At 69.6% G+C, this 223,834-nt stretch carries 212 protein-coding genes and 27 pseudogenes (2 of these 239 running past the window's edge); 90 read left to right on the forward strand and 149 right to left on the reverse strand.

Annotated features, from left to right (window positions below; genetic code table 11):
• A protein-coding gene (locus OG520_RS40800; protein WP_406016723.1) for a hypothetical protein crosses the window boundary here: on the reverse strand, positions 1–885 show its start. The gene continues 1,605 nt to the left of window position 1, outside the view; the window shows 885 of its 2,490 coding nt (coding positions 1–885); it begins with the start codon at positions 883–885; its stop codon lies beyond the left edge, outside the window.
• Positions 886–1,179: 294 nt separating this feature from the next.
• On the opposite strand from OG520_RS40800, the pseudogene OG520_RS40805 reads away from it, so the two are divergent.
• Positions 1,180–1,386 (forward strand): annotated as a pseudogene (locus OG520_RS40805) (ISAzo13-like element transposase-related protein); the annotation flags it as partial.
• Here OG520_RS40805 and OG520_RS40810 read toward each other — a convergent pair.
• The 6 genes and pseudogenes from OG520_RS40810 to OG520_RS40835 form a co-directional block, all read right to left on the reverse strand.
• Positions 1,387–1,605, reverse strand: a pseudogene (locus OG520_RS40810) (IS256 family transposase); the annotation flags it as partial.
• Between the two features lie 323 nt (positions 1,606–1,928).
• Positions 1,929–2,576: a TIGR03086 family metal-binding protein gene (locus OG520_RS40815; RefSeq protein ID WP_406016724.1), complete on the reverse strand. Its 648-nt coding sequence runs from the start codon at positions 2,574–2,576 to the stop codon at positions 1,929–1,931.
• Between the two features lie 99 nt (positions 2,577–2,675).
• On the reverse strand, positions 2,676–4,097 hold the full coding sequence (locus OG520_RS40820; RefSeq protein ID WP_331748014.1) for a transposase: 1,422 nt from the start codon (positions 4,095–4,097) through the stop codon (positions 2,676–2,678).
• A gap of 156 nt (positions 4,098–4,253) precedes the next feature.
• Complete coding sequence (locus OG520_RS40825; protein ID WP_331748016.1) at positions 4,254–4,661, reverse strand: Rid family hydrolase; 408 nt, start codon at positions 4,659–4,661, stop codon at positions 4,254–4,256.
• Positions 4,662–5,250: 589 nt separating this feature from the next.
• Positions 5,251–6,348: a MerR family transcriptional regulator gene (locus OG520_RS40830; RefSeq protein WP_331749512.1), complete on the reverse strand. Its 1,098-nt coding sequence runs from the start codon at positions 6,346–6,348 to the stop codon at positions 5,251–5,253.
• Between the two features lie 65 nt (positions 6,349–6,413).
• Positions 6,414–6,746: a hypothetical protein gene (locus tag OG520_RS40835; protein WP_331748018.1), complete on the reverse strand. Its 333-nt coding sequence runs from the start codon at positions 6,744–6,746 to the stop codon at positions 6,414–6,416.
• Between the two features lie 438 nt (positions 6,747–7,184).
• On the opposite strand from OG520_RS40835, the gene OG520_RS40840 reads away from it, so the two are divergent.
• Positions 7,185–7,949, forward strand: coding sequence for an alpha/beta hydrolase (locus OG520_RS40840; protein WP_331748020.1), 765 nt, complete (start codon positions 7,185–7,187; stop codon positions 7,947–7,949).
• On the opposite strand, the pseudogene OG520_RS40845 reads toward OG520_RS40840, so the two are convergent.
• A pseudogene (locus OG520_RS40845) lies at positions 7,933–8,364 on the reverse strand (hypothetical protein); the annotation flags it as partial. The gene OG520_RS40840 and the pseudogene OG520_RS40845 overlap by 17 nt on opposite strands.
• Before the next feature lie 306 nt (positions 8,365–8,670).
• Positions 8,671–9,255 (reverse strand): TetR/AcrR family transcriptional regulator, encoded by a 585-nt coding sequence (locus OG520_RS40850; RefSeq protein WP_331748022.1) that lies wholly within the window; start codon positions 9,253–9,255, stop codon positions 8,671–8,673.
• 148 nt (positions 9,256–9,403) lie between these two features.
• On the opposite strand from OG520_RS40850, the gene OG520_RS40855 reads away from it, so the two are divergent.
• Together OG520_RS40855 and OG520_RS40860 are read left to right on the forward strand one after the other, a co-directional pair.
• Positions 9,404–10,432, forward strand: coding sequence for an aldo/keto reductase (locus tag OG520_RS40855; protein WP_331748024.1), 1,029 nt, complete (start codon positions 9,404–9,406; stop codon positions 10,430–10,432).
• 119 nt (positions 10,433–10,551) lie between these two features.
• Positions 10,552–10,671, forward strand: a pseudogene (locus OG520_RS40860) (DUF2255 domain-containing protein); the annotation flags it as partial.
• Positions 10,672–10,727: 56 nt separating this feature from the next.
• Here OG520_RS40860 and OG520_RS40865 read toward each other — a convergent pair.
• The 5 genes and pseudogenes from OG520_RS40865 to OG520_RS40885 all read right to left on the reverse strand — a co-directional run bounded on the left by OG520_RS40865 (position 10,728) and on the right by OG520_RS40885 (position 15,826).
• Positions 10,728–11,741, reverse strand: a complete 1,014-nt coding sequence (locus OG520_RS40865; protein WP_331748026.1) for a BtrH N-terminal domain-containing protein — start codon at positions 11,739–11,741, stop codon at positions 10,728–10,730.
• Positions 11,738–12,544: a GyrI-like domain-containing protein gene (locus tag OG520_RS40870; protein WP_331748028.1), complete on the reverse strand. Its 807-nt coding sequence runs from the start codon at positions 12,542–12,544 to the stop codon at positions 11,738–11,740. The genes OG520_RS40865 and OG520_RS40870 overlap by 4 nt, the downstream gene beginning before the upstream one ends.
• A gap of 336 nt (positions 12,545–12,880) precedes the next feature.
• The gene (locus OG520_RS40875; protein WP_331748030.1) at positions 12,881–13,795 is read right to left on the reverse strand and encodes a serine protease; all 915 of its coding nucleotides are present in this window, start codon (positions 13,793–13,795) and stop codon (positions 12,881–12,883) included.
• A 332-nt stretch (positions 13,796–14,127) separates the two neighbouring features.
• A pseudogene (locus OG520_RS40880) lies at positions 14,128–15,302 on the reverse strand (transposase).
• A 236-nt stretch (positions 15,303–15,538) separates the two neighbouring features.
• The gene (locus OG520_RS40885) at positions 15,539–15,826 is read right to left on the reverse strand and encodes a hypothetical protein (RefSeq protein ID WP_331748032.1); all 288 of its coding nucleotides are present in this window, start codon (positions 15,824–15,826) and stop codon (positions 15,539–15,541) included.
• A 6-nt stretch (positions 15,827–15,832) separates the two neighbouring features.
• Between OG520_RS40885 and OG520_RS40890 the strand changes: the two genes are divergently transcribed.
• From OG520_RS40890 to OG520_RS40920, 7 genes are all read left to right on the forward strand, one after another.
• Positions 15,833–16,243, forward strand: a complete 411-nt coding sequence (locus OG520_RS40890; protein WP_406016725.1) for a MerR family transcriptional regulator — start codon at positions 15,833–15,835, stop codon at positions 16,241–16,243.
• Between the two features lie 254 nt (positions 16,244–16,497).
• On the forward strand, positions 16,498–16,827 hold the full coding sequence (locus OG520_RS40895; RefSeq protein WP_331748034.1) for a PadR family transcriptional regulator: 330 nt from the start codon (positions 16,498–16,500) through the stop codon (positions 16,825–16,827).
• Between the two features lie 2 nt (positions 16,828–16,829).
• Complete coding sequence (locus OG520_RS40900; RefSeq protein WP_331748036.1) at positions 16,830–17,210, forward strand: DUF1048 domain-containing protein; 381 nt, start codon at positions 16,830–16,832, stop codon at positions 17,208–17,210.
• Positions 17,207–17,398, forward strand: coding sequence for a hypothetical protein (locus tag OG520_RS40905; RefSeq protein WP_331748038.1), 192 nt, complete (start codon positions 17,207–17,209; stop codon positions 17,396–17,398). Before OG520_RS40900 ends, OG520_RS40905 begins: the two co-directional genes overlap by 4 nt.
• Positions 17,399–17,549: 151 nt before the next feature.
• On the forward strand, positions 17,550–17,819 hold the full coding sequence (locus OG520_RS40910) for a hypothetical protein (protein WP_331748040.1): 270 nt from the start codon (positions 17,550–17,552) through the stop codon (positions 17,817–17,819).
• 84 nt (positions 17,820–17,903) lie between these two features.
• A complete protein-coding gene (locus tag OG520_RS40915) occupies positions 17,904–18,890 on the forward strand; it encodes an ATP-binding cassette domain-containing protein (protein WP_331749514.1) in 987 nt (328 codons plus the stop codon).
• Entirely contained in the window at positions 18,887–19,678 is a 792-nt protein-coding gene (locus tag OG520_RS40920; RefSeq protein ID WP_331748042.1) for an ABC transporter permease, read from the forward strand. Before OG520_RS40915 ends, OG520_RS40920 begins: the two co-directional genes overlap by 4 nt.
• A gap of 255 nt (positions 19,679–19,933) precedes the next feature.
• Here OG520_RS40920 and OG520_RS40925 read toward each other — a convergent pair whose 3' ends face one another.
• The 3 genes and pseudogenes from OG520_RS40925 to OG520_RS40935 form a co-directional block, all read right to left on the reverse strand.
• Positions 19,934–21,439 carry a transposase gene (locus tag OG520_RS40925; RefSeq protein ID WP_331748044.1) on the reverse strand — a complete coding sequence of 502 codons (1,506 nt, stop codon included), beginning with the start codon at positions 21,437–21,439 and terminating at the stop codon, positions 19,934–19,936.
• A gap of 287 nt (positions 21,440–21,726) precedes the next feature.
• On the reverse strand, positions 21,727–22,878 hold the full coding sequence (locus tag OG520_RS40930) for an ISAs1 family transposase (protein ID WP_331748048.1): 1,152 nt from the start codon (positions 22,876–22,878) through the stop codon (positions 21,727–21,729).
• Between the two features lie 649 nt (positions 22,879–23,527).
• Positions 23,528–23,689: pseudogene (locus OG520_RS40935) on the reverse strand (transposase); the annotation flags it as partial.
• Positions 23,690–23,774: 85 nt separating this feature from the next.
• On the opposite strand from OG520_RS40935, the gene OG520_RS40940 reads away from it, so the two are divergent.
• Positions 23,775–25,313 (forward strand): transposase, encoded by a 1,539-nt coding sequence (locus OG520_RS40940; RefSeq protein ID WP_406016726.1) that lies wholly within the window; start codon positions 23,775–23,777, stop codon positions 25,311–25,313.
• A gap of 1 nt (position 25,314) precedes the next feature.
• Here OG520_RS40940 and OG520_RS40945 read toward each other — a convergent pair.
• Positions 25,315–26,619: pseudogene (locus OG520_RS40945) on the reverse strand (NF041680 family putative transposase); the annotation flags it as partial.
• A 254-nt stretch (positions 26,620–26,873) separates the two neighbouring features.
• On the opposite strand from OG520_RS40945, the gene OG520_RS40950 reads away from it, so the two are divergent.
• From OG520_RS40950 to OG520_RS40960, 3 genes are all read left to right on the forward strand, one after another.
• Positions 26,874–28,088 carry an IS110 family transposase gene (locus OG520_RS40950; protein WP_331748053.1) on the forward strand — a complete coding sequence of 405 codons (1,215 nt, stop codon included), beginning with the start codon at positions 26,874–26,876 and terminating at the stop codon, positions 28,086–28,088.
• 382 nt (positions 28,089–28,470) lie between these two features.
• Entirely contained in the window at positions 28,471–28,974 is a 504-nt protein-coding gene (locus OG520_RS40955) for an N-acetyltransferase (RefSeq protein ID WP_331748058.1), read from the forward strand.
• Between the two features lie 266 nt (positions 28,975–29,240).
• Positions 29,241–30,032: an IS5 family transposase gene (locus OG520_RS40960; protein WP_406016727.1), complete on the forward strand. Its 792-nt coding sequence runs from the start codon at positions 29,241–29,243 to the stop codon at positions 30,030–30,032.
• On the opposite strand, the gene OG520_RS40965 is transcribed toward OG520_RS40960, so the two are convergent.
• Positions 29,989–30,525 (reverse strand): hypothetical protein, encoded by a 537-nt coding sequence (locus tag OG520_RS40965; protein WP_331748064.1) that lies wholly within the window; start codon positions 30,523–30,525, stop codon positions 29,989–29,991. The genes OG520_RS40960 and OG520_RS40965 overlap by 44 nt on opposite strands.
• 688 nt (positions 30,526–31,213) lie before the next feature.
• Here OG520_RS40965 and OG520_RS40970 point away from each other — a divergent pair.
• The 3 genes and pseudogenes from OG520_RS40970 to OG520_RS40980 all read left to right on the forward strand — a co-directional run.
• A complete protein-coding gene (locus OG520_RS40970) occupies positions 31,214–31,498 on the forward strand; it encodes a hypothetical protein (RefSeq protein ID WP_266425101.1) in 285 nt (94 codons plus the stop codon).
• A gap of 154 nt (positions 31,499–31,652) precedes the next feature.
• The gene (locus tag OG520_RS40975) at positions 31,653–32,870 is read left to right on the forward strand and encodes an ISAs1 family transposase (RefSeq protein WP_331748068.1); all 1,218 of its coding nucleotides are present in this window, start codon (positions 31,653–31,655) and stop codon (positions 32,868–32,870) included.
• Positions 32,871–32,988: 118 nt separating this feature from the next.
• Positions 32,989–33,145: pseudogene (locus OG520_RS40980) on the forward strand (IS5/IS1182 family transposase); the annotation flags it as partial.
• A 22-nt stretch (positions 33,146–33,167) separates the two neighbouring features.
• Here the strand turns inward: OG520_RS40980 and OG520_RS40985 are convergent.
• From OG520_RS40985 to OG520_RS41005, 5 genes are all read right to left on the reverse strand, one after another.
• The gene (locus tag OG520_RS40985) at positions 33,168–33,872 is read right to left on the reverse strand and encodes a hypothetical protein (RefSeq protein ID WP_331748071.1); all 705 of its coding nucleotides are present in this window, start codon (positions 33,870–33,872) and stop codon (positions 33,168–33,170) included.
• The gene (locus OG520_RS40990) at positions 33,869–34,300 is read right to left on the reverse strand and encodes a hypothetical protein (protein ID WP_331748075.1); all 432 of its coding nucleotides are present in this window, start codon (positions 34,298–34,300) and stop codon (positions 33,869–33,871) included. The genes OG520_RS40985 and OG520_RS40990 overlap by 4 nt, the downstream gene beginning before the upstream one ends.
• Complete coding sequence (locus OG520_RS40995; RefSeq protein ID WP_331748078.1) at positions 34,300–36,654, reverse strand: glycoside hydrolase domain-containing protein; 2,355 nt, start codon at positions 36,652–36,654, stop codon at positions 34,300–34,302. Before OG520_RS40995 ends, OG520_RS40990 begins: the two co-directional genes overlap by 1 nt.
• A gap of 163 nt (positions 36,655–36,817) precedes the next feature.
• Positions 36,818–37,360 (reverse strand): hypothetical protein, encoded by a 543-nt coding sequence (locus OG520_RS41000; RefSeq protein WP_406016728.1) that lies wholly within the window; start codon positions 37,358–37,360, stop codon positions 36,818–36,820.
• A gap of 2 nt (positions 37,361–37,362) precedes the next feature.
• Positions 37,363–37,923, reverse strand: coding sequence for a hypothetical protein (locus tag OG520_RS41005; protein ID WP_406016729.1), 561 nt, complete (start codon positions 37,921–37,923; stop codon positions 37,363–37,365).
• A gap of 1,286 nt (positions 37,924–39,209) precedes the next feature.
• On the opposite strand from OG520_RS41005, the gene OG520_RS41010 reads away from it, so the two are divergent.
• Positions 39,210–39,437 carry a hypothetical protein gene (locus OG520_RS41010; protein ID WP_406016789.1) on the forward strand — a complete coding sequence of 76 codons (228 nt, stop codon included), beginning with the start codon at positions 39,210–39,212 and terminating at the stop codon, positions 39,435–39,437.
• On the opposite strand, the pseudogene OG520_RS41015 reads toward OG520_RS41010, so the two are convergent.
• From OG520_RS41015 to OG520_RS41025, 3 genes and pseudogenes are all read right to left on the reverse strand, one after another.
• Positions 39,354–39,533: pseudogene (locus OG520_RS41015) on the reverse strand (transposase domain-containing protein); the annotation flags it as partial. The gene OG520_RS41010 and the pseudogene OG520_RS41015 sit on opposite strands and share 84 nt — an antisense overlap.
• A 320-nt stretch (positions 39,534–39,853) precedes the next feature.
• Positions 39,854–41,065 (reverse strand): IS4 family transposase, encoded by a 1,212-nt coding sequence (locus OG520_RS41020; RefSeq protein WP_331748087.1) that lies wholly within the window; start codon positions 41,063–41,065, stop codon positions 39,854–39,856.
• Between the two features lie 207 nt (positions 41,066–41,272).
• Complete coding sequence (locus OG520_RS41025; protein ID WP_331748090.1) at positions 41,273–42,649, reverse strand: IS1380 family transposase; 1,377 nt, start codon at positions 42,647–42,649, stop codon at positions 41,273–41,275.
• Between the two features lie 169 nt (positions 42,650–42,818).
• Here OG520_RS41025 and OG520_RS41030 point away from each other — a divergent pair.
• From OG520_RS41030 to OG520_RS41045, 4 genes and pseudogenes are all read left to right on the forward strand, one after another.
• Positions 42,819–44,029, forward strand: a pseudogene (locus OG520_RS41030) (IS4 family transposase).
• Between the two features lie 867 nt (positions 44,030–44,896).
• Positions 44,897–45,979: a hypothetical protein gene (locus tag OG520_RS41035; protein ID WP_331748096.1), complete on the forward strand. Its 1,083-nt coding sequence runs from the start codon at positions 44,897–44,899 to the stop codon at positions 45,977–45,979.
• 20 nt (positions 45,980–45,999) lie between these two features.
• Positions 46,000–46,863: a DUF3592 domain-containing protein gene (locus tag OG520_RS41040; protein WP_331748099.1), complete on the forward strand. Its 864-nt coding sequence runs from the start codon at positions 46,000–46,002 to the stop codon at positions 46,861–46,863.
• 42 nt (positions 46,864–46,905) lie between these two features.
• Positions 46,906–47,232, forward strand: a complete 327-nt coding sequence (locus tag OG520_RS41045; RefSeq protein ID WP_331748102.1) for a hypothetical protein — start codon at positions 46,906–46,908, stop codon at positions 47,230–47,232.
• A 373-nt stretch (positions 47,233–47,605) separates the two neighbouring features.
• On the opposite strand, the gene OG520_RS41050 is transcribed toward OG520_RS41045, so the two are convergent.
• Entirely contained in the window at positions 47,606–47,953 is a 348-nt protein-coding gene (locus OG520_RS41050) for a tail fiber domain-containing protein (protein ID WP_406016730.1), read from the reverse strand.
• 83 nt (positions 47,954–48,036) lie between these two features.
• Positions 48,037–48,252 (reverse strand): hypothetical protein, encoded by a 216-nt coding sequence (locus tag OG520_RS41055; protein ID WP_406016731.1) that lies wholly within the window; start codon positions 48,250–48,252, stop codon positions 48,037–48,039.
• 674 nt (positions 48,253–48,926) lie between these two features.
• Between OG520_RS41055 and OG520_RS41060 the strand changes: the two genes are divergently transcribed.
• Together OG520_RS41060 and OG520_RS41065 are read left to right on the forward strand one after the other, a co-directional pair.
• Complete coding sequence (locus OG520_RS41060; protein ID WP_331748111.1) at positions 48,927–49,613, forward strand: DUF4232 domain-containing protein; 687 nt, start codon at positions 48,927–48,929, stop codon at positions 49,611–49,613.
• A gap of 65 nt (positions 49,614–49,678) precedes the next feature.
• Positions 49,679–49,885 (forward strand): hypothetical protein, encoded by a 207-nt coding sequence (locus OG520_RS41065; protein WP_331748114.1) that lies wholly within the window; start codon positions 49,679–49,681, stop codon positions 49,883–49,885.
• A 146-nt stretch (positions 49,886–50,031) separates the two neighbouring features.
• Here OG520_RS41065 and OG520_RS41070 read toward each other — a convergent pair whose 3' ends face one another.
• Positions 50,032–50,496 carry an SRPBCC family protein gene (locus tag OG520_RS41070; protein ID WP_331748117.1) on the reverse strand — a complete coding sequence of 155 codons (465 nt, stop codon included), beginning with the start codon at positions 50,494–50,496 and terminating at the stop codon, positions 50,032–50,034.
• A gap of 46 nt (positions 50,497–50,542) precedes the next feature.
• Between OG520_RS41070 and OG520_RS41075 the strand changes: the two genes are divergently transcribed.
• Positions 50,543–51,151, forward strand: coding sequence for a TetR/AcrR family transcriptional regulator (locus tag OG520_RS41075; RefSeq protein ID WP_331748119.1), 609 nt, complete (start codon positions 50,543–50,545; stop codon positions 51,149–51,151).
• On the opposite strand, the gene OG520_RS41080 is transcribed toward OG520_RS41075, so the two are convergent.
• The 5 genes and pseudogenes from OG520_RS41080 to OG520_RS41100 all read right to left on the reverse strand — a co-directional run bounded on the left by OG520_RS41080 (position 51,136) and on the right by OG520_RS41100 (position 53,969).
• On the reverse strand, positions 51,136–51,696 hold the full coding sequence (locus tag OG520_RS41080; protein ID WP_406016732.1) for an MMPL family transporter: 561 nt from the start codon (positions 51,694–51,696) through the stop codon (positions 51,136–51,138). The two genes, OG520_RS41075 and OG520_RS41080, sit on opposite strands and share 16 nt — an antisense overlap.
• Complete coding sequence (locus OG520_RS41085; protein ID WP_331748122.1) at positions 51,639–51,968, reverse strand: hypothetical protein; 330 nt, start codon at positions 51,966–51,968, stop codon at positions 51,639–51,641. Before OG520_RS41085 ends, OG520_RS41080 begins: the two co-directional genes overlap by 58 nt.
• A gap of 87 nt (positions 51,969–52,055) precedes the next feature.
• Positions 52,056–52,369: pseudogene (locus OG520_RS41090) on the reverse strand (IMP dehydrogenase); the annotation flags it as partial.
• Between the two features lie 101 nt (positions 52,370–52,470).
• Complete coding sequence (locus OG520_RS41095) at positions 52,471–52,863, reverse strand: glyoxalase/bleomycin resistance/extradiol dioxygenase family protein (protein WP_406016733.1); 393 nt, start codon at positions 52,861–52,863, stop codon at positions 52,471–52,473.
• A gap of 419 nt (positions 52,864–53,282) precedes the next feature.
• Positions 53,283–53,969 carry a hypothetical protein gene (locus OG520_RS41100; protein WP_331748128.1) on the reverse strand — a complete coding sequence of 229 codons (687 nt, stop codon included), beginning with the start codon at positions 53,967–53,969 and terminating at the stop codon, positions 53,283–53,285.
• A 372-nt stretch (positions 53,970–54,341) separates the two neighbouring features.
• Here OG520_RS41100 and OG520_RS41105 point away from each other — a divergent pair, with 372 nt between their 5' ends.
• Positions 54,342–54,716 (forward strand): PadR family transcriptional regulator, encoded by a 375-nt coding sequence (locus OG520_RS41105; RefSeq protein ID WP_331748131.1) that lies wholly within the window; start codon positions 54,342–54,344, stop codon positions 54,714–54,716.
• Positions 54,713–55,309, forward strand: coding sequence for an HAAS signaling domain-containing protein (locus tag OG520_RS41110; protein ID WP_331748134.1), 597 nt, complete (start codon positions 54,713–54,715; stop codon positions 55,307–55,309). Before OG520_RS41105 ends, OG520_RS41110 begins: the two co-directional genes overlap by 4 nt.
• A gap of 157 nt (positions 55,310–55,466) precedes the next feature.
• On the opposite strand, the gene OG520_RS41115 is transcribed toward OG520_RS41110, so the two are convergent.
• Both OG520_RS41115 and OG520_RS41120 read right to left on the reverse strand, forming a co-directional pair.
• Positions 55,467–55,802, reverse strand: a complete 336-nt coding sequence (locus OG520_RS41115; RefSeq protein ID WP_331748137.1) for a hypothetical protein — start codon at positions 55,800–55,802, stop codon at positions 55,467–55,469.
• Positions 55,803–55,835: 33 nt separating this feature from the next.
• Entirely contained in the window at positions 55,836–56,435 is a 600-nt protein-coding gene (locus OG520_RS41120; protein WP_331748140.1) for a hypothetical protein, read from the reverse strand.
• A gap of 200 nt (positions 56,436–56,635) precedes the next feature.
• On the opposite strand from OG520_RS41120, the pseudogene OG520_RS41125 reads away from it, so the two are divergent.
• Positions 56,636–56,734: pseudogene (locus tag OG520_RS41125) on the forward strand (Tn3 family transposase); the annotation flags it as partial.
• 31 nt (positions 56,735–56,765) lie between these two features.
• On the opposite strand, the gene OG520_RS41130 reads toward OG520_RS41125, so the two are convergent.
• The 8 genes from OG520_RS41130 to OG520_RS41165 all read right to left on the reverse strand — a co-directional run bounded on the left by OG520_RS41130 (position 56,766) and on the right by OG520_RS41165 (position 63,077).
• Positions 56,766–57,341, reverse strand: a complete 576-nt coding sequence (locus tag OG520_RS41130) for a hypothetical protein (RefSeq protein WP_331748143.1) — start codon at positions 57,339–57,341, stop codon at positions 56,766–56,768.
• A complete protein-coding gene (locus OG520_RS41135; protein WP_331748146.1) occupies positions 57,338–58,735 on the reverse strand; it encodes a hypothetical protein in 1,398 nt (465 codons plus the stop codon). The genes OG520_RS41130 and OG520_RS41135 overlap by 4 nt, the downstream gene beginning before the upstream one ends.
• Complete coding sequence (locus OG520_RS41140; RefSeq protein ID WP_331748149.1) at positions 58,732–59,565, reverse strand: ABC transporter ATP-binding protein; 834 nt, start codon at positions 59,563–59,565, stop codon at positions 58,732–58,734. Before OG520_RS41140 ends, OG520_RS41135 begins: the two co-directional genes overlap by 4 nt.
• Positions 59,562–60,380: a zf-HC2 domain-containing protein gene (locus OG520_RS41145; RefSeq protein ID WP_331748152.1), complete on the reverse strand. Its 819-nt coding sequence runs from the start codon at positions 60,378–60,380 to the stop codon at positions 59,562–59,564. The genes OG520_RS41140 and OG520_RS41145 overlap by 4 nt, the downstream gene beginning before the upstream one ends.
• Positions 60,377–60,937, reverse strand: coding sequence for an RNA polymerase sigma factor (locus tag OG520_RS41150; protein WP_331748155.1), 561 nt, complete (start codon positions 60,935–60,937; stop codon positions 60,377–60,379). The genes OG520_RS41145 and OG520_RS41150 overlap by 4 nt, the downstream gene beginning before the upstream one ends.
• A 202-nt stretch (positions 60,938–61,139) precedes the next feature.
• Entirely contained in the window at positions 61,140–61,730 is a 591-nt protein-coding gene (locus OG520_RS41155) for a serine hydrolase domain-containing protein (protein ID WP_331749517.1), read from the reverse strand.
• Positions 61,727–62,227 carry a DUF1772 domain-containing protein gene (locus tag OG520_RS41160; RefSeq protein WP_331748159.1) on the reverse strand — a complete coding sequence of 167 codons (501 nt, stop codon included), beginning with the start codon at positions 62,225–62,227 and terminating at the stop codon, positions 61,727–61,729. Before OG520_RS41160 ends, OG520_RS41155 begins: the two co-directional genes overlap by 4 nt.
• 193 nt (positions 62,228–62,420) lie before the next feature.
• Positions 62,421–63,077: a maleylpyruvate isomerase family mycothiol-dependent enzyme gene (locus OG520_RS41165; RefSeq protein ID WP_331748162.1), complete on the reverse strand. Its 657-nt coding sequence runs from the start codon at positions 63,075–63,077 to the stop codon at positions 62,421–62,423.
• Between the two features lie 71 nt (positions 63,078–63,148).
• Between OG520_RS41165 and OG520_RS41170 the strand changes: the two genes are divergently transcribed.
• Entirely contained in the window at positions 63,149–64,072 is a 924-nt protein-coding gene (locus OG520_RS41170; protein WP_331748165.1) for a LysR substrate-binding domain-containing protein, read from the forward strand.
• A 262-nt stretch (positions 64,073–64,334) separates the two neighbouring features.
• On the forward strand, positions 64,335–64,895 hold the full coding sequence (locus OG520_RS41175) for a hypothetical protein (RefSeq protein ID WP_406016734.1): 561 nt from the start codon (positions 64,335–64,337) through the stop codon (positions 64,893–64,895).
• A 305-nt stretch (positions 64,896–65,200) separates the two neighbouring features.
• On the opposite strand, the gene OG520_RS41180 is transcribed toward OG520_RS41175, so the two are convergent.
• The gene (locus OG520_RS41180) at positions 65,201–66,160 is read right to left on the reverse strand and encodes an Lrp/AsnC family transcriptional regulator (protein WP_331748171.1); all 960 of its coding nucleotides are present in this window, start codon (positions 66,158–66,160) and stop codon (positions 65,201–65,203) included.
• A 119-nt stretch (positions 66,161–66,279) separates the two neighbouring features.
• On the opposite strand from OG520_RS41180, the gene OG520_RS41185 reads away from it, so the two are divergent.
• Both OG520_RS41185 and OG520_RS41190 read left to right on the forward strand, forming a co-directional pair.
• Positions 66,280–67,821, forward strand: coding sequence for an MFS transporter (locus OG520_RS41185; protein ID WP_331748174.1), 1,542 nt, complete (start codon positions 66,280–66,282; stop codon positions 67,819–67,821).
• Between the two features lie 168 nt (positions 67,822–67,989).
• On the forward strand, positions 67,990–68,937 hold the full coding sequence (locus OG520_RS41190) for a 2-oxoglutarate and iron-dependent oxygenase domain-containing protein (RefSeq protein ID WP_331748178.1): 948 nt from the start codon (positions 67,990–67,992) through the stop codon (positions 68,935–68,937).
• 636 nt (positions 68,938–69,573) lie between these two features.
• On the opposite strand, the gene OG520_RS41195 is transcribed toward OG520_RS41190, so the two are convergent.
• On the reverse strand, positions 69,574–70,671 hold the full coding sequence (locus OG520_RS41195) for an FAD-dependent oxidoreductase (RefSeq protein ID WP_331748181.1): 1,098 nt from the start codon (positions 70,669–70,671) through the stop codon (positions 69,574–69,576).
• A gap of 141 nt (positions 70,672–70,812) precedes the next feature.
• The gene (locus OG520_RS41200) at positions 70,813–70,962 is read right to left on the reverse strand and encodes a hypothetical protein (protein ID WP_331748184.1); all 150 of its coding nucleotides are present in this window, start codon (positions 70,960–70,962) and stop codon (positions 70,813–70,815) included.
• 268 nt (positions 70,963–71,230) lie between these two features.
• Here OG520_RS41200 and OG520_RS41205 point away from each other — a divergent pair, with 268 nt between their 5' ends.
• Positions 71,231–71,692: a nuclear transport factor 2 family protein gene (locus OG520_RS41205; protein ID WP_331749520.1), complete on the forward strand. Its 462-nt coding sequence runs from the start codon at positions 71,231–71,233 to the stop codon at positions 71,690–71,692.
• Between the two features lie 27 nt (positions 71,693–71,719).
• Here the strand turns inward: OG520_RS41205 and OG520_RS41210 are convergent.
• Positions 71,720–71,926: pseudogene (locus OG520_RS41210) on the reverse strand (IS256 family transposase); the annotation flags it as partial.
• A gap of 432 nt (positions 71,927–72,358) precedes the next feature.
• Here OG520_RS41210 and OG520_RS41215 point away from each other — a divergent pair.
• Positions 72,359–73,375 carry a carbon-nitrogen hydrolase family protein gene (locus tag OG520_RS41215; RefSeq protein ID WP_331748187.1) on the forward strand — a complete coding sequence of 339 codons (1,017 nt, stop codon included), beginning with the start codon at positions 72,359–72,361 and terminating at the stop codon, positions 73,373–73,375.
• A 174-nt stretch (positions 73,376–73,549) separates the two neighbouring features.
• Here the strand turns inward: OG520_RS41215 and OG520_RS41220 are convergent, their stop codons facing one another.
• Positions 73,550–73,825, reverse strand: coding sequence for a hypothetical protein (locus tag OG520_RS41220; protein ID WP_331748190.1), 276 nt, complete (start codon positions 73,823–73,825; stop codon positions 73,550–73,552).
• A gap of 154 nt (positions 73,826–73,979) precedes the next feature.
• On the opposite strand from OG520_RS41220, the gene OG520_RS41225 reads away from it, so the two are divergent.
• A complete protein-coding gene (locus OG520_RS41225) occupies positions 73,980–74,324 on the forward strand; it encodes a hypothetical protein (protein WP_331748193.1) in 345 nt (114 codons plus the stop codon).
• 452 nt (positions 74,325–74,776) lie between these two features.
• Here the strand turns inward: OG520_RS41225 and OG520_RS41230 are convergent, their stop codons facing one another.
• The 5 genes from OG520_RS41230 to OG520_RS41250 all read right to left on the reverse strand — a co-directional run bounded on the left by OG520_RS41230 (position 74,777) and on the right by OG520_RS41250 (position 81,068).
• Positions 74,777–76,396, reverse strand: coding sequence for a hypothetical protein (locus OG520_RS41230; protein WP_406016735.1), 1,620 nt, complete (start codon positions 76,394–76,396; stop codon positions 74,777–74,779).
• 301 nt (positions 76,397–76,697) lie between these two features.
• Complete coding sequence (locus tag OG520_RS41235) at positions 76,698–77,606, reverse strand: class I SAM-dependent methyltransferase (protein WP_331748196.1); 909 nt, start codon at positions 77,604–77,606, stop codon at positions 76,698–76,700.
• A gap of 165 nt (positions 77,607–77,771) precedes the next feature.
• Complete coding sequence (locus OG520_RS41240) at positions 77,772–78,875, reverse strand: NAD(P)-dependent alcohol dehydrogenase (protein ID WP_331749523.1); 1,104 nt, start codon at positions 78,873–78,875, stop codon at positions 77,772–77,774.
• A 2-nt stretch (positions 78,876–78,877) separates the two neighbouring features.
• Positions 78,878–80,284, reverse strand: coding sequence for an aldehyde dehydrogenase family protein (locus tag OG520_RS41245; protein ID WP_331749526.1), 1,407 nt, complete (start codon positions 80,282–80,284; stop codon positions 78,878–78,880).
• A gap of 7 nt (positions 80,285–80,291) precedes the next feature.
• On the reverse strand, positions 80,292–81,068 hold the full coding sequence (locus tag OG520_RS41250; RefSeq protein ID WP_331748199.1) for a (5-formylfuran-3-yl)methyl phosphate synthase: 777 nt from the start codon (positions 81,066–81,068) through the stop codon (positions 80,292–80,294).
• 696 nt (positions 81,069–81,764) lie between these two features.
• Here OG520_RS41250 and OG520_RS41255 point away from each other — a divergent pair.
• A complete protein-coding gene (locus tag OG520_RS41255; protein WP_406016736.1) occupies positions 81,765–82,538 on the forward strand; it encodes an SMI1/KNR4 family protein in 774 nt (257 codons plus the stop codon).
• Positions 82,539–82,680: 142 nt separating this feature from the next.
• Here the strand turns inward: OG520_RS41255 and OG520_RS41260 are convergent, their stop codons facing one another.
• The 5 genes and pseudogenes from OG520_RS41260 to OG520_RS41280 form a co-directional block, all read right to left on the reverse strand.
• Positions 82,681–83,397: a hypothetical protein gene (locus OG520_RS41260; RefSeq protein WP_331748205.1), complete on the reverse strand. Its 717-nt coding sequence runs from the start codon at positions 83,395–83,397 to the stop codon at positions 82,681–82,683.
• Between the two features lie 453 nt (positions 83,398–83,850).
• Positions 83,851–84,414 (reverse strand): annotated as a pseudogene (locus tag OG520_RS41265) (MFS transporter); the annotation flags it as partial.
• Between the two features lie 50 nt (positions 84,415–84,464).
• Positions 84,465–85,223, reverse strand: a complete 759-nt coding sequence (locus OG520_RS41270; RefSeq protein ID WP_331748208.1) for a GntR family transcriptional regulator — start codon at positions 85,221–85,223, stop codon at positions 84,465–84,467.
• Between the two features lie 331 nt (positions 85,224–85,554).
• Positions 85,555–86,154 carry a cysteine hydrolase gene (locus OG520_RS41275; protein WP_331748211.1) on the reverse strand — a complete coding sequence of 200 codons (600 nt, stop codon included), beginning with the start codon at positions 86,152–86,154 and terminating at the stop codon, positions 85,555–85,557.
• 132 nt (positions 86,155–86,286) lie between these two features.
• A complete protein-coding gene (locus OG520_RS41280) occupies positions 86,287–87,531 on the reverse strand; it encodes an MFS transporter (protein WP_331748213.1) in 1,245 nt (414 codons plus the stop codon).
• Positions 87,532–87,670: 139 nt separating this feature from the next.
• Between OG520_RS41280 and OG520_RS41285 the strand changes: the two are divergent.
• Positions 87,671–88,098 (forward strand): annotated as a pseudogene (locus OG520_RS41285) (LysR family transcriptional regulator); the annotation flags it as partial.
• Positions 88,099–88,598: 500 nt separating this feature from the next.
• On the opposite strand, the gene OG520_RS41290 reads toward OG520_RS41285, so the two are convergent.
• The 7 genes and pseudogenes from OG520_RS41290 to OG520_RS41320 all read right to left on the reverse strand — a co-directional run bounded on the left by OG520_RS41290 (position 88,599) and on the right by OG520_RS41320 (position 95,940).
• Positions 88,599–89,663 carry a 2,3-butanediol dehydrogenase gene (locus tag OG520_RS41290; RefSeq protein WP_331748216.1) on the reverse strand — a complete coding sequence of 355 codons (1,065 nt, stop codon included), beginning with the start codon at positions 89,661–89,663 and terminating at the stop codon, positions 88,599–88,601.
• 197 nt (positions 89,664–89,860) lie between these two features.
• Positions 89,861–90,148, reverse strand: a pseudogene (locus OG520_RS41295) (IS110 family transposase); the annotation flags it as partial.
• Positions 90,149–90,200: 52 nt separating this feature from the next.
• A complete protein-coding gene (locus OG520_RS41300; RefSeq protein WP_331748219.1) occupies positions 90,201–92,972 on the reverse strand; it encodes a hypothetical protein in 2,772 nt (923 codons plus the stop codon).
• Between the two features lie 419 nt (positions 92,973–93,391).
• A pseudogene (locus tag OG520_RS41305) lies at positions 93,392–93,879 on the reverse strand (GNAT family N-acetyltransferase).
• Between the two features lie 230 nt (positions 93,880–94,109).
• A complete protein-coding gene (locus OG520_RS41310) occupies positions 94,110–94,778 on the reverse strand; it encodes a response regulator transcription factor (protein WP_406016737.1) in 669 nt (222 codons plus the stop codon).
• Between the two features lie 507 nt (positions 94,779–95,285).
• Positions 95,286–95,420, reverse strand: a pseudogene (locus OG520_RS41315) (methylmalonyl-CoA mutase family protein); the annotation flags it as partial.
• A 64-nt stretch (positions 95,421–95,484) separates the two neighbouring features.
• Positions 95,485–95,940, reverse strand: a complete 456-nt coding sequence (locus tag OG520_RS41320; protein ID WP_331748225.1) for a MarR family transcriptional regulator — start codon at positions 95,938–95,940, stop codon at positions 95,485–95,487.
• Between the two features lie 258 nt (positions 95,941–96,198).
• Here OG520_RS41320 and OG520_RS41325 point away from each other — a divergent pair, with 258 nt between their 5' ends.
• Positions 96,199–97,758: a DHA2 family efflux MFS transporter permease subunit gene (locus tag OG520_RS41325; RefSeq protein ID WP_331748228.1), complete on the forward strand. Its 1,560-nt coding sequence runs from the start codon at positions 96,199–96,201 to the stop codon at positions 97,756–97,758.
• On the opposite strand, the pseudogene OG520_RS41330 reads toward OG520_RS41325, so the two are convergent.
• The 3 genes and pseudogenes from OG520_RS41330 to OG520_RS41340 form a co-directional block, all read right to left on the reverse strand.
• Positions 97,730–97,852, reverse strand: a pseudogene (locus OG520_RS41330) (IS5/IS1182 family transposase); the annotation flags it as partial. The gene OG520_RS41325 and the pseudogene OG520_RS41330 overlap by 29 nt on opposite strands.
• Positions 97,853–97,949: 97 nt before the next feature.
• Positions 97,950–98,705 carry an IPT/TIG domain-containing protein gene (locus tag OG520_RS41335; RefSeq protein ID WP_331748231.1) on the reverse strand — a complete coding sequence of 252 codons (756 nt, stop codon included), beginning with the start codon at positions 98,703–98,705 and terminating at the stop codon, positions 97,950–97,952.
• Between the two features lie 342 nt (positions 98,706–99,047).
• Positions 99,048–99,848, reverse strand: a pseudogene (locus tag OG520_RS41340) (IS5 family transposase).
• Between the two features lie 151 nt (positions 99,849–99,999).
• Between OG520_RS41340 and OG520_RS41345 the strand changes: the two are divergent.
• On the forward strand, positions 100,000–100,212 hold the full coding sequence (locus OG520_RS41345; protein ID WP_331748234.1) for a DUF5988 family protein: 213 nt from the start codon (positions 100,000–100,002) through the stop codon (positions 100,210–100,212).
• A 301-nt stretch (positions 100,213–100,513) separates the two neighbouring features.
• On the opposite strand, the gene OG520_RS41350 is transcribed toward OG520_RS41345, so the two are convergent.
• From OG520_RS41350 to OG520_RS41360, 3 genes are all read right to left on the reverse strand, one after another.
• Positions 100,514–101,074: an SMI1/KNR4 family protein gene (locus tag OG520_RS41350; RefSeq protein WP_331749529.1), complete on the reverse strand. Its 561-nt coding sequence runs from the start codon at positions 101,072–101,074 to the stop codon at positions 100,514–100,516.
• 216 nt (positions 101,075–101,290) lie between these two features.
• Positions 101,291–102,547 (reverse strand): DUF6596 domain-containing protein, encoded by a 1,257-nt coding sequence (locus OG520_RS41355; RefSeq protein WP_331748238.1) that lies wholly within the window; start codon positions 102,545–102,547, stop codon positions 101,291–101,293.
• Complete coding sequence (locus OG520_RS41360; protein WP_331748241.1) at positions 102,544–102,912, reverse strand: YciI family protein; 369 nt, start codon at positions 102,910–102,912, stop codon at positions 102,544–102,546. Before OG520_RS41360 ends, OG520_RS41355 begins: the two co-directional genes overlap by 4 nt.
• A gap of 181 nt (positions 102,913–103,093) precedes the next feature.
• Between OG520_RS41360 and OG520_RS41365 the strand changes: the two genes are divergently transcribed.
• Positions 103,094–104,647 (forward strand): MFS transporter, encoded by a 1,554-nt coding sequence (locus tag OG520_RS41365; RefSeq protein ID WP_406016738.1) that lies wholly within the window; start codon positions 103,094–103,096, stop codon positions 104,645–104,647.
• Between the two features lie 435 nt (positions 104,648–105,082).
• Positions 105,083–105,637, forward strand: a pseudogene (locus OG520_RS41370) (1-deoxy-D-xylulose-5-phosphate synthase N-terminal domain-containing protein); the annotation flags it as partial.
• Positions 105,638–105,736: 99 nt separating this feature from the next.
• On the opposite strand, the gene OG520_RS41375 reads toward OG520_RS41370, so the two are convergent.
• Positions 105,737–106,279: a hypothetical protein gene (locus OG520_RS41375; protein WP_331748247.1), complete on the reverse strand. Its 543-nt coding sequence runs from the start codon at positions 106,277–106,279 to the stop codon at positions 105,737–105,739.
• 239 nt (positions 106,280–106,518) lie between these two features.
• Here OG520_RS41375 and OG520_RS41380 point away from each other — a divergent pair, with 239 nt between their 5' ends.
• Positions 106,519–106,962, forward strand: coding sequence for a nuclear transport factor 2 family protein (locus OG520_RS41380; RefSeq protein ID WP_331748250.1), 444 nt, complete (start codon positions 106,519–106,521; stop codon positions 106,960–106,962).
• A gap of 34 nt (positions 106,963–106,996) precedes the next feature.
• Here OG520_RS41380 and OG520_RS41385 read toward each other — a convergent pair.
• Positions 106,997–107,112 (reverse strand): annotated as a pseudogene (locus tag OG520_RS41385) (IS5/IS1182 family transposase); the annotation flags it as partial.
• 308 nt (positions 107,113–107,420) lie between these two features.
• On the opposite strand from OG520_RS41385, the gene OG520_RS41390 reads away from it, so the two are divergent.
• Complete coding sequence (locus tag OG520_RS41390; RefSeq protein WP_331748253.1) at positions 107,421–108,827, forward strand: IS4 family transposase; 1,407 nt, start codon at positions 107,421–107,423, stop codon at positions 108,825–108,827.
• Between the two features lie 23 nt (positions 108,828–108,850).
• On the opposite strand, the gene OG520_RS41395 is transcribed toward OG520_RS41390, so the two are convergent.
• The 8 genes and pseudogenes from OG520_RS41395 to OG520_RS41430 form a co-directional block, all read right to left on the reverse strand.
• On the reverse strand, positions 108,851–109,087 hold the full coding sequence (locus OG520_RS41395; protein WP_331748256.1) for a helix-turn-helix transcriptional regulator: 237 nt from the start codon (positions 109,085–109,087) through the stop codon (positions 108,851–108,853).
• Positions 109,087–109,671 carry a DUF2975 domain-containing protein gene (locus OG520_RS41400; protein WP_331748259.1) on the reverse strand — a complete coding sequence of 195 codons (585 nt, stop codon included), beginning with the start codon at positions 109,669–109,671 and terminating at the stop codon, positions 109,087–109,089. Before OG520_RS41400 ends, OG520_RS41395 begins: the two co-directional genes overlap by 1 nt.
• 307 nt (positions 109,672–109,978) lie before the next feature.
• Positions 109,979–110,086, reverse strand: a pseudogene (locus tag OG520_RS41405) (AAA family ATPase); the annotation flags it as partial.
• Positions 110,087–110,119: 33 nt separating this feature from the next.
• On the reverse strand, positions 110,120–110,590 hold the full coding sequence (locus OG520_RS41410) for a hypothetical protein (RefSeq protein ID WP_331748262.1): 471 nt from the start codon (positions 110,588–110,590) through the stop codon (positions 110,120–110,122).
• A 726-nt stretch (positions 110,591–111,316) separates the two neighbouring features.
• Positions 111,317–111,817: a universal stress protein gene (locus OG520_RS41415; protein ID WP_331748265.1), complete on the reverse strand. Its 501-nt coding sequence runs from the start codon at positions 111,815–111,817 to the stop codon at positions 111,317–111,319.
• 5 nt (positions 111,818–111,822) lie between these two features.
• Complete coding sequence (locus tag OG520_RS41420; protein ID WP_331749533.1) at positions 111,823–113,079, reverse strand: SLC13 family permease; 1,257 nt, start codon at positions 113,077–113,079, stop codon at positions 111,823–111,825.
• A 97-nt stretch (positions 113,080–113,176) separates the two neighbouring features.
• A complete protein-coding gene (locus tag OG520_RS41425) occupies positions 113,177–113,983 on the reverse strand; it encodes a class I SAM-dependent methyltransferase (protein WP_331748268.1) in 807 nt (268 codons plus the stop codon).
• 379 nt (positions 113,984–114,362) lie between these two features.
• A complete protein-coding gene (locus OG520_RS41430; RefSeq protein WP_331748271.1) occupies positions 114,363–115,187 on the reverse strand; it encodes an aspartate/glutamate racemase family protein in 825 nt (274 codons plus the stop codon).
• Positions 115,188–115,519: 332 nt separating this feature from the next.
• Here OG520_RS41430 and OG520_RS41435 point away from each other — a divergent pair, with 332 nt between their 5' ends.
• A complete protein-coding gene (locus OG520_RS41435) occupies positions 115,520–116,455 on the forward strand; it encodes a LysR family transcriptional regulator (RefSeq protein WP_331748274.1) in 936 nt (311 codons plus the stop codon).
• A gap of 99 nt (positions 116,456–116,554) precedes the next feature.
• Here OG520_RS41435 and OG520_RS41440 read toward each other — a convergent pair whose 3' ends face one another.
• From OG520_RS41440 to OG520_RS41455, 4 genes are all read right to left on the reverse strand, one after another.
• Complete coding sequence (locus tag OG520_RS41440) at positions 116,555–120,133, reverse strand: indolepyruvate ferredoxin oxidoreductase family protein (RefSeq protein WP_331748277.1); 3,579 nt, start codon at positions 120,131–120,133, stop codon at positions 116,555–116,557.
• A gap of 254 nt (positions 120,134–120,387) precedes the next feature.
• On the reverse strand, positions 120,388–122,052 hold the full coding sequence (locus OG520_RS41445) for an FAD-dependent monooxygenase (protein WP_331748280.1): 1,665 nt from the start codon (positions 122,050–122,052) through the stop codon (positions 120,388–120,390).
• Positions 122,049–122,564 carry a VOC family protein gene (locus tag OG520_RS41450; RefSeq protein ID WP_331748283.1) on the reverse strand — a complete coding sequence of 172 codons (516 nt, stop codon included), beginning with the start codon at positions 122,562–122,564 and terminating at the stop codon, positions 122,049–122,051. Before OG520_RS41450 ends, OG520_RS41445 begins: the two co-directional genes overlap by 4 nt.
• A 96-nt stretch (positions 122,565–122,660) precedes the next feature.
• Positions 122,661–123,227, reverse strand: a complete 567-nt coding sequence (locus tag OG520_RS41455) for a TetR/AcrR family transcriptional regulator (RefSeq protein WP_331748286.1) — start codon at positions 123,225–123,227, stop codon at positions 122,661–122,663.
• 311 nt (positions 123,228–123,538) lie between these two features.
• On the opposite strand from OG520_RS41455, the gene OG520_RS41460 reads away from it, so the two are divergent.
• The 5 genes from OG520_RS41460 to lgt all read left to right on the forward strand — a co-directional run bounded on the left by OG520_RS41460 (position 123,539) and on the right by lgt (position 127,510).
• Positions 123,539–124,486 carry a fumarylacetoacetate hydrolase family protein gene (locus tag OG520_RS41460; protein ID WP_406016739.1) on the forward strand — a complete coding sequence of 316 codons (948 nt, stop codon included), beginning with the start codon at positions 123,539–123,541 and terminating at the stop codon, positions 124,484–124,486.
• Between the two features lie 216 nt (positions 124,487–124,702).
• Positions 124,703–124,966 (forward strand): hypothetical protein, encoded by a 264-nt coding sequence (locus OG520_RS41465; RefSeq protein WP_331748293.1) that lies wholly within the window; start codon positions 124,703–124,705, stop codon positions 124,964–124,966.
• A 321-nt stretch (positions 124,967–125,287) separates the two neighbouring features.
• Positions 125,288–125,812: a TetR/AcrR family transcriptional regulator gene (locus OG520_RS41470; RefSeq protein ID WP_331749537.1), complete on the forward strand. Its 525-nt coding sequence runs from the start codon at positions 125,288–125,290 to the stop codon at positions 125,810–125,812.
• The gene (locus OG520_RS41475; protein WP_331748296.1) at positions 125,809–126,462 is read left to right on the forward strand and encodes a hypothetical protein; all 654 of its coding nucleotides are present in this window, start codon (positions 125,809–125,811) and stop codon (positions 126,460–126,462) included. Before OG520_RS41470 ends, OG520_RS41475 begins: the two co-directional genes overlap by 4 nt.
• A 148-nt stretch (positions 126,463–126,610) precedes the next feature.
• Positions 126,611–127,510: a prolipoprotein diacylglyceryl transferase gene (lgt, locus tag OG520_RS41480; protein WP_331748299.1), complete on the forward strand. Its 900-nt coding sequence runs from the start codon at positions 126,611–126,613 to the stop codon at positions 127,508–127,510.
• 41 nt (positions 127,511–127,551) lie between these two features.
• On the opposite strand, the gene OG520_RS41485 is transcribed toward lgt, so the two are convergent.
• The 4 genes from OG520_RS41485 to OG520_RS41500 form a co-directional block, all read right to left on the reverse strand.
• On the reverse strand, positions 127,552–127,857 hold the full coding sequence (locus OG520_RS41485) for a GntR family transcriptional regulator (protein WP_331748302.1): 306 nt from the start codon (positions 127,855–127,857) through the stop codon (positions 127,552–127,554).
• 79 nt (positions 127,858–127,936) lie between these two features.
• Positions 127,937–128,389 carry a hypothetical protein gene (locus OG520_RS41490; protein WP_331748305.1) on the reverse strand — a complete coding sequence of 151 codons (453 nt, stop codon included), beginning with the start codon at positions 128,387–128,389 and terminating at the stop codon, positions 127,937–127,939.
• Positions 128,390–128,433: 44 nt separating this feature from the next.
• Positions 128,434–128,763 (reverse strand): hypothetical protein, encoded by a 330-nt coding sequence (locus OG520_RS41495; RefSeq protein ID WP_331748308.1) that lies wholly within the window; start codon positions 128,761–128,763, stop codon positions 128,434–128,436.
• Between the two features lie 49 nt (positions 128,764–128,812).
• Entirely contained in the window at positions 128,813–129,805 is a 993-nt protein-coding gene (locus tag OG520_RS41500; protein ID WP_331748311.1) for an Lrp/AsnC family transcriptional regulator, read from the reverse strand.
• Between the two features lie 234 nt (positions 129,806–130,039).
• Between OG520_RS41500 and OG520_RS41505 the strand changes: the two genes are divergently transcribed.
• The 3 genes from OG520_RS41505 to OG520_RS41515 all read left to right on the forward strand — a co-directional run bounded on the left by OG520_RS41505 (position 130,040) and on the right by OG520_RS41515 (position 133,240).
• Positions 130,040–131,479: a UbiD family decarboxylase gene (locus OG520_RS41505; protein WP_331748314.1), complete on the forward strand. Its 1,440-nt coding sequence runs from the start codon at positions 130,040–130,042 to the stop codon at positions 131,477–131,479.
• A gap of 78 nt (positions 131,480–131,557) precedes the next feature.
• A complete protein-coding gene (locus OG520_RS41510; protein ID WP_331748316.1) occupies positions 131,558–132,223 on the forward strand; it encodes a UbiX family flavin prenyltransferase in 666 nt (221 codons plus the stop codon).
• Positions 132,224–132,502: 279 nt separating this feature from the next.
• Positions 132,503–133,240 (forward strand): methyltransferase, encoded by a 738-nt coding sequence (locus OG520_RS41515; protein WP_331748322.1) that lies wholly within the window; start codon positions 132,503–132,505, stop codon positions 133,238–133,240.
• A gap of 161 nt (positions 133,241–133,401) precedes the next feature.
• Here the strand turns inward: OG520_RS41515 and OG520_RS41520 are convergent, their stop codons facing one another.
• The 12 genes from OG520_RS41520 to OG520_RS41575 form a co-directional block, all read right to left on the reverse strand.
• Positions 133,402–134,733: a condensation domain-containing protein gene (locus OG520_RS41520; RefSeq protein ID WP_331748325.1), complete on the reverse strand. Its 1,332-nt coding sequence runs from the start codon at positions 134,731–134,733 to the stop codon at positions 133,402–133,404.
• Positions 134,723–136,471: a non-ribosomal peptide synthetase gene (locus tag OG520_RS41525; RefSeq protein WP_331748328.1), complete on the reverse strand. Its 1,749-nt coding sequence runs from the start codon at positions 136,469–136,471 to the stop codon at positions 134,723–134,725. Before OG520_RS41525 ends, OG520_RS41520 begins: the two co-directional genes overlap by 11 nt.
• Positions 136,472–136,536: 65 nt before the next feature.
• A complete protein-coding gene (locus OG520_RS41530) occupies positions 136,537–138,078 on the reverse strand; it encodes an AMP-binding protein (protein ID WP_331748331.1) in 1,542 nt (513 codons plus the stop codon).
• Positions 138,075–138,311: an acyl carrier protein gene (locus tag OG520_RS41535; RefSeq protein ID WP_331748334.1), complete on the reverse strand. Its 237-nt coding sequence runs from the start codon at positions 138,309–138,311 to the stop codon at positions 138,075–138,077. Before OG520_RS41535 ends, OG520_RS41530 begins: the two co-directional genes overlap by 4 nt.
• Entirely contained in the window at positions 138,308–139,729 is a 1,422-nt protein-coding gene (locus OG520_RS41540) for a condensation domain-containing protein (protein ID WP_331748337.1), read from the reverse strand. Before OG520_RS41540 ends, OG520_RS41535 begins: the two co-directional genes overlap by 4 nt.
• 38 nt (positions 139,730–139,767) lie before the next feature.
• On the reverse strand, positions 139,768–141,081 hold the full coding sequence (locus OG520_RS41545; protein ID WP_331748340.1) for an acyltransferase domain-containing protein: 1,314 nt from the start codon (positions 141,079–141,081) through the stop codon (positions 139,768–139,770).
• On the reverse strand, positions 141,078–142,277 hold the full coding sequence (locus OG520_RS41550) for a hypothetical protein (protein ID WP_331748343.1): 1,200 nt from the start codon (positions 142,275–142,277) through the stop codon (positions 141,078–141,080). Before OG520_RS41550 ends, OG520_RS41545 begins: the two co-directional genes overlap by 4 nt.
• Positions 142,274–143,452 (reverse strand): acyl-CoA dehydrogenase family protein, encoded by a 1,179-nt coding sequence (locus tag OG520_RS41555; RefSeq protein WP_331748346.1) that lies wholly within the window; start codon positions 143,450–143,452, stop codon positions 142,274–142,276. Before OG520_RS41555 ends, OG520_RS41550 begins: the two co-directional genes overlap by 4 nt.
• Positions 143,437–143,706, reverse strand: coding sequence for a phosphopantetheine-binding protein (locus tag OG520_RS41560; protein ID WP_331748349.1), 270 nt, complete (start codon positions 143,704–143,706; stop codon positions 143,437–143,439). The genes OG520_RS41555 and OG520_RS41560 overlap by 16 nt, the downstream gene beginning before the upstream one ends.
• Positions 143,699–144,637, reverse strand: coding sequence for a 3-hydroxyacyl-CoA dehydrogenase NAD-binding domain-containing protein (locus tag OG520_RS41565; protein WP_331749540.1), 939 nt, complete (start codon positions 144,635–144,637; stop codon positions 143,699–143,701). The genes OG520_RS41560 and OG520_RS41565 overlap by 8 nt, the downstream gene beginning before the upstream one ends.
• A 20-nt stretch (positions 144,638–144,657) precedes the next feature.
• Positions 144,658–145,437: an alpha/beta fold hydrolase gene (locus OG520_RS41570; RefSeq protein ID WP_331748352.1), complete on the reverse strand. Its 780-nt coding sequence runs from the start codon at positions 145,435–145,437 to the stop codon at positions 144,658–144,660.
• Entirely contained in the window at positions 145,434–148,112 is a 2,679-nt protein-coding gene (locus tag OG520_RS41575) for a type I polyketide synthase (RefSeq protein ID WP_406016740.1), read from the reverse strand. The genes OG520_RS41570 and OG520_RS41575 overlap by 4 nt, the downstream gene beginning before the upstream one ends.
• A 351-nt stretch (positions 148,113–148,463) precedes the next feature.
• Here OG520_RS41575 and OG520_RS41580 point away from each other — a divergent pair, with 351 nt between their 5' ends.
• Entirely contained in the window at positions 148,464–149,384 is a 921-nt protein-coding gene (locus OG520_RS41580) for a cupin-like domain-containing protein (RefSeq protein WP_331748358.1), read from the forward strand.
• 91 nt (positions 149,385–149,475) lie between these two features.
• On the opposite strand, the gene OG520_RS41585 is transcribed toward OG520_RS41580, so the two are convergent.
• The 10 genes from OG520_RS41585 to OG520_RS41630 form a co-directional block, all read right to left on the reverse strand.
• Positions 149,476–150,402: a phytanoyl-CoA dioxygenase family protein gene (locus OG520_RS41585; protein ID WP_331748362.1), complete on the reverse strand. Its 927-nt coding sequence runs from the start codon at positions 150,400–150,402 to the stop codon at positions 149,476–149,478.
• Positions 150,403–150,405: 3 nt separating this feature from the next.
• A complete protein-coding gene (locus OG520_RS41590) occupies positions 150,406–151,161 on the reverse strand; it encodes a class I SAM-dependent methyltransferase (RefSeq protein WP_331748365.1) in 756 nt (251 codons plus the stop codon).
• Between the two features lie 61 nt (positions 151,162–151,222).
• A complete protein-coding gene (locus OG520_RS41595; RefSeq protein WP_331748368.1) occupies positions 151,223–152,488 on the reverse strand; it encodes an MFS transporter in 1,266 nt (421 codons plus the stop codon).
• Positions 152,489–152,508: 20 nt separating this feature from the next.
• The gene (locus OG520_RS41600; protein ID WP_331748371.1) at positions 152,509–154,065 is read right to left on the reverse strand and encodes an amino acid adenylation domain-containing protein; all 1,557 of its coding nucleotides are present in this window, start codon (positions 154,063–154,065) and stop codon (positions 152,509–152,511) included.
• A complete protein-coding gene (locus tag OG520_RS41605) occupies positions 154,065–154,307 on the reverse strand; it encodes an acyl carrier protein (RefSeq protein ID WP_331748374.1) in 243 nt (80 codons plus the stop codon). Before OG520_RS41605 ends, OG520_RS41600 begins: the two co-directional genes overlap by 1 nt.
• Positions 154,307–155,431, reverse strand: coding sequence for an acyl-CoA dehydrogenase (locus tag OG520_RS41610; protein WP_331748376.1), 1,125 nt, complete (start codon positions 155,429–155,431; stop codon positions 154,307–154,309). Before OG520_RS41610 ends, OG520_RS41605 begins: the two co-directional genes overlap by 1 nt.
• Complete coding sequence (locus tag OG520_RS41615) at positions 155,428–155,877, reverse strand: hypothetical protein (RefSeq protein ID WP_331748379.1); 450 nt, start codon at positions 155,875–155,877, stop codon at positions 155,428–155,430. Before OG520_RS41615 ends, OG520_RS41610 begins: the two co-directional genes overlap by 4 nt.
• Positions 155,870–156,604 (reverse strand): hypothetical protein, encoded by a 735-nt coding sequence (locus tag OG520_RS41620; RefSeq protein WP_406016741.1) that lies wholly within the window; start codon positions 156,602–156,604, stop codon positions 155,870–155,872. The genes OG520_RS41615 and OG520_RS41620 overlap by 8 nt, the downstream gene beginning before the upstream one ends.
• A 377-nt stretch (positions 156,605–156,981) precedes the next feature.
• Positions 156,982–158,361 (reverse strand): hypothetical protein, encoded by a 1,380-nt coding sequence (locus tag OG520_RS41625; protein WP_331748385.1) that lies wholly within the window; start codon positions 158,359–158,361, stop codon positions 156,982–156,984.
• On the reverse strand, positions 158,358–159,431 hold the full coding sequence (locus OG520_RS41630; protein WP_331748388.1) for a helix-turn-helix domain-containing protein: 1,074 nt from the start codon (positions 159,429–159,431) through the stop codon (positions 158,358–158,360). The genes OG520_RS41625 and OG520_RS41630 overlap by 4 nt, the downstream gene beginning before the upstream one ends.
• 1,202 nt (positions 159,432–160,633) lie before the next feature.
• Between OG520_RS41630 and OG520_RS41635 the strand changes: the two genes are divergently transcribed.
• Positions 160,634–161,059, forward strand: a complete 426-nt coding sequence (locus OG520_RS41635) for a nucleotidyltransferase domain-containing protein (RefSeq protein ID WP_331748391.1) — start codon at positions 160,634–160,636, stop codon at positions 161,057–161,059.
• Positions 161,060–161,191: 132 nt separating this feature from the next.
• Here OG520_RS41635 and OG520_RS41640 read toward each other — a convergent pair whose 3' ends face one another.
• Complete coding sequence (locus OG520_RS41640; protein WP_331748394.1) at positions 161,192–161,773, reverse strand: hypothetical protein; 582 nt, start codon at positions 161,771–161,773, stop codon at positions 161,192–161,194.
• Between the two features lie 295 nt (positions 161,774–162,068).
• Between OG520_RS41640 and OG520_RS41645 the strand changes: the two genes are divergently transcribed.
• On the forward strand, positions 162,069–162,605 hold the full coding sequence (locus OG520_RS41645) for a hypothetical protein (RefSeq protein WP_331748397.1): 537 nt from the start codon (positions 162,069–162,071) through the stop codon (positions 162,603–162,605).
• A 79-nt stretch (positions 162,606–162,684) separates the two neighbouring features.
• On the opposite strand, the gene OG520_RS41650 is transcribed toward OG520_RS41645, so the two are convergent.
• From OG520_RS41650 to thpR, 4 genes are all read right to left on the reverse strand, one after another.
• Positions 162,685–164,400, reverse strand: coding sequence for an IS1182 family transposase (locus OG520_RS41650; RefSeq protein WP_331748400.1), 1,716 nt, complete (start codon positions 164,398–164,400; stop codon positions 162,685–162,687).
• A gap of 245 nt (positions 164,401–164,645) precedes the next feature.
• Complete coding sequence (locus OG520_RS41655; RefSeq protein ID WP_331748403.1) at positions 164,646–166,232, reverse strand: oxidoreductase; 1,587 nt, start codon at positions 166,230–166,232, stop codon at positions 164,646–164,648.
• Positions 166,233–166,498: 266 nt separating this feature from the next.
• Positions 166,499–167,302 (reverse strand): DUF6461 domain-containing protein, encoded by an 804-nt coding sequence (locus OG520_RS41660; protein WP_331749543.1) that lies wholly within the window; start codon positions 167,300–167,302, stop codon positions 166,499–166,501.
• A 95-nt stretch (positions 167,303–167,397) separates the two neighbouring features.
• Complete coding sequence (gene thpR / locus OG520_RS41665; RefSeq protein ID WP_331748406.1) at positions 167,398–168,000, reverse strand: RNA 2',3'-cyclic phosphodiesterase; 603 nt, start codon at positions 167,998–168,000, stop codon at positions 167,398–167,400.
• A gap of 168 nt (positions 168,001–168,168) precedes the next feature.
• Between thpR and OG520_RS41670 the strand changes: the two genes are divergently transcribed.
• Together OG520_RS41670 and OG520_RS41675 are read left to right on the forward strand one after the other, a co-directional pair.
• A complete protein-coding gene (locus OG520_RS41670; RefSeq protein WP_331748409.1) occupies positions 168,169–168,837 on the forward strand; it encodes a HEAT repeat domain-containing protein in 669 nt (222 codons plus the stop codon).
• Positions 168,838–168,843: 6 nt separating this feature from the next.
• Positions 168,844–169,848, forward strand: a complete 1,005-nt coding sequence (locus tag OG520_RS41675; RefSeq protein ID WP_331748412.1) for a HEAT repeat domain-containing protein — start codon at positions 168,844–168,846, stop codon at positions 169,846–169,848.
• A 302-nt stretch (positions 169,849–170,150) separates the two neighbouring features.
• On the opposite strand, the gene OG520_RS41680 is transcribed toward OG520_RS41675, so the two are convergent.
• The 5 genes from OG520_RS41680 to OG520_RS41700 form a co-directional block, all read right to left on the reverse strand.
• The gene (locus tag OG520_RS41680; RefSeq protein WP_331748415.1) at positions 170,151–171,281 is read right to left on the reverse strand and encodes a class I SAM-dependent methyltransferase; all 1,131 of its coding nucleotides are present in this window, start codon (positions 171,279–171,281) and stop codon (positions 170,151–170,153) included.
• A 62-nt stretch (positions 171,282–171,343) separates the two neighbouring features.
• The gene (locus tag OG520_RS41685) at positions 171,344–171,916 is read right to left on the reverse strand and encodes a dihydrofolate reductase family protein (RefSeq protein WP_331748418.1); all 573 of its coding nucleotides are present in this window, start codon (positions 171,914–171,916) and stop codon (positions 171,344–171,346) included.
• A gap of 161 nt (positions 171,917–172,077) precedes the next feature.
• On the reverse strand, positions 172,078–172,815 hold the full coding sequence (locus OG520_RS41690; RefSeq protein ID WP_331748421.1) for an SRPBCC domain-containing protein: 738 nt from the start codon (positions 172,813–172,815) through the stop codon (positions 172,078–172,080).
• A complete protein-coding gene (locus OG520_RS41695; protein ID WP_331749545.1) occupies positions 172,812–173,486 on the reverse strand; it encodes a helix-turn-helix domain-containing protein in 675 nt (224 codons plus the stop codon). Before OG520_RS41695 ends, OG520_RS41690 begins: the two co-directional genes overlap by 4 nt.
• Positions 173,487–173,708: 222 nt before the next feature.
• Positions 173,709–174,332 carry a TetR family transcriptional regulator gene (locus OG520_RS41700; protein WP_331748424.1) on the reverse strand — a complete coding sequence of 208 codons (624 nt, stop codon included), beginning with the start codon at positions 174,330–174,332 and terminating at the stop codon, positions 173,709–173,711.
• A gap of 76 nt (positions 174,333–174,408) precedes the next feature.
• Here OG520_RS41700 and OG520_RS41705 point away from each other — a divergent pair, with 76 nt between their 5' ends.
• From OG520_RS41705 to OG520_RS41730, 6 genes and pseudogenes are all read left to right on the forward strand, one after another.
• On the forward strand, positions 174,409–175,101 hold the full coding sequence (locus tag OG520_RS41705; protein WP_331748427.1) for an NAD(P)H-binding protein: 693 nt from the start codon (positions 174,409–174,411) through the stop codon (positions 175,099–175,101).
• Positions 175,098–175,502 carry a TIGR03618 family F420-dependent PPOX class oxidoreductase gene (locus OG520_RS41710; protein ID WP_331748430.1) on the forward strand — a complete coding sequence of 135 codons (405 nt, stop codon included), beginning with the start codon at positions 175,098–175,100 and terminating at the stop codon, positions 175,500–175,502. The genes OG520_RS41705 and OG520_RS41710 overlap by 4 nt, the downstream gene beginning before the upstream one ends.
• 25 nt (positions 175,503–175,527) lie before the next feature.
• Positions 175,528–176,406 (forward strand): annotated as a pseudogene (locus tag OG520_RS41715) (haloalkane dehalogenase); the annotation flags it as partial.
• Between the two features lie 246 nt (positions 176,407–176,652).
• Positions 176,653–178,284 (forward strand): hypothetical protein, encoded by a 1,632-nt coding sequence (locus OG520_RS41720; protein ID WP_331748433.1) that lies wholly within the window; start codon positions 176,653–176,655, stop codon positions 178,282–178,284.
• 125 nt (positions 178,285–178,409) lie between these two features.
• Positions 178,410–179,210: a sugar nucleotide-binding protein gene (locus OG520_RS41725; protein ID WP_331749548.1), complete on the forward strand. Its 801-nt coding sequence runs from the start codon at positions 178,410–178,412 to the stop codon at positions 179,208–179,210.
• Positions 179,207–179,404: a hypothetical protein gene (locus OG520_RS41730; RefSeq protein ID WP_406016742.1), complete on the forward strand. Its 198-nt coding sequence runs from the start codon at positions 179,207–179,209 to the stop codon at positions 179,402–179,404. The genes OG520_RS41725 and OG520_RS41730 overlap by 4 nt, the downstream gene beginning before the upstream one ends.
• Positions 179,405–179,484: 80 nt before the next feature.
• On the opposite strand, the gene OG520_RS41735 is transcribed toward OG520_RS41730, so the two are convergent.
• A complete protein-coding gene (locus OG520_RS41735) occupies positions 179,485–180,378 on the reverse strand; it encodes an NADP-dependent oxidoreductase (protein ID WP_331748439.1) in 894 nt (297 codons plus the stop codon).
• A 70-nt stretch (positions 180,379–180,448) separates the two neighbouring features.
• Between OG520_RS41735 and OG520_RS41740 the strand changes: the two genes are divergently transcribed.
• Positions 180,449–181,090, forward strand: coding sequence for a helix-turn-helix domain-containing protein (locus tag OG520_RS41740; RefSeq protein WP_331748442.1), 642 nt, complete (start codon positions 180,449–180,451; stop codon positions 181,088–181,090).
• Between the two features lie 429 nt (positions 181,091–181,519).
• Positions 181,520–182,269, forward strand: a complete 750-nt coding sequence (locus tag OG520_RS41745; protein WP_331748445.1) for a dienelactone hydrolase family protein — start codon at positions 181,520–181,522, stop codon at positions 182,267–182,269.
• A 58-nt stretch (positions 182,270–182,327) separates the two neighbouring features.
• On the opposite strand, the gene OG520_RS41750 is transcribed toward OG520_RS41745, so the two are convergent.
• Positions 182,328–183,356, reverse strand: a complete 1,029-nt coding sequence (locus tag OG520_RS41750) for a YafY family protein (RefSeq protein ID WP_331748448.1) — start codon at positions 183,354–183,356, stop codon at positions 182,328–182,330.
• 62 nt (positions 183,357–183,418) lie between these two features.
• Between OG520_RS41750 and OG520_RS41755 the strand changes: the two genes are divergently transcribed.
• Both OG520_RS41755 and OG520_RS41760 read left to right on the forward strand, forming a co-directional pair.
• On the forward strand, positions 183,419–184,006 hold the full coding sequence (locus OG520_RS41755) for a DinB family protein (RefSeq protein ID WP_331748451.1): 588 nt from the start codon (positions 183,419–183,421) through the stop codon (positions 184,004–184,006).
• Entirely contained in the window at positions 184,003–184,464 is a 462-nt protein-coding gene (locus OG520_RS41760; RefSeq protein ID WP_331748454.1) for a VOC family protein, read from the forward strand. Before OG520_RS41755 ends, OG520_RS41760 begins: the two co-directional genes overlap by 4 nt.
• A gap of 97 nt (positions 184,465–184,561) precedes the next feature.
• Here the strand turns inward: OG520_RS41760 and OG520_RS41765 are convergent.
• From OG520_RS41765 to OG520_RS41775, 3 genes and pseudogenes are all read right to left on the reverse strand, one after another.
• Positions 184,562–184,720, reverse strand: a pseudogene (locus OG520_RS41765) (GNAT family N-acetyltransferase); the annotation flags it as partial.
• 161 nt (positions 184,721–184,881) lie between these two features.
• Entirely contained in the window at positions 184,882–185,817 is a 936-nt protein-coding gene (gene hemC, locus OG520_RS41770) for a hydroxymethylbilane synthase (RefSeq protein ID WP_331748457.1), read from the reverse strand.
• A 196-nt stretch (positions 185,818–186,013) separates the two neighbouring features.
• The gene (locus tag OG520_RS41775) at positions 186,014–186,628 is read right to left on the reverse strand and encodes a TetR/AcrR family transcriptional regulator (RefSeq protein WP_331748461.1); all 615 of its coding nucleotides are present in this window, start codon (positions 186,626–186,628) and stop codon (positions 186,014–186,016) included.
• A 90-nt stretch (positions 186,629–186,718) separates the two neighbouring features.
• Here OG520_RS41775 and OG520_RS41780 point away from each other — a divergent pair, with 90 nt between their 5' ends.
• Positions 186,719–187,783 (forward strand): hypothetical protein, encoded by a 1,065-nt coding sequence (locus tag OG520_RS41780; RefSeq protein WP_331748464.1) that lies wholly within the window; start codon positions 186,719–186,721, stop codon positions 187,781–187,783.
• A gap of 257 nt (positions 187,784–188,040) precedes the next feature.
• Here OG520_RS41780 and OG520_RS41785 read toward each other — a convergent pair whose 3' ends face one another.
• Positions 188,041–188,391, reverse strand: a complete 351-nt coding sequence (locus OG520_RS41785) for a DoxX family protein (RefSeq protein WP_331748467.1) — start codon at positions 188,389–188,391, stop codon at positions 188,041–188,043.
• A 130-nt stretch (positions 188,392–188,521) separates the two neighbouring features.
• Between OG520_RS41785 and OG520_RS41790 the strand changes: the two genes are divergently transcribed.
• The gene (locus tag OG520_RS41790) at positions 188,522–189,433 is read left to right on the forward strand and encodes a LysR family transcriptional regulator (RefSeq protein ID WP_331748470.1); all 912 of its coding nucleotides are present in this window, start codon (positions 188,522–188,524) and stop codon (positions 189,431–189,433) included.
• A 47-nt stretch (positions 189,434–189,480) separates the two neighbouring features.
• Here OG520_RS41790 and OG520_RS41795 read toward each other — a convergent pair whose 3' ends face one another.
• From OG520_RS41795 to OG520_RS41810, 4 genes are all read right to left on the reverse strand, one after another.
• Positions 189,481–190,212, reverse strand: a complete 732-nt coding sequence (locus OG520_RS41795) for a GNAT family N-acetyltransferase (RefSeq protein ID WP_331748473.1) — start codon at positions 190,210–190,212, stop codon at positions 189,481–189,483.
• Positions 190,213–190,308: 96 nt separating this feature from the next.
• A complete protein-coding gene (locus OG520_RS41800) occupies positions 190,309–190,464 on the reverse strand; it encodes a hypothetical protein (protein ID WP_331748476.1) in 156 nt (51 codons plus the stop codon).
• Complete coding sequence (locus tag OG520_RS41805; protein ID WP_331748479.1) at positions 190,461–191,087, reverse strand: glyoxalase; 627 nt, start codon at positions 191,085–191,087, stop codon at positions 190,461–190,463. The genes OG520_RS41800 and OG520_RS41805 overlap by 4 nt, the downstream gene beginning before the upstream one ends.
• A gap of 115 nt (positions 191,088–191,202) precedes the next feature.
• A complete protein-coding gene (locus tag OG520_RS41810) occupies positions 191,203–191,613 on the reverse strand; it encodes a VOC family protein (RefSeq protein WP_331749550.1) in 411 nt (136 codons plus the stop codon).
• 19 nt (positions 191,614–191,632) lie between these two features.
• On the opposite strand from OG520_RS41810, the pseudogene OG520_RS41815 reads away from it, so the two are divergent.
• Positions 191,633–191,903 (forward strand): annotated as a pseudogene (locus OG520_RS41815) (SgcJ/EcaC family oxidoreductase); the annotation flags it as partial.
• A 159-nt stretch (positions 191,904–192,062) separates the two neighbouring features.
• Here the strand turns inward: OG520_RS41815 and OG520_RS41820 are convergent.
• Positions 192,063–192,392, reverse strand: a pseudogene (locus tag OG520_RS41820) (NUDIX domain-containing protein); the annotation flags it as partial.
• Entirely contained in the window at positions 192,370–192,990 is a 621-nt protein-coding gene (locus tag OG520_RS41825; RefSeq protein ID WP_331748485.1) for a winged helix-turn-helix domain-containing protein, read from the reverse strand. The pseudogene OG520_RS41820 and the gene OG520_RS41825, both read right to left, overlap by 23 nt.
• Before the next feature lie 104 nt (positions 192,991–193,094).
• On the opposite strand from OG520_RS41825, the gene def reads away from it, so the two are divergent.
• The 8 genes from def (at position 193,095) to OG520_RS41865 (ending at position 199,645) form a co-directional block, all read left to right on the forward strand.
• Positions 193,095–193,754, forward strand: a complete 660-nt coding sequence (gene def, locus OG520_RS41830; protein WP_331748488.1) for a peptide deformylase — start codon at positions 193,095–193,097, stop codon at positions 193,752–193,754.
• A gap of 293 nt (positions 193,755–194,047) precedes the next feature.
• Complete coding sequence (locus OG520_RS41835) at positions 194,048–194,650, forward strand: L,D-transpeptidase (protein WP_331748491.1); 603 nt, start codon at positions 194,048–194,050, stop codon at positions 194,648–194,650.
• Between the two features lie 243 nt (positions 194,651–194,893).
• Positions 194,894–195,367 (forward strand): carboxymuconolactone decarboxylase family protein, encoded by a 474-nt coding sequence (locus tag OG520_RS41840; protein ID WP_331748494.1) that lies wholly within the window; start codon positions 194,894–194,896, stop codon positions 195,365–195,367.
• A gap of 170 nt (positions 195,368–195,537) precedes the next feature.
• Positions 195,538–196,461 (forward strand): RNA polymerase sigma-70 factor, encoded by a 924-nt coding sequence (locus OG520_RS41845; RefSeq protein WP_331748497.1) that lies wholly within the window; start codon positions 195,538–195,540, stop codon positions 196,459–196,461.
• A 173-nt stretch (positions 196,462–196,634) separates the two neighbouring features.
• Positions 196,635–197,420 carry a DeoR/GlpR family DNA-binding transcription regulator gene (locus tag OG520_RS41850; RefSeq protein ID WP_331748500.1) on the forward strand — a complete coding sequence of 262 codons (786 nt, stop codon included), beginning with the start codon at positions 196,635–196,637 and terminating at the stop codon, positions 197,418–197,420.
• Between the two features lie 53 nt (positions 197,421–197,473).
• Entirely contained in the window at positions 197,474–197,851 is a 378-nt protein-coding gene (locus OG520_RS41855) for a DUF4406 domain-containing protein (RefSeq protein ID WP_331748503.1), read from the forward strand.
• Entirely contained in the window at positions 197,848–198,504 is a 657-nt protein-coding gene (locus OG520_RS41860; protein WP_331748505.1) for an NUDIX domain-containing protein, read from the forward strand. Before OG520_RS41855 ends, OG520_RS41860 begins: the two co-directional genes overlap by 4 nt.
• Positions 198,505–198,670: 166 nt before the next feature.
• A complete protein-coding gene (locus OG520_RS41865) occupies positions 198,671–199,645 on the forward strand; it encodes a GNAT family N-acetyltransferase (RefSeq protein ID WP_331748508.1) in 975 nt (324 codons plus the stop codon).
• 96 nt (positions 199,646–199,741) lie between these two features.
• Here OG520_RS41865 and OG520_RS41870 read toward each other — a convergent pair whose 3' ends face one another.
• Positions 199,742–200,971: a PQQ-binding-like beta-propeller repeat protein gene (locus OG520_RS41870; protein ID WP_331748511.1), complete on the reverse strand. Its 1,230-nt coding sequence runs from the start codon at positions 200,969–200,971 to the stop codon at positions 199,742–199,744.
• 310 nt (positions 200,972–201,281) lie between these two features.
• Positions 201,282–202,337 (reverse strand): alpha/beta hydrolase, encoded by a 1,056-nt coding sequence (locus OG520_RS41875; RefSeq protein WP_331748514.1) that lies wholly within the window; start codon positions 202,335–202,337, stop codon positions 201,282–201,284.
• 127 nt (positions 202,338–202,464) lie between these two features.
• Here OG520_RS41875 and OG520_RS41880 point away from each other — a divergent pair, with 127 nt between their 5' ends.
• Positions 202,465–203,079 (forward strand): TetR/AcrR family transcriptional regulator, encoded by a 615-nt coding sequence (locus OG520_RS41880; protein WP_331748517.1) that lies wholly within the window; start codon positions 202,465–202,467, stop codon positions 203,077–203,079.
• Positions 203,080–203,158: 79 nt separating this feature from the next.
• Here the strand turns inward: OG520_RS41880 and OG520_RS41885 are convergent, their stop codons facing one another.
• Positions 203,159–203,833, reverse strand: coding sequence for a LysR family transcriptional regulator (locus OG520_RS41885; RefSeq protein WP_331748520.1), 675 nt, complete (start codon positions 203,831–203,833; stop codon positions 203,159–203,161).
• A gap of 318 nt (positions 203,834–204,151) precedes the next feature.
• Between OG520_RS41885 and OG520_RS41890 the strand changes: the two genes are divergently transcribed.
• On the forward strand, positions 204,152–204,835 hold the full coding sequence (locus OG520_RS41890) for a hypothetical protein (protein ID WP_331748523.1): 684 nt from the start codon (positions 204,152–204,154) through the stop codon (positions 204,833–204,835).
• A gap of 123 nt (positions 204,836–204,958) precedes the next feature.
• Here OG520_RS41890 and OG520_RS41895 read toward each other — a convergent pair whose 3' ends face one another.
• Together OG520_RS41895 and OG520_RS41900 are read right to left on the reverse strand one after the other, a co-directional pair.
• Positions 204,959–205,765, reverse strand: coding sequence for an alpha/beta hydrolase (locus OG520_RS41895; RefSeq protein ID WP_331748525.1), 807 nt, complete (start codon positions 205,763–205,765; stop codon positions 204,959–204,961).
• A gap of 160 nt (positions 205,766–205,925) precedes the next feature.
• Positions 205,926–206,432: a cupin domain-containing protein gene (locus OG520_RS41900; RefSeq protein WP_331748528.1), complete on the reverse strand. Its 507-nt coding sequence runs from the start codon at positions 206,430–206,432 to the stop codon at positions 205,926–205,928.
• 80 nt (positions 206,433–206,512) lie between these two features.
• On the opposite strand from OG520_RS41900, the gene OG520_RS41905 reads away from it, so the two are divergent.
• Positions 206,513–207,364, forward strand: a complete 852-nt coding sequence (locus tag OG520_RS41905; protein WP_331748531.1) for a LysR family transcriptional regulator — start codon at positions 206,513–206,515, stop codon at positions 207,362–207,364.
• A 449-nt stretch (positions 207,365–207,813) separates the two neighbouring features.
• Here OG520_RS41905 and OG520_RS41910 read toward each other — a convergent pair whose 3' ends face one another.
• A complete protein-coding gene (locus OG520_RS41910; protein ID WP_331748534.1) occupies positions 207,814–207,939 on the reverse strand; it encodes a hypothetical protein in 126 nt (41 codons plus the stop codon).
• 195 nt (positions 207,940–208,134) lie between these two features.
• Entirely contained in the window at positions 208,135–209,244 is a 1,110-nt protein-coding gene (locus OG520_RS41915; RefSeq protein WP_331748536.1) for an FAD-dependent monooxygenase, read from the reverse strand.
• 159 nt (positions 209,245–209,403) lie between these two features.
• Here OG520_RS41915 and OG520_RS41920 point away from each other — a divergent pair, with 159 nt between their 5' ends.
• The 3 genes from OG520_RS41920 to OG520_RS41930 all read left to right on the forward strand — a co-directional run bounded on the left by OG520_RS41920 (position 209,404) and on the right by OG520_RS41930 (position 212,803).
• On the forward strand, positions 209,404–210,408 hold the full coding sequence (locus OG520_RS41920) for a TetR/AcrR family transcriptional regulator C-terminal domain-containing protein (RefSeq protein WP_331748539.1): 1,005 nt from the start codon (positions 209,404–209,406) through the stop codon (positions 210,406–210,408).
• A gap of 27 nt (positions 210,409–210,435) precedes the next feature.
• Complete coding sequence (locus tag OG520_RS41925) at positions 210,436–211,035, forward strand: phosphotransferase-like protein (RefSeq protein WP_331748542.1); 600 nt, start codon at positions 210,436–210,438, stop codon at positions 211,033–211,035.
• 223 nt (positions 211,036–211,258) lie between these two features.
• Positions 211,259–212,803, forward strand: a complete 1,545-nt coding sequence (locus tag OG520_RS41930) for a PH domain-containing protein (RefSeq protein WP_331748545.1) — start codon at positions 211,259–211,261, stop codon at positions 212,801–212,803.
• On the opposite strand, the gene OG520_RS41935 is transcribed toward OG520_RS41930, so the two are convergent.
• Positions 212,772–213,356: a helix-turn-helix domain-containing protein gene (locus tag OG520_RS41935; RefSeq protein WP_331748548.1), complete on the reverse strand. Its 585-nt coding sequence runs from the start codon at positions 213,354–213,356 to the stop codon at positions 212,772–212,774. The two genes, OG520_RS41930 and OG520_RS41935, sit on opposite strands and share 32 nt — an antisense overlap.
• A gap of 165 nt (positions 213,357–213,521) precedes the next feature.
• Between OG520_RS41935 and OG520_RS41940 the strand changes: the two genes are divergently transcribed.
• Positions 213,522–214,415 (forward strand): alpha/beta hydrolase, encoded by an 894-nt coding sequence (locus OG520_RS41940; protein ID WP_331748551.1) that lies wholly within the window; start codon positions 213,522–213,524, stop codon positions 214,413–214,415.
• On the opposite strand, the gene OG520_RS41945 is transcribed toward OG520_RS41940, so the two are convergent.
• Positions 214,384–215,088 carry a response regulator transcription factor gene (locus OG520_RS41945; RefSeq protein ID WP_331748554.1) on the reverse strand — a complete coding sequence of 235 codons (705 nt, stop codon included), beginning with the start codon at positions 215,086–215,088 and terminating at the stop codon, positions 214,384–214,386. The two genes, OG520_RS41940 and OG520_RS41945, sit on opposite strands and share 32 nt — an antisense overlap.
• Positions 215,085–216,290, reverse strand: a complete 1,206-nt coding sequence (locus OG520_RS41950) for a sensor histidine kinase (RefSeq protein WP_406016743.1) — start codon at positions 216,288–216,290, stop codon at positions 215,085–215,087. The genes OG520_RS41945 and OG520_RS41950 overlap by 4 nt, the downstream gene beginning before the upstream one ends.
• Positions 216,291–216,469: 179 nt before the next feature.
• Here OG520_RS41950 and OG520_RS41955 point away from each other — a divergent pair, with 179 nt between their 5' ends.
• The 4 genes from OG520_RS41955 (at position 216,470) to OG520_RS41970 (ending at position 219,946) form a co-directional block, all read left to right on the forward strand.
• Positions 216,470–217,390, forward strand: coding sequence for an ATP-binding cassette domain-containing protein (locus OG520_RS41955; RefSeq protein WP_331748561.1), 921 nt, complete (start codon positions 216,470–216,472; stop codon positions 217,388–217,390).
• A complete protein-coding gene (locus OG520_RS41960; protein WP_331748564.1) occupies positions 217,387–218,160 on the forward strand; it encodes an ABC transporter permease subunit in 774 nt (257 codons plus the stop codon). The genes OG520_RS41955 and OG520_RS41960 overlap by 4 nt, the downstream gene beginning before the upstream one ends.
• Positions 218,161–218,714: 554 nt before the next feature.
• Positions 218,715–219,113, forward strand: a complete 399-nt coding sequence (locus tag OG520_RS41965; protein ID WP_331748567.1) for a hypothetical protein — start codon at positions 218,715–218,717, stop codon at positions 219,111–219,113.
• A gap of 68 nt (positions 219,114–219,181) precedes the next feature.
• On the forward strand, positions 219,182–219,946 hold the full coding sequence (locus tag OG520_RS41970) for a class I SAM-dependent methyltransferase (protein WP_331748569.1): 765 nt from the start codon (positions 219,182–219,184) through the stop codon (positions 219,944–219,946).
• Positions 219,947–219,986: 40 nt separating this feature from the next.
• Here OG520_RS41970 and OG520_RS41975 read toward each other — a convergent pair whose 3' ends face one another.
• From OG520_RS41975 to OG520_RS41990, 4 genes are all read right to left on the reverse strand, one after another.
• A complete protein-coding gene (locus OG520_RS41975) occupies positions 219,987–220,835 on the reverse strand; it encodes a MerR family transcriptional regulator (protein WP_331748571.1) in 849 nt (282 codons plus the stop codon).
• Positions 220,832–221,791, reverse strand: a complete 960-nt coding sequence (locus OG520_RS41980; protein WP_331748574.1) for a DUF2268 domain-containing putative Zn-dependent protease — start codon at positions 221,789–221,791, stop codon at positions 220,832–220,834. The genes OG520_RS41975 and OG520_RS41980 overlap by 4 nt, the downstream gene beginning before the upstream one ends.
• A 63-nt stretch (positions 221,792–221,854) precedes the next feature.
• The gene (locus OG520_RS41985) at positions 221,855–222,424 is read right to left on the reverse strand and encodes a transcriptional regulator (RefSeq protein ID WP_331748577.1); all 570 of its coding nucleotides are present in this window, start codon (positions 222,422–222,424) and stop codon (positions 221,855–221,857) included.
• Positions 222,425–223,834: the 3' portion of a helix-turn-helix transcriptional regulator gene (locus tag OG520_RS41990; RefSeq protein WP_331748580.1), read on the reverse strand. 207 nt of this gene lie beyond the right edge of the window; 1,410 of the gene's 1,617 nt are visible here — the last part of the coding sequence; its start codon lies off the right edge, out of view; its stop codon occupies positions 222,425–222,427.

Consider the following 223,834-nt stretch of genomic DNA (forward strand, 5'->3'; position numbering starts at 1 on the left):
CGCTGCTCGGTTCACCGACGCAATCGGCGACGCGGGCACGGTGTCCCGGAACGTGTGCGTGAGGTCGTAACGATAGGGGCTGGGTGTGCCGGCTGTGGTGCCCTTGCGGGCGAGGACGTCGTGGATCCGCAGTGCAGCACCCGGCTGCGAGAACGGCGTGACGTACACCTTGTCCGCCCCCGAACCCGCGAAGCCCGCCAACCCACCTCCGGGCACGGAGATCCACACGGCGGAACTGCCGCGGGTAGCCGTCGTGTCGTCGACCCGGATCCCGGTCTCCTTGGCGGCCCGCTCGTCGAAGGTGACGGTGGTGGCAGCCGTGCCAACCTTGAAGGTGCGTGTGAGGACGTAGCTCGGCCGTTGCCAGTCGCTGTGCAGCGCCACCGAGAAGTAGTCGCCCGGCGGCAGCTTCACGGTCGAAGACGGGCCGATGGCGTCACTGTCGACGGCGTATCCCGCCCAGGTCTTGCGGTCCCAGACGTAGAAGCTCTTGCTCGCGACGTCGGCGTTGGTAATGGTCAGCTTCACGGAGTACGTGGCCGCCGCCTTCGCCCCGGCCGCTGCCCCTGCCCCTGCCCCTGTGCCTCTCGGCAGAGCAACCCTGGTGGCCGGCACCGATTGCGGCAGCGCGGCCGGCCGCAGGGCCAGCGTGCCGTTCGTGGAGGCGATGGCATACCGCTTGCCGCGTGGCCCGCCGTCGTCCGTGATGCGTACGTCGCCGCCGACGATCTCGGCGCGCTCGCCGTTCCCCAGACCGACTGCCTGGGGCAGGCTCTCGGCCGTCGTGCCCTTCGCCTCGGAGATCCGGCCCACCGTCCCTGGGCCCGCGTCCGACGCGATGGCTTCCGGCGCGATCAGCACCCCCGCCAGCACCACCGCACACACGCCCGCCCCTGCGGATCTTCGTGCATTCCACGTCCAGGTCCCAGGCATCAGTCCGCCCTCCCCATCGCTCGACTGACGAAAACTCCTGGCACCCCCTGCCAAGGAGTCAATCATCGACACCCTAGAGCGGAGAGATCCAGCAGCATAGGCCGGGTGGCGCACTTGCGACGCTGGTGGTCACTGTGAGTCAGTGACGCATTGTGCGGTCCAGGAATGAGTGGACGGCTTGCGCGAGCCCTTCCGGTTCGTCGGCGTAGAGCCAGTGTCCGCAACCGGGGAGTTCGAACAGCTCACTTCAGCCTCCAGGCCAACACCAAGACCCTTGAGGGGCGACAACACCCCGACCGGGACGCCCAGTTCCGCTACATCTACGAGCAGGTCACAGCACACCAGGCGGCCGGGCAGCCGGTGATCAGCATCGATGCGAAGAAGAAGGAACAGCTCGGCCACCTGCCCAACGCCGGACGGCAGTGGCGGCCGAAAGGCGACCTGGTCGAAGTCGATGACGCCGGCGGCGGTGACCTTCCGGGGCTGGTGGTAGCCGTTACGGACCACCAGACGGCACCCGTTCTCGTCCCGATCGCCAGCCAACTCGGCTATACAGGCGTTGACTTCGGCCTCCAGGGCGGCCTCCAGCATCCGCCCGGCACCCTCACGGACGATCTCGTCCAGCAGGGCGCCGCCCCGCGTCGAACTGTCGGCATTGACTACCGCGAGCACGGGCGCGCCTTCCCGACCGACGCCGCAACGTCGGCCTACTCGATGACCATCACGGGATCACTCGGGAAGGTACGCCCTCCGCGTTCTTCCCGGAATCGAACCGCAGGTCCTGAGCGTTGCTCCCCTATTTGGGCCCTTTCACCGTTTGTGCCGGACCGGGCCCCTATCCGGCCGGTCCAGTCGGTAGGGGCACTGCGGGCCACGATGCCTCACCGACGACAGGCCCGACACCTGACCAGGTCGCTCAAGTCCTCCATCCACTGGTACCGCGATCCCGACCGTGATGCGCAGGCGCTGCCGAAGCTGTTCGCACGACGTCTTGTCTACTCGCTTGCCGGCGCCACTTGCTGCACAACCTCGAACGCTGGACGACGGCCGACGAGTCCGAGCAGCCGCTCCAGGGCGGGAGAGCTCGCGGAGATATCGACCGCCGGGGCGAACGCAGTCCTTGGCCGGTCGCCGGACGGTGCTCCGGTCGGGATCAGCGCCGCGACCTTGAGTGAGTGGCGGACGAGGTCGGCGCCCGGATCGAAGGCAACACCGATGGTCTGAGCGACGTCCCAGCCGTGGACTACGCAGTCGAGCACATGCATACCGAGCGCGACCCGGCCGGGAAAGAACCCGAACTCCCTGATCTGGAGCGACTGGTCCAGGACATCCTCGGCGAACGCCTTGGTCATGGCGTCTGCCGAGTCGAGGTAGGCCTGGTAGGGATCCCCACCCAGGTTGCCCTGGTCCCAGACCAGGATGTCACCGGTGACGCCTGCTGCGGCGGCTGCGAAGCCGAGGTTCTCGCTCACTTGGTGGCGGAGCAGGCCGTGCAGTGTCCAGTCGGCACAGGGCGTTGGAAGACGAAGATGATCCGGGCCAATCTGCGCGATAACCGCTCCCAAGGTGGCGAGGGCACGGCGGTCCAGTTCTCTGATATCCACGGCCGCGACATTAGCCGTGCCCCCGTTTTTGGGCCACACATTTCTGAGGCGCCTCAGCCTCCACCGATGCCTGTCGGGGGCGGCCTTTGCCCGAAGCGCACCAAGTTTTGGCTAAGCTTGCGATTTTAGCTTCTGTCGTCACTCTGTGTGTTTACTGGTGGTCCGTTCGCTCTTGCGGTAGGGCGGTCGCTTGGATTTCGGGCGGTTCTTCGAGCCTTTCGGGCGGCCTGGGCCGGGGCGGGTGGGTTTCGGCGAGTCGGCGGGTGTGCCGATGCGTGCGCGGAGTCGGCGGAAGCCGAGGCGGACCTTGTAGGGGCTGAGGGACTTACCCGGGTCCGGTCTTGGGTGCCAGGGGCGGCGCAGGTCGTCCACGAGGTGGCGGGCGAGGCGTAGTTGGGCGTAGGCGCCCATGGCCAGGGACACCCACCGGTCGGTGGCTGCCGCCGAGCTCAGGTGCGCGCTGGCCAGCCCGAGATAGGACTTGGCGAAGCGGTGGAAGTGCTCCTGGTCGAAGCGCCGCAGGTAGGCCTTCCAGAGCAGGTCCGGGTCGGCCGGAACGGGGCCGGCGTGCCACAGCCACAGGTCCTTGGGTGGCTTGCGGCCGTCGGGCAGGTGGTCGACGACCACTTGCAGGACCGTGCCGCGCACGATCGGCAACTGCTTGTCCCGCGGCCAGTTGGCCCAGCGGCCGGTGCTGCCGAGTTTTTGGTGCAGTCCGCTCCAGGCGCGGACGGTCACGGTGCCGTACAGCTCGGACTCCACGGTGCGTTCGAAGTCGGGGGCGTGTCGTTTGGCGGGGTCGGAACAGGAGAACTCCGCGCCGTGGCGCGGCGGCGCGCCCATCTGGCCCGGTCGCCGGGGCGGGGGGTCGAGGTAGAAGACCCGGGTGGCGCGCAGCCGGACCAGCAGTTGCACGTCATGGCCGGCCAGGGCGTGGGTGAGGTCGGTTGCGTAGTTCCCAGCGTCGAGCAGGACCAGCGGCGGCGGGTCGCCGGGCTGCCACTTCCCGGTCGCGGTCAGGTCTTTGAGCAGCCCGGTGATCTGGTCGATCGTGACGTCGGTGTGCTCCTCGCCGGGCCGCAGTCGGCGTGCCTCGATGGGGTCGACCCAGGAGGAGGACCCCCACTGGATGCCGACGAGCAGGCTGTAGGGCCAGCCGGGCAGCCAGCGATCCCCTCCCTTGCCGCGGACCTGCACCATCGTCCGCTCGTCGGCGTACTCGGCGTCGGGGCGCGCGTGCGGAGTGGTGTCGATCGCGAACATCAGCGGCTCGCCTGCCCTGGCCGGGGCCGACAGGCCGATCAGCAGGTGCCGCAAGCGGCTACTGCTTATCTGGCCATGGGCCAGGGCGTCGTAGACAGAGCCGTGTCGTCGGCGGAACTCCGGCTCCAAGGACAGCTCTACCGGTGATCGCACCGGGCCCTGCGCGCACAGCATCGCGTCCGCCAACTCGAACAGGGCATCCCCGCGGCGGGTGAAGCAGGCATGGAGACCCGCACGGAACCTGGATAACTCGGACAACGCCTCGACGCGGGCAGGGCTGTCTTGCAGACTGTCCATCACGGCCTTCTGGTGCAGCTGGATCTCTGGCGAGAACCCAGCGTCACCCGAAGGCCGTTCCCATGTCCGGCGAACAGCAGAACCCCAACCTAAACGATCTTCGCGTCCTAAAATCGCAAGCTAAGGGCTGTCCCGCCAGGGATTACGGGACAGCCCTCAGTCGAGCACGGCGGCGACGGCTTCGATCTCTACGAGCTGGTCCTCGTAGCCGAGCACGGTGACTCCGATCAGGGTGCTGGGGACGTCGTGGTCACCGAACGCGTCCCGGACTACCTCCCAGGCGACCACCAGATCTGCCTGCCTGGTTGACGCGACGAGCACTCGGGTGCTGATGACGTCCTCGACCGATGCACCAGCCTCGGTCAGCGCAATCCGCATGTTCTCAACGGCTTTCGCTGTCTGCCCCGCATAGTCCCCGATAGCTGCCGTGGACCCGTCTTCGTTCAGCGGGCATGCCCCGGCGAGGAAGATCAAACGCGATTCGGCCGGCGCGGTGGCCGCGTAGGCGTACTCGGCGACGTCGGACAGCGAGCTGGAACGGATCAGGGTGATGGCACGGGCCACGGCAGTTCCCTTCGGTGCGTGTGAGAGCAGTCATGCTCTCAGGTACCGACACACCACGCACCATCAATTACGTGCTGGTGAGCCGCATCAGGCAAGCTGACGGCTGTCGAGGCACCCGACACGGCGATGGTTGCCTGATGCGGCACCAGGCACTGTTTCTCGGTTCTCCTGACCTGAGCGAGGTGTTGGGGTCAGACTGGCTGCGTGGGCCGTGGGGATCCGACAAATGCGGAGTGGGACCGGCTGAAGTCGTTCCAACCTCCTGGTGGTGCACGCGGAGGTCGGTGGAGGGATCACCGGGACAACCTGCTCGCCCGTATCGCCGAAGCCGAACGCGAAGGATGGCTCGGCGAGATCGAAGGTCTGCGAATCAGCCTCGCCGGAGCGGAGGACAAGCTTGCGCGGATCGACCAGCGGAGCTCGCGGGTGATCGACCCGGGTATGCCGGGTCGCGCCGCCGGTCCTGTCCTGTCGTGTCTCGTCATGTCCCATTCCGCCCTGTCCTGTCCACAGCGCCATGCCCGCTCAGCGCCGCGCATGACCGGCGGGCCGTCCAGGAGCCGCCATGACACTGCCGCTGCGACGCGGTTCAAGCTATGAGCAGGCGGAGGCCGAGATCTACCGCGTCGAGGTCGGCAAGGTCGCTGTTGCGCTCGGCCCACTGGCCGGAGTCGAGGTCGTCGCTGAGGCTTCGTACCGCCCGCTGCTCGGCCTCCGGCCCGACCCTCGTCCACACCGACATGGCACGGCGCACGTGATCCTCCAGATACGCCCCGGGCCGGCGCCAGTACGCCTCGAACAGGCCGTCAGCGCAGTCCCACGGGATGGGCACCGGTTCAGCGCGGGCGCCGATCGCGTCGGCCATCCCCGCAAGCGAGGGAAATTCCGCGAGGACGGCAGCGAACTCGGGCAGGTAGTCGCGGGTAAGCCAGAACCGGTCCTGCCATCCGGGCTCGTCGGTGTCGAACGTGAGCACCACCACGCGGCGGGCCACGCGCCGCATCTCGCGCAGCCCCGCTATCGGGTCCCCCCAGTGGTGAACGGTGGAGACGGCCATCGCGACGTCGAAGGAGTGGTCCTCGAACGGCAGGCTCTCCGCGGCGGCGGCCACGCACGGCGCTGAGCCGGCAGGCCGTTGCCCCCGCATGACCGCCGATGGCTCCACCGCGGTCACGTCGCGATCAGCAGGCTCGTAGGAGCCGGTGCCGGCGCCGACGTTCAGCACCGTCTGCGCGTCCCCGAGCGCGTCCCAGATCTGCGCGGCGATCCGCGGCTCGGTACGCCGTGTCGCGGTGTAGGCGCCGCCAATCGCGTCGTACAGCCGTGCACCGAGCATCTCCAGTTGCTCCTCCGGTGTCACCTTCCGTCCCTTCGCCCGTGCCTCAAGTTCCTTGTCGATGGCCGCCACCATGGCGTCAGCGCGATCACGCCGCTCCAGCAGCAGGCCGCGCAGTCGGCGCAGGTGCGCGACCGCGTCGGTGGACGGGTCGCCGACCAGTTCCGCAACCTCCCGCAGCCCGAAGCCCAACCGCCGATAGGCCAGCACCTCCCGCAGCCGCTCCACGTCGCCCGCCGAATAGGCCCGGTACCCGGCCACGGTCCGCGCCGACGGTCGAACGAGCCCGATCTCGTCATAGTGATGCAGCGTGCGGACGCTCACGCCGGCCAGCTCGGCCACACGTCCCACGGTCCAGTAATCCTCCACGGCACCGACTATGCAGCCTGACGCCACGTGAGGGTCAAGAGCCTCACTCACGGCAGCAAGAGCCGAACGCGAAGCAGCGGTCCGAGGCGACTCCTGCAAGCCAGAGCGATCGTCTGGTTCAGAGAAGCCTGCATCCGCTGCCCGTCCTCCGGACGGATCCCCGCCAGAGGCCACGCCTCATCGAGATCAACCAGAACCTCCGAGAACGCATCCGCGAGGCCCGCGCCAACGGCTGGCTCGGGGAGGTCGAGGGTCTCCAGGTCAGCTTCGATGCTGCGATGGCCAAGCTCAACAGCCTCAAGCGGGCTCCGACCGATGGTCGGCCGCAGTTGGTCGACCTTGGCATGCCGGTCTTCCGCCTGCAAGGGATGCGTGCGCACGTACGCACCGGCCCTCATCGGTCGTCTCAGGCCGGGAGCCGACGGTGAACTCAGCGAGAGATTCTGTATTCCCGTCAGCAGTGAGCCTCACCGCGCAAACGCCGCAGTCGACAATGTCGCGCCCGCGGAGATCGGCCGGGTCCAACGCCAGTGGACACGGCAAACCGTGTCGCTCCGGCGTCCCTTCTGCTCGGGCGAGTCGGAAACGACTGCGACGATTAGGGCCTGTCTGGAGTCGTGATCACGCGGCGGGGAAAAGGATTGGACGGGATGATGCTCGGGCTTATAACTTGCAGCTGACCGTGACGCCGCCCGAGGAGGTGAGACCCATGAACGCTGTATCGACGTGGGGGCTCCCCCTTCCCGTCACGGCCGGCGATTGACGTAGGTGTCGCCGGGAGCGCCTCGACAACAAGGCACTCCCGAAAGGCAACACCTATGCACTCTCTGCAGTTCACCACCGAGTCGTCGTCGAACGGCATGGTCGAGCGCGACTTCATCGCGGGCGAGGTCCCCGGGGTTCTCTGGTCGCCGGCCTCCGGCGCCGATCGCGCGCCCCTGGTCCTGATGGGCCACGGCGGCGGCACCCACAAGAAGCATCCGGCGATGGCCGGCCGCGCCCACCTTCTCGTGACCGGCTGCGGCTTCCAGGTCGCCGTCATCGACGCGCCCGGTCACGGCGACCGGCCGCGCACCGCGCGCGACGAGCAGGAGATCGCCCAGCTGCGCAAGGCGCAGGCGGCGGGCAAGCCGGAAGGCCCGATCGTCGTCTGTTACAACGCCCGCCTGGCGGAGCTCGCCGTGCCCGAGTGGCAGGCGACCCTGGACGCCCTTCAGGAACTTCCGGAGATCGGCGCCGATGGGTCGGTGGGCTACTTCGGCATCGGCCTGGGCACCGCGATCGGGGTGCCGCTGGTGGCGGTCGAGCCCAGGATCACGGCCGCGGTCTTCGGCCTGATGTGGCCCGATGCCCTGGTCGAGACGGCGAAGCAGATCACCATCCCGATCGAGTTCGGCCTGCAGTGGGACAACGAGCGCATCCCGCGCGAGGCCAGCCTCGCGCTGTTCGACGCCTTCGCCTCGAAGGAGAAGACGTTGCACGCCAACGCGGGCAAGCACTTCGACTTCCCCAGGTTCGAGGCCGACAGCGCGGTCCGGTTCTTCGCCCGGCATCTTGGCCGGGCGGTCACCTCACCGGCCTGAAGGTGATCGGCAGCGGCGTCCGGTCTGCCCATCGGGCGCCGCTACCGCGGCCCGGGTTGAGGCTGCGTATCCAGATCATGGATCCGCGTAGCCGGAGCCCCGCCATGTAGCCCGCGGGCGTCTTGTCGTAGCGCGTGGCCAGGCCCCGTCATGCCCGGATCTTGTTGATGCAGCGTTCCACCGTGTTGCGCTCCTTGTACCGCTCAGCGTCATGGGCCACCGGCCGACCGCCGTCCCTGCCACGCTTCTTGCGGTTCGCGGCCTGATCGTCCCTCTCCGGGATGACCGTTTTGATCCCGCGCCTGCGCAGGCAGGCGCGGCTCGCCCGCGAGGAGTACGCCTTATCGGCAGCTACCGCGTCCGGTCGGTTGCGCGGACGGCCCACCGGTCCGCGTACCCTGACCGTCTCCAGCACCGCGGCGGCTCCATCAGTTCCCACTCACCATCGCTCAGTTCACGTCGCGTCACCGCAGCGTTCTACCAGCTCGGCGTGCCCCTCGGGTCCGAAACAGACCGCACTGATCACTGATCACGACGCCAGACAGGCCCTGGAACCGTCGCTCCTTGCACATCGAACCCCTACGGGCCAAAAACGCGCTCGGCAGTGCGGCGGCTGATGTTCGCGCGCTGCACGTCGCTCAGTGGGGCCGACTTGGCCGATCAGGGCGCCGGGCACACGCAGCATGTCCGGCCAGTGCGTGAATGGCAGCCCTTGGATACTTCAGGTGGCGCCTTGCTGCCTCAGTCCCATGACCAGCAGGTCGACGAGGCGGCGCGCGTTGTACTGGGAATCGGCTCCGATGCACAGATTGCCGATGCCGCGCAGGAGTGAGTACGCGGTGACGTCCGCGGGAGCCTCATTTTCCTGCACGGCTGCCTCAAGCAACGCCGCGCACGCGGGGACCATGCGGTCGAGGAAGTAGGCGTGCAGGGTCTCAAAGCGCGCGCTGTCGGACTGCAGTGCCTCGGCGAGCCCATGCTTGGTGACCAGGAAGTCGACGAACAGGTCGATCCACTGCTTCAGGGCGGCGTGGGGCGAGCCGGCGGAGGCCAGCAGAACCGGTCCGGCTTCGGCGCACGAGTCCACCTGGTGCCGATACACGGCGATGACCAGGTCGGCACGCGTAGGGAAGTGGCGGTAGACAGTGCCGATCCCTATACCGGCCCGTGCCGCGATGGCGCGCACAGGCGCGTCCACTCCGTGCGCGGCGAACGTGGCTGCCGCCGCACCGAGCAGGGCCTGCTCATTGCGTATGACATCCACCCGACGTCGGGACGATCCCTGTTCCTGCTTGTCACCTGGCATACCGCGATCCCTGTCTCGTTCGCTTGCAAAAACGGATCCATGTTCCGTATCGTCGAAACGGAACAAGGTTCCGCTTCGATCCTGCCACATTCCCGTTCCTGTCACTCTTCGGTGACCAAGGGCCGGGACCTGATTCCGGAGGACGACAATGCAGTACCGCACACTGGGACGCACCGGTGTTCAGATAAGTTCGCTGGCGCTGGGCGCGATGAACTTCGGCGCGCTCGGCCGCACCACCCAGGACGATGTCGACCAGATCGTCGGCGCCGCCCTGGACGCCGGGATCAACCTCATCGACACCGCCGACATGTACAGCCGTGGGCAGTCGGAGGAGATGGTCGGCAAGGCGATCGCCGCGCGCCGTGATGACGTCGTGCTCGCCACGAAGGCCGCTCTGCCCATGAGCGAGGAGCGCAACCACCAGGGGGCCTCGCGTCGCTGGCTCGCCCAGGCCCTCGATGACAGCCTGCGACGGCTCGGCGTCGACCACATCGATCTCTACCAGGTCCACCGCTGGGACCCGTGGACCAGCGACGAGGAGACACTCGCGGCGCTCACCGACTTCCAGCGCGCCGGAAAGATCCGCTACTTCGGCACCTCGACGTTCCCCGCGTACCGGCTCGTGCAGGCCCAGTGGGCTGCCCGCGAGCACCGGCTGGGTCGCTATGTCACCGAGCAGCCGAACTACTCGATCCTGCAACGCGGTGCGGAAAGCGAGGTGCTGCCCCTCGCCGAGGAGTACGGCCTCGGGGTGCTCGTGTGGAGCCCGCTGGCGTCCGGCTGGCTGACCGGCGCTGTGCGCGAGGGCCGCGAGGTCACCACGAGCAGGTCCGCATTCATGCCTCAGCGCTTCGACGTCTCCGTTCCGGAGAACCGGGCCAAGATGGACGCCGTCGAGAAGCTGGCCACGCTCGCCGGCGAGTCCGGCATCACCATGATCCAGATGGCGCTCGGCTTCGTGACCGCCCACCCGGCAGTCACCAGCGCCCTGATCGGCCCCAGGACCATGGACCACCTGCACTCCCAACTGGCCGCCGCTGACACCACCCTGTCCGCAGAGATCCTCGACGCCATCGATGCCATCGTGGCACCCGGAGTGGACCTTGCTGCACAGGAGAAGAACCCGACTCCCGCGCCCTCAATCACAAATCCCGCGCTGCGACGCCGCGCTTCCTGACCCAAATCCCCTCCCTGCAGGAAGCGAGCTGTCGTCATGTCCACCTGGTCGCCGCAGACCCTCAAGACGGTTGCCTCCACCGCCGATCTGCATGTCGCCCCTACCGTGAAGACGGTGCGATGCCCGGAACCCTGATCTGGGTCTGGTCCGTCGTCGCCCACCACAGCATCTTCGTCCGCTCCGCGAACCCCAGCTCTCGCTGGTTCGCCGCCGCCATGTGTGAACGCGCCGGCATCGTCCGCGCCGCCGACTACGAAGGCCCGGCGACGTTCACCCCTGTCACCGACGAAGGCTGTCAGGGCTGGATCACTCTTGGGGTCTCACTCCCCAGGCAGCTCAGCGCCTGCATGGCCTCTCGCTCTATACGTGAAAGATCGTCGAGGACCGAGCCGGCCTGGACGAGCCACTGCGCATTGCCCGAATCGCCAGCTTTCTTGATCAGTGCTGCCGCTTCCGTCCACAGGCCGGCTGCCTCGGTGTACAGCGTGTGGCCGGTGCGCAGATGGCTGCTGTCGAGCAGATTGGCGCATTCGGCGAGGAAGTCGCGGTAGAGGTTACGGAACAGGGCGCCGCCGGTGCCGGCCTTCTCCATCAAGCGGGCAGCCTGCGGCAGGTCCCGCTGCGGGGCGTCGGTGCGCTGGAACCATGTACGCACCAGCTTGCTCGCCTTCTCAACGCCTCGGTGGCCGAGGTTGGCAATGGGCGGGTTGAGGAAGGCGTCGGCGCAGGCGGTGATGGCGGGGATGATCTGGCCCTGTGGGGAGGGCGGGTTCCTCGGTACGGTGAGGGTGAAGGAGCGGTGCTTGGCGGTCATCGGGCCGCGCGCGGCCCTGGCCTGGGCGAGGCTGGTCAGGCTGGTGGATACCGCTCCGCCTTGCTGGTCGGTGTCCACCAGGTAGGCGTTGTGGTCGTCGTAGCCGTACATGGCCAGGACGTGGCCACCGAAGTGGACCTTCGAGCCGAAGTAGTCCAGGTAGTAGCTGTCGAGCTGCAGCCCGACCGGGCGGCCGGCGTCGATGGAGGCCACCACGTTGTCCCATGCCTTGCGCGGGGAGGTGGTCTCCTTGACCAGGAGCTCCAGCCCGAGTCTGGTGGCCAGATTTCTGGTGAGGTCGAAAGGCTTGACCCGTCCCCCGAGGAAGGGGAAACCCATGTTCTTGCCGTCCCAGTAGATGAAGGACAGACCAGAGCCGAGGCCGAACAGCATGGGCTCGGACAGATCAAGTCCTTGGTGCCGCAGCAGCACCCCCAGGGCTGTCGTCTCGCAGTGCTGCGTACCGCGGGCATCGATGTCTATTATCGCGGTCATGCCATGCTCTCCTGGACGGGGATGATCAGTCGGGTCATCAGTTCTTCTTGCGGTGCCTCTGCCGGTCCGACGAGATACGCCTCGTGTACGGGTGCTTGCGGGCGTAGTCCGCGCTCGTGGATGGCGGCGAAGAGCGCGTTGTAGGCCAAAGGCAGTTGCGCGTAGGGCCCGATGTGCATGGTCTCGGCAACGAGTCCGCCGGGCAGCACCTCAAATTCCAGGCCGGGCATGCCTTCTCCCTGCGGGGTCTGCGCTCCGACGGTGATCTCCATCCGCTCTTCCAGATCCAGCGGGTACAGCCCCCACAGCGGCGGCTCCCATGCGATTCCCGTCCTACCGAGCACGGGCAGCAGTCGGCCTACGCACTCCTCGACCTTGCCTCCGATCTCCGCAGGGGTGCAGACCGCTCGCACCACTGCCAGCCGTCGCTCCGGCTCTCTGTTCACCGTCACCTCATAGCCGGGCAGACCGCCCTCGGCCAGCCGCTCCAGCATCTCCAGCCGGGCCTGGTCCCTGCTGATCCGCTCGGCCAGCCGGTCCCGCTCAGCGTGCAGGATCTGTGCCCTGCGCTCAGGCTCGGCAGTCAGCGCCTGGGCGATCACAGCCAAGGGAAGGTCCATCTCGCGGAGCAGGGCGATGGTCAGGGCATCACGCGCCTGTTCGGGTGCGTAATAGCGGTAGCCCGAGCTGACGTCTACGCGGACCGGGGCCAACAGTTCTATTTCGTCGTAGTGCCGTAGCTGTTTGACGCTGAGGCGGCACACGCGGGCGAAGCGCCCGATGGTGAGAAGTTCATCTTGCACACCGTCATGGTGGACTCTCCCACGATGGGAGAGTCCAGCACTGCCTCAACGGGCTCAAGGACGTCCTATTCGCTACCGTCATCGTTTCGGGCGTACGGGTCACACAGCGGGCACAGTCCCTTGGCAGCGACGCGGCGTATGGAGAAATCCGGACACGGCATGGTGGGCGGCCCGATGCCCGACCGCGTCGCCGCGAGCGGACGCCTGACCGTCCGGTACTCCGGCGGTCTACCGGGCTGGGTTCCCGGTCGGTGCCGCCCGGTGGAGCCGGGGGGCGAGGGTGGCCGGGCGGTCACTGGCCGTGGACGAGCTTTGCTTGCCCCCTCAGGTGTCAACTCAGCGTGCCGCTACCACTGTCGGCTTCGCGAGCGTGCAGCCCGTGGCCGACAGGTTGAGCTTGTTGCCCGTCGTGAAGCAGGCGGGGATGCCATAGGTCTCCTGGGCGTATCCGGTTCCCTGGCGGATGGTGACGGCTCCCTGCTCGTTTACCTCGCAGGGGTTGTCAAGGGTGCAGCTTTCGCCGTTCTCGTTAATGGTGTTGTTGATCGCCGTGACCTGCCCGGTCGTCGTGTCGATGACCGGGGAACCCGAGGTGCCCCCGATGACCTGGCATTCCGGGGTGTAGCGGACGGCGTCCTTCCATGTCCACTGGTCCTCCTTCAGACGGTACGCGAATCCGTCGACGGAGCAGGAGTAGACCCGCTTCCAGTAGCCGGAGACCACGTCGATCGCGTGCCCCTGCACCGGGTGGGTCGCGGACAGCGTCAGCGGCGCGATTCCCGTGGACTGCTGTATCTGGGCGTAGGTCCTGGTCAGTTGGTAGAGCGTGACGTCCGTGTCGGTCATCGTCGCGTAGACGACTTTGTTCGCCTTGAGCGTTCCGGCGGTGCCGGCCGAGGCGTTGAGCAGCGTGAAGCTGCGGGTGGAGGACTGGTTGGTGATGACCTGGCCTGCGCTCGGGAGGCCGGTTTCGAGGCAGTGGCCGTTCGTCATGACCAGTCCTGGGTCCGTCGCCTGCGAGTTCGGCATGCGGATCAGGGAGCCTGAGCAGTTACTGAGCGCCACAGTGCCGGCGAAGGAGGAGGCTGTCACCGAGGCAGGCGTACTGTCAGGGCGCACGGCGGCCGTCGCGGCAGTGGGGGTCGCTCCGCTCACGCGGTTGGGTGCTGCGGCTGCCGTGCCGGTGGTGCCTATCAAGGCGGCGGCACCGAGGGCAACGGCGGTGAGAGTGGCGAGGAGAGGCTTGCGCATGGTGGTGGTCGGTCCTCTCGGTTCGGTCCGGAAGCCCGGTGGCCCCTGGACGGTGAAGGGTGACCGCATTGTCGGCGTACAGCCAAGTTCTCCGCTACCCCGCAGCTCCGTCCTGGCTCTATTCGCTCCCTTGACAGCCACCTCACCGGGACTGTCTTCCTTGGTCATGGGCACACAACGGCCGACCGTTCCGGCGCCTTGAGTTGGCTCCGGTGCCCTAGGAGGGCTTGGTCAGGTCGGCATCGGTGTAGGTATGTCGCGGTGACAGGTGGGGCATGCGCCGGCCCAGGTGACGAGGAGCAACTGCAGCTCGCGGACGATCCGGTAAAGGGTCAGGCCGGTGCCGTGTCTTTGGGGGCGCGGGCCGGCCTCCGCAAGGTGCAGAAGGCGTGGGCGAGGGAAGCGGGGGTGACGTGGTGGTGCCGGCCATTGAAGGTGCGGCCCTCGAAGTGGGCAAGCCCCAGGGCCTGTTTCATCTCCCGGTAATCGTGCTCGATGCGCCGGCTGAGCTTGGCCAGGCGGACCAGGATGGTCAGCGGGGTGTCGGCGGGCAGGTCGGAGAGCCAGCACTGCACCGGCTCGGCCTCTTTGGCGGGCCACTCGGCCAGCAGTCGGCACTCGGCCAGTTCAACACCTTCGATGGCATCGCTGATCTAGCGTCCTGCCGGGCGGATCCGCAGGGCGACGAATCGCGCATACATGCGCTTCAAGCCGGTGCGGCCCTTGCCCGGGTGTGAGCCCTCGCACCAGAACACCGGCTTGGCCGAACCACGGCCCGCCTCGATGGCCGGCGCCTGCACGCTGAGGGCCGGGTCCGGATACCTGGCGACCGGCCGCCGTCCGATGCCGTTGTACGACGGGGTGACCGGACTGGCGGCGGCCTGGTGGGCGGTGAGCGTGATGGAAATGCCGACCACGTGGCGCAGACCGCGCGGGTTCAGGCCCAGCCGGAACGCGACCGTGTCGCCGTAGCCGACGTCCGCCGGCACCATGGCCGGCGGGACGGCCTTGAGCTGGTTCAACGCCTGGGTACGGGCCTTGACCGCTGATTCCTTGGCCAGCCGCAGTACCCGCATGTCCGCTGCGGGCCGTCCGCGCTCTTCGGCACGGTGGTGGCGCGTCCTGACAACACTGCACAGGCAGCCGCGTCCGCGTCGACCGCATCCGTCTTCCCGCGCTTGCGCCGGGTGGCACGGTCGGGCTGGTCGACTTCCACGACGCTGACGCCTTCCCGGCGCAGGGACCGCGTCAGCGCGGTTCCGTAGGATCCGGTGCACTCGACGCCGGCCCGATACAGGACGCCGAACGACCGTCCCCAGGCCAGCAGTTGGCGATGTCCAGCAGCGGTTGCCGGGAACTCCTGGTGGGCGAGCGAGGCGCCCAAGGAAGTGATGACAGCGGCGACATGGACGTCTTTGTGGGTGTCCACTCCCAGGATCACCTCCTCCACCGAGCCCGGGACTCGCTGTGCGTGCAGCGTCGGCTGGGGCATGCCGGTGACGGTCACGAGGCTCCTTGGACCGGGTCTGGTCGCTGACCCCTGTCCGGTGGGGCCCGCCGCCAGGTGACCACCGAGCCGGTGCCGCTTCGGATGATCCGCAGCAGGCACCGACCCTCCTCATCGTCCATCTCGCGCACGCGTACGGGTTCGGCCATGCCGCATATTTTGGCCCGAGCATGCCAGCTGCGAGTTGAACTCGATGGCCGTGGTCTGGAGCGCGGCCGCTGCGGCCGGTCGGATCCTCAATCCCGATGCCTGTCGGCCGGTGTCTTCAGCAGGCGGTTCAGCTCGCCTCCGGCCTCGTCGTACCCGGCGTCGGCGATCCGTTGCAGCTCGCGCAAGTCGCCGGTCGAGGCCGCGCGTCGAGTGAGCAGAAACCCAGCACGCATGGATCCCTCGTCCAACAGCTCGCTCAGCTCCCCGAGATCGCCGGCTGCGTCGGCGAGGTCGGCCAGCCGGTCCAAAGCGGTCTCGTTACCCTCGCCGGCCAGCTCGCGCAGGGTCTCCCGATCGAAATTCGTGTTCGTCATGACACCATGCTGCAACCCTGCCCCAGGGGAAGGGTCAAGTGGAACGATGGCCGGGTGATCACCATCGGGCAGCCGGCCAGGTACGTCGGCGTGTCGATCAAGACCATCCGCGTCTATCACGACAAGAGGCTGCTCCCCGAGCCCGACCGCGATGCGTCCGGCTACCGGCGGTACGGCGCGAACGACACCATCGACCTGATCAAGATCCGGACGCTCGCCGAAGCAGGCGTCCCCTGGCCCGTATCCGGGACCTCACATCAGCAGCCAACGACGAGTTCCAGCAGGCGCTGCGCAAGATCGACGACGAGCTCACCGACCGCATTCACAGGGCACGGTCAACGCCTCGTCCCCAGCATGGCAGCGACTCGACACGCTCGTCCGCGCACAACTGGATGCGTGACTCGACTGGATGCGTGACTCGACGCTGGGGACGCACGGTCCCGGCTGCGCGCGGAAGATCAGTCAGCGCGCGCCGCGAACTACAGGGCGAACGTTGCCAGACGGGGGCACCAGCCCGCCAAGGGCCATGGCGATCACCTCCACCATCAGGGCCACGATGGCCTCGCCCATCTCGTCGCCACTCCAGTATTCCGTCTTGCTAAGTACCGGTAGTCAGCGTTACTGTGTACTGGTAGTCAACAGCACTGAATAGCTCAGGGCGGAGGTGTTCCATGGCCAAGCTGCTGACGGAGATGCTCAAGGGCACGCTGGAGGGCATCGTTCTCGCGTCCCTCTCCGGCCGGGCCGCCCACGGCTACGAGATCACGGCGTGGCTGCGGGAGCAGGGTTTCTCCGACATCGCCGAAGGGACCATCTACGCGCTGCTCCTCCGGCTCGAGAAGCGCGGTCTCGTCGACGTGGAGAAGGTCCCCTCCGAGAAGGGGCCGCCACGCAAGGTGCACTCCCTCAACGCTCAGGGACGGGAGTACCTCGAAGAGTTCTGGAGGACGTGGAGCTTCCTCACGGAACGACTGGAACAGCTCCACGAGGGAGTCAAGTAACCATGTCCGATTCCGAAAAGACCGGCTTCATCTCGAAGGTGATCGGGCCCAAGAAGCGCTGGAGGGCCTACAAGGCGCGCGTCAAGGAGCTTCCCGAGAACTACCGCACGGCGGTCGAAGCGATCGAGCGGCACCTGATGCACTACGTGCCGACCGACGGCGACAGCAATGCGTCGATGTTCGAAGACCTCGCCGACCTGTTCGAACAGGCCGCGGCGCACGGATCGCCGATCCGCGAGATCGTCGGGGAGGACCCGGTGGAGTTCGTCGACGCGTTCGCCCAGAACTACTCGGAGGGTGGCTACGTCCCCGCCCGTGCGCGGAAGCAGCTGACCGACACCATCGCGCGCGCCGAGGAAGACGAGGAAGATGTGCCCCGATGACCGCACGCACGGCCTCCGAACCGGCGGTCCGCGTGCAGGGCCTTGAGCAGTCCCACAAACAGAAGAGCGAGAAGCTGCGCGTGCTGCGCGGCGTGGACTTCGGCACGCAGCGACAGCTGCTGCGCGCCGGGCCCGGCTCGTCAGCCTCGTCCCTCCGCGGACGCTCACCAAGGTCAACGCGGAGCTGAGCAAGTCAGGGGATACTCCGATTGACCTCATTGAGCTCAAGCAGGAGCTCGACGAGGTCACCGTCCCGTCGACGACCCCGATGCCAAGGTGCAGGTGTTCTGCGAGTGGCACCGCCACAGCGCCGCACGCCAGCCCGGAGGGCCTGCGGCCATGCCAAAGGCAGTCAGTTGCCTGATCCGGCCTTCGACGTCCGACGGCAGCATTCGCCTCGGCCAGGCGGCCCGCGGGGCGGGCGTGCTCGGGGCCGCGTGCGGTGATCTGACGGTCGGCATCGCCGCAGGCGCCGCCGTCAACCCCGGCCCCGGGCAGGTGCGCAACACGCTCCATGTGTCCGGGACCCCAGAAGAGACCGAGGGCACCGCCGAGATCCGCGCCCGCACCCGGCGAGGCGACATCGACATCCGCCGCGCCCAGGCCTGACCCCCAGAAAAACCGTTCCCAATTCACTCACTCCCCCCAGCCACTTCAGCCTTCGAACGGGAGGGCACCATGCCTTCATCTGTCATGCCCACATCCAGGCAGGGCGGCGTTCGCCCGTCGCCGGCCGCCATCTCCGCCGTCGGTCTGCGCAGGTCGTTCGGCGACAAGACCGTGCTCGACGGCATCGATCTGCACATTCCGGCCGGGTCCGTGTTCGCGCTGCTCGGGCCCAACGGCGCCGGCAAGACCACCGCTGTCAAGATTCTCTCCACCCTCATCACCGCTGACGCCGGTGAGTTGCATGTCGGTGGCCATGACCTGGCCACCGATGCGCAGGCGGTGCGGGCAGTGATCGGCGTCACCGGGCAGTTCTCCGCCGTCGACGGCCTGATCACCGGCGAAGAGAACATGCTCCTGATGGCGGACCTGCACCACCTCTCCCGCAGTGAAGGCCGCCGCACCGCCGCCGAACTCCTTGAGCGCTTCGACTTGGTCGATGCCGCGAAGAAGCCCGCCTCCACCTACTCCGGCGGCATGAAGCGCCGCCTCGACCTCGCCATGACCCTGGTCGGCAACCCGCGGATCATCTTCCTCGACGAACCCACCACCGGCCTCGACCCCCGCAGCCGTCACAACATGTGGGGCATCATCCGCGAACTCGTCTCCGACGGCGTCACCGTCTTCCTCACCACCCAGTACCTGGACGAGGCTGACGAGCTCGCCGACCGCATCGCCGTGCTCAACGACGGCAAGATCGCAGCCGAAGGGACCGCCGAGGAGCTCAAGCGGCTCATCCCCGGCGGCCACGTCCGGCTCCGCTTCACCGACCCGGCAACGTACCGGTCGGCCGCCTCCGCTCTGCGCGAGGTCACCCGGGACGACGAGGCGCTGGCGCTGCAGATCCCCAGCGACGGCAGCCAGCGCGAGCTGCGCTCCATCCTCGACTGGCTCGACTCAGAGGGCATCGAGGCGGACGAGCTGACCGTGCACACCCCCGACCTCGACGATGTCTTCTTCGACCTGACCGGCCCGGCCAACGTCCTCAGCCAGACCAAGGAGAACATCCGATGAGTTCCCTCTCCCTCGCCGTACGCGACTCGAACACGATGCTGCGCCGCAATCTGCTGCACGCGTGGCGCTACCCGTCCGGAACCCTGAACCTGCTGCTCGCGCCGATCATGCTGCTGCTGCTCTTCGTCTACATCTTCGGCGACGTGATGAGCGCGGGCATCGGTGGCGGCGGCGCCGATCGCTCCGACTACATCGCCTATATCGTTCCGGGCATTCTGATGATGACCATCGGCTCCACCGTGATCGGGGCCGCGGTGCACGTCTCCATGGACATGAACGAGGGCCTCATCGCCCGCTTCCGTACGATGAAGATCTACCGCGGCTCCATGATGATCGGACACGTCGTCGGCAGCGTGCTGCAGTGCCTCGCCAGCGTGGTCCTCGTCGGTGCCGTCGCCGTGGCCATCGGCTTCCGCTCCACCGACGCCACGGCCCTGGAGTGGCTGGCCGCGTTCGGGCTGCTCGCGCTGTTCGCCCTGGCACTCACCTGGATCGCGGTCGGGATGGGCATGGCCAGCCCGAACGCCGAGGCGGCCGCCAACAGTGCCCAGCCGCTGATCCTCCTGCCGCTCATCTCCAGCGCCTTCATCCCGGCCGACACGATGCCGGGCTGGTTCCAGCCCATCGCCGAATACCAGCCCTTCACCCCCGCCATCGAAACCCTGCGCGGCCTGCTGCTCGGCACCGAGATCGGCAACAACGGCTGGATCGCACTCGCCTGGTGCGCCGGCCTGATCGCGCTCGGCTACCGCTGGTCGATGGCGCAGTTCGACCGCGACCCGAAATAAGACCGACCGGCAATTGGGGGGTGGGGGAAGGAGCGGGGCTGGGTGCGTGCGGCTGCAAGGCGGAGGATTGAGGCAGATGGGGTCTCCCCTGCTCGAACGCAGCTGAGAGCTTGGGGAAGGAGCCATGGTGATTGACGACAACGCCGCAGACGCGCGCACCCAGCCCCGCGACGCCGCCCCCCAATCGCCGGTCGGTCTAAGCCTCGATCCACCGACGCGGTTTTGAAGTGGTCTCCGACTCTGCTGCGTAATTCGTCAGGCGGAGAGTTGGTAGCTGAGTCGTTCGAGCCTGCTGTGGCGGGCGCGGTCGAGTGGCCCGGTGGTCCAATGGGCGTCGAGCCGGATCACGTTGAGCGCGGTGGCGGAGAAGGCGTGTTGGAGGCGGACTTTCGGTAGGCCGCGGTAGCGGGCCCGGCGGATGCCGGTGATGTCGAGGGCCTGGTTGATGGTGCCCTCGACGCCGGCCCGGAGGGCGTATTTGTTCTTCCAGGTGTCGGTCTTCTGCTCGGCGCGGGCCCTGGCGAGGTTGTCGTGGAGTTCTTCAGGCCTGAGGGTGAGCATGCGACGGCCGGTCTTCGAGGTGGTGCACTGCTTCTGGAAGGGGCAGTTGCGGCAGGTCAGGACGCTGAAGGTGACCACGATGGCGTCTGTGCCGTGTTGCTGGACGGGGTTCCAGTGGGAGCTGATCCTCCCGGCGGGGCAGCGGACCTGGCGGGTCTTCCAGTTGATGGTGAAGGCGTTCTTGTCGAAGCCTTCGGCCGCCTTGGCCTGCGCGGAGTGGTCCAGAAGGACCGGAGTGACCATGCGGATACCGTCCTGCGTGGCCTTGGTGATCAGGTCGGCCGACGGGTAGCCGGAGTCGAGGTAGTGCTCGGCCGGTTTCACGCCGTGCTCCGCGAGGCTCTGCTGGATGGGAGCGGTCGCCTTCACGTCGGGCACGGTCGCGTCGGTGGTGTGTACGTCGGTGATCAGATTCGGCATCCTCCCGGACCCGGACCCGGACCCGGCGTCGGCGTCGGCGTCGGCGTCGGCGTCGGCGTTGGCGTTGGCGTTGGGGAGTGTGCCGCACGTTTCGGTGAGGTGGATCTTGTAGCCCATCCAGAACAGGTCATCGCCCTTGGCCGCCCAGCGTGCGTCCGCGTCGTAGGGGGAGGCCAGGCGGAGTTGACCGGGCGGGACGCCGTCGTCGGCGTCCCGCTTCCTGATCACCTGCCGTCCCCGGGCATCGGACCGGATGATGTAGGTCTGCACCAGGACCTGCCGCAGCAGATGCACCGCCTCGACCTCATGGATCCACACCGGGGCGTCCTCGGCCCAGGCCGCCCGGCACAGGGCGAGGGCGTCCTGGCCGAAGACCTGGGCGAGGCGGTCGCGTTTGGCCTGTGAGGACGGCATCCGCCAGCCGTCGGTCCTCGGTCCGTACCGCTCGGCGAACTCCGGCACGTCGATCTGTCCGGCCAGCCAGATCGGCGCCGCGACCGCCAGAGCCTCCAGCGCCGCCCGCACGCTCTCCCCGGCCAGCTCCAGCCGGTTCAAGTCCCGCACCGCACTGATCACATGGGTGGAATCGGTGCGCTGCTTGCCCCCGGCCACCACCAGCCCGGCGTCCTTGCAGTGCTCAAGGAGCCGGTCGAAGACCACCCGCTCCATGCCGTTGTCCGCGAGCCGGGCCCGGAACCTGGACAACACGCTGGCATCGAAGCCGGTGTCCGTCAGCTCCGCCCCAAGCGCGTACTTCCAGTCGATGGCCCGCACCCCCATCGGCACAGCGAAGGCCTGCGGCCGGCGTTCGCCGCAGCCGACGCCAATCCGCGCAGCTACTTCGCGTTGCCCGAGGCTACCGAGCTCTTCGATGCTGAGGAGGCCTATCTCGTGCGCTCGGGCGCAGCCGGCGCCCGCCTGCTGTGGTGCGACTACGCGACCAAGGAGGTCCGGGAAGTCGCAGTGGGCTTCGATGCTTGCCTTGCAGGCTGGAGGGCCGTGCGCGATGCGATCGGGCAGGATGGCAGGGCTGTTATAAAGTCCCGGTGATCAGGCAGACTGGCTGGTCAGGCGATACCCAAGAGGTCGAGCGGGCGGGTGAAGGGTTCGTAGGAGGCGTGGCGGAGGCCGGCAGCGATGTTGCGGTATCCGTGCTGCCGCAGCGTGTTGATCGCCAAGTTGCGGAGGGTCGCCATGTTCTCGGGTCCGTGGCCGATGTGGATCCTCGAGGCGTCCTCGCCGAAGGTGCTGTCGCGGACGAAGTGCAGCCGGTTCTCGATGATCCACTGTGACCTGGCGAGCTGGCCCAGTCGCTGGGGTGAGGCTTCTTGCGAACTCAAGTCGGTGATCGCGTAGACGGTCTGGCGGCTGACTGTGCCGGATTTGAGGTCGGTGCGGTGTCGCAGGATGCGTACGGCTTGGACGGCGTGGGGGAAGTCCAGGCCGAGACCGGTGACGGTGAGAGCCCTGGTCACGCGGGTCTCCCGCCGACCGTGGCCGATCTCGCGGTCGTAGCGGCGGGCGGTGACGTCCTTCCACGGCAGTGACCGCAGTCGGCGGTGCAACTCAGGTTGGTTGGCCTTGACCACGAGCAGGTAGTGGGCCTTCTTCTCCTCCACCAGGAAGCGCGCGTGGGCGCGCTGGGTGTGCAGGGCGTCAGCGGTGACGGTGACCCCGGCCAGGTCGTGGCGAGCCAGCAGAGCCGCGAAGCAGGTGATCTCATTGGTCTTGTCGGGGACCCGCAGTTGGGTGACGGTCCGACCATCTGCGGTCATCGCGGCCAGCAGGTGGGCGGCGGGCGATGTGCCGTGCCGGGAACCGCGGGCGGCCTTGCCATCCACGGCCACCGAGTCCGCACCACCGGGATCAGCGCCGGTCAGCTCGGCCAGACCGCCGGGACAGACCAGGTTGACGACCCGTCGGATCGTTGCCGCACTGGGCCCGATGCGCAGCCCTAACGCGCCCGCCACCCGAGCGCCCAGCCGGGCCAGGGCCTGCTGCGGAGCATTCGCAGACCACTGGCCGATCGCCGCATACGAGCGCGCGCCGGCGACCACCGCCGAGGCGGCAACCAGCAACACCGCCACGAACGGGTGACGCACACCGCGTCGCCGACGCGGATCGGGCAGCACCCGCAAACGTTCCGCCAGCGAGAGCTTTGCTACATCCTCCAGAGCGGGCGACTTGACGAGACAGACGGTGGCAGACTGACGGCACATCGAAGCTCCAGCGGTGCAAGGCGACTTGGGAAGGTCACCTCGTTCAACTGGAGCTTCGATGCATACGTGACGGGCCGCCCCGGACTCTCCAGGCCGCTCTGGCCTGGAGAGTCATGTGATCACCGGGACTTTGAAACGCCCCTGCCCCCTCCGACCGCCTCTCGGCAACCTGCCATTTCCCGGTTCTGCCGGTTATAGGAAGGCCACGCTTCCCGGGCCGCAAACCCGGGGCCGAGGAGGCTCTCTCCAGTTCCCAGAACAACCTTCCAACCATTCCACGCCCCTTACGCCGGGAGGTTCTTCAACGACCGCTCCAGGTCCGAGATCGTCTTCCGTGGCCTTCGCCAAACAAGCACAGGCTCGGCTCCTCCTTGGCCCGCCCCAAGCGGAGCGGGGGTTAAATGACGACGCTGCAGGCTTCACTTCATGTTGCGGACTGGTCGGTTGCACGCCCCCGGAGAGCGCTTGTCACTCCACTTCGACGCCACCATTTCGAGCGACGCCGGGAGTCAGCTACCGGGGACCCTGGCGTCTCCCCGAACCGGACTCACACCGGCTGGCTGTCCTGAGCTTGACGTCCGGTTACATCCCCACATCCCTTCTGAGCTGCGATGACGCCCGGACTGCTGGACGTACGCTTGTCCTTTATCTACCAAGATCTTCCGGGCTTGCCGATGGCCTTGAGGGTCTCGGGGCGTTTGACGGTTTTGCCAACGTCGTAGCGGGGTGCCCGGTGTTTGTTCTTGGCGCCGGGTGGCCGTCCGGGGCCGGCGCCTCGGGGTTTGGGAACACGGGTCGGGCAGGCGAGAGGCTGTCGCACGGATCCTGCCCGGTGAAAGTCAAGAGCGATTCGTTGTTCGGTTCCGAGGATCAGGAAGACGTCGGATTCTTGGCCGGTGGAGCGGAACTTCTTGTCGTGCGACCGTGAACGTGATCTTGAGATGTCGCGGGATGTACGGGAGTGGCTGCCGCCCGAGCACCTGTGCTGGAAGGTGCTCGACGTCGTCGATTGTCTTGATCTATCGGAGTTCGAGAACAGCTACCGTGACGACGGGCGGGGCGGGGTGGCCTACTCTCCCGCAAGCCTGATTGCGTTGCTCCTGTACTGCTACAGCAAGGGAGTGCGCTCCTCCCGTCGCATCGAGCAGGCTTGCTGGGACGACGTGGGCTGCCGAATCATCACAGCGAACCGCCGAGTGGACCACTCCACCGTCGCGCGGTTCGTACGACGCCACCGTGCCGCCTTGAACTCGCTGTTCGTCCAGGTGTTGTCGCTGTGTGGCCGACGTGGCCTGGTTGATCTTTCGGCGGTGGCCGTGGACGGCTCACCGATGGAGGCGAATGCCTCACGCGACGCCAACCAGCGGCTCCAGCGCCTGGAGGGGACCATCTCCCAATGCGAGAAAGAGATCCACACGCTGATGGAGGATGCAGTCGACCACGCGCTGAGCGTCGAAGCCGACGGCTCGGCAGTACAGGGCGATGGCGAGGACCCGGGCGATGACTGGCCTCGTCTGTCCCGGCTGTGCGACCGGCTCACCCGCGCACACACGGCCAGGGACAGACTGCATGAACGGGCTATGCCTTCACCTACCGAGATCCGGATCAAGGTCGAAGCCGCCGAGCGGATGGTGGCCCGCGCGGAGAAGCGCCTGGCCACCGAGACCGAGGCTCACCAGGAGAAGCTGAAGAAGTATGAGTTCCGTGTCCGAGAGGACCGGGCGGCAGGACGTCGTGGAGCGAACGGACGGCCGCCGGTCCCGATGGAGCACAAGACCGTCCTCGTTCGCCAGCGAACACGACTGGTGAAGATGCGGGCCTGGCTGGAGCGGGCCCACGCACCCCGACCGGCCCCCTCCCCGGCGTCCCGTGCCTGCCTGAGCGATCCCGACTCTCGACTGATTCCCGGCAAACGCGGTGGCTACCTGCAGGGATACAACATCCAGATCGTGTGCGCCCGCCGTCAACTCTTGCTGGCCATCGAAGCGCACGACAATCCCTCGGACAGGACGGCCCTCGTTCCGATGGTGAAGAAGACCCAGCACAATCACCAGGCCACACGGCTTCCCGGCGACATCCAACTCTGGCTCGCTGACAGCGGGTACGCTTCCGCCGCGTCCTTCGAGGCCCTCGCCGATCTCCCGTTACTGGTCTCGGTCACCAGCGATGCCGACCAGGCAGGCTTTCCCGCGAAACGTCAGCAGGCCCCTGCCGGCCAGCAGGACATGGCGGCCCGCCTCGCCACCCCAACAGGACAGACCCAGTACCGTCAACGAAGTGCCCTGGTCGAGCCGGGATTCGCCCAGATCTTCCAACGATTCGGACGACACCTCAACTACCGCGGCCGCCACGCGGTGGACGCCGAGATCAAGCTCCTCGGCACGGTGCACAACCTCAACAAGCTCATTAATCACACGCCCAAGAATCGCTCTTGACTTTCACCGGGCAGGATCCGTGCGACAGCCTCGCGAGGTGAGCGCGGATGTTCCTGAACCCCCGGCGGACCCGGGCCGGGGTGAGCCGGTTGGAGGTAGCGGGTTTCTCCCAGGGCCAGCGGAGGTCCGCGGCGAGCGGCCGGGCGAGCCGGAGCTGGGTGTGAGCGACGATCAGGATCCAGGTCCAGCGGTCCGCCGCCTCGGGAGTACGGAGTTTCGGAGTGGTCCAGCCCAGGGTCTGCTTCGCGAAGCGAAAGGTGTGCTCCAGATCGAAGCGGCGGAGAAATGCCTGCCAGAAGCGGTCCACGTCGTCCGGGGTGGCGCCGGTCTTGGAGCACCATAACCACACCGGCGGGGCATCCCGGTCCTTCGACAGATGCTCGACCTTCAGCCGGATCAACGTCCCCTCGACCAATGGCAGTTCGCCGTCGTGGTCGAGCCATGAGGAGCGGTGGGTGAGCCTTGGGTGGACCCGGTCCCATACCTGGGTCTCGGCCTTGCCGTAGTTGGTGGTGTCGGTGACCGTGGTGATCGCGGGCTCGGGCCAGGTCTCCGGCTTGGTGAAGCGGAATTCCGGGCCGTGCTTGGGCGGCCGGCCGCCCTTCGGGTCGTAGACCCGCGGCGGTTTCGGCAGACGCATCACGCGGTCGGAGCGGACCCGGCCGACCAGCTCGACCGGCAGGTCGCGCAGGACCCAGGCCAGGCGGGTGACGTCGTAGCCGGCATCGCTGACGATCACGATATGCGGATCCCCGGCCTGCCACTGGCCCGCGGCAATGAGCCGCTCGACGACACCCCTCAACTGGGCGGCGGTGATCGCGGTCGCGTCGTCCGCCGGGCCGAGCCGCACCGCGTCCAGGATCGCAGTCCAGGACGTGGCGCCCGGCTCCAGCACGGCCACGAAGGAATACGGCCAGCCCGGAATGAACTGCGATGCCGTCTTCGCCCGGCCGTAGACGTGGCAGAACAGGCGCTCCGCCGAGCACGGCGCGTCCGAGCGAAGCCACGGCGACACATCGACCGCCAGGACCAGGCGCCCGCCGTCGAAACGCGGCAGCGACAGCCCGGCCAGTGCCGCCCGCAGCCGACCGACGTCGAGCCGGCCGTGGTTCAGCCCGCCGTACATCGCTCCGTGCCCACGACGATGCTCGGGCAGCAGCGTCAAGTCCACCGGGGACTTCACAGCACCGTCCGCACACAGCACCGCGTCCGCCAGCTCGAACAACTCGTCACGCCGAGCGGTCAGACACTCGTAGAACTCTCCCCGGAAGCGTGACGCTTCCGCGAACGCTTCCCCCCCCGTTATGTTTTTCGCGGTCCTGCAAGAGGGCCGCTGGCCTCCGGGCCCGGCATGACTGTGTCCCCCTGTCGAACGGATGACCTGGGGGGTGGTGTCACCGGGCCCGGGAGGTGCCGTCGGAGACGCTGATGAGAGGTCCGGCCGCTGCCCGGTCCGGCGCAATGCCGGACAGCTCGCGGGCAGCAGGTCTGCATAACGTGGATGCGCGCGTACGACACCACTGCCGAGGCCGGCGCCGTCAACTCGTATGGAGAGGTGCGATGTTCGACACCGAAGACGTGGGCGTGTTCCTCGGCCTGGACGTCGGTAAGAGTGCTCACCACGGCCATGGACTCACCCCGGCCGGGAAGAAGGTCTTCGACAAGCAGCTGCCCAACAGCGAGCCGAAGCTGCGGGCCGTGTTCGAGAAACTGACCGCGAAGTTCGGCACCGTTCTGGTGATCGTGGACCAGCCCGCCTCCATCGGCGCTCTCCCGCTGGCCGTGGCCCGGGACGCGGGCTGCCAGGTCGCCTACCTGCCCGGCCTGGCGATGCGCCGGATCGCCGACCTGTATCCGGGCAAGGCGAAGACCGACGCGCGTGACGCGGCGGTGATCGCGGACGCGGCCCGCACCCTGCCGCACACCCTGCGCTCTCTGGAACTGACCGACGAGATCACCGCCGAACTGACCGTCCTGGTGGGCTTCGATCAGGACCTCGCCGCCGAGGCCACCCGCACATCCAACCGGATACGCGGCCTGCTCACCCAGTTCCACCCCAGCCTCGAACGCGTCCTGGGACCACGCCTGGACCACCAGGCCGTCACCTGGCTGCTCGAACGCCACGGATCCCCGGCCGCACTGCGAAAGGCCGGACGCCGCCGCCTCGTCGAACTCATCCGGCCCAAGGCCCCACGCATGGCCACCCGGCTGATCGACGACGTCTTCGACGCACTCGACGAGCAGACCGTCGTCGTGCCAGGGACCGGCACCCTCGACATCGTTGTGCCCTCCCTGGCCCGCTCGCTCGCGGCCGTCCAGGAACAGCGCCGGGCCCTGGAAGCCCAGATCAACACCCTTTTGGAGGCTCACCCTCTTTCCCCGGTCCTGACGTCGATGCCCGGCGTCGGAGTCAGGACCGCCGCAGTCCTGCTGGTCACCGTCGGCGACGGCACCAACTTCCCCACCGCCGCCCACCTCGCTTCCTACGCCGGCCTCGCCCCCACCACGAAATCCTCCGGCACATCGATCCACGGCGAGCACGCACCCCGAGGCGGAAACCGGCAGCTCAAACGCGCCATGTTCCTCTCCGCCTTCGCCTGCATGAACGCCGATCCCGCCTCCCGCGCCTACTACGACAAGCAACGCGCCCGCGGCAAAACCCACACCCAGGCCCTCCTCCGCCTCGCCCGCCAACGCACCAGCGTCCTGTTCGCCATGCTCCGAGACGGCACCTTCTACGAATCCCGAACCCCCACCATCACCCTCGCCGCATAACCAAGACACACAGCACAAATGCGGCAGCACCGCCTTGACGAAGAACATAGAGGCACCCCCCCCCGGACAGCATCAGACAGCAGACTCACCCTCACGGCCTTCGTCTTGGTCACGTGCACCTTGGTCGGAGCACAGGATCAGACGAAGGCCGCCCCCACGTCCGGCGAACCCCCAGGTGAGCGACCCAGTTCGAGACACTGTTCGAGGCCGGAAGATAAAGGACAAGCTTAGAAGCCGTTGCCATGCCGATCACGGAGTCTGTCGATCGAACGGAAGTCTCGATCGGGTGATCGCGGGCACTACCCGGCATGAGAGCAGGGCTGGCGGTATACGGGGAAAATCCAGGGGAACGGACGGCCGCGCGCTGCTACGGTCGGGCGCTATGAGCTGGATCCCCGATGACTTCGTCCATCCCGTCCTGGTACCGCTGCCGGGCAGTGGTCATCACCTGCGGCCGATCCGGGAGGCGGACACCCCGCTCGACTATCCGGCTGTGATGGGTTCGCGCGAGCGGCTGTGGACCATCTTCGGCCCAGCCTGGGGCTGGCCCGCGGCCACCATGACCTACGAGGCCGACCAGGCCGACCTGTTGCGGCACGAGAAGGAGATCGCCGCACACCAGTCTTTCAACTACGCGCTGTTCGACGCGGCGGAGACAGCTCTGCTCGGCTGCGTCTACATCGACCCACCGGAGAGGGCCGGCGCGGACGGCGAGATCTCCTGGTGGGTGGTGGACGTGCTGGTGGGCAGCAAGGTCGAGCAGGCCCTCGACGAGCTGGTGCCGCAGTGGATCGCCGCCGACTGGCCGTTCGAGCAGCCGCGCTTCCTCGGCCGCGAGATCTCCTGGTCGGACTGGCTCGCCCTGCCGGAGCACCCCGACGCGTAAGTAGCTTTTGTCGTAATGCTCTGGGGACTTGGTGCTCGACCGGCCGTCCCGATTGGGTGGTCGTCGGGTGCTCGGCGCATGCGAGGAGGGCCTCCTGAACAGCTCGCTGGTGTCGAATCACCGAGCATCAGGAGGCCCTGGTGTCGCAGTCTTGCGTGCCGATGCCCGTGCAGTCCACCGCGGGTACTCGGGAGTGCGACTGTCTGGCTCACCGGTTCGGAAACGCTGCCGACAATCGCCTGCGAGAGCGTCGGTATCCGAGCGACATGACGGACGCGGAGTGGGTGGTGGTGCGGCCGCTGCTGCCGGTGCCGGGTTGGATGCAGGGCCAGGGCGGGCAGCCGGAAGCGTACTGCCACCGGGCGATGCTGGACGCGATCGGCTATCTCGTGGACAACGGCATCAAGTGGTGGGCGATGCCGGCCGACTTCCCGCCGTGGGACCGGGTCTATGCGTTCTTCCGCCGCTGGCGCGACCACGACCTGGTCCGGGAGTTCCATGACCGGCTGCGCGGGCAGGTCCGCGAGAGGGCAGGGCGCGATGCCCGGCCGACGGCTGGGGTGATTGATTCGCAGTCGGTCAAGGCGGACGCCGTGGTCGGCGCCGGCAGCCGTGGCTTCGACGGCGGCAAGCTGGTCAACGGACGCAAGCGGCACGTCGTGGTCGACACCCTCGGCCTGCTGCTGGGCGTGATGGTCACCGCTGCGGATGTGGGCGATCGCGCCGCCGCCTACGTCCTGCTGGAACAGGTGGCCACCGCCCACCACCGTCTGGCCCTGGTCTGGGCCGACGACGGCTACACCGGCAGTCTGATCGAGCACTGCCTGGCCGCGTTCGCCCTGGTCCTGGCGATCGTCAAGCGCAGCGACAACGTGAAGGGGTTCGTGGTGCTGCCCAAGCGGTGGATCGTCGAGCGCCTTTTCGCGCACCTGATGCGAAGCCGCCGCCTGGTCCGCGACTTTGAGCGTCGTATCGCCAGTGCCGAGGCGATGATCTACTGGTCGATGGTCGCTCTCATGACCCGTCGCCTGGCCCGGCCACACCGGGGGCGAGGGTGAACCGGCCGGGTGTGGGCTCGGCCAGCCAGCCTCGGGCGACCAGGCGTTTCGCCTTCGACCGCAATGCCTCCACCCGCGCCGGCACCAGGTCCATGCCGAACACCGCGGCCATTTCCTGGCAGGTCAGCGGCCCCTGCCCGAGACGGACACGGTCCGCGACTGCGCGAAGGATGCGCTGGTAGTCGACCGACAGCACCGACGAGGCCATCCCCTCACGCCACACCGGCACCTGCGATTTCGGTCTGGCCGCATCACGGGACACCGGCTGCCTGTCCGCATCCCGCGGACCGGCGGCGGCCCGAGGCCCGGCGTCAGCGGCGCTGTCCGGAGCCAGAACCGTGTCGACCCGCCGCCGGGCGATCACCCACTCCTGCCATTCCTCCTCGGCTGCGGCCAACTCGGCCTGGATACGGTCGGCCTCCTCACGCAGGCCGTCGACCCGACGCCGAGCAGCGAACTCGTGCTGTTCCAGTAGTCCAACGACTGACGGCATTCGAGACCTCCCGGGGAGTGACGACCTGACAGGCCACTACTCCCACGGGTCTACCGCACCTATCCGTGACCAGCGGAAACCTGTCGATCACACCCGGAAAGACAACAGCTTCTTAGACTTGGAGGTATTGGCAAACCGCTGATCAGGGAGCATGACCGCTCACCTTGCCCGTCGAGGTGAAGCAGGCCTTCGTAACGTGGATGTCGGCACGCTGATGCCGCAGGCGAGGCCAGGAAAGGTCTGTCGGGGAGGGCTTGTGCACCACGCCCCAGATCCATCCGTTGCTTGAGCGGGTTCTGGTCCCCCGGCTGGATCACCCGGCAGTCTACTCGTGCCCGGCCCATTACTTCGCGACCCACCCGACCTTCGGCCAGCAGTGGGTAACCAACCGACGCCAAGGGGCGGAGGACGCCGCCGTACCCCAGTGGCGCGATCACACCATGGCGCGAGTAGTGCTCACCGCTACCGGGGCACGGCTCAGGCGGACCGGGGCTCCCACGTGGCTGCCGTTCGGCCACTTCCTCTGGCCGGCGTCACGGCGGTACGCCCCGAAGTCGTGCTCTCGTACAGCGTGTGCGCCCCCCAGGGCCTCGGCGAAGTCGCGTGATGTTCGGTTTGTGATCGTGGGGGCCCAGGAGGTGAGGGGTGTCGAACGTCCACGAACTTGAGTGCTGGTAGCTTCGCGCCCGTGATCGTGTATCCGCTGTGGCATGTCGGCCACCAGAACGAAGCTGGCGACGACGGCTCGACAGTGCACGTCGATGAGAGTGGCGTGTTCTGCGACGAGTCGGACGGCGATGACGTAAAGCTGCTCGGTATCTACTCAACCCTTGAACGGGTTGAAGAGCGTGTGCGTCAGGCTCTACTGCTACCGGGCTTCCGTGATGAACCGGAGTGCTTCTACTTCGACCCCTGCGAGCTCGATGAGGATGATTGGACCGAGGGCTTCGTTCGAGTTCCGCCGGGCGAGTAAATCCGTGGGCAGAGCCTTGATGGGCTGCCGTTCCGTGGTCACAAGCCCCAGGGCTTCGGCGTGGGGCTTCGGTGTTGTCGGATGACGCCCGCTTCCTGACGGATGACCAGATTGGGCGGGGTCGGGTGGAGAACAGGCACGGACGCCCGCGATCATGGAGTTCTCTACGCTCTGTGATCATGGGAAGTCCGTGCCTGCCGACGTATCATCTCTGATCCCCCTGCCCTGGACCAACTGGGCCCTCGTCCGGGAGCCACCCCCCAAGGAGATCCCCGACCTGCTGGAGTGCCTCGCCCAGGTCCCCGACCCGCGTGATCCCCGCGGAGTGCGCTACCCGCTCGCCGCGGTGCTGGCCTTGACCGCCTGCGCGGTCCTCGCCGGTGCGAGGTCGCTGCTGGCGGTGAGTGAATGGGTGGCCGAGGCCCCCGAAGAACTCCTCGAGCGGCTGGGTATCCGCGTCGACCCACTCTTCCCGAAACGCTCCTGGCCTTCGGAGACAACGATCCGCAGAGTCCTGGCCAGGATCGACGCAAACGCCCTGGAGCGGGCGGTCGGGACCTGGCTTGCCGACCGGCAGCAGGACGCGGGCGGGTTACGGGCACTGGCCGTCGACGGGAAGTCGCTGCGGGGCGCCGCCCGCGCCAAGGGCCGGAGAATCCACCTCCTGGCCGCCTGCGACCACGTCGGCGGGCTGGTCCTCGCACAGATGGACGTCGGTGAGAAGACCAACGAAATCACTCGTTTCCGACCCCTGCTGGACACGCTGCCCGACCTGTCCGGCACCGTCGTGACCAGCGATGCCCTGCACACTCAAACCGACCACGCCACCTATCTGCGGGGGCGGAACGCCCATTACATCGTGATCGTGAAGCGCAACACGAAGAAACTCCGCACGCAGCTCAAGTCCCTTCCCTGGCAACAGATCCCGCTCCAGGACCACACCCGCACGACCGGGCACGGACGCTGTGAGATCCGCAGGCTGAAGGTCTGCACGGTCAACAACCTGCTCTTCCCCGGCGCCCGCCAGGCCGTCCAGATCGTCCGCCGCCGCGTGAATCGCACGACGGGGAAGATCAGCCTCAAGACCGTCTACGCGGTCACCAGCCTCGCCGCGGAACAGGCCCCGCCAGCCCGGCTCGCCCAACTGATCCGCGGGCACTGGACGGTCGAGGCCCTGCACCACGTCAGAGACGTCACCTTCGCCGAGGACGCCTCCCAACTGCGGACCGGGAACGCACCCCAGGCGATGGCGACCTACAGAAACCTCGCGATCGGAGCCCTCCGCCTCGCCGGCGTTCGCAACATCTCCGCCGGCCTCCGCCGGACAGCCAGGAACCAAACCCGCACCCTCACCCATCTCGGCCTAACATGATCAAAAAGGACGAGGTCCGACTACGCCGAAGCCTTGGTGCGCCCCCTGCTCCTCTCCGGCCCGGCTGCGCCGTGGCTCGGCGTAGCAATCGAACACCTACGCCGTGTGGCCGTAGAAAGGACGGCGTTGCGGGGTGATCGAGCGGACCACAGCCTGGCTCACCGGCTATCGCCGTCTCTCACCCCGCTACGAGCGGCATTCCCACAACTACCTGGCCTTTTCTCGACCTGGCCGCCGCCGTCGTCCGTTACAAGCGGCTGATCTGCCTCACCACACAGGACTTGCTCTCAGTTGTGTTCAGCGTGTGTTCCTCGCCTTTCGTGCGCGGGAGATCCGGGAGCTGGTGAAGGCGTCGATGCTGCCCGCACCCTTTCCGGGTTGGCTGTTCCAGCCACTGATACGGTCAGCCAGCGCTTCAAGGCGTCGATCGCCTGGCGGGGTGGCGATGTGGAAGTGGGACTGCTTGAGTGGGGCGAGCTCCCCGCCCCACGCTACGACCTCGCCCACGTCGGCGAGGATGTCCTCCACCACCGTCACCGCCAGCTCGCTCATGCCATTGGCGGCCGTACCGCCCAGCGGAAAGAGCATCGGTTGAATCGCCACGGCTGTACCAGAGAGGTAGTTCGACTCGAATGCCGCTCCCACCTCGCGGTCGGTGGTGTGCCCGGTCAGCTCTTCGGGCCGGAGCATGTCGATCTCGTAGGCATAGCGGCGCACTACGTACAGCAGCACGGTCGCAGCCGGGCCCTTCGCGAGCCTAACGGTGAGCTTCGGTGCGCCCTGCACCTGGTACTTGGTGGCCTCGGTCAGAATGGCCCAGCCATTTGCGGACTTCCGTCCGATCCATTCCTTGCCATTCGGTAGCTTCACCTGCTTGGCCTTCGGCAGTGGCTTCGGCCGGGCCGACGCCTGCGCGGGGCTCCCGGCGGTGGCGAGTGCGAGGCCAGCAGCGGTAGCTGCGCCTGCTCCGAGCAAACGTCTACGGCTGGTTATACCGCTCATGAGGAGACCAGCTCCTTTCTGTGGAAAATCGCATAAGCGATCCGGAATAGAGCAAGGGCAAGAGCGCTGACGGTGAAGACAGCGAGAACGACGATCGCAGGGTTCACCCATGCGGGTACGAGACTGACCTGCTCGTTGCATGCGTTGGCCACCGGGAAGAAGGACGTGCCGTCCGCTCCCGTGCGATCACGCCATGCCTGGTCGTAGGTGGTGTGGTGGGTAAGCCCGCAGGTTTCCCGAACGTCCAGACCTCCTGTGGAGACGCCGAAGCCCCACACCATGACCATGAAGCCGCCGGCGACCAGGGCGGCACTGACGAGCGCAATAGGCTGCTCGTGCCATCGTGGAGGCTGTCTAGCGCCGCGACGCAGCATCAGCAGCCCTGCCAGGATGGCCAGGACGAGAGCTGCGAAGATGAGGTTGAACATTAGGACTCGGCACCGACCCTTGCGACGATCGCGTCGACGAACCCCTGGCAGAAACTCTGCAGTTTATCGAACCCGCCAGGCAAGGCCGCCAGCACTGTCGGAGACTGCGCCCCCTTTGCCACGATCAGCACGGTGCGCGCCAAATTGTACGTTTCGTTCTCCATCGTCAGATCGTTGTACGCCTGGTCCTTGCAATCTGCTGCGGTGAAAAACCGCTTGTTGAAATACTGCGTGAACCGGGTGAGGTGGCCACCACCGTTGCCGTAGTGCTCTCGCACGATCTGGTTGATCGGAGTCCCGGCGGTGCAGGCGCGGGCAATCAGGTAGCCGTCGGCGTCTTCGATCAGGTCTTGGAAGGAGAAGGAAGAGGAAACACCCGGCTTGGCAAGCTTTGCGTCACAGTACGCCTTGCCGGAAGCGTACTGCTGCTCGTCGTTGCGCCAGTTGGCATAGAAGGTCATGAGGTCGCCGCCCCACCCGGCGATGTCCCCAGCGTTCACGGACTTGGGATTCGCGGGTTGGGGAAAGAGTAGGTAGCCGTTAGCGGTGGCCATCAAGTGCTCGGGGCCGAGCTCGTAGCCCGAGTTGGGGTCGGTGAAATCCTTCTTTACCGTGTGCCCCCTGCTCTCGGCGTAGGTGACCCAGTCCTTATCGTAATTGCCGATCAGAATGCCCCAGTTGTAACCGCCGTACTCTTCGTGGCGGATGAACTCCATCACCAGTTGGGATGCGCTGCGGTTGGTTGAGTTGGAGGCCTTGTAGTCCTGGGCGGTGGCATACAGCTGGTCAATGTAGACCATGAAGTCCGCCGCAGGCGACGCAGCGGCGGCCAGGGAGGACACGCCGGGATCGCTCTCAGGGCGCCACACGTCGTGGTCCAGGTCGATCTTCCCTCCCTCTCCGCCGATCTCGATGCCGCTGATCTCCTTGATCTGGTTCAACGACCAGTTCGCCGGCAGGGGGAAACCGAGGTTCCCGGAGAAGCCCCAGGACATGCCAGAGACGAACGAGTACCGGGCGTAGGTCTTCTCGGTGGCGTTGATGCACACATTCCGCGACCCATACACGCCGTGGATGTACTTCTTGCCCCGGTCCGCGAGGCCGGCTACCACGCCGTTGAAGTACTTCACGATGTAGGGGTCCATCTGGTCCTGGGTGGCGTCGTAGTCCACCGCGAAGTAGATGACCGACCCACGCGGGATACCGAACTTAGTCGCCTGCTCATGCGCTATCAGAGCGTGCTGGAAGCCGGTGGTGTAGTTGTACTCGGTCACGTCCCGGCCGTGAACCTGCATGATCGGGAAGAACCTCAGGCCAGCGGCGAGAATGGTCTCGAGCTCGCCGGGCTTGATCTCCTTCTCAAAGTTGGGGTCCGGGCTGTACAGGTACCGGCCGACGATCTCGCAGCCGTTGTTCTTGAGCCACTTGGCGCGGTCGGCGTTGATGACGAACCGAGTATCGGCGCCGGTCACATCACGGTCGGGGTTGCCCATGGACACGAGCAGCTGGCACCAGGTGTCGTAGTCGCCCTTGCCGGCTTTTTGAGGGAGATACGAGAATTTCTGGAACAGCTGCACGTATTCGGTGATGTTCGAACTGAAGGTGGAGGTGAAGGCGGTACGTACCCCGTAGTCATCGACAGGCACTGGCTCGTTGAACACGCACGCGGCGGTGAACAGGCTCACCATGATGCCGGTCGCGCCCTCAGTGAGCGTGTGATTCTTCAAAGCGGCTTGGGTGCCGGGCCCGAATTGGCCGTTCGGAGAGGTAATGCCCATCTCGTACTGGAGGGCGATCACCAAAGACTTCTGCACATCGCGCGAGTACAGGCCATCGCACGGGCCTATGTAGTAGGCCGACTTTTCCCAGTAACGGCCGTTGAGCCATTGCTGAATCCCGCGGATCTTCTCCGTACCGCCGGCAATCACGACATAGGCATCCATGGTGAGCAGGGCCTTGAACACCTTGGCCTGCACCGATCTGTTCCAAGCGTCCTGGCCAGTTTGCCAGATACCCATGTTCTGCTTCATCGATTCAAGCGCGTCGGCGTTGAAGGTGTCCCCGGATTCACCCCAGTAGCCCTTGCAGAACAGGCCATAGCGGATGATGTCGCGAATGTTCTTGTTCTGGTCCCCGTCCGAGATGCTCTTGTACGCCTCAAGCTTGCTCATGGTCGTCTCCCCGAATGAGGCGACCACGGGACTGATTCCCAGCTCGTGCTGCAGACCCATGATAAACGAGTACATGGTCGACCAGCCGGTCTGCCCATTCTCTGGGCACTTCACGTACCCCGACACCCCAGCATAGGTGGAATTGACCCACTTCTGACCCTCGAGGACCTTCGCGTCAGCCACGAAAACCCACCCCCTCTTAAACGTTATTCGAACGAATATCTACATACCGTCACAGTCGGCACAGATGAGCGGCCGGATGAACTGTTGCAATCCGCACCAAGCCAGACCGAAGATGGCCACACTGCACTACTGTGGCTGAACATTTGCTTCCCGCTTCGGCCCCTTAAGATTTCACCTGCTCGAACGCCACAATCTGCGCCATCGGATCGGTCGGCACCGGGGATCCGTCTTTGTCGATAAGGAGCCCTGCCTCCCGCGCCGAATCCCCCGGCTGTACGCTCGGGAATTCGCGCTTCATCGTCACGTCATATCCACGCGGCCCCGTCACGCGAACCGTGATGGAGAAGAACATCGACCTTCGCGATGGATTGGGGATGTGGATCGCGGTATAGGTGCCGAGTTCGTTCGGAGTCAGCAGGACCTCGATGTCACCGAACTTGTAGGTCTTTGTGTCTCCTTCCTTCTTCGGTACGGCCGCAGGCATTGTGGCTACAGGTCCAGGAGCATCGGGCGAGGATTCGGCGTCGGTCGGCGTCTGTTCAGCCCTCGGCTCTGCGGTGGGGCTGACTGATTCGACGGGAGGCGGGGTGGCATCCAGTGCCGTCGGCGAATCGATGCCCCCCTGCGTCCCGCTGCATCCTGAGAGAGCCAGAGCCGCCACCGCGACAACGGCGACGGCTACTGGAAGACGGTGTGCTCGGGTCATGGTTAGTTACAGGCCCCGATGGTCTGGGTGTTGTCCACAACGACCTTGCCGTTCGAGTCCTTCATGTAGGAGTAGACCGTGCCGCAGTACCCGCGCTTCTGGTAGAGCGGACCGGCGTAGGAGCTATAGGTGCCGAAGTCCTCGACCGTAGGATCCGCGGTGTAATTGGAACTCAGGCGCACACCTATGGACCGGCTAGCGCCGGTGTCATTGAAGAAGAGGGCACAGATCGGCTTGTCGTAGTACCCGGAGCCTGATGAAGTACCGTTGGTCCAGGTGTAAGTGCTTCCGTAGGCGCCGTAGCGCCAAGCGCCAGTAGAGATGGTGTAGCCGGGGCCACACGCATTGGCGGCGGCGGCGGCGGCGAGGGGGTCGGCCTCGATGAGACGTCTCGTCTCTGCCGATGCCTTTCTATCCACCTTGATGCCCTTGATTTCTACGGTCGCGATAGGCGTGTTCTCCTTGGGAACGGAGCGCTCGGCTGCCGATGCAGTCGGCACGGCCGTCATGAGGCCCAACATCACGGTGGTAGCAATTCCCACACGTATCGTGGCATTCTTCATTCCGGGTCCTTTCATGGCATGGATATGCCAGTTTCAGTAATTATTTGCGCAACGACCTGTTGGTCAATGAGGGGGCACGCTACAACTAAATGTGCCGGGGCGAATCCCTGATTAAGGGGAATTCCTTGAGCATCACAACACGCCAGTCGACATGTCACGAACTGAAACCAACTCGCACACCCGTCTCCCCCTCGCGCATTTATTGCTACGCCCGCGAAAAGGCCCCAAGCGGGAACCACGACGCGCGACTTCTGGAGCATAGATCAACCACACAGGACGCGATAAGGGGATCCCGACCTGCGGAAATCCCGATCGAGGCAGGCTCGTCACTGCGCGTCACCAAAGATGCCCAACTTGTCCCGGATTGCCGAAAATCCTCAGCAAGCGACCCATTCACTAAGCAGGTAGGCGATTCTCGGCCGCTCGCTCGCACGTCTGCACCATCCGGGGGCAGGATTGCGGACCCCGAGCCCACGGAACGCAGGGCTTTGGGTGCAAGTTACAGCCAAGGGCAGAATCGCGAGATTCAGCCAAAGCGCCCAGGATAAAGAGGCGTAAGTTTCAATCGCAGATATCACGAGGGGTGACCCTCTCGGAATGTGAGGTCACTCACATGACCGAGACGGTGTCCTATGCGGTGAGCCGGATGAGTCGCTTGTAGCAGCACAGTGCTGCAGCGAGGCTGAGATGGGCCAGGTTCTGTATCGGGGAGTACCCGAGGACGTCCCGCAACGCCGCCACGGTGGACAGTAGTTCGTGGTAGGCGGCCGTGCGGGAAGTCGTTGCGGAACCGGTCGCGCAGCAGCGAGCAGGACGCCTTGCCGGCGACCTCGACCAGGTGGACATCCAACCGGGTCAATGTGCTTGCCTGCGCGGGCGCCGGAGCCCCGCGCCCTCCCGTTATGGCGGGAGCGACTCAGGTTGAAGACCGCGAGCACGCCGGAAACACCCGCGACGTTGAAGGTCTGAAGCCACCAGCAGCACATTCCGGACTGCGTGATCGCCGTCCGGCGGGCGTCATGCGCCCAGCGGCCCGGTCGTCATAGCGGCGGGAGAGACGGTGTGGCGGAATGCCGAATTGTTTGGTCGTGCCGGTGTTGTCCGCACCGCTCAGCGCGGCCGCCACCACGCGTCGCTCACAAGGGTCTCCGATCGGGTCTCCGCCTGCCCGGTTCCAGCAGGTCCGGGGAAGCAAGTACACCCAACACCCGCTGTTGGCACCAGTGTTCGACGGTCACGCGGCGGTCATACGGTTATCTCATTCCCGCCCCGGCCCGGCCGCTCAGGTGCTGAGATGGGCACGTGGACTCGCGACCCAGCACCCGCTCGCCATCGCCCGGTCCCTCCACGGGCTGACCCAGAGCGACCTCGCCGAGAAGATCAACCGGGCGGCGCGGCGCCGTGACCGCAAAGCGGGCACGACCACCCGCACCCACCCGGGACGGCAGCTGTCGCAGCCGGTGCTGAACGGCTCGCGTCTGTTCCAGCACGTCATCGACGAGCTCGAAGGGTAGGTACTGGGTCAGCTCGCCCAGGTGGCCAGGAGCGAAGACACCATCCGCAACCGTGATGGTACGGGTGAGCGTCGTGGTGGCAGACTGGTCGGACAACGGGACCTCTCGTGGCAGGAAGACTTTGGTCGGTTTCCCGCTTCTACCAGGGGTCCCGTTCTCGCATCCCCAAGCTCCCCAGCCGTCAGGCGAGTTGCAGTTTCCCCCGCGCCCTTAGCCTCAATACCGTTCAGTTAGTGGTTTGGATGGTGATGTGGGGGCTGTGTTTGGGCTGGGGCCAGTGTGCGTGGTGGGAGCGTTTCGCGGCCCATTTCAGGACCTTGCGTTTGACGACTCGGGGGTGTGAGCGCTTTCGGCGTGTTGGGTTGAGGTGTTGGGTGAGCCATCGGATGGCGTGATGCCAGATCGTGTCGGCCGTGTCAGTGCCCGGAGGGGGAAAATGCGCTCTGCGCGACTGAACGGCGAGCGATGCGGAGGGCTTTGACGAAGGAGACTCTGTCGGGGTCGTGGCCGGCGTGTGCGGCAGTGTCAGCCATCAGGGTGCGGATGGCGTAGTGGCAGCACAGGTGTCCCCAGATTTCTTGCTGGACAAGCTCGGGGGCTTTCGAGCGCAGTACCGCGCGGGGCCCGCGCTGGTGGGTTTTCAGCTCGTCGAAGGTGGTCTCGATCTCCCACCGCTGGGCGTAGGCGGCTGCGAGGTCCTCGGCGCCGGCCTCGGCAGGGTCGAGGATCGTGGTCAACAGCCGGTACTCCTCGGCGTTGCCCTGGCCGTCATCGACCGTGTAGTCGATCACTCTGACCGTGAGCGGCTCCGTCGTGGCCCGGTTCATGCCAGACGTCGGGACGATCCGGGCCAGCCAGGACCCGTCGGCCAGGGTTTCCAGATACCGGGGCCGCAGGTTCGTTTTGACTCGCCAGAGCAGATCCGCGCCCGTGGCGGCGGCCTGCTGCCAGAGGCGGAACCCGTAGAAGCCCCGGTCGGCCAGGACCAACCGGCCCGGCTCCAGCCGCCCGACGAGCTGCCGGGACAACTCGATCTCCGACATGCTGCACGGACCGGTGACAGCGTCGAAGACCGCATGGGTGCCGCATTCCGCCAATGCCACCAGGCGGGCCTGCGGAAACGCGGCCCGCTCCCCCCGGCTGGAAGCGGGCCGCCCGAAGAAGTCCGCGTTGGCTGCCGTGTCCGCCACATCCAGGCACGTCCCGTCGATCGCCACCAGACGACGCCCGGCCAGCCACGACCCCGGCGTGCCAGGCCCCGCCAGCGGACGCGCAACCCGGGCGAAGAGATCCCGCACCGGCTCGAACCCCAGACGAGACCTGGCCTGGAAGATCGCCGACTTCGAGGGCGGCGTGAACGTCTCCGACCACCCCGACGCCCACGACAGCCCGTCCGTGAGCTGCGCGAACACATCCTCGTAGGAGCCATCCGAATACAGCGCCATCCCGATCGAGAAGTACGCCATCACCCGCGCGGGCAACGACCGGTGACGCCGCTCAGTGCGCCCCGCCTCCTCGATCACCGCGTCAACCACGTCTGCAGGAAACACCCGCGTCAGCAACCCCACAGACACCAAATCCGACAACCGGACATCAGACGACGGCTTCACCCAACCAGAACGCGGCATCCCCCCACGATAACCCAGAAGCGCTTAACTGAACGGTATTGCCCTTAGCCTCGATTCACCGACGTGGTTTCGAAATGATCTGCGAGGGTTTTTGGGGCGGGGCCTCGGACTGTCAGCTGAGTGCGGGCAGGGTGTATCCGCTGGTCTGCCCAGCTTTTCCACGATTCGGCTTGGGTCGGGCCCTGGCGGGCGGGGCGGGGAGTGGCGTCAGGGTGTCTCGGGCGGCGCGTGGACTGTGGCGAACAGTTGTGCCCACGCGTCTTGCCAGGGCCATCGCTGCGGTAGGTGCAGGGTGAGGCGCCGGGCGGAGCGGGCGATCCGGGCGGGAACGTGGACCAGGTGAGCACGCAGGGTGGCGGTGGTGGCCTTGGCGTGGAAGGCGCTGGCCAGAGCGCCTGCGGCGCGCAGCAGGTTGTAGGCCATCGCCCACAGGGTCAGCCAAGCGGCGTTGGCGTGGAAGTGTGCCGAGGGCAGGTGGGCCAGGGCGGAGGCTTTGCTGTCGGCGATGACCTGCTCGACGACGGCGTGGTGGCGGTGTTCCCGCTCGGCCTGGAGGGTTGGGGCGGGGTTGTCGGTGAAGAACGGGTGGTAGCGCCAGATGGGGAACAGCTTGCCTGCTCGCCGGTGGTGGGCGGGTTTGGCCAGGTCACGGACCCGGCGCACGATCAGCCGGGCCGTGACGCGCTCACTCTTGTTGCGGCTGGCGAACGCGGTGTATGCGGGTATCTCGGCGACCTCGGCGTCCGAGATGAGATCACCTGTGTCTGGATCTTCCACCGCGTTCGGGTAACTGATCTTCTGCCAGGCATCGTTGGGGATGCTGAGGACGGCCCGTTTGATGGACGGGTTCATGCCGGTGGTGATGGAGAAGCGGGCACCGGCCCGGCGGCAGGCTGCGATCACACCGGCGTTGTAGAACTGTGAGTCCGCCCGCAGGATCCGCATGCCGGTGCAGCCCGCCTCGCTCACGAGTTTCGGGGCGCCGCGGGCGTCTGCTGCCTTGCCGCGGCGCATCCGGACCGCGGCGATCACCGGCCGGGAGCGCGGGGTGCAGATCGTGGCGAGCAACGGGTGCAGAGTGCGGATGCCCTTGAACCGGCCGTACTCCGCGCCCTGCTTGGCCCGCCCGTAAACCCGTTTATGAGTGGAGTCGACGTCGACGAACGCCGTCACACCGGCGCCCGGCAGCAGCGGCGTGTGTGCGGCCAGCGCGCCGAGGAACCTGCGGTGCACAGCGTGGAGTTGGAGCGCATGCCCGTGAGTGAACGCGCGCAGGAACGTGCCCAGCGTGGACCGGGCACGGATACCGTCGAACACGGCCGGCATCGCACCGTGCCGCAGCAGGTGAAGGTCATCGATGCTGTCCGCGCCTGCGGCCATGCCTGCCACGATGCTGGTGACCTTGGCGTCGGCTGCTGCACCCGCACCGTTTGCCGCCCCGGTCAGCATCACCTTCTCCGACACCAGGCGCGAAAGCCCGCACCGTTCGGCCAGCCGCATCACCGGGACCAGCCCGGCATCCGCGATGAGATTCTGATCGTCGAACGCGGCCGACACCGCCGAAGCGGCATGGGAAGATTGCATCTCGCGGGTGCTCTCTTGCTCTGTGGATATGGAACCGTAGGAAGTCCCATCGTCCCAGCTCGGAGGGCATCCGCGCCTTCATGTCCAAGCCCTGGACCAGCTGTTCATCGGTGGATCAAGGCTAAGTGCAATACCGTTCAGTTAAGCGCTTCTGGGTTATCGTGGGGGGATGCCGCGTTCTGGTTGGGTGAAGCCGTCGTCTGATGTCCGGTTGTCGGATTTGGTGTCTGTGGGGTTGCTGACGCGGGTGTTTCCTGCAGACGTGGTTGACGCGGTGATCGAGGAGGCGGGGCGCACTGAGCGGCGTCACCGGTCGTTGCCCGCGCGGGTGATGGCGTACTTCTCGATCGGGATGGCGCTGTATTCGGATGGCTCCTACGAGGATGTGTTCGCGCAGCTCACGGACGGGCTGTCGTGGGCGTCGGGGTGGTCGGAGACGTTCACGCCGCCCTCGAAGTCGGCGATCTTCCAGGCCAGGTCTCGTCTGGGGTTCGAGCCGGTGCGGGATCTCTTCGCCCGGGTTGCGCGTCCGCTGGCGGGGCCTGGCACGCCGGGGTCGTGGCTGGCCGGGCGTCGTCTGGTGGCGATCGACGGGACGTGCCTGGATGTGGCGGACACGGCAGCCAACGCGGACTTCTTCGGGCGGCCCGCTTCCAGCCGGGGGAGCGGGCCGCGTTTCCGCAGGCCCGCCTGGTGGCATTGGCGGAATGCGGCACCCATGCGGTCTTCGACGCTGTCACCGGTCCGTGCAGCATGTCGGAGATCGAGTTGTCCCGGCAGCTCGTCGGGCGGCTGGAGCCGGGCCGGTTGGTCCTGGCCGACCGGGGCTTCTACGGGTTCCGCCTCTGGCAGCAGGCCGCCGCCACGGGCGCGGATCTGCTCTGGCGAGTCAAAACGAACCTGCGGCCCCGGTATCTGGAAACCCTGGCCGACGGGTCCTGGCTGGCCCGGATCGTCCCGACGTCGGGCATGAACCGGGCCACGACGGAGCCGCTCACGGTCAGAGTGATCGACTACACGGTCGATGACGGCCAGGGCAACGCCGAGGAGTACCGGCTGTTGACCACGATCCTCGACCCTGCCGAGGCCGGCGCCGAGGACCTCGCAGCCGCCTACGCCCAGCGGTGGGAGATCGAGACCACCTTCGACGAGCTGAAAACCCACCAGCGCGGGCCCCGCGCGGTACTGCGCTCGAAAGCCCCCGAGCTTGTCCAGCAAGAAATCTGGGGACACCTGTGCTGCCACTACGCCATCCGCACCCTGATGGCTGACACTGCCGCACACGCCGGCCACGACCCCGACAGAGTCTCCTTCGTCAAAGCCCTCCGCATCGCTCGCCGTTCAGTCGCGCAGAGCGCATTTTCCCCCTCCGGGCACTGACACGGCCGACACGATCTGGCATCACGCCATCCGATGGCTCACCCAACACCTCAACCCAACACGCCGAAAGCGCTCACACCCCCGAGTCGTCAAACGCAAGGTCCTGAAATGGGCCGCGAAACGCTCCCACCACGCACACTGGCCCCAGCCCAAACACAGCCCCCACATCACCATCCAAACCACTAACTGAACGGTATTGAGGCTAAGGGCGCGGGCTGCCTCCCGCAGCTCATCCCGCTCCAGGTCGGCGTCCTCCGACACCGCGTCGGTGTACGCCGCCCGGTCGGCGTCCTCGGCCCGCCGGGCGGGGTTCGAGACCGGTCTGCGCTGCTGTCAGGCCCTGCCAGACACTGGCTGCCACTTCTCCGGGTGTCCTGGCGCCGGCCGCCAATTGGCCTGCCAGGTAATGGAGAAGGCAGCATTCAGCGGTCTCCTCGTCGGGGATGGCAGGGCCGAGGTCGCCCACGGCCTGCCGGAACAGTCCTTCGGTCTCGGCGGTGTCCTCGCGTCGGGAACGTCCCGCCAGGTCACGAAGTGCGGGAGAATCCAAGCCGACGGCCAGCAACTGAGCCGCCTCCATCGGCAGATCCTCAAGCGGGACAAGACCGACGACGTACTGCCACGCGACTGCGAACACCCGATCCATGCTCGACGTTCCGCCGAATCCCTGGTGCCCACGACGAGCTCTTTCGGCGCTGGCGGTGGACGCGGTCTCAGCGGTCGGGCACATCGGCTCTGCTCCTGTTCTCGGCGTCGCACGCCTGGGCACGTGCCGCTCGATGAAGGCGATCGAGGCGATCCCGTCGTGACCGCGAAGGTCATCCACAAGTCTGTCGGTCGTCATCCATGACGTGCACAATCAGCCACATGAAGAACACCGCGGGCGCGCCACCCGCGCACAACACGCCTGCCGACCTCGCCCTGGGGTTCCTGACGGGCGGCGTGATCGGGGCGTCGCTGACCGCCTTCATCGCCGGTTGCATCGTCGAGAGGGCGCCGCTGATCGTCACGGGGCTGGTCCTGCCTGCGGTCTACGGGCTGCTCTTCTTCCTCGCCACTCTGCCGCGCCGGGCCCGGGAGGCGGCCGTCGTACCGCGTACGGCGCTCGCGGTGATCGAGGATCTGGAGGCCGTCGGGGGTGAGACCAGCGACGTGCCGGTGCGGTTCGAGCTGTCCGTCGCGCCGGACGACGCGCCCGCGTTCCGCGTCGAGATACGGCAGGACGTCAACCTCGTCGAGCTGCCCGACTACCGGGCGCGCGGGGTCGTGGTGGTGGAGTATCCGCCGGATCGACCGTGGAAGACGCGGATCAGGAAGCGGCCGACGCCGGAGTGGGAGGAGCGGGCGGCCATGGCCCAGGGGGACTCGGTGCCCGGTCCTGCCATGAAGAGCGACACCCCGGCGAGCTGTTTCGGTGGGCTCCTCACTCTCCTCGGGCTGCTGCTCGGCGTGGCCGCCGTGCTCGTGCTCTTCCGTACCGACCTGTTCGACTCCCCCGAGGGCGGGAGCGGCGCCCCCGAGCCGTCCGTCTCCTCCTCGTCGTCCACGAGCGTCGTGACGTCAGCGACGGGCACAGTCACGCTGGGGCCGGGCCAGTCGATGCTGGACAGGGGTGAACTGCGCAAGGCCGTCGAGTCGTTGGCCGAAGGCGGGGACGAGCGCCAGGCACTCACCGTCGTCGTGCAGGACCGCCTGCTGACGGTCGTCTTCTCCCCCACCGGCGCGACGACCGCCGGGTTCGACCCGAGATCCCTGCCCTACGATCGCGTCCCCGGCCTGGTCGAGGAGGCCAGGACCACCCTCGGCGTCGACTCCCGGCAGAGCTGGCAGCTCACCGCCGACGGCGTCACCGGCTCGCTCACGCTCAGAGTCGTGGTGACCGGCGGCGGGGGCACGGGAATGCTGGAGGCGGACGCGCGGGGCAAAGTGCTGCGACGCAGCGGCAGTTGATCGGAACGGGAGGAGGGCGCATGGGGTGGGACAAGTTTCTGGCGCTGTGGTGTGCGGTGTGGGGCGCGGCGGCGGTGGTCGGGTTCGTCCGGTCGCTGGCCGGGGTGACGAAGGCGCAGCGGACGGTCCGGCTCACGGGGTGGATCACGCGGGTGCGGGAGCCGCGGCACGGCGGGTCCCGGACGGGCGGGATATCGGTGGTCGTCTCCTACCATGACCCGGCCTCCGGTCAGGAGGTCACCGTCACGAACGACGGTGAGCGCGGCGAGATGATCACCTCCGCGTGGGAGGGCCGGGAGATCGGGGTCAGCCACCCGCGGGGCAGACCGCACGCCTACCAGTTCTCCAACACACCGAAGGAGTCCGATCGTGGGCTCGGCTGGCCGAGTTTCGCGGTCTTCCTGGTCTACGTCGGGCTGGTGGTCCTCGCCGTGCTCGAGTGGGGGTGGCCGTGGGCGCTGATCGGCTTCGGCGGGACTTGGGCGGTCTCCGGCGCCGTTCACCTGCCCGGGGCGGTACGCGCCAAGAACCGCCGCATCGAGAAGCTGGCCGCGATGGAGACCGTCCCGGGACGGGTCGTCGCGGTCCTCAAGGACGTCAGCGTCGACCAGGACGACGGTCACACCTCGACCACGATCACCCCGGTCGTGTCGTTCACCACCCGCGAGGGCACGGCCGTTACGGCCTACTGCACGTCGAACCTTCCGGATCCCGCCGGCGCGTACGGCCGTGACGTGACGGTCCATTACACGCCCGCCGACCCGGCCGACTTCACGCTGGACCGCGCGGCCGAACAGCGCTCGGAGGAGCGGGAGGTGACGTTCCATGTCCTGGCGATCGTCGTGCTCGTGGCGACGGCCGTGGTGGGAGTGGTGTTCCTCTGAGGCCCAGGACGGGCTCTGGACCAGGTTGGTACCTTCTCGCCCATGGAACCGTTCACGTTCCACTACGAGAACCTGCATGCGCGTGTGGACCGGGGGGTGTTCGAGCTGTTCAACCTGGACAGTTCGGCACACACGTTCCGTGTCCCGCTGCGCTGGCTCGGGGTGTCGCTGCACTACAAGAAGCCGGACCGACCCGGCACACTGTACTTCGGCGTGGTCCGTGATCCGCAGGCCGCCCTTTACAACACCGACCGGCTCGCCTTGCGGTACTCGACCTCGCCCGCGTTCCAGGTGCCGCCCGGCGACGAGCCGTTGTTCCGCGCCTACTTCACCGAGGTGGCGCGGATCGCCGACCGGTCGGTGGTCTGATGTGGAACCGGTGGTCTTCGAGCACGACACCGTCACATGCGGGTCGGCCACGCAATCTTCGAGGTGTTCCGGCGCAACCCCGTCATCGGGTCGTACCGGGCCGCCCCTCCGCACTGGGTCGAGGTCCGCGCGGAGACCCGCAGGGGCGGTGTGCCCCGGCTGCAGGTCCGCCGGGCGAGTTCACCGGTCTTCGCTTCCCGTGCCCGCGTACGGCGGGCCCATCTGCCGCGCACGATCCGGCACGGCAGATGGACGCGCCGGCCGGGGCAGTGCGGCGGTGCGCATCTCGTGCAGCCGCCCCGCCTGTACCGAGCAGCGTCTGCCATCCGCAACCGCTGCACCCAGCCACAGCCAGGCCCAGCGGTTGCGATGGTCAGACCCGCGGGGTCTCCGCACCAGGTGCGTGAGCTGCCGGTTCAACCTTCTGCGCCCGGAGTTCCCTGACCTCGGCCTGAAGGTCTGTGAGTTGGCGGTGAAGTGCCTGAATCGCCACGATCGCGACGCCGTTGGCATCGGTGCAGCAGATCGTCCTGTCGTCGGCTCCCAGGCCCAGGTGGGCCCGCCAGTCCTGTGCCATCGGCCCCAGGTGGCGCACTTTGTCGTCCTCCCACCGGTACCGCCATGTGCTCACAGGCAGGCCGACCACCGCGGCAAGGACATCGAACCCGCTCACGCCGTCACCCGCCTCTGCGACCGTTTCCCGGGAGGCTGTGGAGGTCATTCCAGCGGGATGGGGTGTGTCGGGGTGCAGGCGCGCCCGGTAGGCCCGAATGCCGGCGATCCGGGCGCGGTGAAGGCGTTCGGTCAGCGTTCCCATCGCACCGGGCTCACGCTGGTCTTTACGGCCCGGTCTGAGAACAGCAGACTGCCCAGCGGGACGAACTGAGCGGAGACCTCGGGGTCGTCGTCGGCCGGGGCGGCGCTGTGCTCCGCTGCCCGGACCTGCGCGGGCTCGGCGGCCTCGGCCGCCGAGGCTGCGCCCAGGCACACCGACACGGCGGCGATCGCAGCGGAGGACACTGCGGCAAGCCGGGTAGCTGCAGTAAGAGACATGAAGCACGCTCCGGGTTGGTCAGAGATCAGATCAACCAGGCAACGACACCGCCCCCCGGTCGGACACGAGCAGCACGACCACACGTTGACGAGACCCAGGGGTCCGAATCAGAGCGCTTCACGAAGAGCCCGAGCGAGGAAGTTGTTCGCAGTCGTTCCGGGATGGTGAACGACGGCTGCGTACACGGTCCGCCCGCCCGCCTGGAAACGTCGGGCGCGTGCACGCCGGGGCCTGATGATGTGCGGCCGGGTACCGGTGACGACCAGGCCGAAGACGTGCCGACCGACGCGCCCGGCCGGTGAAGACGACTCAGGTGGTCGGCTGGGCCCGCGCACCGCCTGCGCCCGGCGCGAGAACCGTCCCGGGCACGGGTTCCGGACCCGGCACGGCCGGTGGGTTGTCACCGGGGCCCGGGTGCTGCAGCTGCCGGAGCTGCTGGATCTCTCTCAGCGTCCCGGCGACTCGCGCGGTCCCGGACATGCCCCTTGAGCTGGGGTTGGTGCAATCCAACGCCGTTTTTTGGAACCGAAGTTGCTGAGACAGGACCCGGACATTCACAGGATCATTTCAGGACCGAATCAGCCCTAGTGTCATCGGTGTCAGCAGGAAACACCGCAACCGACAGTCGCTGGAGATCAAAATGCGTTCGCGTCTCGCCGCCCGTTCCGCCCGTCTCGTCCTGGCCGCCGCGGCCGTGACGGCCCTCGCCGCCACCACCACCGCATGCGACCCCGACGACGTCGCGGACGCCGGCATCTCCGCGGCCCCCTCCGGCGGCAGCGGCGGGAGCGACAGCCCCTCCAGCGACAGCCCCTCCGCCAGCGGCTCCTCCACCGGCGACTCCAAGTCCAGCGGCTCCGGTTCCAGCGGCTCCACCGACAAGACCGACGACTCCGGCGACGGCAAGAAGGGCGGCTACGGGCAGTCCTGCGGCACCAACGACCTGGACTTCACGATCACCTCGGAGTCCCAGGCCGGCGGTTACTACCTCGTCACCGCCAAGGCCAAGTCCGGCATCACCTGCTACCTGGAGATCAACACCCCCAGCGTGTCCTTCGGCTCCGGCGCCGACGGCGTCGCCTCCCCCGTCGGACAGGGCGGCGAAGACCCCATCAAGCTCACCGGCTCCACCGTCGCATACACCGGTATCAGCCCCAAGACCACCGACAGCAATGCCGGCAAGGAGTTCGAGAACGTCATCATCGCCACCACCGACGACGACCCCAACCCCGCCGAACTCAAGCTCCCCGACACCGCCAACGTCGACAAGCCCATCGTCACCAACTGGGCCACCAACCGCGCCGAGGCCGTCCCCGTCATCGTCTGACGAGCCGGACCGGGGCCGTCGATGTCGCGCTCCATCCCACGGCGTCCGTCGACACGGTGCCCGTCGTGCTCGCCGGTATCCGTGCCACCGCCCTGCCCGGGATCGATCTCACTCCGGCCCGGCGGTGGCTGACCGCGCTCGCCGCCGAGGGCGGCTGGGACTGCGACTGGTACATCCCGCCGGACCAGGGCGCCGCCGAGATCGGCGCGGTCCCACAGACTGGCGACACGGGTGATGGGTGTGTCGCTCCGGGGTTGGGGGAAGGCCGGTAGGCCACGCGGCCTGCTGCGCCAGGAACCAGGAGTGTGAACCCGGTGATGAACGAAGCGCCGGCTCGGGCAGTCCGATCCCGGGTGCGGGCAGGAACGCCCTGGGCCTCGGGTCCTGTGCCGGGCAGAAGAGCCGACACGTACCGGCGTCAGGATCCGGCAGTGGACACGTGGCGAACCAGCTCGGTGGCCAGGCGTCGCACGGCCGTGCGGTTGGCGCGCCGCATCGTGGCCCGGACGACGGGTGCCAGCAGGCGGTCGGCGAGCGGGGCCCGCGCCCAGGCGTACGTAAACGACACGTGACTTCCGCCGGTCCGCAGCGGTTTGATGGTGTAGGTGCCGTGGGCCAGGCGTCGGCCGGCCGCGCTGACATTCCGTTCGACGATGCGCTGCGGCGGATCGGCCTTGACGACCTCGATGGTGACGTCGGTCCTCGTGCCGCCCAGCGCGGCTGTGACCGTGGCGCACGATCCGATGCCGCGGCCAGGGCCGCTGTAGTGCCAGTCGGTCAGGTAGTGATTGGTGAATCGCTCGTGGTGAGCCATGACATCGAGGAAGTCGTAGACCTGCTCGGGCGTCTGCGGTACATCGATCGACACGGTGACAGACTTCATGTACCACACGGTACATAGGACATGTACCAATTGGTACACTCGTGACGTGGTGCATACGGACGGCTCGCATCCCGAAGGCAAGGCCGCGCCCGGCACGGACGGGGACCGGCGCTCCCAACTGGTGAACGCGGCCGTCGACCACGTCGCGGCACACGGCTTCGCGGACCTGAGCCTGCGCGGCCTGGGCGCCGCGATCGGCGTCAGTCACCGCATGCTGATCCACTATTTCGGCTCCAAGGAACAGCTGCTCGTCGAGATCGTCCGGACGTCGGAGCAGCACCAGCGTGATCTGCTGTCCCGGTTCCGCCTGGAACCCGGTCTCTCGCCCGCCGATACTGCGCGACTCCTCTGGCGGCAGCTGACGGACCCTCGGCTGGCCGGTCAGGAGCGGCTCTTCTTCGAAATCTGCGGGCACGCGCTGCGGGGCCGCCCCGAGTTCGCCCCGGTCCTCGAAGGGTTCGTGAACGACTGGCTGGAGCCGCTCACGGCCGCCGAGGTCGCCGCAGGTGCGGACCCTGCCGTGGCCCGGAGCCGCGCCCGGCTGGGACTCGCCACCGTCCGCGGTCTGCTGCTCGACCTGCTCGCCACCGGTGACCGCGCCGGCGTCGACGCGGCAATGGAGGAATTCCTCCGGCTGTACTACGGCTCGGAGTGACGGAGTCGCCGATCAGGCCAAGCGGCCGGACGGCCGGGGAGGCAGCACGCGCCACGGGCGTGCCGCCTCCCCGGTGGTGTGTCAGCGGTGTCCGCTGTGGTCGTGGGCGGGGGCGACGAGCTCGGGCTGTTCCTGGGCGGGCGGCGGGGGCGCCGCCTGCCGGGCCAGGTTCTCTCCTTCGATGTCGATGTCGATGTCGATGTCGATGTCGGGGAGGATGCGGTCGATCCAGGCGGGCAGGGACCAGGCGCGCTTGCCGAGGAGGCGAGGGTTGCCGGGACGATCGTCATGCGGACGATGAAGGCGTCGAAGAGGACGGCGTTGGCGAGGCCGAAGCCCAGGGCCTTGATCATGGCGTCCGGGGAGCCGACGAAGCCGGCGAAGACGCTGATCATGATGAGGACTGCGGCGGTGACGACGGTGGCGCCGTGCTTGAAACCCGTCTCGATCGCGGTGCCGGTATGAACGCCGACCGCAACAGAGAGTGTCACGTTCGACGGCGTGTGGCGGGATCGCGCTCGCTCGGCCACGTGTCGGGCAACCATGTCGACTCCGGGGCGGAAGTACCGCTCCAGGAGCGGACGGAGGCGTGTCGGGAACGGGCCGGCAGCATCGGGGTGGAGGTGCCGGCCTTCGGGTCGTGCGTCGAGGCGCTGTGGCGGAGCCGGTGGAGCATCCAGCCGCCCAGGCCCTCGACGTCGTCGAGTGATGCAAGGGGACTGGCCGGCAGTCGGGTCTTCTCCTCGAAGATCTCCTCGGCCCTGCGGTGGGAGAGCCGGGCCCGGCCGGTCTCCGGACACACGTCCAGTGTCGGCACTCCGGCCGGGGCCTTGTGGTCGGCAAGGAACAGCGGGCCGCAGGGGCGGCGGGCGATGAGGCCGGGCAGGAGCCCGCCGGTGAGCTACTTGATCCTGGCAACGCCATCGTCGTCGCGCTCCGTGACGATGTCGGTGACGCCGAACGGGCGAGCTCCTGCCGCGCCCCGTGGCGGCTCATGGCCGTGATCCGTTCCACGCCCATCTCCTTGGCCGTGATCACCGCGCACAGGGCCGCTCGGTCACCGACGACGACGGCAGTCGAGCCTGGTGTGGCCTCGGTGGCGTCGGCTGCCCACCGGCCGGTGCCCATCATGTCGGAGAGGGCCAGCAGTCCGGGCCAGAACTCCCGGCCAGAACTCCTGGCCGGCGTCTCGTCGGTGGCGACCAGGATGCCCCTGGCAGCGGTGGGACCGGCGAGGGGCAGGCACGTTCGGTACGTGCCGGGCGGGCCCGGCGCCCTTGTGGAGAGCCACCGGTGGGCGGCGGGCCGCCGAGCGGCGCTCAGTACGTCTGGATCTCCAGGAGATTCCCGTCCGGGTCGCGCAGGTGCGCCGCCCGCAGCCCCCAACCCGGCAGATCCCGGGCCGGCGCCACCAGGACCCCGCCATTCCGCCGGCACAGCGCGACCGCCGCGTCCATCGCCGCCGCGTCCGCGACGGGCACCACGAGGGTCGCACCGCCCGCAGCAGGAGCCGGCGGAACCTCACCGGCGAACGCATCCCGCTTGATCACGGCGAACGCGGTGGCCCCCTCGGGCGCGTCCCAACTGGCGTACCCGGACACCGCGTCACCGCGCGCGAGCACATATCCCGTCAGCTCGGGCAGTACGGCCGCGTAGAAAGCGAAGACGGCAGGATAGTTCCCGGCGAGTACGCGCGGATGCAGAGCGAACATGAGTACCAACCTACTGTGCGACATCTCGCAAGTTCCTCCGAGCTCAGCTGAGAGCTTGCCCCTGTGCCCAGGGGCCTCTTGCTCCGTCGGGTGCTCTTCCGTCCGGTGAGGGAACTTCTGGATTCTCGAAGCTTTCTCATCCTGTCCGACCGACCCGTGGTCTGAGCGAAGGCGAGGAGGCTCGGGCCGGCAGCACCGACAGTCGCAAGAGGCCCTCGCAATCACCAGGCACCGGCAGGCCGCCCGCGATCCGGCCCGGCGGCGATGACGTCTCCTGCGCGGGGCCATGGCCGGTGGGACCAGCAGCCGTCGACCTCGTCCAGGGAACGACCGCTGATCGCCGCACAGAGGTGACTGGTCTTGCGCTCGGCGACACCGGGCCCGCGCAGATGACGTAGTTCCTGCCGCTTCTGGGGAAGCTATTTGATTTTCGCGGCGATGGTCCGAACGAACTCAGGGAGCACATCGTCCCGCCAGACGAAAGGTGCTGGGGCCAACTCGCCCTTGAAGGCCACGCTGCTCTGCCCGCCCACGGTGAACAGCAGCGGACCTTTGCGGCAGTTCCAACTTCCCTCGTAGGTACCGGTGATGACGCAGTGATCCGCGCCCTGTGCACCCTGGTTGGTACTGGATCCTGACACGAGGCGATCTTCGTAGCCGACAATCAGCTTGGGGTCGGCCACGGCCTCGATGCGGAACCAGAACTGGGTAGCGGCGTAGGTCTCGCCCGGAAGGCGCATGCTGTAGAGGCACTGGCCGGACTCGGACCTGTCACTCTCCTTCCACGAGGAGTCGGCAGCGAAGTCCTTGATCGACAAAGCGCTGATCGGACGGCTCTCCTGTTCGATGTCCTTGGCACCAGGGAAGATCGCCTTGATCTCCTCCTGGTCCACGAACGAGCACGCGTCCGGCCACTGATTCGCGGCCAGGATTGCCCCACCCTTGAGCGCAGGAAGGTTGATCGTCGCATCTCGGGGGGCGGCCTTGCCTATCGCAACGTCGCCCTCGGACGACATGTTCGTAGCGACCAGGAGCGTCAGCAGGACGACATTTGAGATCAGCAGGATGCCCATCAGAGTGAGCACCGTGGCTCTGTTCTTCCGCATGGCGGCCGATTCTCCCCGAGAAGCGAGCTGATCGTCGATCGCATCCGCTACACCGAGGCATCCCGCGCAGGCCGCGGTTGACTACGTGGCCGACATCGTGAAGGTGCGGGCGGAGAACTTGGGGAAGTACGACCTGGCGTCCCGCTCGGCGAAGGGGCACCGTACGCAGATCCGTCGCAACACGCGCGCCGGGACGTTGGAAGTCGTTTCCGATCTGCGGGCTTGTCGGAGTCACCCGCCTGATCGCGGCCCGGTGACGACCCAGAAGGTCGCAAGCACCAGCACCAGCACCAGCACCAGCACCACCGGACCGATGGGTTAAGGGGAGCCCCCCCTTCCCATTCACTTGCCCCACCAGGTATCTTGCATCGCATGGAACCAGGTGATTCGACCAAGCAGGCCCGGGCAGCCGCCCAGCTGCGCAAGGGGGTTCTGGAGTACTGCGTACTCGCCCTGATGCGGGACCGCCCCCGTTACGGCGTGGAACTCCTCCATGCCTTGGAGGAGTCCGGTGCCCTGGCCACCAGCCAGGGCACGGTCTACCCGCTGCTCTCCCGGCTCCGCCGCGACGACCTGGTCACCACCACCTGGCAGGAGTCCGCCTCCGGCCCACCCCGTCGCTACTACGCGCTCACCGAAAGCGGCCGGGCCGCACTCGACGAGTTCAGCCGCGTCTGGCCCGGTTTCCGCAACGCCGTCGACGCTTTCCTGACCACCCCGCACCCCTCCACCGGAGACCTCGCATGAAGACCCCCACCGATCCCGTACGCGACTACCTCTCCGCCGTCGAGCGCGAGGCCTCCGTGCTCCCCGCCGACCGTCGCCAGGAACTCCTCGCCGACCTCGCCGAACACATCGAGGTGACGCGCGCCGAACGCCCCGACGCCGCGATCGGCGAGGTCCTGGCGGAGCTGGGAGACCCCCGCACGATCGCGGCGACGGCGCTGTCCGAGGCGGAGAACGGGGCCGCCGGGGCCTCGGCCCGAGGCGGTGTGGGTGCACCCGCCCGGCGCGGCAAGGTGCACCCCCTGGTCCCACTCCTGATGCTCACCCTCTCGATGCCCTTCATGATGGTCTTCCCCGACCTCCCCGGCCCGCTGTTCGGCGTCCTGTTCCGCATCACCGGCGCGGTACTCCTCTGCACCTCGGTGCACTGGACCGCCGTCCAGAAGACCACCGGCGTACTGCTTGCCGCCGTCCTGCCGAGTGCCGTCATCGCCACCTGGAACCTGTCCAACGGCGGCCCGGAGGCCGGCACCCCCGCCCTCCTGGCCAACCTGGCGATGTTCGCCCTGATGGCCGGCACGGCAGCATGGCTCTGGCGGGTCCGCCGCGCCTGACACGTTGTTTCCGGTCTGCGGGTTCATCGAGAGCCGTTGGCCGACTGGTGCGGTGACGGCGGGTTGCGGGTCGGCGGGTGATGCGGCGGCGGCTTGACCGGGTCTCAAATGACGGTGGGAAGGGGCTTCCTCCGGGCGTGTCGCGCGGCCTTCGTCGTCAGGGCAGGAGGTCCCGAACAGCGAGCCACTCGCGGGCCTGGTCGCACGCCGGACCGGGTTGGAGGTGGTGGAAAAGCTGCTGGAGCGGGGCTGTTGCATTCTTGGGGCGGCGAAGTTCGCCGATCCGGTCGGTGGGGAGGGTCTGCCAGTGGCTGCTCAGCTCACGGGCGTGCGCGGGCGTCAGCGTCAGGACGGCGAGGATGTCCGAGGCGACGAGGTCGGGATCCCAGTCGGGGTCCTGACGGTCGGGACCGAGCCGATCGACGATGAGCGTCCGCAGCCTGAAGTCGTGTCCCGCTCTGCGGGCCTGCGGCCACGGTCCGTCGCCGGGCATACGGGCGTTGGGACCTCCGGAGTGCACCACTCGTCAGCCGGACTGAACACGCTGCACGGACAGTGCCTCTTGTCTCTCGGCCCAGAAACGGTAGACAGCCCAGCCGGCACCGAGCACAGCGGCCGCCCAGACGATGACCTCGGCGAGAACAATCGCCGGGGTCAAGGTGAGGTGCGGCCGAGGCGGCAGCACGACCATCTGCGCGGCAGCGCCCACCGGAACCGTCAACGCCGCAAGCAAGCCGACCAATCCAGGCTGCCTGATGGCTGCACCCACCACACCAAGGACCAGTCCGAACGGCACACCCACCACCAACCAGCTGACCATATCCGTGCCGGCCCCCGAGACGACGGCATCCGTCACGTAGTACGCCATCGTGGCAGCGACCAGCGCGAGGGCCCCGACCAGCGCACCTCGGACCCATGTCCCGGCCAGCCAGCCCATCGCCACCGCCAGCGCGGCCCAGGACCAGCCTGCGTCCACCAGCAGGCTGAGCACCTTGGCGGCCTTGGCCCAGACAGTGCCCGTGAGCGGCATTCCGAGCTCCGCATACGGCGACGAAAGCGCGTTGACGAGCGAGGTAGCCGCCCCGAAGCCCACCCCGACGGCGAGGCCCCCCACCATGATTTTCATACCGCGAGGGTACCCAGTGCGCTGTGACGCCCCTCCGAGCTGATACTGACCACTCGCAGCGGTGCTGTCCGTTCACATGACTCCTCCTCAATCCGGGTGCTGCCCATGGCAGCTGAACCTCTTTTACCCGTTCGATTGACCGAAGCCCGAGTGGTCCAGGGGACACGTCCACCGAGTAGGGATCAGAAACAGGTACCAAGCACCCCACCCACCAGACCCTCGAAGAACTCGGCCGGGCCGTCCGCACGATCTCCGCATGCGACTACCTGGCCGGCCCCGACCTCCGCCGCGAGATCCACGCGCATGCCGCACGCGACCGCGCTGCGGTCGTCACCGTCTCGGTCCCGCGACGGCATAGGCCGCGGTGCCGGCAACCGCGAGGACCAGGGCCGTCCAGGTGCCCGCTGCCGTGCCGGGCGGCAGCAGCATCCAGCTCGCCACCTGCATCGGCGCACTCGTCGGGGGCGGGGCAAGGAACGAGAACGAGAGCCAGGCGAACGGCAGCGTCCAGGCGTACTGGCCGCCCGAGAGCGCCGCGCCCAGGGCGGCCAGTCCCATCAGGCCCGCGCTGTCCCGGACGACGAACGCGGTGGTGGCCATGGACTCGCCCATCGCCTGCACTGTCAGCAGCACCATGCCGACGACCGCGCCGCAGAGCAGCACGTGTGCCGCTCTGCAGGGCACCCATCGGATCGCGGCCGTCCGGTCCAGCGCGAGGTCCTGCCCGCTGAGCCCGATCGAGGCCGCCATCGCCCCCGTAGCGAGGACGAGCGTGGGCAGCCGCGGATCACCGGGCCCCCCGCTGCCGTTCCGGGCGAGTGCCCACACCGTCACCGCGCTGATCACCACCGCGGCGAGCGACGCGGGTACCTGACGCGAGCGCGCGTACAGCGTCAGCCATCTCACCGGGACGCACCGTCGTTCAGCGCGTCGAACGCGTCGCCCTTGCAGGAGAGCGCGGCGGCACGCATCGCGTTGATCCGCGAGAGCTGCTCGGACCGCGGCAGCGCCTTGAGTTCCTTCCACACCGGGCGGGTCTTGGCGTCGACCTCGCGGCGCAAATTCGCTGGCAGGGTGCCGGGAAGCGGCCTGAGGTCGCCGAGGACCCAGCCCGCCGCGACGGTCTGCGCGAATTCATCTCCCCCAAAGCTGCTCCAGCCGACGGGGGAGCACCCTGGCACCATGCCTTGGGCGATCAGGGCCCGGGTCAGCTCCTCGCCCTTCGCGGCGGCGATGATGTCGTCGTCGAAGTCGAAGAGCACGGTCTTGCGGGACCACTGCGGCGTGGAGCCTTCCGGCAGGACGGCGGTGTTCTCCCGGACCGAGACCGGCGCCTGGCTGCCCAGGGCGCCACGCAGCAGGCGCAGCGCCTCCTTGCCGGGACCCGCGAGGTCGGCGAGTCGCGCCTGCTGCGCCTTCGTCACGCACACCGGGCCGTCGCACACCAGCTCCGCGGCGGCCTCGTCGACGACATAGATCCGGCGCGGGTCGGAGGGAAGGACGAGCAGGGCGATCAACGCGCCCGCCAGGACGGGCGTCAGGGCGATCAGCCGGGCGCGCGGGGTCGCGGCGACCAGCAGCGCGAAGCCGGTCGCGGCCATGGCGAGCAGCCAGATCGTCTGCCCGGCGTGCACGGAGGCGGAGAGCGTGACGAGTACATCGCGCGCCTCCTGCACCGCCGGTGACAGCAGGGAGACCCGGTTCGGCGCCGTGCTCGGGAGCCCCGTCGCCGTGGTCGTCTCCGTCCGGCCCAACGACGTCTGCATGAGGGCCGTGAACACGAAGGCGCCCATGGCCAGCGCGGGCGGAGTGAGCACGGACGGCAGGGCCCGCCCGGCCCCCATGCCCAGCACGGCCCCCGCGACGAGAGAGAGTGCCCCTACCAGCGAGATCGGCAGCCACCCGAGGTGCGTGTACTCGGTGTTGGCGGCCACCTGGACCGCGCCCACGAGGACGAGGAGGGCGAAGGCCGAGGCCAGCGTGATCGCCGTCGTGCCCGCCAGCGTGGCCGCGCGGTGCCGGGCGGGCCGCGGCGTGCTCGTCAGCAGCTCGGACATCTTCGAGCGGTGGTCGCGCAGACCCTGCAGCGCCCCGAGCCCCACGGCGAGCGGCCACAGGTAGAACAGCAGGGATCGGGTCCACAGGGACATGGACGTCCACTGGGCCGTCCACGCCGTGGTGCCCGTCCACCACGGTCCGGGAATCAGGTACAGGAACGCCAGCGCCGTCGTCAGGAAGACGGCGCCGGCCCACGGGGCGACGGAGCGCTTCAGCTCGATACGCAGGACGCGGACGTTCACCAGGTGCCCCTTCCCTGCTCGGGGTTGAGCAGCAGCGCCGAGTAGCCGCGCTCCAGCGGGCTGTCCCCCACGTGCTCCGGTCCGCCCATCGAGGCCAGCTCGTCCGGAGGGCCCTGGAAGACCAGCCGTCCCTCGGCGAAGAGCACCACGTCGGTGCAGGCGGCGGCGACGTCCTCCACCAGATGGGTCGAGACGAGCACGCAGGTGTCCGTACCCAACTCCTGCAGCAGCTCACGGAAGCGCAGCCGCTGCGCCGGGTCCAGGCCGGCCGTCGGCTCGTCCAGCAGCAGGATCGTCGGGTCGTTGACGATGGCCTGGGCGATGCCGACCCTGCGCACCATGCCGCCCGACAGGGACTTCATCCTCTCGTCGGCGCGGTCCGCCAGCCCCACCCTCTCCACGGCGCGCTGCACGGCGGCGGGGATGTCCGCCTTCGGCACCTCCTTCAGCCACGCCATGTACTCGACGAACTCGCGCACCGTGAAGCGCTTGTAGTAGCCGAACTCCTGCGGCAGGTATCCGATCCGGCGGCGCACCGCACGGTGCTCGCCCACGCCGCCCACGGGCTCGCCGAGCAGCTCCAGGCTGCCCTCGGTGGGGCGCAGCACGGTGGCCAGCGTCCGGATGAGGGTGGTCTTGCCCGCCCCGTTGGGGCCGAGGAGGCCGTGTACGCCAGTGCCCAGCGACAGGTCGAGCCCGTCGACGGCCATCCGGTTCCTGCCGACCCTGACCTTCAGCCCGGTCGCCTGGATCTCCCAGGCGTAGGCCGTCGGTGCGATGTCGGCCGCACTCACCGCGGACGTCATGTGGTGTTCCTTTCCGATGGTCATCGATGGGCTCCCAGCACGGAGTACGCGCCTCTGCGGGCGATCACGACACCGATGCCGAGCGCGAGGATCAGCCCCCACACGGGCAGGCTGCCCGTGTGCAGGGCGAAGGCCGTACGGCTGGTAACCAGGGTCGGCGCCACGATCGCGGCAGCCCACACGGCCGCCAGCGCGACAGCGGCGCGGGTCACGCCGACGACGCCGCCGAGCGCCAGGGTCGTCGAGGTGAAGGCCAGACAGGGCAGCAGCCACTGCGCGGCCGTCACACCGGTCACCCATCCGGCCACCAGAAGCACGGGGACGACCACGGCGAGCACGGACGCGGTGCGCCGCAGCACCAGGTACAGTCCCGCCCTCGGCGCGGAGGCCGTCAGCTCGTACGCCGGGTCCAGGCCGCGCGACCACGACGCCGCGACGCCGAGGACGGGCAGGATCGGGGCGAGGAGCAGCACCAGCGACACCTCGCCGAAGCCGGTGTCGACCAGGTCGAGCAGGAGCGCGAACAGTGTCACGCTGACGACCATGGCCAGCCACGGCACCATCGTGGGCGTCATCCACCTCGACAGCCACGCCGACCGGCGCCGTCGGCGCGGCATCGTGGCGGTGGCCGCCAGCTGGGGTTCGAGGTCGGACCACACGGTGCCGACCAGCGCCGCCACGGCGGGCGCCTCGGCAGTGACGGCGGCCGACAGCCGGTCACGGCACACCCCGCACGCCTCCAGATGGGCCTCCAGGGCCCACACCTCGTCGGCGGCGATGTCCGTGTCGCCGCGTGCGTAACCGTCGATGATCCGCATCGACGCGTGTTCCACGCTCATGCCAGCGCCTTCCGCATCGCGATCCGGGCCCGGCGGGCACGGGTCTTGACCGTGCCCTCGGGCAGCCCGAGCAGGACCGAGGTCTCCCGGACGGACAGCCCGTCCAGCACCATGGCCTGCAGTACCTGTCTGAGTTCCGGCGCGAGGCGCCGCAGCGCGTCGCCGACGTCACCGCCGACGGTCGTCGCGAGGGCCTCCTCCTCGGCGGCGGGCGCCGCGTCGGGGAGAGCGGCGGCCGCCGGCGGCTCGGCGTGGTGGGCCCTGCGCCGGAAGGCGTCCACGAGGCGGCGTGCCGCGATCGTCCACAGCCATCCGGCGGCCGTCCCGCCCGCCGAGGACCCCGCGAACGCGGACGCCGCGCGCCACACCGCCAGATACGTCTCCTGCATGACCTCGGCGACGATCTGCTCGTCGGCGCAGCGGCGGCGCAGCCGCAACGCCATCCAGGGCGCGGTGCGCCGGTACAGCTCCTCGAACGCCGCGCGGTCACCCCTGGCCACCAGCTGGACGAGACGCTCCTCGTCCAGCGCGCACGGTGCCTTCCTGACTGATCTCACACCGGCTAGACGCCCGAGCCCGGCCGCAGGTTTTCCTCCCGACGTGATCCCCGCCACATGTGGGAAACCCCGTGGGCTCCACTCAACTGAGGTTTCGCCGCTGCGTAGCAGTGGCTTCGCTGGTCCGGAGGGTCTCGCTGAACAGGCCGGCTGATGGGCTGGGCATGGCGATGAGGAGGGGCGTACCGCGGAGCCATGTTTCTCAGGGGTTGAAGGCCGCGGAGCTGAGCCGGGTGACGAGCGCGGAGTCGTTGCCGCCGCAGGTGGTGGGATTGAAGGAGTAGACGAGGCGGCGGCGCAGGTCGCGGGTGGTGAACATGCCGTCGGTGTAGCCGAAGGTACTGCCGGTCTTGCCCCGGACGGTCACTCCGTCGGGAAGGGTGACGCGCATCAGTCCCGCGCTGTAGTAGGCCCAGCCCTGGCCCGGATCCTGGGAAGTGCCGCCGGGGTAGGGGACATTGGGGACGGTGAACAGTTCGGCCATCTGGGAGGGCGGCAGGTGACGTCCTCGGAAAAGGGCGGTCAGGAAGCGGTCCAGGTCGCCCGTCGTGGAGATCATGCCGCCGGCGCCCGGGTTCTGGTCGGTGATGTCGACCGGCTGAGTTCCGCCGCCCGCCTGGGGCACGGCGATATAGCCGTGGGAGTGGGGGCCGGGGATCGTGGTGTCGGTCTCCGGGGCGGTGGTGTGCCGCAGATGCAGCGGGCGCAGGATCCGGTTGGTGATCTCCTGCTGATAGCTGTGGCCGGTGAGCTTCTCGATCAGCATCCCGGCGAGGCGAGCGCCGGCGGTCAGGCCGGGGTGGTTTGCGGCTGATTCTCCGGAGCAGCGTGGTCAGTCGGCTGCCTCAGGGCGAGGATGATCAGCAGAGCGAACGCGGTGAGGGCGGTGAGCGTGCGCAGGTTGTTGAACAGCTCCCAGCGCCGCAGGATCTCCGCGTGATCGGCCGGGGCCGAGGTGAGCGCCCATTCCTTGATCCGGCCGTTGATCGGCACATTGCCGAGCCGGGTTATCAGGAAGGACGCGAGGGTCAGCAGACCTGCCGTACCCGCGATCAGCCGGGCGCGGCCGCGTGTCAGGGCCGCGAGAGTGAGGGAACTCAGCGTCGACACGGCCATCGCCGCCTGCATGGTGATGCCGTTCATCTTCATCAACTCGGCGTGGAATGACAGCCGCGTGTCGAGTGGTACAGCGTTGAAGGTGGGGACGAGGTTGGCCGCGCCGTAGCCGAATGCGCCGGCCAGGAGGCCGGTGGCGAGCAGGGCGAGTCCCCGGAGGAGTCGGATGCGCATGTTCGTTGGCTCCAGTACACAGGTGCTTGTGGGGCCGGGTCCGGTCAACAGTTCTCCGGCTGTGCGCTGCAGAGATTCGGGCGGCTTCAACTCGTGCTGGTTCTGCGGGGCGGCATGGGGCGGAGCCGGTTGCTGCCTGCGGTGTCGCCGTTGGCAGGCAGGCATACAGGTGACCGCCCGGGGACTACCGCGGTCACACCTGCGCAGCGAGGAGGAAGCGACCGCTCGGTTCGCCGCGGAGGTGCCCTGGGGGGAGCCGTCGGCCGTATGCGAGCAGGAGGAGATCCTGTGCGGCGCCGGACAGCGGCGTTCCGGTACCGAAGGACCAGTCGAGGTCGTCGGCGCGGAGTTCGATGCCGCCCAGGTCGGCCCCGAAGAACTTGAGGGTCTTGGCGTCGACGCTCTCCAGGAGGATGCGCACGCGATCTTCGGGAACCCGGCGGTCGAGGCCCAGCGCGACCGTGATGTCCAGGCCGTGGATCACGTCGTGGCCCAAGGCCGCCTCGATCCCGCCGACCGGCGGCTTCCAGGGGTGATCCGCGTTGTCACGGAGCAATGCGGCGAGTTCACGCGTCGAATGGGCAGCCGCGTCCTCGTGGGCGCAGCGATCGGTCATCCGGTGGAGATTGCCTCGCGATCTGACCAGTTCCCACGCCATCTTGGGGAGCGAGTACCGAAACCCCATCGTCATGTGGGCCGCGACTTCCCGTACCCGCCATCCCCCGCACAGGGTCGGTGCGTCCCATTCCTCGGCCGACAGGCCATCCAGCATGGCTGCCAGCTCTCGGCGTTCGGCCGCGATCGCGGCTCTGATGTCCGCCGCTGGTCTGCGGTGCGTCGTGTTCCCCATGGCTTCAAGGCTCTCGGCAGGCCCACCATAAGTCCAATAGTTTGCATGTCTCGCAACTAGAATGATTGGTTATGGACATTCGGCAGCTGCGGTACTTCGTCACGGTCGCGGAGGAAGCCAACTTCACCCGCGCCGCCGCCCGGCTGCACCTGGCACAGCCGGGAGTGAGCGCCCAGGTCCAGCAGCTGGAAAAGGAGCTCGGGCATCTGCTGCTCGACCGCTCCGGCCGGTCGGTGACCCTGACGGAAGTGGGCGAGGCCGTGCTGCCGTACGCGCGGGCCGCGATCAGCGCCGTCGAGGCGGTCCGCCAGACCGCCGACGAGTTCACCGGGCTGCTCCGCGGCCAGGTCACCCTCGGCCTCGTCTCGGGGGCGGCCGCAGCAGCCCATGAGTTCGACCTGGCCCCCGTCCTGGCCCGCTTCCACGCGGACCACCCCCAGGTGGAGATCGCCCTGACCGAGGACACCTCGGAGTGGATGCTCACCGCACTGCGCCGGGGGGAACTCGACATCGCCATGATCGGACTCGCGGACGAGGAACCCCCACCGGGCATTTCCCTCCACGTCCTGGTCGACGAACCCCTGGTCGCAGCCGTCGCCCCGGACGACCCCGCCCTCACGTCCCCGGACCGCACGAGCATTCCGTTGGCCGAGCTCCGCAATCGCCCGCTGATCAGCCTGCCACGTGGCACAGGCATCCGCGGGGTACTCGACCGTGCGTGCGCGCAGGCCGGGTTCCAGCCCCACATCGCCTTCGAAGCGGCCGCTCCGCTGTTCCTTGCACAACTCGCCGCCCGCGGCCTCGGCGTGGCAGTGGTTCCGGCCCTGCCCGCCGGCGCGACGTCAGCCTTCGGGCTACGGACGCTGGAGATCACCGAGCCGCGGCTACGCGGCCGGGTCGCTCTGACCTGGCGGACAGACGGTCCCTCCAGCCCCGCAGCCACCGTCTTCCCGGACCTGCTGCGTACCACCCTCACCGCGCCAGGGACCGACTGACCGGTCACGTCGAACAGCGGGCAAAAAAACAGCAGCACGCCCGCCTCAAGTCCCTTGCCGACGAACATAGTCCGCCCTGGTCAGCGGAGTACCGTCGACTGTCTTCGCTGGCAAAGGACGCCATGAACACCCTGTCGGAAGTCGTGAATAGGAGGTCGCGCAGATAGGCGCGGGGGGCTGGTGCTGGTCATGCATGACAACGGCACGACAACGGCACGACAACGGCACGGTCCGCCGCACGGCAGTTGATAGCGTGATCGTCATGACAGAGCTGGAAGAGCTGGTCCTGACCCGCGGCGAGCGGGCCCAGGGGGTCCGAGTCGACAGCGTGATATTCACGATGGACTGGACTGGTGAGGATGACCCAGGCCAGCTGGCGGCGTTCGTGGCTGGTCGGGTACGGGCCTTCGGGGCAGAGCCGACAGACGTCGACACCAGCGTCGTCCACCACGCGGCCCAGGCCGACCCGGCTCTGCGCCGCGGTGATTTCCCGGTCCGCCAGCTCGACCATCTGTCCGGTGTGCTGGCCAATCTCGGCTGCACGCTCGCGGTGCGGGACAACGGCACCGACACCTACGAGGTACTGGTCGCGCTGACCGGTGAGCGTGAGCTGACCGGGTTGATGCACCAGGGTCTCCCGGTGCGGGCCTGGGACTCGGAACCCGAAGAGACCCTGGTCAGCCTGAACTGCCCGAACTGCTCGGAGATGCTGGTCTGGCAACTGTCGGCGACCCGGACCCTGGCCGACGAGCGCTGCCCTTGTGGAGCCGCGTTGTTCGACGCTGCTGGCCGCCCACTGCCCAACGTCACTCTCCACGACTGAGCCGCTCAGTGCCCCCTGGCCTCGGATCATCCTCACCGATGTACTGCTCATCGAATGCGGCGCCCACTGATCCGCACGACCCGCACCTGCCCGCCTTCACCTCACAGCGATCTGCACCCAGCACTTCGTGCTCGTCAGGTGCGGATCCCGCGCAGAGACGTCGGTGGTCAAGGCCGTGCTGCGGAGGGGCTGCTGCCCGGTAGTGGCACCGTTTTCAAGCACGTGGACGCGTACGACCGCCCGATGCCCATGGGCAAGGAGAGTCTCTTGCCCGGCCTGCCGACCGGGCAAGAGGAAACCCACGCTCAAGTCACCGCGGGAGCAAGGCGCTTGACTTCCCGCAGGGTGGGGGCGGTCTCGATGCTCTGGATGCCAGGGAGTCGGCTGATGCGCTGGTCGATGTAGTCGTACAGGTCGGCCGGATCGCGGAAGATGCCGCTGGCGACCAGGTTGGACGTGCCGGTGATGGCTGCGGCGAAAGCGATCTGCGAGTGGGTGGCGAGGGTTTCCCCCACGATGCGCAGGTGCGCGGGAGCGACGTTCAGCCAGATCCGGGTGGCCATGTGGTAACCGAGGAGCTGCGGATCGAAGTCGACAGAGAGATTCAAGGCACCCTCGCCACGGAGGCGGTCGAGGTGGCGCTGGACGCTGGAGGGGGAACGGCCGGCGGCCGCGGCGAGTTCGGGCAGCGTCGCACGGCCGTCTCGGGCCAGCTCGGTGAAGAGAATGCGGTCGGTTGCGTCCAAGCTGAGCGGGGCGGCGGTGGATGAGCCGGAATCCACCGCGGCTGCAGTTCCCTGCGGCTCGAACCGGGTGGCGTGCCAGGTGCTGGTCGCACCGACGAAGATGCGCATCATGCAGTGAGCGCTGACGGAGAGCACCCGCGGGGTGCGGGGGAGTTTTTCCAGCAGCAATGCGTTGCGTTCCTCAGCTGTACGGGCGTTGAGCGCGCAGTAGAGCTCGGTGCCGCCGGAGGCGAGGGTGACCCAGCTGGTGTCGGGACGGCGGGCGAGGGCTTCGGCGATGGTTCCGGCGGCATCCGGGGTGCAGTGCAGGCGCAGCAGCCACCGGCTCAGGCCCAGACGGGAGGAGACGGGCTGGCCGATGATGCGCAGGCCGAGGGCGCGCAGCCGTTGGTAACGGCGGGCAACGGTGCGTTCGGAGACACTGCGGTCTCGCGCGATGCGGCTGAAAGGGGCGCGGCCGTCGAGCTGGAGGGCCCGGAGCAGGTGCTGGTCGAGGTCGTCCATGGTGTCCCGATCCACCGGTACACCTCATTTCTTCGCCGGATGATCCCGCTTTCAAGAGTACGGCTTGGGCCGGAGCGGGACGGACCTGGAAGGTGACCAGGTCGTTGTCCACCCGGTGTGAAAGTGGGGAATCCATGCGTATCTGGGGTCCGTTGGCCGCCATCTGCCTGGGCACGTTCATGTTGCTCGTCGACGTGACGATCGTGCTGGTGGCGCTGCCTGCCATCTCGGAGTCGCTGGGCTCGTCACTGTCCCAACTGCAATGGGTCGCCGACGGCTACGCGCTCGCGGTGGCGGCCGCCCTGCTGGGCGCCGGGATGCTGGCCGACCTTCACGGCCGACGCCGGATGTACGCGGGCGGGCTGGTCGTCTTCGCCCTGGCATCGGTCGCCTGTGCGCTGTCGCCGGGCATGGCCGTACTGATTGCCGCCCGCATCGTGCAGGGACTGGGTGCTGCGGCGATGTTCACGACCACGCTGTCCCTGATCAGCACCCTGTACTCGGGTCGCCGCCTGGCCCTGGCCTTCGGCACCTGGGCGGCCGTCGCCGCCGGCGCCTCCGCCCTGGGGCCGATCCTGGGCGGCCTGCTCACCCAGACCCTGGACTGGCGGTGGATCTTCTACGTCAACGTCCCCGTCACCGCGACCGCCCTGACCATGACCTTCCGCTACATCCCCCGCACCGCACCACCGGTGCGGGACACCGCACGGCGCCTGGACGTTCCCGGTCTGGTGCTGTTCGCGATCGGTGCGGGTGGGTCCGTCTACGCCCTGACCGAGGCACACGTCCAAGGCTGGGTATCGGCAGGGACACTGGTGCCACTGGGAGCAGCACTGGGCGCGTTCGTCGCCTTCCTGCGCGTGCAACAGCGCCGCCGGCACCCGCTGCTGGACCTGTCGCTGTTCCGCCGGCCCGCGTTCACCGCTGCGATGCTCACGATCGCGGTCGGCGAGGGCACCGTCTACGGAATCATGCCGTACACCTCTCTGTGGCTGCAGTCCGTGCAGCACCTCTCCCCGCTCGCCGCCGGTCTGGTCATGCTGCCGCACGCGGTGGCTGCCGCATCGGTAGCGGTGCTGGGCGGACGCCGGAGACTCAAGCCCTCCCCCCGCCTGCCCGCCCTCGGGCTCGCCCTCGCCGGTCTCGGGGTCGGCGCCGAGGGCTTCCTGGGACCCGAGTCGGGCTGGCCCGTCCTGGTGGCGGGCCTGGCCCTGAGCGGGGTCGGCATGGGCCTGATCTTCCAGGTCGCCGCAGCTCACGCGCTGGGCTCCGTCCCGGCCGAGCATGCGGGTACCGCCAGCGGCACCTACAGCACCTTCGAACAGCTCGGCTACGCCTTCGGAGTTGCCGCCTTCGGCGCCCTGGCCGTCTCCATCATGACCACGTCCCTCCGCAGCAAGGTCACCGATCCCGGCGACACCGCGCAGACCCTCTCCGGCGGCGGCGCCGACAGTCTCCTGGCCCACACCCCGGCCGCACAGCGCGCCGGTCTGGAGCACACACTCCATGCCGTGTTCGCCACCGGGCACAACACCCTCGCGCTCACGGCGGGTGCCGTGGCCCTGGCCGGAGCTGCCCTCGTGCTGTGGCTGTCCCGACAGCCCCGGGAAGAACGCTCAACGGCCGCAGGCAAAACCACCACTGACGCCCAGCCGGCCACAGCCGCCATCGAATGAGCGGCGGCAACCGATCCCCCATCAGGCGATCCCCCACCAGGCGATCCGCGACACAACGCACGGAGCGAACATGTCCTGACTCGCGCGGAGATCGCCACACCCCCACTGCCCGTCTTCAGCCTCGCTCATACCCCGGCCCCGACCATCGACATCGAAGGAGGACCCACCGTGGCCACCACCCCGATTCCCGTCATCGACCTCAGCCGCTGGACATCGAATCACAGCGCAGACCAGGAGCGGCTCGCCGCTCAGGTCGACCACTCCCTGCAGTCCACCGGCTTCCTGCTGGTGACCGGACACGGCATCGAACCGGATCTGCCCGGCCATGTACGCGCCGCGGCACACGACTTCTTCCACATGCCCCAGGCAGCCAAGGAGCACTACGACCAGGACCGGCGCGGCTGGATCGGCCGGGAACGGGTGACAACCGCCCGGTCCGAAGGCACCCGTACCCCGCCGGACCTGCTGGAGGTCTGGTCATGCGCCGTCGATTCCTCCGCACGGCCCGGCAACGTACAGGAGATGCCCTGCGACTGGCCCGACGAAGTCCCCACCCTGCGCCCGCTCGTCACCTCATACACCGACCAAATGCGCACCCTGGCCGATACGCTCCTCGAAGTCATGGCGACCGCGCTGCGCCAGCCGGCCGACTTCTTCACCCGCCACACCACGCGCCCGCACTGGGATTTCACCATCAACTGGTACCCGGCGGCCCACGAAACCGGCACCGCCGCCCCCGGCCAGTTCCGCGTCGGACCGCACACCGACTTCGGCCTCATCACTCTCCTGAACCGGCAGCCCGGCAAGGGCGGCCTTCAGATCTACGACGACGAAGCCGGCTGGCAGGACGCCCCCTACGAGCCCAGCACCTACACGCTCAACATCGGTGACCTCATGGCCCGCTGGAGCGGGGACCGCTGGCGCTCCGGCCGCCACCGCGTTCTGCCGCCGCCCCCCGAGGCCCCACAGGAAGAACTCACCTCACTGGTGTACTTTCACGCCTGCGCACCCCACACCGACATCACCTCGCTGCCGGCGCCCCTCGGCCGCAGGCCCTACAGCCCTGTACGCGCTGGGGACTACCTCCACGACAAAATGCGAACCATCCTCGGCTGACCCCCCGGGTACACGCCGGCCCAACGCTGCGCCGTCACCAGGCCGCCCAGGTAGAAGCCCGTCAGGTAAAGCCCCGGGTCGATCAGAGCGACCGACATGAGCAGCCCCCACACTTGCCATCACACCGGCCGACGCCGGGCCGCTACACCGATGGCCGGCTCAAGGTGGGCGACGCCGGCCCGATCAAGCTCAAGGGCCGCGTCCTCAACCCCGACCAGGACTGACCCCGGTCTCGGACTCAGCCCCGCCGGTGGCACCGGTCATGCGGCCCGGAACCACCGGCGGGGCACCACGCACACCTGCACAACACCTGCGGTGCCTGCCGCCTCCAGGCAAAACGCCAGGCCGCATCGAGCGGGCACTTCGCCCAGGAAGCCGCCCCGGGGCCGAACGATTGATGCCGAGCCGTCCGGCAGCCGCAACTACGCCACTACCGGCCGGCCGCAAGGGGTGGCGACCGTGCTCGGCCATGAGGTGTGGGAGCCGATTGCGCGTCCGGCGCTGCTGGTCGACCTCGGCCAGATGGCCCGCCGCAAGGAGCGGGCGCCGGCCTTGTCTCCGACCGCGCCGCCCGGCGGGCCACCCGCCGCAAGCCAAGCACCGAACTCGTACCCATCAGCGCCATGGCCCGCTGAATCACCCACCAGCGCCCCCGGACCAGCGCGCCCGGACATCAATAGCCGACACCGTCGTAAGGGCTGTCCCGAGTTGTTCCGCCGCACGCAGCACCAGCGAGGCCGCGAGCGTCACCCCGGGGTGCGCAGCCAGTGCGACGACCCCCGGAGCGCTCGCCAGCGGTGCGCAGAGCACGCCGTCGCCAGCCGGGATCGGGCGAACCCCTGTGGTCACGTCCCCCAGCACCGGTTCCCGCGGCAGTCCGAACGCCTCCCTCACGGCACTCAGGGACGCACGCACCCGCGCCCGCGTCGCCGTCTCCGTCTCGCCCGGGACCACGTCCTCGGCGCCGACGAAGCCGTGCCGGGCGGACGGCCGGATCTCGAAAGCGGGCGTGGACACCACCCGGTCCAGGCGTAGTTCCGGTGCGATGAAGGTGAAGCGCGCGGCCGGGACACCGGGCACTTCGATGTGCTCGCCGAGCTGCTCCGCGAGGGCGGGCAGGCCCGTCCCGCAGGCGAGTACGATCCGATCGACGACGAGTGCCACCCCGGTGCCCTGCAGCTCGTAGCCACCCGCCCGCCGCGCCCGGATGCGATCCACCCGAGCGGCGACAACGGTGGCCCCGCCTGCCCGCGCACGGGCGAGGAACGCGCGGCGCAGGTCGTCCGGCTCGACCATGCCCTCGTCGCTCGCGTGCGCGACGACCGGCGGCGGCACCCGCAGGCCGGGAAGGATCTGCCGCAGAGCCTCCGCCTCGACGGTCGCGACGCCGGGACCCGATTGCTCGGCGAATCGAGCCGTCGCGGCTGCGGTCGATGCCCAGCTCACGGCGCCGTTCCAGCTGATGACGCCGCGCAACGGCGGCGTCGCCGTGACGTTGCGCAGCACGCCGAGCGACCGGGCGAGCTCGTCCCGATCGCGCGCGCCCGACGGCGGCTCCGCCGCCGACCCGTGCGAGTTGAGCCAGCCGAACGCCACATCCGTCACCGGCGGCCGCGACTCCTCCGCCGTGCAGACCACGACGGACAGGCCGCGGCGCACGAGCTCGTCCGCCACCGCCGCTCCCAGCGCGCCCGAGCCGACCACGGCGACGCGCATCATGCTCTCCCGAACCATTCGCCCACCTCTGTTTCCTCGGCGACCATGCGCACCGCACGGCGACGGAGCCCAAGCGGGTACTGGGAAGGTCGTGCCATGACTCGATCCTTTCATCAAATCGAGTCTCCATTCGAGCGGGGCGGTTCGGCCTTGCACGCTTCACTCCCGCGATTCGTCCACAGCGGCCATCGCCTCGTCGCGCCCGGCAATGAGCGCGATCCCGGTGTCGGTCGCGTAGACGCGTTTGCTGCGTTCGTCGCCGTCCTCGTAGCGGCGTTCGACCAGCTCGATCGCCTCCAGCGGCAGCATCAGCGGCTCCTCCGAGTCCGTACTCCCCAGGACCGCCGCCTGGAACTGCCTCGTGTCAGCCCGCAGAACAGCCCCCACTCTTCTCGACCAGCGGCGCGGATCTTTGGCCAACTGCTCGTACCACTGGGGGCCAAGGAATCATCAGGACCTGCGGATCGGTATGTCATGCGGCTTGTTGATCGCGTCCTCCAGACTCGTCCCATCTGTGGCATGGGAGGCGGTGCCGGCCTCGACCGGCACGCGCCGACCGCTGTGTCTGGAGTTTGCGATGAGCTTGACCGGCGACGACCGCCCGGCGATCCACGAGGTGATCGCACTCCATGGTCACCTGAGTGACGCCGGCACCTATGACCGATTCGACGAGGTGTTCACGCCCGATCTCGTGATTGACGCCACCGCTCTTGGTCTCGCTCCGCTGCCGGCACAGGACCCATCCCGGCCGCGCCTCGATATGTACATCGCGGCTGCGCATCGTCACGGGCCTGACGGCCCGCTTGCCCACCATGTCACCAACGTCATCGTTCGCGAGGACGGCGATGGCGCCCGAGCCTGGTCGAAGGGCTTCGCCTTGAATCAGGACGGTTCGGTTGCCGGTTTCACCTACGAGGACCAGCTCGTGCGAACGAGTCAGGGCTGGCGCATCAGGCGCCGCAAGGTCTCGGCTCGTCGTGAGGCTGCGCGTGGGGTCGAACCACTTGTTCTGCCCGAGGAAAAAGCTGATGATCAATAGCCAAGATCGGTAGATCAGTTGACCCGGTCAGGCTGCGTGGGCTTCGGGGCGTTCAACGAGGTGCCCGCGTTCGAAGCAGGCTCCGGCGCGGACGAGGGCGGCGAGGTGGGGTGCGTTCACGGCTCGCCGGCGGGCCTGAGCGGACTCGACGAGCTTGAAGACCATCGCCAGGGCGGCGGCCCGGGATCCGGCGCCCTTGGTGACCTCGGTGCGCAGCCGGACGGTCGCGAAGGTCCCGTATGATCCCGCTGATCTGCTCGGAGATGCCCGGAGATGCCCGCACAGTCTGGTGGTTCTCATCGGCACGTCCGGCGCCGGGAAGTCGACGCTCGCCGCCACCTGGCCCGCCTCCCAGACCCTGTCCTCGGACGCGCTGCGCAAGGTGGTCAGCGACGACTTCTCTGTCAGGTTTGGCGTGTTGCACTGACGCGCTCTCTCCAACGGCCGGCCATTCGACCATGCGCTGGACAGGTTGAAGGATGTTGACGGAGCCTGCGGGCGACGGCATGATGACCGACTGCGTGGCCTACGCCGAACCTCCCGCGACCGTCCCCAGCACGGTCTCCCCTCGGAGGCAAAGGGACCAGCGTCTCAGGTCGTTGTTGCAGCCCGATCGCCTCGGGCGAGGTTGCTGGGGAGCCGTCGCTCAAGGCGTGGAAGGCCGCGATGACAGCCCGTAGGAACTTCAAGCACCAAGTACGTGCCCGCGCCGCCAAGACCGGCGAGTCCTACACGTCCGCCCTCCGGCACTTCCGTCCGACTCCACCAGGAGACGTCATGTCGGAAGCAAGGAATCCCAAGAGCGTGCGGCTCGCCGTGACGCAGACCCCCGTACGCGATGACCCCCGAGACGCTGAAGCGCTGCGCGAAAGCGGCCGTGAGGTCCGTGCTCTGATGCGCGAGGCCAGTGCTCAGGGAGCGAGGATCGTGCACTTTCCGGAAGGCGCGATCTGCTTTCCCAACAAGCTCGTCATGTCCGTCGACGGCCCGGACGCGGTCGGCCCGGCGGACTGGGGTCGGTGCCAGTGGCCGGTGCTCCATTCGGAGTTGGCCGCGATCGCCGAGTTGGCGCGCGATTTGCGGCTGTGGACGGTGATCGCCTCGGTGCACCGCTTGACCGAGCCGAACCGCCCGCACAACAGCCTCTACGTAATTTCCGATCGCGGCGAGGTCGTCACGCGCTACGACGAGCGCCTGCTGTCCAAGACGAAGGTCTCGTACATGTACTCGCCAGGCATCTCACCGGTGACCTTCGACGTCGACGGTGTGCGCTTCGGCTGCCTGCTCGGCATGGAGATCCACTACCCGGAGTTGTTCGCAGAATACGAGAAGCTGGACGTCGACTGCGTCCTGTTCTCCACGACCGGCGTCACCCCGGCCAACAGCGCCGCCCAGGCCCAAGGCCACGCCGCGGTCAACAGCTACTGGGTCAGCTTCTCAGTACCGACACAGCACGGCGCCACCGCCCCGTCCGGAATCGTCGCCCCCAACGGAGACTGGCTTGAGCAGTGCCCCGCGGACGGCTTGCCATCGGTGGTGGTCGTGAACCTTGACGACAGTTCCGAGGCCGCCGCCGAATCAGTGACCCACGCGCGTCCCTGGCGTCGTGAGGCGCGCGCCGGCGTCTACGCCGAGCACCAGGTGACCGACCCGCGCAGCGAAGACCGCACTGCGGCCTTCTAGAGCAGAAGCAGAATCCGAGGGGTTCGCGGGTACGGGATGGCTTGCGCGCCGTGAACACCTCGGATTCTGTTTTGTTGGGGTAACCGGACCATTGCCGGCGGCCGGCCCCCGTATCACGATCCGCCAGTTGGTGGCGCAGGCGACCGTTCTCCACTGTGACTTGGTGCAAAGCGCCTACCAGTGCCTCGACATCGACCTTGAGCTGGGCGATTTCCTCCGCGTCGGCAGCCCGGAGCTGCTGAAGTCGGCGAGTCGGCGGACCTGCTGGCGCAGCCGTCGTTCGCTGTCCGGTATCTGTCCGCGGGCGCGGGCCCGGTCGTAGAAGTCGCTCTTCAGGTCGGTGTGGCGCTGGGTGAGCGCGTTGCGGGGAACCTGAACCTCCGCCGCGAGCGCGACGGTCGTCGGCGCGCCGTTCGAGTGCTCGGGCGTACCGCCCAGGATGCGGTCCATCGCGGCGCGGATCCGCTCGCGCTCGCCCCCGACAACGTCGTCCCGTTCCCCCGATCGACAACCTGACGGATACGCCATGCCGGCGCCGCGGTGTCGCTGGAGGGGGCCACGACCCCGCGCTTTGCCTGTCAGCGGTGATCGCCACCATGGGGCTATGGCCAACCCGAACCTGACCACCGGCAGCATCTGGCGGCTCCACCACGGCGACCAGGAGATTGCCCGGCTGACCGTGACCGGCACCGACATGCCATGGACCCATGCCGAAGTCGAGACACTTCCAGGCTTCGAAGAGTTCCGTCCTGTCTTCACCGAGCAGGAGCGGGCTATCGACGAGGAGGACTGGGAGCGGGCCGACGCCTGCTGCACCCAGATCCGGATTGCGCTCACCATGGCGTTTCCCGACGGCAGCCCGGTCGCTGAGTTCATGCTGCACATCCACGACGACGGCACCGCCGGCTGGCGCCGGCACGACGAGCCCTTCGACGCGCTGCACCAGTGATGCGCTGGGTGCGCTGCTTGACCGCGACCGCGCTCCCGCCCGCCGCCCTCGACCGTTCAGTGTGGGAGCGGGGTGAGCATCCCCGTTCCTCGGGTCACGGTCAACGATGTCGCCGCCCTGGCAGGAGTCTCCGCGGGTGCTGTCTCCACCGGCGTTCAACGACCGTCCGAAGCGCCCGGGAACGAGACCGAACGCCGCACGGGACGGCGCGGAGCCCGTCCGGTCGACGGGTGGACGTCGTGGGTCCGGCAACCCGCCGCCCGGCTCGGCTGCTCGGGCTCGCGCCCTTCGGAACCGGCCTCGGCGGCGGGGCCGTCCGCGCACATCCACATGGGGCGGGACTGCCTCCGACCCTGCCCGGCATTGCGCCCGGCCAGGTGGTGGGCAGTCCTCCGATCAGCGTCTCCGACGGCACCCCTCGGCCCTCGACGGGCGCGCGGTCGACCTCTGCCTCACCGGTCGCCGAAGGTCACCTCCTTCGCGTCCTCGGCGTACTCGAAGTTGCCGGTGAAGCCCCAGTTCTTCCAGCCGCCGTCCCCCTTGTTGGTGATGGTTCCGCTGTCGACGGCGAACACATCGACGCCGTCCACCGCCGCAAGATGTTCGAGGCCTGACACCCCGGAGAAGGAGAGGTTGTTGAACGATTTCGCCACGATGATGTTCTTGCCGGGGAAGCTGCGGCTGTACTCGTCGATCAGTGAATGGGTCAGCTCGGCGTCGTCGCCCGGCACCTTGCCGGAGTAGTCGGTACCGGGGTACGGCCCGCCGTCCGTGTACTTCGGCGACTCGTCGTCGAAATTGACCGTGCCCGATCCGGTGGCAGTGGAATCGGCCTCCAGGTCGGCGGGTTCCGGCCGGTCGAAGGCCACCTCCGAGCCGTCGCGGGTGAAGTCGCCGTAAAAGGCCCAGTTGATGTAGCCGCCGTCGCCGTCGTTGCTGAACTTGCCCTTGTCGAAGACGTAGATGTCGAACACGCCCCGGCCCGAGGCGATGTCGTCCCCGTTCTCGGCGCCATGGTATTCGTTGGAGTTCAGCCGGTACCTGCCCCGATGGACGAACGAATCCGGCTCCTCGGCCCAGTGCGACGCCTGTTCCGAGTGCATCGCGACCACGTTGTAGTCGGGGTAGCAACGACGCATGTCGTTCACGAGCATCCGCACCGCCTGCGTCGATCCCTCGTCGTCCAGCGGGGAATACGTGTCGTAGTACCGGCTCCGATCAGGCGGTTCCTGTCCCTCGACCTGGCAGCCCTCGTCGCCGGGCTTCCAGCCCTCCTTCCGCTTGGGACGGGGCGGCTCCTGGAACGTGACGGTGCGGCGGTCCTCGCTGATGTCGAACACGCCGTGGAACGCGCGGTTCTTCCATCCGAGGTCGGCGTCGTCCGCCCAGGTGAACTTGCCGGTCTTGAACGCGTACACGCGGTACGTGGTGCCGCTGATCTCCACTGTCTCGATCAGCGCCGTACCGTCCATCTCCTGCAGGTTGCCTTCGTGCGGCTGCGCGATGACGATGTTGTAGTCGGGGAGGCAGTAGGCGAGGTCCGCAAGCGCCAGCTTGACCCGCTTCTCCTTGTTCTTCTCGTTGTCGATCTTGTCGATGACGAAGTTGACCAGCCAGGAGTACCCCCAGGCGGCCGCCTTGCCGAGAACGCCGCTGCCCGGGACGGACACCGACGACTGCGATTCCCGCGGCTCGAAGCACAGGTCGGGGAGTGCGTTCACCGTCTTGCCGGGGGACTTTCCGACGGACTTCCCGACGGACTTGCCGACGGGCTCGCCGGCTTCGGCACGGAAGAGGGTGCCGGGCTTGACGGGGTCGTCGTCGGAATCCGTCTGCCGATGGTCGCGCTCGCGATTGACATCGTTGTCGTCGAGGCAGCCGCTGCCGCCGCCCGCCGCCGCACCGATGCGGCAGACCTGATCGTGTGCGACGCGGGAGATGTCGCCCCCGATGGTCGCGGCGGCGATCACGCCGACCACGACGGCGACGATCCCCAGCAGGGCCAGGTACTCGATTGCCGTCTGCCCCGCGCTCGCGCGCATGCCCAGGCGTATCCGGTCACTGCGTTTCACGCGTCACCTCGTTGTGGATTACTCGCGTCACCGGAGCCGTATGCCTGCCGGGGCTCGAACTGTAACGACGCCCCCCGGACCCACAGGTAGGGTCCGGGGGCCTGTCCCCCGGACCCAGATCACTGGACCCAGATCACCGGCCCCGGATCACCGGCCCCGAACCCGGACCCGGATCCTGATCGGGGCCTTCGGCAAGGGCCGGCCGCCCCGTCGCCGCGCGGGAGAGCCCGCCCAGGGCCGCCGTCGGCTTGCCCGGTCGGGTCCGCCGCACGATCGGCGGCCCTGGGCGCCGGTGGCAGCGCTACGGTCGGGGCTTGTTCGCGAACACCCAGCGGTTGCCCGCCAACGCGTCGTTCTGCTCGGGCAACGGGCCGCGTCCGTGATGGCGGGTGAAGTCGAAGGGGGTCCGGACCGACGTGTCCCAGCCCCTGCTCACCAGGTCACCGGCGGAGTCGGGCCGCGGCTCTCTGTCGAACAGGTTGAGCAGGTCGATGCCGATCTGGTGTGCCGTCGAGGTGTAGAGCGGGCTGTCGCGGTATTCCAGCAGATCCTTGTCGAGCTTGACCTCGAACGCCAGCGCGCTTCCTCCCGTGCTCAACCGGTCCACCGTGTCGATGAGGTCCGTCTCGGCGGCGGCGGGCAGGTAGAACAGCAGCCCCTCGGCCAGCCAGACGCTCGGTGCGTCCGTGTCGAACCCGGCGTCGGCCAGCGCTCCGACCCAGTCGGCGCGCAGATCGATCGGGAGGGGTACGCGCGCTGCCTTCGGGGTGGCCGACAGTCCGTCGAGCACCTTGTGCTTGAACGCCAGCACGCCTTCCCTGTCGATCTCGAAGACCACGCAGCCGGGAGGCCAGTCGAGTCGGAACGCCCGCGAATCCAACCCCGCCCCGAGCAGGACCACTTGTCGGACGTCACCCGTGTGCACCGACTGGAGGAGAAAGTCGTCGAGGACCCTCGTCCGCAGACCGAAGTAACGCGCGAACCGCCCCCACAGCGGGTTGGTGTCCCCGTCCGGAACCTGTTGCATCCGGACCGGCCAGCCGGCGGACGCCGGTGCGGCGAGCACGAAGTGCTCCGCATAGACGTCCCGTGCCAGGGTGTCGTGGCGGTGGGTCTCGATCGCCCGTGCCGCGGCGACCAGGAGAGCGGTCAGGCCGACACCTCCTTCCACGCCTTCCACTCCGGTGTTCAGAGACGTTGTGCCGGCCACATGTGCTCCCTTGGGCGAGTCGAGACCGCGAACAGCGAGGATCGCGAATGACGGATCAGCGGCGGACGCACGGCGCCACCGCTCAGGGCGCTCCGTTCCTCGGGGAGCGCCCGACAGCGCACAGTCCTGCGGCCACCGGACGGGCAGGGGCGTCGAATGCCTCGCTCAGGGGCTACTCCTCTCCGGAAGCAGGACGGGTTTGACCACGCGGCCCGCGTCGCAGTCGCGTTCGGCCTCGTTGATGTCAGCGAGTGGGTACGTACGGATCAGCTCGTCGAAGGGAAACCGCCCGGCCTGCCACAGCCCGGTCAGTCGCGGAATCAGCAGTCCCGGCACCGCGTCCCCCTCGCAGATGTGGGAAATTCTCCTGCCCCGGTCCAATGTCCCCGGTTCGAGCGGCAGCGCGGCGCGGAGCCGTGCCACCAGACCGAGGTGGCCAGTCGGGCGCAGGGCCCGGAGCGCGTCGTTGATCAGCTGGGCGGAGGCCGTGGTGTCCAGCGCGTACTGCGCGCCGCCGTCGGTCAGTCGCCGGATGCGGCCGGGCAGGTCGGCGGATGCGGCATGCAGTGGGATCGCGCCGAACCGTTCGGCGAGCGCCAGCCGTTCGGGGTGCCGGTCGACAGCCACGGTGACCGCTCCGGAGGCCGCGGCCGCCATCACCGCGGCCAAGCCCACCGCTCCTGCGCCGAGGACCGCGATGGTGTCGCCGGGCCCGGCACCGAAGGAGTTGAAGACCGCTCCGGCGCCGGTGAGGAAGCCGCAGCCGAGCGGCCCGAGTAGTTCGATGGGCAGCGAGGTGTCGGCCCGGACGGCATTGCGGGCCGACACCACCGCGTACTCGGCGAACGAGGACTGACCGAACCACCGGGGGGCCAGTTCGTCCCCGGCCGCGTCGGTGAACCGCGCGGCCTTCTCCTTGCGCCCTCCGAAGAGGTTGATCGAGGCGAAGGAGTCGCAGTAGGCGGGGGCCGCGTTCATACAGTTCCGGCAGTGTCCGCAGGAGTCGAAGCTCAGCACGACGTGGTCGCCGTTGCTCAGGCCGGTGTGCGGGCCGCCCGTCTCCACCACGACCCCGGCCCCCTCGTGGCCGAGCACCGCCGGCAGCGGTGAGCGGCCGTCCGAATGCCGGACCGCGAGATCGGTGCGGCACATCCCGCAGCCCGCGATCCTGACCAGGATCTCGCCGTCGGTCGGTCCCGTGTTCAGGATCACCTCCTCGACGGCGAATCGGCTCTCGTACGAGCGCAGTACCGCCGCGCCGAACCTCATCGTCACGCCTCCTCCGGGCGGTGCACGACGAACGGTCTGAGGTTCCCGTAGAGCCCCCACGGACCGCCCGCGACGCCGACACCGCTCTCCTTGATGCCCGCGAAGGGCTGAGCGAGGGACAGTTCGGCGTGGTGGTTGATCCACGCCGTCCCGCACTCCAGCCGGTCGGCCACCGCCTCGGCCCGGTCGAGATCAGTCCCCCATACCGAGCCGCCCAGCCCGAAGCCGGTGTCGTTGGCCGCCTCGACGGCTTCGTCGAGGTTCCGGTACGGCAGCACCGGCAGGACCGGACCGAACTGTTCGTCCGTCACCACCGGGCTGCGGGGTGGGACATCGGCCAGGATCGTCGGGGCGTAGAAGTAGCCCGGTCGGTCCGGCCGTTGGCCACCGGCCACGGCTCGGGCACCGTCTGCCAGGGCCTGGGCCGTGTAGCGCTCGACCCGGGCCAGTTGGGGAATGTTGTTGACCGGACCAAGCTGCGTGCACGGGTCGAGGCCGGATCCGACGACGGTGGTCTTCGCGCGCTGCGCGAGAGCCTCGACAACGTCGGAGTAGAGCCGGGCCGGCGCGTAGACGCGCTTGACCGCCATGCAAACCTGCCCGCAGTTGCGGAACGCCGCCCAGAACAGCCGGTCCGCGATCCGCTCCACATCCACGTCCTCCAGCAGGATGGCAGCGTCGTTGCCACCCAGCTCCAGGGTGACGCGGCCGAGCGACGCCGCCGCGCCTGCCGCGACGGCCCGTCCGGTGGGAATCGAACCGGTGAAGGTCACGTGACGGATCCCCGGATGGGAGGCCAGGCGGGCCCCGAGGGGTTCATGACCAGTGATGATCGTGAGCACGTCCTCGGGGAGGGCGGTGGAGATGACGGATCCCAGCAGCCGTGTGGCGAGGGGTGTGAAGGGCGAGGGCTTGAGCACCACCGTGTTGCCTGCGGCGAGCGCGGGCGCCAGCTTCGCCGACGCCAATTGGAGGGGAAAGTTCCACGGGACGATCGCGGCGACGGGCCCGAGCGGTCGCCAGCGGATCTCGCTCCGTACCGGGCGACCGTCCGTGATGGGCCGGGGCCCGGGGTCGAGTTCGGCGAAGTAGCGCAGGCGGGCTGCCGTGCGGGCGATCTCCGCGTACGACTCGGACAGGGGTTTGCCCTGTTCACGGGTGAGCAGAGGAGCGATCTCCGCCCCGGCGGCCTCCACGGCGTCGGCTGCCGTGAGCAGAGCGGTGGCGCGGACGCCGCGGTCGGTCCGCCAGCTGCGCCAGGCCTCGTGGGCCCGGCCGACAACGGCGTCCAACTCGTCCGGCTGCTGGTCGGGGGCCTCCTCGAATGCCTCGCCCGTCGCCGGATCAAGGACGGCGAAGCGCTCGCCGACGGTGCCGGGCGACGCCTGACGGGGCCGGCCTGTCGCCATGCCGTGGTCAACTCGCGACGGCAACGGCAGCCGTGTGTTCCCGGGCATGCCGGTCCATCTCCGCCCGGAAGGCGGCCACCAACTGCGGCTGAATCCTTCCGGTGGTGCGGTCTCCCCCCTCGCAGACCGCCCCGCGCACCCCCACGATGTCCGTGCCGATACGGGTCAGCGTGCCGAGGTCCCCCACCTTCACACTGCCCGCGAGGGCGGCGAGCAGCTCGGCCTCGTGGGCCCGCCGGACGAACTCCGCGCAGACCTCCGGCGGAACGTGGTCGAACAGCCGGGTCCCGTCCTTGACCGCGGTGTCGAGCATGGCCGCGTCGGAGCCGGAGCGGAGGGCGATGTCGGGCAGGGCGAGCGGGTTGACGCAACCGATCCGGTGGGCGTCGGCGTAGCCCGAGGCGACGACGAACGCGTCCGGCCGGTAGTCCTTCACCGCCCGGACGACCCCCCGCATGACGTCGATGGCCTGTTCGGGCGTCGTGCATCCGTAGAGGCCGACTTTGATGTACGTGGCTCCGGAGACAGCCGCACCGAGCGCCGCCTGGGCCACCGTGCCGGGCTTGTACGGCACGTCTCCCACGGTGGCGGACACCGGCTTGTCCGCCGGAACCGCGTCACGGATCTCCTTGATGACCCACGGGAAGTTCGCGCCGAGCGAACCCTCGTCGGGCTTCTTGACATCGACGATGTCGAGGTGGTCCGCCGCCTTCGCGCAGTCGAGGGCTTCCTCGACGCTGTCCGGGGAGATGAGAAGCAACAATGTGGACTCCTTCCACCGCATGTCCACCTGGCCGAGAGGCAGGTGTGCGGTGTCGTCTGGATCCCTTGCGGTCAGCTCATCATTCCCAGGGCCCGTGACCACCGGTAGGGCGCTCGAAGTCCGAACGGTGTTGTCACGGCGTACCCGGTGCGCCGTGCACGCCGGTTCGAACCAGCACGTGCCCGAACCGCGGATGCCTTGGCTGTTCACGGACGGCTCGCTGCTCAGCTCCGGCCGGATCGCAGACGTCTGCCCGGCTCGAAGACGTCTGCCCGGCTCGCAGACCGGAGGCCTGGCTCGACGACCGGAGGCCCGCCACCCGCTCCGCCGTGCGCAAGACCGTACGCCCCTGCTGACCGCGTCGGACCGGTCGGGCGGCCCCGTCCGGCGGTCGTCGTTCCCACGAGGCCGTTCCGCCGAAGGCCGGGGGCGCTCCCATCGAAGGGGCTGGTCACGAGGAGGCTCACTTCCCTCGACGAGCTCGGCGTCCGCCCTCGTTCCTGGATCAGGATCCGGCATGTGGCGGGTGGATGCCGGGCCGCCCGCCGACCTGCCGACCTGCCCGGCGCAGCCCCTGCCGGAGAGCGGCAGCCGAACGGCGGAGCGCGCCGGGCACAGCCTCGGGGTGGGGTGTGCGCCTCCGGGGCCGAGCTGCGAGGTGCGAGGCCCCGGGTCTCCCCTGCCTGTGCGGCACGGCCATGTGACAGGCTCGTGGCCGTGACCCCCGACCTTGTCCTCCTTCGAGCGTTGATCGACGAATCGCCCGCAATCGCCACGCGGACCGGATGTGGTGCGCCGGAGGCGTGGATCCGCTCGGCCGAGTCGGCCGTGGGCCCGCTCGCGCCGTCGTACCGGTGGTGGCTGGCCGAGTACAACGACGGCGAGCTCGACGGCGAGCCGCTCGCCCCACTCGCCCCACCGGGCGAGCGGGGCACCGACGACCTCACCGCCGGGTGGCGCCTCGACGAGGACCGGCTCTGCTTCTACACCGAACCGGACGGCGACGGCACCTACCACTTCGCGCTCGACCGTTCCGCGGAGTCGAGTACGGGTGAGGAGCACGCGGTGGTCCGGCGTGATCGCCACAACGGTACGGAGGAACTGGTGGCGGACTCGTTCGCGGGCTTCCTGACCCTGCACGTGGCACGGACCGCCGGGCTCGGCGACAGCCCCACTCCGGCGCTGGCCCGGCTCTGGCGGTCCACGCCCGGTGTCCTCCTCCCCAACGGTGTCCAGGTCTACGGTCCGCTGGACATCCTCGAACGCAACGAGACCTACGAGGTGAGCACGTACCAGCCGGACTGGGTGCTCATCGGCGACGACAGCGGCGGGCGCGGTCTGTTCATGCGTCGCGGGGGCGGTGACCGGGCGTCCGTCCACAGCCTTGACCTCGGGGCCGGTGACAACGACATCGACAGCCCCGGCGTCGGCGAGTGGGTGACCGATGACCTCCTCGGCTGGCTGGCCGCCGGGGCCGACATCGGGCGTTGACCGGGAGCTGCGACGTTCGTGGGACGAGCCCGTAAAGACCGCCCCACCCCGTCCCGTCCCGGCCCGTCCCAGCCCGGCACACTCTCCACACCCGAGCCCGTTGACCAGCACTGGTGAAGAACCCGGCTGGAGTACCACTGCGTCACGAGTGGTAGAGCACCCTTACGACCATCGTGTCGCCGGGCAGGCCGTCCAGGTAGGCGTTGAACATCCGCTTGTAGTCGAGGCCGCCGGCCTCCACCCACCGGCCGTCGAGGGTGAGCAGGGCGGGGGTGGGCAGCACGGCGGCCACATGGCGGGTCACGTAGGTCTCCAGGTCCTCGTCGAAGTGGAGGGCGGGGTCGAAGGTGAACCGTTCCTCCAGGGCGGGGTCGGCCTCGATCGCCTGGATCAGGGGCTGTTCACGGAAGGCGGCGACAGCGGCCTCCCTGGCGTGTTCGGGCTCCAGGTTCCTGACCCGCTCGGCGAAGTGGCGGAAGGGCAGCGCGGGCGGGTAGCGGTCGGCGAAGGCGTGGTACGCCGTCCAGGTGCCGGCCGCCCGGCGGGCCTCGGCGGCGCGGGGCGTGTCGAGGTCGAGGATGCCGCGCGGGCCGCCGTGACAGCGGGAGGGCGGCAGGTCCTCGGGGGGTTTGACCCAGTCGTCGTACCGCACGAGCCGGGGGTCGTCCTCGTGGCCGGGAAGTACGTCGAGGAGACAGCCCGTCCCGGAGACGAACCAGTAGCTCCACTCACCCACCCAGTCCGGGTGGGGGCGGTCCTCACGGTCGTACCAGAAAGGGGCCATCGCCTGTTCTATCGCCTGCTTCAGCCCGTCGGGGCCGACGGGCGGCAGACAGACGGTGATGCGCTGTTTGCCCATGGTGTCCCCTCCTGTGGTGCGGTCCGTGCTGGGTGCGTGGTCGGACGGCGCGCGTGGTGCGTTGCGCGACCCACCTTGGCAGGCCGCGCCCGTGAGATGGCCGGCGGGGGCCGGCAGGAGACGAGTGGGTTCGTCCCGTCGGCGTGGGCTCTTCGGCCGGGATCACGGGCACGTTCATGGGGCCGGGCGGTAAGCCGAAGTTGCCCTGGTGCTTATGGGTTGTGGCCCCAACCGATTATGGCGGGCGCGGTGGCCTGGTCCCGGCTTCCACTCGGGCCTGTTGTGTGGCCAGGGCGGCTCTTGCGGGCCCGCGTGACGCATCCGGCGACGCCTGAGGATCGGCGCGAACTCACCTGGGTCGCCGAGCAGTTGGTACCCGGCGCCGGCTACACCCGCGCCGACTCCGTCAACCTGCTTGAGGAGCTCTCCGCGCGAGCTCGGGGGCCTTGCGAGCAGCCCCGACATAGCCATCCCGGCCGAACTCACCAAAAGCGTTGCAGGGGCTCCGATCAGGCCGACCAGCGGCCCTGCCACCGTCGGCCCGCTGATACTGGTCACTGAGCGCATTGTCGACAGTTTTGAGTTTCCCTCCACGAGATTGCCGCGTCCCACCAAGTGCGGGAGATAGCTGACGTACGCGACATCGAAGAAAACAGTCAACACTCCATGAACCAAGGGGACTGCGTAGAGCCACCAGATGGTGAGAAGGCCTGCCCACCACGTCACCGGTATCGTCAGGAGGACCAGCGCGCGAACGAGATCAGTGCTGATCATCACCGATCGCTTCCGCATGCGATCCACCCACGCGCCTGCCGGCAGCCCGACCAGGAGCGAGCCTGCCGTAGTCATCGCGGCCAGCAATCCGACCTGGAACTCGTCGGCGCGCAATGCCGCGATGGCAACCAGAGGCAGGGCCAGAAAGATGATGCGGTCGCCCAGCTGACCGAGTGCGGTGGCGGCAAACAACCGTCCGAAGTCCCGATCGCGTAAGAGGCCGAGCCGGGAGGATTTTGACATTCGAATACCCCACTGTCGAATTTGCGATGTCTCTCTGATGGCTTCAACGACTACGGACGGTCGACTCCGAACTCGTAGACCACTTCCCGGCGCACGTCCGGAATGACCATGTCGGCCGTTTCCACCGGACGTCCGTCCGTGTCGTAGATGGTCCGCTCGATCTGAAGCACGAGGTCCCCCACGCTGATACCCAGGAGGTTCGCCTGCACCTGGGTGGCACGAGCCGGGCGCGGCACCTCGACCACAGTCCAGATGACCACGCCGATGGAGCGCATGCGCTCGACCACCCCCTTTCCCGCCAGGGGGCCCGTCTCGGGCAGCACGATCGGCGTTCCATCCGTGATGGCCATCGGCTCCCAGGATTCGGAAAGCTGGACGGGTTGCCCGTCGGCGAGGAACTCGTAATGCGTATTGACGCAGAGGTCTCCGGGACTGATGGCGAGCCGCTCGGCGATTGCCTCGGGGGCGGGGACGCGCACCTGGCTGTGTGAATCCCAGGCGTCGGCTCTGCCCCGCTCTCTCCCGCCGGCCCAGGAGGGAGAGCCCTCCCGGCGTTCGCGGTGCCGCGAGCGGACCAGCCGCAGGCGCTCGCGCGGCAGGCGGACGTAGGTGCCCGAGCCGGCGCGTCCTTCGAGGAGACCGTCGATGATCAGACGGTCCATGGCCCTCTGCATGACGTTGCGTCCGACCCCGTACTCCTCGGCGAGCCGTGCCCGGGACGGCAGGCGCTCCCCGATCTCCCACTCTCCCGCGAGAATCCGCGCGCGCAGCACGTCGACTACTGCGAGGTACGGCGCCTCTCGGGGCATGGGCGATCCTCCGGTTGTCCTGCGCTGCGGCAGCTGGTCGTTCCCAGGGGGTGTTGGCAAGCTACTGCACCGGGTGAAAGCTGCTGGAGTAGAAATACGCTCGGCGCTCATGCGCCTACGGAGGTTTGCGGCATCGTGCCCGTGATCGCCTGCCGCGGCACCCGGCGCGGAGTCGGGCCGGGAGCCGTAACCACAGGCGGAGGGCGTGGCGGTGGGTGCGGTGGGCGGCCGGTGAGAGCTCCGGGCTGTTGCTGGGCCGGCAGTGGTGTGTGGGCGGCCGCCACACCGGGTGGGTGCGGCGGCCGTGGGTGGGATCGGCTTGTGGTCCGAGTCAGTCAGCCCGGAGCAGGACGTGCAGCTCGGCGGTGTCGACGATGTGGGCCCGTGAGGGGAAAACTTGATGGAGCAGGACGTTGTGGACTTCGGTGTCCGGGTCGGCGACGCCGTCGGACAGGACGTAGAGCTGGTAGTCGCGGTCGGCCGCGTCCATGACGGTGGACAGGACGACGCCGCTGGTACTGATACCGGAGACGACCAGAGTGGTGATGCCGCGCTCGCGCAGCTGCTGGTCGAGGTCGGTGGTGGACATGCCGCTGTAGCGGATCTTGCGCACGATGATGTCGCCGTCCTGGGGAGCCAGGCGCTCGTGGATGGCAGCGGCAGGGTCCTCGTGGTGCATGACGCGGTGTTGGGCCAGCGGGGCGAAGGACTTGTTGGTGGCCGGGATCGCGTCCCAGTCTGCCTCGGTGAAACCGAGGCGTACGTAGGCGATGGTGCCGCCGTTCGCGCGAACGTCGGCGATGGCGCCTTCCACGCGACTGAGCAGGGCTTCGCCGTCCCCGCCTTCGGGCAGAAGGGTCAGGATCGCGGGCTGGCAGTCCATGACGAGAAGGGCAGTGTGCGTGGGGTCAAGTGCGGGGGCAGTACTCACGCGAGTGTTCTCCTTGCTGGTGGTGTGCCTGGTCGACGCGGGCGCCCATCGGCGGACAAGCTGTGGCCTGCGGGTTGCGGGTTGCGGGTTGCGGGTTGCGGGTTGCGGGCTTCAGCGGCGAGTCGCGTGGTGTCATGAGTGGCTACGGTCGAGTTCCGGCTCGTGCTGCGGCGTGTGACCGTGTCGGGGAAGCAGGAGCGGGGTGGTCAGGATGAGCAGTCCCGCGACCGTGAGAGCGGTGCGTGGGCTGGTGACGTCGGCGAGCAGCCCACCGAGCGCGGTGAGGATAGCGATGGACGCCTGCTGGCCGATCGACCAGGCCGACAGGGTGCGGGCGACGAGATGCTTGGGGGTGCGTTCGAGCCGGTAGGTGGCGAGCACCGGGGTGTACAGGCTCATGTTGATGATGATCGCCAGCTCGACAGCTATCACGGTGACGAGGCCGACGACGCCGGGACGGACGAAGGCCAGGCCGATCAGCCAGATGGCGCGCAGGGTGCCGACGGTCCGGAAGACCCAGTGCTGGCCATAGCGGGCCACGACACGGCGGGCCAGCCGGGAGCCGATGAGTCCGCCGACGCAGGGAGCGGCGAAGGCGAGGCCGTACTGCCAGGGCGGGAACCCGAGCTGGCGAAGCAGGAGCACGGCCAGCAGCGGCTCGGTGGCCATGATCAGACCGGCGACGAGCATCTGGTTGAGGTAGAGCGCCCGCAAGCCGGGATGGCCCATGATGTGTCGCCAGCCGTCAAGCAATGCGCCCGCCCGCGCCGGGCTTCTGTCGGTTGGTTGCGGCGCTTCTTCTCGGCCGCGGATCGCGGTGATGCTCAGCGCAGAGAGCAAGTAGCTGAGCGCGTCGGCCACCACGGTGATGACCGGCCCGAACAGGGCGATCGCCGCCCCGCCCAGCGGTGGCCCGACCGCGATGGAGCTCCAGTTCGTGGACTCGAACCGCGCGTTGGCCACGAGCAGGTCATCCGGCCGGACGAGGGCCTTGAGGTAGGCGCCGCTGGCCGCGTTGAAGGCGATCTTGGCTGCGGCGACCAGGGCCGAGATCACGAGCAGTTGGGCGAAACCGAGCCATCCGAAGGCGTAGGCGACCGGGATCGTCGCCATGACCGCAAACCGGGTCAGGTCCATCGCGATCATGACCCGGCGCTTGCGTCGAAACTCCACCCACGGCGCGAGTGGCAGCGCGATCAGCGCGCCCACCGCGGGCCCCACCGCGGACAGCGCCGACACCTCAGCGGGGCTGGCGTGCAACGCCAGCACGGCGATCAGCGGGAATGCTCCGAACCCCAGCCCGGACCCGTAGGCGCTGACCGCATATGCCGCCCACAACCAGCCGAACTGCCGGCCCAACGGTCTCCTGCCCACCATACTCAGCGCGCCCCCTTGATGTCCCACCCGAACAGACTGACGTTGACCAGTGAGAGCTAAGCGAGCAGCACAGCAGCAGGTCAAACAACCGCCCTGCCAGCGATTCACAACCATCCGTTGTTCACCAAGGTGGACCGGCGTGGATCTCGAAGCCGTACGTACCTTCGTCGCCGTCGCGGAAGCGGACCAGTTCCAGGAAGCCGCCGCCGGCCTGTCGATCACCCAGCAGGCCGTCTCCAAGCGCATCGCCACGCTGGAGGAAGACCTGGATGTGCGCCTGTTCACCCGCACCGCCCGCGGCGCCCGGCTCACCATCGACGGCCAGGCGTTCCTGCCCCACGCCCATGAACTTCTCCGGGTGGCGGAGCGGGCTGATGCGTCCGTCCTGGCCGGCGCGCTCTACGCGTCGATGTCGTCAACCGGCGGATCGTGACAGCGGGGCTTCTCCAGGACTTCTACCGCATGCATCCTGAGATCGAACTGGATGTCGTAAACCTGGACGCCGACGTCGACGGCGCAATCGCCGCTGTCGAAGCCGGGACGATCGACGCCACCATCCACGCGGTTCCCCAGTGAGGCTCATCGGCTGCTGTCGCCGGGAGCGAGCAGGCTCGTTGGCTCGGCGATCGCCTCTGGGGAGGGCTTGAAGTAGCGGTGGACGTTCTCCGGCCTCTTGTGCCGGGACTTCGCCATGAGCATCGGACCAATGGCGCCAGTGGATGCGGACGGGTTTCGGCGCGATCTGCATCCACCGAGCGAAGTCCCGCGCGTCCAACCGCGTCGCCCGGTCCCCATGCACTCCCCACCCGGCCGAAAACCTCCGCCACCGCAGCAGGTCCATCCCCTACGAACGGATCGTCGTCGCCGGACGCGAGCACGCCTGGGGCTCCGCGCAGAACACCGCCACGGGGGGGTGAAGACTGCCCCCCCTCCGAGTCGAGCAGCGTGTAGGGCCGCGCCGGGTCCGCTGTCTCCGCCATCGCACCGGTCGGAGAACTCGTCACCGGCAGCCTCTGTGAGGCGGTGCTGAACGAGCCCCGGAGCCCGTGGCCGGGTCTGCCGACGGGTCAGGAGCGGGGGTCCACCAAGATCTTGACGGCCGTCTCGTTGTGGTGGATCAGGGTCTCGAAGCCTTCGGTCACGAGGTCGTCCAGGCCGATGGTCCTGGTGATGAACGGCGCCAGGTCGATGCGCCCTTCCTGTACGAGCTCGATGGTTTGCGGGTGGGAGTTGACGTAGGCGATCGTGCCGCGCAGGTCGACCTCCTTGAGGACGAGTTTCTGCATGTCGAGCGACGCCGGCTTGCCCCAGATCGAGATGACGGTGATGACGCCGCTGGGCCTGATGGCGTCCAGCAGTGTGTCGAGGACGACGTTGACGGACGTGGCCTCGAATGCGACGTCCGCGCCCTTGCCGCCGGTGAGGCGCCGGACCTCCTCGGCAACGTCGGTGACGGCGGGGTCGATGACGTGGTCGGCGACCCTGGTGTCCAGCGCCTTCTGCCGGCGCAACGAGCTGAGCTCGGTGACCGCGACCTCGACGCCCATCGCCTTGAGCACCGCGCAGGTGAGCAGCCCGATGGGACCGGCGCCGCCGACGAGGGCGAAGTCGCCCGCCTTCGCGCCCGAGCGCTGGAACGCGTGGTATCCCACCGACAGCGGCTCGATGAGTGCCGCCTGGTCCAGCGGGACGTCTCCGACCGGGTGGACCCACCGGCGTTCGACGACGATCTTCTCCGCGAGCCCGCCGCCGCGGCCGCCCAGCCCGATGAAGTTCATGTCAGGCGAGATGTGATAAGTCGGGTTGTTCTTGCTCGTGTCGACGTCGGGGCGCAGGATGTAGGGCTCGACGACGACGTGGTCGCCCGGCTTCAGGCCCTCGACACCATCGCCCACCGCGTACACGACGCCGGACATCTCGTGCCCGAGCGTCACGGGAGCGGACTCGCCCGAGACCGGGTGCGGGTGGCCGGCCGGCGGGACGAAGATCGGTCCGTCGAGGTATTCGTGCAGGTCGGTGCCGCAGATCCCGCAGTACGCGACGTCGATGCCCACCGTGCCCGGTCCTACAGTGGGCTCCGGGATGTCCTCGATGCGGATGTCACCGCGGTCGTAATAGCGTGCGGCCTTCACTTCGGGCAGGCTCCTTCGTCTGTTTTCTGCTCACGCCTCGCGTCGAGTCTTGCCGTGGAATGAGGCACGCACCTCGCGCGACGCATTCACACTAAAAGCCAACAGTACGGTTCAATACGGTCAGGCGCTCGCGCCGTAGGTGGTACCTGTTTCCGCGTCCGGAGGGTTGCTCGCCTCGGATCGATGACCCCGAGCTACGGGTAGAGGTCGGCGATCCGCCGCATCGTCAGACCGGGCAGATGGGCGCCCCGGCAACCCACGCCCCTCGCGACCGCGAGTGGCAGGGCGCCGATCGGTGCGGGCTGGTCGACCACGACGAACACGGTCCCGTGCTTGGCCCGGAGCTCGGGAGCCCCATTGCGGGACCACGAGAAGGGTAATGGGGGTAGAACGGGATGACGTCTTGGACCGTACGGGCTTCCGTGGTCCTCGTCTGGCCCCCTCACGCCGATGGCACCGGCCCCCGTGGCGGGGGCCGGTGCCATCGGCCAGGTGGTGCGCTCAGGCACCGTCAGCGCGGTACGTGGACCCAGGGCGTCAGCCCTGGCGCGCGTCCGTGACCTTCCCCGTGAGGAGAGGGCCCTCCAACCACTCGTTCTCCTTGAGGATGTTCACCTGCATCCGCAGGGACTCCTCCGACTCGGTCAGCGCGTCGGTGACCGTGGGCACGGACACTTCGGTGCTCGTCTTGCCCTTGGGGACGGACACCCAGAGGGAGGGACTGTTCGTGGACAGGGGCCGCTCCGGGTCGGCGTCCTCGCCGAGGCTGGAGAGCCACTCCTCGTCGACGTCCTTCGTGGACAGCTCCGTGCCCTCGCGCACCGGCAGGAGGTCGAACCTCGTCTCGATGCTGATGTCGGCGGGCTGAGAGAGCTCCACCTTCCAGGTGAGCTTCTGGCCCTCGGTGACCGAGTCGGCGACCGGGGTCACGCTGACCGTGGGCATGGGGTCGTCGTTCTCGACGAGCACGCCCCCGAAGGCGCCGCCGACCGCCGTGCCGCGTACGGCCTTGGCCGCGACCTCGTGGCTGAGGTCGTAGTTGAAGCGGGAATTGCCCTTGACCGTGATCGGCACGTCCACGGAGCCACCGGCCTTCACCGTCACGGTGCGGACGGTGGACTCGTGGGTCTCCGGGTCGCGGACGGCGAGCTTGATCACGCCGGTGCCCTTGCCGGTGACCTGGACGGGCACGTTGTAGGTGCGGGTGCCGGAGTCGCCCTCCTTGACCGTCAGCCTGCCGATGTCGACCCGCGAGAGTGCGACGGGGCGTACCGCCGGGGTGCCGGGGCGCCAGCCCCAGGCGTCCATCAGCCAGAACTCGCCGGAGCTGCTGCGCGGGGTGAGCTCCAGCGACTGCGCCCGCTTCAGGTCGACACCGGCGCTGACGGCGGCCTTCAGCGGGACGCGGACCTCACGCGCCCAGTACGCGGCCGTCGAGTCGGAGCCGGGGAGGCCGTCGACGGTGACCTGACCGAGCCCCACCCGCTTGCCGGAGGTGTCGGTGAGGGCGACGTCGAGCCGGGTGCCCCGGGTGTTCGGCGGCACCATCACCCGCAGGGCGAGCGCGTCGGAGCCCGCCAGCGAGAAGGCGCGCTCCGGCGTCAGCCGGACCGGGGTGCCCGGCGTGGTCCAGCGGGCCGTGACCGCGTTGCGGCCCGGTTCATTGGTGGTGTCCGCCCAGGACGCGAAGTGCGGCGATGCACCGGGGGCGGAGTCCGGTCGGCAGGCCTGGGCGGGGCTCGTCGTGACCTGCTGGCACACGCGCCCGTTCGTCACCGAGAGCGGGTCGTCGGGCCGGATCGCCGGGGTGCGGTTGCCGCCGACGGCGTGGGTCAGCACCCGGGCGGGGTCGGCCGAGGGCGCGCGCCGGTCGGAGCCGTCGAGCAGCGGGCGGACCCGGTCGTCGCCCGCGAGGAAGAGCCGCGCGGCGGCGGCGATGTAGGTGGCGCCCGCCGTCTGCTGCTGCTTGGCGCTCAGCCGGGTCTCGGCCCGTGCCGAGCAGACCGGGTCCGGGTTGGCCTTGTCGTCCCAGAAGTCGTCGGCGGCCGGGCCCTCGGCCTGGCCGGGCGTCCACTCCGTGTTGAAGAAGTTGTGGTTGGCGCCGACCATGTACACCGCGCTGTGCAGCGCCGTGCCCTGGCCGATGCCCCGGGTGCCGTCGAGGTAGATCTGGCCCTGGAGGTTGCTCACATCGCCGTCACAGCCCGGCAGGAGGGTCATGGAGGGCACGTCGGGCGTGGGGTTCTGGCCGAAGTTGGTGGGGCCGATCAGGACGGTGCCGCGGATCCGCCAGCCCACCGGCCCCCGGTAGCCGTCCTCGGCGGGCGGCGGCGGGGAGACGCTGTCGAGAGCCGCCCGGTTGACGCCCTCGCCGCCCCGGGAGTGCCCGACCAGGAGCACCTTCGAGAGGTCCGCGGGCTCCGTCGCGCGCACGGCCTCGGGGGCCTTCGCGGGGCTCGCACCCCACTCCGCCCAGCGGGCGAGGTGCTGGCGCACCAGGGACGAACGGGCCTGCGCCCCGAAGTCGGCCGCGCGGCCGTCCTGCGCGTTGACACCGTTCGCGGAGATGGAGACCGTCACATAGCCCTGGGATGCCAGGAGCTTCTGGTCGTGCAGAAAGCCGCGGTAGCTCGGGATCTCCTTGTTGCCCGGCTTGCACGGCCACTCCATGCCCGCGCTGTTCTTGCCGGGCTCGTAGCAGGTGGCGCCGCGGCCGTGGACGAAGAGCGCCAGCGGTCGCTTCCCCGGCGCGTCCGTCGGGCCGACGACCGTGGCGCGCATCTCCACGGGCTCGGCGTAGCCCGGCAGCCTCACCGACTTCAGGGAGTACTCACCGCTGATGGTGTGGTACTTACCGGCGACACCGGGATCGACCGGGTTGGCGGGGAACGGCTCCTGGGGTGCCTCCGCAGCCGACGAGCGCCGCTGACGGGGTGCCTGGTCGGCCTTTGCGGCGTCCAGCCGCCGCGAACCGGCGACCACCTGGAGTTCGCTCACCGGTCCGACCCTCGCCCCGTCGAGGCGGAGCCGGAAGGTGCGTTGGTCGGGGGAGGGCTCCGGGACGCCGAGGGTCCGCTCCCCCGAGCGGAACTCGACCAGGGCGCCACCCATGCCCACGGGCTCGGGTGAGCTCCAGACCAGCTCCCCGCCCTCGATACGCCATCCCTCCGGCAGCCGCTCCCCGGAGGTGCCCGGCGGCGCGCCGGGTATGGACTCAGTGGCCGGCTGCGCATGCGCCAGCCCTGGCACACCCGCCGCCAGCGCCACGGCCGCCAAGGCAGCCGTCAGCGCGCGTGAGACCTGTCTCACGATGGTTTCTCCTCATCGTTGGTCATGCTTCAGCGCCCCAGGAATCCCAGGGGCACCCCCCGCACCGGGAGAGAGTGACGCGCCATCACCGGTTGCCCACCCCGGGGAATCTGACAGGAATCTGACAGGAATCTGACAGGAGTCAGACGGGGTCAGCCGGGAGTCATGGGGCCGGTCCGCTGATCAAGGGGTCCTGGCCCGGAGCGACGGTCCGGGCGGCGGTGTGAGCTGCGACAGAGAGGTCCGGCGGGCGGCGAGGGCCCGGCACCGCCAGTGGGGTCGAACTCCTCAAACAATCAACGTCCAAAATCGATGGCCAGCCGCACGTCGCGCTGGGTGAAGAGGATGGCCTCAGCGTCGTCGCCTTGCCGGCGGTGGCGCAGCTACCGGCCCCGGCACGAGAACGGGAGTCGGAAGCCTCAACCGGACGGCGTGACCAAGGACCACACGCCCATCCACTGTTCGGCGCCCCACGCCTCGTACCGTTGCACCTCGGTGAACCCCAGCTTCGCCGCGAGGCGCATCGAGCGGTCGTTGGCGGTCCGGGTGCAGAGCACCACCGGCTCGCCGGGAAGCGCGTCGGCGAACCAGCCGAGCGCCGCCGCGCACGCCTCGGCGGCGTACCCGTGTCCCCATGCCTCCGGCAGGAGCAGGTAGCCGAGTTCGGCCTCCCCGGCATCCGGACGGACACGACTCCGACGCTCCGCGTCGCGCCGGTTGAGCTCGATGGTGCCGATCATCGCTCCGTCGAGCTCGATCACGAAAAGGCCGGGGCGCCTCTCGGGCGTCTCAGGCAACGCGCGCTCGCACTCATCACGCGGCCGAGGGCCACCGAGGAGAACAGCTCGATGAACGCCGCACGGTCCCGGGACTCGGGCTCGCGGAGCACGAGCCGCTCGGTCCTGATCGGGGCAGGTGGTCAGGCGGCGGCTCCGAGTTCAGTCATGGCGGGCAACCCATCGCGCGCCCGCCGGCCAGGGGCCTCAGCCGACCGACAGCGGCAGCAGCTTCGGACCCGTCGGCCCGCTCTGGTTGTCGGCGTCCATGGCCGGGCGGTCCGGCGCTGATCGCGGCGCACAGCGCCTCGGTGGTGTCGGGTCGGACGGCCACTGTCACGCGCACCGGTGCGTCACCGTCTCAGGCAGGCTCGACCAGGCGGTAGCCGATCCTGCGGACGGTCTCGATCGGATCCGGGGGACCGAGCCGACGGCGGAGTCGGCCGATCAGCGCGTCGACCGGGTGGGATTCCGGCTGGTGCTGTTCGGCGGCGCAGCACTTGGCCAGCTGGTCACGGGTGACCAGCGCGCCGCCGGCCAGCATCAGGGCCCGAAGGACAGCGGCCTCCGTGACGGTCAAGGTCAGCGGTACCCCGCCGCGGGTGAACTCATTGTCGTATCGGCCCCATTCCAGGTCGCCGACGCGTAGCCGGGACGCCTGGGCGGGAACCACGGGGGCGCGGCAGAGGCTGCGCATCCGGGTGGCCAGTTCGGTGGTGTTGAAAGGCTTGACCAGGTAGTCGTCCGCGCCCTGTTCGATGAGGGCCGCCCGTTCGCCGTGCGAATCGAGTGCGGTGAGCATCAGGACCGGGCGGGTCCAGCCGGCCCGGCGGTGGGCGGCGACCAGGCGGAGGACATCTCCGTCGGGCTGAGCTCGGTCGGCAACAAGACCGTGGCAGGTGGTGGCACCCAACTTGAGGTCGGCGTCGGCAAGGTCGGCGGCCACGTCGACGTCGAAGCCGATCCTTCGCAGGCACTCGGCAATCACTGCCGCAAGCTCCGAGTCGTGCTGCACGACGAGTATGCGCATGCCGTCGGATTCTAGGCGGTGAGTGCCGGGGGCCGGTGCTTTGCGGTGAGCGGCCCTGGCCGGGGAGGGGGCGGCCTTGCCCCACTCGGGAGTCTTGTAGGCCACCGGCTCATGGGGTCCGTCACCGGGTGGGTCTGGTTGGTCTAGGGCCTGTCCGGCGGATCAGGGTCGGACAGGGCGCGGCGTCTGGTGCGGTGCATCGCAAGGCGCCGGAGCGTCCTGATAGCGGAGCTGTCCGGGCGTTTCGGCAACGCCGCGAGGTGCCGTGCCAGACGCCACGCCCCCGGCCATGATCCGCCGGACAGGCCCTAGTCGTCTGCCCCGTGCTCGTCGGCGGTGCCACCATGGTGGTTCGGGATCAGACCCTGGGCGTCTTCGCCCGTCTCGAGCAGATCGCCCTCGACGCCTACGACCGCATCGTCGGTATGCGGAGCTTGTGCGCGCGGCGGGGTCAGGCGGGGCGGACACGTTGGCGTACTCCCGCATACAGAACGTTGTCGGTCGACGCAGCTGTCGGTAACGGGCGTTGGACTCCTCCGCCGTACCGAACCCCGCGTACTGCCGCATCGCCCACGGCCGCCCCGTATGCATCGTGGGACTCACCCCACGCGTGAACGGACAAGCCCCCGGGTGGCCGGCCGCACGGACGGCCACCATGGCCGGATCGCCTGAAGCGGCGGTTGCATCCGCCCCGGGAGCGGATGCGTCAGGCCTGCTTGCGGGACCGGGCCTGCGGGGACAGGTGGCGGGCCAGCACGTCCAGGGCCTCGGTGACCTCCTTGAGCCCGTCGGGATCGTCGCCGAGCGCGTCGGCCAGCGCGCCCTCGATGGAGGTCGCCCTGACCTGGGCCATCCGGTCGGAGGGACGGGCGGACTGCCGGACCAGGAGGCGGCGGCGGTCGGCGGGATCGGGGTTGGTGACCACGGCGCCGGCTTCCTTCAGCCGGGCCACCGCGGTGGAGACCTGGCTCTGCGGAAGACCGGTACGGGCCGCGATCTCGCCGACCGCGCTGTCCGGGTGGGTGGCCAAATCGCTCACCACGATGAGGACCGAACGTACACCGCCGCCGTAGCGGGCCGCGCCGCCCTCAGGCTCGGGCATCGCGCCCTCCCCGATCTTCATGAGAGTGCGTCCCAGCAAGAACAGCTCGACTCCATCCATGCCACCACATTACATCGAGTTCGATGCATCTTCCAGAGATACATCTCCCGGAGATGCATCCCCGAGACCCCGGGACCCCGACCCCCGCACCCCCGAGCCCCCCAACGCCCGTCGTGCACCACCAGAGCCCGCGGGCATCGGGATGCATCGAAACAGATACAACAACCCCGATATATCTATCTTGATACATCGAAGAGGATGGGTTAGCTTCGAAGCAGACGCCGGGACACCGGCCATCGACGGACGAAGGAGACGGTCGTGCTCAAGTGGCGCGGAAACCCCTGGGCAGTCCTGGTGACGCTCTCGCTCGGGTTCTTCATGACCCTGCTGGACCTGACGATCGTGAACATCGCGATCCCCGACATGATCAACGGCCTGGGAGCCTCGCTCGACCAGACCCTGTGGGTGGTCAGCGCCTACGCACTGACGCTCTCGGTGTTGCTGATCACCGCGAGCCGGCTCGGCGACATGCGCGGCCCGCGCAACCTGTTCGCCGCGGGCCTGGTCGTCTTCACCCTGGCAAGCATCGCCTGCGGATTCGCCCCGAACGCGGCGGCCCTGATCGCCGCCCGCGGAGTACAGGGGCTGGGCGCCGCCCTCCTCGTGCCGCAGACAATGACCCTGATCGTGTCCGTCTTCCCGGCTTCACGGCGCGGCTCCGCGCTGGGCATCTGGGGCACGGTCGCGGGCCTGACCACCCTGTCCGGGCCGACCCTCGGAGGCATCCTGGTCTCGGCCGTGGGCTGGCGCTGGATCTTCCTGGTGAACGCGCCCATCGGGATCGCCGCGCTCGCCCTCACGTTCCTGATCGTCCCCGACATCCGCCCCGCCCGCACCCACCGCTTCGACCTGATGGGCGTTCTCCTCGCCACCGCCACCCTGTTCTGCCTGGCGTTCGGTCTCCAGGAGGGCGAGCGCCACCAGTGGGGTCCGGGCATCTGGGCGCTGCTCGCCGCGGGGGCGGCCCTGGCCGTCGGGTTCCTGCTGCACCAGCGCGGCCGGCAGGGCCGTGAGCCGCTCGTCCCCTTCGCTCTCTTCAAGGACCGCAACTTCACCGTGATGACCGTGCTGGTCGGACTCGTCTCGATCGCCATGCTGGGGCTGGTGCTGCCCTTCAACCTCTACCTCCAGTCCGTCCTGCACATGAGCGCGATGAAGGCGGGCCTGGTGCTGGCCCCCTCCTCCCTGGTGTCGATGGCCCTCGGCCCGTTCGCCGGGCGCATGTCCGATCGGATCGGCGGCAAGTACCTGATGATCACCGGGCTGGCCCTGTACGCGTCCGGCATCCTCGCCATCGCCTTGATCGCGGGCCCCGCGACCTCCTGGTACGCATTCGTCCCCGCCACCCTGCTCACCGGGCTCGGCGTCGGATGCATCGTCGCCCCGATGTCCACCGAGGCCATGCGCAACGTGCCGCCCCAGCTCGCCGGTGCCGCCTCCGGCGTGAACAACACCGTCCGCCAGATCGGTTCGGTCATCGGTGCCGCCGCTGTCAGCGCCCTCGTGCAGGGACAGCTCTCCGCCGGGATCTCGGCCGGCCAGACCTACTCGGCCGCTTTCCTCTCCACACTGCACAGCAGCGTGGCCCTGCCCATCACGGTCCTGATGGTCGGTCTGCTCGCCTGCCTCCTGATCCGCAACCACACCAAGTCCCGCACACCGGCCGCCAACCCGGCCACGACCCCTGCCGCTCCTCCGGCCGAGGCCGGCCCCCGGACCGGTCAGGCCGTCGGCACCGCAGCGGGGCAGGCTGACCGGAAAACGTTTTGGACGAGCTTTAGAGGTCATCTCATTTGGCGAGTCTGCGGTGGCAGATGAAGGTGCGGGCGATGCCGGTGAAGGGCGCGGCTTTGCGCTCGTTGCTGCGGTTGAGGCGGCGGCAGTCGGCGAGCCAGGCCATGGTGCGTTCGATGGTTTAGCGGTGGCGGTTCGCGCTCGGAGGCCGCGCCTACGTCGACGCGGCTTCCTTCCTGCGGTCCGATGGACCGTCTCACGGCTGGGACTGTCGGTCAGATGCCGGGAGCCGCGAGGTAGGTGAATCCGTCTGCTGCCAGGACGATCCCGGCGGCGTTGGTGACCCGGACGTCAGACGGGCCAGCCCCGCCGTCGGGGGTGGGCGGGGCGACCACGGACAGGGTGGTGTCGTTGATGACGGTGAACGGGGCGTGAACGGCACCGAAGGTGACCGATTCGGTCGTTGCGAAGCTGGTGCCGGTGATGGTCACCGCCGTTCCGCCGGACGCCGGGCCGGAGTTGGGGGCGATGGTGGTGATGGTCGGGATGTCGACGTAGGTGTACGACAGGCCGTTGTTGGTGCCGCCCGCGGTTGTCACGCTCACCGACACGGTTCCGGCCGCGGTGCCCGCGGGCACAGTGACGCTGATCTGGCTGTCGGTGACGACCGTCGGGGTGGCGGTGACAGTGCCGAAGGACACACTGGTCGCGGTGGACAGCCCGGTGCCGTTGATGGTGATGACGTTGCCGCCGCCCAGCGGGCCGGAGGTGGCACTCAGCGAGGACTCGAACGGGGCGCCGACATAGAAGAACGACACCGGGTTACTGACCCCGCCCGGGGTAGTCACAGTGACCCCGACCGTACCGGCCCCCGAGGGAGACACGGCAGTGACCTGCGTCGGCGAGACCTGGGTGACGCTCGTCGCGGAATTGGAACCGAACTTCACCGCGCTGGTGCCGGACAGGTTCGTGCCCGTGATGGTCACGAGGGTTCCGCCACCGGTGGAACCCTCGTTCGGAGAGATAGGCATGGTTGTTCTCCCTTGCTGGATGAGAGGGACGGAGAAGCCGCAAACCGGTCGAACGACTACTGCTGCCTGCCGGTCGGTAGCCCAGGCGAGCGAGCAGTTCCAGAGGGACACGTGGTGCCGCGCGGCGGCCACCCTGCGCACGCAGACGCAAAAAAGACCAGCGGACGTCGCCCCAACCACGCTTCCCCAGTATTGGGATGGACGACCCACCGGTTCGATACCGACAGTGACCCATGCGGGCGTACGACCGGCAAGGGCATAAGCAGATGAATCATTCATATGGAGTAACGGAGAGAGGGGATCCACCCTCCCCACGGCAGCACAGCCCCTTTAGAGGTCATCTCATTTAGCGAGTCTGCGGTAGCAGATGAGGGTGCAGGCGATGCTGGTGAAGGCGCGGAAGTGCTCGGCTTTGCGCTCGTAGCGGCGGTGGAGGCGGCGGCAGCCCGCGAAGCCAGGCCATTTTGCGTTCGATGATCCAGCGGTGGCGGCCGAGTCGCTGTGTGGACTCGGTTCCCTTGCGGGCGATGCGGTGAGTGATGCCGCGTCCGCGTAGCCATCGCCGCAGGTGGGAGTAGTCGTAGCCCTTGTCGGCGTGGAGTTTTCCGGGCTTGCGCCGTCGGGGCCCGCGGCGGGAGCGGATCGGCGGTATCCCTTGCACGAGGGGGATCAGGGCCTGGCTGTCGTGCAGGTTCGCCCCTGAAAGTCCGACGGAGAGGGGCAGACCGGTCCGCTCGGTGATCAAGTGGATTTTCGAGCCGTACTTGCCCCGGTCGACAGGATTCGGACCTGTCAGGTCCCCCTTTTCAGGGCCCGCATGTTGACCGAGTCGATCACGCAGCGGGACCAGTCCAGCTCGCCGCAGGCACCGAGTTCGTCGAGGACCAGGCGGTGGAGCTCGGCCCACACCCTGGCCCTTGTCCATTCGGAGAACCTTCGGTGGGCCGTAGCCCCCGACGGCCCGAACGACGCCGACGACAACTGCTGCCACGTGCAGCCCGACGTGGCCACGAACACGATCGCGGCCAGCACCTCACGGTCGCCATGCCGACGCCGTCCACCGCCCTGAGGCCGCGACGGCGCCTCCGGCACCACCCGCTGAAATAGTTCCCACAGTTCATCCGGCACCAGCCGTTCGACAATCCCCACGAGCCACAGCCTACTCAACTAGCCAAATGAGATGACGTCTTAGAGCAACCACCGATCCTGCGCGCAGCGAAGCACCTCCTACTGCCAAGCCGAAGCAATGAGGACTTCCGAACAATCCGCACCTGCGCCGAAGGAGACGGCAGTCATGGAGAATCCCAACGTCATTCTCACTGGTGGTCCTACGTTCCTCATCCACGAGGAGGACCGCGTGCGCTACGTCGCGAACACGAACTTCAAGGTGAAGGTGCTCTCGGGCAACCGGTACGAGCACTTCGAGCCGACCGACGAGACCGTCGTCGAAGACAACCAGGAGCTCCAGGTGTTCGCCTGGAGCGGCCGCGCCTACGTCGCCGAGTAGAACCAAGAAGGCCGAACAGACCGAACAGACCGAACAGACCGAACAGACCGAACGCGACCGGAATCGGTCAGCTCCGGCCGGCGACACGAAACAATCCACGAGGCAGCGGCCCGGCACCGTACCGGACCGCTGCCTGTCTCTGTCCGCACCACCTCGGGAACGGGCCGTACTCGCTCGGCAGCGGTCCCGACGGGCCGGAACCCGAGGCCGGCGGAACGCGTCGGGGCGGGCCTGGCGCCGGCCCAGGTAGTGGAGTCAACTCCGGCAGCGGAGGCCGACCGTGATCAGCATCATTTACGCATCATTCCAGGTCGAACCAGGGCTTGTTGGCAGCCCAGTGCTCGACCCACCCTGCGAATCCGGGTTCAGCCGTGGTGAACCCGAACCCGGCTCCGAATGGAGTCGCCCCTTCGCCGGTGATGAACCAAACGTGTCCGCGATGCGGGCCGGTGACGACGAGATGCCAGTACATACCGCAGCCGTCTGTCCCGAGCACGATTGTCCCGTGATTGAACATCTGGTCCAGGATCGGTTCAATCTCCTCCGACGGCCTTGAGTCCTCATCCCACAGCCAACTCGAGGTGAGCGGGAAGGGCCGACTCAGGTCGCGTTCGTCCCGGCCATCACCCCAGTCGGCGGGCAGCGCTGCCAGTCCCACCAACCCATAATCCGGCGGCCCGGAGTGCGACCCGTCGGTGACCTCCGCAACGAAGGTCCGATAGGGCTCCGGCAGGACTATGCCGTGCTCCGCTTCGAAGGCTTGCACCGCTTCCCAACCCAGCGCGGACTCACCGCCGTCGTCGATGTCGAAGGCCGCACGAATCGCAGCGAGGTCGTCAGGGTCTGCGTGCTCGGTGTTCATGCGGCCTATTGGTATCAGCCAGCAGTGACAGCGACCCCAGCACATCAGCTTGGGTCTCTGGCTGCCGGTGCGGGCGCGGGCGGCGGCGAGGCCGTCCATGGTGCGTCCGGACATCAAGGGGTACGCGAACTCGGTGATGGCGCCCAGGAGCAGGACCGGAAGAGCATCGAGTCGATGGCGGTGGAGGTGTCGATGCCCCTGGTCGAGGACGAAGGGTCAGCCGGAGGCGGGACGTGGCGTCAGTCGGGCGGCGCGGGTTTCCAGGTAGCGGCGCTCGGTCAGGCTGGTGGTGCCGTGGGCGGCGCGGTGGTAGTACTCCCGGGCCGCCGGGTGGTCGCCGGCCATCTCCAGCAGGTGTGCGCGGACCGCGTGCAGCCGGTGGTGGTCGGTGATCCGGTCATCCGCGGCCAGATGGTCCAGCAGGGCCAGGCCGGCCTGCGGTCCGTCGATCATGGCGACCGCCACCGCCCGGTTCAGGCTGGCCATCGGGTTCGGCGAGAGCCGCTCCAGGATCTTGTACAGCGTGTTGATCTGGCGCCAGTCGGTCTCGCCGGTGCTGGGCGCCTCGTCGTGCAGCGCGGCGATGGCGGCCTGCAACTGGTAGGGGCCGAGCGTCGAGCGGGTCATCGCGTCGGTGACCAGCGCGACGCCCTCGACGATGCGACCGCGGTCCCAGCGCGAGCGGTCCTGTTCGTCGAGCGGGATCAGCTCGCCGTGTGGGCCGGTGCGGGCGGCCCGGCGGGCGTCGGTGAGCAGCATCAGGGCCAGCAGGCCGGCCACCGCGCCGTCGTCCGGCAGCAGCCGGTGCAGCAGGCGGGTCAGCCGGATGGCCTCGGCGGCCAGGTCGTCGCGGCGCAGCCGGTCGCCGGAGCTGGCGATGTAGCCCTCGTTGAAGATCACGTACAGCACGTGCAGTACGACCCTCAGTCGGTCCGCCCGGTCCTGCCCGACCGGCATGGTGAACTCGCTGCCGGCGGCCTTGATCCGTTGCTTGGCCCGGCTGATCCGGGACGCCATGGTCGGTTCCGGCACGAAGTAGGCGCGGGCGATCTCCGCGGTGGTCAGTCCGCCGACCGCGCGCAGTGTCAGCGCGACCTGCGAGGCCGGGCTCAGCGCCGGGTGGCAGCACAGGAACAGCAGAGTGAGGGTGTCGTCCCGGTCGGCCGGGGTGTCCTCACCGGGGCCGGGCGACGTCGGATCCGGCTCCCGGGCGGCCACCGCGTCCTCGCGCCGGCGCCGGGCCTGTTCGCTGCGAATCTGGTCGACCAGGCGGCGGCCGGCGACTGTGGTCAGCCAGCCGTGCGGGTTGTCCGGGACGCCCTCGGCCGGCCAGCGTGTCGCCGCGGCGAGCAGCGCCTCCTGCACGGCGTCCTCGCTCAGGTCGAACTGCCCGTACCGGCGCACCAGCGCGCCGAGGGCCTGCGGCGCGAGCGCGCGCAGCAGGCCCTCGACGGTGGCGCGGTCGGCACTCACGCGGTCGGACCGCCGGAGAAGATCACCTGGCGGACCTCGATGCCCAGGCCGTTGAACCGGGCGTCCGGGATCATCGCGGCCAGTTCCAGCGCGCGGTCCCTGCTCGCGACGTCGACCAGGTAGTAGCCGCCCAGGAACTCCTTGGCCTCCAGGTAGGGGCCGTCGGTGACGACCGGCACACCGTCGCGTACGCGGACCACCGAGCTCTGGGACGGGTCGGCCAGGGCCTCGGTGCCGATCATCTCGCCGGACTCGCGGGTCGTCTTCATGAATGTGCCGTGACCGTCCATGATCTCCTGGCGCTCGGCCTCCGTCAGTTCCTCCATGATGGCCGGGTTGATGTGCATGATCAGCAGGAACTTCATGTCCAACTCCTCACCGTCGCGGCGCCCGTTCGGGCCCCGTCATCGGGTGGTCGTCGCGGACCGAACGGTCTTGACATACCGGCGACAAATTCAGCAGATCAAATATTTCTGCCGTCGCGGGTCAAGATCCGTCGAGCGGCTCCGACCGTACCGCGACGATCCACCCAGAGGAGGTTGCCCCATGAGCACGACGACGACCAAGACGGCACCAGCCGTGGACCGCGCCGGGCGGCGGGCCTGGCTCGGCCTGGCCCTGCTGGCACTGCCCACCCTGTTGGTCGGCCTGGACATGAACGTTCTGTTCCTGGCACTGCCGAGGCTGACTGCGGACCTGGGGCCGAGCGGCACCGAGCAGTTGTGGATCACCGACAGCTACGGGTTCATGACGGCCGGGTTCGTGATCACGATGGGCACCCTGGGCGACCGGATCGGCCGACGAAGGCTGCTGCTGATCGGCGCGGCCGGGTTCGGCGCCGCGTCCGTGCTGGCCGCGTTCTCGACGGGCGCGACGATGCTGATCGCGGCGCGGTTACTGCTCGGCCTGGCCGCTGCCGCCCTGATGCCGTCCACGCTGGCGCTGATCACCAGCATGTTCGCCGACGGCCGGCAGCGCGGGCGGGCCATCTCGATCTGGGCCACCTGCAACTTCACCAGCGCCGCTGTCGGGCCGGTGCTCGGCGGGTTCCTGCTGCAGCACTTCTGGTGGGGTTCGGTGTTCCTGGTGGCCGCGCCGGTGATGCTGCTGGTGCTGGTGGCCGGGCCGGTGCTGCTGCCGGAGTACCGCAACCCGGACCGGGGCAGGCTGGATCTGGTCAGCGCGGCGCTGTCGATGGCGGCCGTGTTGCCGATCGTCTACGGGATCAAGCGACTGGCCGTGCCCGAGGGCGGCGGCCCGGCGCTGCCGGTGGTCGCGATCGTGGTCGGCGCCGGCGTCGGCGCGCTGTTCGTCCGGCGGCAACTGCGCCTGGCCACGCCGCTGCTGGACCTGCGACTGTTCCGGAACCCGACCTTCACCGCGGTGCTGTGCGCGCTGGTGCTGGCCGGCCTCGTGATGGCCGGCACCGCGCTGCTGGGCACCCAGTTCCTGCAGAGTGTGCTCGACCTGTCGCCGAGCACCGCGGCGCTGTGGTTCGCGCCGATGGGGCTGGCCGTGGGGCTGGGCACGATGCTGGCGCCGGCGCTGGGCCGGAGGCTGACGACGTCCGCCGCAATCGCGGTCGGGCTGGCCGGCTCGGTGCTGGGCTGTCTGCTGATCACCCAGGTCGGCGCCGGCGGCGGGCCACTGCCGTTGGCGGTCGGGGTGGCAGTGCTGGCGCTGGGAACCGGTCCGCTGTTCGCGCTCGGCATCGGCGTGGTCGTGGGCGCGGTGCCGGCGGAGCGGGCCGGCTCGGCCGCGTCGATGTCGGAGACCAGCAACTTCTTCGGCGCGTCGCTGGGCATGGCGCTGCTCGGCGCGGCAGGCGCCGGCCTCTACCACCAGCGGATGGCCGACCCGGTGGCGGACGCAACGTCGGCCGGGCTGCCCACGGAAGCGGCGCGCCCGGCCGGGGAGACGCTGGCCGGCGCGGTCGGCGCGGCGCCCCAGCTTCCCGACCGGGCTGCGGCCGACCTGCTGCGCGCGGCGCACGACGCGTTCACCGCCGGGCTGCAGGTGGCCGGCGTCGTCGGCGCGGTCATCTTCGCGGGCCTTGCGGTGTGGTTCTTGCGGGTGCACCGCCGATCCCAGCGGGGCTGACCGGCGCCCGGCGCCTCCGCACCGGCCCGGAGCGGGTCATCGCTGCGGCCGAAGAAGCATTCCACCTGCGGTTCCTCGCCCAATGCGCCGTGCCGACACCCAGATGACGACCGTCGGAGGTGTGCTCTCACCAGAACGTCGCGTTCGAGGAAGGCCTGTCCGCGGCCCGTCCGTGGACGGCCCCGTGCACGGGCACTTCCTGCCGCCCGCCACCGCGATGCGGGAGGGACATCCGGTCGGGACCTGGGCAAAGAAACTCAGAACCGCTGCCGGATTGCGGACACGATCACGGAGCGGCGTGAGGCCGGCCTTCCTGTCGAATCCGGCGCGGGCACCCTGATCGAGGCGCGGGGTGCGGCGCTGGGGGAGATCAATGCGGGCCGGGGTGAGGTGGGGTGAGGTGGTCATGCAGGACGAAGACCTCAGGCGCAAGGCCTTGGCAAGGCCCGCCACCTGGGCGGCGGGACCGGCCGGGCGGTGGTCGCGGTGATCGGCGACGGGGCCCTGACGGGCGGGCCGGCGTTCGAAGGTCTCAACAGCCTCGGTCCCGCCCCCGACGGGCCGGTGATCATCGTGCTCAACGACAACGGCCACTCCTACGCCCCTGCCCCCGTAGCCCTCGCGAACCACTTGAACACCCTGAACACCCTCAAGACCGACAGCACTCACGATCTCGTCGGCGATCTCAGCCTCGACCACCTCACCGTCCTCCGAACGCTGTTTGACCCACGATGCGGCGACATCACGCAACCGGGACCGCTCGGCCCCGGCGAGGGCGGTGAGCAGACGCGGCGAGATCGCGAACACGACGCACCCGTCATCATCCTGACCAGCAACGATACGTGGCTCACCGGCTTGGACAAGTTCCTCGAAGCTGCCGCCGACAAGGAGACATTCCCACTCGACGACGGCCTCCTCAGGATCGAAGTTGCCGAACGAGTGGGGCTCGAATGCACGTCCCGGCCCGGTTTGAAACGCCAGAGCCGCTGACGTGTCATCCGGCGCCACGAAGAACTTGACCACGATACTCACCGGCGCATGATGTCTGACTGCCCCGGCCGACCTCCACCACGATCGCCCGGACAAGTCCTAGGGGTGGTAGATCTCCTGCATGGCAGTGATCTGGCGCTGGCCGTTGAGACGGTAGTAGAAGTGCGGGGTGTTGGTGAGCTTGTGGTTCACCAGCCACTTCGGGGCGACCGACTTCACGGTTGTGGTGTCGATATCGCTGAAGACCTTGACGGAGGCGCCTGCGGCGAAGACATACGACCGGGCCGCTCCCGTTGGGGTGTAGACGACGTCTTCGTCGTTCTCCGTGTTCACGTTGCACGTCTCCGGGGTGACGCGAACGACGATGCTGCCGTGGACGTTCTTGGCGGACTCCAGCTCGAAGAAGTGCTTGTACCCCGTGGGCAGGTAGCACGGCTGCCAGGCTGCAGCCCCCTTGGTCCTGGCCTGCGCGTCGGCAGCGGTGGGCGTACCCGGACTGCCGGTGGCTGAACCGGCCGTGGTGGACACGGCCGTGGTGCTTGCCGCCGGGTTCGGGCTGGCGCCGGAAGGCCCGCCCGCGGCGGCGAGGAGCGCGGCGGCGGAGGTGAGGACGACGGCGGCGGAGACGTAACGGTGGTTCATGAGCATCCTCTGCGACGAAGATTGGCTGACACCAAGGGAGATACCGGACCCTGGGTAAGGGTTTCACCGACCGCCGACCGTGACCGCACAGTGACAACCGTCACGCCACGGAGACAATCGGCCGGACCTTCGCCGGTCCGCCGGCGGCCGGCTTGAGCAATCGTCTCGGCCTGCCAGCGCTGGCAGGATTGGCGATCTCTCCGCGTCGGAGGACGCGGACCAGGACGGAGAGGTCAGCCATGTCCATAGCCGCATCTACGAACACACGCACAATGGTCGAGGAGTTGCTGCGCAGAATCAGCGAGGGCGACCCCGAGCGCATCGCCGAACTGTATGCCGAGCAGGGCGATTGGAAGCTCAACTGGCCGGAGACCGAGCACGGCCGAACTGCCACGCCGTGGATCCGTCACCGGTCCACCCGGGCCGACGCGGCCGCCCACTATCGCGAGCTTGCCGAGCACCACTTGCCGGAGCACGTGGCGACTGAGGTCGAGCGCATCCTCATAGACGGAAACGACGCGGTCGTGCTCGGCGAGATCCGCCAGACCGCCCGGCCCACCGGACGTGCGTATCGCGCGCGGTTCTCTCTGCATCTCACCATCGAAGACGGCCTGGTCACCCGGCACCATGTCTACGAGGACAGCCTCGCCGTCGCCCAGGCATTCGACGAGGAGCATCGGTGAAGGGCCACCAGGTCACTTGCGAAGATGCTGCCCACAGCCACTCATTGATAGCCGCTACGAGGACAGTGGAGTGGCCTTGTAGCGGACGGCGAGATTCTCGTAGCGGGTGGGTACCGCCCGGTGCCTCTTGAGTTGATTGATGCCGCACTCCGAACAGGCCACACCGTAGGGCAATCGGCCGGGTCGGAGTGCACGGCATCGTCGGCGCGCGGACCGGTGCGGGGAGAGTGAGCCTTCGCCAACTTGAAGTCGCAGGTCAGAGGGATGGCGTGACGGTCTTCCGGGTGCTCCCGCTGGTCGTGGGCGGCAGTCTGCGGGGGAGATCGTCTGTCAGAGTGGTCGGCAACACCGTTGCGTTTGGCCCCTGAGCTGTACGTCAAGCCCTGCTGAACAGCGCAACGGGACCACCTGATAGATCAACGATCGGCGAAGAAAGTCGGTCAAGGTCAGGGGTCCCGTTGCAGGAGAAGTCTGTCATCACGTCCACGATCGAGACAGCCCGGGGTGTTTTCGCGCCGGGTCATCTGGGGGAGTTGACCCAGATCGTGGACTTCGCGCTGGTGGACGCGGTGCTGGAGGAGACCGGTCGGCGCGAGAAGCGCCTGCGGCTGCTGCCTTCGCGGGTGGTGGTGTACTTCGTGCTCGCTCTCGCACTGTTCGAACACCGCTCGTACCGCACGGTGTGGTCCAAGCTGACCACCGCCCTGACCCCGCTGGCCCTGGTGCATCCTGCGGTCTCCTCGCTGACGCGGGCCAGGCGCAGGGTGGGGGCTGCACCCCTGCGGCGTCTGTTCGAGACGCTTGCCGGGCCCGTCGCCCGCCCCGGGCAGGCCGGGTCCTTCTACCGGGGCCTGCGCACGGTGGCTGTCGACGGGACCCTGCTGCACACCCCCGACGACGAGACGCTCACCTGGCGCTACCCCAAGCGGGCCGCGGAGAGTCTGGAGTTCGGCTATCCGCTCCTGCGGCTGCTGGCCCTGGTCGAGTGCGGCACCCGCGCGCTCATAGCCGCCGCCTTCGGACCGGAGTCCGAGGGTGAACTCCCCTATGCCAAGCGGCTTCTGACCGCCCTGGACAAGACGATGCTCCTGCTGGCCGACGCGGCCTTCGACGGCAACGAGTTCCTTGATGCCGTCCATCAGAGTGGGGCCCGGTTCCTGGTGCGCTCCGGGGCCCGCCGCGTCCCCACCCCCGCCGAGCACCTGGGCGACGGCTCCTACATCGCCCGCATCGGCTACGGCGTCCTGCGGGTACTGCTGCCGGTGCGCGTGATCGAGGCGACCCTCACCGTCACCTTGGCCGATGGCACCGTCCGCACCGAGCAGTGGCGGCTGATCACAAATCTGCTGGACCCCGTCCGTTTTCCGGCCGCCGAGCTCGTTGATCTCTATCACCGCAGGTGGCAGGCGGAAACTACGTATTTTTCGATCAAGGCCACGATGCTCGACGGCCGCGTCCTGCGCTCCCGCAGCATTGATGGCCTCGACCAGGAGGTCTACGCCCTGCTCACCGCCTACCAGGCTCTGATCCGTGCCGGCGACGACGCCCTGACCGGACGGCCGGAAGTACCCATGGAACGGATCAGTTTCACCGTCCTACTGGCCGCCGCAACCGACACCGTCACCGCCGGCCTTGGAATCTTCCCCGGCACCCTCATCGACCTGGTCGGCACGATCGGCCACGCCGCCCTGGGCGACCTCCTGCCCGCCCACCGACGGCAACGAGTGAAGGCCCGCACACGCAAGAACCCCACCAGCAAGTACGGCCCGAACGCCGGACAGCACCCCCAGAAGGCCCAGAACTACACCGTCCACACCACCGTTGCATTCTTCGCCCACGGCCTCAGCAGCCGCTCACGGCCCTAACGCAACGGTGTTGGAGTGGTCGGCTATGGACCCGGCTTGGAGGGGTCGTGGGTGATCAGGTCTCCCGGCTGGCACCGCAGGACCTCGCAGATCCTCGACAGGGTCGAGAAGCGGATGGCCTTGGCCCGGCCGTTCTTCAGTACGGACAGGTTGACGACGGTGATACCCACCTGCGCGGACAGCTCGGTAAGTGTCATGCCGCGCTCGGCGAGAAGGCGGTCGAGGTGGATCCGGATCGCGTGAGATTCCTCTTCGGGCATCAGATGGTCCCTTCGAGGTCCTCTCGCATGCGCACGCCCTCACGCATGATCCTCCCCATGATCACTGCGGCGAGGCCGGCGAGGACGAGCACCAGCGGCCCGGAGACCGTCGGCTCAGAACCCACGATCGGCGCCATGCTCCCGACGAGCCAGGACTGCGACCAGCCGACGACGAGGCCCGCCAGCGGCGTACCCACGGTGACGAACCAGCCGAGAACGGAGAGCCGTTGTGCCACCGCCTCGGTGAACGGCCCCTGCAGCAGGACGGCCTTGAGCAGCCGGGAGAAGAGCAGCAGCGCGAGCGCACCGAACAGCAGCCAGGGCAGTTCGCCACCGAGATCGGCGGCGCGCTGCCCCCCAGAGGGACTGTCCTGGCAGAGGCGCGTGGCACTGCTGGACACCTTCACGTCCGTGCCCACCGGCAGTGGGTCTGCCAGTGAGGCGTTGTGCCAGAAGTCCGTCTGCACGCAGACCGCCCCGTCGTCGAGCAGGTGCGTGACCCCCGTGCCGATGAAAGCGAGCCCGCAGAGCGCCGCCAGCGCAAAGGTCACCGAGGCCAGGGTCCTCGTGAGTCGCGTGTTCATTACATCCCTCCCCATCGATTTTCGATATGCCCAAGATAGAGGAGCATATCGATATTCGACAAGTACATGGCCGCTGCGGATGAGCCAACAGCTCGCGGATGAGCCAACAGCTCGCCGACGAACGCGCCTCGGCCTTGCCGACACCCGGGCGGGTGGGCGGACGAGCGGTGACGCTGATCCCGCAACGACCAGTTCGCCACCCGCCTGTGACCAGGGACGCCGCCCGGAGCGGTGCGGCGCCGGCGTAACCGGCGGAACTACTCCGGCAAACGCCACCGTCACGGCCTGCGCAGTGCACAACATCGTCAGCCTTGATCCGCCGTTCCGAGCGGCGGCGGACCCGGTGGTCGCCCTCGGCCATCAGCGGTTCGGCGAGGAAGCCGCGGCAAGTCATCCGGTCCTTGACCGCCCTGTCACGGGAAATCCCTCATACCGCGGGGTGGGGGCGTCACGCGTAGTTGCGCAGTTCGGGCCACGCCTCGCCCCAGGGGCGGCGGGGACCGGTGCAGATGTAGACGTGGCCGCCCCATTCGATGTTGTGCACGCCGTTGGGGTTGGAAAGAGTGGCGGCTATGCGGACGTGCCGGAAGTACTGACGCAGGTGGGCGGCGTACCCGGGGGCGTAGTCGGGGCGGGTGCGACGGCCACGACGGGTCGTTGCGTTCGGGTTGCCGGGGCCCCACCACCAGTCGGTGTTCTGGGCACCCGTGGCGGTGGGCAGCCCGGTGCTGCGGCCCAGTTCGTTGATGGCGCCGGCCTCGCTGTAGTCCGCCGCGAAGACCACCGCGTTCACACGCTGTCCGGGCGGGAGCCCGGTCCACACCTGCCGCACGGTGCCGACCAGTTGGGGCCAGCCCAGGGTCTCCCCCGATATCGGGCTGATGCCGTACGTCCAGGCCACGGCGGAGGGCGGCAGCACCCGGCAGCGCGATCACGGCGGACAGCGCGGCCGAGACGGCGGTTACGGTCATCAGGCCGCGCAGCCGGTCCGGGCGGGAGTGCAGCCACCCGTCGAGTCCCACCGCACCGGCCGCCAGCAGACACACGTACAGCCCGCCCAGGTAGTACACCTGTGCTCCGGTCGTCACGGCGAACAGCACGAACAGCACGGCGTACGCGGTCACCAGGCACCGCCACAGCGGTCGGCCGGACCGCCACAGGAACCGCAAGCCCACCACCCACAGCGCCGTCATCGCCAGAGAGGACATGCTGAGCTGCCCCACGATCCAGGTGAGAATGTTCCCCGGGCCGCCGTGCTCACCATTCAGTGCCCGCGTCATCTCGAACATGGCCCAGCCATGCCGCACCTGCCACCACAGGTCGGGCAGCACGAGCAGCAGGGCGATCGCCGCGCCCGCGAGCAGTCGTCCACGCGGCCGGGGCGGCCCGGCGCGCACGGCTCCCGGGCCGCTCGTAGGCACCTGCTCCGGCGTGCGCAGCCACATCGCCGGGCCAGTCGCACGGCCCTCCAACAGCTCCGGCATCGCGGCCTGCTTGTGGGCATGGACGGCGGCGGTCCGCGTTGCCGGGGCGAGGTCGGCGGCTGCGCGCCACACCGACTGAAGAGCAGGCAGTGGTCACTTCTGTGCCCGATCGGACATTCCCACCGCACCCGGGTCGGTGGAGGACTCCGGCCTGGTCGCGGCTAGCGGTGGTGCGGCGGGTGGAGTAGTGGCGGCGGGATGGTGGTCGTACTGGGTGCGGTCTCCGGCCAGACCAGCAGGACGGGGCAGGAGGCGTGGTCGACGACGAAACGGCCGGCGGGGCCGAGGCTGCGGGGTCCGAGGTGGGTGCGGTCGCCGTCGCGGGCGAGGATGAGCAGGTCGGCGCCTTCTGCGGCGGCCACGACTTCCCGTTCGACGCGGCCCGAGCGTTCTTGCCGGGTACACGGTCGTCCCAGCCGCTCGGCCGCTCTGGCCAGGAGCTGTTCGGCGGAGGCGGCGGCCAGGTGTTCCACTGCGGTGCCGGGGTCGCGGTCGGGGCGTGCGCGGCCCAGCAGTCCGGCGTAGGCACCGTGCGCGGCGCCCGGCACCTCGTGGCCGGTGACATGGAGCAGCACCAGGTCGGCGTCCGCGGGCGCGTGGGTGCGGGCGGCGTCGACGCAGGCGGGCCAGGTGCCCTCCACGATCCAGACGATGACGGTCATGGTGTTCAGCCTCCGATCGCTTGGAGCGAGACCCACAGTGCCACCACCGCGAGCAGCAGGGAGGTGGGCACGGCGAACAGACCGAGTCGGGTGAACTCGCCCAGGTCCACGTCGGTGTCGTGTTCGCGCAGGATGCGTCGCCACAGCAGGGTGGCCAGCGAGCCGGCGTAGGTCAGGTTGGGACCGATGTTCACCCCGAGGAGGACTGCCAGGACAGCACCCGGGCCGGTGGGGGCGGTCAGGGGCAGCAGGACCAGGACGGCGGGCAGGTTGTTGATGACGTTCGCCAGTACGGCTGCCAGTGCCGCGATGGCGAGGAGGGCCGGGAGGCCGGTGCCGCCGGGCACCAGGTGGCCCAGTGCGTCCGCGAGGCCGTTGTCGACCACCGCCCGGACCACGATGCCCAGCGCCAGCACGAAGGCGCAGAACGGCAGGGCCGCGGCCCGGACGATCGCCGTGGGGGTGGTGCGGCGCTGGGCCAGGGCGCGGGCCGCCAGGACGGCCGCGCCCGTGGCCGCCGCCCATGCCGGGTTGACGCCGACCGCCGAGGTCAGCACGAAGCCCGCCAGCGTGCCCGCCACCGTGAGCAGGGCGAACAGCGGCAGTTCGCGGGGCTCGTCGGTGGGCGGGGCCTCGGCGCCCGCGTCCAGGTCGGTGGCGAAGAAGCGGCGGATCACCACGTACTCGGCGCCGATGGCGACCAGCCAGGGCAGGAACATCAGGGCGGCGAAGCGGGCGAAGGTCAGGCCGCTGGCGGCGAACGCCAGCAGGTTGGTCAGGTTGGAGACCGGCAGCAGCAGCGAGGCGGTGTTCGACAGGTGGGTGCAGGCGTAGACGTGCGGTTTGGCGCGGGCGCCGAGGCGGGCGGCGGTGGCGAACACCACCGGGGTCAGCAGCACCACTGTGGCGTCCAGGCTGAGGACCGCGGTGATCAGCGAGGCGGTCACGAAGACGAGGACCAGCAGGCGGCGGGGACGGCCGGACGCTCTGCGGGCCATCCAGGCACCGCAGGCGTGGAACAGACCCTCGTCGTCGCACAGCTGCGCCAGGACCAGGACGGCCGCGAGGAAGCCGATCACCGGGCCCAGCCGGGCGGCCTCGGCCGCCGCGTGGTCGAGCGAGATCACGCCGGTGGCGATGACCACCCCGGCGGCGGGAACGGCCACGACCGCCTCCGGCCAGCCCCACGGCCGGATCACCGCGCAGGCCAGCACCGCCAGGAGCAGGACGACGGAGAGTGCTTCTGCGAGTGAGGCGTTCAGGGTCTGAGCCTTTCCGGAGTGGAATCCTGGCGCCGCAGCAGGTCGAGCCGGGCAGCGGCACCGAGAAGTTCGGACCATCCGGCTTCACTCAAGTTGATCAGGGACTCCAGGTGGACCACTGGGAGCGAGGGCGGCGGGCGCGGGCCACGAGCAGCGGCTGGAAGAAGCCCGTCTCCTGCGGCATCCGCCACTCGGGGTCGACGAACCCGGCCTCGGCTGCGAGGCCGGCCAGCCGGTCCCGGCCGAGCGCCCAGTAGGTGGTACGGCGGACCTGGACGCGCCAGTCTCCGCCTGCCGGAAGGAGTTGGAAGTGCTCCAGGTCGTAGTGCTCGCCGTCGTCGTGCCAGTGCCAGAGCTGGAAGGTGACGGTTCGTTCTTCTCCGTCGGCGCAGTCGACGTTCCTGTGGACTTGTGGAGGCGTCGAGGTCGGGCGGTCGCGCAGCAGGTCGTCGTAGTGGCGAGTGCTGACCAGCAGCAGGCCGTCGGGGCGCAGCACGCGGCGCATCTCGGCCAGGGCGGCGTGCACATCCTGCTCAGTGAGCAGGTGGGGCAGCGAGTTGTCGGCGCAGACGACCGTGTCGAACCGGCCATCGGGAAACGGGAGGCGCCGCATGTCGGCGGCGGCCGTGCGCAGGCTCAGGTTCCGGCGGGCGGCCTCACGGACAGCGCGGGCGGCGGCACGAGGGCTGAGGTCGGTCCCGGTGACCTGATGCCCGCGCAGCGCCAGGCCGATGGCCTGCGTGCCGATGCCGCAGGAACAGTCGAGGACCGCCGCGCGGTCCTGGCCGATCAGGGCGTCCAGAGCGTCCCCCTGCCGGCGGATGCTCATATCCCAGTCCGGGTAGATCAGGTGGTAGTCGTCGGCCAGTTCGTCGTAGAAGTGCGCCACTGATGTCTTGGGCATGGCTGAGACTACCGTGCCTGATTCCCCGGAGGTGCCGGTCACCTCGGTGCCTCGACACGCTCCAGCACGCTCTCTCTCGCCTGGGAGACCCACTGCTCCCCTACGGCAGCCACGCTCTTTCGAGTCCCCGCTATCTTCTTCGCTCTCCTGCAAGAGGGCCGCCGGCCTCTGGGCCCGACATGGCTGTGTCCCCCTGTCGAACGGATGACCTGGGGGGGTGTCACCGGGCCCGGGAGGTACCGCTGGGCTCGCCTCCCCTGCCGTACGTAGCCACGCTGCCTCCGGCCTGCCCGGACGCCCAAGCGCTCGCGTTGGCCTCAACCGCGCACCGGATTGGCTGCACGCCTGGCCGACAAGCTGTAAAGGTTGCGGGGCTTTCTCAGATCGCCGGAGCATTCATCGAGGCACAAGTTGCGGCGGAGATGAGAATGCCGCGGGGCACCCGCGCTGCGGCGGCAAGGGCGCGACCCACCGGGTAGGCGTGGGCGCCTGCTGGGAGATTTCCGCGGCGACCGCTGAGTACCACGTCGATGGAACCCGTGGTGCTGTGCGGTTCCGTGGTTCGGTCCAATCGCCGAAGTGCTTGGCGGGCGACTGCCTCCGCGCTGTCGTACAGGGTGGTTCCGGTGGGCAGGCTCTGCAGAATCGCTGGTGCCACCAGGGGGTAGTGCGTGCATCCCAGCACCACGGAGTCGCAATTCCGGGGGGTCCGCTCGGCCGCGTCGGTGATCGCTTCTGCGGCTGCGGACATGTCTCCGTGGTCGATCGCCTCGGCCAGACCGGGGCATGCGACACGCGCGACAGGCCGACCGTTCGCGAAGTCCGCGATCAGGCGATCCTGGTAGTCACTCGCCGTGGTCCGGACGGTTGCCCACACGGCGATGCCTTGGCCGACCGCTGCGGCCGACTTCACGGCGGGCACGGTTCCGATCACAGGCACACGGGGTTCAAAACTCTCACGCAGAGCGTCGATCGCGGTGACGGTGGCGGTGTTGCAGGGAACCACGATGGCCTCCGCACCTCGCTGGACCGCCAATTGGGCGGCACTGAACAGACGGTCCGTGACGAAGGAGGCAGTTCTCGATCCCCAGGGGGCGCCGTCGGGGTCCAGAAGCAGAAGCAGATCGAGCTCCGGGGCGAGGTGCCGAAGCCATCCTGTGGTGGAAAGGAGGCCGAGCCCTGAGTCGATCAATGCCACCATCATGGAGTCAAGCTACCAGCCGACCACTGGCGCAGATGGCGGTCCGTCACAGGCGGCGGTGGGGGCGGGCCTCCCAGCGGTGAGTGGTCCGCGTTCAGCTCTGCGAAGCGTTCGGCGGAACGTACGCCACGGCGATGCCTGCGACAGTTCGGAGATATCCGCCGCCCCAGCCGGTGTCCGAGTCTCATGCCCGAGGCCCCTCGCCGCTCGCCGCTCGCCGCTCGCCGCCACAACCAATCCGTGATCGGAAGCAGCAAAGCGAGCGCAGTATCAAGGGATGAGACAATCAAAGGGCCGCCGACCACAACCATCGGTTGTACCCATAGGGTTTCGGTATGGACCTCGACACCGTCCGGACCTTCGTCGCCGCCGCCGACGCGGGGCAGTTCCGGGAGGCCGCCGCCGAGCTGGCGGTCACCCAGCAGGCCGTCTCCAAGCGCATCGCCGCGCTGGAGCGCGACCTCGGCGTGCAACTGTTCACCCGCACTCCGCGCGGCGCCCAGCTCACCATCGACGGGCAGGCGTTCCTGCCCCACGCGCGCGAGCTGCTGCGCGTCGGCGAGCGCGCGGTCACGTCCGTGCGCACCGGTCGCCGCCCGCTGCGCGTCGACGTGATCGCCTCGCGCAGCGCGCAGTCGGGCCTGATGCGCGGCTTCCACCGCGCGCACCCCGACATCGAACTCGACGTGCTGATGCTGTTCGACATCGAGGCGGCCGTCGCAGCCATCCGGTCCGGTGCGATCGACGCGTCGTTCCGCGCCGTCGCCGTGCCCGGCCGGCCCCTTCCCGAGGACATCGAGTCCGTCCGGGTGCTCGACGAGCCGCTCCAGCTCCTCACCGGGCCCGCCCATGCGTTGGCGGGCGCCCGGTCGGTGACCGTCGCTCAGCTCGCCGGGCACCGGATCTGGATGCCCGGAATCGTGCCCGGTACCGAGTGGGCCGCCTACTACGACGACCTCGTCGCCGAGTTCGGCCTCACCATCGAGGCGACCGGCCCCAACTTCGGCTCCGACGCGCTCCTCGACACGATCGCCGACACCCCGGCCCTGGCCACCTTCATGGGCGGGCAGTCCCGCCTCATCTGGCCCGCCGACCACGGCCTGCGCCGCATCCCGGTGACCGACCCGATGCCCGTCTACCCGCACTCGCTCCTCTGGCACCGCGACAACCCCCACCCGGCGCTGGCCACCCTCCGCGCCCACCTCGCCGCCACAGCGGCCGGCCACGACGCCGCCGGGACCTGGACGCCGGGCTGGGTGATTCCGCGCTGAACGCCGCCGCGTCTGCGGTCATCGCGGCCGGATCCACGGACAAGGTGCTCGCGGAGGAGGCGGTGGCCGAGCTCGCCGACGTGCGAGTCGCGGACCGGGTCACCACACGTCCGGGGATGCCGCCGTGTGGGCATCCGTACGTTCACGTCCCGAGGACAGCCGACCGACGAGTTCCGCGGACCGGGTCCGGTATCGCGCCACTGATGCCATCTTGATCTCCTCGTAGCCGCGCACTGTGTCGGGCAGTGAGGCGATCTCGACGGCCAAGCCATGGCTGCCCTCGTCGAGGTTCCGGCAGACCTCGGTGATCGTGGCCTCGTACTCGACGACCAGGGCCCGTTCCGTACGCCGCACACGTGCCGCTCCGAAGGGGTCCAGGCGGGTGCCACGGAGCCTGCGCATCGCGGCGAGAGCGTGGAAGGCCGGCTTGAACCAGGGGCCGAGTTCGATCTTGCGAGTCATTCCGAGTGCCCGCAGTACGGGCGGATGCAGACGGTAGGAGATCCGCGCGCCGTCCCCGAAGCGGGCCGTCACCGCCCGCTCGGCCTCGGGGTCGAGGGAGAGCCGGGCCACCTCGTACTCGTCCTTGTACGCCATCAGCTTGTGCAGGTACCTGGCCACGGCCTCGGTGAGTGCGGTCGAGCCGGGGACACGCTCGCCCTCTGCTTGACGTACCTGTTCGACGAAGCGTGCGTACCTCGTGGCGTAGGCAGCGTTCTGGTACGCGATGAGGTCCGGTACCCGGACCGCCAGGAGCCGGGCGAGCTCCGACCCGGGGGCGGCCCCGACCAGTTCGAGGGTGTGCCGGGCCTCGGCGGACAGACCGCGCCCCGGCTTCGGTGCGGCGGCGCGCCCCGCCAGGAGGCCGGCGAAGGCCTCGGGGTCGGCGACGGCCTGGCGGCCGAGACGGAACGCCTTGAGGTTGGCCTCGACCTTCACACCGTTGAGGGTGATCGCCTCCTCGATGGCATGGACCGGCAGCGGCAGCCCACCACTCTGGTAGGCCACGCCCGTGAGCAGGAGATTGGCGAACTGGTCCTCACCCAGCAGGTCATTGGCGAGCCGGCGCGCGTCGAGGAAGATCGCGTCCCTGGACTCCGCCCGGATCCGTTCCTTGAGAGGCTCGGCGGGCGGGAACGACACCTCCGGGTCGATCACCATCCGTCCCGTCGGGACCTCTGCCGTGGAAACGACCGCCACTGTTCGCACCGGGGTGGCCGTCGTCAGTTGTCCGGCTTCGGCGGCGACGAGCAGGTCACAGCCGAGGTAGAGATCGCACTCGTCCAGGGCCGCTCTGCCGGCCTGTTCCGTCGCCTCCTTGGTGATCTTGATGTCGGAGACCACCGCGCCGCCCTTCTGGGCCAGGCCGGTCTGGTCGAGGGCCCGGACGTGCAGGCCTGCGAGTGAGGCCGCGGTGCTGAGGATCTGGGCGAGGGTGACCACGCCGGAGCCTCCGACGCCGGTGATCCGGGTGGTGTGGGATGCCGGTACGACAAGCTCCGGATCGGGCAGGGCAGCGCCGTCCGGCATCGGGACGGGGGTGAAGGCAGGCTTTGTGTCGGCGGGGACGACGGTGAGGAACGCGGGGCAGTCCCCCGCCAGACAGGCATAGTCCTTGTTGCAGGAGGACTGATCGATCCGGGTCTTGCGGCCGAACTCGGTGTCGACGGGCTGTACGGAGAGGCAGTTGGACTGCTGTCCGCAGTCACCGCACCCTTCGCACACCCGCTCGTTGATCATCACGCGTTCGGTGGGTTCGGGCACCAGGCCGCGCTTGCGCTTGCGTCGGAGCTCCGTCGCGCATTCCTGGTCGTGGACGAGCAGGGTGACGCCGGGGGTACGGGCGAGCAGCTCCTGGGCCTCGGGCAGCCGGTCGCGGTGCCAGACGACGACGCCCTTCGGAAGCGTGACCTTCCGGTAGCGCTTGACGTCGTCGGTCGTGACGATGATCCGCTTGACGCCCTCCGCCAGGAGGCCTTGGGCTATCGCGGACACGGGCATGACGCCGACGGGCTGCTGTCCGCCGGTCATGGCCACCGCCGAGTTGTAGAGCAGCTTGTAGGTGACGTTCACCCCGGCCGAGACCGCAGCGCGGATGGCGAGGCTGCCGGAGTGGTGGAAGGTGCCGTCGCCGAGGTTCTGGATCAGGTGGTCGCGTTCGAGGAACGGCTGCATGCCGATCCACTGGGCGCCCTCTCCCCCCATCTGCGTCATGCCGATCACGTCCCCGGCCTGGGCGGGGTCCATGAGCGTGACCATGGCGTGGCAGCCGATCCCGGCCCCGACGGCGGCACCCTCGGGTGCCTTGGTCGAGAGGTTGTGGGGACAGCCGGAACAGAAGTAGGGGGTGCGGGTGAGCAGGGGCAGGAGTGGCAGGGCCCTGCGCCGGGTCGTTGCCCGCGCGGTCTCCAACCAGCTCTGTACGGTGGGGAATTCACCCAGTGCGTTCAGCCGGGGCGCGAGCCGCGCGGCAACGGTGTCGGGATCGAGTTCTCCGTCGAGGGGAAACAGGGCCGAACCGTCGGGTGCGCGCTTGCCGAAGACGGCCGGCCGGTCGCGGCGGCCGTAGAGCAGGTCCTTGAGGGCGGTCTCGATGACAGGCCGCTTCTCCTCCACGACGACGATGTGGCGCAGTCCCCTCGCGAACCGTTCGACGACCGTGGGTTCCAGCGGGTGGATCATGCCGAGGTGCAGCAGGCGCACACCGCACCGCTCCAGTCCGGCGTCGTCGAGTCCGAGAATGCGCAGGGCCTGGCGGAGGTCGAGGAAGGTCTTGCCCGCCGCGACGATGCCGATGCGGTCGTCAGGACCCGTCCTGGCGATTCGGTTGAGGTTGTTCGCGACGGCGTAGCGACGGGCGATCTCCAGGCGGGCGCCGTCCCGGCTGCGTTCCAGATCGCCGAGGACCGGTTGCACCATCCGGCTGCCTACGGTGTGGCGGTACGGCACTCCGTCGACCGCGAGGTCCGGAACGATCGGTGACACCCGTCCGGCGCTCACGTCGACGGTGCCGGAACCGTCCGCGACAGCCGTCACGATCTTCAGCGCCACCCACAGTCCGGATGCCCGGGACATCGCCACACCGTGCAGCCCGAAGTCGAGGGCTTCCTGCGGGTCGGACGGATAGAGCGTGGGCAGGCCCAGGTCGGCGAGGAGCGGTTCGGAGGCGCCGGGGACGGTCGACGACTTGGCGGCGGGATCGTCGCCGACCAGGGCCAGCGCGCCGCCGTCCGGGTGGGTGCCCATCAGGTTGTTGTGCCGGATGGCGTCCGAAGCACGGTCGAGGCCCGGGGACTTGCCGTACCAGATGGCCGTGACGCCGTCGACGCGCTTGTCCGGCTGCGCCGAGGCGAGTTGGGTGCCCTGGACGGCCGTCGCCGCGAGTTCCTCGTTGACGCCGGGGCGGAAGACGATGTCGTACTCGTCGAGAAGGGAGCCGCAGCGCGCGAGTTCCATGTCGTATCCCGCGAGCGGCGAACCCTCGTATCCGGAGACGAATCCCGCGGTGTCGCGGCCCTCGCGACGGTCGGCGCGACGGATGTCGAGCGGCAGGCGGGCGAGGGCCTGGATGCCGGTGAGGTGAAGGGTGCCTTCTTCGCGTACGTATCGATCCTGGAGCGTGGGGCGGGAGCCGGTTGCTTTCTGGGGGTTCACCACTGCGTTCCTCCGGGTGGGCATCTGTGGTCGTCGGGGCGGACGAGGAGTCGGCCTTCCGGGTGTTCCGGGCGGGAACGCCGGAACGTCGGAACGCCGCGGTGGAGAGGACGCCGAGCGGGGGGCCGGCGGACGGGCCGTGCCGCCGAGCGGGGGCCCGTCGGCGGACGGGCCGTGCCGCCGAACGGGACAGGAGGCCGGGACAAGGGCGGCCGGGAGCAAGGGCCGGGAGGGCGCCGGGCATGCGGCCCGGCGCCCCTCACCCGCCCCGCGCCGGGCTAGGGCCTGTCGGCGGCGTCGACCAGGGCGGCAAGTGCGGAGGCAGGGGATGATCCCTCGGCGCTGTGCCAAGCGATGTGGCCGTCCGGCCGGACGAGAAGGGCACCGTCCTCACCGATCCCGAGCAGCTCGGGGCAGTGGCCGTCCGGGCTGGTGACGTCCCGGCCGATCACGACAGTCCGCTTCGCCACGCCCTCCCCGGTCTCCGCGAAGGCATCGGCCCAGTCGGCTCCCCCGGGTGCCGTGATGAGGGTGAAGCCCGGGATGAGGAGATCGTGTGTGGACACCCGTTCCCCGTCACGTTCGATCCAGGCGTGCGGAAGTCGTGCTCCGGGGACGGCGGTCGGTGCGTGGTCGGTGGCCGAGAGCGGGGCGTCGTCGGCGTGCCGGGCCGCTCCGTAGATGTATCCGATCTCTTGGTTGAGCGCGTCGAAGTGCGGGCGCTGCGAAGGAATGGCCTGCGCGATCCGTCGGCGTTCCGCCTCGGCGACTGCCGGGTCGGCGCTTTCGAGGCGGGCGGCGATCCTGGTCGTCTCGGGCCCTATCCCGACCTCGGCCATCTTGATGGCGTTGAGCATGCTGTGGTGGGCGTTGTCGACGGCGACGGGACGGCGTTCACGCTCGTAACTGTCGAGCAGGGCGTCGGAAGCACCGTCCCGCAGCACGGCGGCGAGTTTCCAGCCCAGGTTGTCCGCGTCGGCGAGGCCGCTGTTCATCCCCAGGCCGCCGGTCGGCGGGAACTGGTGCGCCGCGTCGCCCACGAGGAACACACGGCCGCTGCGGTACGTCTCGGCGGTCCGGGCCGTCATGGTCCACGGCCCCACGGAGCGGATGTCCAGGTCGAGTTCGGTGGTTCCGACGGCTTCCCGGATGATCCGGGCGCACCGTTCGGGCGGGTAGTCCTGCGGTGATTCGACAGCCGGGTCGAAGCTCCGCTGGAAGGTCCACCGGCGAACACCGTCCATCCCGATGAGGAGCCCCGGGGAGGCACTGTTGATCAGCCAGACCAGCAGGGCGGGGTCCTCCCTCGTCCACGGGGACAGATCGCCGTGGAAGTAGATGTTCAGCTGGTGGCCGAGAACCGCGGAGCCGTCCATCGCGATGCCGAGCGTGTCGCGAAGGCCACCGGTCGCCCCGTCCGCCGCCACGGCGTAACGAGTGCGCAGGATCCGCCGCTCGCCCGCGCCTTCCACGGTGACGTCGACGTGATCGCCGTGGTCCGTCACCTCCACGACGGTGGTGCTGTAGTGCACGGTGGCCATGCCCTGCGTGAGGACCGCGTCGAGGAGGTGTTGCTGCACACGGTCCTGGGCGCAGGAGATGAGCTGCTCGGCGGAGGCGTGGATCCGGCGCAGGAGTTGGTCCTCCGGGCCTTCGAGGAGGTCGATCCGGCCCAGTGGTTCCCCGGCGAGGGTCTGTTTCCAGAGGATGGTGCCGGCCGATACCGGGTCGACCGCGTCCGCACGGACAGCGTCGGCGATGCCCCAGGTGCGGAACAGTTCCATGGACCGGGTGTTGACGACATGGGCCCTGGGGTGCGGATTGATCCCGTCGTACTGTTCGAAGACCACGCTGCGGACGCCGTGCCGGCCCAGGACGAGCGCGGTGGCCAGCCCCACGGGGCCGGCTCCGACGATGACGACCGGGGTGTCGATGCCGGTCATGCGCGCCTGACCAGTTCGGCGAAGGACTCACCCGAGTTGAAGCGGCGCACCAGGTCGTCGGGGTCGAACGCGACGCCGATCGGATTGGCTTCGAAGGCCCCGGACCGGAACCACTCGTCGAGGGCTTCCTCGGTGGCGAAGTTGTCGATCTGGAGCTCGATGTGATTGCCGTCGGGGTCCTCGTAGTACATCGAGGTGGTCGGACCGTGGTTGATGCACCAGAAGGGGAGGATGCCGTCCCCCTTCAGCCGCTGGTACGTGCCGAGCAGATCGCCGATCGCGGCGTAGGTGAATGCCGCGTGGTGCAGACCCGTGTGTGCATCCGTCGGGCGTTCGGACGCTCCGGTGGCGACCAGCGCGACACGGTGGTGCTCGTCGTCGTAGGTAAGGAAGGCAAGGGCGTCGTTGGCAAAGGTGACGCGGCCTTCGAGGACGCGTATGTACCAGTCGGTCATGGGCGACAGGCAGCCGGTGCGCAGAACGATGTGGGCGAGTTTGTGCGGAGAAGCCATGGGGCGACGACCTCCTCGTCGAGGGCATGGCAACCCTCTTGGCTGCCATACAAGAGAACAGTAGGCAGGCTCTTGTATGGCAGTCAAGAGATCGCGTCAGCGCGCCGCCGCGACGGCCACCAGCGCCTCCATGAGGAGATCGACGAACGCCTCGGTCGACCGGTCCAGCTCCCGGGCACTGACCAGCAGACCCTCGAACAGCACATGGGCCATGTCCGCCACGGGCGCGATGTCGGCCCCCTCGGGCAGCCGGCCCGCAACAGCGGTGAGAAGGCGACCCTCCAGCCACTCCCGCATGCGGGAGTAGACGTCGGCGAGTGCCGGCGACTCGTCCATGCGGTCGTACGCTTCCCGGTGCAGCCCGCGATACGACTCCAGGTCGGTAAGAAACGTCACCAGCTGCCGCCGCGGATCACCCCCGATCACGGGGTCCGCCTCGACGCGCTCCCGCTCACGCAGGAAGAGGCGGTCCAGCGCGGCGGCGAACAGGTCGTCCTTGGTCGGGAAGTACCAGCGCACAGCGTTGGCCGCGACGCCGGCCGCCTTGCCGACCTCGGCCAGGCTGGTCCCCTTGTATCCCTTGACGGCGAAGAGCTCCCAGGCACTGTCGACCAGGACGGCCTGGCGCTCGGCTTTCGGGATCTGTTGACGGTTCCGTGGCATAGCAGCCCACCCTAAGGGCTGCCCCGTAATCCCTGGCGGGTCGGCGTGTGGCATCGGATGCGGTGCATCGCAAGGCGGAGGGACGTCCGAATACTGGGTGCATTCGGGCGTTCCGACAACGCGGCGAGGTGCTGTAGCTGTCGTCGCACGCCCGCCAGGGATTACAGGAAGGCCTTGGGCGGCGCAGCCCCGCCCCCCCTCCACCGCGTTCGAGAACAGCGACTCGGCAACCGATGAACTCTTGACTCCGAAACAAGAAAGCTCTTGACTTCGAAACAAGAGAATGTGTCGCCAACATGTGGGAGTCCGTGATGCGCCTGTACAGCACAGCCCTGGGCATCGCCAGGGAGGAGAGCCCCGGCGAGCTCTCCCTACTCGACCTCCCCTTCCCCGACCTGGGCGCCCTCCTGCGTGGACCGGGTGTCGACGCCGCACGCGCGGCGCCGGTCGTCCGGCGGGCCGCCCTCGACGAGGTCCAGGTGCACGCCCCCGTCCCCCGGCCCGGGAAGATCCTGATCGTCGGCCTCAACTACCCCAGCCATGCGGAGGAGGCCATGGAGATGTTCGCTGCGATGGGGCGGTCCGACATCGCCCTGCCCGCGGAGCCGAATTTCCAGCTGGTCGCCGGATCCGCGGTCACCGCACCGGGCGACGACATCCGCCTGCCGGCCGGCGCGGCCGACCAGGTCGACTACGAGGGCGAGGTGGCCGTCGTGATCGGCCGGCCCGCGAGCGCCGTCTCCGCCGCCGAGGCCGCGAGCCACCTCGCCGGCCTGACCATCGCCAACGACGTCTCCGCGCGTGACATTCAGCAGCGCGCGATGTCGGGCGATCCGACCGCGTCCATCGGCGTGGCCAAGAGCTTCGACACCTTCAAACCGCTCGGCCCCTGTCTGGTCACCCCGGACGAGTTCACCGCCCCGCTCGACCTGCGGCTGCGCACCCGGGTCAACGGCGAGGTACGCCAGGACGACCGCACCAGCAGCTTCGTCCACGGCGTGGCCGAGCTGGTCTCCTACCTCTCGCACTATCAGACCCTCGAACCCGGAGACGTGATCCTCACCGGAACACCGCGCGGAGCCGGCGTATTCTCCGGTCGCCATCTGCGCCCAGGCGATGTCGTCGAGGTCGAGGTCGAGCACATCGGCACGCTCCGCAACCGCGTGAGCGCCGCCCCCGAGGGATACCGCCGAGGCAGGTCGGGGACTTCCGCCCGGCCTGCTTCATCAGCAACGGAAAACACGGCAAACGCGGTCTGACGCGGCCTGACGCGGCACCAGGGTCTTTCGTGTGGATCATGCCGGACCCCCGCGAGCCCGGCATGATCCACACGAGAGGATCCACGTGGGGCCGAGGCCGTCAGCGAAGTGCGGCAGAACCATGTCGACCAGTGCGTCGGCATCGACCGTCGGCTCGCCGGTCCTGCCCATGCGATCGATACCTCAGGCAGCGAAATCATGTCGCAAGGAGCGAACATGAGCGAGGCCACCGTTGGACAGCGGCCGCCGGAGCCGAACTGGTTGGCGATGACGACCCAGGACCTGGTCGCCAACCGCGGCGCGGAGAACCGCTTTTGGGTATCCAGTGCGGCGCGGAGAACCGCTTCCGGGCGTCCAGTGCGGCGCGACGCCCCGCCGGTACGGGCCATCCCCCTGCCCGCCGTCCGCGAACGCCGCTCCCCGCACACCGCGGCACGGCACCGTGCGTCGAACCGGACCGACCGGGTGCGAACTCCCTGAGCGTGCCTTGCCGTTCGGGCTCGGCCGGTCGGAGTCCGACACCCTCCGGCCTTGACGGCTAACACTGTTAGCCCTAACGTGACACCACGCGGCTAACACCGTTAGCCATTGTCGGTCAGTGGCAACGCGAGAGGGCCGCAGTGAACACCGCCCCAGTCAGCAGCACCCCGTGCGGCAGTGTCCCGACCCGGCCCCTCCGGGATAGGTGGGAGGCACCAGCGCTCCCGCCCGCTGTTCGGATGCCGGTTTCCGGATCCGGACGGCCCACCGGCATCCCGGTCGCGCGGGCGGCCCGCCGTGGCTGACCGCGTGCAGCAGATCATGGCCGCCGCCCGGGAACTGCTCGACGCCGAGGGGCCGGATGCGTTGTCGATGCGGCGCATCGCCGAGCGTGTCGGCATCCGGGCGCCTTCCTTGTACAAGCACTTTCCCGACAAGGCAGCTGTCGAGGCCGGGCTCCAGACCCAGGGGATGATCCAGTTGGCGGAGGACCTGGAGGCCGCCGCGGCCGAGATCGGCGTCGAACCGCCCCTGTGTGTGCTCGCCCGCGCCTACCGGCGGCACGCTCTCGCCAGCCCGCACCTCTACCGCATCACCCATAATCGTCCGCTCGCCCGCACCTCGCTCCCCGAGGGACTCGAAGATCGCGCGGCGATGCCGCTGGCCCACGCGGTGCACGGCGACCTTGACGTCGCGCGCTCGTTCTGGGCATTCGCGCACGGGATGGTCGTGCTCGAACTCGACGGCCGCTTCCCGGCCGGCGCGGACCTGGAATCCGCTTGGCGCACCGGCTGCGAGGCGTTCGCCCAGGCAATCCGGACCAAGACCGGGGGAGACAACGCGTGACCGCCATCGCCAAGGAACCCGTCACCGGCGCCTCCGCCCGCGCCGCCGGGTACACGCACGCCGTGGCATGGGTTCTCGGCCTCGCCGCCGCATGGGGAGCCACACCCGAAGTCGGTGACACACCTGCCGAAATCACGACCGCCTACGCCGACCGGCCGGTCCAGGCGGTCGCCCAGGCACTGCTCGTTCACGGTGTGGCGGCTGTCTGCCTGGTGGTCGTCGGATCCGGACTCCTCGACCGGGCCCGCCGTACCGGCAGCACTGCGGCTCGCTCGGCCGGATGGGCGGGGAGAGTCGCGGGGATGCTCGCCTGCGTGCAACTCGTCCTGGAACTGGTCGCAGTACGTGGAGCTGATCCAGCGTCACCGGGCAGGACCGGCTCACTGTTCGAGGCGGTCCAGCGTGCGGACGGTGTCAAGATGTTCGCGCTCGCCGTGCTCGCCGCGGCTGCCTGTGCGGCTTCCCGGCACGGCACACTGCTGCGGCGTCGGGAGGCCGTCATCGGCTGGGTCCTCGCCGCCACGATCACCGTGTCCGGCATCGGTTACCTGCTTCTGTCCACCGCCTTGACCCCTGCGGCATTCATTTCACTGCCCTTGTTGCTGATCTGGATCGCCGTACTCGGCGCAGCCCTCAGGCGCCGCGCCTGAGCCCGGACTTCCGGGACCCGGACCGGCCGGGCACCGGCACCTCATCGGCAACTCGCCAGGAAGCGGCCCGAGTCACGGGTGGGGCCCGCCGCGCAGTGTGCCATCACCAGCCGGGCTTCTGATCGACTGAGACTTCTACGGAGTGACCATGGATCTCGCCTACCTTCCCAGTCCTTCGACCGGGGTCCTTCACCTCGGCCCCGTGCCATTGAGGGCGTACGCCTTCTGCATCATCCTGGGCGTGTTCGTGGCTGTCTGGCTCGGCAACCGACGCTGGGTCGAGAGGGGCGGGGATCAGGGCGTCATCGCGGACGTCACCATCTGGGCAGTGCCATTCGGCCTCGTCGGTGGACGGCTGTACCACGTGATCACCAGCCCCGACGCGTACTTCGGCGAACACGGCGAGCCGATCCGGGCCCTGTACGTGTGGGAGGGCGGGCTCGGCATCTGGGGCGCCATCGCCCTGGGCGGGGTCGGCGCGTGGATCGGCTGCCGTCGCCGCCGCATCCCCTTCCCCGCCTACGCGGACGCGGTCGCCCCCGGCATAGCCCTGGCCCAGGCGATCGGTCGCTGGGGCAACTGGTTCAACCAGGAACTCTACGGCCGCCCCACCACGCTCCCCTGGGGCCTGGAGATCGACCGCGCGCACCGTCCGTCCGGCATGCCCGACATCGCGACGTACCACCCCACCTTCCTCTACGAGTCCCTCTGGGACATCGGCGTCGCCGCACTGGTTCTCTGGGCGGCCCGCCGGTTCGCGCTCGGTCACGGCAGGACCCTCTGCCTGTACGTCGCCGCCTACACGGCCGGCCGGTTCTGGACCGAGTACCTGCGCATCGACGAGTCCCACACGTTCCTCGGCCTGCGCCTGAACAACTGGACCTCTGTCGTGGTCTTCCTCGGCGCCATCGCCTGCCTTGTCGTGTCGGCCCGCCGCCACCCGGGCATCGACGACGTGTCGCAACCAGAGAACGAGGGCGGCAACGAGAGGGCCGGCGAGCCGCGCCTGGACGTCGCCGTCAAGTCAGGGGGCAGCGACGCACGATGACACGAGAGACAGCCGGCGGCGCGAAGTGGTTCTCTCCGGGGTCATGGTGTGTCGCGACATGCGAGAGCATGCCGGATCGCCGCGAGGGTTTCCTCGTCAGTGGCATGGAGCTGCCTGGCGGCGGCAGCGTATCCGCTTGCGTGTTCCGCGAGCTTCGCTGTGCGGTCGGTCGTGGCCGCAGGGGCGATGACCTGGGTTCCAGAACCTCGGCGGCTCTTCACCAGGCCCGCGGTCTCCAGTTCGCGGTAGGCCCGTACAACGGTGTTGTTGGCCAGCCCGAGGTCGGAGGCAAGCTGGCGTACGGACGGCAGCCTGTCCCCCTGGGTCAGTCGGCCGATGGAGATCAAATCGGCCAGTTGTGAACGGAGTTGCTCGTACGGCGGGACGGGGAAGCGTGGTTGACGCTGATGCTGATGCCATGGGTTGTCATGGTCGAGCCTTGATGTAGGCCCGCGGCAGCAACAGGACACCCAGACAGTGACACGCGGTCAGTGCGGAGATGAGGGCCGTGACGGCCAGTTCCCACAAGGCCACGTCCTTCATCCCGCCCGCGCAGGACAAGCTCAGCACCACAACGCCCATCGTCAAGGAGACAGCGAACAGTGGGGCGGTCACCAGCACTCCCCATGCGCCGACCGTCGCCCGGACTCTCGTACGGCGTTGATCGTCGCTCCCGTACCACGCGGTGACACGGCGCAGGAGCAATGCGCAGGCAACGGTTCCTGGGGCGAGACCGCCGAGGACCGGCCAGGCGTAGTAGGGGCCGGCCATGGGCGAGAGCAACTGGGCGCCCTCCGAGTACGCGAGGGACAGAGCACCTCCTGACCGGCCGTCGGCGTTCGCCGAGCCCGTTGTGGCGGCGGCGACGATCAGGTCCACCCATCCGGCTCTCCGGCGCAGGCGCTCCTGGCCTGCGTCGTGCTCTACACCGCCCGTCTCCGCACCGTCTTCGCGGTGACCCCGATCCCGGCCGGCACGGCGGCCAGCAGGGTGCCGATGACGGCGGTGGTGATGGCACCGCTGTTCAGGTGCAGGCTCACATCGGACGAGGTGGACTGCGAGAGACCGGAGGCCAAGCCCGCCGGCGGCGGCAGCGTCACCACGACACCGAGCGCGGCGCCGATCGCGACGACCAGGGCGGACTCGCCGGCCGCGACGAGGAGGGGCCCGGTTCGACGATCTGGGTTTCGCGTCGGCCATGGCCTGGACGGCCCCGCCGAGCGGGGGTGAACCGCGGTGACCGGACTGTTCACGTCGCCGGGCCGTCAGCGCGTCGGGATGCCGGGGACCCCGGCCGCACGATCAACGGCGCGCACCGATCCCGAGGCCGTGGTTGCGTGCGACGGCGCCGTCGCGCTTGAGGGTGCGGATGATCGGGGCGGTCTCGACCGTGTCGACGCCCAGGAGAGCACCGATGCGGTCGGAGAGGTACGCGTAGAGGGACTCGTCGTCGGAGCAGAGGACGTTGGCCAGGAGGTTGGTCCGCCCCGTGGTGGCGGCGGCGTACGCCACTTCGGGGTGGCCCGCCAGCGCGGCGCCGGCGGCGGCGAGCTGCGAGGGCTGCACCGACATCCAGATGGCGGTGCCGGACGGGTTGCCCAGCAGACGCTCGTCCATGTCCAGCACGAAGAAGAGTGCTCCGGCCGTGCGCAGGTGCGCGATGCGGCGGCGCACCGTCGACTCGTGGCAGCGGGCCTCGACGGCCAGCGCGGCGTGCGGCGCGCGGCCGTCGCGCTTCAACGCGGCGAGCAGGACGTGGTCGAGATCGGTGAGTTCCACCGGCGCCGCCTGGGCGCGAGGGGGCGGGTACGAAGGCGCGAGTGCGTCCATCTGTTCCCGGCTCAGCGCGGAAGTGGGACCGTCCCAGGTGGTCGGGCCGCCCTTGAACAGCCTCAGCATGCGGTGCGCGGTGATCGAGGTGACCCGGCGGCTCGAAGGGAGCCGGTCCATCAGCAGCGCGTCCCGGTCGCTGTCACTGTGCACTGCGAGGTGGCAGATGATCTCGGTTCCGCCGGAGGCGAGCTGTACCCATCGCGTGTCCTCGCGCTCGGCCAGTGCCTGGGCCAGGCCGAGCGAGGCGCTGGGGACGCACTGCAGCCGAAGTGCCCACACGGTCTGCCCGACGGGGCGGGGATTGAGCCGGCCCACGACTCGGAGCCCGGCCGTCTCGCGCAGCCGGGCGTAGCGGCGGGCGGCCATCTGGTCGGAGATGCCCAGCACTGAGGCAATCCGGCGCAGTGGTGCGCGGCCATCAATCTGTAGTGCATGAATGAGCTGGAGATCGATGTATTCCACGCATCCAGACTCTCACTCGCGCAATATCCGGCATCCGCGTCCGGGCTCGTTGCACCCGGTCCGGGCCGGTCCGGATCCTGGCGATGCAGGCCCGCGCGGTGACTGTCCTCGCGAAGCTGCTCCCCCCTGTGGGCAACTGCTCCATGCGCAGCCGCCGCCGTCACGCAAGAGAAGTCACGCAAGAGAAGAGGAGGACGGGAGACACGGGTGCACCGCCCGGCTCCCCGACGACACATGAACGCATTCCGTGACCTTCGGCACTACATCGACCACATGACTCGGACGCTCGGGAAGGACGAGGTCCTCCGGATCGACGGCGCGGACCGGGACCTGGACATCGGCGGTATCACCGAACTGATGGCGGAGAAGGAAGGCCCCGCGCTGATGTTCGACAACATCCCCGGCTACCCGGCGGGGCACCGTGTGTTCACCAACTTCATGGGGACCGCTGCCCGGACCGCAGTGGCGCTCGGGCTGCCCCACGACACCCCGAAGCTCGACATCGTGCGGGCCTGGAAGGACCTGAGCAAGCAGCTCGAACCCATCCCTCCGGTGGAGGTGGCCACGGGCCCGGTCCTGGAGAACGTCCTGGTCGGCGACGACGTGGATCTCGGCATCTTCCCCACGCCGCAGTGGCACGACGGGGACGGCGGCCGCTACATCGGCACCGCCTGCATGGTCATCACCCGCGACCCCGACAGCGGCTGGGTCAACGTCGGCACCTACCGGGCCTGTGTCCAGGGCCGGGACCGGCTCTCGTTGTGGATGCTCGGCAACCGGCACGCCAAGGCGATTGCCGAGAAGTACTGGAAGCGCGGCCGGACCTGCCCGATCGCGGTGGTGGTGGGCCAGGACCCGATCCTGTCGACAGCCGCGGCGATCGCCGCACCGTCCGGGATGTCGGAGTACGACCTGGCGGGCGGACTCCGCGGGCAGGGTGTCGAGGTCCTGTACGCACCGGGCAGCGACCTTCCGGTCCCGGCGTACGCGGAGATCGTGATCCAGGGCGAACTGCCGCCGGTCGAGGAGGAGTCCGTGCTGGAGGGACCCTTCGGGGAGTGGACCGGCTACTACACGCACTCGGGCCAGGAGACCGTGGTCCGGGTCGACCGGATCATGCACCGGAACGACCCGATCATCCTGGGCGCCCCGCCGATGCTCCCGACCGTCCCGGCCGGTGACCAGGCCGTCCCGCTGTACTCGGCATCGGTGACCTGGGACCATCTGGAGGCCTCCGGCGTCCAGAACATCAAGGGCGTGTGGGCGTATGCCCGCCAGCTCATGATGGTCGTCTCCATCGAGCAGACCGGTGCGGGCGACGCCATGCACGCACTGCTCGCGGCGGCCGGGCGCAAGCGCACCGGCGGCATGGAGCGGTACTTCGTCGTGGTCGACGAGGACATCGACATCACCGACGTCAACCACGTCCTGTGGGCGATGTTCACCCGGGTCGACCCGTCCGAGTCCATTCAGGTGCTGCGCGCGCCCACCACCGCCATCGACCCGCGGCTGTCGCCCGACAAGCGCGCCGCCGGCGACCTGTCGATGGGCATCGTGCTGATCGACGCGTGCAAGCCGTTCGCATGGAAGGACCAGTACCCGGCAGCCAACCGCGTCGACGAGACGACCCGCGACGAGCTGCGTGAGCGCTGGGCGGGCGTCCTGTCGATGTAGCCCGGCACCGCAAGGGAGGGGGCGGCGCGCCCCCTCCCCGTGCCAGTCCGTCCTCTTCCGCCGCAACAGGAGCCCGCCGTGACAACCGCTTCCCCCACCCGCCTCATCGTCGGAGTCACCGGCGCCACCGGGGCCCCGCTCGCCGTCCGCCTGCTGGAGATCCTGCGGGAGGTGCCGCAGGTGGAGACCCATCTGGTGCTGAGCACCTGGGCCCGCTCCACCATCGAGGTGGAGACGCCCTGCACCAGCAGGCACTGCGCCGAACTCGCCGACGTGACACACAAGTTCGGTGATCTGGGCGCCACGATCTCCTCCGGCTCCTTTCCGGTCACGGGCATGGTCATCGTCCCGTGCAGCATGAAGACGCTTGCGGCGGTACGGCATGGCCTGGCCGACAACCTGATCGCCCGCGCAGCCGACGTCACGCTCAAGGAACGCCGCCCGCTGGTCCTCGTCCCCCGGGAAACACCGCTCAACGAGATCCATCTGGAGAACATGCTCGCCCTCTGCCGTATGGGAGTCCGCATCGTCCCCCCGATGCCGGCCTTCTACGACATCCCGAACGGCATCAGCGACCTCGTGGACCACATCGTCATGCGGATCCTCGACCAGTTCGATCTCCCCGTGGGCACCGCGGACATCGCGGCGCGGTGGCAGGGCCTGGCCCATACGCGCAGTCGCGGACTCATGTCAGGAGTGGACCGGCCGCAGCAGCTCAGCCCAGGAGACGGCGAACGCCGGTAGCCCGATGGGCGGGGCTCGGACCGCCCTTGGGCTCTGGCACGGAACGAAGTCTTGCGCTCCGGATGCACACGGAGTTCATGTTCGCGGCCGATCTCCGGCCGCTCTTCACTCCACCGTCCACGGAAGATCATTTCACTTCCCACCAGATCGCTTTTCAGCCGTTCGACACCGGCCTGGAACGCCGTTGACGGAGGTTTCGGCGGCGTGGATGATCCGTTGGAGCCGCGTCGGAGCTCGTGACGCGCGCCCGGCCGGCCGCGAGACCCGACAGGAGTCCACATGCTCAATGAGTTCAGTTATGACGTGGGGCAGTGGGACCTCTCCCGTTTCCGGGAGCGTCCGCCGCAGGACACCTTCACGGTCTTCGACCTCGAATGGCATCTGCTCCCCGACGTGTGGCCGGGAAACGCGGTCGCCACGAAGCTCTTCACGTCCTGGCTCCCCTACGAGGAGGTCGACAGCTTCCTCGAAGTCGGCTGCGGCGCCGGCGTGACGGCCGTCATCGCGGCGATGCGGGGCTGTTCGCGGGTCTGTGCCCTCGACATCAACCCGGCGGCGGCCGAAACGGCCGAGCTGAACGCGACGCGGCACGGTGTGGGCGACAAGGTCACCACGCTGACCAGCGATCTGTTCTCCGGGCTCGACGAGGGCACGACGTTCAACCTGATCTACTGGAATTCACCGTTCGTCGAGGCGCCGGTCGAGCACGACTACCGAAGCCAGATCGACTACGCGGCCTTCGATTCCGACTACAAGATGCACGGCGCGTTCTTCGCCGGCCTCGAACAGCACATGTCCGAGACCACACGCGTCTTCCTGGGCTTCAGCGAGACCCTCGGAAATCCGCAGCGCCTCCACGAGCTGGCCGCGCGGTCGGGGTTCACCGCGTCCGTGTACCGCAGGGAGGAGATCGCCCTCCCTGCGGACTACTCGGGCCCCCGCAACGGCGACGGCAGCGGCCTGACGTCGTTGGTGTACGTGCTCTACGAGTTCCGGCGCACCGCTCCCGCGGCCTAGGGCCTGTCCGGCGGATCAGGGTCGGACAGGGCGCGGCGGCTGGTGCGGTGCATCGCAAGGCGCCGGAGCGTCCTGATAGCGGAGCTATTCGGACGTTTCGGCAACGCTGCGAGGTGCCGTGTCAGCCGCCGCGACCCCGGCCATGATCCGCCGGACAGGCCCTAAGGCCTGTCCGGCTCCCCCAGCCTGAGCTGCGGATCGGCGGTGCCCGCGGCGAGGATCGTACGGAACTGTTCGGCGATGTCCCGTGCTGTCGCCGCCCCGAAGAGGTCGGTGTTGTACTCAAGGCGCCCCGAGCAGCCCGCGCCCGAGCGTGTGACGGTCAGGGAGAGGTCGACCTTGGCCGTCGCGGTGTCGCCGAACTCCCCGTGCACCGCGCAGCCGGACAGCGTGAGGCCACCCCCCGCGCCCTCCTCCCGGGCGGCCTCCTGGTAGCCCAGCATGAGTTGGAAGACGGGGTTGAAGCCCGGGTCGCGTACGGGCTTCAACTCGTCCACGAGCAGGTCGAACGGCACGGCCTGGTGCGCCATCGCGCGGCGGCTCTCGTCACGGGCCCGGTGCACGAGCTCCTCGAAGGTGGGCTGCCCCGACACGTCGACGCGGTGGACGAGCGTGTTCACGAACATGCCGATCATCCGGTGGTGGCTCTCGCGCTGCCGGGACGTCACCGGCGCCCCGATCACCACATCGGCGCCGCCGCCGCGCAGCCGCACGAGGGCCGCGTACACCGCGAGCAGCACGGCGAACGGCGTCGCCCGGCACGCCTTGGCGAGCGTCACCGTCCGGTCGGTCACCGCCGGTTCGACGCTGAAGCGCACATGTCCGCCGAACACCCCCTGGACGGCTGGGCGTTCGCGGTCGGCCGGGAGGCTCGCGGGGGCGGGGAGTCCGGCGAGGTGGGTGCGCCAGTGCTCGACCAGCGGCCCGGTCCTCGCCTGCGTCAGCCGGCTCGTCTGCCACGCGGCGAAGTCGGCGTACTGCTCGTCGAGGGGCCGGAGCCCGGACGGCTCCCGCCGTCGCGCCGCCCGGTAGCAGACGGAGAGTTCGTGTTCCAGGATCTGCAACGACCCGCCGTCGCAGGCAATGTGATGAAGAGTCAGGCATAGCAGATGCCGGTCGGGGGCGGCGCGCAGGAGCAACGGCCTGATGACCGGTCCTGCCGCCAGGTCGAACGGCCGCTTGCCCTCCGCATCGGCGCGGCGGCGCGCCTCGGCATCCGGGTCCGGGTGCCCCGAGACGTCCACGACGGGGACGTTCACCGTCCCGGCGGGACGGACGACCTGACGCACGGCGCCCGCCCGCATCCGGTAGACGGTCCGCAGCACCTCGTGTCTGCGGACCACCTCGCTCAGGGCGCGGTCGAGCGCCGCGACGTCCAGGTCGCCGTCGACGCGGTAGATCAGGGGGACGGTGTAGACGGCCGATCCCGGGCGGAACCGGTCGAGTATCCATACCTTCCGCTGGGCGGGCGAGACCTCGCGGTCATCGCTCACGGGACACCTCGGCGGCCAGCCTGAGCACGGTCGGGTCGTAGAGGAACTCCCCGAGGTCCACATCCGCGTCGAACGTGTCGTTGACCCGGGAAACCAGCCGCATGGCGAGCAGCGAGTGCCCGCCGAGCGCGAAGAAGTCGTCGGTCAGGCCGACGGACGCGAGGCCCAGGATGTCGGCGGTGGTGGCCGCGAGGCGGCGTTCGAGGTCGGTGCGGGGTGCCTCGGCACCGGCGTCGGGGGCGGCCACCGGCAGCGCCTGGAGAGCGAGCCGGTCGACCTTTCCGGCGACGGTCAGGGGCAGTTGGGGCATGGCGAGGAACGCGGCCGGGATCATCCACTCGGGCAGCGTGCCGGCGAGGAACTCGCGCAGTCCGTCGGGTGCGCCGTCGGTCGCGGCGGGCACCACGTGGGCCACCAGGCGCCGGTCGCCGGTGGACTCGTCCACGGTGACCGCCGCCTGCCGGATGCCGGGGTGGGTGGTGAGGACGGCTTCCACCTCGCCGGGCTCGACGCGGTAGCCGCGGATCTTGACCTGGTGGTCGGCGCGGCCGGCGAAGTCGAGGGTGCCGTCGGCGCGGGCGGTGACCAGGTCGCCGGTGCGGTACATCACGGCTCGGTCCTCGTCGGCGAAGGGGTCGGGCAGGAAGCGTTCCCGGGTCTCGTCGGGACGTCCCACGTAGCCCCTGCCGACGCCGGGGCCGCCGATGAAGAGTTCGCCGGTGGTGCCGTCGGGCACCGGCTTGAGGTCCTGGTCCAGGACGTAGCAGGAGGTGTTCGCGACGGGTCCGCCGATGGGCACGGCGGTCGCGTCGGCGGGGACGGTGTCGACCTGGGCGCGCACCGCGAAGACGGTCGTCTCGGTGGGGCCGTAGCCGTTCACGAAGCGGTCGGGCCGGTCGGCGGGCGCGCCGGAAGTGAGCAAGCGGGCTCGGGCGACGTTGAGCACGTCGCCGCCCACGACGAGGTTGCGCAGGCCGCCGAAGCTGTCGGGCCGGTCGGCCATGACCTCGGTGAACAGGGCCGAGGTGAGGATCAGGGTGGTGATGCGGTGCGTGTCGAGCGTCCGCTTCAGCTCGCCGGGCGCGAGGACCACCTCGCGGGGGACGACGACGAGGGTGGCGCCGTTGAGCAGGGCGCCCCAGACCTCGTAGGTGAAGGCGTCGAAGGACGGGTCGGCCACCTGTGCGATCCGCTCGTCGGGGCCGAGCGGGACGACGTCGCCGCCGCAGACGAGCCGCAGCACGGACCGGTGCTCGATCATCACGCCCTTGGGCCTGCCGGTGGACCCCGAGGTGAACAGGACGTACGCGAGGGAGCGCGGCCCCGCCACCGGCTCGACGCCGCCGTCCGTGTCCCGCGCGCCGGCCGCCCGGACGTCCTGCGCGCGCACGACGACGCTCGCGCCCGCGTCGGCCAGCATGTCGTCCTGGCGGCGGCGTGGGTATCCGGGGTTGACGGGGACGTAGGCGCCCCCGGCCTTGAGGACGGCGAGGAGGGCGGTGATCATCTCGTGGCCGCTGTCGAGGAGGACGCCCACCCGGGTCTCGTCGCCGACGCCCCGCTCGCGCAGCAGGTGGGCGAGCTGGTCGGAGCGCCGGTCGAGTTCGGCGTACGTGAGGGAGTGCGCGCCGTCCACGACGGCGGCCTCGCCGGGGCGGGCCCGCGTCTGTTCGGCGAAGCGCTCGGGGATGGTCGAGTCCGCGGGGTAGGGGGTCGCGGCGCCACGCAGCAGGCCCATGTCAGCTCCTCCAGTTACTGGTTCGGGTGGTCGCTCCGGTCCCGGTCGGCCGGGGTGGTGGGGGTTCAGGGCGTCCCGGCACGCGCGGCCCGGTCGGCGAGGGCCCGCAGCGCCTGCCGGTCGGTCTTGCCGTTGGCGTTGAGGGGCAGGGTCGCCAGGTGCAGGAAGCGCCGCGGCACGAGATGGACGGGGAGACTCGTGCGCAGGGCGCGGACCAGGTCGCGGGGCGGTACGGCCTCGCCGGTGTAGCAGGCGACCAGTTCGGCGATGTCGTCGCGGCGCACGGCGGTCACGACGACGTCGTGGATCTGGGGCAGTCGGCGCAGGGTCGCCTCGACGTCGCCGGGTTCCACGCGCAGGCCGCGGATCTTCACCTGGTCGTCGAGGCGTCCCAGGTGGACGAGCCGGCCGTCCTCGACGCCGACCCGGTCGCCGGTGCGGAAGAAGTGTTCGGGCCCCGGGCGTCCGCCGTCCGCGGGGCCGTGGAAGCGTCCGGTGTCGTCGCGGGGGTCCACGTAGCCGTCGAAGCGCTGGGGTCCGCGTACGCACAGCTCACCGGTGCCCGCGTCGTGCAGCGGCTCCAGGTGGTCGAAGACCTGGCCGATGGGGACGGTGCCGTTGGAGGTACGGGGCCAGTGGGCGGGGTCGCGGGGCAACCGGTAGGCGGCGCAGGCGACGGCGGCCTCGCTGGGGCCGTAGGCATTGTCGATACGGGAGCCGGGGGCGACTGCGTGCCAGGCGCGCGCCTGGTCGAGGGTGAACTGCTCGCCGCCGAAGACGCTGTAGCGCAGGACGGTGGTCGCGCCGGGCGGGGTGGCCCCGGTGGTCGGCCCGGTGGGCAGCCGGCCGATCTGGGCGCTGACGGAGATGGCGGAGGGCACGGAGAACCAGTGGGTCAGGGCACGCCCCGCCGCGTAGTCGACGGGGCTGAACATCTCGCCGCGGCCGGGCACGACCAGCACGGCGCCGCCGGCCCAGGTGACGAAGAGGTCGTAGACGGACGGGTCGAAGCTCAGGTCGAAGGTGTGCGACATACGGCATCCCGGTCCGACCTCGTACCGGGCGAGGCACTCGCGGACGAAGGGCAGGACGTGCCGGTGCCGCAGCGGCATGCCCTTGGGGCGTCCGGTGGTGCCGGAGGTGAACAGGACGTAGGCGGTGGCATCGGGGTCGGGACGGTACGGCGGCAGCGTGCCGTCCGGTGCGGCGGCGAGGACGTCGTCGTCGGTGAGCGAAAGGACCGGGAGGCCGCTCGCCCACGCGTGGTCGCTGCCGCGCACGGCGGCGGCGTCGGCCACGACGACGTCCACGGCGGCCTGTTCCCGGACGCGGGCGAGCCGGTCGTCGGGGTGCTCGGGGTTGAGGGGCACGACAGCCGCGCCGAGCCGGAGCGTGGCCAGATAGCCGGCGAAGGCGACCGTGCTGCGGGTGGCCAGCAGCCCGACGCGCGCGACGGTCGGCCGCACGGCCCTGATCCGCTGCGCGAGGGCGTCGGCGGCCTGTCCCAGCTCGCGGTAGGTGAGGGTGCGGCCGGGCAGCTCGACGGCCGGCGCGTCCGGCCGGCGCTCGGCGGTGTCGGCGAACACCTCGTAGAGGGTGCTGCTCACCGGCCACCCGCGAGGAGCTCCGCCTGGGCGCGCACGGTCGGGTGCTGGAAGAGGTCCGCGACGGGCAGCGGGTGCCCGGCGACGTCCGCGAGCTGCTCGGAGAGCATCACCAGGAGCAGCGAGTTGCCGCCGGCGTCGAAGAAGCCCACGTCGATCGGTACGTCGTCGGGGTCGAGCGCCAGGGTCTCGGCCCAGGCGTCGCGCACCGCGAACAGGGTGTCGTCCTCGGTCATCGTTCCTCCGGTGGCGCGGTCAGGGTGGCGAGGCGCTGGTGCGGGTCGGCGGCCACGGCGGCCAGGAGGTCCTCGTAGCGGCGGGCCGCCCGCGCGACGGTCTCGGCGTCGAACAGCTCCCGGTCGTACTCCCAGATGAGCTCGACGTCCCTCTCGGTGTTCTCGCCCTTGCCGATCGCCTGCTCGGCGCGGGGGATCGCGACGACACTGAGGTCGAACTTGGCGCTGCCGTTGGTGACGCCGACGGTCACCGCGACGTCGAGTCCCGGCATCGTCACGGCGCCCAGCGGCGAGTCGTGGAAGGCGAACGCGACCTCGGACAGGGGCTGCCGGCCGGGGACGCGGGGCGGCCGCAGTGCGGTGACCACCTGGTCGAAGGGGAGTTCCTGGTGCTGGACGGCGCCGAGCGTGGTCGCGCGAACGCGTGTGAGCAGTTCCTGGAAGGTGGGGGCGCCGCGGAGGTCGGCGCGGAGCGCGACGGTGTTCACGAGCATGCCGAGGAGGTTCTCGGTCTCGGGGCGGCCGCGGCCCGCAATGCCGGTCCCGAGACAGAAGTCGTCCTTGCCGGACCAGCCGTGCAGCAGGACCTGGAAGGCGGCGAGCATCACCGTGAACAGGGAGACGCGTTCGCGCCTGGCGAGGTCGCGGACCTGGTCGGCGACGCGGGCCGGGACGGTGACGCGCAGGGTGTCACCGGTGAACCGGCGGCGCGCGGTGCGCGGCCGGTCGGTGGGAAGGTCGAAGTAGGGCGGCACGCCGTCGAGTTGGCGTGTCCAGTACGCCAGTTGTCGCTCGGCGTCCGCCGACCGGAGCCACTCGCGCTGCCAGACGGCGTAGTCGGCGAACTGGAGCGCGGGTTCGGGCAGCGGTGACGGCAGGCCCTGCGCGTAGGCCCCGTACAGGGAGCACAGTTCCTCGACGAAGACGTTGAAGCCCCAGCCGTCGTGGATCAGGTGGTGTTCGAGGTGGAGCAGGACGTGCCGGTCGGGTCCGGTGCGCAGGAGCCGCCAGTCGACCAGCGGGAGCCGGTCGAAGGGGAGGTCGACGCGGACGGCCTCGCGCACCGCCGCGCGGGCGGCCTCCTCGGGGTCGGCGGCGTCGCGCAGGTCCTCGACGGGCAGCTCGACGGGGAACGGCGGGTGGACGATCTGCCGCGGTCCCTCGCGGCCGGCGGCGAAGGTCGTGCGGTAGACCTCGTGGCGCCTGACCACCTCGGTGAGTGCTTTCGCGAGGGCGGCGGCGTCGAATGTTCCGGTGAGTTCGAGGGTCGCCTGGAACTGATAGGCGCGCATGCCCCGGTTGAGGTGCAGCAGGAACCACAGCCGCTCCTGCGAGCACGACAGCGGAACGGGCTCCGGGTGGGGGCCGGTGCGGAATGCGGGCGCTGTTCTGCCGGTGCGCGTGGTCCGACCGCTCACTGATGCGTTCCCTTCTGCTTTCGGCGGCGCGATGTCGTTCACTCCCATCGCACGGCACTCCAGTCGATCTCGACTCCGGCGGCCCACAGCCGGCCTGCCGCGCCGAGCAGCAGTTCGCGTTCGGTACGGCTCTCGAACTGGCCGGGCATCGTCTGCACCACCCGGGCGGCGGCGTCCGCGGGGCGCCCCGGATGGGCGAGCGCGAGACGGGAGAGTGCCTGTCCCGGACCCAGTTCGACCAGCATCGGGTCGGGCAGCCGCCACACCTCGGCCAGCTGGTCGGCGAACCGGATGGTGCGGCTCAACTGCCGGGCCCAGTAGCCGGGGTCGGTGGCCTCGTCGGCGCGCAGCCAGGTGCCGGTGGCGTTGGAGAGTACGGGCAGGCGGGGGGCCTCGATCGGCATCGTCGCGAGGAGCGCTTCGAGGGGTTCGGTCAGTGGCCGGGTCATCGTGGAGTGGAAGGCGTGGGTGGTCACGAGGCGGCGGCAGGCCACGCCGTGTGCGGCGAGGGTCCGCGCGCTCTCCTCGACGGCCTCGACGGGGCCGGAGAGCACGGTCTGTCCGGGGCTGTTGAGCGCGGCGAGCGACACGCCGGGCGCGAGGTGCGGGGTGACCTCGTCGGCTCCGGCCGTGACGGCGAGCATCGCGCCCTTCGGCAGCGCCTCCACGAGCCGGGCGCGGCCTGCGATCAGTCGCAGCGCGTCCTGAAGGGAGAAGACCCCGGCGACGCAGGCGGCGACGTACTCGCCGACGCTGTACCCGGCCAGCGCGGTCGGTTCGGCGCCGAGGTCCGACAGGGCCTTCGACAGCGCGTACTGCATCGCGAAGAGCAGCGGCTGGGCGACGACCGTGCGATGGATCTCCTGGGGCTTCTCGCGCCGCTCGAAGAGGGCCGCGAGGTCGGGGCGTGCGTCGTCGGCCGCCGGGTCGGCCTCCGGTGGGAAGAGCACGGGGCGCAGGTCGAGGCCGTGGTCGGTGGCGAGCGGACGCAGACAGCGGTCGAGTTCGCGGCGGAAGGCGGGCACGCACCGGTACAGGCCGGCGCCCAGGCCCGGGTACTGGTCGCCGACCCCGGAGAACAGGAAGACGCGGGAGGCGCAGGTTCCGGGGCCCGCGGTGAAGACGCGGCGGGGGTCGCGTCGGCGCAGCCACCGTGCCGCGTCGGCCGCCGAGGTGGCGACGAGCACGCGGCGTACGGTTCCCGGGGGCGCCGTGGCCCCGGGGAGGTCCGGTGCCGGGGCGGCGGCGCCGTCGTCCAGGGTGTGGAGCTGGTCGGCGAGTGCGTCGCTGGCTCGCTCCAGGGCGTCCGGTGTCGGTGCGCTGAGGGTCAGCAGGCGGGGCGGTCCGCTCATCGGGCCACCGCCTTGCGCACGTGGGCGGGCCAGCGTGCCGGGTCGGCGCCGTGCCGGCAGAGGAAGGCGTAGGTGAGGCGTTCGAGGCCGAAACCGGCGCAGCCGGTGAACACGGGCCGCTCGCCCGCGTCGCGGATGCCGAACGACTTCCCGAAGAACTGCTCGTGGTAGTTGAAGGAGGCGACGGCCACGTCCCGCTCGTCGTCCAGGGGCAGCCGGAGTTCGTACTTCATCTCCAGGAGCCGCTGGGACCAGGCCCGGACGGCCGCGGACTCGTTGAGGAAGAACGGGTCGCCGGCGACCTCGCACCGGCCGCCGAGTCCGAGCGACTCCGTCAGGGCGTAGGCGCGTTCCATCAGCCGGGCGCGGGAGGTGAGGACGAAGTCGGGGGTGCCGAGGAAGACGATCTCGCGGATGGTGAAGTCCCAGAGCCGTTCCAGGGAGCGGCGGTAGCGGGACTCGTACCGGAACGCCTTGCCACGGGAGGTGACCACCGTGTTCGGGGCGGGCGGTGGACCGTCGGCGTACTGGTGGTAGGTGTGGAAGCACATGGTGGGCGGCAGGACGTGGTCGATGTCGCCGGTGTTTTCGCGCAGGGCCGCGGCGAGATCGCCGCCGTCGTCCCCGTCGCCGCCGGTCAGTGTGGACAGGAAGGCGCGGTAGGTGTCGACGTCGCCGTGCAGCCGTGAGACCAGCATGAGGAGTTGCGGGAAGGACTCGAAGTAGCCGGTACGGCGCAGCGCGGGGGCGGACATCAGGGTCGGGTAGCGGAACTCGTGGGCGTCGAACTCGTCCAGGACGAGGGCGCGTATCTCGGCGTCGAGGTGGTCCATCAGGGACAGGACGGGTTCGCCGAGCGCGATCTGCCCCTCGCCCAGCTCCGCGGCGACGCCTCGCGCCAGGAGTTCGGGGAAGACGTCCCGGACCGCGCCGGCCTCGGCGGAGCGCCACACCACCTTGGGTTCCACCTGGCGCTGGCTCAGGACGTCGTTGGCGACGACCAGGTGCAGCTTGCGGGTGAGTGCGTCGAGGTCGGCCGCCGCCGCGTCCTGTGTGGTGACGTCGACCGCGGTGACCGTGTCCCCGGAGCGGATCAGGGTGAAGTCGGTGATCCGGTCGGAGACGAAGTAGATCCGCTTGGCCAGTTCGTCGGCGAGTGCGGCGGGGACCGGGGCGTCGAGCGGTATCCGGGTCATCGCGGCTCCCCGGTCGACAACGCGCCGCGCACTCCGATGAGTTCGCCGAGGATGCCGCGCTGCACGGCGTTGGTTCCGGCGTAGATGGGTCCGGCGAGCGCGTCGCGCAGTTCCCGCTCGATGCCCTCGTCGGTGAGGTAGCCGCGGGCGCCGTGCACCTCGACGGCCGCCATGGCGGTCCGCACCAGGCTCTCGCTGACGAAGATCTTGGCCATGGTGGCGTCCAGGAGCGCGAGCCGGCCCTCGCGCTTCAGCCAGCCGACCCGGTAGAGGAGCATCCGCGCCAGTTCGAGACGGATCTTCATGTCGGCTATCTCGTGGGAGACGGCCTGGAAGTTTCCGATCGAACGTCCGAACTGCTCCCGGGAGTTGGCGTGCCGCACGGACGCGTCGAGGAGCCGCTCCATGGCGCCGACCTGCGGCGCGAACATGAAGGAACGCTCCCACTCGATGGACGAGGTGAAGACGCCGTAGCCGCCGCCCTCCCGGCCGAGGACGTTCGCGGCGGGCACCGGCGTCCCGTCGAACTCGATCACGCCCATCGGGGTGGACCGCAGGCCCATCTTCGACAGTTCGGCCTTCTTGACGACGCCGGGCAGGTCGGCGGTGACGACGAACGCGGTGAGCTGGTTCTGCTTCCGGCCCTCGTCGCCGGTGCGGGCGAGGACGACGAAGACGTCGGCCACCGGTCCGTTACTGATGAAGCACTTGGTGCCGTCGAGCCGGTACACGTCGCCGTCGCGGCGCGCCACGGTGGTGATGCCGAGCAGGTCGGAGCCGGCCTCGGGTTCGGAGAGTGCCTGGGCGCCGATGAGACTGCCGGCGCACAGGGACGGCAGGTAGGCGCGCTTCACCTCGTCGCTGCCGTGGAGCAGCAGATGAATCGTGCAGGCCCACAGGTGGTTGTTGACGGCGAAGACGAGGCCGTTGTCCCGGCATCCGTAGCCGAGTGCCTCCAGGGCGATCATCGTGGTCAGCGGGTCGAGGCCGGCGCCGCCGTACTCCTCGGGCACGGGCCAGCCGAGCACGCCGAACGCGGCGCACCGCTCCCAGTCGGCGCGCGGGAAGCGGGCTTCGCGGTCGTCGGCCGGGGTGTCCTTGCCGAGCTCCCGCTCGGCGAAGGCGATGACGTCCTTGCGCAACCGGCGCTGCTCCGGGCTCAGTTCGAAGTCCACGCCCCACCTCCGACGGTGGCGCGCTTGCCGTCCACGAAGGCCGCGACGGCGTCGACCGAGGAGAAGTTCGCGAAGTCGAGGTCCTCGCCGCCCACCACCAGGTCGAAGGTCTGCTCGACCCACATGACGAGCTGGACGGCGAAGAGCGAGGTCGCGTATCCGCTCGCGAAGAGGTCCACGTCGTCGTCCACGGACTCCTCGCCGACGTGCGAGCCGATGAACGCGCGGATCAGGTGCCTGTCGTCCTCAACCATGCCGTCGCTCTCCCGACTTGTCGGACTCGTGGGTCTGGTGGGTGTCGTCGTCGTTCCGGTGGGTTTCGTGGCACTGGTGGGGGTCGTGACGCCGTGGCGTGGGGCGGCCCCGGGGGGTGTCGTAGCGGTGGAAGCCCTGGCCCGTCTTCCTGCCGAGGAGCCCCGCATCGACCAGCTTGCGCAGCAGCGGGCACGGGCGGTACTTGGGGTCGTCGAAGCTGTCGCACAGGACATCGAGCGAGAGCAGCACCGTATCGAGGCCGATGAGGTCGGCGGTCTCCAGCGGCCCCATGGCGTGCCCGAAGCACTCCTTGAACAGGCGGTCGATCTCGGCGGCCCCGGAGACGCCTTCGTGGAGCAGGAAGATCGCCTCGTTGAGCGTGAGCATCAGGACCCGGTTGGTCACGAAGCCCGGTGAGTCCCCGACCACGATGTGCCGTTTGCCCGCACGGTCCAGGAGGTCCTGGGTGCGCGCCAGGGTCTCGTCGGACGTGTGGTGGCCGCGGATCAGCTCGACGGTGGGTTTGGTGGGCGCCGGGTTCATGAAGTGCGTACCGATCACCCGGTCGGGCCGCCCGGTGGCGGAGGCGACCCGGGTGATGGGGATCGCGGAGGTGTTGACGCCGAAGGGCACGTCGGGGGCGCACAGGGAGTCGAGTTCACCGTAGAGAGGGCGCTTGAGGTCCCAGTTCTCGGTGGTGTTCTCGAAGAGGAAGTCGACCCCCCGCACCTCCTTGAGGTCCGTGGTGAACCTGATCCGCCCCACGACCTCCTCCGGGACCCGGTCCGGTGTCCCGGGGCGCAGCAGCCGCGCGAAGCGCACGTCCCGGCCGATCTGCGCTCGCGCGGAGTCGAGGACCTGGTCCGCGATGTCCACCAGAACGACCTCGTGCCCCTGCTCGGCGAAGAGCTGCGCGACTCCGCGGCCCATGGTGCCGGCGCCCACGACGCCTATCCGCTCCACTCCGGGCCTCCTTTCGTCTCGTCGAGAACTGCTCGGGAATGCGTCAGGACGGTCTCCCGGACGACGCTCATGGCTGCGGTCCGGCTCGTGCGGAAGTAGAAGTGACCGCCCGGCACGAGCCGGATGTCGGTGGGCCCCGTGGTGTGCCGGGACCAGGCCGCGACGGTGTCGGCGCCCGGCTCGTCCGTCCCGGCGACCGCGGTGACCGGGCAGGTCAGCGGGGCGTCCGGGGTGGGCCGGTAGCTGTCCAGGAGCGCGAAGTCGGCACGGAAACTGCTGAGGGCGTCGGCGCGCAGGTCCGGGTGGCCGCGCAGATGGTCGAGGGGCTCGCCCCAGCGCCGTTCGATCTCGCGCAGGAGCGCCTCGTCGGGCAGCAGGTGGAGGGGCTCACCGAACGCCGGCAGGGGTGGCGCCGGGCACGAGGAGACGATCAGGCGGTCGGGACCCCGTCGGCCACGGCGGCGCAGCTCCTTCGCCGTCTCGAAGGCGAGCAGCCCACCGAGGCTGTGCCCGAAGAGGACGAACGGTCCGTCGCCGTCGAAGGGGACGGCGGTCACCAGGGCGTCGACCAGCGGTCCGACGCGGGTGAAGGGCGGTTCGGCGTTGCGGGAGGTGCGGCCGGGCAGGTGGACTCCCCAGACCTGGACGTCCGGCAGGTCGTCGGCCCAGCGCACGTACTCCCCCGGCGATCCGCCGGCGTGCGGGAAGCAGAAGAGGGAGGTGGCGGCGTCCGGTCGGCGGTGCCGGCGCACCGTCCAGCCGCTCATCGGGCGCCCCGTGCGGCCAGGCGCTCCGCTATGAGGGCGGCGAGCTGCTGGGCGGTGGGGGCCTGGAAGAGGGCGCGGGGCACCAGTTCGACGGGGAAGACCTCGCGAGCCCGCGCGACGAACTTGGTGGCGATGAGGGAGTCGCCGCCGAGGTCGAAGAAGCTCTCGTCGGGCTCCACGTGGGGCAGTTCGAGGATCTCCGCGAAGAGGGCGGCCACCTGGTCGACGTTGTCGCCGTCCCCGGTCGGGGCCGGTTTCGGTGCCGGCTGCGGGGGTGCGGCGGGAGACGGGCCGGGCCGCTGTGCGAGGTCGGGGTCGTCCGGCTCCACCGTGTAGCGCTGTCCCGCGAAGGGGTAGGCCGGGAGGGCGACGCGCTCGGGGGCGGCGGTGTCGTGCAGTGCCGCCCAGTCGACGGGGGCGCCCGCGAGCCACAGGCGTCCGACGGCGTCGAGCACGGCCGGTTCTGCGGTGGGGGTCCGCTCGGCGCGCAGGTCGAGGGAGATGCCGCGCGGGCGGCGAGCGCCGGTTCGGTCCTCCGCGTCGTACGGGTCCGGCACGTCCGTCGAGGTGTCCGACCGGCCCAGGAGCGCGGCCCAGTACGCCGGATCGACCGCCTCGTCCGACGTGACCCGCCGCGCCTGCGTCCCGCCCCTCCCGACCCGGAGCGGCAGTACGGGCGCCCGGGGGCCGGCCCGCCGGACCGACTCCTCCCACGCGGCCCGCGCGTCCTCGGATTCCACGGGCCCTCGCTCCGCCGCTTCCGCCACCAGCCGTCCCGCCTCGGCCGCCCCGAACACCCCGGCCACCACGGCCGCCGCCAACACCCCGGCCACGCCCTCGCCCGAGACCGACGCGGGCACGACACCGCGCCGCTGCCACAGACGGGCGAGCGCGTACCGAGTGGCGAACGTGACGGTCCGCGCAGGGGCGGACCCCGCGAAGACGTCGCCCGCCGCGCACGCGTCCACGGCGCTCCGGAACGTCGGCTCGGCCGCGTACAGCCGGGCGGCGGCATCCCGCTCCCGCGCCATGTCGGCGCCGGTCACCGGCGTGCACCGGAAATCCACCGGCCCCGGCGCGGTGCCGGTGGCGGTGTCGGTGGCGGCGTCGACGAGCCGTTCGGGCAGTTCCCCGGAGAGCACGCGGACGGCGTCATCGACACCGTCCACGACCGCGAACCGCCGTCGCGCGTGCTCCGTACGCCCGGTCTGGAGCGTCCGGGCCAGACCGGCGGCCGGCGTCCCGGGGCGGTCCCGCAGATGCGCGGCGAGGCGGGCGACGGTCTGTTCCAGCGCGGCCGGGGTCTTCGCCGACAGCGGGAGGAGGTACCAGGAGCGGCCGGACGGCGGCGCGGCCTCCCGGGCGGGGGGCTGCTCCAGGACGACGTGCGCGTTGGTGCCGCCGAGGCTGAAGGAGCTGACTCCGGCGCGGCGCGGCATCCCCTCGGGCCGCCACTGCCGCGGCTGCGTGACGACGCGGAACGGGCCCGCCCCGAAGTCGATCTGCGGGTTGGGGGTGGTGAAGTGCAGGCTCGGCGGGAGCAGGCCGTGTTTGAGGGCCAGGACCGTCTTGATCAGTCCGGCGGCGCCGGCCGCGGCGTCGGTGTGCCCGATGCCGGTCTTCACGGAGCCGATTCCGCAGGGGGCGCGGCGCTCGCCGCCGCGCCGGAACGCCTTGGTGAGCGCCGCGATCTCGACGGGGTCGCCCAGAGGGGTACCGGTGCCGTGCGCTTCCACGTAGGTGCAGGTGGCCGGGTCGATGTCGGCTGCGCGATGGGCTGCTTCGATCACGGCGGCCTGTCCGTCGACGCCCGGGGCGGCGAAGCCCATGCGGTCGGCGCCGTCGTTGTTGACCGCGCAGCCCAGGACGACCGCGTCGATCCGGTCGCCGTCGGCCAGGGCCCGGTCGAGGCGTTTCAGTACGACGAGACCGACGCCGTCTGCTCCCACCGCCCCGCGCGCGTCCGCGTCGAACGCCCGGCAGACGCCGTCCGGTGCCTGGATGCCCGCCTCGGTCGGCTCGTCCGGCACGAACGGGAAGCGCACCGTCGCTCCCCCGGCGAGCGCCAGGTCGCAGTCGCCCGAGAGCAGGCCCTGGACCGCCAGATGCACGGAGACCAGGGAGGTCGCGCAGCCCGCCTGGACGGCGACGGTGGGGCCGCGCAGGCCGAGCTTGTAGGCGACGCGGCTGCACAGGAAGTCGGCTCCGTTGCCCATCCGGATCTCGTACGCCGACACCGGTGGCTGCCGTGCCCGCTGGGCGGTGAGGACGTGCCCGTAGGCGTTGTCGCTGCTGCCCCCGTACACACCGACGGTTCCCGGGTGACGGGCCGGGTCCACGCCCGCGTTCTCCAGGGCCTCCACCGCGCACTCCAGGAACACCCGGTGCTGCGGATTGACGAGGCGGGCCTCGCGCGGGGACATGCCGAAGTATCCGGCGTCGAAGCGCTCGGGATCGTCGAGGAGTCCGCGGGCCGCGATGCCGCGCGGTCCGGTCACGCGGGTGACCGCGTCACGTCCCTCGACCAGATTGCGCCAGAATTCATCGGCGTTCCGCGCTCCGGGAAAACGGCAGGCCATACCGATGACAGCGACGGGAACGGTCCCGTTTCCCCCGTGCGAACGGGACAGCTGACGCGCCTGGTGCGGCTGGTGCGGCTGGTGCGGCTGGTACACGACATCGGTGTTCCGGCCCTGAGTTGTCACTGACCGCCCAATCTCTTGTTGGTGAGATCAACCCGCCTCGCGATCGGCACCATACCTTCGCGTGCCGGAGAAATAGAAGTGATTCCAAGCCGTCCGAACATTTCCCGTGACGCGCTCGGAGAGCCCCTGAAAATCTCTTGAAATACTTCCCGAGGGGCCTGGAAACGTTGCCACACAACCTCTCTGACGCCACATCGGCACCACGCTCCGGTGAAAGCTGGACACATCGGAGCAGGACGGGTAGACCAACAAATCGACGCCTCTGGAAGACCGGAAAGATCTACTCCGCGCGTCGAACTCTGTTTTGGAGGAAGATTACTGGTGTTCGCAGATTTCATCGCTCCGCTCACTCCGGAGCAATTCTTCTCGGACCACTGGCCCGACACCCCGTACGCGGGACCGCCGACCGCGCTCCCCGGGCGGCTCCTCGCGGCGGTACCCGAACTGGGCAGCGCGGAAGAGGTGTTGAGGTCCTTCGGCGGCCCGGTCTCCCTCATCCAGCGCAACGGCCCGCACGCGCGCGTGCCGCGCGGCAGCGACGCACTGCCGATGTACCGGGCGGGGTTCACCTGCTACATGCGCCACGCCGAGCGGGAGTTCGCCGGCCTCACCGGGCTCATCGACGAGGCGGCGCTGCGGCTGGGGCTGCCGCCCGCCCGGATGTCCTGCGAGATCTTCTGCTCGACGGGTACGAGCGGTGTCCCCCTGCACAGCGACTTCGACGTGAACTTCACGCTGCTCCTGTCCGGCTCCAAGCGGTGGCGGCTCGCCCCGAACACGAGCATCGAGAACCAGACGACGATGTGCTTCGCGCGCGACCGCAAGCAGGCCGACGAACGTCAACTCGGCTACGCGCACGCGCCGTTCCCCGAACGGATGCCGGATGACGCCCGTGAGGTCACGATGGAGGCCGGCGGGCTGCTGTTCCTGCCGCGCGGCTGGTGGCACGAGACGTACTCGACCGGCGCCTGCATGCAGCTGAACCTCGTGGTCAAGGGCCCGCACTGGGCGCGGGTGTTCAGCGGCGCCCTGGAGGAGCGGCTGCTCGAAGCCGCCGACTGGCGGGAGTTCGCGTACGGGGTGTCGGCGGCCGACGGCCCCGGGCACGACGCGGCTGTGGACCGCCTCGCCGACCTGATCACCCGCTTCCAGAAGTCCCTGGCCGGCGAGGACCCCCGTACCCTGGCGGCCGAACTCGTCACGTCGTTCCGCGCCACCGACCCGCGCCCGGCCGGCGGCTGACCCCGGCCGCGAACGCCCGATGGCCCACCGCATGCGCGCGGTGAGCCATCGGGTGTTCGGGGGTGCCGCACGACGGGCGCGCGGCGCGTGGTCAGCTCTTCACGGTGCCCGCGCGCAGCCGGTCGATCATGTGCCGGGTCATCTCGACCGGGCTGCCCTCGCGGACGGCGGCGCGGCTCTGCGGCAGCTCCTTGTTGCGCAGCTCCACCGTCGCGTTCCAATCCTCACGGCCCGCGAAGGGGATCGTCTCGCCCTCCTGGTAGGCGGGGAAGGGACGGTAGCTGTTGAGGGCGGCGGGGTCGCTCCCCCGGACGAGCAGCGGGTCGAGGTAGAGGCCCTCGCTGCGGATCCGCGTGCTGGTGGAGATGTAGCCGATGTCGAGGCCGCAGCGGCGCTTGGCGGAGGTGTTCGCCTCCGAGCAGTGCAGCAGGCTCGGGTGGTGGATCGAGACGTCGCCCGGCTGGAGCTCGATGTCCACGATGCCGCGCTCGTCGGCCCACTCCCGCACCACGGTCTCGTCGGCCGTGGAGAACAGCATGTTGTCCTTGTCGGTCCGCACCGACGGCTTGTGCAGCGGCAGCCGGTGGCTGCCGGGGATCATGCGCAGGCAGCCGTTCTCCGTGGTGCTCTCGTCGATGGCGAGCCACACCGTCAGGGCTTCCATCGGGCTCAGCGTCCAGTAGGCGCCGTCCTGGTGCCACAGGACGGGCTGGCCGTCGTAGGGCGGCTTGCAGATGTAGTGGGCGGTGAAGCACGCCAGGTTCTCGCCGAGGAAGAACTCCCCTATGTCCACCAGCAGGGGCTCCGAGACCAGGCGCGCCCAGAAGGCGTCGTTGCGGATCAGGGGATGGTGGAAGTGCTCGGGGCGCAGGTCCGGGTATTTGCGGGTCAACCAGTCGACATGGGCGCGGGCCTCGTCCAGGAGATCCGGTGGCAGGACGTCACGGATGATGGCGAACCCTTGGTCGGCGTACTCCGCCGCGGCCTTCTCAAGGACACTCCGGTTGAGTGTGTGCATGTGTCAGCTCCTCGTGAGATGTGCCAAATATTGCTTTCCGTGCCGGACCAGTTCGTGGACCCGCCATGGTGTCCCGTCCGCCAGTGATTCGAGTTCCGCCGCGGACGCGTAGAGGTAGTCGAACCAGGGCGTCGACGTCACACCGTCCCTGATGCGCAGCCGCTGCTGCCCGGCCAGCCGGCCCGCGGCGAGGTTGCGCTCCTGGTACGCCCGGTTCCAGGCGCTGGTCAGGGCGTGCGGGTCGACGCTCACGCCGAGGAGTGAGCCGCCGGGGCGGGTCACGGCGGCGAGGCGGCGCAGGATGTCCCCGGCCTTCTCACGGTTGCCCAGGAGCCCGATGTTCTGGCCGCCGAGCAGCACGGTGTCGAAACTGCCGATGTCGGGCGTGAGCGTCTCGACGGTGGTGGTGAGCGTCTCCACGCCCCGCAGACGGGCGATGTCGGCGGCGCCGGGCGAGGACTCGACGCCGAGCACCTGGTGGCCCTGTTCGAGCAGGTGGGTGGCGTGCCGGCCGGGCCCGCACCCGACGTCGAGGACCCGCTGTCCGGCCCGTTCGCAGAGCTGTTGTTCGAGCGGGGCCCACTCGGCGTGGGGCGCGAAGTACCGGTGGACGTCGTTGGCGGTGATCAGGCCGTCGTCGCGCTCGATGATCTCGTAGGAGACGCCCGGCCGGGCGCCTGCCTCCCAGACCTCCCGGACGGCGTCGCCGAAGGGGTCCCCGCCGGTGGCGAGATCGAGGGTGGTGGTGTGAACACTCACGGTGGGTCTCCCGCGTGATGGGGTCGGTTACGGGGGCGGGGTGCTGCGGGCGTCGGGCCCGTCAGACCTCCCACTCCGGGGGAAAGGTCCGGTGCGAACGGAGCGGCGAGCGCAGCAGGATGACGACGGGGATCGCCGTGACGACCACACCGACCCAGAGGGCCACCGTGGTCGACCAGGTGCCGGCGAGGACACCGCCGATCAGACCACCGAGCGGGGTGGCGCCCTGGGTGACGACGCCGTTGGCGGCGGTGACGCGTCCCATGTAGGCGAGCGGGGTGGCGCGGGCGCGCAGTCCGGCGACGGCGACGGCCCGGCCGACCACGACGAAGCCGATGAGGATCTGGGCGGTGGCGACGAGGGGGACGGCCGCGCCGCGGAAGACGGCGGCGAGGGGCGCGGCGACGAGGGCGAAGGGGGCGAGCGCGGAGAAGACCATCGTCATCCGGATCTCGCCGAACCGGCGCCGCAGCCGCGGGCAGAGCAGCGAGGCGACGACACCGGCGACGGCGCCCAGGGTGGACAGCAGGCCGAAGGCCCAGGAGGAGACGCCGACCTCGTCGAGGAGGAAGACCGGCAGCATCGCCAGCATGATGCCGGCGCCGAGGTTGTTCAGGGCGGCCTGGCAGACGATCAGGCGGAGCAGGGGGTGCTTGAAGAGGAACCGTACGCCCTCGACGATCTCGCGGCGGAAGTTGCGCTTCTCGACGGGGGGCCGGTCCATCTCGGCGGGCTTGATGCCCTTGACCATCAGGATGGACACGAGGTGGCAGACGACGGCGAACAGGTACAGGAGGGGGGCGGGGACGGCCCGGGTCGCCAGGCCTGCCACGCCGGGTGAGACCGCCATGATGGTGGTGGAGGAGGTCTGCAGCCGGGCGTTGGCGTCGGCTATCCGGCGCTTGGGCAGCAGTTGGGGCAGCACGCTGTTGTGCGCGACGTCGAAGAACACACCGCTCACGCTGCCGACGAAGGCCGTCGCGATGAGGTGCGGCACGGTCAGGGCGTCGAGGGCGTAGGCGAGCGGGATGCCGGCAAAGGTGACCGCGTAGATCGCGTCCGACCAGAGCAGGACGGACTTGCGGTTCCAGCGGTCGACCCAGACGCCGGCGGGCAGCCCGACCAGCAGGTATCCGAGGCGGCTGAAGACGAAGATCAGACCGACTTCGAAGGGGCTCGCGTGCAGTGACGTGACCGCGGTGATAGGGAGTGCGAAGCCGGCGATCTCGGCCGCGGAGAACCGGAACCCGTTCGCTCCCCACAGTCGTCTGAAGCCGGGTACCCGAAGGACTTCGGACTCGGACTCGACCTTTCCCTCGGTGGTCACCACAAGAGCGCTCTCTTCCCCTAGCCGAAGATCGTGAAGCCACTCATTATGGGCAGTCGCGGAGAACTCGCCAGGTCAGAGAGCCATTTCCGGTCGACTTTCCCATTGCTGAGCCTGGGGAGTTCGCCGTCGACGTGCACGACGTGACGCGGAAGCATGTAGGGCGGCAGGTATTCCGGCAGCCGTCCGCCGAGGGTGCGGGCCGCTTCGGTTTCGGCGGTGACGAATACCGTGATCAGATTGGAGAAGACGGGGTCCGGGGTGGCGACGGCCACCGCTTCGTGGACGCCCGCGCAGCGCCGTACGGCCTTTTCCACCTCGCCGAGCTCCACGCGGTAGCCGCGCGACTTGATCTGCGCGTCCACCCGCCCGATGAACCGCAGGTCACCGTCGGGGTTCTCGCAGACCTGGTCGCCGCTCGCGTACCACTCGCGGCCGTCGGCGGTGCGCACCATCGACCGTGCGGTCTGCGCGGCGTCGAGGTAGCCGGTCATCAGCATCGCGCCGCGCACGAGGAGTTGGCCCGGCTCTCCCGGTGCCACGGCGGTCAGGTCGTCGTCCACGACCAGGATCTCCGCGCCGGACAGTACGCGCCCGATGAGCACTTCGTCCTCGGGTCCCAGAGGAGGCTGAATCTCGTGGAAGGTACACACATTGCTCTCGGTGGGGCCGTACACGTTCAGGAGCCGCATCGCCGGAAGGGCGTCGTGCAGGGTGTTGACGTCGACGGGGTGCAGGATCTCGCCGCCGGTGACGAACGCGCGGAGCCCGGAGAGACGGGGCAGCAGCGAGGTGCCGTGCCGCACCAGCCAGACGAGGGTCGACGTCACCGCGTACAGGACGGTGCCGCCGGAGCGTCGGCAGAAGTCGATGTACGCGGCGGGGAAGGGCGCTGCGGCGGCGGGCATCAGGGCCACCGCGGCTCCCGACCTGACGGCGGCGAACAGGTGCAGGGTGGTGGGGTCGAAGTGGAGCGGGGCGGAGTTGACGATGACGTCGTCGGGGGTGAGGTCGAGTTCGGCCACGGCCCAGTCGACGAACGCCGATGCGCTCGCGTGGGTGTGGACGACGCCCTTGGGGATGCCGGTGCTCCCGGAGGTGTGCAGGACGTAGGCGAGGTCGTCCACCGGCGGGCGCGGGTCGCCCTCGCGCAGGTGGGCCCACAGCCCGTCGTCGGCGCCGGGCGGCGCGGGCAGCGGGCTCCAGTCCAGGCCGGGGGTCAGCGCGTCCCACTGGGCGCGGGCCGCGCCGTCGGCCACGACGGCGCGGGGGGCGCAGGCGCGGGTGATGAGGTCGGCGCGGGCGATCGGTCCGTCCGGGTCGAGGGGCACGTATCCCCCGCCGGAGCGCAGGATGCCGTGGACCGTCGCGACGCCGGCGGACGACTTGCGGCCGTGCCACACCACGCAGTCGCCGTCGCGCACCCCGAGGTCGCGCAGGGCGAGCGCGACGGCCTCCGCCGCGTCGTCCAGCTCGGTGTAGCTGAGGGTCACGTCGCCGTCGATCACGGCGGGCCGGTCCGCGTGCAGCTTGGCCGCGGCCCGCAGGTCGTCGCGGAGAGAGGTGCTGACGCCCATCAGCGCCCCTTCGCGGTCAGGAAGGAGCGGATCGCCGTGATGGTCTCGAAGTGGGTCGGCAGGATCTCCGTGTCGTCGATCCTGATGTCGAACGAGTCCTCGAGCCGGGACACGACGGTCAGCAGGGAGAGGGAGTCGATGATCCTGCGCGCGATGAGCGGGGTCTCGTCCGTCACCTCCTGACCGGGCGCCGACTCCTCGACGATGCTCCGCACGGTGGCCAGCACGGAATCCTGCGCCATCACAAACCCAGCCCTTCAGCGATGATCTTCATTTGCATGTCGGAGGTGCCCGAGTAGTACCGGCTGGCAATCGCGTCCGACATGAGGTGGGCGGCACCGGTCTCGGGGAACAGCGCGTATCCGCCGTAGACGTCGGGTAGCTCCCGGCAGAAGGCGTTGAATTCGTTGCTCACGTGAAGCTTCGTCAACGAGGCGCGCGCGTGGTCGAGTTCGCCGCGGTCGGCGGCGCGCGCGGTCGTGACAAGGACCTCCCGGGCGCTGGTGAGACTCAGGTGCATGCGCACGACGCGCTGCCGGATCGTCTCGTAGGTGCTCAGGGTGGAGCCGAACTGACTGCGCGTGCGGACATGTTCGACGGCCTTGCGCAGGGCGTGGGACATCAGGCCGAGCACCGGCGCGAGGATGAAGGCGCGCTCGTAGCGCATCGCGCGCATGAGGACCGCGTAGCCGCCGCCCACCGGACCGAGCACGGCCGATGCGGGCACCGCGCAGTCGTCCAGGCGCAGCGAGCCGACCTGGGCGCCCGGCAGGCCGGCCTTCTCGAAGGCGGGGCCGACGCCGAGTCCCGGGGTCGTGCGCGGGATCAGGAAGGCGCTCAGGCCGGCCAGCGCGCTGCCCTCGGCGGTGCGGGCGAGGACGACGAAGACGTCGGCGACGGGGCCGTTGGTCACGAAGGTCTTCGCGCCGTCGAGGGTCCAGCCGCCGTCGTCGCGCGGGGTGGCCCGGGTGGTGAGGGAGAGCAGGTCGGACCCGGCGTCGTACTCGGTGGCGGCGAAGGCGCCCACCGCGGTCCCGGCCGCGAGCGGCGTCAGACAGGTGCTGAGCTGTGCGGCGTCGGCGAACGCGGCGACCGGCTCCTGGCAGGCCCACATGTGGGCGGAGAAGGCGAACGGCAGCCCGGAGCGGCCGGTGGCGTCGGCCATGGCCTCCATCGCGAGGCAGCTGGCGAGAAAGCCGGCGCCGGTGCCGCCCCGCTCGGCGGGCAGGGGCAGCGAGAACAGGCCCTGGGCGCCGGCCGACTTCCACGCCCGCTCGTCCTCGGCGGCGCCTGCCGCCCAGGTGCGGAACCCGTCGAGCCAGGTGGTGAACTCGGCGCTGTCCACCAGGTGCGGGGCGCTGCTCATGAGGTCTCCTGCGCCGGGGCGATCGGCCACTTGTACACGTGGTGGGAGCGGGCGAGGCCGAAGTGGCCCATGGACGAGGGCTGGTGGTCCTGGGAAGTCAGGGCGAGCACCTCGATGTCGCGGCCGGCTCCCAGGTCGCTGCGCAGCCAGGCGAAGACGTCCTCGGTCATGCCGACACCGCGGTGGACGGGGCTCAGCTTGACCTCGTGCAGGAAGACGCGCGGGGCGCCGTCGGGCCGCAGCCGGCCGAGCCGGGTGAGGGTGAAGGCCGCCGCGACCTGGCCTTCGCTCTCCACGACGTAGTGGGTGGTGCCGGGGGTCCCGCCGCCGTGCGCGAGGAGTGCCGCGAAGTCGCCCTTGCCGTCCTCGTCGTAGATGCGCTGAAGCGCGTCGGCGTCGCCGGGCGCTGCCGGGCGGATACGGCGCGGTGCGGGGCTCTCAGTCATCGCTCGCCGCCCTCGCCGCGCCCACGGCCGCCCCGGCGTCGGCCCGGTGGCGCTCCCAGCGGTCGACGGCCTGGCGCAGTTGGGCGGTGTAGTCGCTGTTGGCGATGAAGCCGTGGCCGCGTCCGTCGCGCAGCTTGACGGCGCGCAGGCTCGGGTGCCCGTCGAGGTGCTCCATGATCGGCCGCAGGTGCTTGAGGGCGAAGTAGGAGTCCTTCTCGGGGATCACGACGTGCAGGTAGCGGGCGCTGCCGGGGGCGGCCCAGTCGCGGATGATCTCCGTGGTGGCTTGCGGGCGCGCCATGGCGGGCAGGTCGCTGAAGGGCTCGGCCTCGCGGGTCCACTGGGGCAGGATCAGGGGGTCGTTGTGCGGTGACACGACGAAGGCGAGGTCGTCCTGTCCGCCGCGCATGCAGTGCTTGATGGCCGCGTAGCCGCCGGAGGAGAGTCCGTGCCAGACGGTGCCGCGCAGGCCCCACTGCTGGAGGAGCGACGTGCGCAGTTCGAGTACCCGGGGCAGGAACTCGTCCTCGCCGAGCAGGAACCAGCCGCAGCTCGATTCCTTTGTGTAATTGTGGATCGGGTCGGACACGAGGAGACAGACGGAGTTCTCCGCCTCGTCCCACTGACGGCGTGCGAATACCGGAGGAACGTGCTTCTCGATCACGCTGAAGCCATGGAAGAGAACATGGAGATAAGGGCTTGTGATCTTGTCGGGCACACTCACCATGTAGTCGAGGGAATAGCCCTCGGAATGAGTGAACCTGCCACTGTGCGAGCTCAGGGGAACCTCCGGTAGGTAACGCCGGGGTGTGGCGGCCTCGGCGAGACCGCCACACCCCTCAAGCGGTGTTCTGCATCACCTGTGCAGCGAGTTAGTTCTTGACCTCGCTGTCGGTGATGGTCAGCGGGGTGTCGCCGAAGAGCGTCTCGAAGTCGCCCGCCGTGATCTCCTCGGTCGCGCTGACGGTCTCCTGCGTCATTTCCTGCTGCATATCAGTCTCCCAATCTCAGGTAGGAAAGTACGGCCCGCTCTCACGAGCCCGAATGGACAATACCGAGAAATTTAAATACTGCCTAGATCGCATTTCTGGAAATAGCGCCGATTCAGGCGAGGTAACGCCGGTCAAGGCTTTTCGGAACGACCGCGGGATAGGTGAGAAGACGGCGTCGCGGCGGCGCTTCGTCGCCCGTGGCACCGACGGGCGTGAGTTCCCTGGCGTCCTCGGCGAGCGCCATGAGGCGTGGTGCGAAGCTCGTACGGCACTTGCGCGCGGACTCCTCCAGGCAGAAGGCCACGGACTCGTGGACGACGTTCTCGTCGCGGGTCACCAGGAAGATGAACCGCGGCTCCACCTCGCGCAGCAGCGTCTTGGGGATGCGCGCGGGGAGCGTGAGGGAGTAATAGCGCGGGAGGTCGACCAGGGGTCTGCGCTCCAGCCAGGACCGCCCGAAGGGGCGCAGGCTGGAGAACATGGCGAAGCTCCACTCCAGCTTCAGACCGGCCGGCACCAGCGCGACGTTGAGCAGGAAGGCGCCCCCGACGAGCAGGTGGGTGACCAGGGCTCCGGTGCCGGTCGGCAGGGCCGCGAAGGGCTGGGCGCTCAGGGCGAGGCCGCACAGATATCCGTAGACCAGGCCCTGGAACAGGTCCTTCCCGAGATAGCTGACGGAGCGGCGCCCGGAGGCGGTTCTGCCCAGCGCGAGGGCGATCAGGGCGCTGCCCGCGACGGACGCCCACAGGAGCGGCCCGCCGCCGGGGTCGATGGCCACCGAGTCCCGTGCGGTGAGGGCGATCACCCACAGGGCGAGGGCGAGGACGGAGAACGGGAAGTTCCCGGATACCCCGAACGCGCCGTGCATCAGGATCGCGGCGCACAGGCCCCATATCTCCAGGCCCGGCACCAACAGCGTGATGCCGACGGCAAGTTCGAGGGCGATCACCGCGTAGGGAGCGGGGCGAAGGAGCCGGGCGGACGGCTTGAGCCCCAGCAACCCGAGGTAGTGCGCCGTCACGACGCGTCCGGCGCTGCGCTCGCTGCCCAGATACTCCTCGTTGATCTTGAGCAGCGCCGCCGAGAGGTAGACGCCGATGAGCAGATCGCGGGCGACCGCCCCGTGCAGCTCCCACGGCACGAACGCGAAGAGCGCCGCCGCGACGACCCCGAGCAGGGCGTGGTCGGCCAGGCGTCTCTGGGTGGACACCATCCACAGGACGAGCAGCGCGACGGCGACGGCGCGCGCCGTGAGCGACTGCGGGACAAGGGCGAGCGCCAGCGCGGCCGGGAGCGCGACCAGTTGGGCGACGACGGTCGCCCAGCGCGGAAGCCGGACGACGAGGACGGGCGCGTAGTGGTACGCCACCCCGGAGAGCCCTTGCTCCCACAACCGGCTGACCTGGTGGAAGAGGACTCCGGCGACCGCGAGGGCGAACGGGGTGAGGGCGACGGCGTCGCCGGTGGACGCCGCCTGGACCAGGAGGCTCACCGGGCCTCCCGCAGGTTGTTGTTGAGCCGCTCGTTGCGCTGGAGTGTGTCGGCGAGCCGCTCCCACTCCCTGGCGTAGTGCCGTGCCACCTCGGCGGCGGCCCGCATGCAGTGCGGCGGCACCGACGCCAGCAGACGCTCGCCCATGGCCAGTTCACCGCTCTGGCCGTTGAGCCAGCGCAGCAGCGCACGCCCGCTGTCCGTGAAGCGGATCGAGGGGTCGCGGTAGAGGGAGACGGCGGCGCGCGGCTGGGCGCGCGCGGTCTCCGCCGAGGGCTCGGCCCGCTCGGAGACGCTCCGCAGCGGGCCTTCCTGGCAGGCGACCACAACGGCGCCGGTCTGGGCTCCCTCCCCCGGCACGGGCCCCGAGGAGGCCGGCGGGGCCTCCCGGTCCCGGCCCGTATCAGCCGGGTGGGCCGACGCCGCGCGGCGCATCCGGTGCACCGTACTGATGGAGACCCCCGCCTCCTCGGCGACGTCCCGGAGCGTGGCCTGCGGGCGTTCCGCGAGCAGGAGGCGGGCCTTCTCGCGGCGCTGCGACATGTCGACGGGACGGACCCTGCCGTCCCTGCCGACGCGAGCGGTCGCCTCGCTCACGCCGCTCGTGTCGTCGCCGTCTTTTGAGTGAGGAGATTCCTCACTCGAACATCTCCTTCGGGCGGCCCCCACGGTCTTGGGAGAGACCCCGCTGACCGCCGCGATGGCCCGGTCGGACCAGTGCGGATGGGAGGCGAGGATACGGACGACGGCCGCTCTGCGGTCCTTGAGGGTCAAGGGCAGTCCGTGGCGGGTGTTGGCCGCCACGGAGCGGACGAACAGGTCGGCCGACGAGCCCTCGACGTAGCGGACGGGCAGGTCGCGCGCGCCGCGCAGTATCGCGGCGCGCAGCCGGTGCATGCCGTCGACCACGCGGCCGGTGGCCTTGTGCACGAGGATCGGTTCGAGCTCTCTGCCGCTCTCCGCGAGCACCTGTGCGTGGTCGTGACACAGGCCCCCGAGACGCGGTGAATCCGACGGCAGCAGGGACGCCACGGGCATCGTGTGGATCTCTGAGTCCGGTTCGTCGAGCAAGCTTCCTGACCCCTCTCGAGCTGTGACGACATGCGCCCGCGCCCGGAGGCGGCCCGGAGCATGTCCGCATCTGGCCGTGTACGAGGACTGTTTGTCTTCTCCGATGTGCCGCCGGCCGATGGGTTGTCGGCCGATGGGTTGTCCGCAGATGGGTCGCAGATGGGTTGCCGGCCGATGGGTTGTCGACCGGTGGGTTGCCTTAGCCGCAGCCGGCTTCCGGACAACTCCCCGCATCAGAAAGGGACTTGCACCTGGCATGCGGAAGGCCGGTCGACCGCGCGGATCACGGCGTCGACCGCTCTGTGTCGTGGCCGCAGGTGAACCCCGGCGGTCTCACCCGGGTTCGCGGCGGAAATGAACACGTTGACACGGTCCTGGGGGCCGCGCCGCTTCTCTGACGGGGTTTATGCCCGGTCTCTCGTAGACGCAATCCGGTCGGCGTGGCGTGTGGTTGCTCTCCCGAACCCGGGAATGTGACCCCTTGCGCGGCGCACGCGCCCCGTGTGCAGTCTTCCCCTCCAGGCCACCGTGCCACCTCTCCGATCATGAGTGATGTCGCCAGTACCGCCTGCGCCGCTGCCTCTACTCCCCGGAGCCGACGCCCGCAAGAACATAACAGCGAGGTGACGGAGGCAGTGAGGCCCCGAAGGAGCACGGCTGAAACTCGTAGAACTGACGTCGGACGAATCCTCAAGGTATCGAGCACCCTTTTGGCTTCCGAAGCCTTGCCGCCAAGGGCTCCGGGACGCACTTCGGCCGGAAGTCGAAGGGTCTTCGCATATGCCGAAGGCGTGTGAACCACGCATGAAGGATGGCGAGTTTTCGGGCAGCCTTTTCTGAATATCACCTGCTTTCGCGGGGTAGTGGCGAGTCCCTCACCGTCCAGGATCTTCGTGAAGCGATCTTGTATCCGGGTTTGTCAGGTCATTCCGAGGATGGTGTGGAGCCGCTGGTGGTCGCGGCCGGTGCGGCAGCGGGCGGCAGGCCGGTGACGAGGTGGATCCGCTCGATCGCCGGTCTGCCGGTGCGCCGATCGCTCCGAGCCGCACGCGTCGCGGCGGCGGGTCCCCCAGCGCGCGCATCCCCGCGACCGCGTCCAGGGCCGCCCGCGCCAGCGGGACCAGGGCACGCCCCGCCGCAGGACTTCGCGGTGAGGTGGAGGACACCAGCGTGGTCCTGAAACCGAAGGAGTCCCCTCATCCATGGCGCCCGCACCTCGCTGGAAGCAACTGCTCGACGACCGGCTCACCGAGGCGGTCGACATGCTCGGCGCCGTCCCCGGCGTACACGGCCTGATCGTCGGCGGCAGTCTCGGACGCGATGAGCCCTGGCCCATGTCCGACATCGATCTCCTGCCCGTCTACGCCTCCTCCATGGAGCCGTCGCAGCGGGTGGAGGAGCGACGCAACGAACTCGTCGACCGGTGGGCCGCCTCCGGCCACGCACAGACGCTCGACCCCGGATGGCCGGCCTTCACCGCCCAGGAACAGCGTGACGTCCTCTCGGCAGGACCGTCCACGTCACGAAGCACCGACCCGACCTCCACGGACCCTGGAGCGACAGCCCGGATTCCCGCACTCGACCAGCGCCTCGCCCAGCTCCAGGAACTCCTCATCCGACTTGGCTGACTGGCGCTGCCCGGACCCATTCCGACAGTTCCCGTACCCGACCTCACCTTTACGTCCGACCAGCTCCGATCCGTAGAGCGTGCTCCAGTACGTCTGGGTCGCCGGTCCCGGTGCCGGCCTCCGGACCCGGCCCTACGGTCTGGCCCGCGACCGGGCCCGGGTCCGGTCGCGGAACCAGGCACCCGTCCCCACCAGCACCGCCGCCCCCACCCCGTACCGGGGCAGCCACATGGTCGTCGTGGCCGCCAGGCAGTCGGCAACGGCCGTACCCTCGTCCTCCCGCGCGAACGCCAGGGCTGCGTCGTCACTGCCAGCCAGGTTCCCCAGCGCGGCCTCCGCCTGGAGGGCCTGGTACCTGCCGAGCAGCTCGCAGTCGCCGCGCGTGCCCGGCATCGGAAACAGCCAGGCCTGGCGTTGCAGCAGGGGGGCGAGTGCGATGGCCACACACAGGCCGACGACCAGCGCGTACGCGACCAAGCCGCGCATGTACGCCGAGCGGATGCCCGGCGTCCACTCCGCCCGTCGCTGGAAGGCGAACATCACCGCCAGCAGTGTCACCCCGATGAACGTGGCGAACCACTGCCACGAGCCCTGGGCGAGCGCGAACGTCAGCACTGCGGCGAGCCCGACGCCGATGACCCCGGGAGCGGGAATGCCATCGCCTGTTACTGCGGATGCCGGCCTCGGGGGCACTCTGGGGCCGGGATCACTCACGGGCCTCTCCTGCACGGGAAGCCATCGGCATCCCCCGCGGGTCGTCGGGGCCCTGAGCGCCATGCCGTACGGGCCGGGTGTCCCGCCCGGACGGCCCGCTCCGCCCGGCACCGCGCCGCGTTGCCGAAGCGCCCGAGGACGTCCGGTACTTGGGCTCCCCTCTGTGGTCCTCAGCACACCGCAGGCATCCGTGTCCAGGCCGCCCACGAACAGCTCCGCACGGCGCACCGCCACCTCGTCAGCGGCTACCGTACGAACACGCCGTATTGCCCACGGTCACCCGAGGAGGACACCAGTGTCATCACCCTGCGACCCCCAGTACGCTCCTGCCGGCGATGTGGGGGTAGCACTCATGGCAATCGACTCTCGACTCAAAGCCGTCTACGACGGCCAGGCCGGGACCGACCCCGAACAGCGGCAATTGATGGACCAATTCGCTGCGTCACTGGGCCCCGAGGAAGCAAATGACGTGCTGGACGGCGCGTGCACGCTCATCTACATGTTCATGCAGTGGCTGCGGATGGCCTACGAACAGCACGACAGGGACGTCATCGAGTACGTGGTGCCCGGCTTCGTGGCCTCGATGCGCATGATGCCCAAGAGCATCCGTCCCGAAGCAATCCCCACCATGGCCGGACTGGTCGTCGCAGCCGGTACCGGCCTGAGCCCCAGTCTGTGGCGCAAGCAGTACGGAGACTGGACCGAGGGCGAGATGAATTCGCTGGAAGCCACGGCCTTGCTGCTCGCGGAGCACATCAACCGGCTCACCGGCGACCGCGACTTCGCCACCCGCATGGTCACCGAAGCCCTGTCCACGGCGGACCAGGACTGACGCGCAGCATCTCAGCCCGAGCCTGCCCCGTATCCCTGGGCTCCGGGGGCGTGGTCGACTCTGCTGCGCAATTCCTGGGTCAGGCTGTGAGTCGGTAGGCGAGGCGTTCGAGCCGGCTGCTGCGGGTGTGATGCTGGTCGTGTCCGGTCCAGTGGGCGTCGAGTCTGATCACGTTGAGTGCGGTGGCGGAGAAGGCGTGTTGGAGGCGGACTTTCGGTAGCCCGCGGTAGCGGGCCCGGCGTATGCCGGTGATGTCGAGGGCTTGATTGATAGTGCCTTCCACACCCGCTCGCAGGGCGTACTTGGCCTTCCACGTCTCGGTCTTCTGCTCGGCGCGGGCCTGGGTGAGGGCTTCTTCTGGCTCTCTGGGGCGCAGGGTGAGCATGCGGCGGCCTTTCGCGGAGCTGGTGCATTGGTCGCGGAAGGGGCAGGGGCGGCAGGTGCGGACGCCGAAGGTGATGACGATCGCGTCCGTTCCGTGCTGTTTCACGGGGTTCCAGTGCGCGCTGGTCTTGCCGGCGGGGCAGCGGACCTGGCGGGCCCTCCAGTCGATGATGAAGGCGCTCTTGTCGAAGCCGGCGTGGGCCTTGGCCTGGGCGGAATGATCCAGCAGAACCGGGGTGACCATACGGGTGCCCTGTTTCAGCGCGGCGGCGATGAGGTCGGCGGATGGATAGCCGGAGTCGAGGTAGTGCTCGGCGGGCCTGATGCCGTGCTCGGCCAGGCGCTGTTGGACCGGGGCGGTCGCTTTCACATCGGGCACGGTGGCATCGGTGGTGCACACGTCCGTGATCAGATTCGGTGCCGCCCGGACACCGGCTTCGGCTTCGGCTTCGGCTTCGGTGGGAGTGTCGCGGGTCTCGGTGAGATGGACCTTGTAGCCCATCCAGAACAGGCCCTCGCCCTTGGCCGCCCAGCGTGCGTCCGCGTCGTAGGGGGAGGCGAGGCGGCGATGACCGGGCGGGACACCCTCGTCGTCGGCGGCCCGCTTCTTGATCACCTCCCGTCCCCTGGTGTCGGTGCTCAGGTAGTACGTCTGGACGAGGATCTGCCGCAGGATCTGTACGGACTCGATCTCACGGATCCATGGGGGTGTGCCGGGTGACCAGGCCGCCCGGCACAACGCCAGCGCGTCCTGGCCGAAGACCTGCGCGAGCCGGTCGCGTTTCGTCTGCGAGGCGGGCATGCGCCAGCCGTCCACCCGCGGCCCGTACCGGTGAGCGAACTCGGCGACATCGACCTGCCCGGCCAGCCACGACGGCGCCGCGACAGCCAGGGCCTCCAGCGCCGCCCGCACACTCTCCCCGGCCAGCTCGAGGCGGTTCAAGTCCCGCACCGCACTGATCACATGGGTGGAATCGGTCCGCTGCCTGCCCCCGGCCGCGACCAGCCCCTCCTCCACGCAGTACTCAAGGAGACGGTCGAAGACCACCCGTTCCATGCCGTTGTCGGACAGGCGGGAACGGAACCGGCTCAGCACACTGGCATCGAAGCCGGTGTCCGTCAGCTCCGCCCCGAGCGCGTACTTCCAGTCGATCGCCCGCACCGCCATCGCCGCGGCCTGCCGATCGGTCAGATCCTCGGCGAACTGCAACACCGTGACCAGGCACAACACCCCCGGAGACAAACCCGGAGCCCCACGCACCCCGAACGCCGACGCGAACGGCTCGTCCGCGAAAACCTCCGCGAGCCGGTCTCGCACCCGTATCGCCAGGCTCCCCTGCGGGAACGCCGCCCGCGCCACCATCACGGTCTGCTCCGGGACTTCCGGCAGCCCCTCCGGCCGCATCGACATCCACACCACCCCCACGGCCGCACGACAGGACAACGACCGTACAGACGATCATCCCGTGCCCACCTTCACCCCCGCACGGAATTGCGCAGCAGAGTCGTGGTCGGCGTCAAAGTCCGAGTACTGGCCCGGCGGCCCGTCACGACCTGACAGCGGGGGCCGACCGCAGTCGCACTACGCCTCGGCCGGTTCTTTACGGGCAGGGCGCCTGAGCGTGCCCACCGCGTCACGTCGTGGCTGTCGGTTCGTTACTGGCGGTTGATCGCCCGTGAGATGCCGGCGGCGACGGTCGTGGCCAGGATCCACCCGGCAGCGGTCAGCGCGTACGCGAGCCATTGACCGGTGCCTCGTGGTGCGAAGGCGACGTCCTGTCCGAAGGCGGTGATCGGGACGAGCAGGTCGAGCGCGTAGACGACGGCGTTGAACGGCGGCGCCTTCTCCGCTTCGAGAGGTGCGGGCGGATGGGCTGCGAAGAAGAGCGCGCCGCAGGCGAGCAGCGCCATGAGCCAGAGGCCGGCGCGGAGTGGCCGGTAGCCGTAGCCGACGGTTGTGTCCTGGATGTAGCCCCAGACGCGGGTGTGCAGGGGGAGCATGGCACGGCGATGGCGTTGCTTGGCGAGAAGCACCGTGCGTGCTTCGTCCTCGTGTCCGAGCCGTCGGTAGGCGGTTGCGAGCTGCTCGTACGGCTGGGGGAGGTAGGCGTCGGTGCTGTGCCGGATCCAGTCGAGCCGTTCGGTGGCTGTCAGGGGGCTGGCGAGTGCGTCGTAGGTGGTATCGGCCAGTCGGAGGTCGGCGGGCCAGGTGTCGGGGGTGTCGTACAGGGTGCCCAGCTGGGCATTGCCGGCGTCGACGGTGCCGTCGATCGGCTGCCGGGTGCGCAGATCGGTCTCCCGGGCGCGAGCCAGCCGCAGGGACAGGGCGGTGCCGCCGAAATTCGTCAGCGTGGCATCGCGGAAGCTGAGCTGCGTGCCGATGCTGCTGCCGTCGAGCTTGATGCCGCCGTCGACGCGGAGCCCTCGGCCGAGGTCGAAGTTGCGGGCGACTGTGACGTCAACGGCCTCCAGCGCAACGCCTCCGGCGTTGTTCAGCCGGGCCCCACAGAATCCGATCGCCGCCGCGACCGTGGCACCGGAGAGGATGATCCGCCCTTCGGCGCTGAAGCCCGGGTGGAAGGTGAAGTCCCCGGTGATCCGGACGTGATAGGCGTCCAGGGCGTGGCCGCCGGGGTTGCGCAGGGAGGCGCCCTCCAGGTCGAACTCGCCGGAGACTGCGGCGCCGGTACAGCGGAAGGCTCCCCGGACCGCCAGGTTGCTGCACAGCACGTCGCCGCCCGCGACGAGGTGGACAGCGGATATCGCCTCGGTCCCGGGCGCGGTGATCACGGTGTCGCGGAGGTCCAGGTCGCTGTGGATCTGGGAGCGGGTGAGTACGAGGGGCCCGGTCAGGTGGCAGCGGGACAGGACCAGTCGGCCGTCGATCTGGGCCGCGTCGGCGGCGAGCCCCGGGAGGGCGCATCCGGTGAGGACCAGCTCGCGGATCCTGGCACCCCGGAGCAGGGGCACTTCGTCGAAGCGACATTCGTCCAGGACGACCGGCACGGGGATCTCGGCGAATTGCAGATCCAGCCTGCCCGTGATGCGGGCGCCGGTCAGGCGCAGTGCCGGGCGGTCGCCCGGGGCGGGGTCGGCGCCGGCGCCCAGCAGCAGCGCCGCAATGACCTCGGCCCGCACTGCGGGTTCGGCCGTTTGCGGGGCATCGCGGACATCGACAACGCCGCCCTGGGCGAAGGAGTTCCACAACTGACTTTCACCAGCGTTGAGTTCGTCGAGACGCATGACCGAAGATCATCCCGGTTCGAGCCCACCCACGACAAGACCCGTTGAAGCCCGGCCCTGCGAACGAGGCAGCCATGGGCATGCCGACGCCCATCAGCGGGCCCCTACACCGTGCAGGCGAGCACTCCGATACGCCTGCCGCCGGACCTGGCTCCGCTCTCCGTCCGGCTTGAGCCACGCAAGAAGCTCCCGCCTCGTCCGCCCCCATCGATCCGCACAATCCGGTCATCGATCCGGTCATCGATCCGCTTTGACCGTCGTGAGGATCAGGGGGCGGGTGATGAGGGCCTGCGGATGACAATCGGTTCTGCGGCCTCGGCGCGGGCGCGCGCCATGGCTGACTCGACCTCCTCGCGGCTGACTTCCTTGTAGAGGCGTTCCCCGTGGGCGTCGGTGATGTCGATGACGATGCCGGTCCACTCCTCGGCGGGCTCCTCCGGTACGAGCCCGAGTCGGTACTCGGCCTCCTGAAGCAGTTCCTCCGTCACCCGCACACCGGTCAGCCGCTCGGCGAGGGCGAGGACCGCCGCCTTGGTGTCCACGGGCACGCCGGTGTCGCCCTCGCCGTCGGAGAGATGGAAACCGACCTCACGCATCACCGGGTTGAGGGCGTCGGGGGTGCTGCCGTCCCTCGCCGTGGGCCACTCGAAAGCGGTCCTGAGCTGCCCGTCCTCGTACCAGTGGAACAGGTGGATGGGCTTCCCTCCGTTGCTGGAGTGCCCCACGGCACGCCCGCCGGCCGACAAGGCTTCCAGGAAACGCGGCTGCATCCCCACGCCGCCGTCGAAGTGCAGGACGAGCGTCCAGTCGCCGCCCGCGCCCGGCACGGTGAACGCGCCGGCGATGAAGGACTCGTAGCTGTAGTCCGTCGCTTCGAGCAGTTCATCCTGCTGCTCGATCAGCGCGTCCAACCCCGCGCCTATGCCCTGCGGCTCCGCCTCCATGACCCGCAGCACCTCCCCCGGAGCGACGCCGTGCACCAGGGTCAGGGCGTACCCGGTCTCCAGCGCATAGCGGAAGAAGGGGGAGGACCGTATCCAGGCGTAGTCATGTGCGGTCACCGAAGTCATGCACCACAGTCTGTCTGCCACCACTGACAAGGACATCCGCGTCGGGTCAGACCCCGGCCCGGCAGCCCGGCGGCCAACTCACCGGCCACGCCCCCTCACCCCCGAGATCCGGTGGAGTTCGCGTTGCCGAGGGCCCAAGCCTCGATGTCGCGGTAGTGGATCGGTCCTCGGCTCCGGCCGACGTTGCTGCCGACCAGGTGCAGCCGTTCGGCAGGCCATCGACGACCGGTGAATCCGGCGAACCTCTCGGCGATTTCTCCTGCCGAGGATCGATCTCCTCGGCGGGCACGGGCCAACGTCAGATGGGGGCGCAGGGGTCGTTCCTCGAAGGTGACACCGCAATTCTTGACGGCGGTACGCACATCGGCGGCGAGCATGTGCAGCTCGTCGAGGTCTCCGTCGATTCCGCTCCACAGCACCCGGTCGTCGAAGACTCCGCTGCCGCGCAGTGCCAAACGGAGTGACTGGTGGTCCGCCGCGAGGTTGGCGAGAGCCGGGCGCAGGACCGGAACTGTCTCGACCGGTAGCTCCCCGAGGAACGCCAGGGTGATGTGCCAGTCCTCGATGCGGTTCCACCGCATCCGAGGGTGTGTGTCATAGGCGGTGCGCAGTTCCCGGGCCAGTTCTTCCTTCGCGTCGTCGGGCGGGGCGAGGGCGATGAACACGCGAACAGTCGCGGGCTGATTCTGATCGTTCACATCGGACTTCGTACCGCATCCGGATAGTGGATGCGAAGGCCCGTGCCGAGGCCGAGTACAGGTACCGGGTGCCCGGTCCGGCCGCCGGGGAAGTCCCGCATGATGCACCCCGGCGCTTGACCTTGGCACAGTGACAAGGTCTTCACTGTGGCCGAGGAGGTGGTCCCGATGACCATGGCGAAACAGGACACCGATGCGATGCGCGCTGTCCAGGGGTTGGCGGACAGCCGCTCGGCAGTACGGCTGCGGGCGGCGCTGGCGGTCGGTACGACCCCTGACCCGCGATTCGTCGACACGCTCATCGAAAGATGCGCGATCGAACCCGAATTCTACGTGCGCGAAATGCTTACGTGGGCACTCACCCGCCACTCGGCATCGCTGACGGTCCCGGAGCTCATCGATGAAGTCCGCTCGGAGCGTACGCAGGCACGGAGCCAGGCCTTGCACACACTGTCCAAGATCGGGGATCGGCAAGCGTGGCCGGCGATCACACGGGCGGTTCTGTCCGACGCCGACGACGAGGTGGCGCGGAGCGCCTGGCGGGCAGCGGTCGCGCTCGTGCCCGAGGGTGAAGAGCCCGAGTTGGCCATGGTGTTGTCGGCACAGCTCGGACGCGGCGAACGCGAGACACAGCTGAGTCTCAGCCGGGCGCTGATCGCGCTCGGTGAGGTGATCCTGCCGACTCTGCACGCTGCGATGACGGATCTCGACCCCCGAGTGCGCGCCCACGCAATCGCCACGGAGCGGCTGTTGCGCGACCCGGATGCCGGATTCGAGTTCGCGATCGAGGAGGCGAAGCGCATCGTGGTCCTCGGAAGGACCGGCCAGGAGGAGTGACAGGCAGTGTTGATCGGTGATGTGGCACGGCGGTCCGGGGTCAGCGCCCGCATGCTCAGGCATTACGACGCGCTCGGCCTGGTGCGGCCGACGGGTCGTACCGGCGCCGGCTACCGAGAGTATTCCAGCGAGGACATCCGACGGATCTTCCATATCGAGAGCCTGCGGTCACTGGGGCTGTCGCTGCGTGAAGTCGGGCGCGCGCTCGATGATCCCGGCTTCACGCCCCCGGACCTCGTAGACGACCTCATCCGCCAGACGCGAGAACGCATCGCACATGAGACGGAGCTGCTCACGCGCTTGGGTCGGATCGGTGCCGCGGAACCCGTCGGCTGGAAGGACGTCCTCCAGATCGTCGCACTCCTCCAGGCGTTGGGGTCGAAGAGCGCCGGGACGCGCCAGCGCGCGGCCTTGTCCTCGGTCGAGGAGGTTCCGGTGCCAGTGGAGGCACTGGTGGAGGCAGCACTGAGCGAGACGGACCCGAGCGTCGCCGGAGCCCTTCGATGGGCTTTGGCGCAATCGGGCGATGACGCATCGGCGCTGCTGGCGGAGGGCCTCCGCTCACCAGCGGCCGAGGTGCGGAAGCGTGCCGTCCAGTCCATCGCCGAGATTCCGAACGATGAGGCGACCGCGCTGCTGCAGGACGCCCTCGCGAACCCCGACATCGTGGTCCGCAGGTATGCGGCTCTGGCGCTCGGGGCCCGTGGAGCAGCCGACGCGGTCCCGACCCTCATCGACATGGTCGTGGAGGCGACGAATGACGCCGATGCCGCCGATGCGCTGGGCGCGCTGGCGGGTCGTCCCGCGTTGGCGGAACAGATCGCTACCGGGCTCGTTGACCGCCTCGCCCACGGCTCCGTTGAACCGTCCGCACGCCGACGGCTGGCGCAGGCGCTCGCGGACATCCCGGGAACCACAGCGTTGCGTGCCCTCACGGATCTGTCCCATGACGAAGACCGTGCCGTTTCCCTCACCGCGACGTACATTCTCGGACTGCGAGACGCACGATGATGAATCCGTCCCCCAGTTGGTGAGAGCCCTGACCAGGGCATCTGCTCGCACGCTCATCAGTGATGGGGATGGACACGGCCATGGGGACGGGGACGGGGACGAGCAACGACACAGATCCATGATCGTCAAGGTGAACGGGAGCCACCCCCATCGGGTGACATCGTGATCAGGCTCGTGCGGGGTGGAGTGTCCGCGCCGGCACGGGAGCGGGGCGGCGCTGGTCCGTGCGGCACCGGGCCCTGCCGGCCCGCGTCTTTGACAGACGCGGGCCGGAGGAACCCGGTGCTTTGCGTTCTTGCGGGTCAGAGCCGTTTCTCCATCAGCGTGACTGCGTAGATGTGGCCGAGTCCGCCGTCCTTTGTGTGCTCACGGACGACGTTGTAGTCGGCCGTCTCGTAGTACTCCCGGAGCCGGTAGTTGTGGGCCAGACAGTCGAGTCGGCAGATCTGCCGGCCTGCGGCGGCGATGCGGGCTTCGGCCTGGGCGAGCATCTGCCGCCCGGTGCCTGACGGTGCGACGCGGCGGTCGGTCATGAGCCGGTGGACGTAACCGGCGTTCGGAGACTGTGGCCCCCAGGCGGCGGGATCGTCCCACCACAACTCCCAGGCCCCGGCGATCGGTCCGTGTGGACCGAGGGCGGCGATCCAGACCTCTCCGTCGTGCAGTCGTGTGCGGAAGTGCTCAATGTCGAGCTCCCCGGGCTTCCACTGGTCGATGCCTTGGGCAATCTGCCAGCGCGCCGCATCGTCCCGCAGCCGGACCAGGGCGGCCAGATCCCGCTCGTCCGCCTGTCGATGGTGCAGTGGCGCGTGCCGCAGGGCCAAGTAGCTCCAGGAGACATCGGTGCGACCGTGCGGATCCTCGCGGTGAGCAAGGTGCACGACCTCCAAACCCTGCCGCTGGGCGAGCTCGATCGTCTCCTGCGCGGAGACAGGAAACATGCGGCGACCGGCGGGAACAGGACCATGCCGCAGCGAGAGGACCACCTGACCGGCGTTGCCGAGCAGGCTGACCAGGGTGGCCATGGCCGCCGTCCGCTCCTGCTCGTCCAGGTGCATCCAGACCGCGGTCAGCAGGATCAGGTCGAAGCGACGCCCCTGGCTGGTCAGGGTCGGCAGGCCGGGGAGGGCGTCGTCGACCCACTCGATGTCTTGTCCTGCGTGGATACGCTCGCCCAGCTCGCGCAGCTCGGCGGTGGGTTCCGCGGCGACGAGCCGGTGTCCCCGCGCGGCCAGGGCCGCCGCGTCACGCCCGCTTCCCGCCCCGATGTCCAGGACCGTGCTTGGCTGCGCCGGGAAAAGGTGAAGCACTTCCCGGTGCACCTCGTCCAACGAAACGCTCTCGTACTGCTCGGCCAGGGCAGCGGCGGACTCGCCGTATCCGGCTGTACTGGCCATGGCGAGCAGCCGCTCATCAGGTATGTCAGTGTTCACGACGCGGCACCCTATGCCCACCCGCGAGGAGGCTGCGACGGCAGGGCGGGAGTCGAAGCCCTTCAGCGGACGACATCGAAGACGTTCTTCTGCAGACCGTTGAAGTAGGCCTCGTACTCGACCAGCTTCAGCTTCTGGGTGTCCTTGTCCGTGGTGCTGAACAGTCGCTTGCCGGCGCCGAGCAGCAGCGGGAAGACGAGCAGGTGGTAGCGGTCGATCAGGCCCGCGTCGGACAGGGCGTGGTTGAGGGTGGCGCTGCCGTGGATGATGATCGGGCCTCCCTCGGTCTCCTTCAGAGCGGCGACCTCGTCGAGCGAGCGCAGGATGGTGGTCTCGCCCCAGTTCGAGACAAGGCCGTCGTCGGTGAGGGTGGTGGACACGACGTACTTCGGCATCGCCCTGTAGTCGGCGAATTCCTCCATGTCCGGCCACACCGGGCTGAACGCCTCGTAGCTGATCCGGCCCATCAGGATCGCGGTGGATTCCTTCTGCTCCCGCCCCTTGATTTCGAACGCCTCGGGGACGAACTCGACGTCCTTGAAGGTCCATCCGGAGTTTCGGTAGCCCGGTTCGCCGCCGGGGCCCTCCACGACACCGTCGAGCGAGATGAAAGCGGTGCTGATCAGGGGACGCATGAGGATTCCTCGGTCTCTCGTGTCTGGTTTTCGGTTGCTTGCTGCCGCTTCGGACAGCCCTTAGGGATGACGTATCCCGGAGCGCCGCATCAGGAGCTTTTCCGTTGCATCGGGACCCGGCACAGGCCGCGCGTACGGGCGGCTTGAGTGGCTTGCGGAGGTCAGCCGAGAAGCCCGGTCAGCCACTGCTGCCAGGCGGCCTCGGCACTGTCCGTGTCCGGGCCGAACAGGTGGTGGAACATCAGCACCATGCCGGAGCCGTGGTGGAAGGTGTAGATCCCGTCGGCGGTGCGGAGCTCCATGCGCTCGTCGTCGGACCAGACGACTTCGCCGTCCAGCGGCGGCAGACCGGCCGGCGCGGCGTATATCTGCGAGCCGACGGGGACCGGGCTCGGCAGCGAAAGCCCTCGGGCGAGTTCCGCCCGCACCTCCGGTGCCGATCGCCCGCCGGACGGTGCCAGGGCGAAGACGGGAACGCCGGTGCGCCCGGGGAAGTGCGTCAGGTATTCGCGGAGCGTGTGGAGGTGGAAGGGCCAGCCGCGGCGCAGGGCGTCGTACTCGTCCTCCCAGTCGTCGCCGAGTAGTCCGCTGTGGACGACGCGGAGCACGGTGCTGCCGCCGCCCCGCCCCTCGATCAGGTACTCGAAGGCCATGAACCGGCCGTCCTCGGCGGTGGCCGTGCGGGTCGCGAAGCGATTGCCGGGCTCGTAGGCGGTGACCACCGCCTCCTCCCGGTGGCCCCCGGTCTCCATGGCCGCGGACCCGCCCTCGCGTGGCTCCACCTCGTTGCGGCCCATGAACCAGGAGTCGATCCCCGGTCCGGTGGCGATCGCCTCCCAGACCTGTTCCGGGCTCGCCGGGAGGTTCGTCTCCAGCTCGATCTCGAATGGGTGTGTCATGGTGCGCAGTCCTGTCCTGCTTCGGGTTCGGTCTCGTACGTCCCCCCGGATTGCTGCTGCGGGCCGGCCGCATGCGCGTCGGGGCCTGGCTGCGGTGCGGGGATCTGGTGGAGCCCGACGATCACTCGGTGACTCCGGCCTTCCGGGGCGGCCTCGTCGTGGTAGCGGCCGACGAGGGCCGCCACCGCCTGGGCCAGTTCATCGGCGAAGGCCGTCCGGTCGGCAGCGGAGGCGAACCGCACCTCGGCGTCGATGCCAAAGGTGGCGACCCGCCGCCGAACCCGGGCCGCGCCGGTCAGCAGTGTGCCGATCTCCTGCACCAGCCGGGAGCCCAGCGCCAGCAGCCAGCGGGCGGAGTGCTGGTCGGGGGACCGGGATGGATCGGGGCTGACGGCGACCAAGGCGCTGGGGGAGATCACGTAGGAAGCGGCGATGGCGCTGTACACCCGCTCGGTGACGTTGCCCTTGCGGCGTTCTTCGGTGAGCTCGACCAGCCCGTGACGCTCCAGCTCCTTGAGGTGGTAGTTGACCTTCTGCCGGGGCAGCCCCAGGCGGACGGCCAGCATGGCGGCCGAGCCGGGCTCGGCCAGGGCGGCGAGGATCCGGGACCGTATCGGGTCCAGGGACGCCTCGGCCGCGGCGGGTTCTTCGATCACAGCGACGTCCAGCACCGTTCCAGAGTCCTTCCGATAAAGAATTTTGTCAAGACACAAAATATTGTCGGTGCGGGCCGATCGGCAGATCTCAGCACGAAGCCCCGGAATCCGCCGCGTACGGTCCAGGGCTTCTGTGTGTCTCGGGTCAGCGAGGACGCGGACGTCTCCGTGTGGCGCGTAGCGGCACTGGAGGCGCTGCGGTGGTCGAGGCCGGACGGCGCCTCCACCGGAGGCCGGTCAGCCCCGACGGCCTGCGTCGGTGGTTGCCGCGGTGCGCGGCCTCGGGGCCAGTGCCGCGCGCAGCGCCGGGGTGAGGATGCGGCGGGTCTCGGACGGCGTGAGGCTCGCGGGGGTGGGGAGGGGGTTGAGGTAGCGGGTGTAGATGAGGCCGCCGAGGATCGTCACCACGGCCGTGGCGCGTGCGGTCGCGTCCCGGCCGCCGAGGAATTCAACAAGCCGGGCCAGCAGCTCGTGTTCAAGGTATTCGCGGATCGCCTCGGCGGCCTCGTCGCCCTGGGCGGTGAGCTGTCGGAAGTCGGCGTCCTCCCACAGGTCCGTCACCGCGTCGATCAGGCGGTCGGGGAGGGTCGCCGGGTCGCCGCCGAGGACGGCGTCCACCACCAGCGCGTTGGCGCACTGGAACTGCATCACGTCCGCGAACAGGCCCTTCTTCGAGCCGAAGTGGTACGCGATCAGCGCCGGGTCGACCCCGGCGGCCCCGGCCACTGCGCGCAGAGTGGTGCGCCGGTAGCCGCGCTCCAGGAACAGCGCGCGGGCCGCCGAGACGATCGACTCGCGGGTCGGCGGGTTGCCGCGGGGGCGGCCTCGGGTGCGGGCGGGAGCGGGGGCGGCGTTATTCATCAGCGTTGAGCCTGCGTTCGGTGATCGGGACAGTCAAGGGCGTTCCACGAACCACATGAAGGGATGACCCGACACCATGCGTATCGCAGTCTTCGGAGCCAACGGACCGACCGGCCGCCACCTCACCGACCATGCCCTCGCCGCCGGCCACGAGGTCGTCGCCGTGACCCGCCGCCCCGGCTCCCTCGCCGCGCGCCCCGGCCTCGCCGTGGCCGTCGCCGACGCCACCGACCCGGCGGCCGTCGATGCCGCGATCGACGGCACCGACGCCGTACTCTCCGCGCTGGGCACGCGCTTCAGCAAGCAGACCATCACCACGTACTCGGCGAGCGCCACTGCCATCACCGGGGCCATGGCACGCCACGGCGTCAAGCGGCTGCTCGCCGTCAGCTCCAGCATCGCCGACCCGGACTGGCGCCCCACCGGCGCCCACTTCTTCAACCATGTGCTCGACCCGCTGGTGAACCGACGCCTCGGCCGTACCCTCCACGAGGACATGCGCCGCATGGAGGCCGTGATCCGTCGGACGGACCTCGACTGGACCCTCGTCCGGCCTTCGGGTCTCTTCGAGCACCCCGTCGTCACGGACCACCACACCGCCGAGACCAGCGCCGACGGCGTCTTCACCGCCCGTGCCGACCTGGCCGCGAGCATGCTGCGCGAGCTGGAGGAGCGGCGGTACGTCCGTACGGCCATGGGCGTCATCACCACGGCCGTGAAGCCGAACATCGCCAAGCTGATCTGGAACGAGGGCGTGAAGAAGAAATGAGCCGGGCGGCGGTCGAACTCCCGGCCGGCACGCGGGCGTTCCTCACCCGCCCCCGCACGGCCACCCTCACCACCCTCCGCCCGGACGGCACCCCGCACGTCACTCCTGTCCGCTTCACAGTCGACGCGGCCACCGGCCTGGTCCGGGTGACCACCCGGGCGGGAGCGCGCAAGGCCCGGAACGTGGCGGCGGGCGGCCCGGCGGCTCGTGTCGCGCTCTGCCAGGCGGACGGCTTCCGCTGGGTCACTCTCGAAGGCCGGGCCGCCGTCACCGACGACCCCGAGCACCTGGCCGAGGCCGTCCGCCGCTACACCGCCCGCTACCGCGTGGCCCCGCCCGCCCCGCCGGACCTGGTCGTCATCGAGATCGCCGTCGACCGCGTCCTGAGCCGCAACCTCTGAATCCCCGTACGGAAAGCGAAGTGACACCGCGATGCCCACCCTCCCCGTCCTCGACTCCACCCTCCACTACCGCGAGTCCGGCGACCCCGACGGGCTGCCGTTCGTCTTCCTGCACGGCAACCCCACCTCCTCCCACCTGTGGCGGAACGTCCTGCCGGGGGTGGCAGCGCCCGGCCGCCGCCTGCTGGCCCCCGACCTCATCGGCATGGGCGACTCCGGCAAGCCCGACCTGGCCTACTCCTTCGACGACCACGCCCGCTATCTCGACGCCTGGTTCGACGCCCTCGGCCTGGCCGAGGCCGTCCTCGTCGGCCACGACTGGGGCGGGGCGCTCGCCTTCGACCGCGCCGCCCGTCTCCCGGGCCGCGTCCGCGGCCTCGCCTTCACCGAGACGATCATCAAGCCGCTGGTCGGCGACGAGTTCCCGGCGGCCGGCCGGGAGTTGTTCACCCTCCTGCGGACCCCCGGGGTGGGCGAGGAGATGATCCTGGAGAAGTCGCTGTTCGTCGAAGGGCTCCCGAACACGCTCGCCACCCCGCTCGACCCTGCCGACCTGGAGGCCTACCGCCGCCCCTTCTCGACCCCGCGCAGCCGCCGCCCGGTACTGGCGTGGACGCGCATGATGCCGCTGGACGGCGAGCCCGCCGATGTCGTGGCCCGCGTCGAGCGCTACGACGCCTGGCTGGCCGCCAGTCCCGAAGTCCCCAAGCTGCTCGCCGCGTTCGAGCCGGGCCCGGGGGCGATGACCGACCGGGGGACGGTGGCCTGGTGCGCGGAGAACATCGCGGGCCTGGAGGTCTCCCACCACGGCCTCGCCGGCCACCACTCCCCGGAGGACCGCCCCGAGGAGCTGGCCGCGGCGATCAACGCCTGGGCCGATCACCACGGGCTGGCGCGCCAGTAGGGTTCCTCGACACCGGCGGTGCCGATCGTTCCGGACCCATGGCGAGGGACCCGGTGCCGCGTCTGTGGTGGCCCGTGGAGATCCCCATCGGCCGGGCCCCGATGGTGGTCGTGGGCGAGGACGAGCCGGCACGGAAACAGTCGAACAGATCAGTGACTGCGCTGTTACAGTCCGCTTGCCCCGAGCAACGGGGACACGACGGAAAACAGAATGAGGGGCCCACAGTTGCGCATACGACTGAGACGGATGATCACGGCGATCGGGATGGGGCTCGCGCTGACCCTGACGCCGATCACGGGGACCGCGGCGGCGCAGGAGACGGGCAACATGGCCGTCACCGACATGGACTTCACCCCGTCCGCAGTGGACGCGACGCCCGGCGGCAAGACCGTCACGCTCCGCTGGACGATGAGGGACACCACCCCGGAGACCGATGGCATGAGCGCGCGGGTCCACCTGCGCCGCCAGGGCGCGACGGCCGGCACATACCTGGGCGTGCCGCTGGTCGGAACCTATGACGTGGGCTCCTACGGCCAGGACATCACCCTGGTGCCCGGCTCGACGCCTGAGGAGGCCACCTACGAGTGGACCCTGGCCGTTCCGCAGTACGCGGCCGGGACGTCGGTCACCTGGGCCGTCACCCGCGTAGAAGCGTGGGACACCCAGGGCACCTCGCTGGACTGGGACGCCGCCCAACTGGGCGCGTTCCACAACACGTTCGAGGCGAAGACGCTCGCCGACACGCAGGGCCCGACGTACGACGACCTCGCGGTGGACTACGAACGGCAGCCGTACGTCTACGCCGGTGAGGGCTCGTCGAGCATGACCTACGAGCTCGACGTGCACGACGCCCAGGCCGGCATCTCCGGGGGCACCCTGACACTGACCGGTCCCGGCGGGCAGCACCTGACCGGCTCGTTCGCCATCGTCTGGACCTGGGACGAGGGCTACCAGGGCTGCGGCTACATCGAGTGGGGCCAGACGGACGCCGGGTCCTGCCGCGTGTCCGTGACCTTCCCCGCGCACGCGGCATCGGGCACGTGGACCGTCTCGCGGGTCGAGCTCACCGACAACGCGGGCAACACCAGCACCTACGACAACCTCTCGGCCGCGCCCGTCCACGTCACCTCCAACGACGTGCTCTCCGCGGACGGATTCACGGCGACGCCGAACCCGGTCGACACCTGGCACGGCGCCCGGACGATCAAGGTCGGTTTCCGGCCCCACGGGGACGCGGGCGGGGTCGCGTCGGCGGTCGTGGACACCAACAGCGTCAACGGCTGCCGACAGCCCTCCACCACGGCGACGACCGCGGCGGACGGAACCGTCTCGGTGGACTACGACGTGCCGCGGCAGGTCTTCACCTGCCGCATCACCGGCATGATCATCACGGACAACGCCGGGAACGTCGCCCTGTACGGCTCGAAGTACGGCGCACCGGAGACCGGCCTGACGATCACTTCGGCACCCGACACGGTGCTGCCCGAGATCGACCGGGCCACGCTCTCCCCCGCCACCATCCCGGCAACGGAACACTCCACCGACATCCGCCTCACCGTCAACGTCTCGGGCACCACCGCGGGTGTCAACGGCTACGACATCTACCTGACCGATTCCTCGGGGCAGTGGATCCCGGCCGTGTCCGGCGGTGCCTCACTGACCTTCAGCGGCCCGTTGACCCTCTCCTTCCCACTCCCCTCCGCCGTGGCCCCCGGGACGTATGGCATCGCCCTGCGCCTGTCCGACCAGGCGGGCAAGTCCTCGTCCTTCGGTTTCCCGAACAACACCCCGATGCCGGGTGGGGGCAAGTCCTCGTCCTTCGGTTTCCCGAACAACACCCCGATGCCGGGTGGGCCGGTGACCCTGACGGTCACCTAGGGTTCCCGGATCCCATGCAGAGATCCCAAACACAGATCCCATAAAGACCGCCGGCATGCCCGGCCTCGCAGCGAGGCCGGGCATCTCCACCGCAGGTACCCACCGGGACCTCTACCGTGTCGCACATGACAGCTCTGATCATCGGCGGCAGCGGCTTCCTGGGGAACGAACTGATCCGGCAGGCGAGAGCGGCCGGGCACACAACAGCCGCGACCTACGCGACCAGGCCCGGCGACACTTCCCAGGCCGAGTGGTACGCCCTTGATCTGCGGGATGCGGGACGTCTGGACGCCGTCATGGCCGAGGTGCGCCCGCATCTCGTCGTCGACGCATCGAGCGGCAAGGCCGACTGGGCGACTACGACCGAGGGCCCTGTCCGGATCGCGATGGCCGCGGCGAAGTGCGGCAGCCGCCTGGTCCAGGTGTCCAGCGACGCAGTGTTCTCCGGTGCCCGAGTCCACTACGACGAGACCTGCCTGCCCGACCCCATCACCCCGTACGGAGCAGCAAAGGCGGCAGCGGAGACCGGCGTCCTCGTCGTGCATCCGGAGGCCGTTGTCGCCCGCACGTCGCTGATCATCGGCTACGGGCGCTCCGTCCATGAGCGCCTCGTACACGAACTGGCCGCCGGCACCCACAACGGCGCCCTGTTCACCGACGACATCCGCTGTCCGGTGCACGTCGCCGACCTGGCCGCCGCCCTGTGGCCGAGGTCGCGCCGCCGTGGTGGGTACTGGTGCCCGTCACCGCGCTGGTGGCGGTGCTCGCGGGCCGGGCCGGCGCGCGGCTGGGCCGCGAGGACGCCGTGCGGGCGGAGGCTTTGGAGTCTGGGGAGAACGTCATCGGCACGTACACGGTCCGTCCGCCGTACGTGGACCACAGTCCACCCTCGCTCTACGAGAGTCCGCAGTACCAACTGCGCTTGACCACACGCGGGATGCAGATGTGGGAGCATTCCGCCCTGTTGTGGAACCACCCGTGGCCGCAGCTGCGCGTCGTAGCCGACGGCCCGCGACTGCGCGTCCACCACGAGGGTCGTGAGGTCGGTGCGATGCTGCTTGAGCGTGCCGGGGCCGTGCAGGAGGTGGTGGCCGTCAAGAGGCGGTACGGCGCCGAGTGATTCACCGTCAGGCGTCCGCGACAGTTCACCACCACCAAGGAATTCGGCTCGCCGGGCCGTGCAACTGCGCGGGAAACGGCTCAGACGACCATGACCCGCCGCCCGCGTGTGTGACCGGCCTGGCTGTCGATGTGCGCCGCCGCGGCCTCGGCGAGCGTGTACGACTTCTCGACCGGGATGTGGAGCTTTCCCCGCGAGATGAGGCCGGCGGCCTCGGCGAGCGCATCCGGCACGCTCCCGGCCACGCCGGAGAACCGGACACCGAGCTCCGGCGCATCGAGATCGGCGATGGAGATCACCTTCTGCGGATCCCCGGTCAGCTCGACGAGCTCGCGGATCACGCCCGAGCCGGCCAGGTCGAGAGCCGCGTCGACATGGCCGAGCTGCCGCACCCGCTCGACCCAGCCCTCGCCGTACGTCGTGGCGACGGCACCCAGGCTGCGCAGATAGTCCTGGTTGGCGGCCCCAGCCGTGCCGATCACCGTGATGCCGCGGTCACGGGCGATCTGCAGCACCGCCGATCCGACTCCCCCGGACGCACCGCTGACCAGCAGCGTCTGCCCGGACTGCACACCGACCTCGCGGATGACGCGCAGCGCGGTCTCCACCACGGAGGGATACCCGGCCGCCTCTTCGAACGTCAGCCCCTCGGGCATACGGGCCCAGGCCGACAGCACGGCGAACTCGGCATACGTGCTCGAACCTTCGCCGAACACGCGGTCGCCGACCTGGACCCCTTCGACGCCCTCACCGACCTCGTCCACCACCCCGGAGGCGTCCAGCCCGACTCCAGAGGGCAACTCGATCGGATGGGCCCCCAGGACCTGGCCTTCACGGATCCTCCAGTCGACGGGGTTCACGCCCGCCGCCCGCACGGCGATGCGTATCTGGCCGGGGCCCGCGTGGGGCTCCTCGGCATCTATGAGTTGCAGGACGTCCGGACCGCCGAACTCGGCGAAGCTCACTCTCTTCATGCGGTGGACCATAACACTAACGGTTAGCTTTTAGAAACTGCTTCACCTTTGTATCTGATAGTGTTAGCGCATGACCGTGCCGCCCGGACGCCGTGAGCGCAAGAAGGCCGCGACCCGTCAGAAGATCGCCGACACCGCCCTGCGGCTCTTCCTGGAACGCGGGTACGACGCGGTGGGAATCCGTGACGTGGCCGCCGAGGCCGATGTAGCCGTCACCACGCTCTTCTCCCACTTCGCCTCGAAAGAGGCCCTGGTGTTCGAGCAGGACCAAGACTTCGAGCAACGCCTCACTCAGACGGTCACCGCCCGGCCGCCGCAGGAGCCGCTCATCCCTGCGCTGCGCCGCGAGATCCAGGCCCTGGTGCGCCACTGCACGGCGGACAGCGCCGCCCCGATCTGGCGCATGATCGACGAATCAACTGCCCTGCGGGAGTACGAGGAGTCGATGAGACTGCGTCATGCAGAGTCGCTGGCAACGGCCATCGCCGCCGATCCCGGCCTGTCACAGACCACAACGGCCTGCCGGACGATCGCGAGGTTCGTGATCGACGCCTATTCGGTGGCCCGTGAGGCGGCCGATCCGGAGGCCGCGTTGGACGAGATCTTCCGGATGATCGAGGCGGCCTGGGAGGTCGCCTGCCCTTCTCGACAGGGGCGAGGGACTGTTCCTTCAGGTGGGACAGGCGCCGGTCGGGCCGTTACGAGTCCCTGAACGCTTAGGGCCTGTCCGGCGGGTCAGGGTCGGACAGGGCGCGGCGTCTGGTGCGGTGCATCGCAAGGCGCCGGAGCGTCCTGATAGCGGAGCTGTCCGGGCGTTTCGGCAACGCCGCGAGGTGCCGTGCCAGACGCCGCGCCCCCGGCCATGATCCGCCGGACAGGCCGGTGGTCCGCGGCTGGTGGGTCATACCCCTGACCCTGTCCTGGCCTGCCTGCCCGAGGCATCGGACCAGGGCCTGGATCTCGGCGTCAGACCTGGGTATGACCCGCGGCGGCGTGCCTTGGTCCGGGCGCCCCCTCGCCTGAACCGGCAGCGACGCACGACGGATTCCAGCTTCTCGATCTGATGGAGATGGAGTGTGTAGCGTTGGCCTCAACCCATGACTGAGGCCGTGCACCGGCATCGGTCCGAGGAAGGAAGCTCTTGCCCACCAAGACAGTGCAGATTCCCACCGCGGACGGCCAGGCCGACGCCTTCGCCGCCTTTCCCGACCGTGGCGAGCGGCACCCGGGGGTGCTGCTGTACATGGACGCCTTCGGCGTGCGGCCCGTGCTGGAGGAGATGGCCCGCGAACTGGCCGGGCACGGGTACTACGTGCTCGTCCCCAACGTCTTCTACCGGCACGGCCCGGCACCGGTGGTCGAACTTCCCGAGCACATCGGAGCAGAGGTCCGACCCGCGGTCTTCGCCCAGTTGATGCCCTTGATGGAGGCGCACACCGCCGAACTCGCCCTGCGCGACGCCGACGCCTACCTCAGGTTCCTCACCGCCCAGCCAGAGGTCGGCGCCGGGCCGGTCGCCACGATCGGCTACTGCATGGGCGCCGTCCTGGCGATGCGCACCGCAACGGCCCACCCCGACCAAGTGGCCGCCGTCGCCGGATTCCACCCGGGCCGCCTGGTCACCGACGCGCCCGACAGCCCGCACCGCCTCATCCCCGGGCTCACCGCCCAGGTCCACCTCGGCCTCGCCGAGAACGACTTGTCGTCCGAGGCCATCCGCGAGCTCAACCAGGCCCTGGACACCGCAGGTGTCGACTACACCACCGAGATCTACCCCGGCAGCGTCCACGGCTTCACCATGTCCGACACCGACGCCTTCAACGCCTCCGCACTCCAACACCACTGGGACCGGCTGCTCCCCCTCCTCGACCGCACCCTGGCCAACAGCTGAGGCTCCGGGCTCAATTTCTCGACGGAAGTGCTCGATCGGCGCCCAATGTGGTCACGGCTCAGGACTCCCGGATGTCCGGCAGCGGTGAGATCGACGCACCGGCCGACAGCAGTTTCTCCGCCAGCGCCCGGCAACGCCTCCCGAGCTCCGGAGGGTCGAGTACCTCGAAGTCGTGCCCCAGCAGGAGTACGTGCATGAGCAAGGCGTCGAGGCTGGCGGCGCCGCTGAGCACCTCGCAGCGCTCGCTCCCGCGCTGTCGCACGACGGCCGCCGACGCCGGAATCTGCGCGCGCACCGTGTCGGCCGACGCGTGCACGAGGAAGCGCGCCTGGTGCGGGTAGACCCGGCTCGCCACTCCCTCCTGCACGTACGTTGCCGCGTCGGGTGCCTCGCGCGGGCAGAAGCGCCAGGTCCGTGCGGACACCTCGGTCATCCGGTCGACGCGGAAGCTGCGCCAGTCGTCACGATCGAGGTCGTAGGCGAGGAGGTACCAGCGCCGGTCGGAGGCGACCAGGCGGTAGGGCTCGACCCGCCGCCGTCGCACCTCGTTCCCGGACGGGTAGTCGAAGCCGGCCTCGACCTCGTCGCGGCAGGCTCGGGCCAGCGTCATGAGCACCTCGGGGTCGACCGGCGTGCGGCCTCCGCCGAAGGACTCCACCGAGCCGGAGAGCGCGCGCACCTCGTGCCGCAGCCGAGTGGGCAGCACCTGGTCGAGCTTGGTCAGCGCCCGCAGTGCGGCGTCGCCGGCTCCGGCGACCGCACCGCCACCCGCGCCTCCCGCGCCTCCCGCGCCTCCCGCACCGACGAGCAGCGAGACCGCGGTGGCGATCGCTTCTTCGTCGTCGAGAAGCAGCGGCGGCAGTTCCTGCCCCGGGCCGAGCCGGTAACCGCCGCCGACCCCCTGGCCGGCATGCACCGGATAGCCGAGCGTGCGCAGCCGCTCGACGTCACGTCGTACCGTGCGCGGGGTGACCCCGAGCCGTTCGGCGAGCTCCGGACCGGTCCAGACCTGGCGCTGCTGCAACAGCCCGAGCAGGGTGAGCACCCGCTCCGTCGTACCCCGCTCGACTCCGTTTGCCACGTCCATGTCGCCCACCCTGCCAGAGATAGCGGACCGATTCTGTCCGCCTGGGGTGTCAGGGTGGCCCCATGGACGCAGACGAACTCGACTGGAACCAAACGCTGCGCGAGCAGTGGGAGTTCCACTGGAACCCTCAGCTCCGAGACCGGCTCGACGGCCTCACCGACGACGAGTACTTCTGGTCGCCGGTACCGGACGCCTGGAACGTGTGGCCGCGCGGCAGCTCGACGGCGCCCGTGCAGGCCGGTACCGGGGACTTCACGATCGACTTCGCCTTCCCGCAGCCGGTCCCGGCGCCCTTCACCACGATCGCCTGGCGACTCGGTCATGTCATCGTCGGCGTGCTCGCCGCGCGCAACGCGGCGCACTTCGGCGCGCCTCCGGCGTCGTACGAGAGCTGGGAGTACGCCGGTGACGCGGCTACCGCGCTCGACCAGCTCCGGACCCAGCTCGACCTCTGGCTGGCCGGAGTGCGCAGCCTCGGCGACGCCGGACTCCGGGTCCCGGTCGGTGAGAAGGAGCCCTTCCCCGAGGCGCCCACGGCCGATCTGGTGCTGCACATCCACCGCGAGCTGATCCACCACCTGTCCGAGGTCTGTCTGATGCGCGACCTCTACCGGCACATGAATCCCACTACGAACGGAGCTACCCGATGAGCCGCCACATCCAGATCACCTTCGACGCCCATGACCCGCGGGCGCTGTCGTCCTTCTGGCGTGACGTACTGGGCTACGTCCACCCCGGCCCGCCCGGGGTCGATCTGCCCGAGGGCGCCGATCCGCTGGCGGCGTGGGACGACTTCCTCGTTCGGATCGGCGTACCGGAGGAAGAGCGCAACTCGAAGTCGGCCATCGAGGACCCGGACGGGCACGGCCCAAGGGTGTTCTTCCAGCAGGTGCCGGAGGACAAGGCCGCCAAGAACCGCGTGCATCTCGACGTCCGTGCGGCTCCCGGGCTGCGGGGAGAGGAACGGATGGCGGCACTGGAGGCCGAGTGCGACCGGCTCGTCGCGCTGGGAGCGAAGCGGGTACGTCGCGACGAGCCCGCTCCCCCGCTGAGGGCCGGCTTCATCGTGATGACGGACCCCGAAGGCAACGAGTTCTGCCTGGACTGACGCAGCACTGCTGCGTGTACGACGTCCCAACGGGTTCCCCCGCGCCTCTCCTGGCCCCTGTCCCCTGGCCCCCCTGTCCCAGTGGCCGGGGGGCTCATCACCGTACCGACGGGCGCTGGTGTGTGGCCCGGTATTCGGCGGCGGTGCTGCCGAGCAGCACCAGGTCGTGGTGGCTGCCGGCGAAGAACTCATGCTGGCGGAGCCGTCCCTCCTCGACGAAGCCCAACCTGCGGTAGAGGGCGAGGGAGGCGTCACTGGAGATCAGCGCCGCCGACACACGACCGCCGAGGAGGAGGGCAACACACGGTCCCCCGAGGGCCGATCAAGCCCCGGTGCTGGATCCCGTACATGGCCTCCGTCAACAGCGCCTTGAGTCCGGTCCGGTGAGGTGTCGGCTGCTCGGGACGGGAGTCGGCGTCAGTGCGCGATGCCGTCGATCAGCTCGCGTGCGCCCTGGCGCAGCAGGCTGACGGCGACCGATGTGCCGAGGGTGGCGGGGTCGAGGGGGCCGGCCCATTCGTGGGCGTTGAGGACGGTCTTGCCGTCGGGTGTGAAGACCTTGGCCCGTAGGGACAGTTCGCCATTGCCTTCGACCTGGGCGTATCCCGCGATGGGGCTGTTGCAGTGGCCTTGGAGGACGTGGAGGAACATCCGCTCGGCGGTGGTCTCGCGGTAGGTGGCGGGGTCGCCGAGTGGGCTGACGGCGTCGATCAGGGCGGTGTCGCCTTCGCGGCACTGCAGGGCCAGGATTCCGGCTCCGATCGGCGGGCACATCACTTCGATCGACAGGATCTCGGTGATCACGTCCGTGCGGTCGATGCGTTCGAGTCCGGAGACGGCCAGGAGCAGGGCGTCGGCCTCGCCCGCGGCGAGCTTCTCCAGGCGGCGGTTGGCGTTGCCGCGCATCGGTACGCACTCCAGGTGCGGGTGGGATGCGGCCAGCTGGGCGATGCGTCGTACGGAGGAGGTGCCGATCCGGGTGCCGGCCGGGAGCTGGTCCAGCCGCAGGCCGTCCGGGTGGATGAGTGCGTCGCGGATGTCGTCGCGTTCGAGGAAGGCGGCGAAGGTGGTTCCGGCGGGCAGGGGCCGGTCGGCGGGGACGTCCTTGACGCAGTGCACCGCGAGGTCTGCTTCCCCGGCCAGCAGCGCCTGGTCGACCTCCTTGGTGAACGCGCCCTTCCCCTCGACGAGGGAGAGGTCGCCCATCCATTTGTCACCTGTCGTCTTGACCGGGACGACTTCGGTCGCGGTGGCGGGGTGGAGTGCGGCCAGCTCGGCACGGACGCGCTCCACCTGGGCGAGGGCCATGGGCGAGTCGCGGGACACGATACGGATCAGCTCAGGGGCGGACATACCGCTCACGATAGGCCGTCAGGCACGGGTTCCGGCGAGCACTCCGGGCGCCCATGTCGCGGAAGTGGCGGGCAAGTTGGCTTGATCGGGCAGCTGTGCGAGGAAAACGTCGGCGCGGGCCCGGTGGCAGCTCGGCCGTGCGGGTTGTGGCAGCAGCCCTCGGCGACGTAGCGGCCGGACAACAACCCGGCGCCGCTCAGCAGTCGATCGCGCGTCCGCGCACCAGGGGCAGGAAGACCTCGTCCACGATCTCCGTCAGCACCTCGTCGGGGACCTCGGGCAGGCCGCGCAGGGCGTATTCGCCGCGCAGCAGCATCATCGGCACCGACGCCACGCGCGGATGCACCGCACCGGCCGGCGCTTCGCCCCGGGCCACGGCGCGCTCAAGCAGCGTCAGCCAGGCCGCGTCCGTGCTGCTCCCACCGGCCTGCTCCCGGAGCAGCGTGAGCAGGCCGGGGTCGTCGGCCGCTGCCGCGAGCAGATCGCGCAGCACGGCCCCCTGCGGTGACGACCACGTCGTGTTCGCCGCGCGCAACAGCGCCAGCGCGTCGCCGCGCAGTGTCCCGGTGTCCGGGATCCGCAACTCCGCGTCGGCCAGGTGGCAGTAAGCCGCGACGCCCAGCGCCGCGCGCGTCGCCCAGCGCCGGTAGATCGCGTTCTTGTTGGTGCCGGCGCGCTGCGCGACACGGTCCATCGTCATGCTCGCGTAGCCGGCGGTCCGCAGTTCCTCGGCCGCCGCCCGCAGGATCGCGTCCTCCAACGCCGCGCCCCGGCGCCGGGTCGCGCCGTCGCGCTGCTGGTCGGGTGCCATCGTGGCCCCCTCCTACCCATAGGGTACGGTCAGTACCCTAAAATCGATTACGGATCAGGTCGATTACGGATCAGACGGATCGGAGCAGCGATGCGCGCCTTCGGCATCAACTACGACACCGGTTTCACCTCCGGCGGGACCACGACTCACGAACCATTCCTCCCGGACATTGTCCAGCGTGAGATGCGGGTGATCCGCGAGGACCTGCACTGCGACGCGGTCCGCATCACCGGCGGCCACGCCGACCGCCTGGAGACCGCCGCGCGCGCCGCCGCCGACGCGGGTCTGGAGGTCTGGTACTCGCCCTTCACGAACGGCCTGACCCAGGACGAACTCCTGGCGTTCCTCACCGACGCCGCCGAACGCGCCGAGCGCCTGCGCCGTGACGGCGCGCGCATCGTGTTCCTCACCGGTTCCGAGGTCACCTTGTTCACCGACGGCTTCCTGCCGGGCGACACGTTCCAGGAGCGGGCGGCGAACCTGGCCGACCCGGCCGCGTTCCGGGCCCTGCTCCCCCGGCTGCACGCCACGTTCAACGCGTTCCTCGCCCGCGTCGTCACCGAGGTCCGTGCCCGCTTCGGCGGACCGATCGGTTACGCGTCCGTCGCCTTCGAGGGCGTGGACTGGACACCGTTCGACGTCGCCGCCACCGATGCCGGCTATCGCGACGCGACCAACGCCGACACGTTCTCGGACGCGCTGCGCGCACAGGTGGAGCAGGGCAAGCCGTTCGGCGTCACCGAATTCGGCTGTGGGACCTTCCGCGGCGCCGCCGACCTGGGTGGACACGGGGACTCGGTCGTCGAGTGGAGCGAGAACGCGCGGCCGGTGAGGATGGCCGCCGGGACGGTGCGCGACGAGCAGGAGCAGGCCACTTACGTCCGGGAGCTGCTCGACGTCTACGACGCGGCGGGCGTCGACGCCGCGTTCGTCTACACCTTCTCCCGCCGGGACCTGGCGACCACGGCCCGCCACGATCCGGAGCGCGACTTCGACGCCGCCAGCTTCGGCGTGGTCAGGGTCCTGCCGCCCGGCGCAGCCGAAGGACCGTATGCGGAGCTGGGGTGGGAGCCCAAGGCCGCCTTCCACGTCATGGCGGAGTTCGGCGGCCGGGCCCGTAGGAAGAAGGCGGCCGAGAAGGCGGCCGAGGTCTGACCCGCGGCACTGTCACGTGCCGCAGGGCCCACAGCTCGGCTTGCGTCAGGTCGCCGGTGTCGATGTCGAGACCGACCGGCGAAACGCAAAGGCGCCGAGTACAGAGGCCATGCGTCGAATGATCATGACTGACTCATCGGTCGGGGCTCATGCGCCAGACGTCATCGGCCCCCGCCGCAACGACCGTCACGTGCTCATCGATGTACGGCAACGAAGCGCTCTGCATCACAGCCTCCCTGAGGTCCGATCGCGGTCGTCTATGGCACGACGGCAAGGGCGAGGGACGCAACAGCCAGACCCAGATAGCCGCCAGGAAACACGATGTTGTGGTAGACGCGAATACGGATATGTGCGGCGACCGCACCGATGAAGAACAGCACGAGTCCCGCCGCGGCGGCAACGCCGATGGCCGTGACACCCAGGAGCCCGAGCAGGAGTCCGGCGGCTCCTGCGGCCTTGAGCGCGGCGAGCCACGGGAGCCAGTTCTGTGGGAGACCCACTTCGGTCGAGTTGGCGACGACGAACTCGGCCCGCAGGAAGTCCGCCACGGCGATCCCGGCGTTGGCCAGGATCGTGATGACGGTGATGATCAGGTAGGCGGTGAACATGTGCCGCTCCTTCCGTTCTTCCAGCCGAGCGCGTCGTGAGGTCGGCGATCCCGCGCGCTCGCTGCGGTATGCCTTGAGCCTTCCTCAGCCGCGGAGTGACTTCCAATACCTGCGTCTATAACCTGGCGGCATGGATGTGGACACTCGGCTGCTGCGCTATTTCGTCGCCGTCGCGGAGGAGGGGTCCCTCACCCGCGCCGCGGAGCGACTCTTCGTGTCCCAGCCGGCGCTCACCAAACAGATCAAACAGCTGGAGGCCCAGCTGGGAGTGCGGCTGTTCACGCGGTCCCGCACCGGCATGGCTCTCACCGAACCGGGCCGGGCCCTGGGAGAGCGGGTGCCCGCCCTGCTGGCCGGGTGGGACCGGGTGCTGCGGGAGACCAGGAGCGCCGCCGACCGCGCGGCCCGCGTGCTGCGGGTCGGCTTCATGGCCAGTGCCGCCAACGAGGCGACTCCGCGCATCATCGCGGAATTCGCCCGCCGCCGACCGGGCTGGCGGGTGGACATGCGGCAGGCCGCCTGGTCACGTCCGAGCGCCGGGCTGGCCGACGGGGACGTCGATGTCGCCCTGCTGCGCCTGCCCTTCCCCGGCCAGGATGCCCTGCGGACGAAAGTGCTGTTCACCGAGCCACGCTGGGTCGCCCTCCCCGCCGGACACCCTTTCGCCGCACGTGAGGTGATCCCCTTCCGGGATCTGTGGGACGAGCCGTTCGTGGCCGCCCCGCCCGAATCGGGCCCGTGGCGCGAGTACTGGCTGGCCACTGACGAACGCGACGGCCGGCCGGTCCGCATCGGCGCTGTCACCGACCGGCCGGACGACTGGCTCAGCGCAATCGCCAATGGCTACGGCATGGCCCTGGCCCCCGCATCCGCCGCCCGTTTCTACGCCCGCCCGGGGATCGTCTACCGCCCCGTCAGCGGCGTCAGCCCCAGCCAGGTCGGCGTCGTCTGGGCCTGCGCCGACGACACCGATCCCGTCGTCCAGGACTTCGTCCGCTGCTGCGTCGACAACGTCCCGCGGCCGGAGGAAACCGCCACTTGATCCCCCGCAACGCGTGATCGCGGCAGACGGCAGGTCGACGACAGGACCTAGAAGTCGATCCGCATCACCGTGCGCCGGACAGTGGGGCGGGCGACCTCCGTCAGTCCGGCCTCCTCGAAGACCTGCTGGGCGCCCACATGGAGTTCGCCCCAGGTGATCTGCTTGCCGGGGTGGGTGATCATCGGGTAGGCCTCAAGAGCCCGAGCGCCGCGGTCGCGGGCGTGGGCGACGGCGGCCTGGACGAGGGGATAGGTCAGACCTCTGCCCCGGTAGCCCTTGCGGACCACGAGACAGGTCACCGCCCAGACCCCGTCGTCGTCCTTGTCCTCGTCCCGGCCGGCCCATACCACGCGCGAGGTGCGCAGTTTGGGGTAGGCGGTACGGGGCTGGACCGCGGCCCAGCCTGCGGGGTCGTCGTCGACGTACGCCACCAGGCCCGAGGTGTCAGCGGCGTCCGGGATGCCGCAGGCCGTCTGGGCCCCGAGCATCTCGGTTCGCTCCTGCTGGGTGGTGTCACGCCAGATCCAGCCGACGACTTTGAACCGCTGACACTGGCAGCGGCCCGCGTCGGTGGTGCCGAATACGGCGGCGATGTCGTCCCAGGAGGCCTCGTTGGCCGGGACGATGGTCAACTGCTCGGGCGATACGGGCACTTGGGACGTCACCGTGAACTCCTCGGGTCCTGCGGCGGGTCCCGTGGCGAGCAGATCGGGATGGTTGTTCTGGCCCGCTTCGTGCCCGGCGGACCAGGTGCCGCAACAATCTGCCGGGGCGATCATGCCTGGCTCCGGCGCCGCCGCACAATCCGGTTCGGCTCAGGGCCCCGCACCGGTTCCCACCGTGGGGTGTTGCCGTGGGGTGTTGCCGTGCGGCGGTCAACCGAGCCGGTGGCCGTCGCGCATGAGGGCGCGTCCCGGCAACTCGTTCGCCTCCCGCCAGGCGTGGATGCGCCGCGGCCGGATCAGGAAGTACTGGTGGGGCTCGTCGAACTCGCGCGGGTCGAAACCGGTCCTGGCCGGCGCACCCGTCATTGCGTGGGCACCGGCGATGCGGCCTCCCACGCAAACCCGTCCGGGTCGGTGAGGGGACCGGCGTCGCCGCCGATCACGAGCCCGTGCGATCCGGTGCCGTCGGGGGAGACGCCGACGTCCTTGGCAAGGGCACGGCGCCTGTACAGCGCCAGCTTGACGGGGCTCGCCCCGGCGGCGAACTCGACGTACACGCGGCTGAAGCTCTTCGCCACGGCAAGACCCTGGCCGACGTAGAACCGCTTGCTCGCGACCACGTCCTCGACTCCCAGCAGGAGCACGATCTCGTCGATCTGCCGGGTGGCGGGGCCGGTGTCCTTCTTCGCCGAGGTCGCGACCTTCCAGATCGTCCCGTCCGGGGCTTGCACGACGCCGCCGTAGCCCCAGAAAGACTTCGCGGCGGGCTTCAGCGACGTGGCGCCTGCGTCGAGGGCGGCGCCGATGAGGCTGTCGACGGTGCCCGGCTGGGACACCGTGAGCGCGAGCGTGAACCCACGGAAGCCGGTTGTGGCCGCCTCCGAGGCCCGCAGGCGTACCTGGGTGTCCAGGCCGAAGGCGGTGGTGCAGAAGTGGTGGGCGGCCGTGGGGTCGGCCACCTCAAGGGTGACGGTTTCGATGGATGCCATGTCCGTCACGCTAGTTGCGGCCCGGCGACCGGTGCTTCTCGATTCCTGATCGGTCCTGCCACCTGTTCCGCCGCACCGACGGCGTGCCGATCACGCCGAGCCGCTGCCGAACGGCTCAGCGAAGTTCCTGGATGCGGACCAGGTTGCCCGCGGGGTCGCGGAAGGCGCAGTCGCGGATGCCGTACGGCTGCTCGGTCGGCTCCTGGACGACCTCGGCGCCGCCGGCCCGCACCTGGCCGAAGGTGCCGTCGAGGTCCCGGGTGGCCAGCAGGATCCAGCCGTAGGTGCCCTTGGCCATCATCTCGGCGATGGTGCGGCGCTCGTCCTCGGTGACCCCGGGGTCGGCGACCGGCGGTGCCAGGAGGATGGACGTGCTGGGCTGGTCGACCGGGCCGACCGTGATCCAGCGCATCTTGCCCTGCCCGACGTCGCTGCGGACCTCGAAGCCGAGGACGTCGCGGTAGAAGACCAGGGACGCGTCCGGGTCGTCGTGCGGGAGGAAACTCGTGTGAATGGTGATGTCCATAACGATCATGCTAGGCGCGAAGGTCCTCATCGGCTTCGACGCAATCGCCGAATTCACCCGTGCCGTCCTTCCCGCCGCGAGCTGGGCCGGCGAGGTGACGTACGAGGCAGTGCACACGCATGTTCCTGCGGCCCGATGTGGCGGCCGTCAAGATCCGGCAGGTCTACCACTCGGCGGAAAACGACACGGAGAGCGACGCGGAGGGCTCCCCGCTGTACGTCATGACCAAGCAGGGGGACGGGACCTGGCTGCTGCACGCCGGCCAGAACACCGAAGTGCGGGCCGCCTGAGGTTCCGTCCGAGTGATCGTGTGCGGGGCTGGACGTACCCGAACGCGCTCCGGACCACCGGTCCGGAGCGCGCGGCCGGTGGGGTCGTGCCCGGCCGGCCTCGATGGTGGTGCCCAGGGCGTACACGTTCCTGTCGTTGCTGCCGACGTACACGACTCCGCCGACCACCGCCGGGGACGACGTGACCGCGTCGCCGGTGGCGTACCGCCACCGGAGCGGGGAGTCGGGCACCCGGGCCACGTAGTAGCGCTGCCTGACTTCGTACGCCACACCACCGCGGACCACTGTCCACGGACACCCTCGCCATCCCCCCGGGCCCAGCGGGACGTTCGTCAGTCCGGTCTCCTCCTGCAACTCCCGCAGCGCCGCCTGCTCGCGACTCCCGCCCGGCTTGAGGCCGCCGCCGGCAGTGAACCAGCGGATGGAGCCGGCCGCCTCGTTCCGGGCGGAGGACAGCAGCAGACGATCAGCCCTGTCCAGCACCACCACGCGGGCCCTCGGGCGCGGGCGGCGACTGCGCAGGGTTCTCGGTCAGCAGGGGGAACAGCCTGGTGACCGCGGCCACGGCCACGGTGCCTGCCGGGCGCACGGCGGGGCGCTGGTCCCGTTCGCGGTAGTCGGCCAGCAGGAGGCGGACGGAGGCGGCGAGTTCGGTCATTTCCGCCGGCGTGAGGTGGACGACGGCGCTGAAGGATTCGTCGTGCTGCCACTCGGCCGGCGCCTGGTCCCGGTGGGCCAGCCAGTGCTGGTAGCTCTCGTCCTCCAGCCCGCGTGCGAGCGCGTCGAACTGTTCCGGTGCTTCCTGATCGGACGGGTGGGGGGACTCCCAACGGAGCCGCCATGGTCGTGCCCGCCCGCCTTTGTGCGGTGCCTCTTCGATGAGACCGTGCCGGGCGAGCTGGCGCAGGTGAAATGAGCAGAGGCCGGAGCTGTGGCCGAGACGGGCGGCGGCCTGCGTGGACGTGACGGTGCCGACCTCGGCGAGGAGGTCCAGCAGGGCGACGCGTACGGGATGGTCCGGGAGTGACTGCCGGGCACGTTGCGACGGCGGTCCCGCAGATGCTGTTTGACGGTTTTCATCGCTCACTTTGCAAAGGGTGCTACTTTGCAAAGCGTTCGGTCAAGCCGGGCTGCCGCCGGCCGGGGTCGGCCCCGGTCGGCTCAGGCATGTGCGGAAGGCGTTGATAATCCATGGCTGCTCGGTTCGGTGACACCTCGCACGACCGCCGGGTACGTGTGCAGGGCGAACCCGTCGAGTCCTATCCGCGGCTCGCGCCGGAGGTGGAACGGGGTGCGGTGCGCCGTATCACCGTCGTCGGGGAGGAGATTCTGCGCCGCCGGTGCCGGGAGGTCACCCGGTTCGGTACGCCGGAGCTCTCGCGGCTGATCGACGACATGTTCGCCACGAACCAGGTGGCGGAGGGCGCGGGTCTGGCCGCCAACCAGGTCGACGTGGATCTGCGGTTGTTCGTGTGGGACATCACGGACGATTGGGGGGTGCGTCATGTCGGGCACATCGCCAATCCCGTCCTGGACGAGGTGCCGGCCGAGCATCGCAGGCTGGTCGAAGAATCCGAAGGGTGTCTGTCCGTTCCCGGGCCGTACCGTGTGGTGCCCCGCCTCGACCGTGCCGTCGTACGGGGCCGCGACAAGGACGGCGCGCCACTGGTGATCGAGGGCAGGGGCTACTTCGCCCGGTGCCTCCAGCACGAGACGGACCACCTGCGCGGTCACCTCTATCTGGACCGGCTTGCCCAGCGGGAACGGAAAGCGGCCCTGCGCGAGATGGCCGAGTCCAAGGACGAGACGTTCGCCCGGCGTGCCGCCCTGGCCACGAAGTTGGGCAAGTGACTCCCCCGCCGGCCACCTCCGTACGGTCCGATCGCGACTCGACGACGCGGTCCCCCATGCGCACCTGGCGTACATAAGCGCAGGTCGGAGCGGCGCACTTGTGCATGCATGATCGGCCATCAGCGCATGACGGCCAGTCGTCCCGTACGGCCTCCCCGAGGGCCCATGGTGGTTCGACGGCGCCCCGCACTGCACGGTCCCCGCAGCTCGTCCCGGGACCGCAGGAGTTCGGGAAGACGCTCCGGGCTCCCGGGGCATGCCGGCTTCACCGACCCTCGAAGGAGTGACCACCCATGTCTGCGACCTCTCCCCTGCGTGCTCGTGCCGCCGTCATCGGCCTGAGTGCCATGGCCCTGGTGACCATTGCCGCCGCCACCGCCCCGAGCGGTCAGGCGGCTCCCGCGGCCGGCAGCCGGACGGCTGCCGGCGCCGCCGTCACCACCCTGAAGTTCGTGCGGAACGCCGGTGACCCTCAGAACTCGCGTCTGATGGTGGTACGCAACAACAAGACGCAGGCCGTCTTCCGCGCCGGCTCCGGGCTCGGCCGCAATCATGCCAAGGGACGCGACGAGTGCGCCTCGGGCAAGGGATGGCTGCCCGCCGGCACGTACACCGTCGGCGCCCGCCAGACCCGCTACAACGGCAACTTCATCAAGGGCTACGCCATCCCCCTGAGCAACAAGACGTGCAAGAACGGCCGGACCACGCGTACGGAACTCTTCATCCACAGCGAGATGACCCGCACCGGAGAGCAGGGCAGCACCGAGAGCCGGCGCTGGGACGGCGTGGGCGACTACAAGTCCGCGGGCTGCATCAAGCTCGCCCCGCAGGACATCAAGAAGCTGTTCCGCAACCTCAGCCGGGGCTCCGCCCCCAGCCGTCTCGTCGTCGTCTGACACCGGAGCGGTTGTGCCCCGGGCCACGGCCCGGGGCACAACCCGGGGCACGGCCGCCACACCGGTCCTCCCTGCCGGGGCGGGCGTTCACTCGTCGGCTGTCAGCACCCTGGCCGTGCTGACCGTCGCGTACTGGAAGCGGCGCCGCACCGGGGAGACCCGGGTCACTTCCGCCCGTGTCACAGAGGGCCGGGCTGCCTCGTCATAAGGGTGTAGCCACTGACGACCACGGAGGAGCACACCATGGACGCGCGACTGAACTACTTCGCCAGCCCGACCGCCGGCAAGGCCTTCAAGCACCTCATGTCGGCGGGCAAGGCGATCAAGGACTCGCCGCTGCCGGCCGCGACGCAGGAGCTGGTGGCGTTGCGCGTGAGCCAGATCAACGGCTGCGCCTTCTGCATCGACATGCACACCAAGGATGCCGCCGCGGCCGGCGAGACCTCGGTGCGGCTGCACCTGGTGGCGGCGTGGCGGGAGGCCACGGTCTTCACCGAGGCCGAGCGTGCCGCGCTGGAGCTCGCGGAGCAGGGGACCCGGATCGCGGACGGGGCCGGCGGGGTCAGCGACGAGGTGTGGGCCGCTGCCGCCAAGCACTACGACGAGGAACAGCTCACCGCCCTGGTGGTCCTGGTCTCCTTCATGAACACGGCGAACCGGCTGAACGTCATCGCCCAGCAGCCGGCCGGCGCCTACGAACCCGGGCAGCTCCACTGAGCGGCGTCAGCCACCGGCCCGGGGCCCGGCTGCGGGCCACCGGGCCCTGGGTTCGCGGGCATTACTCTGACCTGCCGGTGGTCCGGCCGGTTACCGTAACCGGTCGCGGAAAGCTGCCTGCGCCGACGAGTACGGCCAGGTGGGCGAGCATCAGGGGGAGCTGAGTCGGTGTGAGCAAGGTCGAGGACTTCGAGGAGTTGCGGCCGCTGCTGTTTTCGATCGCCTACCGGATTCTGGGCAGCGTGAGCGAGGCCGAGGACGCGGTGCAGGAGACATGGCTGCGCTTCGACGGTTCGACGACCCGGCCCACGTCGACCAAGGCCTTTCTGTCGGCCGCGGTGACCCGGATCTCGATCGATGTGCTGCGCTCCGCGCGGGTGCGGCGGGAGGAATACGTCGGGCCGTGGTTCCCCGAGCCGTTGCTGAGCGATCCGTATCAGGATCCGGCGCGGTCGGTGGAGCTGGCCGACTCCGTGTCGATGGCGGCGCTGTTGCTGCTGGAGCGGCTCAGTCCGTTGGAGCGGGCGGTTTTCCTGCTGCGGGAGGTGTTCGCCTTCGGGTTCGACGAGGTCGCCGCGGCGGTGGGGCGTTCCGAGGCGGCGTGCCGGCAGCTGCTGGTGCGGGCACGGCGGCATATGGAGGCCGGGCGACCGCGGTTCGCGGCGGACTCCCAGGAGCGGCAGGAGCTGGCGACGCGGTTCTTCGACGCGCTGAAGAACGGCGACGTGGGCGGGCTGCAGAATCTGCTGGCCGCCGACGTACAGCTGGTCGGGGACGGCGGCGGCAAGGCCCCGCAGCTGGCCAAGGCCGTCATGGGCGCGGAGAACGTGGCCCGGGTGCTGGGCACGGCCTTCCCCTGGCTGCTCCGGATCGACGTGACGTTCGAGCCGCACGAGGTCAACGGCCAGCCCGGTGCGCTCTTCCGCGACCGGGACGGCAAGATCCTGCACGCCATGGTCCTCGAAGTGCTCGACGGGAGGATTCAGACCGTCCGCGGGGTGATCAACCCCGACAAGCTCGGCCACCTCGGGCCGGTCGCCGACGCCTGGGCCGTCGACCGCGAGGTGAAGCGGGCCCGTCGGCAGATGAACTGACCTCGGCTGCGGCAGCGACAGCGACAGCGACAGCGACAGCGACAGCGGACGAAGCCGTCCGGTGTTCGGCGTCCGGCGTCCGGCGTCCGCGGCCCGGCGTCCGGCATCCCCGCGCAATCAGCATTCGCACACAAGAATGTTCATTCGAACTCAAGCATGGTAGAAATTGAGGCATGGGTGTCGCCAATCGTTTGGACCTGACCCTGCGATTGGTGCAGGGCTCCGACCGGGTCTCCGTGTCGGAGCTCTCCCATCGCCTGGGCGTCTCGGAGATGACCGTGCGCAGGGACCTCGACGCGCTGGAGCAACAGGGCCTGGTGCGCAGGGTGCACGGTGGCGCCGTCGCCACCCGCCCGCGCGACGAGGACACCGGGTTCGCCGCGCGGGAGCCGTGGCAGGCAGCCACCAAGGACCGCCTGGGTGCGGCCGTGGCCGCGCTGGTGGAGCCGGGATCGCGTGTGCTGCTCGACGCCGGGACCACGACCGTGCACGTCGCCGAGCACCTCGCCGCCCGAGCTCCGTTGACGGTCGCCGTGCTCAGCCTGCAGGCAGCGCTGAGCCTGGCCGACCGGCCCGGGATCGACCTGCTGGTCGTGGGCGGCCGCTCCCGTCCCGCCGAGCGCTCCCTCGTCGGCCCGCTGGCGCTGCGCACCCTGGAGTCCCTGGCCTTCGACTGCTTCGTGATGTCCATCGGCGGTGTGCACGCCGAGCACGGCTGGTCGGAGTTCTCGCTGGACGACGCGGCCGTCAAGCAGGTCGGACTCACCCGGGCCACCCGCACCATCGCGGTGGCGGACGCGACCAAGCTGGGAGTCCGCGCGTTCAGCCGGGTCGCCCCGCTCGGCGCGGTACACCGCTTCGTCACCGACAAGGCAGCCGAGGACGCCGCCACACACCCCAGCGGCCCGGAGACCCTGGACGCCCTGCGGGACGCGGGCGTCGACAGCCTCCTGGTCTGAATCCGCCCATGCCCATGCCCATGCCCATGCCCATGCCCAAGGAGTCAACGGTCATGACCAGCGTTCCACGCCCACAGATGATTCTCGTCGCGGGCCCCTACCGGTCGGGCACCGGCGACGACCCCCGCGAACTCGAAGCCAACGTACGGGCGATGAACGAAGCCGCCCTCGTCCTGTTCCGCGCCGGGCACCTGCCCGTCACCGGCGAGGCGCTCGCCCTGCCGCTCCTGGAGACGGCCGGCAGCACGGATCCTGGCGACACTCTCTTCCAGGAGATCTTCCACCCCGTCGCCGAACGGCTGCTCTCCCGCTGCGACGCGGTCCTGCGGATCGGCGGCCCCTCCGAGTGGGCGGACCGGATGGTCGACCGGGCCCGTGCGCAGGGCAAGGACGTCTACGCCGGCCTCGCCGCCGTGCCGGCCGCCCGATGACCGCCGGTCTCGACACCCCCGACCGGCGCGGCCGCACCGGCCTGGACCAGCACGGCCTCGACCTCACCGGCAACCCGCGCGTGCGGATCCGCGAGGTGGAGCTGCTCTCCAGCGACTGGTACGTCCTGCGGAAGACCACCTTCGACTACCGGCACAGTGACGGACACTGGAGCCGCGAGCAGCGCGAGACCTACGACCGCGGTGACGGGGCGACCATCCTGCTCCACAACACCGACCGGCGCACCGTGCTGCTGACCCGTCAGTTCCGCCTCCCCGCCTATGTCAACGAGCATCCCGACGGCATGCTGCTCGAAACCGCTGCCGGGCTCCTGGACGGCGACAGCCCGGAGGAAGCGATCCGCCGGGAGGCCGCCGAGGAGACCGGACACACCGTCGGCACCGTCGAGCACGTCTTCGACGTCTATATGAGCCCCGGCTCGGTCACCGAGCGCCTGCATTTCTTCGCCGCCCCCTACGACACGGCCGACACATCCGCCTCCGCCGGCGGAATCGCCGCCGAGGGCGAAGACATCACCACCGTGGAACTGCCGTTCACCGAGGCGCTCGACCGGATCCGCAACGGCACGATCGCCGACGCCAAGACCATCATGCTGCTCCAATGGGCCGCCCTCGACGGGCCGTTCGCACGATGAGGGCGAGGGTACGGTCGCGCCGCCGTCGGAGTATCGTCCGGACAGCGGGCCGACCTGGTCGTGCGCGGCTTCGAAGCGGAGTCGGGCTTCACGGTCCCCGGGTGCGGGCGGCATGCTGCTGGCCTACGTACCGAACGCTTCTCACGTACCCAGGGATGAGGTATCCGTGTTCACTCTGCCGCTCGGCGACACTGCTCAGCTCCGCCCCCTGGAGCCTTGGCACGCTCAGGAGTTCCTCGCCCATATCGACCGCGCACGGCCCTATGTGGACCCTTGGATACCCTGGGCGACGTTCAGCACCGACCTCGCCTCCGCCACGGCCGTCCTCCGGCGCTACGCCGACAAACAGGCCGAGGACACCGCCCGGATCTACGGGATCTGGCTGGACGGCACACTGGTCGGCGGCGTCATGTTCACGCGCTTCGACAGCGCCTCCGGAGTGTGCGAGATCGGCTGCTGGCTGGAGGCCGCCGGGGAAGGCCGGGGGCTGGTGACCCGAGCCTGCCGGGCGTTGATCGACTGGGCTTTCGCGGAGCGCGGGATGCACCGGGTCGAGTGGTGGGTCGCGGCGGGCAACACCCGCAGCATCGAGATCGCCCGCCGGCTCGGGATGACCCATGACGGTGTGCTGCGGCAGCGCTCCGCGTACCGGGGCGTGCGGCGCGACAGCGAGGTCTGGTCGGTCCTCTCCGGGGAGTGGCCACCCGTGAGCGAAGTGCCTGCGGAAGAAGCGTCGGTGTCCGACGTCGAGGCCGAGCTCGGCCGGCTGATGCGCGCCTTCCTGGGCGCGTTCGCCAACACCGGCGGCAGCGGGCCGAACCTCGATGTCGTCCGTGAGGTGTTCATTCCGCAAGGGGTGATCATCTCGAACGTCGGGGACGAGCCCGTGATCTACGACCTCGACTCATTCATCGAGCCCCGGGAGAAAGTGCTCACCGACGGGACGCTGACAGAGTTCTCCGAATGGGAAGTCGCCGCGCGGACCGAGGTGTTCGGGTCCATCGCGCACCGGTTCAGCGAGTACCGAAAGTCCGGTGTCCTCGACGGCGAGTGGTTCGAGGGCGCGGGCCGCAAGACCACCCAGTTCGTACGGACGCCCGGCGGCTGGCGGATGAGCTCGATGGCCTGGGACGACGAGTAGGAGCGCCCGGCCCCGCCGGCCGCCCCGACGCTGCGGGCGGCCGGTGGGCGGAGCGACGGGCGAGCGAGGTCCCGCCGCGCAGCCAGGGCGTTCTGATCACACGGCGGGGAGCGCGTAGAGCCGCTTCCCGTGCATCACGGCCAGCCGGTCGCCCGCCGCCACCACGTACCACTGCTGGATGTCGCCGGTTCTGTCGTTGTAGGTCCAGCGCAGCTTTCCGGTCGCCGCGTCGAAGGCGTGCACGCCGCCGTCCTCGTCGAACTCGGTCGCGCCGTACAGGGTGCCGTTCACCTTGGCGAACTGCCACGCCTGCGTGGCCGAGTCCCGCAGGTCTTCGTTGCGCCAGATCTGCTTGCCCGTACCGGGGTCCACCGCCCACATGCCGCGCGCGCTGTCGGCCGCGTAGAGCACCCCGCCCAGGACATGCGGGTCGTTGAACGAGCTGAACTCCTCCGTCCGGAGCGACCAGCGTTCCTTGCCGTCGGCCAGGTCGAACGCGCGCAGCCACCGGCCGTCCGCCACGATCACCAGGCCCTCGTGCACGGCGAAGCGTCGGTTGTTGGACCGGCTGATCTTCTTCGTCCACAGCTGCCGGCCGGTCGCCGTGTCCCGGACCGTCACGTTCTCCCGGTAGTCCGTGTAGACCAGGCGTTCGCCGACGGCCGCGGCGGTGATGCCGTACTCCTCGGTCCCCGCATCGCGCTGTTCACGCCAGGCGATCTTGCCCGAGGTGGTGTCGATCGCGGCGATCACGTTGTTCGGCGTCGTGTAGTCCTTCTCCAGGATGCCGGCGAGGACGTACACATGGCGGTCGTCGGCCGCGATCGGGCGCGGCTGCTCGTACTTCTTGCCCAGGCGGCTGCGCCAGGTCTCCTTGCCCGTGGCCGGATCCAGACCCACCACGTCACCGTCGTACTCGGCGCTGGCGAGGTAGAGCGTGCCGCCGCCGACGATGAGTTTGGCGCCGGGCGTGGTGACGCCCTTGCGCGACCACGTCTCCTTACCGCTGACCATGTCCCGCCCCACCAGCGGATCGCCCGACACCAGGACCACGTCCCCGATCACCGCGAGCGCGTCGAGGCCGGCCAGGCTGGTGTTCGCGGCAGCCGCCTTCCACAGCGGCTCGGGCGCGGTGCCCGGCGGCGGGGTGGTGAAAGTGTCACCGTTCTTCTCCCCGCCCGGCTTCGCGCTGCCGCCCGGTGCGACCGCCTCCTCCTCGGGGCCGCACCCCACGACCCCGGCGCCGAATACGGTCAGCCCCAGTCCCGTCCCGGCCAGCCTGAATATTTGCCTGCGCGACACCACGTGCCCGTCACGACCGCCCATGCCTGTTTCCCTCTTCCGTCCGACTGTTCCGACGTCCCCCAGGGACACCTTGAGCGCCGCCAGGCTAACCAGCGATTTTCGGCCGACCGCCGGATGGCACACAGTCGGGACATGGCCGTGAAGATCCCGTCACAGGGCAACCGTCGCAATCACCCGTTCGGGCCGGGGGCACTCCGAGGTCTGTGCGGATGCGAATTCCATGCCGCACACCGCCTTGAGGATGCGGCATGAGGTGAGCGATCCGGCTGGTCGGGTGCCCGGCGTGTGAGCGCGCCGGGCACCCGACCAGCCCGTCGGTGCTGAGGACGTGTCAGATGCCGAGCGTCCGCTTGAGCCAGTCGTTGATGATCGGCATGACCTCGGGCAGCTTGGTGATGGCGCAGTGGCCGGTGCCGGGGATGAGGTCGACGCGGGTGTCGCGGCGGCCCTGGAAGACCAGGGTGTCGTGCTGGGGCACGTGGACGTCGTCGGCTCCGTTGATCACGAGCATCGGGGCGTTGGTGTCCTGGTCGAGCAGGTGACGCAGGTTGAACTTCGCGAATTCCGCGGACTGCTCCTCGGGGCTGGGGGATTCGTTGAAGCCGAGGGCGTTGCCGACGATGCCCTCCATGCCGAAGGCGAAGGTGCGTCCGGGGGCGAAGGCGGCTTCGACGGGGCCGCCGACGTTGATGGCGGCGTCCACAGCGCCGGTGAGGCCGGTGCGGGCGGAGTAGTAGCCGCCCATGGACAGGCCGAAGTGCACGACCTGTCCGTTGCCCGTCCTGCGGGCCTCGGTGATGAGGCCCTCGATGATTTCGGTGCCGCCGTCGTGGGTCATGGGGATGTGGCTGGTCTCTCCGGTACCGGCCAGGTCGAAGGCGATGATGCGGGTGCGGGTCTGCAGGGCGAGGCCGACGAGCAGGGAGTGCAGGTCCATCTTCCAGCTGTCGACGCCGCCGCTGGCGAGGGTGACGGGAGCGTCGGCGGGCAGGTCCGGCGCGGCCAGGATGTGCACCGGGACCTGGGTCGAGCCGCCCTGGTGCGGGAGCGTCAGGATGCGGCGTGAGAAGTCGACGGGGAAGCCGGCTGCGGCGAGCTGGTACTCCTCGGCCTGGCGGGCCAGGGCCAGGCGCTTGGGCTCGTTGGCCAGGGTGGGGAACTTGGCGTAGCCGTAGGCGAGCACCGCCAGGTCGTGCCGGCCGTCGGCGGCGTACCGGCCGGCGAGCTGCGACCACTCGTGAACCCAGCCGCCCGGGGCATCGGGCCACATCTCGGTGATGGCGGCGCGGACGGCGTCGACATCGGGGGCGGGCAGTCCGAAGGCGACCATCTGCGGGTAGCGCTCGACGAACAGGTCACGCGGGTCCTGGGGCCATACGAAGGACATGTCGGTCTCCTTTCACGTCACCACCGGGTGACGCTAAAAGCCGGAAAACTTGCTTCTAGCACCGTGGCGCATGCTCGCCAAAAAAGCAAGAAATCTTGCGTTAGGGTGGGTGCGAGAGGTGATGCATGTGAGTGACGACGAGATCCAGCGCAGGCCCGGCGGACGGGCCGCCCGCGTACGCAAGGCGGTGCTCGACGCCGCCCTCGATGCGCTGGCCGAGGGCGGAACGACCCGGTTCAGCTTCGCCGACGTCGCCAAGCGGGCCGGAGTGAACGAGACCTCCCTCTACCGCCGCTGGCGCACCCGCGAGAACCTCCTCATCGACGCCCTGCTCGCCGCGAGCGACCGCCGTATTCCGGTACCGGACACCGGCTCCGTACGAGAGGACCTGCTGGCCTTCGCCACCCTGGTGACGGACTACCTCAACAGCCCCCTCGGCGCCGTCCTCGCCCACGTCGCGGTGATCCCCGTGGAGGACGCTGAGATGGCCAAGGCGCGCGAGACGTTCTGGCGATCAAGGATCGAGCTGGCCGCCGTAATGATCGAACGCGGCATCGCCCGAGGTGAGCTGCGCGCCGGGACCGACCCGCGCGTGGCGCTCGAAGCACTGATCGCTCCCCTGCACAGCAGAGTGCTGCTCTCGCGGGAGCCCCTGGCCGAGGACCTCCCCCGTGTCCTGGTCGACCTGGTCCTGGACGGCCTGGGAACACGCACCGACGACACCCCGCCGGACTGCCGCTGACCGTCGCCCGGGACGCGGGCTGCCCGGTCGCCCGCCTGCCGGGCCTCGCGATGCGGCAGATCGCAGACGTCCACCCCGGCTAGTACTCCAGCCGGACTTCTTCATGAGCGCTGGTCAACGGCTTGGGCGCGGCGCCGGTCAGGACGGCCTCGTCGGCGAGGTCTTCGTAGGAGACGGAGCGACGCGTGGCCAGTCGGTGGGTGGAGGACACGCACAGCACGACGGGCTCGGTACAGACCACCGGGCCCACGGTGAGGTCTGGTTCCCGGACGGGGAGCCAGACGAGCAGGACGTCGATCGTGCCGCGGCGCAGGGCGGAGAAGGGATCGTTGTAGCCCACGGCGCGGATCTGCACGGTGCAGCCGGCATGACGGGATGCGAACGAGGTGAGGAGGGGCCGCAGATCCTCGCTGTTGCTGGACATCATGCCCAGGCGCAGCACCTCGGTCTTCTCCTTCGCAGACAGCACGGCCCGCTCCAGGCTCTGCTGCAGGCCGTGGTGCACGGGGAGCAGGTCGTCGTAGAGCTGCTGGCCGAGCGGGGTGAGGTGGACGTGGCGGCTGGTGCGGTCGAAGAGTACTCCGCCTATGCGGCGTTCCTGCTTCTTGATCGCCTGGCTGACTCGGGCCGGGGACACGTGCAGTCGTTCGGCGGTCCGGCCGAAGTGCAGCTCCTGAGCGAGCGTCAGGAAGATCTCGATGTCCCTGATCTCCGTATTCCCCCCGGTCTCGTCGCCGCTCCTCGTTCGCGTCAACCGCCAGATTATCGGGCACTGCGGAAAGTGCCGTTGCCGGTGACTCCCTAGCGAGCGATGGTTGAGCCGGGACGACGTCGCCGTAGGTGCGTCGTCGATGAGGTGCCGCCTTCGTCATCAACGGATCCGCTCCGCGCGCCGTGTTCCCCAAGTCGCGCTGAGCGGGCTGCCGCCCGTGCGACCGGAGGCTGACACCGGTAGGTCTCACGGTTGAGGTGAACGCGTCGGGAATTACGGATCGCGGCTGATGGGCCGGGAGGGGACGGCCGTGAAGGATGGACCACGTCACGACGAACCCCCAACTCCCAGGAGAACACGGTGATTTCACTGTCCCCCCGCAAGACGATGGCCGTACTCGTCGCGCTCGCCGCCTGCTTGCCCCTCAGCGGCGCCTCGGTCGCTTCGGCCTCGTCTGCCTCGCCTGCCTTGTCCGCCTTGTCCGCCTCGCCTGCGTCTTCTGCCGGGCAGCGTGCGGGGAAGCCGGCGTACGCGAGTGTCACCGGAAGCGCGGAGTTCGTCCTGCCCTACTACAAGGACGACGACATCCGCTCGTTCAGCTTCGACGCGCACGCTGCCCCGTACAGCCGACCGCTGCCCGGGATACCCACGGGTCTGCCGACCGATGCCCGGGGAACGATCAAGGTCTCCCACTACTCGGCCGAGCGGAACACCACCTACACGTCCGAAGGGCGGGTGGACTGCCTGGTCACGGGCCCCCGCACCGCGACGCTGACGGCGATCATCACCAAGGTCGGCCCCGGTGGGCCGCCCGACGTCGGGCGTCGGCTCGGATTCAGCGTCTACGACGGCGGCAGGGACAAGGGGCACTCCGACGACCGCGTGGGCTTCTCCTGGAACGGCGTGAACCTGATGCCGAACGACGATGCCGCTCCTGCGGATGCCCCGGTCGGCACCTGCATGGCGCCCGCGCCGTACGCCCCGGTGACCAAGGGCGGCTACACGGTCGAGCACGCCGAACTGCCGCCGGTACCGAAGTCCTGAGGTCCCGTGCGGGACGCGGTCCGTGCGGCCGAACCAGGGCCGGCGGGGCAACAGTTGGTGGTTGGCCCGCCGGTCGTTGCGTTGTTGAACGAGTGCTTCGGCCGACGGGGCATCCCGGATGCTTCATACGTGGAGAACCTGTTCCGCCATGTCCCGGATGGCGTTGGCCAGTGTGTCAGGAGCGGTGAGGTGGGCGATGTGTCCCTGGTCGGCGAGCGTGACGGTCCGCGCGTTCGGCAGGGTTGCCGCCAGATCAGCCAGGCGCTCGCGCAAGTGGGCGGGGCTGAGGTCTCCCTCGATCAGGCTCGTCGGCGTTGCGAGGTTCGCGAAGCGATCGATACCGACGCCGAGTGCGTCGATTGCCTCGTCGTCCGCGATCTGGGCCGGTGCGTAGGCGGCGAACGCCGCTTGCACTTGCTGGTCGGCGAACATCGCATCGACCGTGTTCGCAGGCATGCGGACGATGTCGCGCATATGGATACGCATCGCCTCGACCGGGTCGCCCGTGTCGAGCGCGGCACGCGCACGTGCTCCCGCCTCCCCGGCGAGCAACTCACGGGTGGGCATGGGAGGTTCATAGAGGAACAGTCCGGCGAACGCCGTCGGGGCGAGCAACGCTGCTTCCAGCGCGGCGACGGCGCCCGAGGAATGCCCCACGAGAAGCACCGGCGAGTCGAGGAGTTCCGCGACCGCGACGATGTCGGCTGCCTCGACGGCCATCGAGTGGGGTAGTGCGATGTCTGCTCCGGGAGCGTAGATCCGTCGGCGGATCCTGACGACGCGATAGTCGTCGGTCAGGTGGCGGGTGACACTGTTCCAGGTGGTCGCGTCCCCACCACCCGGGTGGACCACCAGCAGGTTGGGCCCGGATCCGTCGTCGAAAGCGGTGATGGGGCGGAGGTCGTCGGACGATGCGAGAAGCTCAGTCATGCGCACAAGCGTGCACCTGTCTGCCGACACAGCACCGACAGGCTGCCGACGCCCAGTGCTGTCGGCATCCCGTGCTGCCGACAGCGGTCGGCCGCCCCGGCGGCTGCCTTTCTCGCTGCGGCTCGGGGCGGATCCGGTGGCGGCCGGCCGGGCGGCGTTGTCAGTCCGTTTTCTGGGCGAAGTCGACGGCGGGCTCGGTGGCGTAACGGCTCATCACCTGGATGCTCGCCTGTGGGGTCGGCGCCCGGCCACCGGCGAACATCTCCTGCAGGTCCCGGAAGTACTGCACGTACAGGTCCGGCGTGAAGGTGCTCAGCATGACGGCCGGCTGGTCGGTCGTGTTGGCGAAGGTGTGCGGGGCTCCGGGCGGGACCATCACGAGCGTGCCCGCGGTCGCGTCGTAGTCCTTGTCGCCGACCGTGAAGCGCACCGTGCCGGAGATGATGTAGAAGCCCTCGTCGTGCTGGGCGTGGCGGTGCTGGGGTGGTCCGGGCGTGTGCGGCGCGAGGACGGACTCGGCGAGGCCGAGACGGTGCCCGGTGTTGCTGCCGTCTTCCAGGACACGCATGCGCGTGCTGCCCAGGAGGATCGTCTCGCCGTCGCCCGGACCGACCACCGATACGGAGGGGTCGGCCGTCGGCTCGCTGGTCTTCGGTTCGTCAGTCATGCCTCGATTCCACCGCCGGGGCAACCCGAAAGTCCAAGACCCATTCCGTGGAGTCGATACCGTACGGGTATCGTCGCACCATGGAGCTACGCACGCTGCGCTACTTCGTCACGGTCGCCGAGGAGCTCCACTTCGGCCGGGCCGCCGCCCGGTTGCACATGAGCCAGCCGCCACTGAGCCGGGCGATCAAGCAGCTGGAGGCCGAGGTCGGCGCCGTGCTGTTCGACCGATCGTCCGCCGGTGTCACGCCGACTCCGGTGGGGGCGGTGCTGCTCGATGAGGCGCGCTCCCTGCTCGACCAGGCCGACCGGGTACGCGTACGCGTGGCCGCGGCGGCCGGCGCCGCGACCATCACCGTCGGCTTCCTGGGCGACAGCACCGACCCGGGCGCATCCCGGCTGGCCCGCGCCTACCACCGGCTGCACCCGCGCGTTGAGGTCTGCATCCGCGAGACCGATCTGACCGATCCCACCTGTGGGCTGCACGCCGGACTGGTCGACGTCGCCCTGACCCGCGGCCCCTTCGACGAGACCGGCCTGACCGTGCACGCGCTGCGCGCCGACCCGGTGGGAGCACTGCTGCGCGCCGACGATCCGCTGGCCCGCCGCGGCAGCTTGAAGTCGGCCGACCTGGCCGATCGCCGCTGGTTCCTGTTTCCGGAGGGCACCGACCCCATCTGGCAGTCGTACTGGAACGGCGGGGAACCTCGCGAGGGCCCGGTGGTGCGTACCGTCCAGGAGTGTCGGCAAGCCGTTCTCTGGAACGGCACGGTCGGCATGACCCTCCTGAACCACGAGCCGGCAGCGGGGCTCACCGTGGTGCCACTGATCGACATGCCGCCGAGCCGCGTGGTTGCGGCATGGAACGAGGACGACAGGAATCCACTGATCCGCTCGTTCGTCCAGACCGCAATCGCCACCTACCACGGCTGAGATCCTCACCGCCGGCACCGAACACAACCTGTACGACAGGCCCCCGATCCCCCTGGCCCAGGACGCTGCGGGCTCATAGGAACTTCCGCTGCCGAGCAGTTCGAAGGACCGGACCGTGCCCCATTTTCGCTACGGTCTGCCGCACACCTTTACCGCCTCCGGCCTCGCGGGGCCGCCTGGGCATAGGAATCGTGATCAGGCGAATCCGTCTCCGAGATGGGGCCGGCTCCGGCCCGTCGCCCGGTGGGCATCGAGGGAAGAACCAGCCGGCCCTGCCGCGGACATGTTGACGTGCATGGTGCACAACGAGGAGGAGCCGGACGAGGTCGCCGCCGTGGTGGCGGCATGGGGCCCAATGGAGAAGTGCTGCGGTGGCTGTGGGACAAGCCACGGCGGAACGTCGCCGTCGTCGTTCCGCGACACGCGTGGCCCCGGCGTGCCTCGCCGGTTCAGGCGGTCACGGCGCGGAGGGCGAGTTCCCGGCTCTTGCGTACGTGGAGGAGGGTGATCTCCGCTGCGGCGTCGGCGTCTCCCGCGGCGATGCGTTCGTACATCTCGCCGTGCTGCGCGCGCATGGGGCGGGTTCCGTGTTCAGGCCGAAGAACAGCCGCAGCCGGCCGCTCAGCCGCTGCATGAGCTGGGCCGGCAGCGGGTTGTCGGCGAGGGCCACGATCCCGTCGTGGAAGGCGGGGCCGGCGCCGTTCTCCCGCGTCCGGTCCCCGGCGGCCGCCGCGGCCTGATGCCCCTCGACACATATGTTGGTATACGAATCAGCCGCCCAGCGAGAGTGCGTTCTTGGCGTGTGCGAGGGAGGCCTCGGAGGCGGGTCCACCGGGATTCTCGGTGGCCAGGGCCTGGTTGAGAGTGACGAAGGAGCGCATCCGCCGCTCGTAGCGGGAGAACGCGGCACGGTGGTCGCCGGGCGTCCGGGCGAGGCAGTCGGCCAGCTCGTGGGCGCCCACGAGGGCCAGGCCGGTGCCCTGCCCCGAGATCGGGGAGGGGCAGTAGCCCGCGTCCCCGAGCAGGGCCACCCTGCCGCGCGACCAGTGGTCCATCCGGATCTGGGCCATGGCGTCGCAGTAGAAGTCGGGCGCCTCCTCGGCAGCCTTGGCCAGACGGACCCCCTCCCAGCTCAGGGATGACAGCTTGTCGACGACGAGTCGCCGCAGGGCGCCGCTGTCGCGCTGGTCGAGGGCGAGGGGTCCGGACTCGAAACCGAAGGCGATCCTGAGCTCCGTGTTGTCGCGTACGGGCATGATGCCGAAGCCCGCGTCACCGTCCCGCAGCCACACCTGCCAGTCGTCGAGCCCGAGGAAGTTGTCCGCGCCGAACACCGAGAGGTAGCTGCCCAGGTGATGGATGAAACGCTCCTCGGGGCCGAACGCCAGGCGCCGTACGGTCGAGTGCAGGCCGTCGGCCCCGATCACCAGGTCGAAGGTGCGGGAGGCCCCGTGGACGAAGTCGACGCGCACGCCTGCACCGTCCTCCTGGAGCGCGGCGATGCTGTCGCCGAAGAGGTACTCCGCATCTGCGCGCGTGTGCTCCTGCACCATCCGCACCAGGTCCTCGCGGAGCAGTTCGATGTCGTCGCTGTCGAGCCGGCCACTGCTGAACGTCGACTCGGTGGAGCGGTCGACCTCGTGACCCTCGGGATCGAGGATCGACATGCCACGCATCCGGGTGCGTACGCCCCTCGCCTGCTCCAGCAGGCCCATCCGTTCGATGACGTCGAGGGCGACTCCGCGTATGTCCACGGCCTGGCCCCCGGGACGTGGGCCCGGGGCGCGCTCGACGACGGTGGGCCCGAAGCCGTGGCGGTGCAGCCAGTGGGCGAGCACGGGTCCGGCGATTCCGCCGCCGGAGATGAGAACGGTCTGCATGGGAAGCTCCTTCGGTACGCTGTACGCAAGCTGAACGTACGGCGTACGCGAACCTGTCTCAACTGGCCTAACATCCCTTCTGTACTAGGACAGTTGACATCCTCCCGACGTTCCCGCTGCTCCCCTCTGCACTAGTACAGAACAGGAAGGCCGCAGTACGTGACGAAGCCCACAGCCACACCCGCCGAGCCGCCCTATCTGCGCATCGTCGCCGGAATCCGCCGCCGCATCACCGATGGCGAACTCGCCGCCGGGGACCGGGTTCCCTCGACCCGTCAGATCGCCAAGGAGTGGGGTGTCGCGCTCGCGACCGCCACCAAGGCCCTGACCACTCTGCGTCTTGAGGGGCTCGTCGAGACCCGCCCCCGGACCGGCACCGTCGTCGCCGGAACCGCTCCCGTCACACCGCCCCGCAGAATCCCGTCGCCGACCTCGACCACGGCCCCGGCCTCCGCTCCTGCCTCAGCTCCCGCTCCCGCTCCCGAGCGGGAGCTGACCCTTGACCGGATCGTCCGCACGGGAATGGACATCGCCGATGCCGAAGGGCTGCCGGCGCTCTCCATGCGCGGCGTCGCGGCCCGCCTCGGCGTCGCCGCCATGTCGCCCTACCGGTACGTCACCGGCAAGGACGACCTCGTCCTGCTCATGGCCGATACCGCATTCGGCGAGGAGTCCTACCCCGCCGACGCCCCCGAGGGGTGGCGCTCCCGCGTCGAGCTGGGGGCCCGGACCCTCTGGACCCTGTACCGCAGGCACCCGTGGCTGGCCCAACTCGGGCCCATCACCCGACCGTTGCTCGCACCCAACCTCATGGTCCACGGCGAATGGGTACTGAGCGCCCTCGACGGCCACGGCCTCGCCCCCGCCACGCTGTTCGACATCCACGTACTGGTCTACAGCCACACCCACGGTCTGGCGGTGCACCTGGAGCGGAAGGCACAGGCCGAAGCCTCCACGGGCCAGTCGGACGACGAGTGGATGGACAGCCGTGCCCCCACCCTCCAGGGGCTGGCGGAATCCGGCCGCTTCCCCACCTTCACCAAGGTCGTCGGAGCCTTCGACGACGGCTACGACCTGCGTCTCGACGCCCTCTTCGAACTCGGCCTCAAGGCGCTCCTCGACGGCCTGACACCCATCGTCGAGGGCCGGAAGGCCGCCCCGTAGATCACCCCCGCGTCCTACTGTGCGGTCATGGACACATCCCCCTCGGGTCCGGCCTGCGATCAGAAGGCCGACGGTTTGATCATCTTTCTGAACGGCACGTCCAGTTCGGGCAAGTCGAGCATCGCCCGGGAGCTGGTCGCAGTCCTCGACGAGCCGTCCTTCCACATGCCCGTGGACGCGTTCCACGCCATGCGGTCAGGGCCCGAGCTGACACCGGATCAGCTGGATGTCGTACTCAAGCGCACCTGGAGGGGGTTCCACCGCGCGGTCGCGGGCATGGCCTCGGCAGGCAACATCGTCGTCGTGGACCACGTCCTGAGCGAGCCGTGGCGCCTCCAGGACTGCCTGGCCCTGTTTCCCCCTCGGGACGTCGTCCTCGTCGGTGTGCGTTGCCCCCTGCCGGAGCTGGAGCGCCGGGAGCGGGCGCGCGGTGATCGTCCGGCAGGGCTGGCTGCCCGCCAGTTCGACCGGGTCCATGCGCACGGCGTCTATGACATCGAGTGCGACACCGGCGAATCGAGCCCGGCCGAGTGTGCCCGGGACATCGAGGAGTTCCTTCGCCGGCGGACGACCCCCACCGCGTTCGAACGTATGAGACCGGAAGGCCCGGAAGCCGAAGGAGAGTGAAGCGGAAGGGCGTTGAGCAGAGGGACGTGGAGCGGAGGGACGTGGAGCGGAGGGACGTGGAGCGGAAGGGCGTAGGTGCGGTGCCTGAACTGCCCGCTCGGCCCAGGCCGCCGGTCCGGTTCGTACGCCCCCGCTCCGTACGCAAGTCGGCAGTGTGGCGGGCCGGAGAGTTGCCGGAGATCTCACAAGAAGGTGCGGCCCGGTCGGTGGCAGGATTCCGTGCATGAGCGATGTCCGGGAAGTGACCTGCCCCCCGTTCCGGAAACGCCCCTTGTGGTTCTTGGTCGGGCTCGGGGGTGCCGGGGCGTGCCTGGCCGCGGTGCGCCTGGCGTACCGCGGCGGGCTCCTGGACGTGTGGCTGGGCGTCGGTCTGCTGTTCGCGCTGTTGGGTGTCCCGGCGCTGAGCATGGTCACCACCCGGGTGAGCGCCGACGCGTACGGCGTGCACACCCGGACGCTGCTGCGCCGCCGGAGTGTGCCGTGGCGCGACATCGCCGGTCTGCGGATCCTCCTGAAGCACGAGAGCGACTCCCGGGTGCCGGAAGCCCGGCGCGTCGGCCTGGCGCTGCGCGACGGGCGCAGGCGGCTCCTGCCCCTGCCGCAGAGCTGGTCGCCCGACGACCGTGCGGAGTTCGACGCGGAGCTGGCGGCGCTCCGCGCGCTGCACGCTCGCCATGGCGCCCCGGAGTCGGACCACATCCCCGTCATCTCGCGCCGCACTGCCGGGCACTCTTCGGCCGGTTCGCTGAGCCTGTGCGTGCTGCTGCTCGCGGGCGCCGCCGCGACCGCGTGGTTCTTGCCGAACACCTCCTCGTACGCACGGGCGTGGCAGTCGGCCGTCCCGTGCGCGACCGCCGGAGCGACCGCGACGGAGCGCCGCGACTGTCTGACCACCGTGCCCGCCGTGATCGCGAGGACCGAGGTCCGCCGGCCCAAGAAGTCCAGCTGGCTGTACTTCGCCGACCGCCGCCCACGGGAGCGGCTCGCGGTCTCGCGAGAGGGCGCCCAGGGTTTCGGGCCGGGCTACAGCGTCGAGGTCACCCTCTGGCGCGGCGAGGTGATGAAGGTCGCCGGAAAGCATCACGAATGGCGCGAACACGTGGCCGCCGCCGGGGATGCAGCCGTCCTCGTGGCCGCGTTGGCCCTGGCCGCGGGGTACCCCGGGGCCAGGGTGCTGCTGCGGCTGCGCGGGCGCCGACTGCCCGACGACGAGGTGCTCCCCTCGGCGCTTCCGTTCGCGGGCGTGCTCGTCGGTACGGCCCTGTGGCTGCTGCCGCTCTGCTACCGGTACCCCACGACCCTGCTCACCTCCCCTGCGGCGGTCACCTGGGCGATCGCGGGCTCGGCGGGCACGCTGGGTCTGTTCGCCCTGGCCTGGCGGGCCACCCGGGTGCGTACGCCCCGAGCGGCGGCGGGGTCCGCCGGGACGGAGGGGAAGGAGAGGGCAGCGGGGGAGGTGTTCGTGGCCGCCCGTTTCCTGGAGCAGACCGACTACAACCCGCACCTCTTCGGCACCCACATCGTCCTCGGTGACGGCCCGCCCGCGGTGACGCCCCACCCCGGCCCCGGCCGCTTCGCGGCGAAACCGATCCCGGTGGACCGGCTCACCGTCAAGGGCGTCCGGCGGGTCCGGGGCGGCGACGGCGACACCGTCCCCGGCGGCTGGCACATCGCCGAACTCGACGACGGGGGCAGGCCGGTCCGCCTCGCGGCCGCCCCGGCCGACCTGACCCGCATCATCCGCGAGCTGCGCCCCGCGGCGGGGTGAGGTCCGGGGGCGGTGGCTCGGTGGACGGTGCCTCGGTGGGGAACAGGATCGGGCTGAGCAGGTGTCGGGTGCGTTCCGGTGACGGTGCATGGCTCATCCGGGCCACGATCACCTCGCGCAACTCGCCGATCATCTCGATGAGTTCGTCGCGGCTGAGCCAGAGCGCGTGCTGGCGGAAGCCCACCAGGTCGGCGGTCGGATCGGCGTCCTCGCGGTCGAGGTACGCGTTGAATTCGGCCAGCAGGGTGGCCATGGCCACGGCGAAGCCCCGGCGGTAGTCCTCCGGCGACATCGCCGCGATCGTGTCGGGGTCGATCACCGCCCGGGTGCGGTGCAGCCGGTACCGGCGCTCGACCGAGCCACGCACCCGCTGCTCACCCTCCACCGCGAGCAGCCCTCCGTCGGCCAGCAGGCCGACATGCCGGTAGACGGTGGCCTTCGAGACGTCGGGCAGCAGGGCGCAGAGTTCGGTGGTCGTACGCGTCCGCCCGTCGTGCATGGCGTGCACAAGGCGCATCCGCACCGGGTGCAGAAGCAGATCAACCGTATCCATGGACGAATGTTCTCACCTCCGATACTTTTCTCAAAGATGAGAACAGTGAGAGTGAGGACACCGGCCATGGCCCATCCGTCGCCCGAAGTCGGCTCAGCCGGCCCCGAGGAAACGTGCTCCCGACCCCCGCTGGGTCGCCTGTACGCCGCTGCCGGGCGGAAGTTGATGCTGCACCGCTCCGGCAGCGGGGGCCCGGCCGTGGTGTTCCTGCCGGGAGCCGGGCTGGTCGGCCTGGACTACCTCAACACCCACGACCGGGTGGCCGAGTCGACCACCAGCGTGCTCTACGACCGCGCCGGTACCGGCTGGAGCGAGCCGGCCGACCTGCCCCGCACTGCCGCCGAGGTCGCCGGCGAGCTCCACGATCTGCTGCACGCCGCCGACGTACCCGCCCCGTATCTGCTGGTGGGCCACTCGCTGGGCGGCGCCTACGCGCGTCGCTACGCGCAGCTCTTCCCCGACGAGGTGTCCGGGCTGCTCCTGCTGGACCCCTTCCACGAGGATCTCCACGCGCACGGACCTGAGGAAGCGCGGGAGAAGCTGGCGCGGCTGCACGGCCGGGACATACCGGAGCTGACACAGGAGCAGCTCCGGCAGGCCCGCGACCAGGCCGCGCCGCTCTTCGCGAACTGGCCGGACCCCGTACGCGAGCCGCTCGTCGAACACCACGTCACCACCGCGTGGCGGGCCGGTCTGTACGAGGACCGCAACCTCTACGACGTGGTCGCCGACGAGCTCCGCACCGGACCGGAGCTCCCGGACGTCCCTCTGATCGTCCTCACCGTCCTGGGGCACGACGACGCGCAGGCCCAGCTGTGGTCCGCGGCGGTGCTGCGGCGGATCAACGACGCCAAGACCGCGCTGCACGCCGGGCTGGCCGCTTCGGTCCGGGACGGTGAGCACCGGATTCTGACTGACGCCGGGCACGGCTGGCTGCACGAGGAGCGTCAGGACGCCGTGCTCCGGGCGATCGACGACCTGCTCCGCAAGGCGGACCGACACCCCCGGCGGAGCCGGGAACCCGCTTTCAGGGACCGGTCGGTGGCCGTGCCGCCGTGACCAGTCCGCTCTCGTACGCGACGATCACCAGCTGGGCGCGATCACGGCAGTCGAGCTTGGTGAGCAGATGGCTGACGTGGGTCTTCACGGTGGCGATGCCGAGGTACAGCCGTTCGGCGATCTCGGTGTTGGACAGGCCGCGGGCGATGAGCGCGAGGACTTCGCGCTCGCGTCCGGTCACACCGTCCAGGGTGCGCGACAGCGGTTGCGAGGGCTCCGGGCGGTGGGCGAACTCCGCGATCAGGCGCCGGGTCACGGCCGGTGCCAGCAGTGCATCGCCTCCGGCGACGATCCGTATCGCCGCGATCAGCTCGGCGGGGGGTGTGTCCTTGAGCAGGAAGCCGCTGGCACCGGCCCGCAGCGCGGCGTAGACGTACTCGTCCAGGTCGAACATCGTCAGGATCAGCACCTTGACGTGCGCGGTGCCGGGAGAGCCGCAGATCTGCCGGGTCGCCTCGATGCCGTCCGTTCCCGGCATCCGTACATCCATCAGGACCACGTCCGGCGGGTCCTGCCGGGCGCAGCGCACCGCCTCCGCGCCGTTCGCCGCCTCCGACGTGGTCACCAGGCCGGGCTCGGCATCGACGAGCACCCGCAGGCTGCCGCGCAGCAGCGCCTGGTCGTCGGCGATGAGGACCCGGACCGGATCGCCGGAGCCGGTGGGCGGGATCATGTGCTCTCCTCGTACGGCAGGGACGCGTGCACCGCGAAGCCGCCCTCCGGACGCGGTCCGGCGGTGAAGGTGCCGCCGTACAGGGCGACGCGTTCGCGCATGCCGACGATGCCATGGCCGCCGGTCGTCTCCGTCGGCGGCACCCGGCCGCCGCCGTCGTCGGTGATGTCGATCCGGACGTCGCGGCCGTTCGCGGCGACCTCCACCCGGCAACGGGGTTCCGGGCCGGCGTGCTTGGCGACGTTGGTGAGCGCCTCCTGAACTATCCGGTAGACGGCCAGCGCGACTCCTTCGGGAAGGTTCTCGACACCGCGCGCCGTCAGCTGCGCACCGGCCTGCCCGACGAGTTCGGGAAGTGCGACCGCGCCGGGAACCGGTCCGAGCGACGCCGGCTGCCGCTCGCCCTCGGGGGTGCGCAGCACACCGAGCATCCGGCGCATGTCGTTCAGCGCGGTGCGGCTCGTGCGTTCGATGACCTGCAGGGCGTCGTGCGCCTCCTGCGGCCTGACGTGCAGGACGTGGTTGGCGACGCCGGCCTTGACCGCGATCAGGCCCATGCTGTGGGTGACGACGTCGTGCAGTTCGCGGGCGACCCGCAGGCGTTCCTCCGTGACGGCCCGCTGAGCGAGCTGCTCCGCCGCCCGGACGGCGAACGCCCGCCGCTGCCGCGCGGAGCGCCCCAGTTGCCAGGCGCCGAGCAGCGCGGTGGAGCCGAGCAGCAGCAGTCCCGGGCCGCCGCGCCACCAGTACGCGTCGCCCGCGTGCGTCGCTCCGGCGGCGCCGCCCAGGGCCAGGGCCGCCAGCGACAGTCCGGGCAGCCATCGTTGCCACCAACGGTGCGACGGCATCGTGAGGGCGACGGTGTACATGGCGTACGCCGCCGACAGGAACGGGTCCCACGTGGCGTCCCGTACGACGGCGACGACGGTCACCGCCAGCACGGACAGGAACACGGGCAACGGCCGGATCCTCCGTACGGCGACGGGCGCGGTGGCCGCGGCGATGAGCACGAGCCGCTCCCACGGCACCGGGGCCGGGGTGACTGTCGCGGACGACGGCGCGTCGGCTGTCGACCCGGTCAGCAGCAGCGCGACCGCGTAGCCGATCACGAACGCGCAGTCCAGGGCGATCAGTTGGCGTCGGCTCAGCCGCCGGGCCAGGATCGGATGATCGTCCGCGTCCACCTCAGTACCTGCTCGCACCGCTCGACCCTATCCAGGCGCACGGCGCGCCACCTCCGTCCTGCGGTTGTCCCGGGCGCTCCCCCCGTGGTCGGACGCGCGGCCTCCTGCGACGGCCCGTCTCCACCCGTGGGTGGAGAAAGAGCGGTCGACCCCGGGCCTGATGCGGCGGGGGCTTCGCATCGCGGACCATCGCCGACATGATCGAAGTGACCAACCTGACCAAGCGCTACGGGAACACCACCGCGGTGGAAGGGCTCGGCTTCCGGGTACGGCCCGGTCTGGTGACCGGGTTCCTGGGTCCCAACGGCGCCGGAAAGTCGACCACGATGCGGATGATGCTGGGCCTGGGCCGGCCGACGGCCGGCGAGGTGCGCATCGACGGCGCACCGTACCGGCGGCTGCGCGATCCGCTGCGTACGGTGGGCGCGCTGCTCGACGCCGGGGCCGTGCACCCCGGCCGGACCGCGCTGAACCACCTGCGGTGCCTGGCCCGGAGCAACCGGATCCCGGCCCGCCGTGTCCATGAGGTGATCGAGCTGGCCGGGCTGGCGGGCGCCGCGCACCGGCGGACGGGGACGTTCTCGCTGGGCATGGGCCAACGGCTGGGAATCGCCGCGGCGTTGCTCGGCGACCCGGCCGTCCTGGTGCTCGACGAGCCGGTCAACGGGCTCGATCCGGAAGGTGTCCGGTGGATCCGGCACCTCCTGCGGGACCTGGCGGCCGAGGGGCGCACCGTCCTGATCTCCAGTCACCTGATGAGCGAGGCGGCACTCACCGTGGACCACCTCGTCGTGATCGGCCGCGGCCGGCTCCTCGCGGACACCGGAATGGCCGCGTTCATCGACAGGCACACGGAAGCGGGGGTGCGGGTGCGCACGCCGGAACCGCAGCGGCTGCGCGAGGTGCTGGCCGGTGCGGGGATCGAGGTCACCGCCTGCGCCGACGGGACCCTGAGTGCGGCCGCCGACGCGGAGCGGATCGGCGCACTCGTCGCGGCACACGCGGTGCCGGTGCACGAGGTGACACGGAGCACCACGTCTCTGGAGGAGGCGTTCATGCGGCTGACCGCCGACGCGGTCGAGTACCGGGCGGAGCAGCCGGGAGGAGCACAGCGATGAGCAGCAACTCGCCCCGGGCGGTTCTCGCCGCCGAATGGACCAAGGTGTGGACCGTGCGCTCGACCGGTTTCACCCTGCTGCTGGCCTTCGTGCTCAGCACCGGTATCGGCACCCTCGTCGCGTTCAACTGGCGCGGCAACGTCGAGCATGTCGTCAACTTCGATCCGCTGGTCGCCGCCCTGTACAGCGTCACGCTCGGGCAGCTCGCCCTCGTCGTGCTCGGCGCCCTGCTCGTCGGTTCCGAGTACGCGTCCGGATCGATCCGGACCTCACTGTCCGCGGTACCGGGGCGCGGTCTGCTCTACTGCGGCAAAGTACTGGCCGGCACGGTGACCGCCCTCGCCGGCTCGACCGTGACCGTCCTCGTCACGTTCCTGGCGGCACAGGCGGCGCTCGGCCCGTACGGCACGAAACTCACCGCGGACGGAGTCCCGGCCGCGCTCGCCGGGGCCGTGGTCTATCTGACGTTGATCTGTGCCTTCTCCATGGGCATCGCGACCGTCGTGCGCAGTTCGGCGATCGCGATGGGCATTCTGCTGCCGCTGCTGTTCCTCGGTTCCCAGGGGCTCGGCAACGTCCCCGCCCTGAAGCCCGTCCTGCGGTATCTGCCCGACCAGGCCGGTCTGGAACTGATGCACATCGCCGGGCCGTCCGGCGACGGACGCTTCGGCCCCGGCTACGGGACCGGGGCGGCTCTCGCCATTCTGCTGGCCTGGACGGCCGCCGCCCTGATCGGCGGCTATCTGGTCCTGCGCGGGCGGGACGCCTGACGGCCGGGTCAGGCCGTCGAGTTCGGCGAGTGCGTGCGTCAGCGGTACGTCAGCCGGACGTCATCGTAACGACAGCGCGGAGGCCAAAGCTATGCGCAGACCGGCCGCCGCACCCGGCGGCAGGCACCGACCGCATCGCACACGGGAAGCCCCACCTGCGTACCGCCGTCCGCCGCGGGGCGAGTCGGCACACAGGCAGCAGCGCCCCGGAACACTCCCCCGTTTCCGGGGCGCTGCGACATCGTGAGCGGCGTCAGGTGCGCGGCATCGGTATGCCGCCGCAGTGCGGGCATATGAGTCAAAGTGGCCGGGAAGAAGTCCGGCATCGCAACGGTCACCGACGACGAGATGGTCGACATCAGGCTGTGCCACGACTGGATCTCCGGACAACGCCGGTCGTTCGACGAGCGGTTACTACCTGCAGAAGTACGTGACGCGCCGCCCCAAAAGCCTGTGGTCGCAGGTGAATGCGGCACCGGCTCGTCGGCGGCGACCCGGCGGGATGAGCCGAGGGCGGTGTCCGGTCGCGGAGCGGCGTCGCGGATGATGGCGGGATGTTGGTCCGGACAGAGGCGGTGCGGCAGGTCCCGTCGGGGCCCGCGACGGTCCGGGTGCGCTCCGCGGTGGGCACCGCCGTCGTGCTCTGGCACGGTGCCCCCGAGGAAGTGGGCCACGAGCACCATGTCGAGTGGACCGTCGACGAGGACATCGCCTGGGCGCAGAACACCTGGCCGGCCGCTTCCGCCACCCCGGGATTCCGGGAGGACGGCGACCGCATCGTCTTCCGGGGGCGGCTGGGTCTCACCGGGGACGGCATGGCGCTGCTGGACGTGGGCGGTGCGCCGCTCCTGTTCGAACTCGGGGTTCCGCCACCGCCGGACAGCGCCGGTGCGACCTGGGTCGAGGTCCGCGTCGGACGGGAGAGCGTCGGTGTGTGGCCCTGTCGGCTCTGAGGTGATCCGGCGCGGCCGGGGTGAAACTCGGTGTCCATGGCCGGCCCGCCGACGCTAGCGTGCGCCGCATGACTGAAACCGATCTTCCGCCGCGTCTGACCCGGCTCACTTTCCACGGTCCGCTTTCCGAGGCGCGGGCCGCGCGGATCGTCGACCGGCTCGGCCGGGCCGCCCCCGCATGTGTTCTGGACATCGGTTGTGGCTGGGGGGAGTTGATGCTCCGCGTCCTCGACGCGGTGCCGGGAGCGACCGGGACCGGAATCGACCTCAACGGCGAGGACATCGCCCGGGGACGCGCGAACGCCGAGGCCCGTGCGCTGACCGGACGCGTGGAGTTCGTCGAGGGGTCCGCCGAAGAGGCGTCGCACGGGTCCGCCGACCTCGTCCTGTGTCTCGGGGCCAGTCACGCCCTCAGCGACGCGGAACCGCCCGAGCACAGTGCGGGCGCGCTGCGTGCGCTGCGCCGGATCGTCGCGCCCGGCGGGCGGGTCCTGCTCGCCGAGGGCTTCTGGCAGCGCTCCCCCACCTCTGCCGAACTGGCCGCGATGTGGCCGGACGCCCGCGCCGACGAATTCCATGACCTGGCCGGACTCGTCGATGTCGCGGTGTCCGCCGGGTTCCGGCCCGTCTGGATCGAGACGGCCGGCGACGACGAGTGGGAGGACTTCGAGTCCGGCTATCAGTCGGACGCGGAGGAGTGGCTGGCCACTCACCCGGACCACCCGTTGGCAGAGGAGACGCGCGAGCGCGTCGACCGGCACCGGTCGAGCTGGCTGAAGGGCTACCGGGAAGTGCTCGGGATGGCCTACCTCACGCTCGTTCCCGTGGGCTGAACGACTCCGGAGCACCTGCCGCCCCGACGGCAGCACGCGATCACTCCCATCTCGCGGACTCCGGGTCGACGCCTCTCGCCCCGGCGTTCGCGAGGATCACATCGCGCAGCCAGACGGTCAGGCCCGGCGCGAGGGCGTCGTAGTGCTCGGCGTACCCGGGCTCGTCGATGTACATCCGCCCGATGCACACGTGCATCGCGGGTGTGCAGTCGAAGTGCGCCGAGATCATGGCGCGGTGCCGCTCCGCGAGGGCGTTCGCCGCAGCGGAGCCCGGTGCGACTCCGGCGCGCTTCGCGGCGGCGAGGTCGGCGTTCAGGGCCTCGGTCGCGGACGCGGACTCCTTCCAGTCCTCCGGTGTCATCGCGGCGGCCCGCTCCGCGTACTGGGCCCACTGGGCGCTGTCGCCCCAGCGGTCCTCGGCCTCCTCGACCCAGGCGGGCTGCCAGTCGGCGCCGAAGATCTCGACCTGTTCCTCGGGCGTCAGCCGCATCCCGGGTTTCGACGCCGCCATCATGCGGTCGACGGAGTGCACCATCCTCTGGAGACGGGCGATGCGTTCCACGAGCTGTGCCCGCTGCCGGCGCAGATGGTCGTGCGCGTCGACGTCCGGGTCGTCGAGGATCCGGCCGATCTCGGCGAGCGGGAACCCGAGCTCCTTGTAGACGAGGACGCGGTGGATCCGGGCGATGTCGTCGCCCGAGTACACCCGGTGCCCGGCCCAGGTGCGCCCGCCGGGGCGCGCGAGACCGATGGCGTCCCAGTGGTGCAGCGTCTTCACACTGACCCCGACGAGCGCGGCCGTCCGTCCGACGGCAAGGCCGCCGGCACCGGGCGTCCCGGCTCCCGCCTCGGTGGTGGCCGGTTCCTGCTCGGGAACGTCACTGGTCATCCGCCCAGTGTCGCCGAACTCGCCGGGGCCGGGGCTTCGGGGCCCGCTGTTCCCGGAGGCCCCTCGGCCGCCGCCCCGGTGGGCACGCCCGCGTTCGCGAGGATGTCGTGCGCGGGCAGCGCGGTGCTCCGGGCCGCGGTCAGGCCGGAGGCCGCCAGGTGGGCATCGACGATCCGGAGACCGGCCGCGTATCCGGCGAAGTCCGGCAGTCCGACGGGCTGCTGCCCCATCAGTCGCGCGGTGGCGTCGCCGTACACGTACGCGGGCAGGTTCTGCATCCCCGCCACGTCGATCCCAGCCACGATCTTCCCGTGGGCGTCGTCCAGTTCCGCGCCGGACAGCGCCGTCGCCCAGGGCCCCATGGCCCGCTCACCCGCCAGTTCCCGTACGAACGCCTCGGCCAGGCCTTCGGCCACGACCTGCTCGCCGACCGTGACCGTCATGGGATTCCAGGCCACATTGGCGTAGCGCACGTTGTGGTGGAGCTCGTGCGCGGCGGCGTGGCCGATCTTCGCCAGGCTGGTCTCGGTGGGCCACATCGTCAGTTGGATCGCGCCCGGGATTCCGCCCATGCCGAAGTAGCCGGCGTTGCGGACCGTCAGGTGGTCGTCGTCGGGGTCGCCGAGCACCAGGACGACATGGACGGTCCCGGCGCTCCTGGCTTCGGGCACGGCACCGCTCAGCCGCTCCCACGCGGCGGCGAGGCAGTGCTCGATCCGGTCCCACACTCCCGCGTCCCGCATCTGTCGCAGGGCTGTCAGGTAGCGCGGGTCCTCACGGTCGATCCGGAAACCACTGCCCGTCGTGTGCATCTGGAACGTGTCGATATCACCCACCATGGACATCACGCTCTGCAGCGGGCCGAGCATGTCCCGCAGGGCGTCGGGCCGTTCCTCCAGCGGGCTGTGCAGGAGATCGAACATGGCGGACGCCGTGTCATGAACAACAATCTTCATGCCATGGGACCGTAGGACCTCCTGTTACGGGAGGGGCAAGCCGTGCGGCGGCGCAACGCACGTCTACGCGGCGAAGCCGATGTTGGTGACGTACTCGTACTGCCCCCACTGCGACCCCAGGTCGACGATCGTGTCCTCCCAGGCGTCGTCCAGGCCCTGTTGGTCTCCGGACGCCCAGGCCTCGACGATGCGGTCCCAGCGGCGGACGTTCATCGTGCGGTACTCCACCAGCCGTTGAAGCGGTCGCGGCACCTGCGACTGGTTCAGCGGATGGATCTCGACCCGCGTCCCGCCACGGGCGTTCAGGCGTCGCAGGAGATGCCGGGCGACGTTCTGGCGGCGGACCTGGCGGTAGGCGGCGTCGATGCGTTCCAGGTTGGCCTTCGACGGCCGGCGCCTCTCCTCCAGCCACGCCTTCAGCGTGCGGTCGGTCACCGTCAGCCCGGCATCCCTGGCCGCCCTGCGGCTGTGGTCCGTCCTGGTCAGGTAGTGCAGGCGCGCCATCAGACCACGCTTCACGGTCACCGGAGTGACGATGCCGCCGGACAACTCGTCGAGTTTGCGTGCGACGGCGTCGCTGCCCTTGATGCCCCGGGCGCCGAACTTCCCGAAGTCGATGGTCCTCTCGGGCATCTACTCCTCCTCCCCCGACATGTCCTCGGTGTCGCCGCTGCCCGCGGTGTAGGTGTCCTTCATCTTGACCTCGGTCACGCCGCGGCCTTCGGGAAAGACACGGTGCCAGTCACCGATGACGTGGAGCTCGTCGGTGCCCATCGCGCGTACGACGGTGAGGCCTTCGTCGTGGGCCTTGAGGGCTTTCATCCAGAGGTTGGCGAACGCCTGGCTGCGAATGATGTGCATCCAGTCCGGGCGGTAGAGCTCCCGGTTGTAGTTCGACTCCCCCATCGTGGAGACGAACTTCGAGTACATCGCCTTCACGTACTCCAGGGTCACCTCGTCGTCCTCGGTGATCGCCGTGTCCCGGGCGTCCTTGAGGGCGACGCGGAACTTCTCCAGCAGGTTCTCCGTCGCGCCGGACGTGTAGGACTCATGGATCTCCGGGGGTGCGCACAGGGCGTGCTTCGGGCCGGAGAGGCGCAGCAGGAGGCGCAGGGTCGGTTCGGTGACCCACAGCGGGCCGGGCTCGTCCCGGTTGCCGATCGGGTTGGGCAGCACCGCCCCGTGTTCCCATTCGGGCGGGGTGATCAGGTGGACACCGGCGCGGCGGCGGTCGTGGGCGAAGCCCGTGGTGTGTTCCAGCTGGCCGAGCGGGAGGTGGGTCTTCAGGGCGGAGAGGTAGGCGCCGTTGACGTCGAGCGCGGTCACCTCGTGGCGGCCGGGCGGCAGTTCGTGACGGGTCCACTTCGGACGCGCCTCCCAGATCCGGTCCGCGCCCTTGGAGGTCTGCTTGCGCAGGATGTCCGGGATCCACGGGTGCGCGACGATGTCGTACCGCGCCCCCTTGCGGGTCTCGTCCAGCAGCCGCATCGCGTCCGGGATCGCCCGCTTCAGCAGCGCCGCGAGGGCCGCGTCGACGTCGCCCCGGTGCTCGGCGAGCGCCGCCCGGACCGTCCGGCCGATCAGGTCCCCGGGCCCGGACTCCTCCTGGAACGCACGCTTGGCCGGGCCCCGGGAGCGCTGCGCGGGGCGCGCGGCGGCCCGGGACGGCGCGGCCCCGGGGGCCGGGGGCTCGGGGGTCCGAGGGGCCGGGGGCTCGGGCGACGTGGCAGTGGGCAGCGTGGTGGTGGGCGACGTGGTGGTGGCGGGTCGGCAGTCGGCCGGGTCCAGGTGCTGGGCGAAGCCCGCCACCCGGTGGCCGGCCGGTGATCCGCACAGCACGCACGGCTCGGGGGCGGCGAGGGACTCCACCTCGTCCCCGGCGTCATCCCCCGTGTCGTCCCCGGACTCTTCCCCGGCCTCGTTCTCCCCGGTCACCGGCGACGGTGGGGAGACATCGGGCGCCGAGGACGCCGAGGACGCCGAGGACGCCCCTTCCAGCTCCGTCCCGGTGGTGAACTTGGCGGCCAGCCCGTCCAGCAGATA

The sequence above is a fragment of the Streptomyces sp. NBC_00984 genome (genome assembly GCF_045162475.1).
Classification (GTDB): domain Bacteria; phylum Actinomycetota; class Actinomycetes; order Streptomycetales; family Streptomycetaceae; genus Streptomyces.

Bases quoted from the DNA above. Each gene is read 5' to 3' on its own strand.
- OG520_RS41160 (WP_331748159.1), bottom strand. From the start codon at position 62,227: ATGCGCATCCGACTCCTCCGGGGACTCGCCCTGCTCGCCACCGGCCTC.
- OG520_RS41440 (WP_331748277.1), bottom strand. From the start codon at position 120,133: ATGCCCACCCGGAGGAACGCAGTGGTGAACCCCCAGAAAGCAACCGGC.
- OG520_RS41785 (WP_331748467.1), bottom strand. From the start codon at position 188,391: ATGTTCACCGCCTACCTGATCATCACCGTCATCACGATCCTGGCCAAC.
- OG520_RS41185 (WP_331748174.1), top strand. From the start codon at position 66,280: ATGCGTATCTGGGGTCCGTTGGCCGCCATCTGCCTGGGCACGTTCATG.
- OG520_RS41320 (WP_331748225.1), bottom strand. From the start codon at position 95,940: ATGGATGGAGTCGAGCTGTTCTTGCTGGGACGCACTCTCATGAAGATC.
- OG520_RS40865 (WP_331748026.1), bottom strand. From the start codon at position 11,741: ATGACCGCGATAATAGACATCGATGCCCGCGGTACGCAGCACTGCGAG.
- OG520_RS41400 (WP_331748259.1), bottom strand. From the start codon at position 109,671: ATGAACACGCGACTCACGAGGACCCTGGCCTCGGTGACCTTTGCGCTG.
- lgt (WP_331748299.1), top strand. From the start codon at position 126,611: ATGGATCTCGCCTACCTTCCCAGTCCTTCGACCGGGGTCCTTCACCTC.
- OG520_RS40960 (WP_406016727.1), top strand. From the start codon at position 29,241: ATGACGGACGCGGAGTGGGTGGTGGTGCGGCCGCTGCTGCCGGTGCCG.
- OG520_RS41560 (WP_331748349.1), bottom strand. From the start codon at position 143,706: ATGGTTGAGGACGACAGGCACCTGATCCGCGCGTTCATCGGCTCGCAC.
- OG520_RS41120 (WP_331748140.1), bottom strand. From the start codon at position 56,435: ATGAAAATCATGGTGGGGGGCCTCGCCGTCGGGGTGGGCTTCGGGGCG.
- OG520_RS40910 (WP_331748040.1), top strand. From the start codon at position 17,550: ATGCCAAAGGCAGTCAGTTGCCTGATCCGGCCTTCGACGTCCGACGGC.
- OG520_RS41895 (WP_331748525.1), bottom strand. From the start codon at position 205,765: ATGACTGAGCTTCTCGCATCGTCCGACGACCTCCGCCCCATCACCGCT.
- OG520_RS41810 (WP_331749550.1), bottom strand. From the start codon at position 191,613: ATGGACATCACCATTCACACGAGTTTCCTCCCGCACGACGACCCGGAC.
- OG520_RS41545 (WP_331748340.1), bottom strand. From the start codon at position 141,081: ATGAGCGGACCGCCCCGCCTGCTGACCCTCAGCGCACCGACACCGGAC.
- OG520_RS41635 (WP_331748391.1), top strand. From the start codon at position 160,634: ATGGCGCCCGCACCTCGCTGGAAGCAACTGCTCGACGACCGGCTCACC.
- OG520_RS40820 (WP_331748014.1), bottom strand. From the start codon at position 4,097: ATGGACAGTCTGCAAGACAGCCCTGCCCGCGTCGAGGCGTTGTCCGAG.
- OG520_RS41650 (WP_331748400.1), bottom strand. From the start codon at position 164,400: ATGTCGATGCGGCCGGAGGGGCTGCCGGAAGTCCCGGAGCAGACCGTG.
- OG520_RS40890 (WP_406016725.1), top strand. From the start codon at position 15,833: ATGCTGCAACCCTGCCCCAGGGGAAGGGTCAAGTGGAACGATGGCCGG.
- OG520_RS41240 (WP_331749523.1), bottom strand. From the start codon at position 78,875: ATGAGGTTCGGCGCGGCGGTACTGCGCTCGTACGAGAGCCGATTCGCC.
- OG520_RS41250 (WP_331748199.1), bottom strand. From the start codon at position 81,068: ATGCGGTGGAAGGAGTCCACATTGTTGCTTCTCATCTCCCCGGACAGC.
- OG520_RS41670 (WP_331748409.1), top strand. From the start codon at position 168,169: ATGACCATGGCGAAACAGGACACCGATGCGATGCGCGCTGTCCAGGGG.
- OG520_RS41910 (WP_331748534.1), bottom strand. From the start codon at position 207,939: ATGCGCGCGCAGCACGGCGAGATGTACGAACGCATCGCCGCGGGAGAC.
- OG520_RS41310 (WP_406016737.1), bottom strand. From the start codon at position 94,778: ATGCGCATACTCGTCGTGCAGCACGACTCGGAGCTTGCGGCAGTGATT.
- OG520_RS41980 (WP_331748574.1), bottom strand. From the start codon at position 221,791: ATGAAGATTGTTGTTCATGACACGGCGTCCGCCATGTTCGATCTCCTG.
- OG520_RS41870 (WP_331748511.1), bottom strand. From the start codon at position 200,971: ATGGGCGGTCGTGACGGGCACGTGGTGTCGCGCAGGCAAATATTCAGG.
- OG520_RS41365 (WP_406016738.1), top strand. From the start codon at position 103,094: ATGAGCACGACGACGACCAAGACGGCACCAGCCGTGGACCGCGCCGGG.
- OG520_RS41970 (WP_331748569.1), top strand. From the start codon at position 219,182: ATGACTGAAACCGATCTTCCGCCGCGTCTGACCCGGCTCACTTTCCAC.
- OG520_RS41200 (WP_331748184.1), bottom strand. From the start codon at position 70,962: ATGCTGCCGCTGGAGGCGATCGAGCTGGTCGAACGCCGCTACGAGGAC.
- OG520_RS41280 (WP_331748213.1), bottom strand. From the start codon at position 87,531: ATGGTGGGCAGGAGACCGTTGGGCCGGCAGTTCGGCTGGTTGTGGGCG.
- OG520_RS41565 (WP_331749540.1), bottom strand. From the start codon at position 144,637: ATGGGCCGCGGAGTCGCGCAGCTCTTCGCCGAGCAGGGGCACGAGGTC.
- OG520_RS41140 (WP_331748149.1), bottom strand. From the start codon at position 59,565: ATGACCATCGGAAAGGAACACCACATGACGTCCGCGGTGAGTGCGGCC.
- OG520_RS41435 (WP_331748274.1), top strand. From the start codon at position 115,520: ATGGACCTCGACACCGTCCGGACCTTCGTCGCCGCCGCCGACGCGGGG.
- OG520_RS41395 (WP_331748256.1), bottom strand. From the start codon at position 109,087: ATGCCCGAAGAGGAATCTCACGCGATCCGGATCCACCTCGACCGCCTT.
- def (WP_331748488.1), top strand. From the start codon at position 193,095: ATGGCTGCTCGGTTCGGTGACACCTCGCACGACCGCCGGGTACGTGTG.
- OG520_RS41985 (WP_331748577.1), bottom strand. From the start codon at position 222,424: ATGCCCGAGAGGACCATCGACTTCGGGAAGTTCGGCGCCCGGGGCATC.
- OG520_RS41070 (WP_331748117.1), bottom strand. From the start codon at position 50,496: ATGAAGTCTGTCACCGTGTCGATCGATGTACCGCAGACGCCCGAGCAG.
- OG520_RS40915 (WP_331749514.1), top strand. From the start codon at position 17,904: ATGCCCACATCCAGGCAGGGCGGCGTTCGCCCGTCGCCGGCCGCCATC.
- OG520_RS40925 (WP_331748044.1), bottom strand. From the start codon at position 21,439: ATGGGGGTGCGGGCCATCGACTGGAAGTACGCGCTTGGGGCGGAGCTG.
- OG520_RS41930 (WP_331748545.1), top strand. From the start codon at position 211,259: ATGAGCGATGTCCGGGAAGTGACCTGCCCCCCGTTCCGGAAACGCCCC.
- OG520_RS41040 (WP_331748099.1), top strand. From the start codon at position 46,000: ATGGGGTGGGACAAGTTTCTGGCGCTGTGGTGTGCGGTGTGGGGCGCG.
- OG520_RS41095 (WP_406016733.1), bottom strand. From the start codon at position 52,863: ATGTTCGCTCTGCATCCGCGCGTACTCGCCGGGAACTATCCTGCCGTC.
- OG520_RS41945 (WP_331748554.1), bottom strand. From the start codon at position 215,088: ATGATCCCGCCCACCGGCTCCGGCGATCCGGTCCGGGTCCTCATCGCC.
- OG520_RS40905 (WP_331748038.1), top strand. From the start codon at position 17,207: ATGACCGCACGCACGGCCTCCGAACCGGCGGTCCGCGTGCAGGGCCTT.
- OG520_RS41550 (WP_331748343.1), bottom strand. From the start codon at position 142,277: ATGACCCGGATACCGCTCGACGCCCCGGTCCCCGCCGCACTCGCCGAC.
- OG520_RS41515 (WP_331748322.1), top strand. From the start codon at position 132,503: ATGCTCAATGAGTTCAGTTATGACGTGGGGCAGTGGGACCTCTCCCGT.
- OG520_RS41525 (WP_331748328.1), bottom strand. From the start codon at position 136,471: ATGGGCCTGCTGCGTGGCGCCGCGACCCCCTACCCCGCGGACTCGACC.
- OG520_RS41875 (WP_331748514.1), bottom strand. From the start codon at position 202,337: ATGTCCTTCGTATGGCCCCAGGACCCGCGTGACCTGTTCGTCGAGCGC.
- OG520_RS41415 (WP_331748265.1), bottom strand. From the start codon at position 111,817: ATGACCGTCATCGTCTGGATCGTGGAGGGCACCTGGCCCGCCTGCGTC.
- OG520_RS41360 (WP_331748241.1), bottom strand. From the start codon at position 102,912: ATGAAGTTCCTGCTGATCATGCACATCAACCCGGCCATCATGGAGGAA.
- hemC (WP_331748457.1), bottom strand. From the start codon at position 185,817: ATGTCCGCCCCTGAGCTGATCCGTATCGTGTCCCGCGACTCGCCCATG.
- OG520_RS41005 (WP_406016729.1), bottom strand. From the start codon at position 37,923: ATGAAGAATGCCACGATACGTGTGGGAATTGCTACCACCGTGATGTTG.
- OG520_RS41690 (WP_331748421.1), bottom strand. From the start codon at position 172,815: ATGACACACCCATTCGAGATCGAGCTGGAGACGAACCTCCCGGCGAGC.
- OG520_RS41900 (WP_331748528.1), bottom strand. From the start codon at position 206,432: ATGACTGACGAACCGAAGACCAGCGAGCCGACGGCCGACCCCTCCGTA.
- OG520_RS41620 (WP_406016741.1), bottom strand. From the start codon at position 156,604: ATGGTGAGTGTGCCCGACAAGATCACAAGCCCTTATCTCCATGTTCTC.
- OG520_RS40855 (WP_331748024.1), top strand. From the start codon at position 9,404: ATGCAGTACCGCACACTGGGACGCACCGGTGTTCAGATAAGTTCGCTG.
- OG520_RS41465 (WP_331748293.1), top strand. From the start codon at position 124,703: ATGAGCGAGGCCACCGTTGGACAGCGGCCGCCGGAGCCGAACTGGTTG.
- OG520_RS41335 (WP_331748231.1), bottom strand. From the start codon at position 98,705: ATGCCTATCTCTCCGAACGAGGGTTCCACCGGTGGCGGAACCCTCGTG.
- OG520_RS40985 (WP_331748071.1), bottom strand. From the start codon at position 33,872: ATGAGCGGTATAACCAGCCGTAGACGTTTGCTCGGAGCAGGCGCAGCT.
- OG520_RS41105 (WP_331748131.1), top strand. From the start codon at position 54,342: ATGGAACCAGGTGATTCGACCAAGCAGGCCCGGGCAGCCGCCCAGCTG.
- OG520_RS40875 (WP_331748030.1), bottom strand. From the start codon at position 13,795: ATGCGCAAGCCTCTCCTCGCCACTCTCACCGCCGTTGCCCTCGGTGCC.
- OG520_RS41705 (WP_331748427.1), top strand. From the start codon at position 174,409: ATGCGTATCGCAGTCTTCGGAGCCAACGGACCGACCGGCCGCCACCTC.
- OG520_RS41905 (WP_331748531.1), top strand. From the start codon at position 206,513: ATGGAGCTACGCACGCTGCGCTACTTCGTCACGGTCGCCGAGGAGCTC.
- OG520_RS40965 (WP_331748064.1), bottom strand. From the start codon at position 30,525: ATGCCGTCAGTCGTTGGACTACTGGAACAGCACGAGTTCGCTGCTCGG.
- OG520_RS41245 (WP_331749526.1), bottom strand. From the start codon at position 80,284: ATGGCGACAGGCCGGCCCCGTCAGGCGTCGCCCGGCACCGTCGGCGAG.
- OG520_RS41840 (WP_331748494.1), top strand. From the start codon at position 194,894: ATGGACGCGCGACTGAACTACTTCGCCAGCCCGACCGCCGGCAAGGCC.
- OG520_RS40895 (WP_331748034.1), top strand. From the start codon at position 16,498: ATGGCCAAGCTGCTGACGGAGATGCTCAAGGGCACGCTGGAGGGCATC.
- OG520_RS41960 (WP_331748564.1), top strand. From the start codon at position 217,387: ATGAGCAGCAACTCGCCCCGGGCGGTTCTCGCCGCCGAATGGACCAAG.
- OG520_RS41270 (WP_331748208.1), bottom strand. From the start codon at position 85,223: ATGCCCCGAGAGGCGCCGTACCTCGCAGTAGTCGACGTGCTGCGCGCG.
- OG520_RS41915 (WP_331748536.1), bottom strand. From the start codon at position 209,244: ATGCAGACCGTTCTCATCTCCGGCGGCGGAATCGCCGGACCCGTGCTC.
- OG520_RS41165 (WP_331748162.1), bottom strand. From the start codon at position 63,077: ATGGGGAACACGACGCACCGCAGACCAGCGGCGGACATCAGAGCCGCG.
- OG520_RS41935 (WP_331748548.1), bottom strand. From the start codon at position 213,356: ATGGATACGGTTGATCTGCTTCTGCACCCGGTGCGGATGCGCCTTGTG.
- OG520_RS40885 (WP_331748032.1), bottom strand. From the start codon at position 15,826: ATGACGAACACGAATTTCGATCGGGAGACCCTGCGCGAGCTGGCCGGC.
- OG520_RS41080 (WP_406016732.1), bottom strand. From the start codon at position 51,696: ATGGTTGCCCGACACGTGGCCGAGCGAGCGCGATCCCGCCACACGCCG.
- OG520_RS41110 (WP_331748134.1), top strand. From the start codon at position 54,713: ATGAAGACCCCCACCGATCCCGTACGCGACTACCTCTCCGCCGTCGAG.
- OG520_RS41450 (WP_331748283.1), bottom strand. From the start codon at position 122,564: ATGGCTTCTCCGCACAAACTCGCCCACATCGTTCTGCGCACCGGCTGC.
- OG520_RS41760 (WP_331748454.1), top strand. From the start codon at position 184,003: ATGAGCCGCCACATCCAGATCACCTTCGACGCCCATGACCCGCGGGCG.
- OG520_RS41790 (WP_331748470.1), top strand. From the start codon at position 188,522: ATGGATGTGGACACTCGGCTGCTGCGCTATTTCGTCGCCGTCGCGGAG.
- OG520_RS40900 (WP_331748036.1), top strand. From the start codon at position 16,830: ATGTCCGATTCCGAAAAGACCGGCTTCATCTCGAAGGTGATCGGGCCC.
- OG520_RS41045 (WP_331748102.1), top strand. From the start codon at position 46,906: ATGGAACCGTTCACGTTCCACTACGAGAACCTGCATGCGCGTGTGGAC.
- OG520_RS41955 (WP_331748561.1), top strand. From the start codon at position 216,470: ATGATCGAAGTGACCAACCTGACCAAGCGCTACGGGAACACCACCGCG.
- OG520_RS41710 (WP_331748430.1), top strand. From the start codon at position 175,098: ATGAGCCGGGCGGCGGTCGAACTCCCGGCCGGCACGCGGGCGTTCCTC.
- OG520_RS41780 (WP_331748464.1), top strand. From the start codon at position 186,719: ATGCGCGCCTTCGGCATCAACTACGACACCGGTTTCACCTCCGGCGGG.
- OG520_RS41800 (WP_331748476.1), bottom strand. From the start codon at position 190,464: ATGACGGGTGCGCCGGCCAGGACCGGTTTCGACCCGCGCGAGTTCGAC.
- OG520_RS41345 (WP_331748234.1), top strand. From the start codon at position 100,000: ATGGAGAATCCCAACGTCATTCTCACTGGTGGTCCTACGTTCCTCATC.
- OG520_RS41725 (WP_331749548.1), top strand. From the start codon at position 178,410: ATGACAGCTCTGATCATCGGCGGCAGCGGCTTCCTGGGGAACGAACTG.
- OG520_RS41195 (WP_331748181.1), bottom strand. From the start codon at position 70,671: ATGGTTCGGGAGAGCATGATGCGCGTCGCCGTGGTCGGCTCGGGCGCG.
- OG520_RS41740 (WP_331748442.1), top strand. From the start codon at position 180,449: ATGACCGTGCCGCCCGGACGCCGTGAGCGCAAGAAGGCCGCGACCCGT.
- OG520_RS41655 (WP_331748403.1), bottom strand. From the start codon at position 166,232: ATGCGTCTCGACGAACTCAACGCTGGTGAAAGTCAGTTGTGGAACTCC.
- OG520_RS40930 (WP_331748048.1), bottom strand. From the start codon at position 22,878: ATGTGCCGTCAGTCTGCCACCGTCTGTCTCGTCAAGTCGCCCGCTCTG.
- OG520_RS41855 (WP_331748503.1), top strand. From the start codon at position 197,474: ATGACCAGCGTTCCACGCCCACAGATGATTCTCGTCGCGGGCCCCTAC.
- OG520_RS41600 (WP_331748371.1), bottom strand. From the start codon at position 154,065: ATGGGCGTCAGCACCTCTCTCCGCGACGACCTGCGGGCCGCGGCCAAG.
- OG520_RS41570 (WP_331748352.1), bottom strand. From the start codon at position 145,437: ATGAGCGGCTGGACGGTGCGCCGGCACCGCCGACCGGACGCCGCCACC.
- OG520_RS41145 (WP_331748152.1), bottom strand. From the start codon at position 60,380: ATGAGCGTGGAACACGCGTCGATGCGGATCATCGACGGTTACGCACGC.
- OG520_RS41215 (WP_331748187.1), top strand. From the start codon at position 72,359: ATGACAGCCCGTAGGAACTTCAAGCACCAAGTACGTGCCCGCGCCGCC.
- OG520_RS40975 (WP_331748068.1), top strand. From the start codon at position 31,653: ATGGAGTTCTCTACGCTCTGTGATCATGGGAAGTCCGTGCCTGCCGAC.
- OG520_RS41430 (WP_331748271.1), bottom strand. From the start codon at position 115,187: ATGATGGTGGCATTGATCGACTCAGGGCTCGGCCTCCTTTCCACCACA.
- OG520_RS41795 (WP_331748473.1), bottom strand. From the start codon at position 190,212: ATGATCGCCCCGGCAGATTGTTGCGGCACCTGGTCCGCCGGGCACGAA.
- OG520_RS41350 (WP_331749529.1), bottom strand. From the start codon at position 101,074: ATGAACACCGAGCACGCAGACCCTGACGACCTCGCTGCGATTCGTGCG.
- OG520_RS40850 (WP_331748022.1), bottom strand. From the start codon at position 9,255: ATGCCAGGTGACAAGCAGGAACAGGGATCGTCCCGACGTCGGGTGGAT.
- OG520_RS41205 (WP_331749520.1), top strand. From the start codon at position 71,231: ATGAGCTTGACCGGCGACGACCGCCCGGCGATCCACGAGGTGATCGCA.
- OG520_RS41375 (WP_331748247.1), bottom strand. From the start codon at position 106,279: ATGAACCACCGTTACGTCTCCGCCGCCGTCGTCCTCACCTCCGCCGCC.
- OG520_RS41835 (WP_331748491.1), top strand. From the start codon at position 194,048: ATGTCTGCGACCTCTCCCCTGCGTGCTCGTGCCGCCGTCATCGGCCTG.
- OG520_RS41735 (WP_331748439.1), bottom strand. From the start codon at position 180,378: ATGAAGAGAGTGAGCTTCGCCGAGTTCGGCGGTCCGGACGTCCTGCAA.
- OG520_RS41750 (WP_331748448.1), bottom strand. From the start codon at position 183,356: ATGGACGTGGCAAACGGAGTCGAGCGGGGTACGACGGAGCGGGTGCTC.
- OG520_RS41925 (WP_331748542.1), top strand. From the start codon at position 210,436: ATGGACACATCCCCCTCGGGTCCGGCCTGCGATCAGAAGGCCGACGGT.
- OG520_RS41940 (WP_331748551.1), top strand. From the start codon at position 213,522: ATGCTGCACCGCTCCGGCAGCGGGGGCCCGGCCGTGGTGTTCCTGCCG.
- OG520_RS41470 (WP_331749537.1), top strand. From the start codon at position 125,288: ATGGCCGCCGCCCGGGAACTGCTCGACGCCGAGGGGCCGGATGCGTTG.
- OG520_RS41175 (WP_406016734.1), top strand. From the start codon at position 64,335: ATGACAGAGCTGGAAGAGCTGGTCCTGACCCGCGGCGAGCGGGCCCAG.
- OG520_RS41460 (WP_406016739.1), top strand. From the start codon at position 123,539: ATGCGCCTGTACAGCACAGCCCTGGGCATCGCCAGGGAGGAGAGCCCC.
- OG520_RS41755 (WP_331748451.1), top strand. From the start codon at position 183,419: ATGGACGCAGACGAACTCGACTGGAACCAAACGCTGCGCGAGCAGTGG.
- OG520_RS41445 (WP_331748280.1), bottom strand. From the start codon at position 122,052: ATGACCGGCATCGACACCCCGGTCGTCATCGTCGGAGCCGGCCCCGTG.
- OG520_RS40920 (WP_331748042.1), top strand. From the start codon at position 18,887: ATGAGTTCCCTCTCCCTCGCCGTACGCGACTCGAACACGATGCTGCGC.
- OG520_RS41850 (WP_331748500.1), top strand. From the start codon at position 196,635: ATGGGTGTCGCCAATCGTTTGGACCTGACCCTGCGATTGGTGCAGGGC.
- OG520_RS40955 (WP_331748058.1), top strand. From the start codon at position 28,471: ATGAGCTGGATCCCCGATGACTTCGTCCATCCCGTCCTGGTACCGCTG.
- OG520_RS41685 (WP_331748418.1), bottom strand. From the start codon at position 171,916: ATGCGTCCCCTGATCAGCACCGCTTTCATCTCGCTCGACGGTGTCGTG.
- OG520_RS41720 (WP_331748433.1), top strand. From the start codon at position 176,653: ATGATCACGGCGATCGGGATGGGGCTCGCGCTGACCCTGACGCCGATC.
- OG520_RS41605 (WP_331748374.1), bottom strand. From the start codon at position 154,307: ATGGCGCAGGATTCCGTGCTGGCCACCGTGCGGAGCATCGTCGAGGAG.
- OG520_RS41225 (WP_331748193.1), top strand. From the start codon at position 73,980: ATGGCCAACCCGAACCTGACCACCGGCAGCATCTGGCGGCTCCACCAC.
- OG520_RS41100 (WP_331748128.1), bottom strand. From the start codon at position 53,969: ATGCGGAAGAACAGAGCCACGGTGCTCACTCTGATGGGCATCCTGCTG.
- OG520_RS41025 (WP_331748090.1), bottom strand. From the start codon at position 42,649: ATGCAATCTTCCCATGCCGCTTCGGCGGTGTCGGCCGCGTTCGACGAT.
- OG520_RS41700 (WP_331748424.1), bottom strand. From the start codon at position 174,332: ATGAATAACGCCGCCCCCGCTCCCGCCCGCACCCGAGGCCGCCCCCGC.
- OG520_RS41860 (WP_331748505.1), top strand. From the start codon at position 197,848: ATGACCGCCGGTCTCGACACCCCCGACCGGCGCGGCCGCACCGGCCTG.
- OG520_RS41020 (WP_331748087.1), bottom strand. From the start codon at position 41,065: ATGCCGCGTTCTGGTTGGGTGAAGCCGTCGTCTGATGTCCGGTTGTCG.
- OG520_RS41425 (WP_331748268.1), bottom strand. From the start codon at position 113,983: ATGCCCAAGACATCAGTGGCGCACTTCTACGACGAACTGGCCGACGAC.
- OG520_RS41170 (WP_331748165.1), top strand. From the start codon at position 63,149: ATGGACATTCGGCAGCTGCGGTACTTCGTCACGGTCGCGGAGGAAGCC.
- OG520_RS41585 (WP_331748362.1), bottom strand. From the start codon at position 150,402: ATGCACACACTCAACCGGAGTGTCCTTGAGAAGGCCGCGGCGGAGTAC.
- OG520_RS41260 (WP_331748205.1), bottom strand. From the start codon at position 83,397: ATGGGCAAACAGCGCATCACCGTCTGTCTGCCGCCCGTCGGCCCCGAC.
- OG520_RS41615 (WP_331748379.1), bottom strand. From the start codon at position 155,877: ATGACTGAGAGCCCCGCACCGCGCCGTATCCGCCCGGCAGCGCCCGGC.
- OG520_RS41505 (WP_331748314.1), top strand. From the start codon at position 130,040: ATGAACGCATTCCGTGACCTTCGGCACTACATCGACCACATGACTCGG.
- OG520_RS41050 (WP_406016730.1), bottom strand. From the start codon at position 47,953: ATGACCTCCACAGCCTCCCGGGAAACGGTCGCAGAGGCGGGTGACGGC.
- OG520_RS41660 (WP_331749543.1), bottom strand. From the start codon at position 167,302: ATGACTTCGGTGACCGCACATGACTACGCCTGGATACGGTCCTCCCCC.
- OG520_RS41535 (WP_331748334.1), bottom strand. From the start codon at position 138,311: ATGACCGAGGACGACACCCTGTTCGCGGTGCGCGACGCCTGGGCCGAG.
- OG520_RS41805 (WP_331748479.1), bottom strand. From the start codon at position 191,087: ATGGCATCCATCGAAACCGTCACCCTTGAGGTGGCCGACCCCACGGCC.
- OG520_RS41115 (WP_331748137.1), bottom strand. From the start codon at position 55,802: ATGCCCGGCGACGGACCGTGGCCGCAGGCCCGCAGAGCGGGACACGAC.
- OG520_RS41000 (WP_406016728.1), bottom strand. From the start codon at position 37,360: ATGACCCGAGCACACCGTCTTCCAGTAGCCGTCGCCGTTGTCGCGGTG.
- OG520_RS41965 (WP_331748567.1), top strand. From the start codon at position 218,715: ATGTTGGTCCGGACAGAGGCGGTGCGGCAGGTCCCGTCGGGGCCCGCG.
- OG520_RS40840 (WP_331748020.1), top strand. From the start codon at position 7,185: ATGCACTCTCTGCAGTTCACCACCGAGTCGTCGTCGAACGGCATGGTC.
- OG520_RS41220 (WP_331748190.1), bottom strand. From the start codon at position 73,825: ATGGACCGCATCCTGGGCGGTACGCCCGAGCACTCGAACGGCGCGCCG.
- OG520_RS41380 (WP_331748250.1), top strand. From the start codon at position 106,519: ATGTCCATAGCCGCATCTACGAACACACGCACAATGGTCGAGGAGTTG.
- OG520_RS41610 (WP_331748376.1), bottom strand. From the start codon at position 155,431: ATGAGCAGCGCCCCGCACCTGGTGGACAGCGCCGAGTTCACCACCTGG.
- OG520_RS41060 (WP_331748111.1), top strand. From the start codon at position 48,927: ATGCGTTCGCGTCTCGCCGCCCGTTCCGCCCGTCTCGTCCTGGCCGCC.
- OG520_RS40990 (WP_331748075.1), bottom strand. From the start codon at position 34,300: ATGTTCAACCTCATCTTCGCAGCTCTCGTCCTGGCCATCCTGGCAGGG.
- OG520_RS41035 (WP_331748096.1), top strand. From the start codon at position 44,897: ATGAAGAACACCGCGGGCGCGCCACCCGCGCACAACACGCCTGCCGAC.
- OG520_RS41455 (WP_331748286.1), bottom strand. From the start codon at position 123,227: ATGCCACGGAACCGTCAACAGATCCCGAAAGCCGAGCGCCAGGCCGTC.
- OG520_RS41975 (WP_331748571.1), bottom strand. From the start codon at position 220,835: ATGACCAGTGACGTTCCCGAGCAGGAACCGGCCACCACCGAGGCGGGA.
- OG520_RS41775 (WP_331748461.1), bottom strand. From the start codon at position 186,628: ATGGCACCCGACCAGCAGCGCGACGGCGCGACCCGGCGCCGGGGCGCG.
- OG520_RS40950 (WP_331748053.1), top strand. From the start codon at position 26,874: ATGTTCGACACCGAAGACGTGGGCGTGTTCCTCGGCCTGGACGTCGGT.